The organism is Lentzea sp. NPDC059081, from assembly GCF_042738015.1.
Classification (GTDB): Bacteria; Actinomycetota; Actinomycetes; order Mycobacteriales; family Pseudonocardiaceae; genus Lentzea.
The window spans coordinates 33,027-257,324 of record NZ_JBHYGW010000007.1 but is presented as its reverse complement, the minus strand read 5'-3'; the positions used below and the strand labels follow the sequence as shown (position 1 = coordinate 257,324).

The 224,298-nt window shown below is 71.9% G+C and carries 213 protein-coding genes and 1 pseudogene (1 of these 214 cut by a window edge); 112 read left to right on the top strand and 102 right to left on the bottom strand.

Annotated elements, in window-relative coordinates; translation table 11 throughout:
* Both ACFWV3_RS18845 and ACFWV3_RS18840 read right to left on the bottom strand, forming a co-directional pair.
* Positions 1-658, bottom strand: partial view of a glycosyltransferase family 4 protein gene (locus ACFWV3_RS18845; protein WP_382412642.1) — the 5' portion only. Its footprint begins 422 nt before the window's first position; only the first 658 of its 1,080 coding nucleotides appear in the window; its start codon is at positions 656-658; its stop codon lies beyond the left edge, outside the window.
* Positions 646-2,787 (bottom strand): glycogen debranching N-terminal domain-containing protein, encoded by a 2,142-nt coding sequence (locus tag ACFWV3_RS18840; protein WP_382412641.1) that lies wholly within the window; start codon positions 2,785-2,787, stop codon positions 646-648. Before ACFWV3_RS18840 ends, ACFWV3_RS18845 begins: the two co-directional genes overlap by 13 nt.
* Before the next feature lie 614 nt (positions 2,788-3,401).
* Between ACFWV3_RS18840 and ACFWV3_RS18835 the strand changes: the two genes are divergently transcribed.
* Positions 3,402-4,523 carry a glycosyltransferase gene (locus tag ACFWV3_RS18835; RefSeq protein ID WP_382412837.1) on the top strand — a complete coding sequence of 374 codons (1,122 nt, stop codon included), beginning with the start codon at positions 3,402-3,404 and terminating at the stop codon, positions 4,521-4,523.
* 50 nt (positions 4,524-4,573) lie between these two features.
* On the opposite strand, the gene ACFWV3_RS18830 is transcribed toward ACFWV3_RS18835, so the two are convergent.
* Genes ACFWV3_RS18830 through ACFWV3_RS18785 form a run of 10 tightly spaced genes read right to left on the bottom strand, consistent with a single transcriptional unit; the run spans position 4,574 to position 14,072 of the window.
* Entirely contained in the window at positions 4,574-6,247 is a 1,674-nt protein-coding gene (locus ACFWV3_RS18830) for an FAD-dependent oxidoreductase (protein WP_382412640.1), read from the bottom strand.
* Positions 6,225-6,488 (bottom strand): UBP-type zinc finger domain-containing protein, encoded by a 264-nt coding sequence (locus ACFWV3_RS18825; protein WP_382412639.1) that lies wholly within the window; start codon positions 6,486-6,488, stop codon positions 6,225-6,227. The genes ACFWV3_RS18830 and ACFWV3_RS18825 overlap by 23 nt, the downstream gene beginning before the upstream one ends.
* Positions 6,485-6,910 (bottom strand): hypothetical protein, encoded by a 426-nt coding sequence (locus tag ACFWV3_RS18820; protein WP_382412638.1) that lies wholly within the window; start codon positions 6,908-6,910, stop codon positions 6,485-6,487. The genes ACFWV3_RS18825 and ACFWV3_RS18820 overlap by 4 nt, the downstream gene beginning before the upstream one ends.
* The gene (gene trxA / locus ACFWV3_RS18815; protein ID WP_382412637.1) at positions 6,907-7,347 is read right to left on the bottom strand and encodes a thioredoxin; all 441 of its coding nucleotides are present in this window, start codon (positions 7,345-7,347) and stop codon (positions 6,907-6,909) included. The genes ACFWV3_RS18820 and trxA overlap by 4 nt, the downstream gene beginning before the upstream one ends.
* Positions 7,344-9,971 (bottom strand): ATP-dependent chaperone ClpB, encoded by a 2,628-nt coding sequence (clpB, locus tag ACFWV3_RS18810; protein ID WP_382412636.1) that lies wholly within the window; start codon positions 9,969-9,971, stop codon positions 7,344-7,346. Before clpB ends, trxA begins: the two co-directional genes overlap by 4 nt.
* Before the next feature lie 7 nt (positions 9,972-9,978).
* The gene (locus ACFWV3_RS18805; protein WP_382412635.1) at positions 9,979-10,272 is read right to left on the bottom strand and encodes a chaperone modulator CbpM; all 294 of its coding nucleotides are present in this window, start codon (positions 10,270-10,272) and stop codon (positions 9,979-9,981) included.
* On the bottom strand, positions 10,272-11,162 hold the full coding sequence (locus ACFWV3_RS18800) for a DnaJ C-terminal domain-containing protein (protein ID WP_382412634.1): 891 nt from the start codon (positions 11,160-11,162) through the stop codon (positions 10,272-10,274). The genes ACFWV3_RS18805 and ACFWV3_RS18800 overlap by 1 nt, the downstream gene beginning before the upstream one ends.
* Positions 11,163-11,167: 5 nt before the next feature.
* Positions 11,168-11,659: a nucleotide exchange factor GrpE gene (locus ACFWV3_RS18795; protein WP_382412633.1), complete on the bottom strand. Its 492-nt coding sequence runs from the start codon at positions 11,657-11,659 to the stop codon at positions 11,168-11,170.
* 5 nt (positions 11,660-11,664) lie between these two features.
* On the bottom strand, positions 11,665-13,542 hold the full coding sequence (gene dnaK / locus ACFWV3_RS18790; RefSeq protein ID WP_382412629.1) for a molecular chaperone DnaK: 1,878 nt from the start codon (positions 13,540-13,542) through the stop codon (positions 11,665-11,667).
* Positions 13,542-14,072 (bottom strand): general stress protein, encoded by a 531-nt coding sequence (locus ACFWV3_RS18785; RefSeq protein ID WP_382412628.1) that lies wholly within the window; start codon positions 14,070-14,072, stop codon positions 13,542-13,544. The genes dnaK and ACFWV3_RS18785 overlap by 1 nt, the downstream gene beginning before the upstream one ends.
* A gap of 221 nt (positions 14,073-14,293) precedes the next feature.
* Here ACFWV3_RS18785 and ACFWV3_RS18780 point away from each other — a divergent pair, with 221 nt between their 5' ends.
* The 4 genes from ACFWV3_RS18780 (at position 14,294) to ACFWV3_RS18765 (ending at position 18,033) form a co-directional block, all read left to right on the top strand.
* Positions 14,294-15,994 (top strand): PucR family transcriptional regulator, encoded by a 1,701-nt coding sequence (locus ACFWV3_RS18780; RefSeq protein ID WP_382412626.1) that lies wholly within the window; start codon positions 14,294-14,296, stop codon positions 15,992-15,994.
* Entirely contained in the window at positions 15,991-16,545 is a 555-nt protein-coding gene (locus tag ACFWV3_RS18775) for an MEDS domain-containing protein (RefSeq protein ID WP_382412625.1), read from the top strand. The genes ACFWV3_RS18780 and ACFWV3_RS18775 overlap by 4 nt, the downstream gene beginning before the upstream one ends.
* 54 nt (positions 16,546-16,599) lie before the next feature.
* Positions 16,600-17,640, top strand: coding sequence for a hypothetical protein (locus tag ACFWV3_RS18770; RefSeq protein ID WP_382412624.1), 1,041 nt, complete (start codon positions 16,600-16,602; stop codon positions 17,638-17,640).
* Between the two features lie 132 nt (positions 17,641-17,772).
* On the top strand, positions 17,773-18,033 hold the full coding sequence (locus ACFWV3_RS18765; protein WP_382412622.1) for an STAS domain-containing protein: 261 nt from the start codon (positions 17,773-17,775) through the stop codon (positions 18,031-18,033).
* An 88-nt stretch (positions 18,034-18,121) separates the two neighbouring features.
* Here ACFWV3_RS18765 and ACFWV3_RS18760 read toward each other — a convergent pair whose 3' ends face one another.
* Both ACFWV3_RS18760 and ACFWV3_RS18755 read right to left on the bottom strand, forming a co-directional pair.
* Positions 18,122-19,297, bottom strand: a complete 1,176-nt coding sequence (locus ACFWV3_RS18760; protein ID WP_382412620.1) for a zinc-dependent alcohol dehydrogenase — start codon at positions 19,295-19,297, stop codon at positions 18,122-18,124.
* A complete protein-coding gene (locus tag ACFWV3_RS18755; protein WP_382412618.1) occupies positions 19,294-19,836 on the bottom strand; it encodes an SRPBCC family protein in 543 nt (180 codons plus the stop codon). Before ACFWV3_RS18755 ends, ACFWV3_RS18760 begins: the two co-directional genes overlap by 4 nt.
* A gap of 224 nt (positions 19,837-20,060) precedes the next feature.
* Here ACFWV3_RS18755 and ACFWV3_RS18750 point away from each other — a divergent pair, with 224 nt between their 5' ends.
* Positions 20,061-21,152 carry a Vms1/Ankzf1 family peptidyl-tRNA hydrolase gene (locus tag ACFWV3_RS18750; protein WP_382412616.1) on the top strand — a complete coding sequence of 364 codons (1,092 nt, stop codon included), beginning with the start codon at positions 20,061-20,063 and terminating at the stop codon, positions 21,150-21,152.
* Between the two features lie 31 nt (positions 21,153-21,183).
* On the opposite strand, the gene ACFWV3_RS18745 is transcribed toward ACFWV3_RS18750, so the two are convergent.
* The 3 genes from ACFWV3_RS18745 to ACFWV3_RS18735 are packed head-to-tail and all read right to left on the bottom strand — an operon-like array spanning position 21,184 to position 23,707.
* Positions 21,184-21,603, bottom strand: a complete 420-nt coding sequence (locus ACFWV3_RS18745) for a GNAT family acetyltransferase (RefSeq protein WP_382412614.1) — start codon at positions 21,601-21,603, stop codon at positions 21,184-21,186.
* Between the two features lie 14 nt (positions 21,604-21,617).
* The gene (locus ACFWV3_RS18740; protein WP_382412613.1) at positions 21,618-22,475 is read right to left on the bottom strand and encodes a MurR/RpiR family transcriptional regulator; all 858 of its coding nucleotides are present in this window, start codon (positions 22,473-22,475) and stop codon (positions 21,618-21,620) included.
* A gap of 23 nt (positions 22,476-22,498) precedes the next feature.
* Complete coding sequence (locus ACFWV3_RS18735; protein ID WP_382412612.1) at positions 22,499-23,707, bottom strand: hypothetical protein; 1,209 nt, start codon at positions 23,705-23,707, stop codon at positions 22,499-22,501.
* A 227-nt stretch (positions 23,708-23,934) separates the two neighbouring features.
* On the opposite strand from ACFWV3_RS18735, the gene ACFWV3_RS18730 reads away from it, so the two are divergent.
* Together ACFWV3_RS18730 and ACFWV3_RS18725 are read left to right on the top strand one after the other, a co-directional pair.
* Positions 23,935-25,800: a toll/interleukin-1 receptor domain-containing protein gene (locus ACFWV3_RS18730; protein WP_382412611.1), complete on the top strand. Its 1,866-nt coding sequence runs from the start codon at positions 23,935-23,937 to the stop codon at positions 25,798-25,800.
* Positions 25,800-27,437: a hypothetical protein gene (locus tag ACFWV3_RS18725; RefSeq protein WP_382412609.1), complete on the top strand. Its 1,638-nt coding sequence runs from the start codon at positions 25,800-25,802 to the stop codon at positions 27,435-27,437. Before ACFWV3_RS18730 ends, ACFWV3_RS18725 begins: the two co-directional genes overlap by 1 nt.
* Positions 27,438-27,475: 38 nt before the next feature.
* Here ACFWV3_RS18725 and ACFWV3_RS18720 read toward each other — a convergent pair whose 3' ends face one another.
* Positions 27,476-28,039: a TetR/AcrR family transcriptional regulator C-terminal domain-containing protein gene (locus ACFWV3_RS18720; RefSeq protein WP_382412607.1), complete on the bottom strand. Its 564-nt coding sequence runs from the start codon at positions 28,037-28,039 to the stop codon at positions 27,476-27,478.
* A 51-nt stretch (positions 28,040-28,090) separates the two neighbouring features.
* Here ACFWV3_RS18720 and ACFWV3_RS18715 point away from each other — a divergent pair, with 51 nt between their 5' ends.
* Positions 28,091-29,326, top strand: coding sequence for an FAD-dependent monooxygenase (locus tag ACFWV3_RS18715; RefSeq protein ID WP_382412606.1), 1,236 nt, complete (start codon positions 28,091-28,093; stop codon positions 29,324-29,326).
* On the opposite strand, the gene ACFWV3_RS18710 is transcribed toward ACFWV3_RS18715, so the two are convergent.
* The 3 genes from ACFWV3_RS18710 to ACFWV3_RS18700 all read right to left on the bottom strand — a co-directional run bounded on the left by ACFWV3_RS18710 (position 29,314) and on the right by ACFWV3_RS18700 (position 33,373).
* Complete coding sequence (locus ACFWV3_RS18710) at positions 29,314-30,333, bottom strand: GRAS family protein (protein ID WP_382412605.1); 1,020 nt, start codon at positions 30,331-30,333, stop codon at positions 29,314-29,316. The two genes, ACFWV3_RS18715 and ACFWV3_RS18710, sit on opposite strands and share 13 nt — an antisense overlap.
* A gap of 88 nt (positions 30,334-30,421) precedes the next feature.
* On the bottom strand, positions 30,422-32,431 hold the full coding sequence (locus ACFWV3_RS18705; RefSeq protein ID WP_382412603.1) for a tetratricopeptide repeat protein: 2,010 nt from the start codon (positions 32,429-32,431) through the stop codon (positions 30,422-30,424).
* An 84-nt stretch (positions 32,432-32,515) separates the two neighbouring features.
* Positions 32,516-33,373 carry an alpha/beta hydrolase family protein gene (locus ACFWV3_RS18700; RefSeq protein ID WP_382412602.1) on the bottom strand — a complete coding sequence of 286 codons (858 nt, stop codon included), beginning with the start codon at positions 33,371-33,373 and terminating at the stop codon, positions 32,516-32,518.
* Between the two features lie 184 nt (positions 33,374-33,557).
* Here ACFWV3_RS18700 and ACFWV3_RS18695 point away from each other — a divergent pair, with 184 nt between their 5' ends.
* The 4 genes from ACFWV3_RS18695 to ACFWV3_RS18680 all read left to right on the top strand — a co-directional run bounded on the left by ACFWV3_RS18695 (position 33,558) and on the right by ACFWV3_RS18680 (position 38,825).
* Positions 33,558-35,942 carry a LuxR C-terminal-related transcriptional regulator gene (locus ACFWV3_RS18695; protein ID WP_382412601.1) on the top strand — a complete coding sequence of 795 codons (2,385 nt, stop codon included), beginning with the start codon at positions 33,558-33,560 and terminating at the stop codon, positions 35,940-35,942.
* A 19-nt stretch (positions 35,943-35,961) separates the two neighbouring features.
* A complete protein-coding gene (locus tag ACFWV3_RS18690; RefSeq protein ID WP_382412600.1) occupies positions 35,962-36,375 on the top strand; it encodes an acyl-CoA thioesterase in 414 nt (137 codons plus the stop codon).
* Positions 36,372-37,472 carry a zinc-binding dehydrogenase gene (locus tag ACFWV3_RS18685; protein WP_382412599.1) on the top strand — a complete coding sequence of 367 codons (1,101 nt, stop codon included), beginning with the start codon at positions 36,372-36,374 and terminating at the stop codon, positions 37,470-37,472. Before ACFWV3_RS18690 ends, ACFWV3_RS18685 begins: the two co-directional genes overlap by 4 nt.
* Positions 37,473-37,703: 231 nt before the next feature.
* Positions 37,704-38,825, top strand: coding sequence for a S1 family peptidase (locus ACFWV3_RS18680; protein WP_382412836.1), 1,122 nt, complete (start codon positions 37,704-37,706; stop codon positions 38,823-38,825).
* A gap of 48 nt (positions 38,826-38,873) precedes the next feature.
* Here the strand turns inward: ACFWV3_RS18680 and ACFWV3_RS18675 are convergent.
* The 3 genes and pseudogenes from ACFWV3_RS18675 to ACFWV3_RS18665 all read right to left on the bottom strand — a co-directional run bounded on the left by ACFWV3_RS18675 (position 38,874) and on the right by ACFWV3_RS18665 (position 42,340).
* A pseudogene (locus ACFWV3_RS18675) lies at positions 38,874-40,408 on the bottom strand (long-chain fatty acid--CoA ligase).
* Positions 40,408-41,535, bottom strand: coding sequence for a DUF5938 domain-containing protein (locus ACFWV3_RS18670; protein WP_382412598.1), 1,128 nt, complete (start codon positions 41,533-41,535; stop codon positions 40,408-40,410). The pseudogene ACFWV3_RS18675 and the gene ACFWV3_RS18670 overlap by 1 nt, the downstream one beginning before the upstream one ends.
* A 1-nt stretch (position 41,536) precedes the next feature.
* Positions 41,537-42,340 carry an SDR family NAD(P)-dependent oxidoreductase gene (locus ACFWV3_RS18665; protein ID WP_382412597.1) on the bottom strand — a complete coding sequence of 268 codons (804 nt, stop codon included), beginning with the start codon at positions 42,338-42,340 and terminating at the stop codon, positions 41,537-41,539.
* Between the two features lie 125 nt (positions 42,341-42,465).
* Here ACFWV3_RS18665 and ACFWV3_RS18660 point away from each other — a divergent pair, with 125 nt between their 5' ends.
* Positions 42,466-43,110 (top strand): TetR/AcrR family transcriptional regulator, encoded by a 645-nt coding sequence (locus ACFWV3_RS18660; RefSeq protein WP_382412596.1) that lies wholly within the window; start codon positions 42,466-42,468, stop codon positions 43,108-43,110.
* Complete coding sequence (locus ACFWV3_RS18655; protein ID WP_382412595.1) at positions 43,107-43,436, top strand: EthD domain-containing protein; 330 nt, start codon at positions 43,107-43,109, stop codon at positions 43,434-43,436. Before ACFWV3_RS18660 ends, ACFWV3_RS18655 begins: the two co-directional genes overlap by 4 nt.
* Here the strand turns inward: ACFWV3_RS18655 and ACFWV3_RS18650 are convergent.
* Positions 43,407-44,837, bottom strand: a complete 1,431-nt coding sequence (locus ACFWV3_RS18650; protein WP_382412594.1) for an MFS transporter — start codon at positions 44,835-44,837, stop codon at positions 43,407-43,409. The genes ACFWV3_RS18655 and ACFWV3_RS18650 overlap by 30 nt on opposite strands.
* 52 nt (positions 44,838-44,889) lie before the next feature.
* On the opposite strand from ACFWV3_RS18650, the gene ACFWV3_RS18645 reads away from it, so the two are divergent.
* The 4 genes from ACFWV3_RS18645 (at position 44,890) to ACFWV3_RS18630 (ending at position 49,880) form a co-directional block, all read left to right on the top strand.
* Positions 44,890-45,576 (top strand): TetR/AcrR family transcriptional regulator, encoded by a 687-nt coding sequence (locus ACFWV3_RS18645; RefSeq protein WP_382412592.1) that lies wholly within the window; start codon positions 44,890-44,892, stop codon positions 45,574-45,576.
* A gap of 214 nt (positions 45,577-45,790) precedes the next feature.
* A complete protein-coding gene (locus ACFWV3_RS18640) occupies positions 45,791-46,834 on the top strand; it encodes a glycosyltransferase (protein ID WP_382412590.1) in 1,044 nt (347 codons plus the stop codon).
* Between the two features lie 2 nt (positions 46,835-46,836).
* Complete coding sequence (locus ACFWV3_RS18635) at positions 46,837-48,816, top strand: SpoIIE family protein phosphatase (protein WP_382412589.1); 1,980 nt, start codon at positions 46,837-46,839, stop codon at positions 48,814-48,816.
* Positions 48,807-49,880, top strand: coding sequence for an ANTAR domain-containing protein (locus ACFWV3_RS18630; protein ID WP_382412588.1), 1,074 nt, complete (start codon positions 48,807-48,809; stop codon positions 49,878-49,880). Before ACFWV3_RS18635 ends, ACFWV3_RS18630 begins: the two co-directional genes overlap by 10 nt.
* Here the strand turns inward: ACFWV3_RS18630 and ACFWV3_RS18625 are convergent.
* Genes ACFWV3_RS18625 through ACFWV3_RS18610 form a run of 4 tightly spaced genes read right to left on the bottom strand, consistent with a single transcriptional unit; the run spans position 49,801 to position 53,753 of the window.
* On the bottom strand, positions 49,801-51,315 hold the full coding sequence (locus ACFWV3_RS18625; RefSeq protein ID WP_382412586.1) for a beta-N-acetylhexosaminidase: 1,515 nt from the start codon (positions 51,313-51,315) through the stop codon (positions 49,801-49,803). The genes ACFWV3_RS18630 and ACFWV3_RS18625 overlap by 80 nt on opposite strands.
* Entirely contained in the window at positions 51,312-52,055 is a 744-nt protein-coding gene (locus ACFWV3_RS18620) for a Gfo/Idh/MocA family protein (protein WP_382412584.1), read from the bottom strand. Before ACFWV3_RS18620 ends, ACFWV3_RS18625 begins: the two co-directional genes overlap by 4 nt.
* Positions 52,056-52,808, bottom strand: a complete 753-nt coding sequence (locus ACFWV3_RS18615; RefSeq protein WP_382412583.1) for a Gfo/Idh/MocA family protein — start codon at positions 52,806-52,808, stop codon at positions 52,056-52,058. It lies immediately after the preceding gene.
* Positions 52,809-52,835: 27 nt separating this feature from the next.
* Positions 52,836-53,753: a Gfo/Idh/MocA family protein gene (locus tag ACFWV3_RS18610; protein WP_382412582.1), complete on the bottom strand. Its 918-nt coding sequence runs from the start codon at positions 53,751-53,753 to the stop codon at positions 52,836-52,838.
* A 251-nt stretch (positions 53,754-54,004) separates the two neighbouring features.
* On the opposite strand from ACFWV3_RS18610, the gene ACFWV3_RS18605 reads away from it, so the two are divergent.
* Genes ACFWV3_RS18605 through ACFWV3_RS18590 form a run of 4 tightly spaced genes read left to right on the top strand, consistent with a single transcriptional unit; the run spans position 54,005 to position 58,181 of the window.
* Positions 54,005-54,967: an acyltransferase domain-containing protein gene (locus ACFWV3_RS18605; RefSeq protein ID WP_382412581.1), complete on the top strand. Its 963-nt coding sequence runs from the start codon at positions 54,005-54,007 to the stop codon at positions 54,965-54,967.
* Positions 54,968-54,991: 24 nt separating this feature from the next.
* A complete protein-coding gene (gene ngcE, locus ACFWV3_RS18600) occupies positions 54,992-56,398 on the top strand; it encodes an N-acetylglucosamine/diacetylchitobiose ABC transporter substrate-binding protein (RefSeq protein WP_382412579.1) in 1,407 nt (468 codons plus the stop codon).
* A complete protein-coding gene (locus ACFWV3_RS18595) occupies positions 56,395-57,369 on the top strand; it encodes a carbohydrate ABC transporter permease (RefSeq protein WP_382412577.1) in 975 nt (324 codons plus the stop codon). Before ngcE ends, ACFWV3_RS18595 begins: the two co-directional genes overlap by 4 nt.
* The gene (locus tag ACFWV3_RS18590) at positions 57,366-58,181 is read left to right on the top strand and encodes a carbohydrate ABC transporter permease (RefSeq protein WP_382412576.1); all 816 of its coding nucleotides are present in this window, start codon (positions 57,366-57,368) and stop codon (positions 58,179-58,181) included. The genes ACFWV3_RS18595 and ACFWV3_RS18590 overlap by 4 nt, the downstream gene beginning before the upstream one ends.
* Here ACFWV3_RS18590 and ACFWV3_RS18585 read toward each other — a convergent pair.
* From ACFWV3_RS18585 to ACFWV3_RS18575, 3 genes are read right to left on the bottom strand one after another with little or no spacing between them, the layout of a single operon-like run.
* Entirely contained in the window at positions 58,142-58,528 is a 387-nt protein-coding gene (locus tag ACFWV3_RS18585; RefSeq protein WP_382412575.1) for a glycoside hydrolase family 20 zincin-like fold domain-containing protein, read from the bottom strand. The two genes, ACFWV3_RS18590 and ACFWV3_RS18585, sit on opposite strands and share 40 nt — an antisense overlap.
* Positions 58,529-58,538: 10 nt before the next feature.
* Complete coding sequence (locus tag ACFWV3_RS18580) at positions 58,539-59,525, bottom strand: dihydrodipicolinate synthase family protein (protein ID WP_382412573.1); 987 nt, start codon at positions 59,523-59,525, stop codon at positions 58,539-58,541.
* Positions 59,525-60,535, bottom strand: a complete 1,011-nt coding sequence (locus ACFWV3_RS18575) for an NAD-dependent epimerase/dehydratase family protein (RefSeq protein WP_382412572.1) — start codon at positions 60,533-60,535, stop codon at positions 59,525-59,527. Before ACFWV3_RS18575 ends, ACFWV3_RS18580 begins: the two co-directional genes overlap by 1 nt.
* A 44-nt stretch (positions 60,536-60,579) precedes the next feature.
* Between ACFWV3_RS18575 and ACFWV3_RS18570 the strand changes: the two genes are divergently transcribed.
* Both ACFWV3_RS18570 and ACFWV3_RS18565 read left to right on the top strand, forming a co-directional pair.
* On the top strand, positions 60,580-61,803 hold the full coding sequence (locus ACFWV3_RS18570; protein WP_382412571.1) for a GntR family transcriptional regulator: 1,224 nt from the start codon (positions 60,580-60,582) through the stop codon (positions 61,801-61,803).
* Positions 61,800-62,801 (top strand): Gfo/Idh/MocA family protein, encoded by a 1,002-nt coding sequence (locus ACFWV3_RS18565; protein WP_382412570.1) that lies wholly within the window; start codon positions 61,800-61,802, stop codon positions 62,799-62,801. The genes ACFWV3_RS18570 and ACFWV3_RS18565 overlap by 4 nt, the downstream gene beginning before the upstream one ends.
* Before the next feature lie 53 nt (positions 62,802-62,854).
* Here the strand turns inward: ACFWV3_RS18565 and ACFWV3_RS18560 are convergent, their stop codons facing one another.
* Entirely contained in the window at positions 62,855-63,697 is an 843-nt protein-coding gene (locus tag ACFWV3_RS18560; protein ID WP_382412568.1) for a polysaccharide lyase, read from the bottom strand.
* Between the two features lie 204 nt (positions 63,698-63,901).
* On the opposite strand from ACFWV3_RS18560, the gene ACFWV3_RS18555 reads away from it, so the two are divergent.
* Positions 63,902-68,368: an alginate lyase family protein gene (locus ACFWV3_RS18555; protein WP_382412566.1), complete on the top strand. Its 4,467-nt coding sequence runs from the start codon at positions 63,902-63,904 to the stop codon at positions 68,366-68,368.
* A gap of 56 nt (positions 68,369-68,424) precedes the next feature.
* On the opposite strand, the gene ACFWV3_RS18550 is transcribed toward ACFWV3_RS18555, so the two are convergent.
* On the bottom strand, positions 68,425-69,282 hold the full coding sequence (locus ACFWV3_RS18550; protein ID WP_382412565.1) for an alpha/beta fold hydrolase: 858 nt from the start codon (positions 69,280-69,282) through the stop codon (positions 68,425-68,427).
* 53 nt (positions 69,283-69,335) lie between these two features.
* Here ACFWV3_RS18550 and ACFWV3_RS18545 point away from each other — a divergent pair, with 53 nt between their 5' ends.
* Positions 69,336-72,176, top strand: a complete 2,841-nt coding sequence (locus ACFWV3_RS18545; RefSeq protein WP_382412564.1) for a BTAD domain-containing putative transcriptional regulator — start codon at positions 69,336-69,338, stop codon at positions 72,174-72,176.
* Here the strand turns inward: ACFWV3_RS18545 and ACFWV3_RS18540 are convergent.
* Positions 72,165-72,935: an SDR family NAD(P)-dependent oxidoreductase gene (locus ACFWV3_RS18540; protein ID WP_382412563.1), complete on the bottom strand. Its 771-nt coding sequence runs from the start codon at positions 72,933-72,935 to the stop codon at positions 72,165-72,167. The genes ACFWV3_RS18545 and ACFWV3_RS18540 overlap by 12 nt on opposite strands.
* Positions 72,936-73,032: 97 nt before the next feature.
* Between ACFWV3_RS18540 and ACFWV3_RS18535 the strand changes: the two genes are divergently transcribed.
* Positions 73,033-73,665, top strand: a complete 633-nt coding sequence (locus ACFWV3_RS18535; RefSeq protein ID WP_382412561.1) for a TetR/AcrR family transcriptional regulator — start codon at positions 73,033-73,035, stop codon at positions 73,663-73,665.
* Here the strand turns inward: ACFWV3_RS18535 and ACFWV3_RS18530 are convergent.
* Genes ACFWV3_RS18530 through ACFWV3_RS18510 form a run of 5 tightly spaced genes read right to left on the bottom strand, consistent with a single transcriptional unit; the run spans position 73,634 to position 78,555 of the window.
* Positions 73,634-75,070, bottom strand: coding sequence for a long-chain fatty acid--CoA ligase (locus ACFWV3_RS18530; RefSeq protein WP_382412559.1), 1,437 nt, complete (start codon positions 75,068-75,070; stop codon positions 73,634-73,636). The two genes, ACFWV3_RS18535 and ACFWV3_RS18530, sit on opposite strands and share 32 nt — an antisense overlap.
* The gene (locus tag ACFWV3_RS18525; RefSeq protein WP_382412558.1) at positions 75,009-76,325 is read right to left on the bottom strand and encodes an MFS transporter; all 1,317 of its coding nucleotides are present in this window, start codon (positions 76,323-76,325) and stop codon (positions 75,009-75,011) included. Before ACFWV3_RS18525 ends, ACFWV3_RS18530 begins: the two co-directional genes overlap by 62 nt.
* Positions 76,326-76,334: 9 nt before the next feature.
* Entirely contained in the window at positions 76,335-76,793 is a 459-nt protein-coding gene (locus tag ACFWV3_RS18520) for a MaoC family dehydratase (RefSeq protein ID WP_382412557.1), read from the bottom strand.
* Positions 76,790-77,665, bottom strand: coding sequence for an amidohydrolase family protein (locus tag ACFWV3_RS18515; RefSeq protein WP_382412835.1), 876 nt, complete (start codon positions 77,663-77,665; stop codon positions 76,790-76,792). The genes ACFWV3_RS18520 and ACFWV3_RS18515 overlap by 4 nt, the downstream gene beginning before the upstream one ends.
* 11 nt (positions 77,666-77,676) lie before the next feature.
* Positions 77,677-78,555: an SDR family NAD(P)-dependent oxidoreductase gene (locus ACFWV3_RS18510; protein WP_382412556.1), complete on the bottom strand. Its 879-nt coding sequence runs from the start codon at positions 78,553-78,555 to the stop codon at positions 77,677-77,679.
* A gap of 92 nt (positions 78,556-78,647) precedes the next feature.
* Here ACFWV3_RS18510 and ACFWV3_RS18505 point away from each other — a divergent pair, with 92 nt between their 5' ends.
* Genes ACFWV3_RS18505 through ACFWV3_RS18495 form a run of 3 tightly spaced genes read left to right on the top strand, consistent with a single transcriptional unit; the run spans position 78,648 to position 83,631 of the window.
* Positions 78,648-79,436: a PaaX family transcriptional regulator C-terminal domain-containing protein gene (locus tag ACFWV3_RS18505; protein ID WP_382412555.1), complete on the top strand. Its 789-nt coding sequence runs from the start codon at positions 78,648-78,650 to the stop codon at positions 79,434-79,436.
* A gap of 3 nt (positions 79,437-79,439) precedes the next feature.
* Positions 79,440-80,594 carry a glycosyltransferase gene (locus ACFWV3_RS18500; RefSeq protein ID WP_382412554.1) on the top strand — a complete coding sequence of 385 codons (1,155 nt, stop codon included), beginning with the start codon at positions 79,440-79,442 and terminating at the stop codon, positions 80,592-80,594.
* 25 nt (positions 80,595-80,619) lie between these two features.
* Positions 80,620-83,631 carry a discoidin domain-containing protein gene (locus ACFWV3_RS18495; RefSeq protein ID WP_382412553.1) on the top strand — a complete coding sequence of 1,004 codons (3,012 nt, stop codon included), beginning with the start codon at positions 80,620-80,622 and terminating at the stop codon, positions 83,629-83,631.
* A 46-nt stretch (positions 83,632-83,677) separates the two neighbouring features.
* Here the strand turns inward: ACFWV3_RS18495 and ACFWV3_RS18490 are convergent, their stop codons facing one another.
* On the bottom strand, positions 83,678-84,499 hold the full coding sequence (locus tag ACFWV3_RS18490; protein WP_382412552.1) for an endo alpha-1,4 polygalactosaminidase: 822 nt from the start codon (positions 84,497-84,499) through the stop codon (positions 83,678-83,680).
* A gap of 168 nt (positions 84,500-84,667) precedes the next feature.
* Between ACFWV3_RS18490 and ACFWV3_RS18485 the strand changes: the two genes are divergently transcribed.
* From ACFWV3_RS18485 to ACFWV3_RS18460, 6 genes are all read left to right on the top strand, one after another.
* Positions 84,668-85,930, top strand: coding sequence for an ABC transporter substrate-binding protein (locus tag ACFWV3_RS18485; protein WP_382412551.1), 1,263 nt, complete (start codon positions 84,668-84,670; stop codon positions 85,928-85,930).
* A complete protein-coding gene (locus ACFWV3_RS18480) occupies positions 85,927-86,817 on the top strand; it encodes a carbohydrate ABC transporter permease (RefSeq protein ID WP_382412550.1) in 891 nt (296 codons plus the stop codon). Before ACFWV3_RS18485 ends, ACFWV3_RS18480 begins: the two co-directional genes overlap by 4 nt.
* Positions 86,814-87,620 carry a carbohydrate ABC transporter permease gene (locus tag ACFWV3_RS18475; protein WP_382412549.1) on the top strand — a complete coding sequence of 269 codons (807 nt, stop codon included), beginning with the start codon at positions 86,814-86,816 and terminating at the stop codon, positions 87,618-87,620. The genes ACFWV3_RS18480 and ACFWV3_RS18475 overlap by 4 nt, the downstream gene beginning before the upstream one ends.
* Positions 87,621-87,643: 23 nt before the next feature.
* Positions 87,644-88,555, top strand: a complete 912-nt coding sequence (locus ACFWV3_RS18470) for an SIS domain-containing protein (RefSeq protein ID WP_382412548.1) — start codon at positions 87,644-87,646, stop codon at positions 88,553-88,555.
* A 3-nt stretch (positions 88,556-88,558) separates the two neighbouring features.
* Positions 88,559-89,842, top strand: coding sequence for an alpha-glucosidase/alpha-galactosidase (locus ACFWV3_RS18465; protein WP_382412546.1), 1,284 nt, complete (start codon positions 88,559-88,561; stop codon positions 89,840-89,842).
* 73 nt (positions 89,843-89,915) lie between these two features.
* Entirely contained in the window at positions 89,916-90,674 is a 759-nt protein-coding gene (locus ACFWV3_RS18460; protein ID WP_382412545.1) for a DeoR/GlpR family DNA-binding transcription regulator, read from the top strand.
* Between the two features lie 137 nt (positions 90,675-90,811).
* Here ACFWV3_RS18460 and ACFWV3_RS18455 read toward each other — a convergent pair whose 3' ends face one another.
* The 5 genes from ACFWV3_RS18455 to ACFWV3_RS18435 are packed head-to-tail and all read right to left on the bottom strand — an operon-like array spanning position 90,812 to position 95,040.
* Complete coding sequence (locus ACFWV3_RS18455) at positions 90,812-91,648, bottom strand: PhzF family phenazine biosynthesis protein (protein WP_382412544.1); 837 nt, start codon at positions 91,646-91,648, stop codon at positions 90,812-90,814.
* A gap of 13 nt (positions 91,649-91,661) precedes the next feature.
* The gene (locus ACFWV3_RS18450; RefSeq protein WP_382412543.1) at positions 91,662-92,267 is read right to left on the bottom strand and encodes a DNA-binding response regulator; all 606 of its coding nucleotides are present in this window, start codon (positions 92,265-92,267) and stop codon (positions 91,662-91,664) included.
* A 22-nt stretch (positions 92,268-92,289) separates the two neighbouring features.
* The gene (locus ACFWV3_RS18445; RefSeq protein WP_382412542.1) at positions 92,290-93,366 is read right to left on the bottom strand and encodes a sensor histidine kinase; all 1,077 of its coding nucleotides are present in this window, start codon (positions 93,364-93,366) and stop codon (positions 92,290-92,292) included.
* 10 nt (positions 93,367-93,376) lie between these two features.
* A complete protein-coding gene (locus tag ACFWV3_RS18440) occupies positions 93,377-94,105 on the bottom strand; it encodes an ABC transporter permease (RefSeq protein WP_382412540.1) in 729 nt (242 codons plus the stop codon).
* The gene (locus ACFWV3_RS18435) at positions 94,102-95,040 is read right to left on the bottom strand and encodes an ABC transporter ATP-binding protein (protein ID WP_382412538.1); all 939 of its coding nucleotides are present in this window, start codon (positions 95,038-95,040) and stop codon (positions 94,102-94,104) included. The genes ACFWV3_RS18440 and ACFWV3_RS18435 overlap by 4 nt, the downstream gene beginning before the upstream one ends.
* 142 nt (positions 95,041-95,182) lie before the next feature.
* Here ACFWV3_RS18435 and ACFWV3_RS18430 point away from each other — a divergent pair, with 142 nt between their 5' ends.
* The 4 genes from ACFWV3_RS18430 (at position 95,183) to ACFWV3_RS18415 (ending at position 99,001) form a co-directional block, all read left to right on the top strand.
* Complete coding sequence (locus tag ACFWV3_RS18430; RefSeq protein ID WP_382412536.1) at positions 95,183-95,965, top strand: three-helix bundle dimerization domain-containing protein; 783 nt, start codon at positions 95,183-95,185, stop codon at positions 95,963-95,965.
* 61 nt (positions 95,966-96,026) lie between these two features.
* A complete protein-coding gene (locus ACFWV3_RS18425) occupies positions 96,027-97,307 on the top strand; it encodes a hypothetical protein (protein WP_382412535.1) in 1,281 nt (426 codons plus the stop codon).
* Positions 97,308-97,350: 43 nt separating this feature from the next.
* A complete protein-coding gene (locus tag ACFWV3_RS18420; protein ID WP_382412534.1) occupies positions 97,351-97,764 on the top strand; it encodes a YkvA family protein in 414 nt (137 codons plus the stop codon).
* Positions 97,765-97,906: 142 nt separating this feature from the next.
* Positions 97,907-99,001 (top strand): lysyl oxidase family protein, encoded by a 1,095-nt coding sequence (locus ACFWV3_RS18415; protein WP_382412533.1) that lies wholly within the window; start codon positions 97,907-97,909, stop codon positions 98,999-99,001.
* Here ACFWV3_RS18415 and ACFWV3_RS18410 read toward each other — a convergent pair.
* On the bottom strand, positions 98,898-100,151 hold the full coding sequence (locus ACFWV3_RS18410) for a glycosyltransferase 87 family protein (RefSeq protein ID WP_382412532.1): 1,254 nt from the start codon (positions 100,149-100,151) through the stop codon (positions 98,898-98,900). The two genes, ACFWV3_RS18415 and ACFWV3_RS18410, sit on opposite strands and share 104 nt — an antisense overlap.
* Before the next feature lie 124 nt (positions 100,152-100,275).
* On the opposite strand from ACFWV3_RS18410, the gene ACFWV3_RS18405 reads away from it, so the two are divergent.
* Positions 100,276-100,890: a hypothetical protein gene (locus tag ACFWV3_RS18405; RefSeq protein WP_382412531.1), complete on the top strand. Its 615-nt coding sequence runs from the start codon at positions 100,276-100,278 to the stop codon at positions 100,888-100,890.
* Complete coding sequence (locus tag ACFWV3_RS18400) at positions 100,887-102,041, top strand: PrsW family intramembrane metalloprotease (protein WP_382412530.1); 1,155 nt, start codon at positions 100,887-100,889, stop codon at positions 102,039-102,041. The genes ACFWV3_RS18405 and ACFWV3_RS18400 overlap by 4 nt, the downstream gene beginning before the upstream one ends.
* Positions 102,042-102,131: 90 nt before the next feature.
* On the opposite strand, the gene ACFWV3_RS18395 is transcribed toward ACFWV3_RS18400, so the two are convergent.
* Together ACFWV3_RS18395 and ACFWV3_RS18390 are read right to left on the bottom strand one after the other, a co-directional pair.
* Positions 102,132-103,265 (bottom strand): BMP family protein, encoded by a 1,134-nt coding sequence (locus tag ACFWV3_RS18395; protein WP_382412528.1) that lies wholly within the window; start codon positions 103,263-103,265, stop codon positions 102,132-102,134.
* 98 nt (positions 103,266-103,363) lie between these two features.
* The gene (locus tag ACFWV3_RS18390) at positions 103,364-104,440 is read right to left on the bottom strand and encodes a hypothetical protein (protein WP_382412527.1); all 1,077 of its coding nucleotides are present in this window, start codon (positions 104,438-104,440) and stop codon (positions 103,364-103,366) included.
* 132 nt (positions 104,441-104,572) lie between these two features.
* On the opposite strand from ACFWV3_RS18390, the gene ACFWV3_RS18385 reads away from it, so the two are divergent.
* On the top strand, positions 104,573-105,139 hold the full coding sequence (locus ACFWV3_RS18385; protein WP_382412526.1) for a MerR family transcriptional regulator: 567 nt from the start codon (positions 104,573-104,575) through the stop codon (positions 105,137-105,139).
* Entirely contained in the window at positions 105,136-107,532 is a 2,397-nt protein-coding gene (locus tag ACFWV3_RS18380) for a VIT domain-containing protein (RefSeq protein WP_382412525.1), read from the top strand. The genes ACFWV3_RS18385 and ACFWV3_RS18380 overlap by 4 nt, the downstream gene beginning before the upstream one ends.
* Positions 107,533-107,801: 269 nt before the next feature.
* Here the strand turns inward: ACFWV3_RS18380 and ACFWV3_RS18375 are convergent, their stop codons facing one another.
* Positions 107,802-107,948 carry a hypothetical protein gene (locus ACFWV3_RS18375; RefSeq protein ID WP_382412524.1) on the bottom strand — a complete coding sequence of 49 codons (147 nt, stop codon included), beginning with the start codon at positions 107,946-107,948 and terminating at the stop codon, positions 107,802-107,804.
* A gap of 189 nt (positions 107,949-108,137) precedes the next feature.
* On the opposite strand from ACFWV3_RS18375, the gene ACFWV3_RS18370 reads away from it, so the two are divergent.
* Positions 108,138-108,530 (top strand): STAS domain-containing protein, encoded by a 393-nt coding sequence (locus tag ACFWV3_RS18370; RefSeq protein ID WP_382412523.1) that lies wholly within the window; start codon positions 108,138-108,140, stop codon positions 108,528-108,530.
* A 75-nt stretch (positions 108,531-108,605) separates the two neighbouring features.
* Here ACFWV3_RS18370 and ACFWV3_RS18365 read toward each other — a convergent pair whose 3' ends face one another.
* Positions 108,606-108,974, bottom strand: a complete 369-nt coding sequence (locus ACFWV3_RS18365) for an ATP-binding protein (RefSeq protein WP_382412522.1) — start codon at positions 108,972-108,974, stop codon at positions 108,606-108,608.
* Between the two features lie 175 nt (positions 108,975-109,149).
* On the opposite strand from ACFWV3_RS18365, the gene ACFWV3_RS18360 reads away from it, so the two are divergent.
* From ACFWV3_RS18360 to ACFWV3_RS18330, 7 genes are read left to right on the top strand one after another with little or no spacing between them, the layout of a single operon-like run.
* Positions 109,150-110,001, top strand: a complete 852-nt coding sequence (locus tag ACFWV3_RS18360) for an STAS domain-containing protein (protein WP_382412520.1) — start codon at positions 109,150-109,152, stop codon at positions 109,999-110,001.
* Positions 110,001-110,405, top strand: coding sequence for an STAS domain-containing protein (locus ACFWV3_RS18355; protein ID WP_382412518.1), 405 nt, complete (start codon positions 110,001-110,003; stop codon positions 110,403-110,405). The genes ACFWV3_RS18360 and ACFWV3_RS18355 overlap by 1 nt, the downstream gene beginning before the upstream one ends.
* Positions 110,405-110,818: an ATP-binding protein gene (locus ACFWV3_RS18350; RefSeq protein WP_382412517.1), complete on the top strand. Its 414-nt coding sequence runs from the start codon at positions 110,405-110,407 to the stop codon at positions 110,816-110,818. The genes ACFWV3_RS18355 and ACFWV3_RS18350 overlap by 1 nt, the downstream gene beginning before the upstream one ends.
* A complete protein-coding gene (locus tag ACFWV3_RS18345; protein WP_382412516.1) occupies positions 110,815-111,840 on the top strand; it encodes an ATP-binding protein in 1,026 nt (341 codons plus the stop codon). Before ACFWV3_RS18350 ends, ACFWV3_RS18345 begins: the two co-directional genes overlap by 4 nt.
* Positions 111,837-113,567, top strand: a complete 1,731-nt coding sequence (locus tag ACFWV3_RS18340; RefSeq protein ID WP_382412515.1) for an ATP-binding protein — start codon at positions 111,837-111,839, stop codon at positions 113,565-113,567. Before ACFWV3_RS18345 ends, ACFWV3_RS18340 begins: the two co-directional genes overlap by 4 nt.
* Positions 113,564-115,111 (top strand): SpoIIE family protein phosphatase, encoded by a 1,548-nt coding sequence (locus ACFWV3_RS18335; RefSeq protein ID WP_382412514.1) that lies wholly within the window; start codon positions 113,564-113,566, stop codon positions 115,109-115,111. The genes ACFWV3_RS18340 and ACFWV3_RS18335 overlap by 4 nt, the downstream gene beginning before the upstream one ends.
* The gene (locus tag ACFWV3_RS18330; RefSeq protein ID WP_382412513.1) at positions 115,108-115,491 is read left to right on the top strand and encodes an ATP-binding protein; all 384 of its coding nucleotides are present in this window, start codon (positions 115,108-115,110) and stop codon (positions 115,489-115,491) included. Before ACFWV3_RS18335 ends, ACFWV3_RS18330 begins: the two co-directional genes overlap by 4 nt.
* 69 nt (positions 115,492-115,560) lie before the next feature.
* Here ACFWV3_RS18330 and ACFWV3_RS18325 read toward each other — a convergent pair whose 3' ends face one another.
* Positions 115,561-118,206: a SpoIIE family protein phosphatase gene (locus tag ACFWV3_RS18325; protein WP_382412512.1), complete on the bottom strand. Its 2,646-nt coding sequence runs from the start codon at positions 118,204-118,206 to the stop codon at positions 115,561-115,563.
* A 148-nt stretch (positions 118,207-118,354) separates the two neighbouring features.
* Here ACFWV3_RS18325 and ACFWV3_RS18320 point away from each other — a divergent pair, with 148 nt between their 5' ends.
* The 9 genes from ACFWV3_RS18320 (at position 118,355) to ACFWV3_RS18280 (ending at position 126,605) form a co-directional block, all read left to right on the top strand.
* Complete coding sequence (locus ACFWV3_RS18320; protein ID WP_382412511.1) at positions 118,355-119,566, top strand: NAD(P)/FAD-dependent oxidoreductase; 1,212 nt, start codon at positions 118,355-118,357, stop codon at positions 119,564-119,566.
* Entirely contained in the window at positions 119,563-121,008 is a 1,446-nt protein-coding gene (locus ACFWV3_RS18315) for a cryptochrome/photolyase family protein (protein ID WP_382412510.1), read from the top strand. Before ACFWV3_RS18320 ends, ACFWV3_RS18315 begins: the two co-directional genes overlap by 4 nt.
* A gap of 75 nt (positions 121,009-121,083) precedes the next feature.
* A complete protein-coding gene (locus tag ACFWV3_RS18310; protein ID WP_382412509.1) occupies positions 121,084-121,371 on the top strand; it encodes a hypothetical protein in 288 nt (95 codons plus the stop codon).
* Positions 121,372-121,448: 77 nt separating this feature from the next.
* The gene (locus tag ACFWV3_RS18305) at positions 121,449-122,849 is read left to right on the top strand and encodes a fatty acid desaturase (RefSeq protein WP_382412508.1); all 1,401 of its coding nucleotides are present in this window, start codon (positions 121,449-121,451) and stop codon (positions 122,847-122,849) included.
* A 10-nt stretch (positions 122,850-122,859) separates the two neighbouring features.
* Positions 122,860-123,474 (top strand): TetR family transcriptional regulator, encoded by a 615-nt coding sequence (locus ACFWV3_RS18300; RefSeq protein WP_382412507.1) that lies wholly within the window; start codon positions 122,860-122,862, stop codon positions 123,472-123,474.
* Positions 123,475-123,489: 15 nt separating this feature from the next.
* A complete protein-coding gene (locus ACFWV3_RS18295) occupies positions 123,490-124,437 on the top strand; it encodes an SDR family NAD(P)-dependent oxidoreductase (protein ID WP_382412505.1) in 948 nt (315 codons plus the stop codon).
* 78 nt (positions 124,438-124,515) lie between these two features.
* Positions 124,516-125,025: a hypothetical protein gene (locus ACFWV3_RS18290; protein WP_382412504.1), complete on the top strand. Its 510-nt coding sequence runs from the start codon at positions 124,516-124,518 to the stop codon at positions 125,023-125,025.
* On the top strand, positions 125,015-126,016 hold the full coding sequence (locus tag ACFWV3_RS18285; RefSeq protein ID WP_382412503.1) for a hypothetical protein: 1,002 nt from the start codon (positions 125,015-125,017) through the stop codon (positions 126,014-126,016). Before ACFWV3_RS18290 ends, ACFWV3_RS18285 begins: the two co-directional genes overlap by 11 nt.
* Positions 126,017-126,080: 64 nt before the next feature.
* Entirely contained in the window at positions 126,081-126,605 is a 525-nt protein-coding gene (locus ACFWV3_RS18280) for a hypothetical protein (protein WP_382412501.1), read from the top strand.
* Here the strand turns inward: ACFWV3_RS18280 and ACFWV3_RS18275 are convergent.
* Positions 126,602-127,216 (bottom strand): TetR/AcrR family transcriptional regulator, encoded by a 615-nt coding sequence (locus tag ACFWV3_RS18275; protein ID WP_382412500.1) that lies wholly within the window; start codon positions 127,214-127,216, stop codon positions 126,602-126,604. The two genes, ACFWV3_RS18280 and ACFWV3_RS18275, sit on opposite strands and share 4 nt — an antisense overlap.
* A 66-nt stretch (positions 127,217-127,282) precedes the next feature.
* On the opposite strand from ACFWV3_RS18275, the gene ACFWV3_RS18270 reads away from it, so the two are divergent.
* From ACFWV3_RS18270 to ACFWV3_RS18255, 4 genes are all read left to right on the top strand, one after another.
* On the top strand, positions 127,283-129,274 hold the full coding sequence (locus tag ACFWV3_RS18270) for a 2Fe-2S iron-sulfur cluster-binding protein (RefSeq protein WP_382412499.1): 1,992 nt from the start codon (positions 127,283-127,285) through the stop codon (positions 129,272-129,274).
* 92 nt (positions 129,275-129,366) lie between these two features.
* Entirely contained in the window at positions 129,367-131,766 is a 2,400-nt protein-coding gene (locus tag ACFWV3_RS18265) for a glycoside hydrolase family 32 protein (protein ID WP_382412498.1), read from the top strand.
* A 70-nt stretch (positions 131,767-131,836) separates the two neighbouring features.
* Positions 131,837-133,288: a PP2C family protein-serine/threonine phosphatase gene (locus ACFWV3_RS18260; RefSeq protein WP_382412497.1), complete on the top strand. Its 1,452-nt coding sequence runs from the start codon at positions 131,837-131,839 to the stop codon at positions 133,286-133,288.
* 5 nt (positions 133,289-133,293) lie between these two features.
* Entirely contained in the window at positions 133,294-134,322 is a 1,029-nt protein-coding gene (locus ACFWV3_RS18255) for a B12-binding domain-containing protein (protein WP_382412496.1), read from the top strand.
* Positions 134,323-134,526: 204 nt separating this feature from the next.
* Here the strand turns inward: ACFWV3_RS18255 and ACFWV3_RS18250 are convergent, their stop codons facing one another.
* From ACFWV3_RS18250 to ACFWV3_RS18240, 3 genes are read right to left on the bottom strand one after another with little or no spacing between them, the layout of a single operon-like run.
* Positions 134,527-134,850 (bottom strand): DUF4387 domain-containing protein, encoded by a 324-nt coding sequence (locus tag ACFWV3_RS18250; RefSeq protein ID WP_382412495.1) that lies wholly within the window; start codon positions 134,848-134,850, stop codon positions 134,527-134,529.
* Positions 134,843-136,213 (bottom strand): acyclic terpene utilization AtuA family protein, encoded by a 1,371-nt coding sequence (locus tag ACFWV3_RS18245; RefSeq protein WP_382412493.1) that lies wholly within the window; start codon positions 136,211-136,213, stop codon positions 134,843-134,845. Before ACFWV3_RS18245 ends, ACFWV3_RS18250 begins: the two co-directional genes overlap by 8 nt.
* Before the next feature lie 32 nt (positions 136,214-136,245).
* The gene (locus ACFWV3_RS18240) at positions 136,246-137,505 is read right to left on the bottom strand and encodes an MFS transporter (RefSeq protein WP_382412492.1); all 1,260 of its coding nucleotides are present in this window, start codon (positions 137,503-137,505) and stop codon (positions 136,246-136,248) included.
* A gap of 95 nt (positions 137,506-137,600) precedes the next feature.
* Here ACFWV3_RS18240 and ACFWV3_RS18235 point away from each other — a divergent pair, with 95 nt between their 5' ends.
* Positions 137,601-138,326, top strand: coding sequence for a GntR family transcriptional regulator (locus ACFWV3_RS18235; RefSeq protein ID WP_382412490.1), 726 nt, complete (start codon positions 137,601-137,603; stop codon positions 138,324-138,326).
* Here the strand turns inward: ACFWV3_RS18235 and ACFWV3_RS18230 are convergent, their stop codons facing one another.
* The 5 genes from ACFWV3_RS18230 to ACFWV3_RS18210 all read right to left on the bottom strand — a co-directional run bounded on the left by ACFWV3_RS18230 (position 138,327) and on the right by ACFWV3_RS18210 (position 141,249).
* Positions 138,327-138,932, bottom strand: a complete 606-nt coding sequence (locus tag ACFWV3_RS18230) for a hypothetical protein (protein WP_382412489.1) — start codon at positions 138,930-138,932, stop codon at positions 138,327-138,329. It abuts the gene before it with no gap.
* A gap of 161 nt (positions 138,933-139,093) precedes the next feature.
* On the bottom strand, positions 139,094-139,501 hold the full coding sequence (locus tag ACFWV3_RS18225; RefSeq protein WP_382412488.1) for an SRPBCC family protein: 408 nt from the start codon (positions 139,499-139,501) through the stop codon (positions 139,094-139,096).
* Positions 139,502-139,524: 23 nt separating this feature from the next.
* A complete protein-coding gene (locus ACFWV3_RS18220; RefSeq protein WP_382412487.1) occupies positions 139,525-140,136 on the bottom strand; it encodes a TetR/AcrR family transcriptional regulator in 612 nt (203 codons plus the stop codon).
* 31 nt (positions 140,137-140,167) lie between these two features.
* Positions 140,168-140,746: an NADPH-dependent FMN reductase gene (locus tag ACFWV3_RS18215; protein ID WP_382412486.1), complete on the bottom strand. Its 579-nt coding sequence runs from the start codon at positions 140,744-140,746 to the stop codon at positions 140,168-140,170.
* Between the two features lie 131 nt (positions 140,747-140,877).
* Positions 140,878-141,249 carry a DoxX family protein gene (locus tag ACFWV3_RS18210; protein WP_382412485.1) on the bottom strand — a complete coding sequence of 124 codons (372 nt, stop codon included), beginning with the start codon at positions 141,247-141,249 and terminating at the stop codon, positions 140,878-140,880.
* Positions 141,250-141,357: 108 nt separating this feature from the next.
* On the opposite strand from ACFWV3_RS18210, the gene ACFWV3_RS18205 reads away from it, so the two are divergent.
* The 6 genes from ACFWV3_RS18205 to ACFWV3_RS18180 all read left to right on the top strand — a co-directional run bounded on the left by ACFWV3_RS18205 (position 141,358) and on the right by ACFWV3_RS18180 (position 147,518).
* On the top strand, positions 141,358-141,726 hold the full coding sequence (locus ACFWV3_RS18205) for a winged helix-turn-helix transcriptional regulator (RefSeq protein ID WP_382412483.1): 369 nt from the start codon (positions 141,358-141,360) through the stop codon (positions 141,724-141,726).
* 309 nt (positions 141,727-142,035) lie between these two features.
* On the top strand, positions 142,036-143,175 hold the full coding sequence (locus ACFWV3_RS18200; RefSeq protein ID WP_382412482.1) for a sensor histidine kinase: 1,140 nt from the start codon (positions 142,036-142,038) through the stop codon (positions 143,173-143,175).
* The gene (locus tag ACFWV3_RS18195; protein ID WP_382412481.1) at positions 143,172-143,831 is read left to right on the top strand and encodes a response regulator; all 660 of its coding nucleotides are present in this window, start codon (positions 143,172-143,174) and stop codon (positions 143,829-143,831) included. Before ACFWV3_RS18200 ends, ACFWV3_RS18195 begins: the two co-directional genes overlap by 4 nt.
* 140 nt (positions 143,832-143,971) lie before the next feature.
* Positions 143,972-144,391 (top strand): hypothetical protein, encoded by a 420-nt coding sequence (locus tag ACFWV3_RS18190; RefSeq protein ID WP_382412480.1) that lies wholly within the window; start codon positions 143,972-143,974, stop codon positions 144,389-144,391.
* A complete protein-coding gene (locus ACFWV3_RS18185; RefSeq protein WP_382412479.1) occupies positions 144,391-145,128 on the top strand; it encodes an ABC transporter ATP-binding protein in 738 nt (245 codons plus the stop codon). The genes ACFWV3_RS18190 and ACFWV3_RS18185 overlap by 1 nt, the downstream gene beginning before the upstream one ends.
* A complete protein-coding gene (locus ACFWV3_RS18180) occupies positions 145,125-147,518 on the top strand; it encodes an FtsX-like permease family protein (protein WP_382412478.1) in 2,394 nt (797 codons plus the stop codon). The genes ACFWV3_RS18185 and ACFWV3_RS18180 overlap by 4 nt, the downstream gene beginning before the upstream one ends.
* Positions 147,519-147,524: 6 nt before the next feature.
* Here ACFWV3_RS18180 and ACFWV3_RS18175 read toward each other — a convergent pair whose 3' ends face one another.
* Positions 147,525-148,118 (bottom strand): TetR/AcrR family transcriptional regulator, encoded by a 594-nt coding sequence (locus ACFWV3_RS18175; protein ID WP_382412476.1) that lies wholly within the window; start codon positions 148,116-148,118, stop codon positions 147,525-147,527.
* A gap of 93 nt (positions 148,119-148,211) precedes the next feature.
* On the opposite strand from ACFWV3_RS18175, the gene ACFWV3_RS18170 reads away from it, so the two are divergent.
* Positions 148,212-148,940: an SDR family NAD(P)-dependent oxidoreductase gene (locus ACFWV3_RS18170; protein ID WP_382412475.1), complete on the top strand. Its 729-nt coding sequence runs from the start codon at positions 148,212-148,214 to the stop codon at positions 148,938-148,940.
* On the opposite strand, the gene ACFWV3_RS18165 is transcribed toward ACFWV3_RS18170, so the two are convergent.
* The 4 genes from ACFWV3_RS18165 to ACFWV3_RS18150 all read right to left on the bottom strand — a co-directional run bounded on the left by ACFWV3_RS18165 (position 148,937) and on the right by ACFWV3_RS18150 (position 152,993).
* A complete protein-coding gene (locus ACFWV3_RS18165; RefSeq protein ID WP_382412474.1) occupies positions 148,937-149,992 on the bottom strand; it encodes a threonine aldolase family protein in 1,056 nt (351 codons plus the stop codon). The two genes, ACFWV3_RS18170 and ACFWV3_RS18165, sit on opposite strands and share 4 nt — an antisense overlap.
* 35 nt (positions 149,993-150,027) lie before the next feature.
* Entirely contained in the window at positions 150,028-150,903 is an 876-nt protein-coding gene (locus ACFWV3_RS18160) for an SDR family NAD(P)-dependent oxidoreductase (protein ID WP_382412472.1), read from the bottom strand.
* On the bottom strand, positions 150,888-151,460 hold the full coding sequence (locus tag ACFWV3_RS18155; RefSeq protein WP_382412471.1) for a TetR/AcrR family transcriptional regulator: 573 nt from the start codon (positions 151,458-151,460) through the stop codon (positions 150,888-150,890). Before ACFWV3_RS18155 ends, ACFWV3_RS18160 begins: the two co-directional genes overlap by 16 nt.
* A gap of 345 nt (positions 151,461-151,805) precedes the next feature.
* A complete protein-coding gene (locus tag ACFWV3_RS18150; protein WP_382412470.1) occupies positions 151,806-152,993 on the bottom strand; it encodes a serine/threonine-protein kinase in 1,188 nt (395 codons plus the stop codon).
* 545 nt (positions 152,994-153,538) lie between these two features.
* On the opposite strand from ACFWV3_RS18150, the gene map reads away from it, so the two are divergent.
* Both map and ACFWV3_RS18140 read left to right on the top strand, forming a co-directional pair.
* Complete coding sequence (map, locus tag ACFWV3_RS18145) at positions 153,539-154,318, top strand: type I methionyl aminopeptidase (protein WP_382412469.1); 780 nt, start codon at positions 153,539-153,541, stop codon at positions 154,316-154,318.
* Positions 154,315-154,923, top strand: a complete 609-nt coding sequence (locus tag ACFWV3_RS18140) for a hypothetical protein (protein ID WP_382412468.1) — start codon at positions 154,315-154,317, stop codon at positions 154,921-154,923. The genes map and ACFWV3_RS18140 overlap by 4 nt, the downstream gene beginning before the upstream one ends.
* A 9-nt stretch (positions 154,924-154,932) precedes the next feature.
* Here ACFWV3_RS18140 and ACFWV3_RS18135 read toward each other — a convergent pair whose 3' ends face one another.
* Together ACFWV3_RS18135 and ACFWV3_RS18130 are read right to left on the bottom strand one after the other, a co-directional pair.
* The gene (locus ACFWV3_RS18135) at positions 154,933-155,733 is read right to left on the bottom strand and encodes an ANTAR domain-containing response regulator (protein ID WP_382412466.1); all 801 of its coding nucleotides are present in this window, start codon (positions 155,731-155,733) and stop codon (positions 154,933-154,935) included.
* 249 nt (positions 155,734-155,982) lie between these two features.
* Positions 155,983-156,831, bottom strand: a complete 849-nt coding sequence (locus ACFWV3_RS18130; RefSeq protein ID WP_382412465.1) for a LysR family transcriptional regulator — start codon at positions 156,829-156,831, stop codon at positions 155,983-155,985.
* Positions 156,832-156,901: 70 nt separating this feature from the next.
* Between ACFWV3_RS18130 and ACFWV3_RS18125 the strand changes: the two genes are divergently transcribed.
* On the top strand, positions 156,902-157,675 hold the full coding sequence (locus ACFWV3_RS18125) for an NADPH-dependent F420 reductase (protein ID WP_382412464.1): 774 nt from the start codon (positions 156,902-156,904) through the stop codon (positions 157,673-157,675).
* Positions 157,676-157,824: 149 nt separating this feature from the next.
* Positions 157,825-158,742, top strand: coding sequence for a TauD/TfdA dioxygenase family protein (locus tag ACFWV3_RS18120; protein WP_382412463.1), 918 nt, complete (start codon positions 157,825-157,827; stop codon positions 158,740-158,742).
* A 45-nt stretch (positions 158,743-158,787) separates the two neighbouring features.
* Here the strand turns inward: ACFWV3_RS18120 and ACFWV3_RS18115 are convergent, their stop codons facing one another.
* Genes ACFWV3_RS18115 through ACFWV3_RS18100 form a run of 4 tightly spaced genes read right to left on the bottom strand, consistent with a single transcriptional unit; the run spans position 158,788 to position 161,489 of the window.
* Entirely contained in the window at positions 158,788-159,273 is a 486-nt protein-coding gene (locus tag ACFWV3_RS18115) for a glutathione peroxidase (protein WP_382412834.1), read from the bottom strand.
* Positions 159,274-159,324: 51 nt separating this feature from the next.
* Positions 159,325-160,155, bottom strand: a complete 831-nt coding sequence (locus tag ACFWV3_RS18110) for a PaaX family transcriptional regulator C-terminal domain-containing protein (RefSeq protein ID WP_382412462.1) — start codon at positions 160,153-160,155, stop codon at positions 159,325-159,327.
* 8 nt (positions 160,156-160,163) lie between these two features.
* Positions 160,164-161,033, bottom strand: coding sequence for a fumarylacetoacetate hydrolase family protein (locus ACFWV3_RS18105; RefSeq protein ID WP_382412461.1), 870 nt, complete (start codon positions 161,031-161,033; stop codon positions 160,164-160,166).
* 33 nt (positions 161,034-161,066) lie between these two features.
* Positions 161,067-161,489, bottom strand: coding sequence for a RidA family protein (locus ACFWV3_RS18100; RefSeq protein WP_382412459.1), 423 nt, complete (start codon positions 161,487-161,489; stop codon positions 161,067-161,069).
* 40 nt (positions 161,490-161,529) lie between these two features.
* On the opposite strand from ACFWV3_RS18100, the gene ACFWV3_RS18095 reads away from it, so the two are divergent.
* The 4 genes from ACFWV3_RS18095 to ACFWV3_RS18080 are packed head-to-tail and all read left to right on the top strand — an operon-like array spanning position 161,530 to position 166,874.
* Positions 161,530-162,012 (top strand): cupin domain-containing protein, encoded by a 483-nt coding sequence (locus tag ACFWV3_RS18095; RefSeq protein WP_382412458.1) that lies wholly within the window; start codon positions 161,530-161,532, stop codon positions 162,010-162,012.
* Positions 162,009-162,908: an acyl-CoA thioesterase gene (locus tag ACFWV3_RS18090; protein ID WP_382412456.1), complete on the top strand. Its 900-nt coding sequence runs from the start codon at positions 162,009-162,011 to the stop codon at positions 162,906-162,908. The genes ACFWV3_RS18095 and ACFWV3_RS18090 overlap by 4 nt, the downstream gene beginning before the upstream one ends.
* A gap of 25 nt (positions 162,909-162,933) precedes the next feature.
* Entirely contained in the window at positions 162,934-164,526 is a 1,593-nt protein-coding gene (locus tag ACFWV3_RS18085) for an AMP-binding protein (RefSeq protein WP_382412455.1), read from the top strand.
* Positions 164,523-166,874, top strand: coding sequence for a bifunctional salicylyl-CoA 5-hydroxylase/oxidoreductase (locus tag ACFWV3_RS18080; RefSeq protein ID WP_382412454.1), 2,352 nt, complete (start codon positions 164,523-164,525; stop codon positions 166,872-166,874). Before ACFWV3_RS18085 ends, ACFWV3_RS18080 begins: the two co-directional genes overlap by 4 nt.
* A gap of 15 nt (positions 166,875-166,889) precedes the next feature.
* On the opposite strand, the gene ACFWV3_RS18075 is transcribed toward ACFWV3_RS18080, so the two are convergent.
* Entirely contained in the window at positions 166,890-167,069 is a 180-nt protein-coding gene (locus ACFWV3_RS18075) for a hypothetical protein (RefSeq protein WP_382412453.1), read from the bottom strand.
* A 36-nt stretch (positions 167,070-167,105) separates the two neighbouring features.
* Positions 167,106-168,068, bottom strand: a complete 963-nt coding sequence (gene ppk2 / locus ACFWV3_RS18070; RefSeq protein WP_382412452.1) for a polyphosphate kinase 2 — start codon at positions 168,066-168,068, stop codon at positions 167,106-167,108.
* A 75-nt stretch (positions 168,069-168,143) separates the two neighbouring features.
* Between ppk2 and ACFWV3_RS18065 the strand changes: the two genes are divergently transcribed.
* Positions 168,144-168,404 carry a DUF3253 domain-containing protein gene (locus tag ACFWV3_RS18065; RefSeq protein ID WP_382412451.1) on the top strand — a complete coding sequence of 87 codons (261 nt, stop codon included), beginning with the start codon at positions 168,144-168,146 and terminating at the stop codon, positions 168,402-168,404.
* A 16-nt stretch (positions 168,405-168,420) separates the two neighbouring features.
* On the opposite strand, the gene ACFWV3_RS18060 is transcribed toward ACFWV3_RS18065, so the two are convergent.
* Complete coding sequence (locus ACFWV3_RS18060; RefSeq protein WP_382412450.1) at positions 168,421-169,887, bottom strand: catalase; 1,467 nt, start codon at positions 169,885-169,887, stop codon at positions 168,421-168,423.
* A 17-nt stretch (positions 169,888-169,904) separates the two neighbouring features.
* Positions 169,905-170,321 carry a Fur family transcriptional regulator gene (locus ACFWV3_RS18055; protein ID WP_382412449.1) on the bottom strand — a complete coding sequence of 139 codons (417 nt, stop codon included), beginning with the start codon at positions 170,319-170,321 and terminating at the stop codon, positions 169,905-169,907.
* Positions 170,322-170,437: 116 nt separating this feature from the next.
* Here ACFWV3_RS18055 and ACFWV3_RS18050 point away from each other — a divergent pair, with 116 nt between their 5' ends.
* Positions 170,438-171,112, top strand: a complete 675-nt coding sequence (locus tag ACFWV3_RS18050) for a type 1 glutamine amidotransferase (RefSeq protein WP_382412448.1) — start codon at positions 170,438-170,440, stop codon at positions 171,110-171,112.
* Positions 171,109-171,786, top strand: coding sequence for an MOSC domain-containing protein (locus ACFWV3_RS18045; RefSeq protein ID WP_382412447.1), 678 nt, complete (start codon positions 171,109-171,111; stop codon positions 171,784-171,786). Before ACFWV3_RS18050 ends, ACFWV3_RS18045 begins: the two co-directional genes overlap by 4 nt.
* Positions 171,787-171,792: 6 nt before the next feature.
* On the opposite strand, the gene ACFWV3_RS18040 is transcribed toward ACFWV3_RS18045, so the two are convergent.
* Positions 171,793-172,431 (bottom strand): MarR family winged helix-turn-helix transcriptional regulator, encoded by a 639-nt coding sequence (locus ACFWV3_RS18040; protein WP_382412445.1) that lies wholly within the window; start codon positions 172,429-172,431, stop codon positions 171,793-171,795.
* Between the two features lie 175 nt (positions 172,432-172,606).
* Here ACFWV3_RS18040 and ACFWV3_RS18035 point away from each other — a divergent pair, with 175 nt between their 5' ends.
* The 6 genes from ACFWV3_RS18035 (at position 172,607) to ACFWV3_RS18010 (ending at position 176,732) form a co-directional block, all read left to right on the top strand.
* Positions 172,607-173,203 (top strand): protoglobin domain-containing protein, encoded by a 597-nt coding sequence (locus ACFWV3_RS18035; RefSeq protein ID WP_382412443.1) that lies wholly within the window; start codon positions 172,607-172,609, stop codon positions 173,201-173,203.
* A gap of 4 nt (positions 173,204-173,207) precedes the next feature.
* Complete coding sequence (locus ACFWV3_RS18030) at positions 173,208-173,735, top strand: redoxin domain-containing protein (protein WP_382412442.1); 528 nt, start codon at positions 173,208-173,210, stop codon at positions 173,733-173,735.
* 31 nt (positions 173,736-173,766) lie between these two features.
* The gene (locus ACFWV3_RS18025; RefSeq protein ID WP_382412441.1) at positions 173,767-174,306 is read left to right on the top strand and encodes a carboxymuconolactone decarboxylase family protein; all 540 of its coding nucleotides are present in this window, start codon (positions 173,767-173,769) and stop codon (positions 174,304-174,306) included.
* Positions 174,307-174,448: 142 nt separating this feature from the next.
* Positions 174,449-174,901, top strand: coding sequence for a hypothetical protein (locus ACFWV3_RS18020; protein WP_382412440.1), 453 nt, complete (start codon positions 174,449-174,451; stop codon positions 174,899-174,901).
* A gap of 14 nt (positions 174,902-174,915) precedes the next feature.
* A complete protein-coding gene (locus ACFWV3_RS18015) occupies positions 174,916-176,085 on the top strand; it encodes a sensor histidine kinase (RefSeq protein ID WP_382412439.1) in 1,170 nt (389 codons plus the stop codon).
* A complete protein-coding gene (locus ACFWV3_RS18010; RefSeq protein ID WP_382412437.1) occupies positions 176,085-176,732 on the top strand; it encodes a response regulator in 648 nt (215 codons plus the stop codon). Before ACFWV3_RS18015 ends, ACFWV3_RS18010 begins: the two co-directional genes overlap by 1 nt.
* Here the strand turns inward: ACFWV3_RS18010 and ACFWV3_RS18005 are convergent.
* Positions 176,725-177,183, bottom strand: coding sequence for an RDD family protein (locus tag ACFWV3_RS18005; RefSeq protein WP_382412436.1), 459 nt, complete (start codon positions 177,181-177,183; stop codon positions 176,725-176,727). The two genes, ACFWV3_RS18010 and ACFWV3_RS18005, sit on opposite strands and share 8 nt — an antisense overlap.
* A 238-nt stretch (positions 177,184-177,421) precedes the next feature.
* On the opposite strand from ACFWV3_RS18005, the gene ACFWV3_RS18000 reads away from it, so the two are divergent.
* The 7 genes from ACFWV3_RS18000 (at position 177,422) to ACFWV3_RS17970 (ending at position 185,385) form a co-directional block, all read left to right on the top strand.
* Complete coding sequence (locus ACFWV3_RS18000; protein WP_382412435.1) at positions 177,422-179,743, top strand: hypothetical protein; 2,322 nt, start codon at positions 177,422-177,424, stop codon at positions 179,741-179,743.
* Between the two features lie 139 nt (positions 179,744-179,882).
* Positions 179,883-181,211: an MFS transporter gene (locus tag ACFWV3_RS17995; RefSeq protein WP_382412434.1), complete on the top strand. Its 1,329-nt coding sequence runs from the start codon at positions 179,883-179,885 to the stop codon at positions 181,209-181,211.
* Between the two features lie 36 nt (positions 181,212-181,247).
* Positions 181,248-181,661, top strand: a complete 414-nt coding sequence (locus ACFWV3_RS17990; RefSeq protein ID WP_382412432.1) for a hypothetical protein — start codon at positions 181,248-181,250, stop codon at positions 181,659-181,661.
* A 72-nt stretch (positions 181,662-181,733) separates the two neighbouring features.
* Positions 181,734-182,363 (top strand): DJ-1/PfpI family protein, encoded by a 630-nt coding sequence (locus ACFWV3_RS17985; RefSeq protein WP_382412431.1) that lies wholly within the window; start codon positions 181,734-181,736, stop codon positions 182,361-182,363.
* A 250-nt stretch (positions 182,364-182,613) separates the two neighbouring features.
* On the top strand, positions 182,614-183,066 hold the full coding sequence (locus ACFWV3_RS17980; protein ID WP_382412430.1) for a hypothetical protein: 453 nt from the start codon (positions 182,614-182,616) through the stop codon (positions 183,064-183,066).
* A gap of 85 nt (positions 183,067-183,151) precedes the next feature.
* Entirely contained in the window at positions 183,152-183,865 is a 714-nt protein-coding gene (locus tag ACFWV3_RS17975) for a class I SAM-dependent methyltransferase (RefSeq protein ID WP_382412429.1), read from the top strand.
* A complete protein-coding gene (locus ACFWV3_RS17970) occupies positions 183,862-185,385 on the top strand; it encodes an FAD-dependent oxidoreductase (protein ID WP_382412428.1) in 1,524 nt (507 codons plus the stop codon). Before ACFWV3_RS17975 ends, ACFWV3_RS17970 begins: the two co-directional genes overlap by 4 nt.
* On the opposite strand, the gene ACFWV3_RS17965 is transcribed toward ACFWV3_RS17970, so the two are convergent.
* From ACFWV3_RS17965 to ACFWV3_RS17950, 4 genes are all read right to left on the bottom strand, one after another.
* The gene (locus ACFWV3_RS17965; protein ID WP_382412427.1) at positions 185,382-186,224 is read right to left on the bottom strand and encodes a MerR family transcriptional regulator; all 843 of its coding nucleotides are present in this window, start codon (positions 186,222-186,224) and stop codon (positions 185,382-185,384) included. The two genes, ACFWV3_RS17970 and ACFWV3_RS17965, sit on opposite strands and share 4 nt — an antisense overlap.
* Positions 186,221-186,508, bottom strand: a complete 288-nt coding sequence (locus ACFWV3_RS17960) for a WhiB family transcriptional regulator (RefSeq protein WP_382412426.1) — start codon at positions 186,506-186,508, stop codon at positions 186,221-186,223. Before ACFWV3_RS17960 ends, ACFWV3_RS17965 begins: the two co-directional genes overlap by 4 nt.
* A gap of 182 nt (positions 186,509-186,690) precedes the next feature.
* Positions 186,691-187,677, bottom strand: a complete 987-nt coding sequence (locus ACFWV3_RS17955) for a DUF5914 domain-containing protein (protein WP_382412425.1) — start codon at positions 187,675-187,677, stop codon at positions 186,691-186,693.
* Positions 187,667-188,593 (bottom strand): phytoene/squalene synthase family protein, encoded by a 927-nt coding sequence (locus ACFWV3_RS17950; protein WP_382412424.1) that lies wholly within the window; start codon positions 188,591-188,593, stop codon positions 187,667-187,669. The genes ACFWV3_RS17955 and ACFWV3_RS17950 overlap by 11 nt, the downstream gene beginning before the upstream one ends.
* A 143-nt stretch (positions 188,594-188,736) precedes the next feature.
* Between ACFWV3_RS17950 and ACFWV3_RS17945 the strand changes: the two genes are divergently transcribed.
* Both ACFWV3_RS17945 and crtI read left to right on the top strand, forming a co-directional pair.
* Positions 188,737-189,813: a polyprenyl synthetase family protein gene (locus tag ACFWV3_RS17945; RefSeq protein WP_382412423.1), complete on the top strand. Its 1,077-nt coding sequence runs from the start codon at positions 188,737-188,739 to the stop codon at positions 189,811-189,813.
* Positions 189,814-189,831: 18 nt separating this feature from the next.
* Complete coding sequence (crtI, locus tag ACFWV3_RS17940) at positions 189,832-191,292, top strand: phytoene desaturase family protein (protein ID WP_382412422.1); 1,461 nt, start codon at positions 189,832-189,834, stop codon at positions 191,290-191,292.
* A 180-nt stretch (positions 191,293-191,472) separates the two neighbouring features.
* On the opposite strand, the gene ACFWV3_RS17935 is transcribed toward crtI, so the two are convergent.
* The 3 genes from ACFWV3_RS17935 to ACFWV3_RS17925 are packed head-to-tail and all read right to left on the bottom strand — an operon-like array spanning position 191,473 to position 194,446.
* On the bottom strand, positions 191,473-191,937 hold the full coding sequence (locus ACFWV3_RS17935; protein WP_382412421.1) for a MarR family winged helix-turn-helix transcriptional regulator: 465 nt from the start codon (positions 191,935-191,937) through the stop codon (positions 191,473-191,475).
* 26 nt (positions 191,938-191,963) lie between these two features.
* On the bottom strand, positions 191,964-193,979 hold the full coding sequence (locus ACFWV3_RS17930) for a molybdopterin cofactor-binding domain-containing protein (RefSeq protein ID WP_382412420.1): 2,016 nt from the start codon (positions 193,977-193,979) through the stop codon (positions 191,964-191,966).
* Entirely contained in the window at positions 193,976-194,446 is a 471-nt protein-coding gene (locus tag ACFWV3_RS17925) for a (2Fe-2S)-binding protein (protein WP_382412419.1), read from the bottom strand. The genes ACFWV3_RS17930 and ACFWV3_RS17925 overlap by 4 nt, the downstream gene beginning before the upstream one ends.
* Before the next feature lie 101 nt (positions 194,447-194,547).
* On the opposite strand from ACFWV3_RS17925, the gene ACFWV3_RS17920 reads away from it, so the two are divergent.
* Positions 194,548-195,534 carry a hypothetical protein gene (locus ACFWV3_RS17920; protein WP_382412418.1) on the top strand — a complete coding sequence of 329 codons (987 nt, stop codon included), beginning with the start codon at positions 194,548-194,550 and terminating at the stop codon, positions 195,532-195,534.
* The gene (locus ACFWV3_RS17915; protein WP_382412416.1) at positions 195,531-196,364 is read left to right on the top strand and encodes an alpha/beta hydrolase; all 834 of its coding nucleotides are present in this window, start codon (positions 195,531-195,533) and stop codon (positions 196,362-196,364) included. Before ACFWV3_RS17920 ends, ACFWV3_RS17915 begins: the two co-directional genes overlap by 4 nt.
* On the opposite strand, the gene ACFWV3_RS17910 is transcribed toward ACFWV3_RS17915, so the two are convergent.
* The 6 genes from ACFWV3_RS17910 to ACFWV3_RS17885 form a co-directional block, all read right to left on the bottom strand.
* Positions 196,330-196,620, bottom strand: a complete 291-nt coding sequence (locus ACFWV3_RS17910; RefSeq protein ID WP_382412414.1) for an STAS domain-containing protein — start codon at positions 196,618-196,620, stop codon at positions 196,330-196,332. The two genes, ACFWV3_RS17915 and ACFWV3_RS17910, sit on opposite strands and share 35 nt — an antisense overlap.
* The gene (locus ACFWV3_RS17905) at positions 196,617-200,768 is read right to left on the bottom strand and encodes a SpoIIE family protein phosphatase (protein ID WP_382412413.1); all 4,152 of its coding nucleotides are present in this window, start codon (positions 200,766-200,768) and stop codon (positions 196,617-196,619) included. Before ACFWV3_RS17905 ends, ACFWV3_RS17910 begins: the two co-directional genes overlap by 4 nt.
* A 115-nt stretch (positions 200,769-200,883) precedes the next feature.
* Positions 200,884-201,771, bottom strand: a complete 888-nt coding sequence (locus ACFWV3_RS17900; RefSeq protein WP_382412412.1) for an alpha/beta hydrolase family protein — start codon at positions 201,769-201,771, stop codon at positions 200,884-200,886.
* Positions 201,772-201,811: 40 nt separating this feature from the next.
* Entirely contained in the window at positions 201,812-202,423 is a 612-nt protein-coding gene (locus ACFWV3_RS17895; protein WP_382412410.1) for an acetoacetate decarboxylase family protein, read from the bottom strand.
* Positions 202,413-204,056, bottom strand: a complete 1,644-nt coding sequence (locus ACFWV3_RS17890) for an FAD-dependent oxidoreductase (protein ID WP_382412408.1) — start codon at positions 204,054-204,056, stop codon at positions 202,413-202,415. Before ACFWV3_RS17890 ends, ACFWV3_RS17895 begins: the two co-directional genes overlap by 11 nt.
* Positions 204,057-204,058: 2 nt before the next feature.
* Complete coding sequence (locus tag ACFWV3_RS17885) at positions 204,059-205,462, bottom strand: flavin-containing monooxygenase (RefSeq protein ID WP_382412406.1); 1,404 nt, start codon at positions 205,460-205,462, stop codon at positions 204,059-204,061.
* A gap of 71 nt (positions 205,463-205,533) precedes the next feature.
* Here ACFWV3_RS17885 and ACFWV3_RS17880 point away from each other — a divergent pair, with 71 nt between their 5' ends.
* Positions 205,534-206,568 carry an AraC family transcriptional regulator gene (locus ACFWV3_RS17880; RefSeq protein WP_382412405.1) on the top strand — a complete coding sequence of 345 codons (1,035 nt, stop codon included), beginning with the start codon at positions 205,534-205,536 and terminating at the stop codon, positions 206,566-206,568.
* Here ACFWV3_RS17880 and ACFWV3_RS17875 read toward each other — a convergent pair.
* Positions 206,557-206,970: a DUF3592 domain-containing protein gene (locus tag ACFWV3_RS17875; protein WP_382412833.1), complete on the bottom strand. Its 414-nt coding sequence runs from the start codon at positions 206,968-206,970 to the stop codon at positions 206,557-206,559. The genes ACFWV3_RS17880 and ACFWV3_RS17875 overlap by 12 nt on opposite strands.
* A 184-nt stretch (positions 206,971-207,154) precedes the next feature.
* Between ACFWV3_RS17875 and ACFWV3_RS17870 the strand changes: the two genes are divergently transcribed.
* The 3 genes from ACFWV3_RS17870 to ACFWV3_RS17860 all read left to right on the top strand — a co-directional run bounded on the left by ACFWV3_RS17870 (position 207,155) and on the right by ACFWV3_RS17860 (position 209,620).
* Positions 207,155-207,817 carry a lytic polysaccharide monooxygenase gene (locus tag ACFWV3_RS17870; protein WP_382412404.1) on the top strand — a complete coding sequence of 221 codons (663 nt, stop codon included), beginning with the start codon at positions 207,155-207,157 and terminating at the stop codon, positions 207,815-207,817.
* Between the two features lie 63 nt (positions 207,818-207,880).
* On the top strand, positions 207,881-208,450 hold the full coding sequence (locus tag ACFWV3_RS17865; RefSeq protein WP_382412403.1) for a TetR-like C-terminal domain-containing protein: 570 nt from the start codon (positions 207,881-207,883) through the stop codon (positions 208,448-208,450).
* Positions 208,451-208,462: 12 nt separating this feature from the next.
* Positions 208,463-209,620 (top strand): GDSL-type esterase/lipase family protein, encoded by a 1,158-nt coding sequence (locus ACFWV3_RS17860; protein ID WP_382412402.1) that lies wholly within the window; start codon positions 208,463-208,465, stop codon positions 209,618-209,620.
* Here the strand turns inward: ACFWV3_RS17860 and ACFWV3_RS17855 are convergent.
* On the bottom strand, positions 209,595-210,485 hold the full coding sequence (locus ACFWV3_RS17855) for a LysR family transcriptional regulator (protein WP_382412401.1): 891 nt from the start codon (positions 210,483-210,485) through the stop codon (positions 209,595-209,597). The genes ACFWV3_RS17860 and ACFWV3_RS17855 overlap by 26 nt on opposite strands.
* 17 nt (positions 210,486-210,502) lie before the next feature.
* Positions 210,503-211,324: an SDR family oxidoreductase gene (locus ACFWV3_RS17850; protein ID WP_382412400.1), complete on the bottom strand. Its 822-nt coding sequence runs from the start codon at positions 211,322-211,324 to the stop codon at positions 210,503-210,505.
* Between the two features lie 100 nt (positions 211,325-211,424).
* Between ACFWV3_RS17850 and ACFWV3_RS17845 the strand changes: the two genes are divergently transcribed.
* Positions 211,425-212,447 carry an LLM class flavin-dependent oxidoreductase gene (locus tag ACFWV3_RS17845; protein WP_382412399.1) on the top strand — a complete coding sequence of 341 codons (1,023 nt, stop codon included), beginning with the start codon at positions 211,425-211,427 and terminating at the stop codon, positions 212,445-212,447.
* Positions 212,448-212,482: 35 nt separating this feature from the next.
* On the opposite strand, the gene ACFWV3_RS17840 is transcribed toward ACFWV3_RS17845, so the two are convergent.
* Positions 212,483-212,767 (bottom strand): antibiotic biosynthesis monooxygenase family protein, encoded by a 285-nt coding sequence (locus tag ACFWV3_RS17840; protein WP_382412832.1) that lies wholly within the window; start codon positions 212,765-212,767, stop codon positions 212,483-212,485.
* Positions 212,768-212,801: 34 nt separating this feature from the next.
* On the bottom strand, positions 212,802-213,689 hold the full coding sequence (locus tag ACFWV3_RS17835; protein ID WP_382412398.1) for an NADP-dependent oxidoreductase: 888 nt from the start codon (positions 213,687-213,689) through the stop codon (positions 212,802-212,804).
* A 104-nt stretch (positions 213,690-213,793) separates the two neighbouring features.
* Here ACFWV3_RS17835 and ACFWV3_RS17830 point away from each other — a divergent pair, with 104 nt between their 5' ends.
* Positions 213,794-214,750, top strand: a complete 957-nt coding sequence (locus ACFWV3_RS17830) for an Lrp/AsnC family transcriptional regulator (protein ID WP_382412397.1) — start codon at positions 213,794-213,796, stop codon at positions 214,748-214,750.
* Here ACFWV3_RS17830 and ACFWV3_RS17825 read toward each other — a convergent pair.
* Together ACFWV3_RS17825 and ACFWV3_RS17820 are read right to left on the bottom strand one after the other, a co-directional pair.
* The gene (locus ACFWV3_RS17825) at positions 214,738-215,202 is read right to left on the bottom strand and encodes a hypothetical protein (protein ID WP_382412395.1); all 465 of its coding nucleotides are present in this window, start codon (positions 215,200-215,202) and stop codon (positions 214,738-214,740) included. The two genes, ACFWV3_RS17830 and ACFWV3_RS17825, sit on opposite strands and share 13 nt — an antisense overlap.
* Positions 215,203-215,297: 95 nt before the next feature.
* Positions 215,298-215,777, bottom strand: coding sequence for a winged helix-turn-helix transcriptional regulator (locus ACFWV3_RS17820; protein ID WP_382412394.1), 480 nt, complete (start codon positions 215,775-215,777; stop codon positions 215,298-215,300).
* 74 nt (positions 215,778-215,851) lie between these two features.
* On the opposite strand from ACFWV3_RS17820, the gene ACFWV3_RS17815 reads away from it, so the two are divergent.
* On the top strand, positions 215,852-216,523 hold the full coding sequence (locus ACFWV3_RS17815) for a nitroreductase (RefSeq protein WP_382412393.1): 672 nt from the start codon (positions 215,852-215,854) through the stop codon (positions 216,521-216,523).
* Here the strand turns inward: ACFWV3_RS17815 and ACFWV3_RS17810 are convergent.
* Both ACFWV3_RS17810 and ACFWV3_RS17805 read right to left on the bottom strand, forming a co-directional pair.
* Positions 216,520-217,476, bottom strand: coding sequence for a pyridoxal-phosphate dependent enzyme (locus ACFWV3_RS17810; RefSeq protein WP_382412391.1), 957 nt, complete (start codon positions 217,474-217,476; stop codon positions 216,520-216,522). The genes ACFWV3_RS17815 and ACFWV3_RS17810 overlap by 4 nt on opposite strands.
* A gap of 38 nt (positions 217,477-217,514) precedes the next feature.
* The gene (locus tag ACFWV3_RS17805; protein WP_382412390.1) at positions 217,515-218,240 is read right to left on the bottom strand and encodes an SDR family oxidoreductase; all 726 of its coding nucleotides are present in this window, start codon (positions 218,238-218,240) and stop codon (positions 217,515-217,517) included.
* Positions 218,241-218,316: 76 nt separating this feature from the next.
* Here ACFWV3_RS17805 and ACFWV3_RS17800 point away from each other — a divergent pair, with 76 nt between their 5' ends.
* Positions 218,317-219,165: a LysR family transcriptional regulator gene (locus ACFWV3_RS17800; protein WP_382412389.1), complete on the top strand. Its 849-nt coding sequence runs from the start codon at positions 218,317-218,319 to the stop codon at positions 219,163-219,165.
* A gap of 1 nt (position 219,166) precedes the next feature.
* Positions 219,167-219,958, top strand: a complete 792-nt coding sequence (locus ACFWV3_RS17795) for an MBL fold metallo-hydrolase (protein ID WP_382412388.1) — start codon at positions 219,167-219,169, stop codon at positions 219,956-219,958.
* Between the two features lie 17 nt (positions 219,959-219,975).
* Here ACFWV3_RS17795 and ACFWV3_RS17790 read toward each other — a convergent pair whose 3' ends face one another.
* Positions 219,976-220,533, bottom strand: coding sequence for a TetR/AcrR family transcriptional regulator (locus ACFWV3_RS17790; RefSeq protein ID WP_382412386.1), 558 nt, complete (start codon positions 220,531-220,533; stop codon positions 219,976-219,978).
* A 98-nt stretch (positions 220,534-220,631) separates the two neighbouring features.
* Between ACFWV3_RS17790 and ACFWV3_RS17785 the strand changes: the two genes are divergently transcribed.
* Complete coding sequence (locus tag ACFWV3_RS17785; protein WP_382412385.1) at positions 220,632-221,507, top strand: NmrA/HSCARG family protein; 876 nt, start codon at positions 220,632-220,634, stop codon at positions 221,505-221,507.
* An 18-nt stretch (positions 221,508-221,525) separates the two neighbouring features.
* Here ACFWV3_RS17785 and ACFWV3_RS17780 read toward each other — a convergent pair whose 3' ends face one another.
* The gene (locus ACFWV3_RS17780) at positions 221,526-224,111 is read right to left on the bottom strand and encodes a toll/interleukin-1 receptor domain-containing protein (protein WP_382412384.1); all 2,586 of its coding nucleotides are present in this window, start codon (positions 224,109-224,111) and stop codon (positions 221,526-221,528) included.
* Positions 224,112-224,298: the final 187 nt, after the last annotated feature.

Genomic DNA, 224,298 nt, shown 5'->3' with positions numbered 1-224,298 from the left:
CCACCTCCTCGAAGTAGCGGACCTCGTCCCGCTCACGGCACTTCGCCGCGATCAGCAGGCGGACGCCCGCCGCCCTGGCGGCCTCGACCGCCTCGGGGATGCCCTTCTCCGGGGTGGCTCGGCCGAGGAACAGCGCGAAGTCCTCCTTGTCCCGCCGGAACGGGAACTCCGCCACCCTGACGGCGTTGTGCACGGTCGCCACCCAGTTCAGGTCCGGTGCCCTGGTGCGTTGTGCGTCCGACAGCGCCACGAGGTGCACGCTGTCGCCCAGGTCCCGGTAGTACCGGCCCATCTCGCCGGTCACCGGCCCGTGGGCGGTGACCACGGTGGGCAGCGCCCGTCCGCGGGCCAGCAGCGGTCCGGCCAGCGAGTGGTCGTGGACCAGGTCGACGTCGAGCTGCGCGATCACCTCGGGGAGTGCGGCGGCGTGGTTCACCTCCGGCAGGCTCGTTCCCATGCGCTTTGCCTGTGCCGCCTCCGAAATCGATACGAACTGTGCGCTCGTGCCGTTCTTCCCGACGCCCACGAGTGTCACGTCCACAGCGTGTCTCACCAGCTGTTCGGTGAGGTCCGCACACATCGACTCGATTCCGCCATAGGCCTTCGGTGGGAGCTCGAACCACGGAGGCGCCACCATCGCGACTTTCAGCTCGTCCATTTCGGACGAGTTTCCCGGTAGGGGCGGACGAAACCAGCGGATGTGTCGTCCGAAAGCACGATTTCCTTTGGCAGCCCCGAAACCCGGACCTCCGAGTCGACCTCGACCGTGACCTTCGCGCCGGCCAGCGGCACGTTGTCGAGGGCGATCGGCAGGAACGCGTCCGGCAACGCCGGTGCGAGCCCCACCTTCCCGTCCGGCACGGCGGGTTCCAGGCGCAGCAACACTCTCAGCAGGTGCACGGGCGACGCGGATGCCCACGCCTGGGGCGAGCACGACGTCGGATAGGGCACCGGCTGGGCGTACTCGGAGCGGTCGAACCCGCACAACAGCTCGGGCAGCCTTCCCCCGAACGCCTCCGCCGCGTCGTACAACGCACTCGCGAGTCGCTGGGCCTGCTCGACGAACCCGTACCGCATCAGTCCCGCCGCCACGATGGTCGAGTCGTGCGGCCACACGGATCCGTTGTGGTAGCTCATCGGGTTGTACGCGCCCATGTCGGAGGCGAGGGTGCGCACACCCCAGCCGGTGAACATCTCCCGCGACATCAGCGACTCCGCGACCTGCTCCGCCTTGTCCTCGTCGACGATGCCGGTCCACAGGCAGTGCCCGATGTTGGACGCGACGGAGTCGACGGGGCGCTTGGCGTGGTCCAGGGCGACGGCGAAGCGGCCGAGCCCGGGCAGCCAGAACGCCTCGTTGAACCTCTCCTTGAGCGCCTGCGCCCGGTCTTCCCAGTAGGCGGGATCCTCCCCGGCCGCTCGGGCGAGGCAGGCCCGCGCGCGGAAGGCCGCGTAGACGTAGCCCTGCACCTCGCACAGCGCGATGGGGCTGCGCGCGATGGTGCCGTCGGCGGCGTTGACGCCGTCCCAGGAGTCCTTCCAGCCCTGGTTCACGAGGCCTCGCCCGGTCGCGCGGTGGTACTCGACGAACCCGTCGCCGTCGCGGTCGCCGTAGTGGTCGACCCAGTCGAGTGCGCGGTCGGCGTGCGGCACCAGCGCGCCCATCCGGTCGTCGCCGATGCCCCACCGGCTCAGCTCGCCGAGCAGCACCACGAACAGCGGTGTGGCATCGGCGGTGCCGTAGTAGACGTGGCGTCCGCCCAGCGCGAGGGAGGAGTCCGCGCCGAACCTGATCTCGTGCAGGATCCGGCCGGGTTCCTCCTCGCTGTTCGGCTCCACCGCCACGCCCTGGTGGCGGGCGAGCGTCTGGGCGGTGCCGAGCGCCAGCGTCGGGTCGATCGGCAGTGACATCAGCGACGACAGGATCGAGTCGCGGCCGAACAGGGTCATGAACCACGGCGCTCCGGCCGCGATCACCGTGTCCTGCGGCCGGTCGGGGTCGAAGATGCGCAGCGCGCCGAGGTCTTCCCTGCTCCGCTGCAGCGTGCGCATCAGCGAGGGCGCGCCGAACACCCGCAGCACCGGCCCCGTCTCGTGCCACTGCCGCGCCCGCGTCACCGGCGCGGACTGCTCGACCGGCTCGTCGAGGGGGAACTGCGCGGGCGCCAGCTCGCCGTCCACCACGGGACGGGCGGTGACCCTGGTCGACCACTCACCGCGCGCGGGCACCCGCGCGTGGAAGGTGAGCCGGTCCAGGTCGTACTCGGCGTGGTCGGCGCTCACCCGCACACCCCGGCCGCCGCGGTCGAGGGCGAGGCCGTCCTCGTGCGCCCTGGCGCCGTGCCGGCGGTGGTCGCGGCGCACGCGGTCCTCCTTGACCTCGAACAGGTCGGCGAAGTCGGCCTGCACGTGGACGGTGAGCGTGACGGAGACGTCGCGCGGCCCGTAGTTGCGCAGCACCACGTCCTCGCGCATGCCGGCGCCGATGTACCGGGTGCGTTCGACGAGCAGGGAGCTCTCGCCACGCCGGTCGAGGACCGCGCGCCCGAGGAACGTCGTGCGGAACGGTTCCGCCGGTACCGCGGTGATCGGCTCGGCCGGCGCGTCGTCGATCCGCACCTGCCAGCCGGACACGATCCGCGTGTCCAGGAAGAACGTGCCCTGCGCGCTGTCGGCGTGGATCTCCCCGTCGTGCCCGCACACGCAGAACGACGTGCCGTTGACCAGCGTGACGGTGCCGCCGGAGAGCGCGGCCGGTTGCCCGTCGAAGGCCCAGCCGCCGGTCATGTCGTCCTGGTGTGGCGGGGGAGCGGGCCGGTGGTCGCGACGATCTCGTGCGGGCCTGGACCGGGTCGCGCTGTCCGCCGCGGATCGGGCGCACGTCCGATCGACGTGGTCGTGGACGTCATCGTCCTGCCTCCTCTCGTTGGTGCCACCACTTGCAGGCTGGCAAGGTTCCGGCGGAGCGCGCCTTCGCCTGCGAGGACCAAATTCCCGTCCGCGTTCGTCCTGCGGGGACAGGTGGCCGCACGGTGCCGGCGAACGGGCTGGTGAAACGAGGCCGGAAGTGCCGTGTGAGTCCGGTTCCGGCGGGTAGCCGGGCGGCACGGCGTCATCGACCACCCGTACCTCGGGGCGTCGCCGGGTGACCTGACGCCGGAGATCCGCACCCGGTTCGTGATCTCGCGGAGCGCGGGGCCCCGGTCCTGGAGGCCGAACAGCGAGGGTCCGCGCAGGCCGGCGAACCACCCCCGGTGAAGCGCGACAGCCGGGTCCTGCTGCGCCCGTGACGGGAAACGCGCGCCGAGTTGGTCCTCTTCTGCCGAAGCGCCGCGGTGGCCGGTCCACAGAGGATCGTCTTCTGGCTTCGACGCGAGGAGACGGACGTGGAGAACGACAGGTTGCGGATCGCGATGGTGTCCACCGAGGAGTTCGGCACCGGGCAGCGCGTGCACGTGGCGGGGTTGGCGGCGGCACTGGCCCACCGCGGGCACGCCGTCACGGTGTACACCCGCCGCGAGCGGCCGCATCTGCCCGCGCGCGACCGCACGGACCTCGGCTACGACGTCGTGCGGTTGCCGGCCGGGCCACCGCTGCGGATCGACGAGGACGAGACGGTCCCGCACCTCGGCCGGCTCGCCGAGCTCCTCGGCCGGGAGTGGCGCGACTTCCGGCCGGACGTCGTGCACGCGCACGGGTGGATGTCCGGACTGGCCAGTGTGCTGGCCCGGCACCACGGGACTCCCGTCGTGCAGACCTACCACGGCCTCGGCGGGTCCGTCCGGCGCTCGAAGGGAGAACGGCTCGTCGGCCGCGAGGTCGCCGGGGTCACCGCCATGTCGTCCGGCGAGCTGCCCGCCCTCACCCACGAGGGCATCGACCGGAGCCGGATCTCCGTCGTGCCGACCGGTGTCGACGTGCAGATGTTCACCCCGTGGGGGCGACGGGCACGGCGCGGTGCGCGCCGGCGGGTGGTGGCGGTGCGGACACCGGGGCCGGACAGCGGTCTGGTCGACCTGGTGAGGGTGCTGCCCCACCTGGACGACGTCGAGCTGCTGATCACCGGCGGGCCTCGGAAGCAGCAGAACGCGCGGGACGGCGAACTGCGGCGGTTGCGCGCGCTGGCCGCCCGTGCCGGGGTCGCCGACCGGCTCGTGTTCACCGGAGGCGTCTCCAGGGCGAGGACGATCGCCTTGCTGCGGTCCTCGGACGTGGCCGTGTGCGCGCCGCGGCGTGAACCGGTCGGCCGCTTCTCGCTCGAGGCGATGGCGTGCGGGGTGCCCGTGGTCGCGACGGCGGTGGACGCGCTGGCGGACTCGGTGGTCGACCGGGTGACGGGCCTGCACGTTCCACCCGCGAGGCCGCGTCTGCTCGCGCGGGTGCTGTCCGGGTTGCTCGGCGACGACGTCCTCCGCCAGGAGTTCGGTGTCGCGGGCCGCGACCGGGCGTCCGCGCGGTACTCCTGGGACCGGATCGCGGCCGACATCGTCCGTGCCTACGGACAGGCCGGCGCGCACAGCTGACCCCCGTCTCCGTGAGACCGCGTCGATCCGGGGTCTCACGGAGACGGAGGTCAGCGCCTCGCCCCGAACGAGAGGTGGTCGTGGACGAGCCGCACCACCATCGCGCCCTCGCCGACCGCGGAGCCGACCCGTTTGACCGACCCGCTGCGCACGTCGCCGATCGCGAACACCCCCGGCCTGTTGGTCTCCAGCGGGAACGGCCGCCGACCCTTCTGCCACCAGGTGTCGTCGGTCGCGACGTGCTCGCCGGTCAGGACGAACCCGTCCTCGTCGAGCGTGATCAACGAGGAAAGCCAGGCCGTGCACGGAGTCGCGCCGATGAACACGAACAGGGCCCGCACCGCGAGGGTGCGCCGTTCGTGGTCGCGGTTGTCCTCGACGACGACGCCACCGAGCTTGTCGTCGCCCAGCAGCTCCACGACCTCGTGGCGCAGCAACACCTCGATGCGGGGATGGCTCGTCACGCGGTCGACGAGATAGCGGGACATGTCCTTGTTCAGGTCGTCGCCGCGCACCACCAGGTGGACGGAGGGCACCCGGTCCGCGAGGAACACGGCCGCCTGGCCCGCCGAGTTGCCGCCGCCGACGATCGCGACGGGGTTCGCCTGGCACTCCCGCGCCTCGTGGACCGTGGCGGCGTAGTACACGTCGGTCGACTCGAAGTCGCTGAGCCGCGGCAGGTCGAGCCTGCGGTAGCGGGCGCCGGTCGAGATCACCAGCGTCCGCGTCCTGACCCGGGACGAGTCGTCGAAGCCCACCACGTAGTGGCCGTCGTGCGCTGAGAACGAGACCGCCTCCACCGACACGGTCACCGGCACGCCGAACTTCTCGGCCTGCAGCACCGCGCGTTCGGCGAGCTCCGGACCGGAGATGCCGGCCGGGAAGCCCAGGTAGTTCTCGATCCGCGACGTCGTCCCCGCCTGGCCGCCCGCCGCGACCGAGTCGACGGCCACCACGTCCAGCCCGTCCGCCGCGCCGTAGACGACGGCCGCGAGACCGCCGGGCCCGGCGCCGACCACGAGCAGGTCGGCGAGCTGGTCCGGCGGGGGCGACGCGTGCAGTCCCAGTGCCCTGGCCAGTTTCCGGTTGCTCGGGTTGCGCAGCGTCGTGCCACCGGGCACCAGGACCACCGGGGTCTCGTGGATGGTCACGCCGACCCGGCGCAGCAGCTCCTCGGCGTGGGCGTCCTTGTCGGTGTCGACCAGCCGGTGCGGGATCCGGTTGCGGGCGGCGAACTCCAGCAGCCGCTTGGTGTCGGGGGAGAAGCAGGAGCCGATGATCTGCACCCCACCGCTCCTGCCGATCAGCACGGCCCGGCGCACCAGGTACGCGCGCAGGACCAGGTCCCCGAGCACGGGGTCGCCGCGGACCAGTTCGGTCAGCTGGTCCGCGGTCAGCTGGACGACCTCGCCCGGCTCGGCGACGACGGCGGTCACGAACGACGGCTGCCCTTCGAGCAGACCGAGCTCACCGAGGAACCGGCCGGGGCCGTGCGCCCGCACGACCTCACCCTGCTCCAACACGTGCACGAGACCGCTGACGACCACGAAGAAGTCGTGGCCGCGGTCGCCCTCGGCGTAGAGCACCTCGCCCTCGCGGGCCGGTCGCCGTGTGCCGTGCCGTGCGACCTCGTCGATCTGGTCCTCGTCGAGGCGGGGGAAGGCACCGTCGACGTCCGGCGTCTCCGGGAACACCGGCCGGTCAGACGAAGGCCTGGTGCGCATAGCACCACCGCCAGTTCTCGCCGGGTTCCAGGGAACGGACGATCGGATGCCCGTCGTTGAAGGCGTGCCTGCGCGCGTGCCTCATCGGCGAGGAGTCGCAGCAGCCGACGTGCCCGCAGGTGAGGCACAGGCGCAGGTGCACCCAGGGGGTTCCGGCGAGGAGGCACTCGCGGCAGCCCTGCGGGGTCTGCGGCGCGACGTCGCGCACCAGCGCCAGGTGTTCGTCCACGACCGTGGTCATCGGTCCTCCCGTTTCGCGTCGTCGAGCACGAGCGACAGCCCGATGCCCACCAGCCACACGTCCTTCGCGAGCGAGATGCCCTCCTCGGTCGGTCGCAGGCTGCCCTCGCGCCGCATCCCCGGCGTCCTCAGGTAGAGCCCGAGCAACGCGCCGCCGAACCCGGTGAGCGCGGCACCGGCGACGCGTGCGGGGACCAGCGGCACCAGCAGTGCCAGACCGGTCACGATCTCCCCGGCCGCGAGCAGCGCCGCGAACCGCTGGGGGTCCAGCTTGCCCAGCAGGGGATAGGTGTTCGCAGCCCAGCCGTGCATCGACTCGGCCGCCTGCCGGTCGGCGTGCAGCTTGCCAAGACCTGAGTTGAGCACGTACGCGCCTGTCGTGACGCGCGCCGGCAGTTGGCGCAGCAGAGTTCGGCTGATCATGTCTTCACCTCCGGGACGAGAGCGTGGTCGAGCCAGGCGCGCAGCTGCGGTGCCGGCACCGCACCGGCCTGGCGTGCGATCACCTCGCCGCCGCGCAGGATCATCAGGGTGGGGATGGAGCGCACGTCGAACCGTTGCGAGAGAAGGGGTGCGCGGTCCACGTCCACCCGCACGAGCTTGAGGTCGCCGGCCCGTTCGTGCGCGAGGCCGTCCAGGACCGGGCTGACCATCCGGCACGGTCCGCACCACGTCGCCCACATGTCGACCAGCACGGGAACGTCGGCCTGCTCGGCCGCCTCGCCGAAGTCGTCGTCCAGGGCGTCGACGATCCACGGGAGGGGCCGGCCGCAGTTGCCGCACTTCGGTTTGCCCTGCGCGGCAACAGGTACGCGGTTGGTCTTGCCGCAGTGGGGGCACGCGATGTCCGTCGTCCTCATGCGGCCGCCCTGCTTCCACCGGACGTGACGACGGTCAGCTCGTCGTCCGTCACGTCCACCCGGATGACCGCGTCCTCCGCCACGTCACCCGCTATCAGCGCCCGTGCCACGCGCGTCTCGACCTCGTGCGCGATGTAGCGGCGCAACGGCCGCGCGCCGTAGACGGGGTCGAAACCGCGCCTGGCGATGAACTCGCGGGCGGGGGGAGTGAGCTCGACGTCGATGCGGCGTTCGGCCAGCCGGGAGCGCAGCTCGGCGAACTGCAGGTCCACGATGCGTTCGATCTGCTCGAGCCGCAGCGGCGTGAACAGGACGATGTCGTCGACGCGGTTGAGGAACTCCGGCCGGAAGTGGTCGCGCAGCGACGCCAGCACGGCTCCGCGCGCGTCCGGTTTGATCTCCCCGTCGGGCGTGACGCCGTCCAGCAGGAACTCGGAGCCGATGTTGGACGTCATGATGACCACCGTGTTGCGGAAGTCGACCGTGCGGCCCTGCGAGTCGGTGATCCGGCCGTCGTCGAGCACCTGCAGGAACGTGTTGAACACGTCCGGGTGCGCCTTCTCCATCTCGTCGAGCAGCACGACGGAGTAGGGCTTGCGCCGCACCGCTTCCGTGAGCTGGCCGCCCTCGTCGTAGCCGACGTAGCCGGGCGGCGCGCCGACGAGCCGCGAGACCGTGTGCTTCTCCTGGTACTCGCTCATGTCGAGGCGCACCATGTTGTCCTCGCTGTCGAACAGCGCGGACGCCAGTGCCTTCGCCAGCTCGGTCTTGCCGACCCCGGTGGGGCCCAGGAAGATGAACGACCCGATCGGCTTGCGCGGGTCCTTCACGCCCGCCCGCGCCCGGATGATCGCGTCGGCGACGAGCCGCACCGGCTCGTTCTGCCCGATCACCCGCTCGTGCAGGATCTGGTCCAGCCTCAGCAGCTTCTCGCGTTCGCCCTCCTTGAGCCTCGACACCGGGATGCCGGTCCACGCCGCGACGATCTCGGCGATCTCGTCCTCGGTCACCACCTCCCTGAGCAGCCGGTGCTGACCCTGTTTGCCCGCCAGCCTCTCCTCCTCGGCCGCGAGCCGGCCGCCGAGCTCGGCGAGCGTGCCGTAGCGCAGCTCCGCGGCCCGGTCGAGGTCGTACGAGCGTTCCGCCTCCTCGGCTTCGCGCCGGACGCGTTCCAGCTCGCCGCGCAGGTCCTGCACGCGGCGGATCGCCTGCCGTTCCGCCTCCCACTGCGCGGTCATGGCGTCGAGCTCGGTGCGCAGGTCGGCGAGCTCCTTGCGCAGCGCCTCCAGCCGTTGCCCGCTGGCCTGGTCGGTCTCCTTGGCCAGCGCGGCCTCCTCGATCTCCAGCCTGGTCACCCGCCGCGAGGTCTCGTCCAGTTCCGCGGGCATCGAGTCGATCTCGGTGCGCAGCCGGGCGCACGCCTCGTCCACCAGGTCGATCGCCTTGTCCGGCAGGAATCGCTCGGTGATGTAGCGCTGGGACAGCACCACTGCGGACACCAGCGCGGCGTCCTGGATCTTGACACCGTGGTAGACCTCCAGTCGTTCCCTGAGCCCGCGCAGGATCGAGATCGCGTCCTCCGGTGACGGCTCGGCCACGACCACGGTCTGGAACCGCCGCTCCAGCGCGGCGTCGGACTCGATGTGCTTGCGGTACTCGTCGAGCGTGGTGGCGCCGATCATGTGCAGTTCACCGCGCGCGAGCATGGGTTTGAGCATGTTGCCGGCGTCCATCGATCCCTCGGCGGCGCCCGCGCCGACGACGGTGTGCAGCTCGTCGACGAACAGCAGGATCCGGCCCTCGGCGGACCTCACCTCGGCCAGCACGGCCTTGAGCCGTTCCTCGAACTCGCCGCGGTACTTGGCACCGGCCACCAGAGCGCCCATGTCGAGCGAGAAGACCGTCTTGTCCCGCAAGCCCTCCGGCACGTCGCCGCGCACGATCCGCTGCGCGAGCCCCTCGACGATGGCGGTCTTGCCGACGCCGGGCTCCCCGATCAGCACCGGGTTGTTCTTCGTCTTGCGGGACAGGATCTGGACCACCCGGCGGATCTCGGCGTCCCGGCCGATCACCGGGTCGAGGTCACCGGTCCGCGCGTCCTCCACGAGGTCGCGGCCGTACTTCTCCAGCGCCTCATAGGTCCCCTCCGGCGTGGCGCTGCGCACCCGCTGGTTGCCGCGGATCCTGGTCAGGCCCTCCAGGAACCGGTCGCTCGTGACGCCGTGCCGCGCCAGCAGCTGACCGGCCTTGGTGGCGCCGCCCTCCTCCGCCAGCGCGAGCAGCAGGTGCTCGACGCTGACGTACTCGTCCTTGAGCCGCTTGGCTTCCCGTTCCGCGGCGTCGAGCACTCCGAGCAGCCGGCGGGTCACGGTGATCTGTCCCGGTTGGACACCAGGACCGGTGACCTTGGGGCGGCGGGCCAGTTCGGACCTCACCTCCTCGGTCAGCGCCCGCACGTCCACGTCCGCCCGGGCGAGCAGGCGGGCCACCAGACCGTCGGGCTGCTCGACCAGTGCCAGCAGCAGGTGCTCCCCGTCGGTCTCGGTGTGCCCGAGCCGCCGGGCGGCCTCCTGCGCGGACTGCACCGCCTCCTGGGACTTCTGCGTCAGCCTGTTCACGTCCACAGCCGGCTCACCTCCATGACGGACCACCTCCGTGCACCTGTGCCTCCAGGACCCGGATCCGGTCGAGCAGGTCCAGCACGAGCGCGATCGCGTTGTAGTTGAGCGAGAGCCCGCCGCGCAGCCGCTGGATCCGCGCGATGCGGGCCGCGGTGTCCGGCGGGAACCACAGCCGTCCACCGTCGTCCACCGCGCACTCGACCAGCCCCAGCGCGGCGTACCGGCGCACCAGGTCCGGGTGCAGCCCGGTGTGGACGGACACCCGGTCGACGCTCAGCCGCGCCGGTTTCGTCAGGACGTACATCACGCACCTCTCGGGTCGAAGTCGGAGACCGCGGACAGTTCCTCGAACAGGTCCCGTTCGCGCTTGCCGAGGGACCGGGGCACCACGATCTTCACGACGGCGTAGAGGTCGCCCGGCTTGCCGCGCGGGTTGGGCAGGCCCTCCCCGCGCAGCCGCAGCCGCCGCCCGCTCGACGAGCCCGCGACCACCCGGACCTTCGCCTCGCCGCCCGGCGTCGTGATGGGCACGGTGGCGCCGAGGGCCGCCTCCCACGGCGCCACCGGCAGGTCCATGACGAGGTCGCGGCCGTCCAGGCGGTACCGGGGGTTCGGGGCGATCCTGACCACCAGGAAGAGGTGGCCGGACGCGCCACCGCCGGAGCCCTGCCCGCCCTCGCCGGCCAGCCGGATGCGCTGGCCGTCCACCACGCCGGGCGGGATCGTCACGTCCAGGTCGCGGTCGCCGAGGGTGAGCCTGCGGTGACCGCCCCGGTAGGCCTCCTCGACCGTGAGGGTCAGCTCGGCCTCCTGGTCGGCGCCGGGCACCGGGCCACCGCGTCCGCCGCGGCGGAAGACGCCGCTGAACAGGTCCTCGAAGTCGAAGTCCTCGAACCCGCCGACGCCCGGCCCGCTCGTGTACACCGTGCGTCCTCCCGGACCGCGTCCCGCGCGTTCCTCGTAGTCCTCCGGCACCCGGCGGAAGTCGGCGCCGAACCGGTCGTACCGGCGGCGCTGCTCCGCGTCCGACAGGACCCCGTAGGCCTCGCTGACCTCCTTGAAGCGGTCTTCCGCGGCGGGGTCGCGGTTGACGTCCGGGTGGTACTGCCTGGCGAGCTTGCGGTACGCCCGCTGGATCTCGTCGGCGCTCGCCCCGCGGGGCACGCCGAGCGCCTCGTAGAAGTCCCCGGCCACCCCGCTCACCCCTGTGCGCGTGCCACCGCGACGGCGGCGGGACGCAGGTCGCCGTAGCCGGGCCGCAGCACGCGCACGACCGTGTTCGGCGGCGCGTCCGGGTCGTCGAGCACCATCACGACCTCGTGCACGGCGGGGTCGAACGGCACCCCGGTGGCGTCCTGGCGCGGGTAGCCGAGCCGGGCGAGCACCTCGACGGCCTGGTCGAGGGTCGCCCGCACGCCCTCGGCCACCGCGTCGCCGGACGCGTGCCCGAGCGCGAGCTCCAGGTTGTCGAGCACCGGCAGCCAGGCCGACGCCACCCGCGCGCGTTCCGCGGCGCGCTGCCGTTCCAGCTCGCGGATGTGGCGCTTGCGCGCGTTGTCCAGCTCCGCCTCGGCGCGCAGCCAGCGGTCCTCCAGCTCCGCGACGCCCCGATCCGGGACCGGCGCCGGGGAAGGAGGGGCGCCGGCCCCGGGTTCGGCCGCGGAGCTCGCGGCGTTCTCGTGGGTGGTCACGGTGATCAGACCCGGTCGAAGTCCGCGTCGATGACGTCGTCCTCCGCCGCCCCGGTGGAGCTGCCGGCCGAGGACGGCGGGGGCGTGGACGACCGTGCCGCCACCAGGCCGTTCAGCACCTGGGTCAGCTCGTCGGTCAGCTCCCGCACGCGGTCGGCCGGTGCCTCGTCCCGCAGCGCCTCGCGCGCGTCGGAGACCAGCATCTCGGCGCGCGCCCGCTCGTGCGCGGGCGCGTTCTCGCCCAGGTCGGACAGGGTCTTCTCGACCTGGTAGGCGATCGAGTCGAGGGTGTTGCGGGCGTCCACGGTCTCGCGCAGGCGCTGGTCCTCCGTCCGGTTCGCCTCGGCGTCGGCCACCATCCGCTCGATCTCGGTCGTGTCCAGGTTCGAGCTCTCGCTGATGGTGATGCCCTGCTCCGCGCCGGTGTCCTTGTCCCTGGCGGTCACGTTGAGGATGCCGTTCGCGTCGATGTCGAAGACGACCTCGACCTGCGGTTCGCCGCGGGGCGCCGGCCTGATGCCGCTGAGCTGGAACCGGCCCAGCACCCGGTTGTCGGCCGCGCGCTCGCGCTCGCCCTGCAGCACGACGACGTCCACGGCGGGCTGGTTGTCCTCCGCGGTGGAGAACACCTCGGAGCGGCGGGCCGGGATCGTGGTGTTCCTCTCGATGATCTTCGTCATCACACCGCCGCGGGTCTCCACGCCCAACGACAACGGCGTCACGTCCAGCAGCAGCACGTCCTTGACCTCGCCCTTGAGCACGCCGGCCTGGACGGCGGCGCCGAGCGCCACGACCTCGTCCGGGTTGACGCTCATGTTCGGGTCCTTGCCGCCGGTCAGCCTGCGGACGAGCTTCTGCACCGCGGGGATCCTGGTCGAACCGCCGACGAGGACGACCTCGTCGATGTCGTTCGCGGACACCTTGCCGTCGGCCATGGCCTGCTCGACCGGCCCGAGGCAGCGCTCGACCAGGTCGGCCGTGATCTGCTCGAACGTCGACCGCGTGACGGTCTCGGTCAGGTGCTTCGGGCCGCTCGCGTCCGCCGTGACGAACGGGAGGCTCACCTGGGTCTGCGTGACCGAGCTGAGCTCGACCTTGGCCTTCTCCGCCGCCTCGGACAGCCGTTGCAGCGCCTGGGCGTCCTGGCGCAGGTCGATTCCCGTGTCGTTCTTGAACTTGTCGGCGAGGTGGTCGACGAGCCTGCGGTCGAAGTCGTCGCCGCCGAGGTGGGTGTCGCCCGAGGTGGACCGCACCTCGACCACGCCGTCGCCGACGTCCAGCAGGGACACGTCGAACGTGCCGCCGCCCAGGTCGAACACCAGGACCGTCTCGTGGCCCTTCCTGTCCAGCCCGTAGGCCAGCGCGGCCGCCGTCGGCTCGTTGATGATCCGCAGGACCTCGAGACCCGCGATCCGGCCCGCGTCCTTGGTCGCCTGGCGCTGCGAGTCGTTGAAGTACGCGGGCACGGTGATCACCGCCTCGCGCACCTTCTCACCGAGGTGCTTGCTCGCGTCGTCGACGAGCTTGCGCAGCACCTGGGCGCTGATCTCCTCCGGCGCGTAGAGCTTGTCGCGCACCTTGAAGCGCACCGAGTCGCTCGGTCCGGGGACGACGTCGAACGTCACCGCTCTCGTCTCCTCGGTGACCTCCTCGAACCGGCGGCCGATGAACCGCTTGGCTGAGTAGATCGTGCCGTGCGGGTTCAGCACCGCCTGGCGCTTCGCCAGCTGTCCTACCAGGCGTTCACCGCTCTCGGTGAACGCCACGACGGACGGGGTGGTCCTGGAGCCCTCCGCGTTCGCGATCACGGTGGGCTGGCCGCCCTCGACGACCGCGATCGCGGAGTTCGTCGTGCCGAGGTCGATCCCCACTGCCGCCGCCATCACTCGACCCCCTCTGCCCGGGGCAGGGTGCCGAGGAGGCGCACCGCGTCGTCCGCGAACTCCTCGTCCACGACGAGGTCGTACCGGCTCGGCACCATCATCGTCACGGAGCTGAAGTCGCGCCTGCCGCGGTGCAGCGCGTAGGAGACCGCGCCGATGACGGCACCGACGACGGCGCCGAACACGAGGCCGTAGAGGGCGAGCGTGAACGCGGCGACGAGCGGGTTGATGAGGTCGAAAAGACCGAAGATCCATCCGAAGAACAGTCCGGGGACGGCGCCGGCGGCGGCACCGTTCAGCAACGCCCGGCCCCAGTTCATCCGTCCGACGACCTGCTCCACGACGCGGATGTCGACGCCGACGATCGCGGTGCGGCCGACCGGGAACTTGTTGTCGGACAGGTGGTCGACGGCGCGCTCGGCGTCCTCGTAGTTGTCGAACGAAGCGATTGTGCGTCGTTTTGAAGAACTTTGCGCTGTGTCGTCACCGATGTCGGCGCGTGCGTGCGCACCCGAGTGATGAGTGGTCATGGCTGCTCCCTCAGGCGTTGACCGTTGTCCGCTCATGGGTTCCTTCCCGCGCGGGGTCTGCTGCCGAGCGCGGTTCAGTCGCGTGCATTGGGTCGACCCTGGCGAAGGACACACGTGCGGCGCGTCGTCCTGCGAGGACCAAACCGGTCCTCCGCAATGGACACGACAGCACGACCACGGGGGACTAAGGTGGCTGACGAGCAACGACTCACGGAGGGGGCATGACCGCCGGCGCGACAGGTGCGGACGCTTGGGCACGTGCCCGGCTGTCCAGTCTCTACGGCGTCTTCGTGCTGTCGATGAACATGTTCGGTGGCAAGGATCCCGCGAAGATCCTCGCCCTGGCGGCGGCCGCGGTGCCGTCGCTCGGTCCGTGCACAGTGGCCGCGACCTACCTCGTGGCGGGCGGCGTCCTGGGGCGGCAGCCCACCGGCCACCCGCCCGACGCCGAGCTCGACCGACTTGTGTCCGAAATGGACGGTCACGGTTCCGGCGCGGTGCTGCCGGGCGCCACCTGGCGCTGTGCGTTCCCGTTGAAGGAACAGTCCGCTCTCGCCGGCTGCCTCGTGGTGGCCGCGGAGTCGGAGCCGACGATCGACGACATGTTCTTGTTGAAGGTGCTCTGCCAGCAGACCAGTGCCGCGCTGGCGAACGCGGCCCTGCGCCGCAGAGGTGACGAGTACGTCGACGAGCTGCGCCGGTCCAACGACGAGCGGGCGGAGGTGAACGCCCGGCTGACAGGCACGGTCGACGTGCTCCTCAAACAGCAACGCGTGCACGACGTGCTGACCGGGGTGAGTGCTCGCGGGGACGGCGAGCAGGGGATCGCGCAGGCGCTCCACGAGCTCACCGGGCTGGCCGTGGCCGTGGAGGACAAGTTCGGCAACCTGCGCGCGTGGGCGGGGCCCGGCCGTCCCGACCCGTACCCGAAGCTGCCCGCCCTGCGCCGGGAGGACCTGCTGCGCCGCGCGGCCCGCCGCACCTACCCGCTGCGGGAGAAGAACCGGCTGATGTCGCTGGTCAAGCCGCACCACGAGGTGCTCGGAGTGGTCTCCCTGGTCGGCCCGGCGAAGACCGTGCGGGACCAGGACGTGTTCACGCTGGAGTACGGCACGACCGTGCTCGCGCTGGAGCTCGCGCACCAGCGCAACCTCGCGGAGGTGGAGCTGCGGCTGCACCGGGAGCTCGTCGACGACCTGGTCGCCGGCACGGACAACGACGGCGCCTACGCACGAGCCGCCGCGCTGGGTCACGACCTGCGGGGCTCCCACCACGTACTGGTGGCGCAGTGGAACGGTGCGGAGGCCGACAGCGCGCTGTCGGCGGCGATGTCGCACGCGGTGGTCGAGCTGGGGTGGAAAGCGCTGTGCTCGCGGCGCTCCGGTGTCGTGGTCGTGCTCGTCACCGGTCGTCCGGACGGTGAGGCGCTGTTCCGCTCCGTGGCGAACGAGCTGGGCACCGACGCGGGCGTGATCGCCATCGGCGGCACCTGCGACACACCGGACCGGTTGCCCCGGTCGTTCGACGAGGCGGTGCGCGCGTTGCGCATCCGGCAGGCCTCTGGTGCCCCCCGCGGTGTGGCGTCGTTCGACCAGCTGGGCCTCTACCGGATCCTCGACGCGGGGGAGAGCCGTGCCGAGGTGTCGTCCTTCGTGTGGGAGTGGCTGGGGGATCTGATCGACTACGACGAGACGCGCAACGCGGACATGGTCCGCACGCTCTCCCAGTTCCTGGAGTGCGGGGGCAACTACGACAAGACCGCGACCGCGCTGATGATCCACCGCAGCACGCTGCGGTACCGGCTCGGCAGGATGCGGGAGATCACCGGTTTCGACCTCGGCGACGTGGAAACTCGCTTGAACGTCCACGTCGCGACCCGTGCGTGGCAGGTCTTGCAGGGGCGTCCGTTGGAGGGCCGGTGACGAGTGCCGTGTTCGACGGTGTGCCGCTCGAGGTGCACTCCCACCTGTGCGTGTTCCACCACGGTCCCGCCGAGCGGGACGAGCTGGTGATGCCGTTCCTGTCGGAGGGGCTGCGCGACGGGGAGTCGTGCCAGTACTTCGCCATGGCGGGGGAGAGGGGCCACGCCGAACGGGAGCTGGGAGCGCCGCACCCGCGGCTGCAGGTGAGTGAGGCGGAGAGCCGGTACCGGTGCGAGGACGAGCTGGACAGCGAGGCGTTCATGGCCGAGCTGGACGAGTGGACGCGGCGGCAGGGAACGTCGTGCCGGGTGGCGGGTGACATGCGCTGGGCCGGGAGCTCGCTCAGCCGGCCGGGACGGCTCGACGCGCTCTTCCGGCACGAGATGAACGCGAGCCGGTGGGTGGCCACGCGTCCGGTGTACGCGTTGTGCTTCTACGACCTCGACCTGTTCGACGGTGACGTGATCGTCCCGATGGTCAACGCCCACCCGCAGATCTGGATGACCGGCGTGCTCCTCGACAATCCGTACCACCAGCAACCCGCACCGTGACGGGCTCGCGGAACCCGTTGAGTATCCGGGTTTTCGCGGGGTACTCGACGGCCCATGCAGGAAACCGTTGTCCTCGGTCTGCTCGCCGATCCCGGCCTGGCGACCGACATCGTGGAAGACCTGGCAGAAGATCTCCCGCGGCGGCTGAGCCGTGACGTGGACGGTGACGTCGAGTGGCGGGTCGTGTCCGTCTGCGACCAGTTCGCCGCCGACGAGCATGGGTCCGTGCGGCACGTGGTGGAGGCGGTGCGCGACCAGGCCGTCCAGGAACGGTGCGACCTGTGGGTGTGCCTGACGGACCTGCCGCGCAGAGCGGGCACCGACCCGGTGGTGGCCGATGCCAGCGCCGACGACGGGCTCGCCGTGGCGTCGCTCCCGGCGCTGGGCAGCTGGGGGCTGCGCAGCAAGACCGGTGACGTGGTCAGTGCCGTCGTCGCCGAGCTGCGGGACCGCGAGGTCCCGATGCGGCGGTTGGCGCGCCGGGTCGACTCGCCGACGGACGACATCGGTGTGCGGTTCGTGGCACCCGGTCTGCGCGGCCGGTTGCGGATGTTCGCCGGGATGGTGCGGGCGAACCGGCCGTGGCGGCTCGCGATGGGGTTGTCCAGCGTGCTGGTCGCCGCGTTCGGCACCGGGGCGTACACGTTGATCAGTCCGACCATGTGGATGCTCGGCTCGCAGTCGAGCGTGGTCAGGCTGCTGGCGGCGATGTTGTTGTCGATCGCGGCCATGGTGACGTGGCTGGTCGTCACCCACGAGCTGTGGGAGCGCCCGTCCGACGCGGAGGGGAGGGAACGGGCCCGGTTGTACAACCTCACCACCGTGGTCACGCTCGTGCTGGGGATCTCCACGCTGTACGCGGCCTTGTTCCTGGTGGTGCTGGCGTCCGGGTTGCTGGTGCTCGAACCGTCCGTCCTGGCACAGGAGATCGGCCATCACCCCGGTGCGCGGGACTTCCTGGGGATGGCGTGGCTGGCGGCGTCGGTCGCGACCGTGGCCGGTGCTCTCGGCGCCCGCCTGGAGAGCGACGAGGCGGTGCGCAACGCCGCGTACGGCTACCGCCAGCAGCGGCGCCGCGAGAAGCTCCGGAAGTGACCTCTCAGGACTACAGCTCGACGTGGAATTCCGCCTCGCGGAGCGAAGCGCCGCACACGTGCGGTGCGAGACGGTGCACACCCCGAAGATCTTGTGGAGGTGGGCGTGGTGCTTCCAGCCACCGTCGCGAAGGTGATCAGAGTTCGTGTGAGCGGAGAGATCGACGCGTCCACTGTGGACATGCTCGCCCGCGCGATCGAGCCGCATCTGGACATTTCGAACGCGAGGATCCTGGTGGACATGAGTGAGGTGACGTTCCTGGGGACCGCGGGCCTCCGGGCGCTGGCCCGTGCGGAGCACCATGCGCGCCGGGTCGGGTCGGAACTGCACCTGGTCGGCCCCACCACAGCCGTGCGGAGGTCTCTCGCGTTGCTGGAGATGCTGCGTGCGTGACCCGCCCGAACGGGTCATGCACGCAGCACCTCCACCCGCGCCGGGTCCGGCCACCGCGTTCGCCGCGGCGGCCGGACCCCGGTGCTCGTCAGGGCTTGAGGACGACCTTCTCGCAGTTGTCCTCCTTGTTCTTGAACAGCGCGTAACCGCGTTCCGCCTCGGCCAGCGGAAGGGTGTGGGTGATGATCCTGGTCGGGTCGAGCTCCCCGCGTTCGATGCGCTCCAGCAGCGGCCGCATGTAGCGGTGGACGTGGCACTGCCCGGTGCGCAGGGTCAGCGAGCGGTTCATCCACGCGCCGGCCGGGAACTTGTCGATCAGCCCGCCGTAGACGCCGATCACGGACACGATGCCGCCGCTGCGGCAGGACATGATGGCCTGGCGCAGCACGTGCGGACGGTCGCTCTCGGACCGGACGGCCTGCTTGACGCGGTCGTAGGCGGAGACGTGCGCGCTGCCGTGGGTGGCTTCCAGGCCCACCGCGTCGATGCACTTGTCGGGTCCGCGTCCGCCGGTCAGCTCCAGCAGGCGCGACCGCACGTCCACCTCCTCGAAGTTCACGGGCGTGTGGCCCGCCTCCTCGGCCATCCGCAGCCGGTAGGGCTCCTTGTCGATGGCGATGACCCGCGCGGCGCCGAGGACCCTGGCGCTGTCCATGGCGAACTGGCCGACCGGGCCGGCACCCCAGACCGCCACCACGTCGGTGGGCTGGATGTCGCACATGTCCGCGCCCATGTACCCGGTGGGCAGGATGTCGGAGAGGAACAGCACCTGCTCGTCGGTGAGGTCGGACTCGATCCGCAACGGGCCGACGTCGGCGAACGGCACCCGCGCGTACTGCGCCTGCCCGCCCGCGAACCCACCGGTCAGGTGCGAGTACCCGAAGATCCCCGCGACGGGGTGCCCGAACATCTTCTCCGCGATCCCGGCGTTGGGGTTGGTGTTCTCGCAACACGAGTACAACCCGGCCGCACAGGCGGCACAGGCGCCGCAGGCGATCGGGAACGGCACGACCACCCGGTCCCCGACGCTCAGCCGGTCCGCGGCCACGCCGGAGCCGACCTCGACGACCTCGCCCATGAACTCGTGGCCCAGGACGTCGCCGTCCTGCATGGTCGGCACGTACCCGTCGACCAGGTGCAGGTCGGACCCGCAGATGGCGGTGGAGGTGATCCGCACGATCGCGTCCCGGCTGTTCAGGATCTTGGGGTCGGGCACGTCGCGGACCTCGACCTTGTTGCGGCCGGCCCAGGTGTTCGCCCTCATGCGTCCGGTCCCTTCTCCCACTCGGCGTCCGACAGCGGTTGCGCCGGCCGTTGCGGGAACTCCTTGCGCGCCTGCTTGCCCCACGGGGCGCCGTCGGACCGGACGACCTCGCCGGTCTCCAGCACCTGCTTGAGCCTGCGCAGGTCGTCGTCGAGCTGCTGGTGCGGTTCCTCGCCGAAGTAGCGGGCGACCGCCTTGCCGATCGCGCCGCCGGGGATGTCGTAGACCAGTGCGACGTGGATCTCGGTGCTCTCCCCGTCGGGGGCGGGCACGAACAGGACGGTGCCCGCGTTGGGCACGTCGGCGTCCCCGGTGGAACGCCAGGCGATCCTCGCGTCGACCACCTCTTCGGTGATCTCGGCGTCCCACTCGACGTTCTTGCCGAACGGCGCGTCGGCGACCCAGTGGCTCGTGCGGTCGCCGGTGGTGCGGATCTCCTCCAGATGTCCCATGAACGCCGGGAGGTTCTGCAGGTCGCGCCAGAACGCGAAGACCTCCGGCACGGGTTTGCGCACCGTGGTTGTGGCGGTCAGTTCCATGGATCCTCCTTCGCATGCCCCGCGCCACCGGCACGGAGCCGGTCGCCGCGGCTCGAAGGCCTGTCCGCAGGCCGGGCGCCGCGGTTGCTGCTCGATCCGAACTACCCCTCGCGAGTCCGCCCAACCCCGCCGGCCGGCGGAAAACGCTTTGCGGGCAAAGCGTTTTCGTCGTGTGGACGTGCGGGTGTAGACCTCGGGGCAGCGGGAACACGGCGGACATGGACATGTCGAAGTTGCGGGACGTGGCCACGGGACCGGGTCCGTTCGCGTCGGTCTACCTCGACGCGTCGCACGACACCGAGGACGCGGAGAAGGTCACCGAACTGCGCTGGCGGGGACTGCGCGAGCAGCTCGCCGGCCAGGGCGCGCCGGAGGAGACGCTCGTCGCGCTGGACGAGGCCGTGTCCGAGGCCCGCCCGCCGGCCGGCAAGGCCGGGCGCGTGCTGATCGCCTCGGGCGCGCGGGTGCTGGTGGACCAGACCCTGCCCGTGCCGCCACCCGCCGACGTCACGCGGTTCTCGTCGCTGCCCGACCTGCTGCCGCTGGCCTCCTACCTGCCACAGCCGGTGCCGCACGTCGTCGTGGTCGTCGACTCGGCCGGCGCCGACCTGCACTCGTTCGACGGGCGGGTCGACCTGGTGGAGACCGTGCGCGGCAGGCAACACCCGCTGCACAAGGCCGGCGGCGGGGGATGGGCGCACAAACGCATGCAGCAGCGCGTCGAGGACACCGTCAAGCACAACGTGAAGCAGGTGGCCGAGGAGGTGGAACGGCTCGTGCGGGAGGTGCGCGCCGAGCTGGTGGTGCTCGGCGGCGAGGTGCAGGCGCGCAGTGCGCTGCATCACGAGCTGCACCTCGACGACGGCCTGGTCGTGGAGGTCGAGGGCGCGGGGCTGGCGGCGGGCACCGACGACGAGGAGTTCGACAACGCCGTGCGCGCTCTCGTCGCGCAGCGCCGGCAGCAGCACGACGCGGACGCGGTCGACCGGTTCCGCGCCGAACGAGGCAGGGACGGGCTCGCGGTCGAGGGCCTCGCCGACGTCACGGGCTCGCTGCGACAGGCCAATGTGGACACTCTGGTGGTGGACGTCGACGTCCTGGCGGACGAGCTGGTGTGGACGAGCGACCAGCCCGGCCAGGTCGGTGCCGACGAAGCCGGTGTCCGTCAGGTCGCCGGCGATCCGGCCGCGGTGCGGCGCACCCGCGCGGACGAGGCGTTGGCGCGCGCCGCGGCGGTGACCGGCGCGAACGTGGTCGTCGGCGACGACGTCGAGCTGGTGCAGGGTGTCGGCGCGATCCTGCGCCACCGCCCTTGAACAGCGGGAACGCGACGCCGGTCGGATCGGGTCAGTCGGCCACAAGCCGCTTGCCCAGGTTGATCGCCTCGTACGGCTCGTACCCGAGGCGTTCGTAGAACTCGACCACGTCGGTGTTGTCCGGTCGCACCTGCAGCTGGACCTTCGGGCACCCGAGGGCGCTCAGCGCCGCCTCGGCGTGGCCGACCAGGCGGCGGCCGAGTCCGGTGGAGCGGCGTGCGGTCGCGACCGCGAGGTAGTGGATCCACCCGCGGTGGCCGTCGTAGCCCGCCATCACCACTCCGGCGATCTCGCCGTCGTTGTCGGCGGCCACGAAGAACATCTCCGGCTGGGTGGTCCGCTTGCGCCGGATGTCCGCCAGCGGGTCGTTCCACGGCCTGGTGATGCCGGCCTGCTGCCACAGCCGCACGACCGCGTCGGTGTCCGCGTCCGTGAACGCTCTGATCTGCATGACGTCACCCTTGATCAGAGGATCGACTTGGCGAAGACTTCGGACGAGCGGTCGAGAGCGGCCTGCGCGCGGGGGCCTCTGGCCGTGACAGCGGCGGTCAGCAGGCCGTGTGCGACCACGAGTTGTGCCAGCCGGGAACCGGTGGCGATGCCGAGGACGCCGCCGTTGTCCCCCGCGACGGCGAGCGTCACGGTGGCGATCTCGCTGAGCGCGCTGTTGGCCTGCGAGACGACGGCGACGACGGGAGCGCCGGCCCGGCGCGCCTGTGCCGCGACGTCGAGGGTCACGCGGGTGGCCCCGGTGTGGCTGAAGAGCAGGCAGGCGTCGCCGGCGGTCAGGGTCCGCGCGCAGAGGCCCGCGTTGGTCTCGTCCGGTGGGGCGTCGACGAACCAGCCCGCGGCACGGAACCTGCTGGCCGTGTCGGCCGCAGCCGGACCTGACCACGCGGCACCGAACACCAGCAACCGCTCGGCGTTCGTCACCACGGCCACCACGGTGTCGAACTCCTCCTCCGACACCGTCGCCGAGACCCGTCGCACGGACTCGGCGGCCGCTCGTTCGATCGCCCGCAACGCCCCGTAGCCGGTGACGCCGTCCGTGTCCGGGTGCTCGTTGGTCCTCGGCTCCCGTGCGGCGGCGATCTTCAGCTCGTGGAAACCGTTGTACCCCAGCACCTTGCACGCCCGGACGACCGTCGCGGCACCCGTTCCCGTCGCCCGCTGGACGTCCACGATGCTCGCGTCCGGCACCCGGTCCACGTTGGCGGTCAGCCACTCGACGACCCGGCGCTCACTGGGGCGCAGCGAAGGCCCGACGATCCGCGCGGTGCTCAGCAACGAGGGCTTGGAAGCAGATTCCACGTATCTCGTCATTTTTGGAACTGTACTCCACGGTGCTACTCGGGCGCAGACTCCACCTCGGCGAGGTGACGGAGCATCGCGGCCACGTAGTCCGCGGGCCCCTCGGCATCGCGCTCCAGCACGACACCGCGTCCGTCGTCGTCGAATGTCACGACGGCCCCCGGCCCGGGGTCCTGCCCGAGCCGGTAACCGGGTTCACCGTCCAGCGCCGCCGCGAGGTCGGCCCAGTCCTCGGTGCGGAAGCCCGTGAGCCGGTTGGCCCGCCGGACCTGGCGGGCCTTGCGCGCCGGTGGGGTGAGGACGAACAGCCTGCGGTGCGCCCCCAGCTCCCTGATCACCCGGAACTCGTACCGCAGCTCCGGCCAGTCACCCGGCGCCATGACCACGCAGCGGGCACCGGCGACCAGCTCGGCGAACTGCTCGCGCCACGAGTCGTCGGTGGCGTAGTGGCGGTCGAGCCCGTCGGGCGGGAGGTAGTCGCGCGGGTTGCCCAGGCCGTACCCGCGGCCGAGCCCAGCGGCGATGGCCGGGGCGAAGTAGTCGTCGAACGGCATCGGCCTCGCGCCGCAGCGGAAGACCTCCTTCAGCTCCGGCCGGTCGCGCGTCTCCGCCTCGTCGCGCCGCCGGAAGCCGAACAGGCGGCGTTCGTTGCCGAAACCGCGGATCCACACCACGGCCGGGCGCGGGTCGGCCGGGGGCACGGCGTCGATGCGGTCCGCTCGCCGCGCCGCGGAGTGGCACAGCATCGACAGCATCGCCATCGGCAGCAGCAACTGGATGCCGAGCGTCGCGGGTTTGCCGTTCAGCAGCAGCACCACCATCACCGGCAGGGGTGTCGCCACCGCCACGTTCCCCAGCACCCGGAACGGGGTGCGCGGCCGCCGTCGTCGTCCGGATCGGACGGGCCGGGCGGGCAGCACGCGCACGGCCAGAGCGAGACCTCCCAACGCCGCCACGACACCGAGCACCGTGGACGGACCGGCGACGAGCGCCGCGTCGTCGGGGCCGGCCAGCACCGCGCCGAGGAACGCCCCGCCCACGAGACCGGCGAGGGTGACGATCGAGAGGACCGCGGGCGTGACGGGGCCCGTGTAGCCCTTCGCCTGCGCGCGTCGCCACACCCGCATGAAGGTCGCGATCGCCAGGTAGGACAACGCAGCCGTCGCCGCCACCGCCGCCGCGGCGACGACCAGTGCGAGCACCACCCGCGTTCCGTCTGCGAGACCCTCGGCCTGCCCGCGCACGCGCCCCTCCCCGTGGACGAGTCCTGTTTATGCCCACGGCGCTCGTGCCCGGCACCGCTGAACAGAGGATTCGCACGGTGCCCGGATTCCTTGTCATCTCGGCGAAACACGCCACTGGCCAATTGATGGACAGTTCGTGCCAATGGAGGCGACACGCGGTCCGTTCGCCGTCCGGCTGAGTCATCCTGGCGACCGGAGTGCGGGGACGGAGCAGGACAGGAGTCGCGGTGGGCGGAGTGTTCATCAACTACCGCAGCAACGACAGCCGTGTCATGGGCGAGCTGCTCGACCGGGACCTCACGGCGGAGTTCGGCCGGGAGCAGGTCTTCCTGGACTGCTACTCGATCCCGCTCGGCGCCGCCTGGGACCGGGAGCTGGTGAACCGGGTGCGCGGGTGCCGGGTCCTGCTGGTCGTGATCGACCGCGACTGGCTGACCCTGACCGGCCCGGCGGGGGAGCGGCTGATCGACGATCCCGCCGACTGGATCCACCGCGAGATCGCCGAGGCGTTCGACGCCGGGGTCCGGGTGGTGCCGGTGCTGGTCGACGACACGCCGTTCCCGGCCGAGCACCAGCTGCCCTCCGGCCTGCGCGCACTGGCGGACTGCCAGGGTGTGCAGGTCCGGCGCAGGCACACCAGGTCCGACGTCGCGGCGCTGGTCCAGCGGCTCCGCGAGGTCGAGCCCGGACTGGGCACCAGGCCGGACTCCTCCGGCACCTCGATGGTGTCCCACCGCGGTTCGGGGACGACCATCCAGGCGGGCAGGGACATTCACGACGCGACCGTCATGCACACCGGTCCCGCCCAGACCGATCCCGCCCAGGACGATCCCGCCCAGGACGATCCCGCCCAGACCGATCCTGCGCAGACCGATCCCGCGTCGGTCACGCCCGACGGGCCGGACGTTCCGCCGGGCGCGCGGGGCATGCGTTCGCACACGGGTCACGGCGTGACCATCCAAGCGGCCAGGGACATCAAGAGGGTCAGGCTGGGGACCTTCCTGACGGTCACGATGCCGCGGTCGGTGCGCAACCTGATCATCGGGATCCTGGTGGCTCTGCTGCTGGCCGGCGCGGTCGCCGCCGTGGTGACCTGGGTCCTGCCCGAGCTCGCGCCGACCTACAAGACCGAGTTCCTGCTGGACCTGTCGGCGACCGGAGCCGATGTGTCCGCGGTGGCGGAGAGCCGCGACTCGCTGCGGAAGGCGATCGGGAACACCGGTGACGACGACGCCGTCGCGTTGCGGACCTTCGGCGGCCAGTGCGGGTCCGACGGCAACACGTCCCAGGTGGTCGGGTTCGGAACGGGCCACCGCGACGACATCGGCGGCGCGATCGAGGGTGCTGCGGTCAGCGGGGCGGCGACGCTGGTGCGGGGCCTGATCGGGGCGACCGAGGACTTCAGCGCGCCGTTCTCGCAGAAGGCCAAGCAGGTCAACAGGATCGTGGTCGTGACGCGCAACGGGGTCGACGCGTGCGACGACGACACGGACTTCGTCCAGCGCGAGCTCCGCACCCGGCTGGCCAACGCCGGCCTCGCCATCGAGTTCCGCTTCGTCGGCTATCGCGTCGGTGACGAGGACAAGCCGGTCCTCGACCGGTTGGCGGCCAGTGCTTCCGCGCCACCGCCGGTGCTCGCCCAGGGCGCCGCGGAGCTGCAGGCGGCTCTCGAATGGATCGCCAACGTCGAACCGGTCCTGCGGTCGGCGCGTGACGTCGTCGACACCCTCAACCCGGTCGTGAAGCAGATCGACGAGGCGGCCCAGGCCGTGGTGGACGGCAGGCTGGACGTCGCCGACCGCACGTTGTCCGCCATCAAGCCCGCCACGGCGGACACCGAGTTCGCGAACCTGGAGAGCCGGGCGAAGACGCCGGACGCCGTCGAGGTCTACCAACGGGCGGTCGGGTTGCGGGATCGGCAACGGAAAGCGGTGCCCGCCGTGCAGGCACTGCTCGATCTCGCCAGGGAAGGCAAGCCGTTGGGGGCGGAGCTCACGGCGTTCCGCCACGACGCCGACCTCTACAACAGCGAGGTCGAGACCTTGAACAAGCTCCTGGCCCGGATGCGGGCCAGCGGTCCAGGAGGACGCTGATGAAGCGGCGCGCGGTGCTTATCCCGCTTGCTGTCCTGTTCGTCGTGGTGGCGTGCACAGCGGTGTACTTCGTCCTCTCCGGACCTGCCTACCGGACGGTGGTGCTCGTCGACACCTCCGCGCCCGGCACCGGGCTCGACGGGGTGAAGGACGCCGTGAAGTCGGTCGCGGGCAACAGTGGCGACTCCGACGCGCTGAGCGTGCGCCGCTTCGGTGGCGACTGCGGCAGCCCCGGCGACACCGCGCAGATCGCAGGCAGCCCGGACCAGGTGGACCAGGCCGTGGGAGCGCTGTCCGCCTCCGGCAAGGCCACGATGGTCGACGGCGTCCTGGCGGCCATCGACGACTTCAGCGGCGTGTTCACCCGCCGCGGCAGTGCCCACAACCGGATCGTCGTCATCTCCACGACGGGCGCCGACGCCTGCACGAACGACCTGGCCGGCGCGCGGAAGTCCATCGACGACCGCCTGGCCGAGGCCGGGCTGGACCTGGAGATCAGGGTGGTCGGCTTCCAGGTTCCCCAGGACCGCAAGGAAGCGCTGGCGAAGTTCGCGTCCGAGACCACGTTCGCCGACACCGCCGACGACCTGAAAATCGTCCTCGACCGGCTCGTCGTCCCGGACTCACCCGACGCGGCCGCGCGGAGCGGCATCGTCGACCCGGAGCCGCAACCGAGCTACGCCTTCCTGACCACCAGCCGCCTGGGCGTCGTCCGCGGAACCGAGGTGGTCGCGGAGTCCGCCGTCGACGCGTCGTTCGGCCGCGGTCTCGAGTACACCGCGGACAAGCACTTCGTGTTCGCCGTGACAGCAACGGGTATCGCCACCATCGACGTCCGCTCCAACGCCGTCAGATCGGTGCCGTGCGGCGACTGCCGGGACGCCGTGACCGCGGGCGGCAGCGTGATCAGCTGGCTGGCCGGCAACGTCCTGACCACGCTCGACCTGGCCGACGAGAACGCCCAGCCCGTCGCGCGGGCGACCATCCTGCCCGACCGCAAGGTCGACGAGAGCAGCCTGGTCCTGCCGCTGCGGATCCTGGCGGGCAAGGACGGCACCAGCCTAGTCGCCGCGCCGGACGGCCCGTCCGCCTACGGTGGCCCGGAAAACCTGTACCTCGTCCGGCCGGACGGCCAGGTGGCGCCGCTGGGCCCCACCCAGGGCAACGTCGCCGTCTACGGAGCGGCTTTCTCCCCGGACGGCCGCTCGGTCGCCTACGTCACCGCGGGTCACGCGGGAGCCTGTGAGGAGCGGTCGTCGGTCGTCCTGATCGATCTCGCCTCGGGTGCCCAGAGCGTGACGCCGGTGGCCGGCGGTCAGGGCGACGACGGATCTGTTGTCGCGGCGGTGTGGTACGAGCCGGACGGGACTTTGAGCATGATCTACTCGTCGTGGCTCTGCGCGGCCAGCGGTGGGCCGCAGACTTCGGTGACGGTTCCCGAGAGTCTATGGCAGCTCAGTGGTTCCGGGTGGGCTCGGCGAGGGGATCCCGGGTATGCCCGGCAGGTTTCGCCGGGGTTCCGCGCGGTTCTCGTCCGGTCTGGTCCGACTGATGGTGCTTGGCAGTTGTTCTCCGAGGTCAACGGGACGCGGACGAAGGTATCGGATGGAGTGGTGGCGTTCGCGGTGCCGAGCTGAGGCCCGTGGGTGCCGGCTCGGCGCCATCCGGTGCGGTGTCAGGACAGCAGTTTGGCCACGCCGAACTCGAACCGGCCGTCGAACTCCTCCGTGAGGAACGGCAGAACACGCGCCAGCGAGACCCGCCCACCCACCTCCAGCTCGCGGGCCCCGTCCGGCGACGACTGTTCCTCCTGCGCCAGCCCCAGCACGAAGTAGATCAGGCTCCAGCACGTCCAAGCCGCCTCACGCTCCGGCAGCCCGCCGTCGAGCAGTGCGGAGACGAGTGCCTCGGCAGTGTCCAAAGTGGCCGGTTCGGCGGCGTAGGTGCCCGCCACGACGGCGGCGCCGTCCCGGTGGGCCAGCAGGGCCTGGCGGTAGCGGCGGGTGATCTCGGTGGCCCGCTCGCGCCAGTCCTGCGGCAGGCCTTCCAGCGAGACGCCGGCCACGATCGCGTCGGCCATCAGCTCTTCCAGTCGTGCCTTGGTCTTCACGTGCCACAGCACGGTGTTCATCCGCACGTCGAGCCGTTGGGCGATGGCCCGCATCGACACCGCCTCGGCGCCGCGCTCGTCGAGGATCTCCAGCGCGGTGCGCACCACGTCCGCTTGACTCTTGGTCACTGACCTAGTCTACTCGACCGCGTCAGTGTTGGTCAGTGACCAAGGGAGTGGATGATGGACGTCGTCGTCGTGGGGGCCGGGCCCACCGGTCTGTGGCTGGCGGGGGAGCTGCGGCTGGGCGGGGCCTCCGTCACGGTGCTGGAGGCACGGGAGGAGCGGGACCCGAACTCGAAGGCGCTCACGATCCACCCGCGCACGATCGAGATCTTCGACTGCCGCGGGGTCGTGGAGCCGTTCCTGGCGGAGGGGGTCCGGATTCCCAACGGGCACTTCGGCGGGTTGCCCGATCGCATGGACTTCGCCGCGCTCGACACGCCCTACCCGTTCACGCTCGCGTTGCCGCAAGCGCGCACGGAGGAGCTGCTGGAGGAACGTGCGCGTGCGCTGGGTGCGACCGTGTTGCGGGGGCGTGTGGTCACCGGGCTGGTGAGCGAGGGGGTTTCTCTGTCCGACGGGTCGGTCGTCGCGGCGAAGTACGTTGTCGGCTGCGATGGGACACGGAGCGCCGTGCGCGCGGCGGCGGGTATCGACTTTCCGGGCACTGACGCCACGACGTGGGGCTGGCTCGGGGACGTGGTGCTGGATTCCCCGCCAGAGCGCGGTTTCGCGAGTGTCACGGGTGCGGCCGGCGGGCTGATGGTCGTGCCGCTACCGGGTGGCGTGCACCGCATCGTCGGCGGCGATCCCGGGTCGAACGTCGCGGAGTGGCCCGGCGAGTTGACCCTCGACGAGCTGCGCACGACCGTGAAGGCCATCGCGGGCACCGACTTCGGACTGCACGACCCGCGCTGGCTGTCGCGGTTCGGCAACGCGACGCGTCAGGCCGTCGCCTACCGGTCGGGCAGGGTGTTCCTGGCGGGCGACGCGGCGCACATGCACTTCCCGACCGGGGGCGTGGGCATGAACGTCGGCATCCAGGACGCGCACAACCTCGGCTGGAAGCTCGCCGCCGTGCTCGCCGGGAAGGCGGACGACGCTTTGCTCGACACCTACCACGCCGAACGTCACCCCGTCGGGGCCGATCTGCTGCAGCACACCAGGGCGCAGACCGCGCTGATGACGGCGTACTCGGCGGAGGGCCAGGCGCTGCGCTCGGTGCTGAGCGGGCTGATCGCCACGGCGCCGGACATGTCCCGCCTCCTCGCCGAACGCCTGTCCGGCCTCGACGTGGACTACGGGACGGGCCGGCGGCTGCCCGACCGCGACTCGCTGTTCGCGCGGCTGCGCGCCGGTTCTCCCGTGCCGACGGAGGCGGGCCTGGTGCGGCCCGACGGTCATCTCGCGTGAGACCAGTCGGGGATGCCGACGAGCACGGCGACGAGCGGGGTGTCCTGGAAGGACAGTTCGACGCGGTCGGGCAGGGTCCGCGTGCGGAGAACGCCTGGCGTGGCACCGGCTGTGCGTGACGGCGGGAGCAAGCGGAACCCGGCGGCGGTGAAGCGGTGCGCCCACGCTTCGGCCGGCTCGTGGCGCTCGATGCGGTCTTCGTCGCGCGTTCCGACGACATCCTGGATCTCGCGGCCGAGGAACTGCTTCAGCGCGATCTTCCCGGCCTCGGCAGCCCGCGTGCTGTCGATCGCCGCGAACAGGGCGCCGTAGTAGCGCCAGGCGTGGGCGAACCGCGCCCGCAACGGCACGTGGTGATGGTCGGAATGCGGCTCGCACAGGGCGAACGCGGCCGGTGCGAGGTCGCGCAGCCGGTGGAACAACCCTGACCTCGGGTCGCCCTGCCCGTCGTCCCGCATGCGGTGCAACGCGAACGACGCGGTCACCAGCAGCGGGCGCGGCGCCTGTGCGACGAGGCGCCACACGTCCTCGCCCAGTCGTTCGGGCGCGGAGGGCACGGCGTGGAACACCACCTCGATGCCCATCCGCGCCGCCGTGGCCCTCACCGCTGTCTCGGCCTGCGCGAGGCGGTCGCCGGTGTCCACGCCGACGACCGTGAGCGACCGCAGTTCGGGTGCCCGTTCGAGCAGGTCGCACTCCTGACGCCCCGATCCGATGCCCAGCGCGAGCACGGTGGCCGACTCGCGGCCGTCGAGGAACGGCAGCAGCCGGTCGTTGGCGAGCGTGGTCGCGCAGGCCAGGTCGAACCGCGGCACGTCGGCCGGGCGCGGGTGCTCGCGTGCGGCGGGGTCGAGCCGGGAGGCGAACGCGGCCAGGAAGAAGTCGCGCAGCACCGGGTCGGTCGCCGTCGTCTCGCGGATGCGCCTGAGCAACGCGGTGACGGTCTCGCGGTCGTCGTGGGCGGTGGCTTCGGCGGCCTCGTCGAACAGGCTGAACACAGTGGTCACGTGAGCTGAAGCTAGGACGAGCCCCGTCCGCGCGCAGGCCTCGCGAGGCCGGTTGCGGTCGTTCGGGTGACGACTCCGGGCGTGGAAGTCACCTGATGTCGTGAAGGTCGGCGAGCCGGTCGCGGACGTCCTGGGCTTCCTGTTCGGCGCCGAGGCGTTCGTAGAGGGACAACGCCGCCCGCCAGAACGCCGTGGCCGCCGCCGGCCGGGTGTCCCCGCAGGCGTTGCCGAGCAGGAACAGCGTGCCCGCCTCGCGGAACTGGTGCCCGAGCTCCCGGTACAGCAGCAGCGACTCGCGGTAGTGGCCGAACGCCTCGCGGACCTCGCCGGCGAGGACCTGTGCCGTGCCGAGGTTGTTGAGCACCTGCGCCATGCCGTGGCGGTCGTCGATCTCTTGCCGGACCCTGAGGGAGCGCTGGTAGAACTCGCTCGCCTCGGCGGCGCGTCCCAGGTCCCGCAGTGTGTTGCCGAGGTTGTTCATCGTCTGCGCCGCGCCGTACCGGTCACCGATTTCTTCTCTCGTCGCGAGTGCCTCGGTGTAGGCGTGGTGCGCGTCGTCCAACCGCGACGTCTTGCGGTAGGCGGTGCCGAGGTCGTTCAACGTGGTGGCCGTGGCGAAGGCGTTGCCGAGTGCGCGGTTGAGCTCCAGCGCGGTCTCCAGGTGGACGACGGCCAGGTCGTACTCGCGGGTGCGGGCGTAGGCGTTCCCGAGCTCGGTCAGCACGCTGGCCTCGGTGAGCCGTCTCCCGGAGGCCCTGGCGCCGTCGAGGGCGAGCAGGCACGCGGCGAGCATCTCGTCGGGGTGCCGGTAGGTGTCGAAGTAGGAACACAGGCTCTCGACGATCGGGAACAGGACGTCGTACAACTCGCGCTCGGCGACGAGCCGCGCCGCCGCGGCGAGCACCAGCCAGGTGCGGTCCAGCCACGCCAGCGCGTCCTGGCGGGCCTGGAAGTGCGACGTGACGCCGCGGTGCCGGGGCGAGAGCTGGTGCTTGGCGGCACCGGCCTTGGTCGCGTAGTGCGTGAACATCCTGCTCAGCGCCGGGTCGGTCTCGGGGTCGCCTTCCGCGCACCGGTGCGCGTACAGCCTCACCAGGTCGTGGAACGTGAACCAGTCCGGCGTGGCACCGGGTTCCACGAGGTGCGCGCGAACCAGCTCCCGCAGCAGCGCACGGGTGCGGGTCATCGGCCGGTCGGCGAGCGCCGCCGCGCCCTCCAGCGAGAACTCGTCGGTCGGGTGCAGCGAGAGCAACCGGAACAGCCGGCGCAGGTCGGGGCCGAGCGAGCGGTAGGACAGGTCGAACGCCGCGTGCACCGCCCGGCTGTCGCCGTCGTCGAGCAGTTCGAGCCGGTGGCGTGCGTCGGTCAGCTCGGCCGCCCAGTCCGTGCGCGGGTCGGCGGCGGCCAGGGCGCGCATGATCCGCAGGGCGAGCGGCAGGTGTCCGCACAGCGCGGCCAGGCGGGGATCGCCGACGAGGTCGGTCGCCTCTGCCGGGTCCAGCACGCCCAGGTCGAGGTGCCGGGCCTCGTCGAGGCCGGTCAGCGTGTGCCTGCTGGTGATCACCACCCGGTGCCGCCCGCCGGGGAGCAGGGGCCGCACCTGGGCCGTGGACGACGCGTTGTCGAGCACGATCAGCACGGGTGGCCGGCCGGTCAGCATCGAGCGGAACAGGGTGGCGCGCTGGTCCTCGCCCGGCGGGATGCTCTGGCCGTCGACGCCGAGGGCGCGCAGGAAGCTGTCGAGTGCCTGGGCGGGGGAGACCCTGCGCGTCGCGTCGTAGCCCTGCAGGTCGACGAACAGGGCGCCGCCGGGGAAGTCGCCGTCCGCCAGTGCCTGGTGGGCCGCGCGCAGCACCAGCTCGGTCTTGCCGATGCCCGCGAGCCCGGCGACGGCGCTCGACACCACGGCAGGGCCGTCCGACGACCACGCGGCGCGCAGGGCCGTCATCTCCTCGGCGCGGCCGCAGAAGACGGTGGTGGCGGGAGGCAGGCCGGACAGCGCCGTGAGCGGGGCCGGTGCGGAGTGCAGGTCGATGCGGCCCACGTGACCGGCCTGCACGACCTGGCCGTGGACGTCGCCGCCGACCTCGTTGGGCACAAGGCACGGTAGCCGCGCGGCGCACGGCGCGGCTGTAGGGCAAAAGGGTCGCGGCGCCGGGAAGGCGCCGCGACCCGGCGGGGATCAGGAGTGCGGACAGGTGTCGCGGTACTCCTCGATCAGCGTGCTGCGGCCCGGCGCCGGGCACAGGAACTGCTCGTAGCGGGTGTCGTTGTCGATGAACCGCTTGAGCCAGGAGATGCTGTACTTCGCGATCGTGGTGTTCGGGGAGTTCGGCGCGAAGTGCGTGGCGTTGTTCAGCTCCAGGTACGCCTTGTCCAACGAGGACGGCAGCGAGTTGTAGAACGGCTCCGAGTGCGTCGCGACCGGGGCGATGGAGTCGCTCTCGGCGCCGACCACGAGGGTCGGCACGCGCACCGAGGACCAGTTCTTCGTGGTGTGCCAGCCGGTCAGCGGGATCGCCGCCTGCAGGGACGGGCGCTCGCTGGCCGCCCGCAGGGTTCCGCCGCCGCCCATCGAGTGGCCCATCACGCCCAGCCTGCTCGTGTCGATGCGGGACCGGACGCTGCTGCGCTGCGTCAGGTAGTCGAGCGCGGCGAGCAGCTGGGAGGCACGGCTGTCGGGCTGGTCGTAGATCGTGATGGTGTCGATCGTGAACACGACGAAGCCCTGGGACGCGATGCGCGGGCCCAGCCAGGCGATGCTCGACTGCGTGCCGGTGTAGCCGGGGGAGACGGCCACCGCGCCGAACGTGCCGGAGGCGGTGCTCGTCGGGTAGTAGATCGTGCCGCCGCCGAAGCCGCTGACCAGCGACGACACCGACGTCTCCGACACGGCGAACGGGCCGCGCGCCGCCTCGATGCTCGAGTTGCTGGGTGCGGGGCCGCGTTCGTAGGGGTTGTCCGCGGCCAGGGCGTAGGCGGTGCTGCCGCCTATCAGCGCGAGTGACAGCGCGATCGGGAGGAATGAACGAAGTCGCACGGCTCTGTACACCTCATTCGACAGGGGAAATCGGGACGAACTGACCCTGCGCCCCCGTCTCGGACGTACGCATCGGTACAACCACCGGTTCCGCCCCAGAACATCGAACGGAAAACTAACAGTGGTAGGTGAATTTCGGCCCGACCCCTTCCGCAGGCCGTCCGGGGACGGCGACACTGGCCCGATGCTGCGTGGCCGGGACAGGCAGCGCGTCGCCGTCGACGCGTTCCTCCGGCGTGCGCGCACCGGGCACGGCTCCGCGCTCGTGCTGCGCGGGGAGCCCGGCAGCGGCAAGTCCGCGCTGCTCGACCACGCCCGCCAGACCTGCGATGCGGTCCTGTGCGTCGACGACCTGACCGTCCTCGACGACGACCTCCGGCGGCTCACCGAGGACGTCGCCGGCACCAGGGGCGCGGTCCTGATCGCGTCCGAGACCGAGACCTTCGGGCTGCCGAGCATCGCGCTCGAACCGCTGGACCGCGCGGCCAGCCTGCAGGTGCTCCACGACCTGCTGCCCGGCCTGCCCTCCGTGCTCGCGGTCGACCTCGCCGAGCTGGCCTGCGGCAACCCGCTCGCGCTCGTCGAGCTGGCCGGGTCGCTCACCTCCGGCCAGCTGGGCGGCACGGCTCCGCCGCCGGAGGTGCTGCCGGAGTCGAGCTCGCTGCGCACCCGGCTGCTCGCCCGGTTCGAGGCCCTCTCGCCGCGGGCCCGGCACGTCGTCGCGCTGGCCGCCGTGGACGACGAGCTGACCGCCGAGGTGCTGGCCCGCGTCGACGCGGACGCCGTGACGGAGGCGGGCGCGCTGCTCGACCCGCGCCGGCTCGTCCGCTCGACCCTCCACGACGGACTCCCGGCCGCCCTGCGGCTCCAGGCGCACGCCGAGCTGGCCGGGCTGCTGCCACCGGGACCGCGACGCACCTGGCACGCGGCCATGTCCGGCGGTGACGGCGGCGCGCACGCCGACGCCCTCGCCCTGAGCGCCGAGCACGCCCGCCGGTGCGGCGACTTCGCCACGGCCGCCCGCGACCACGACCGCGCCGCCCGGCTCACGACCGCGCCCGAGGAGAAGGCCCACCGCCTGCTCAAGGCCGCCGCCGACCACTGGGCCCACGGCGCACCGCACCGGTCGCGCGCCGTCCTGCGCACAGCGGTCCGGCTGACCGACACGGTCGAGCTCCGCGCGCTCATGGACCTCGTCGTCGGCGGCATCGACCTGGGCGAGAGCCTCCCGGACGTCGCGGCGGACCGGCTCATCCGCGCCGCGAAGGGGCTCATCGGCACGCAGCGCGGGATGGCGGTGGCGGCACTGGGGTTCGCGGGCGAGGCGGCGAGCATCGCCGGTGACCCGCGCCGGCACACGGCGGTAGCGGACCTCGCCAGGGAGCTCCGCCGCCCCGACGAGCACCCGGTCACCCGGCTCACGCTCGACCACCTGATCGGCATGTCCGCGACGCTCTCCGGGCGGCACGACGAGGCGATGCCGGCGTTGCGCGCGGTCGTCGACCTCGCCGCGCACGTCCCAGGACCGCAGGCCCGCATCTGGGCCAGCCAGGCCGCCTACGTGCTGGGCGACGCCACCCGGTCGTACGAGATGGCGACCAGCGCGGTGACGGCGGCGCGGGAGAGCGGGTACACCGCGCTCGTGCCGTGGGCGCTGGTCTACCGGGCGCTGTCGGCGTTGCTGCTGGACCAGCACACCGCGGCGCTCACGGCGGCGACCGAGGGCGTGCACGCGGCCACGGCGATCGGCCAGCACAACGCCGTCGTCGACCACCTGACGATCCTCGCGCTGCTCGCGGCGTTGCGGGGTGACGCGGAGACGGCGTTGCACCGCATCGAGACCGCCACCGAGCACATCACCGAACGCGGGCTGATCCGGCCCGGCACGTTCGGCGCGTGGGCCTTCGCGTGCGTCGACCTGGCGCGCGACCGCCCCGCCGACGCGCTGGACCGCCTGCGCCTGCACCACGGGCACGCCGGCGTCAAGGTGATGGCCGCGCCGCACCTGGTGGAGGCGGCCGTCGCGTGCGGCAAACCGTCCACGGGGGACAGAGCGCTGCGCCGGTACGAGAAGTGGGCGGACGCCACCGGCAGCGCGGCGCGGATGGCGTTGTCGCACCGCTGCCACGGCCTGCTGGAGGCCGGCACCGCCGACGAGCACTTCGAGGAAGCGATCCGGCTGCACCGCGCGAGCGGCACGTCCCTGGAGCTCGCGAAGACCGAGCTGCTGTACGGGAACCGGTTGCGGCGCGGCCGCAAGCCCAAGGTGGCGCGGGAACACCTGCGCGACGCCGTGCGCATCTTCCAGTCCTACCAGGCGGACCACTGGGTCGACCGGGCCCGCGCCGAGCTGCGCGCGGCCGGCGACCCGACCGGCGAACCGAAGGACCACGGCGACCTGACGCCGCAGCAGGCGCAGATCGCCACGCTGGTCGCCGAGGGCGCCACGAACCGCGAGATCGCCGCGCGGTTGTTCCTGAGCCACCGCACCGTCGAGCACCACCTGCGCAACATCTTCGCGCGGCTCGGCGTGCGGTCGAGGGTCGAGCTGACCAGGAGGCTCGACTGAGCACAGCAGCGGAGGGTGTGTGCGCGACAGCTACCGGCACTGGCAGCGGATTCCGACCCGGTGGGCGGACAACGACGTCTACGGCCACGTGAACAACGTCGTCCACTACGCGTTCATGGACACGGTGATCAACACGTGGCTGATCGCGTCGGGCCTCGACATCCACGAGGGCGCGGAGATCGGCCTGTGCGTGGAGTCCCACTGCAACTACCGGGCCTCGGTCGCGTTCCCGGATGCGCTCGACGCGGGCCTGCGGATCGGGCACCTCGGCCGGTCGAGCGTGCGCTACGAGGTCGGGTTCTTCTTGGAGGACAAGGAAGATGTGGTCGCGGAGGGCCACTTCGTGCACGTGTTCGTCGACCGGACGACCCGCAAGCCGATCGAGATCCCCGCGCACCTGCGCACGCCGATGGAAGGCCTGGTGGTGGCGTGAGGACCCGAGGTGCCGTGCTCACGGCGGTCGGCGGGCCGCTGGAGGTCGTCGACCTGGAGCTGGACCCGCCCGGTCCCGGTGAGCTGCTGGTGCGCGTGCACGCCACCGGCCTGTGCCACTCCGACCTGTCCGTGATCGACGGCTCCCGCGTGCGGCCGTTGCCGATGGTGCTCGGCCACGAGGCGGCGGGCGAGGTCGTGGAGGCGGGCCCGAGCTCGGAGTTCCGCCGGGGCGACCACGTCGTGCTGTCGTTCGTGCCGGCGTGCGGCGCGTGCCGTCCGTGCTCGTCGGGCAGGCAGGCGCTGTGCGAACCGGGTGCCGCCGCGAACCGCGAGGGCACCCTGCTCAGCGGGCAGCGCCGGTGGACGCTCCCGGACGGCACGCGGCCGCACCACCACCTCGGTGTGTCCGGGTTCGCCGAGTACACCGTCGTTTCCGGCCGCTCGGCCACGCTGGTGCCGCCGGACCTGCCACTCGACGTCGCCGCGCTGTTCGGGTGCGCCGTGCTCACGGGTGCGGGCGCCGCGTTCTACAGCGCGCAGGTCGTGCCGGGGGACCGGGTCGCGGTCTTCGGGCTCGGCGGGGTCGGGCTGTCGGCGGTGCTCGCGGCCGGCACCGCGGGCGCGACCCAGGTCGTCGCGGTGGACGTCGTCGAGCACAAGCGGCGGCTCGCCTTGACGCTCGGCGCGACGCACGAGGCGGCGGGCGGACCGGACGTCGTCGCCGCGGTCCGCGAGCTGACCGGCGGTGGCGCGGACAAGGTCATCGACACGACCGGCGTGGCAGCCGTGCTCGAACAGGCCTACGCGGCCACGGCCGTGGGCGGCACGACCGTCACCGTCGGGCTGCCGCACCCCGACCGCACGGTCACACTGCCCGCGTTGAACCTGGTCGCCGAGGAACGCACGCTCAAGGGCAGCTATCTCGGCTCGTGCGTGCCGCGCAGGGACGTGCCGCGGTTCATCGACCTCTACCGCGCCGGGCGGCTGCCGGTCGACGGGCTGCTGTCCGGGAGGCTCGCGCTGGACGACGTCAACGACGGGTTCGCGAAGCTCGCGTCCGGCGAGGCGGTGCGCCAGGTCGTGGTCTTGGCCTGATCGGTACAGCGCTGATCGGGCCTGGCCTGATCGGCGCAGGTGTGGTCGGCACCGGGGGCCATGCCCGGTTCGGCCTGTCCGGGCAGGAACCGGACAGGACAGGTGTTCGGTCGGCTGTTGACGGCGGCTAAAGGTCTGGTCCACTGTGGGAGCGCTCTCATGTTCGCCGCTTCCCGCAACGGGGCGGGAGGCGATCCCTGCACGGACAAGGAGAAGAGCTTGCGCTTCACCATGCCCAGAATCGTGCCCGCGCTGGCGCTCGTGCTGGTCGGGTCCACTTTCACCGCTCCGGCCCAGGCCGCGGCCGAGGAGATGTCTCCCGGCCTGATCACCGCGATGACCTCGGCGTTCGGGCTCACCGAAGCTCAGGCGCGGGTGCGCCTGGCGTCCGAAGAGCGCGCGTCGGTGCTCGCACCGCGCGCGGAGAGCCAGGCCGGCGCCTCGTACGCCGGCAGCTGGTTCGACGAGAAGACGAACAAGCTGGTCGTCGCCGTCACCGACCAGGCGGCCGCCCGCAAGGTCGAGGCGACCGGGGTGGACAGCGTCGTCGTCGGCCGGTCCGCCAACTCGATGAACGCCCACAAGAACCGCCTCGACGCGCTGTCCAAGACCGGCGCGGTGCCGGCGGCGGTCGCGAGCTGGAAGACCGACGCCAGGACCGGCTCGGTCGTGGTGAACGTCGAGCCCGGCAAGCAGACCGCCGAGGTCGCCGCGTTCCTGGACAAGGCGCGCTCGTTCGGTGCCGTCACCGTCAACACCCAGAACGTCCAGCAGCCGCAGACGTTCGCGGCGGGCACCGTCGGCGGCGACCCGTTCTACACCGGCAACGTCCGTTGCTCGATCGGCTTCTCCGTGCAGGGCGGCTACGTCACCGCGGGCCACTGCGGTGGCGGCGGCGCGGCCGTGTACGGCTGGGACCGCTCGTTCCAGGGCAACTTCGCCGGCTCGTCGTTCCCCGGCAACGACTACGCGTGGATCCGCATCGGCGGCGGCTGGTGGACCGTTCCGGTCGTGCTCGGCTGGGGCACCGTCAGCGACGCGCTCGTGCGCGGCTCGTGGGAGGCGCCGGTCGGCACCTCGGTCTGCCGCTCCGGGTCGACCACGCACTGGCACTGCGGTGTGGTCCAGGGCCGCAACGAGACCGTGAACTACCAGCAGGGCGCGGTCTACGAGATGGTCGGCACGAGCGTGTGCGCCGAGGGCGGCGACTCCGGCGGCTCGTTCATCACCGGTGACCAGGCGCAGGGCGTGACGTCCGGCGGCTACGGCAACTGCTCCAGCGGCGGCCGCACCTGGTTCCAGCCGATCAACGAGATCCTGCGCGTCTACGGGCTCACGCTGCACACGGCGTGACCCGGAGGAGGGCCCGGTCCGTCCAGGGAGTCGGACCGGTCCCTCCGCTCAGGGCCGGGAAAGGCGTTGCCGGATCTCGGCTTTGAGCACCTTGCCCACTTTGGACCGGGGCAGGTCGGGCCAGATCTCGACCTGCTTCGGTGCTTTCACGCTGCCGAGCTGGTCCTTCACGAACGCGATCAGCGTGGCCGCGTCGGTGTTCCCGCCGGACCGCAGCTGCGCGACCGCCGTGACCCGCTCGCCCCACTTCTCGTCGGGCAGCCCGACCACCGCGCAGTCCTGCACCGCCGGGTGCGCCTGCAACGCGTGCTCCACCTCGGCCGAGTACACGTTGAACCCGCCCGTGATGATCATGTCCTTCGCGCGGTCGACGATGTAGAGGAAGTTCTCCTCGTCCAGGTACCCGATGTCGCCCGTGTGGTGCCAGCCGTGCGCACTCACTTCGGCTGTGGCATCGGGGTTCTCGTGGTATCCGGCCATCACCAGCGGCCCGCGCACGACGATCTCGCCCCGCTCGCCGGGCGGCAGCAGGGCGCCGTCCGCCGCCATGATCGCGACCTGCGTCAACGGCGAGGGCCTGCCCGCCGAGGACAACCTGGCCGTCGCGACCGACCCGTCGGGCAGGAAGTGGTCGGCGGGGAGAGCGTGGCGATCATGTTCGGCGCCTCGGTCTGCCCGAACAGCTGACCCATCACCGGCCCGATCCGCCGCAGCGCCTCGGTCAGCCGCACCGGCGACATCGGCGCGGCGCCGTACCAGAGGCAGCGCAACGAGGTCAGGTCCGTCGAGTCCAGCGCCGGGTGGTCGAGCAGGCCGTAGATCACGGTCGGCGGCAGGAACGCGTGCGTGATCCGGTGGTGCTCGATCAGCCGGAGGAACTCGCCGAGGTCCGGCGCCGGCATGATCACCGTCTCGCCGCCCAGCGCCAGGATCGGGAACGTCAGCACGCCGGCCGAGTGCGTCAGCGGGGCGAGCGCGAGGTAGCGGGGACGGACGCCGAACGGGTAGCTCATCAGCGTCAGCGCGGTCGCCGTCTCCATGTTGTGCCCGGTCAGCCGCACGCCCTTGGGCCTGCCCGTCGTGCCGCCGGTGCCCGCGAGCATGCAGAGGTCGTCGTCGGGGACGGTCACGGGTTCCGGCTCCCGCGCGTGCCCGGCGAGCCAGTCCGCGAACGTCTCCGCCCACGCCACCTCGCCGTCGAGGCACACCAGCGTGGTCAGCGCCGGCAGGTCGGCGCGGATGCGGTCCACCAGCGGCGCGAACTTCTCCTGGAAGAACAGGCACCGGCAGCCGAACAGGTCGAGCAGCTCCCGGTTCTCCGCCGCCTCGTTGCGGGGGTTGACCGGGCACCACACCGCACCGGCCCGCGAGATGCCGAACACGCACGTGAGCGCCAGGGGGTCGTTGGCGGACAACACCGCGACCCGGTCGCCGACGGCGATCCCGCTGTCCTGCAACGCTCCCGCGATCTCCCGGGAGCGCCGCTGGACCTCGGCGTAGGTATGCGAGACCTCGCCGATCGTGAGGCAGGGCGCGCCGCCCCCGAGCGACGCGCCCTTGTCCAGGTAGTCGGACAGCCTCATCAGCGGTGCACTTCGACGATCGGGTCGAGCACCAGCCCGAACGACCGCAGCGCGCCCAGCAGCTCCCGGTGCCCGAACGCCTGGCAGCCCGACGCGAACCCGGCCCGGCGCGGCGCGTCCTGCAGCAGGTGCACGGCGGCGTGGACGTTCAGCAACGCCGTCTGCTTGTAGTTGCAGTTGCCGTGGATCACGCAGGACGCGCGGCCGAGCGGCCCGGAGGCGTGCACGGAGTCGAGCGAGATGTTGATCCGCGGGTTCTCGCGCGGCGGCATCTCGCTGCGCACCTGGGCCGAGAACGCGTCGACGATCTGGTACTTCTCCTCGTCCGACTTGCCCTCCATCTCCGCCAGCGCCGCCGTGACGATCTGCGGCACCCCGAGCATCAGCGGCCGGTTGAACACGCCGCCGAGCGCCCGCACCGACGCGACCCGCGGGTCCCGCTTGAACCACACCGGGTGCGCCGTGCCGCCCCACGGCAGCGCGAGGCCGAGCTCGTGCTGGCCGGGCACGACCAGCTCGTAGAGGCCCGCGTCCGGCGGCCATTCCACGTACTCGTTCTGCTCCAGGTAGTACGCCTTCGCGAACGCCGCGTTGGTGAGGATCGTGTTCGTGGAAGCGACTGTGGGATAACCCTTCCAGAACACCCCGATGTCCAAGGTGTCCAGACCGGGCTGCTCCAGGCAGATCTGCGCGGCGATCTCACCGACCGTGTACATCTGCGCGATACCGGGCGACAGCAACAGGTTCTGCTTCGCGAAGTCGGCGCCGTACTGCGCGTCGGCGTCGATCATCCAGTCCTGCTCGCCGTTGGTGTCGGTGTAGTGCGCGCCGACGTTGAGGCTCGCTCGCACGGCTTCGTGTCCGTAGCGCGAGAACGGGCCGACGGTGTTCAGCACGACCTTGGTGCCGGTGAACGCCTCCGTCAGCGCGGCCTCGGTGTGCTCGACCTCGGCGATCTCGTGGTCGACGGTGTCGATGCCGGGCACCGCGGCGACGGCTTCCTTGACCCGCCGGCCGTCGCGGCCGGCGGCGAGGAACGGGATGCCGTACTCGCGCAGGTACTCGCAGATCAGCCGGCCGGTGTACCCCGAGGCGCCGTAGACGACGACAGGCTTGTCCGTGGGCATGTCACATCCCCATTCCGCCGTCGACCGGGAGACCTGCCCCGGTGATGAACTTGGACGCGTCGGAGGCGAGGAACACCACGGCGTCGGCCATGTCGTCGACCTGCCCGAGCCGGCCGAGCGGCGTCAGCTCGACGACCGCGCCGACCGCGGCCTCGACGGACGGGAAGAGCCCCAGCTCGGCGCAGTCGACCGCGAGCTGGTTGCCCATCGCGGTCGGGGTGAGGCCGGGGTAGATGCAGTTGACCCGCACGCCGTAGCCGAGCTTGCCGGACTCCGCGGCCGCGACCCTGGTCAGGCGGTCGATGGCGGACTTCGTGGCCGAGTAGACGCTGATGCCGGGGAAGGCGATGGTCGCCGCGACCGAGGCGACGCTGATGATCGAGCCGCCGCCGCCCGCCGCGCCGCCGGGACGCATCGCGCGCAGGCCGTGCTTGAGGCCCAAAGCCGTGCCGAGGACGTTGACGTCGAGCATCTTGCGCACGTCGGCGGGGTCGAGCTCGGTGATCAGGCTGGTGATCTCGATGCCCGCGTTGTTGACGAGGATGTCGAGCCCGCCGATCGCGTCGGCCGCGGTGCTCACCGCCGCGGCCCAGCTCTCGTCGTCGGTGACGTCCAGCGGCACGAACTCGGCCGTCGCGCCGGAGTCGCGCAGAGCCTGGGCGGTCTGCTTGCCTTCCTCCTCCAGGACGTCGCCGATCAGGACTGCCGCGCCGGCCGCGGCCAGAGCCTCGGCCATGCCCGCGCCAAGTCCGCGGGCACCGCCGGTGACCAGCGCTTTCCGTCCGGTCAGCTGATAACTCGTCATTGAGTCGCCTCCTCGGTGAGATGGCTCACACGCTAGCCGAAACTTGACAGTCGTCAAGGAAATCCTTGACGACTGTCCAAGATTTATTGGACGAGTGTTCAAGGTTTGTCTCAGTGGGCGATAGGATGCGTTCCGTGACAGACGTCGCTGAGAGCAAGCAGCACCGGATCGCCCGCCGGCAGGTCGACAAGTTCGACGCCCGGCGCACCGAGCTCGCCGTGGCGACCCTGCACACGCTGGCCGAGCTGGGCTACGCCCGCACGAGCCTGCGGGAGATCGCGCAGAACTCCGAGTTCTCCCACGGGGTCCTGCACTACTACTTCGCCGACAAGCGCGACCTGATCACCGAGGCCGTCCGCCAGTACGAGGTCGTCTGCGTGACGCGGTACGACGAGGTGGTGGCGACGGCGACCTCCGCCGAGCAGCTGCGCGACGAGTTCGTGGCGATGTTCTTCGGCACCCTCGCCCAGGACGCGGCGCTGCACCGCCTCTGGTACGACCTGCGCAACCAGAGCCTGTTCGACGAGTCGTTCCGCGCCGACGTGCTGGAGATCGACAGCCACCGCGAGGACATGGTGTGGCGCGTGGTCACCCGGTACGCGGAACTGCGCGGCGGCACCGTGCTGGCGTCGTCCGGTCTGGTCTACCTGACGCTCGACGGGGTGTTCCAGCGAGCGCTGCTGCACCACCTGGCGGGCGACGAGGACACGGTCGCGGCACTGCGGGCCGAGCTGCCGAAGGTCGTCGAGCTGCTGGTGCGTGCGGCGTGATCACCGTCGTGGTGCTGCTCAAGGCGAAGGAAGGGCTCAGCCGCGAGGAGTTCGTCGACCACTACGAGAACCGGCACGTCCCGCTGGTCCTGCGCGTCGCGCCGATGGTGGCCCACTACGCCCGGCACTACCTGCCAGAGGCCGACATGGCCGGCCACCCGTCGGAGTACGACGCCATGACGGTGCTGAAGTTCGCCGACAAGGCGGCGCGCCGGGCGTGGCTCTCCGCTGTGCTGGCGGAGGGGTCCGGGGTCGCCGAGGACGAGGAGCGGTTCCTCGACCGGTCGCGGACGCGGTCATGGACTGTGGACGAGCACGTCAGCTGACACGCCGCGCACCCGCAGCCAGGCCCACCCGACCAGAGCGGCCGCCATCGCCGTCAGCACCAGGCTGCCGGCCGTCACCGCCTGCTCGAACTGCGCGGCCTGCGCGGCGGTCCAGCCCGGTTGCGCGATCGAGCCGGTGAACAGCCACGCCAGGACGGTGCCGCTGATCGCCACCCCGGCGGCCGAGGTGACCTGGGACGCGGTGTCGACGAGCGCGGCGCCGATCGACGTGCGGTCCTCCGGCAGTCCTTTGAGGACGTTCACGCCCGCGACAGCGCCGACCACGCGGATGCCGATCGCTACCAGCACCAGGGAAAGCGCCACCGGCACGTACCCGGTGCGTCCCAGCACCGCGTAGACGGCGAGGCCGGCCACCACGCCGACCGCGCCCAGCAGCACGGCCCGGTCGAGGCCTGCCGCGCGCACGAACCGGTTGACCACCGGCCCGCTCGCGATCAGCACCACGACCTGCGGCAGCATCCCGGCGGCGGCCAGTGCCGGGGACCACCCCCAGTCGAGCTGCAGCTGCAGCGTCACGAGGTAGGTGAGCCCGGCCGCCGCCAGTCCGGTCGCGGCCTTGTAGGCGAGGCCGCTGGAGACCAGGGGACGAGCGACCAGGGCGAGGTCCAGCAGCGGATGCGCGGTCGTGCGTGCGCGCACGACGTGGAGCACCAGGGCGACGACAGCCGCAACCGTTGTGGCCCAGGGGATCCACGAGCGGAAGCCGTTCTCGACGAAGAACGTGGGCACGAGCAGGGCCAGCACGATCGCGCCCGTGCCGAGCACTCCGCCGAGGAAGTCGGCGGGGGAGCGGTGGAACTCGGTGTCGGGAGCGATGCCGCGCCAGATGCCCAGCAGGGCGAGCACCGAGATCGGCACGTTGACCAGCAGCAGGGCCTGCCACGGTGCGACGGTCAGCGCGAAACCGCCGAGCGGCGGGCCGACGGCGAGACCGACCAGGCCCACGGTGGAGATCAGCGTCATCGCGCGGACGCGCAGGTCGTCGGTGGAGAACAGCCGGAACGCCAGCGCGATCGAGCCCGGCGTGGTCATCGCGGCGGCGACGCCCATCACCGAGCGCACGGCGATGAGCTCGGCCACCGAGGTGACGAACACCGTGGCCAGGGACGCGAGCCCGAGCAGGACCAGGCCGGCGAGCATCACGCGGCGGCGGCCGAAGCGGTCGGCCACGGCGCCGAACACGAGCATCAGGCCGCCGAACACGACGGCGTAGGAGTTCGAGACCCACTGCAGCGCGGTCGTCGACGCGTCGAGGTCGCGGCCGATGGTGGGCAGCGCGACGTTGAGGATCGAGTTGTCGAGCATCTCGAAGAGGAACACGGCGGACAGTCCGGCGAGGGCGATCCACGCCTCCCGCAGCGAACGAGGTGAGGTTGACACGAACACTGTTCTACGCACGAACACTGTTCGTGTCAACTGGTAGGCTGAGGGCATGAGCACCGGGCGCGGAGCGTCGCGCGAGGAGTGGGCGAACCAGGTCGCGGCCCTCGACCAGCACAAACAGGCCCGCAAGGCCCCCATCACGGTCGACCGGATCGTCACGACGGCACTGCGGATGGTGCAGGCGGAGGGGTTCGACGCCCTGACGATGCGCCGGGTCGCCGCCGCTCTCGACACCGGAGCGGCCTCGCTCTACGCCCACGTGCGCAACAAGGCCGAGCTCGACGACCTGCTCATCGGCGCGCTGAGCAGGAACGTCGTGCTGCCCGCCCCCGACGCGGCACGGTGGCGGGAGCAGGTCCTCGACGTCTTCGCGCAGCTGCGCGACCAGTTCCTGCTGTACCCGGGCATCTCGCGCGCGGCGCTGTCCGCGCCGCCGACCAACCTCGACACCCTTCGCCTCACCGAGGGGCTGCTCGCGCTGTTCCTGGCCGGAGGTGTCGCACCGCGGGCGGCGGCGTGGACGATCGACGCCGCGCTCCTGTACGTCAGCGCCTACACGTTCGAGGCCTCGCTGAGGGCCGGCGGGGTCGACCGGGACGAGGTGCTGGCACGACTGCGGATGTTGCCGGTCAGCCGGTTCCCGCACACCGTCGGGCACGCGGAGGAGCTCAACTCGGGCGCGGAGCACGAGCGGTTCGACTTCGCCCTGGGCCTCTTGCTGCGCGGAATCGCCTGATCGGAGTCGCCTGTTCGGCGGACACCGGACAGGTGGGCTACGTTCGGGGGAGTGGGTTCAGCGAGCAGCCCTTCGGCACGAATCGGTCGTGGACGGAGCTGTCGCTGTGCTACCCAATTCCGCATCACCCGTTACCGCGCTTCCCACTACTGCGCTTCCCGGTACTGGACACATCAGTTCCGCGCTACCCCGTTCCGGACAGCTCAAGATCTCCATGGTGTCCGCGAACGACGCACCGGGCTGGCGTGACGCCCAGGTCCGCGACCTGACGGCGGCACTGCGGGCCCGCGGCCACCACGTGACGGTCCACCACCGGCGCCGGGCGGACGACGACGAGCTCTACCTCGGTGACTTCGTCGACGAGCTCCGCAGCGAGTGGGCGGGTGCGCCGCCGGACCTCGTGCACGCGCACTTCTGGCGGTCCGGACTGGCCGCCCTGCTCGCCGCGCAGCCGTTCGGCCTGCCCGTCGTGCAGTCGTTCCACGGCTTCGGGCGGCGTCCCGACGTCGAACGGCTGGTGGGCAAGGAGGCGGCGCTGGTGCTGGCGGGCGGCGAGGACGAGCTCCTCGAGCTGGCCGCCGCGAACGTGCCCCGGTCGAAGATCCAGCTACTGGCGCGCGGCGTCGACACCCGCCACTTCGACCCCCATGGCGAACCGGCGCCCCGCACCCCGGCGCCCCGCGTCGTCACCTTCGCGGATCCGGTGGCGGACAACGGGATCGCCGACCTGGTGGCCGCGCTGCCGCGGCTGCCGGACGTGCGCCTGGTGGTCGCGGGCACCCGCACGGGCGAGGCGGACCGGCTGGGCCGCTGGGCCCGCAAGCTCGGGGTGGAGGACCGCGTCGAACTGTTCGGCCCGGTCGCCCGGGAGGACCTGCCGGCGTTCCTGCGGTCCGCGGACGTCGTGGCGCACGTGCCGTCGCACGCCTCGTGGGACGTGCTTCCCCTGGAAGCCATGGCCTGCGGTGTGCCGGTGCTCGCCACCGCGGTCGGCGGGCTGACCGACGCCGTGATCGACGGCGTCACCGGTGTGCTGGTGCCGCCGCGCGACCTCAAGCAGCTCGTGCGCACACTGCGTCTGCTGCTGCACGACGCTACGCTCAGGACCTCCTTCGGGATCGCGGCCGCGGACCGCGTCCACGCCCGCCACACCTGGCCGGACGTGGCCGAAGCCGCGGAGAGGCACTACCGGCGGTTGCTCGACCCACCCGTGACCCCGCGCCGTCGGTCCGGACGAGCGGAGGCTGGGCGTTTGTGACCGTGAACGGCGCTGACCACGATCTCGAACGGGCCACCGGCACGGCCGGTGTGGTCCGCCGGGTGTTCGACCAGATGCCGTTGATGGTCATGGCGCTGGAGGGCCCGAGACACACGATCACGGCTGTCACGGGTGCGTACCGCGCCTGGACCGGCCTGGCCGAGATGATCGGGACGACCTTGCGGGAGGCGTTCGGCGAGATGGAAGGCCAGGAGGCGATGGACGTCGCCGACCGCGTCTACGAGACCGGCGTGGGGGAGTCGCTGCGCAGCTTCCGCACCCAGTTCGACCGCCCGGACCTCGGCATCCGCGTCGACGCGTACGTGGACGTCAACGTCACCCCGTTCCACGGCCCCGACGGCGTGGTCACCGGCCTGATCATCGACGCGGTCGACGTCACCGCGCAGGTGCGCGAACGAAAGGCCGCGCAGCAACGAGTGGACGACGCGGAACGCCGCTACGCCGAGGCTTTGGACGTGATCGACGCACTCCAGCGGGAGATGTTGCCCGTGGGCGTGCCGTTGCTGCCCAGGGTGCAGGTCGCGGCCAGCTACCTGCTGGCACAGGCGGACACCGCGGCGGGCGGCGACTGGTTCGACGCGATGCCGTTGCCGCACGGGAAGCTCGGTCTGGTGGTGGGGGACGTCGTCGGCCACGGCCTGACGGCGTCGGCGACCATGGGCCAGCTGCGCATCGTCCTGTCCGAACGCCTCACGGCGACCGGGAACGTCACGGCCGCGATCCGGGCTGCCGACGCCGCGGCGCGCCGGATCCCCGGCGCGCGGGCCGCCACGGTGTGCGTCGCCGTCCTCGACCCGGCGACCGGGGTGCTGGAGTACGCGACCGCGGGCCACCCACCCCCGCTGCTCGTCTCCGGCGAGGCCCGCTACCTGGACAGCAGCGGCAGCAGGCCGCTCGCGGTGAACGGCGAGGTGGACCGGATCGTCCGGCAGGTGCGGCTGCGCGAGGGCGATCTCGTGCTGTTCTACACCGACGGCGTCCTCGAACGCCCCGGCCGCACGCTCGCCGAGTGCACGGTCGAGCTGACCGGGGTGGCGGCCGACGTCGCCGCTGACAGGGCGTTCCCCGGCGAGTTCCCGGTGGCGGCCGACCGGCTGTGCACGCAGACCGTCGAGCTGCTCACGCGGGTGACCGGCCACCACGACGACATCACGCTGCTGGCCGTCCAGTTCGTGCCGGCACCTCCCGCCTTCCGCTCGTGCTACCCGGCGTCGGTCGACTCGCTGCCGCGCGTGCGGGCCGACTTCGGCGACTGGCTCGCCGGGCTGCGGGCGGGAGGGCAGGACGCCGACGCGCTCCGGCACGCCGTCGTGGAGCTCGCCACCAACGCCGTCGAGCACGCCTACATCGACTCCGGCGCCGACCACGAGTTCGTCGTCGCGGCCGAGCTCACCGACGCGGGCCAGGTGGAGGTCCGGGTGTCCGACGACGGCCGGTGGCGGGCACCGGCCCCGTCCCCCGACCGCGGGCTGGGCCTGCAGATCACCGCGGACATGGTCGACCACTTCCGGATCGAGCACGACCTGGGCGGCACGACGTCGGTGGTGCGGCACCAGATGAGCAGGCCCGCGCGGTTGCTGACCGCCGACGACCTGACGTCCGGTCCGGCCGTCGTTCCCGCTTCGCGGAACCGGATGATGCTGTTCGAGCCGGAAGCGCCGACATCGCCCCCGTGCATCCGGGTCACCGGCCCGGTGGACGCGCACACGGCGGGCCGGCTCGAGCACGCCATGACCGTCGCGGGGGCCACCGGCACCCGGTCGCTCACCGTCGACCTCGGCGAGGCCACGCACCTGGCCAGCGCCGGGGTGTCCGCCCTGCACCGGCAGATGTCCCGGCACCGCGACAACGGCACCGAGCTGCGCCTGGTCGCGCCCGTCGCCACCCCGGCCGACGTGGTGATGACCCTGGTCGGCCTCGACCACGACACCGGAACGGAGGGGCTTCCCCGATGGACGTGACCGCGGCGGTGACCGAACAGGCGATGGTCCTCGCGGTGCCGCGAGTCGACCCCACCACCCTGCACGCCCTGGCTGACGCGATGGCGCCCGCCCCGCCGCCGGCGCTCGTCGTGCTGGACCTGCGCCGGCTGGCCGATCTGCCCGCCGCCGACGCGCGGTCCCTGCTGGCGGTGGCCTCCGTCCAAGCTCGCCGGGGAGTGCGGTGCGTGGTCCTGGCGGAGCGGCAGGGCGCGGTGAGCCGCGTCCTGGCCACCGCCGACCCTGACGGCGTGCTGTCCAGGTTCGCCGATCTCGAGGAAGCGCTGCTGAAACCCGTCCCGGCCGAGCCGCTCGGCGTCGACGACCTCGTGCCGCAGTTCGAGGTCCTCACCCGGACGCTCCTCACCGCCACGTCGGTCGCCGCGGCCCTGGAGCAGATCTTGCGGGCGTCCCGGCACCTCATCTCCGCCGCGGCGGTGGCGAGCGTGACCCTTCGCACCCCCGACGGCACGTTCACCACTCCGGTGGAGACCGACAGCGTCGCCACCGCGCTGGACCTCGTGCAGTACCGCACGGGCCGCGGCCCGTGCGTGGACGTGGCGGCGGCGGACGGGCCCGGTTATGTGATCAGCAGCGACCTGAGCCGCGACGACCGGTGGCCGGAGTTCGCCGCGGCCGCCACCGAGAACGGGCTGACCGGCGTGCTCGCCACCGAGCTGATGTCGTCCTCGAACAAAGTGGTCACCGGCGCGCTCAACATCTTCACGCGCCACCACGACCGCATCACCGAGACAGATCGGCACACGGCTCTGCTGCTGGCCACGCACGCGTCTCTCGCGCTCGCGCACATGCAGACCACCGAGCTCGCCGAGCTGCACCACACCCAGATGCGCCGCGCGATCGACACCCGCGACATGATCGGGCAGGCCAAGGGCATCCTGATGAACCGCCAGGGCATCACGGCCGAGGAGGCGTTCTCGTTGCTGCGCCGCACCTCGCAGGACCTCAACGTGCGGCTGGTCGAGGTCGCCACGACGCTCGTGACGCGGCGCGGCGAGCTCGACGACCGGCCTCTGCACGACTGACCTGCAGGGGCCGGTGGTGGGGCGCGACCTCCGCCAGCAGCGGCGCCTGGGCCTCCAGCCGGGCGCGGAAGTCGTCCCAGTCCCGGTCGGCCGACCACGCCGACTCGGCCAGCGCGCACAACCGCGGGAACGCCAGGTACTCCGCGTGCTCCGGCGTCCGCACGAACTCCGTCCAGAGCTGGCCCTGCGTGCCGAGCACCCGCGCGGCGCACTCCTCGTCCCACTCGGCCGGCAGCGGGTCGTTGCGGTAGACGTCCTCCAGTGAGACGACGGCGGCGGGCTGGCCGGGCGGCTCGCCTTCCGCGCTCTGCGGGTAGTCGAGGTAGGTGCTGCGGAACGGCGCCATGACGAGGTCGTGCCCGCGCCGCACGGCTTCCAGCCCGTGCCCGGGATCGCGCCAGATCATCACGGCGGCCCGGAGCGGCAGGCCCCGCGGGTTCTCGCCGTCGTCCCAGCAGATCGGGTGCCTGCCCCGCGACACCAGGAACTCGCTGATCCGGCCGAGGAACCAGCCGTGCAGCGCCTCGGGACCGGACAGGCCTTCCTCGGCGATCCGCAGGGCGGCAAGGGGACTGGTCTCCCACTCCACCGCGGGGCACTCGTCGCCGCCGATGTGGACGTACGGGGACGGGAACACCTCCAACACCTCGGTGAGGACGTCCCGCAGGAACTCGAAGGTCTGCTCCTGCACGCCGAACAGCGCCTCGGACACGCCCCAGCCGGTCCACACGGGCAGCGCGCGGTCGGGGAAGTTGCCCAGCTCCGGGTGCGCGGCGAGAGCGGCACGGGCGTGACCCGGCATCTCGATCTCCGGCACGACGGTCACGCCCCTGGCCGCCGCGTGCGCCACGAGCGAGCGCAACTCGTCCTTCGTGTAGGCGCCGCCGTGCGGGATGCCGTCGAAGGTGGTGCCGCCGGCCGGGCCGACCATGCTCTCGGTGCGGTGACCGCCGACCGCGGTCAGGGCGGGGTGGCGGTCGACCGGCATCCGCCAGCCCTGGTCGTCGGTGAGGTGCAGGTGCAGGACGTTGAGCTTGTACAACGCGATCTGGTCGACGAGCGTGCGCAGGTAGGCGACCGGCAGGAAGTGCCGCGCCACGTCGATCATGGCGCCGCGCCAGGCGAACCGGGGTTCGTCGCGCACCTCGACCAGCGGGAGCTCGCCGCCGGACATCAACTGCCGCACCGACTGCACGGCGTGCCGCAGACCGGTGACCGACCCGCGCAACCGCACGCCGTCCGGTGTCACGGACACCGTGTAGGCCTCGCCCTCGCCGTCTGCTTCCAGCACGACGTCGCCGTCCTCGCGCAGTGGCAGGTCCACATAGGACTGGAGAAGCTCGGCGACCGGGAGGGCGTCTCCCGAGGCGGTGATGGCGGACGGGCGGAAGACGCCGGGAGAGCGGACGAGGTGCACCGGTTTGGGGATGATCATGCGATGGCCTTCGCGACGGCGTTGAGCAGGTGGACGGGGCGAAGCAGGTCGTCGTAGCCGACGGGCGGCTTGCCGGTGGCGGTCATCTCCAGGAACTTCTCCAAGCCTGGCACGAAGTAGTGCTCGTCGAGAACGAGTTCCCGTTCCGTGGTACCGGCGGAAGTCGTGACGGAGCCGCGGAACGGCGCCTCGCCGAGCACCAGGTCGATCTCCACCTCCACGCCGCCGACCCGCGCCAGGACGGCGATGCGGTCGTCGTGCGTCGTCACGTCGACCGACTCGATCGGGCCTGGCGCGAGCCGCAAGGCCACGTCGACCGGGTGGATGCCGTAGAAGAAGATCCCGCCGTACGGGCTGGCCGGGTCGACCGGACCGGACGCCGTGACGCGCAGCGGGGTGCCCGCCGCGGCCAGGGCATCGGTGCCGGGGAGCCAGCGCAACGCGGAGAACGAGGTCAGCGGGGCGTGGTGGGCCAGGGCCTCCGCGACGATCGCCTCGGCGTCCTCGTTCGTGACGGCCAGGGGTTTGTCGACGAACACGGGCAGGCCCTCGCGCAGGAACGGGATGGCGTGCGGGCGGTGCAGGTCGCCGTGGCGGTGGGCGACGACCACCGCGTCGACCAGCCCGAAGAGGTCCTCTGGCGCGTCCACGACCGCCACGACCCGGTCCGGGCCGTCCTTCAGGTGTTCGACGATGTGGCCGACGTGGCTGTTCTCGGAGCCGATGATGCCGATGCGCACTTACTGTTCTCCGTTCGGCGCGACGGGTTTCCCGGTGCGGGCGGACTCGTAGACGGCGAGCACGACCGCGAGCGCGCGCCGGGCGTCGGCGGTGCCGACCAGTGGTGGCCGCCGGTCGCGGACGGCGTCGAGGAAGTCGGTGTACTGCGCGAGGTGCGCCTCGTCGAGGTCGGTGCCCTCGCCGATCACGACGCTGCCGCGGTCGCCGTGCACCGCCACCCGCACCGGATGGCCGGGGTTGGCCGCCGTGGTCGCGGTGATCGTGCCCAGCGCGCCGCCCGCGAACGTCACCACGGCGGCGACCGTGTCCTCGACCTCGATCCGGTCGTGGGACAGGCAGGCGGTGCGGGCGAGCACCTCGACGGGGTCGCCCATCAGCCACAGCAACAGGTCGACGGCGTGGATGCCCTGGTTCATCAACGCACCGCCGCCGTCGAGCGCTCGCGTGCCGCGCCACGGTTTCGAGTCGTAGTAGTCCTGGGTGCGCCAGAACGTCGACTCGGCGATGCCGGAGCTGATCCGGCCGAGTCCGGGCAGGGCGCGGTGCGCGGCCGCGGACTCCCGCTGGAAGCGCCGCTGGCTGATCACCGCGACGGTCCGGCCGGACTCGCGTTCGGCGGCGATGATCCGATCCGCGGCGGCGAGCGTGACATCGATCGGCTTCTCGACGACCACGTGCTTTCCAGCCTGCAGGGCGAGAGCGGCGGCGTCCGCGTGCGCGCCGCTGGGCAGGCACACGCTCACCGCGTCCACGTGTTCGAAGGCCCACCAAAGCGAACCTCATGCCGCCCACGGGTGCACCACCCCTGCGTTGTCCGCGCTGTCCTGGGCCAGCAAGGCGATCCTGGTGGCGAGCAGGCTCGCCGCGGTGCCCACGTCGGGCTCCTCGCCGGCGACGAACGCGTCGAGTGCGACGGCCGGACGCCGGCCCTCCGGCAACGGGAGAGACCAGAGAGGGCGTTCGTGCGTCTCGGCGGTGGCCTCCCCGCGTGCCCACAGCAGTTCCGCGGTGCCGTCGCGGCCGGTCAGGCGCATCCGGTAGTCGCCGTGCCACGGCGCCGCCTCCGGGGTCAGCCAGCTGACCTCGATCGTCGCCGCCACGTCGCCCGCGCGCAGCAACACCGCGCCGTGCAACGGTCCGCCGACCGCGCTCACCGTGCCCTCGGTGGCGCCGGAGAACGACAGCACCAGGTCGATGTCGTGCACGGCGAGGTCGCCGATGACCCCGCCGCAGGTCGACCGGTCGAGGAACCACGCGGGCCGGGTCGGCCGCCGGAGCTTGTGCGGTCCGGACGACGCCACCAGTGCCAGCGGTCCGAGCACCCCGGAGTCGAGCAGTTCGCGGGCGGCGAGCGTCTCGGGATAACCGCGTTTCTCCAGCATCAACGAGACCGTGCGCCCGGACTCGCGCGCCGCCGCCTCGATGGCGTCCAATTCGGACAGGCTGGTGCACAACGGTTTGTCGGCGAGAACATGGGCGCCGGCTCGCAGCGCGTCCACCACGACGGCACCGCGTTCCGAGTAGACGCCCGCCACGGCGACGACATCGGGCCGTTGCTCGCGGAACAACGAGACGTGGTCATGATCGGTGACGCCGACCAGTTCGACGTCGGTGCGGAGGGCGAGTTCGTCGAGGACGTAGGAGACGTGCGGATGCGCTGCCCCGGCCACTGCGAGCCGGAGAACGGGATCGGGCATGCATGCCATTCAAAAGCGGTTCCGTTTGCCGAGTCAACGGTATGAATCCGGCCTCGAAGGAATGAATCCTCACTGAGTGCAAGGCTGCTACCTGGGGGAATGAGCGCACCGTAGTCATTCCTCAGCTGTTCGTGTGACCTGCGAAGAATCATTGACGCGCAGGATGTCACACATAATGATGTGCCGAACCGGTGCAAGACACGCCATATTCATTCCCTTTTCGGGGAAGGAATCCGAAAGCAGGTGCCGCCATGAGCGCGACCGACGACTGGCTCGCCGCGTTGCTGAAACAGCCGGAGGCTGACGTAGCGGACCTGGAGCCGGTCACGAGAGCGGAGGCCTCGCACCGACTCGCGCTGCTCGGGGTGCCGGACGCCGACCTCGACGACGTGCTCGCCACACTGCCGGGTCCGGACAGGACTCCCGGGCTGTGGGAGGCGCTGCTGCGCTGCCACCAGGTCCTGTACGCGCGGGAGCCGATCCCGAGCCGCCTGGTCGACTGGCCGAACGCGCCCGCGGAGCTGGGCACGGCCGGCCGCTACTTCTACGTCCACCTCTACCTCCTCGCGCTGCCGACGTTGCTGGCGCTGCACGAGGAACTGCGCATCCCGTTCGACGTCACCGAGGCGACCGTGCGCGACCTCGGCGCGAAGGTCGTCACCTACCGCAAGTACTACGACGTCGGCGGTTTCGACCGGCAGGGCTGGCTGGTGCGGCACTTCCGCGGCACGCTCTTCCGGCTCGGCAAGCTCCAGTTCGACCGCGCCGTGCTCACGGTCGACGAGTACAAGGCCGGGCCGGACACGGGACCGGAGGACGGCACGCCCGTCCTGGAGGTCCACATCCCCGGCGACGGCCCGATGACGCCGCAGGCGTGCGCCGAGTCGTTCCGCCGCGCCCGGCCGTTCTTCCTGGAGCACTTCCCGGAGGAGCACTACGAGTACGGCACCTGCCGGTCGTGGCTGCTGGATCCGCAGCTCGCCGGAGTGCTCCCGGAGAGTTCGAACATCGTGCGCTTCCAGCCGCTCTGGACGTTGTTCGGGCCGATGCCGGACTGCGACAGCGACGTGCTCGAGTTCGTCTTCCACCTCCCGCCCGGCACCGGCGACCTCGCCGCCCTGCCGCAGGACACCACGCTGCAGCGAGTCCTCGTCAGCCACCTGCGCTCCGGCGGCCACTGGCGCCAGGGCTGCGGCTGGCTCGCGCTTCCCTGACCCACCGACCAGAACGGAACCGCCATGTCCTCCCACGAGATCTCGCGGCGCACGATCTTCCGGGCAGCCGCCGTGCTGGGCCTGTCCGCACCCGCTCTGGCGGCGTGCGTCACCGCCGGCGGCGACGGCGCGCAGCAGGCGAGCGCCGGTGACAAGAGCGCCACGAACCCGTTCGGCGTCAAGGCCGACGGCCCGCTGGAGGTCGTCGTCTTCAAGGGCGCCTACGGCGACGACTACGTGCTGGCCGCGGAAGGCGTCTACCAGAAGCAGTTCGGCGGCGCGGTCATCGACCACAAGGGCATCCAGAAGGTCGGTGACACGCTGCGGCCGCGGTTCGTGGCGGGCAGCCCGCCGGACGTCGTCAACAACACCGGCGCGGGCCGCCTCGACTTCAACGCGCTCCGTCAGTCGAACCAGCTGGAGAACCTCGACAAGCTGCTCGACGCGCCGTCGTGGGACGACCCGAACGTCAAGGTGCGCGACACGCTGCTGCCCGGCGTCGTCGAGGACGGCATCTACGACGGGCAGTTCGTGCGGTTCAACTACGCCTACACCGCCTGGGGCCTCTGGTACTCCAAGCCGTTGTTCGAGAAGAACGGCTGGACGTGGCCGCAGACGTGGCCCGAGATGCTGGCGCTCTGCGAGGAGATCAAGAAGACCGGCATCGCGCCCTGGACCCACCAGGGCAAGTTCCCCGAGTACATGACCGACCCGCTGCTGGTGATGGCGGTGCGCGGCGGCGGCATGGACCTGTTGAGGTCGCTCGACAACCTGGAGCCGAACGCGTGGCGGCACGAGTCCGTGAAGGCCGCCGCCGAGGCGATCGCCGAGCTGGCCGGCAAGCGGTACCTCATGCCGGGCTCCGAGGGCCTGTCGCACACCGAGGCGCAGGCCGCGTGGAACCAGGGCAAGGCCGCGATCATCCCGAGCGGGTCGTGGCTGGAGGCCGAGCAGAAGTCCGTCACCCCGGCCGGGTTCGACATGGTCATGGGCGCGGTGCCGTCGCTGTCCTCGACCGGCAAGCTCAAGAACAACGCGATCCACGTCGGCAGCAGCGAGGCCTATCTCGTGCCGAGCCAGGCCAAGAACGTGGCCGGTGGCCTGGAGTTCCTGCGGATGCTGTTCTCCCGCAGCGCCATGAAGGACTTCGCCAAGTCGGTCGGCACCCTGCCGTCGGTCAAGGGCGCCACCGACGGCCTCGCGCTGTCCCCGGCGCTCGCGTCGGTCGCGGAGGCGGTGAAGAACGCCGGTGACGACAGCATCAACTACCGCCACCGCATCTGGTACCCGACGCTGACCAAGGCCGTCGACGACAGCGTCGCCGAGCTCGTGACCCGGCGCATCACCCCGGCGGAGTGGGTCGACCGCGTGCAGAAGGCCGCCGACGACTGCGCGAAGGACACCAGCATCAAGAAGTACGAGCGGAAGTGAGCGTCCTGACCAGGCCGGTGGAGCAGGCTGCGGCGCCTGCTCCCCCCGCGCCGCGCAAGCGCCGCAGGCTCAACCGCGGGTACGGGTTCGTCGTCGGCGCCCTCGCGCCCGCGCTCGTGCTGCACGTGATCTTCATCGTGTCGCCGTACGCCCAGGCGTTCTACCTGTCGCTGACGGACTGGAACGGCGTGGCGGGCAAGGCGAACTTCGTCGGGTTCGACAACTTCGCCCGGCTCGCCGGCGACTCGCTGTTCCTCGACGCGATCGGGAACAACCTGCTGCTGTTGCTGCTCATGCCCGCGGCCACGATCGCCCTGGGCCTGTTCCTCGCGACGATGATCCAGCGCGGCGGCGGTGACGGGCGCAGGGGCGTGCGGGGAGCGCGGTTCTACGAGATCGTGTTCTTCTTCCCGCAGCTGCTGTCGGTGGCGATCGTGGCCGTGCTGTGGGGGTTCGCCTACAACCCGAACAACGGCCTGATCAACGGCGTGCTGCGGGCGATCGGCCTGGACGGGCTCGCGCGCAGCTGGCTCGCCGAACCGTCGCTCGCCCTGTTCGCCGTGATGGCGGTGATGGTCTGGTCGGGCGTCGGCTTCTACATGGTGCTGTTCTCCGCGGCGATCGACGGGATCCCCAAGGAGATCTACGAGGCCGCGCTGATCGACGGCGCGTCGGGCTGGACCACGTTCTGGCGGATCACGTTGCCGTTGCTGCGGGACAACGTCCAGGTGGCGTTCGTGTACCTCGGCATGGTCGCGCTGGACGCGTTCGCGCTGGTCCAGATCATGACCGTCGGGCCGGGCGGACCGGACGGCGCCACCGAGGTGATGGGCCTGTCGCTGTACCGGACGGCGTTCGAGTACGGCAAGTTCGGCTACGCCTCCGCCATGGGCGTCGCGTTGTTCTTCGGCACGCTCGTGTTCGCGCTCGTGGCGTTGCGCGGCAACAAGGACCGGACGGAGCTGGCATGAAACGGTTCCCGCTGCACCTCGCCCTGGGCTTCTGGGCGGTCGTCACGGCGTTCCCGCTGCTGTGGGCGGTGACGAGCTCGGTCAAGTCGGACGCGGAGATCCTCACGAGCCCGTGGACGGTGCCCTCGGAGATCCGCTGGGACAACTTCGGGCGCGCCTGGAACGAGGCGTCGATCGGGCAGTACTTCCTGAACTCGGTGATCGTCGTCGGCGGCGCGTTGTTCCTGACGATGCTCGTCGGCGGCATCGCGGCCTACACGCTGGCGCGCTATCGGTTCCCCGGCAACAGGTTCGTCTACTACCTGTTCGTGACGTCGCAGTTCTTCCCGACGTTCCTGGCGCTCGTGCCGTTGTTCTTCACGGTCGAGCAGATGGGCCTGCTGGGCACGAAGCTCGGGCTGATCCTGGTGTACGCGACGTTCGCGACGCCGTTCACCATCTTCTTCCTGCACGCGTTCTTCCGCACGCTGCCGTCCGCGATCGCCGAGGCGGCGTTCATCGACGGCTGCACGCACTGGGGCGTGTTCTTCCGGGTGATGCTGCCGATGGCGCGGCCGGGCCTGGTGTCGGTCGCGATCTTCAACTTCCTCGGCCTGTGGAACCAGTACCTGCTGCCGCTGGTGCTCAACCCGGACCCGGAGAACTACGTGCTGGCGCAGGGACTCGCGGCGCTGTCGACGTCGCAGGGCTACCAGAGCGACTGGAGCGGGCTGTTCGCCGGGCTCACCATCGCGATGCTGCCGGTGCTGCTCGCGTACGTCTGCTTCCAGCGCTACATCCAGGCCGGCGCGACGGCCGGCGCGGTCAAGTGAGTCAGGTCGGCGGCGGTCACGAACCCGCCGGGTGAGAGCAGCAGCCGGAACTGCGCGACCCCGTGGAGCAGCCCTGCCGGTGCGGCCGCACGCAGCATCACCGCGTGCGGGCTCACCAGCAGGGCGTAGCCGTCTTCGCCGAGGCCGCGCAGCGCCGGTTCGTGCGTCACCATCACGACGCCCTCCGGCGAGTTGCCCAGGACGATGCCGGTGGTCTCGCGGACGTACCGGCGGATCAGCTTCGCCGCCTCGTCCGCGTCGCCGATGACCCGGATGGCCATGTCGGGGTGCACCACGAACCGCCCGGTGCGGCGGCGGGGTTCCCTGTCGTGCCGGCGAATGGCCATCACGCGCTCCCTACTTCAGCCAGTCGTACGTCGTCTGGACGCGGGTCAGCTCCTCGGCCTGGCCGGGGGAGAGGGTCTCGTGCGGGTCGAGGCACCAGATGCCGCGCAGGACTCCCTCGCGCCGCAACACCTCGTGCACCCCGGCGATCACGCCCGCGAACCCGTTGCGCACGTCGAACACGGCCGCGTTGGCGTCCACACACCCGGCCGTTCGTTCCTCGACCCGGTGGCGTGCCTGGACGTCCCCTGCCACGGCGGCGTGGGCGTCCTGGAGGATCTCGACCGCCGACCGCGTCCACACCGCCCAGTGCCCGAGCAGGCCGCCGACGAACCTCCTGACGCCGCCGCGGACGTGGAACGGGGTGAGGAGGTCGCTGACGATGTTGTCGTCGTTGCCGGAGTAGAGCGCCACCTCGGTGCCGCGGCCGGAGTCCGCGACACCCTGCACCAGCTCCAGCGTCCGGTAGCGGTCGAACGGCGCGGCTTTCACGGCCACTGTGGACGGTTGGTCGGCGAGGCGCTGCCAGTAGTCTCGCGGGAGGTACCGGCCGCCGACGGCGTCCTGGAGGTAGAACCCGATCGTCGGCAGGACCTCGCCGATCGCTGCGTTGCGGTCGAGGAGGTCGTCCAGGGAGAGATCGCGTGCGGCACCGCCGGGGGAGACCAGGACGGCGTCGTAGCCGAGCTCACGGGCGACCTCGGCTTCCGCCACGGCCTGCGCGGTCTGCCCGGCCACTCCGGCGACCCGCACGAACGGGGTCCGGTCGCGCATCTCCTCGGCCGCCAGCTCCAGCACCGGCCGGTACAGCCCGTGCTCGCGGATCTCGAACTGCGTGGTGTGCACGCCGACCGCGAGCCCGCCGGCGCCCGCGTCCAGGTAGTACCGGGTGAGGGCCCGCTGCCGTTCCTCGTCCAGCTCCCGCTTCTCGGTCAGCGCCAGGGGATGCGCGGGGATCACGGTGCCGCGGTGCAGCAGCGCGGAGGTCTCGAGGTCCATCAGAACCGGCCGTCCCGTCGTTCGAACTTGGTCGGCTTCCGCCACACCGCACCGCCGCCGAGCAGCCACGCCGCCTGGAGGTCGACCAGCTGGCCGAGCGTGCGGTCGGGGTAGCCGAAGAGCCGGTGGCACGTGGTCGCGTCGCTGAGCAGCGAGGTCTCCGGCAGCGCACCGGTGAACGACGCCTCCACCCCGAGGCGGGCGGCGAGCCGGGTCGCGATCGACCGCACGGACGCGGTCTCCGGGCCGGTCAGGTTGAGCACGAACGGCTCGGCGGAGGTGTGGCCGACGCTGCGCAGCACGACCTCGTTGGCGTAGCGCTGCCACACCACGTTGACGGCGCCGGTGGAGAGGTCGACCGGCTCGGTCGCGAGCAGCGTCCGCGCCAGGTCCGCGAGCACGCCATAGCGGGGCTCGCAGGCGTAGTTCAGCCTGATCAACGCCACGGGCGTGCCCCTCGTGCGCGCGGCGTGGGTGAACACCTGCTCACGGCCGCGGCACGTGATCGCGTAGTCGCCCTCCGGCCGTGGTTCGTCGGTCTCCACGCTGCCCCCGCCGACCGCTGCGGACATGCCGTAGACGTTGCCCGTGGACAGCGCGACGATCCGCGCCCGCGGGTAGCGCTCGGCGACGTACGCGGGCAGCACGGTGTTCGTCATCCACGCCTGCTCGGGCGCGCCGGCGGTGCCGAACTTGGCGCCCACCAGGAAGATCACGGTGTCGGCGTCCGGCAGTGCCGCCACGGCGGAGGGATCGCCCAGGTCCGCCGCCACGACCTCGACGCCCTGGGCCTCGACCCGCGCGCGGCCGTCCTCGTCGGACCACCGCGACACCGCCCGCACGGCGGCCTCGCTGCCCGCCTCGGCGAGGGCGCGCCGGGCCATGCCCGCGATGCCGGAGCCGGTCTTGCCGCCCGCCCCGAGCACGACGACGTCACCCCAGCCCGCGGCCTCCGCGACCAGCGCCGGGGACGGCCTGCTGAGTTCTTCCTCGAGTTCCGCCTCATTCACGAGGGCACACTCCCGGTGTGGAACGAATTCATTCTCTGGAAGGAATGAATTTTCGGCCTGATGTGGTTCGGACACACAAAATCACAGGTCACCTCTTGCGGCAAGAAGCATCATCAGTCATTCTTCCCGACATGACATCAGCTGAATCGGAGGATTCATTCCTTCATTCCTCCGCTCGCCCGAAATGGCAGTGGGCGGCTGACCGTCTGCGGAAGGACATTGCCGACGGGCTGTGGGGGCCCGGCGACCAGCTGCCGGTGGAGCGCGAGCTGGCCACCACGCTGTCGGTCAGCATCAACACGATCCGGCGGGCCGTCGGCCAGCTCGTGCACGAGCAGATCGTGCTCCGCAGGCAGGGCGCGGGCACGTTCGTCCGCTCGGAGAGCGCGCCCATCGCGTCCGGACGGCCGTTGGTCGGCGTGCTCGTGCCGTCGACCACCTACTACTACCCGCGGGTGATAGACGGACTGCAACGCGTGTTGCGCGGCGCGGGCGTCGGTGTCGTGCTCGTCTGCTCGAAGTACGACCTGGACGTCGAACGCGACGAGCTGCGCACGATGCTGGAGACCGGGGTGCAGGGCCTGCTGCTGGTGCCCAGCCTGCACCTGATGGAGGACCCGCAGTCCTACGTGGACGGACTGCGCGACCTGCCGGTGCCGTACGTGCTCGCCGAACGCCGCCCGCCCTCGCCGGAACCGGACGACCCGACGACGTTCGTCGGCACCGACCACGCCGGCGGTGTCTGCAAGGCGGTCCGGCACCTGAAGTCGCTGGGGCACCACCGGATCGGGTTCCTCGGCCGGGTCAGCACCGGCACCTCCGAGCAGGTCGCCGCCGGGTTCGACGAGGCCGTGAAACTGCTCGGCGTGGAAGCCCCCGCGACCGTGTGCCGGTTGCTGTGGCAGTCGCAGGACATCTCCGCGTACGCCCGGCGGTGCGTCGAGTCCGGGGTGACCGCGGTGTTCTGCCACGGCGACCGCGATGCCGCCGCGTTGATCGTCGCCGCCCGCAGGCTCGGCCTGGCGGTGCCGGGCGACCTCGCGGTGGTCGCGTACGACGACGAGGTGGCCGAGGTCGGCGACGTCCCGCTGACCGCCGTCTCGCCGCCCAAGACCGAGGTGGGCGCGCTCGCCGCCCAGTTGTTGCTGCACCGCATGGACGGTGGCCGGAACGTTCCCTCCCAACAGGTGCTGATCCAGCCGCGGCTCGTCGTCAGGGCGTCGTGCGGCTCGGCGGTGCTGAAGCTCCACGAGAAAGCAGGAACATGACTCCATTCCGGATCGGGCTGCTGGGTGCCGGCGCGGTCGGCGCGCACCACGTCCGTGCGGCGGCGGGGGCCGACGGCTACGCGATCGCGGCGATCTGCGACGTCCGGCGCGAGGCGGCCGAGGCGCTCGCGGCACCGGGCGTCGAGGTGTACGACGACCACCGGACGATGATCGCCGAGGGCGGCCTCGACGCGGTCGTCATCACGACGCCGCACGCGTTGCACGCCCAGCAGGTCGTCGAGGCCGCCGAGGCCGGGCTGCACGTCCTCGTGGAGAAGCCGATGGCGACCACCGTCGAGGACTGCACGCGGATGATCGAGGTCTGCCGGGACGCCGGGGTGCTGCTCGCGGTCGCGCACGTCATCCACTTCGACCCGGTCGCACGGGAGGCCCGCGCGCTGATCGCGTCCGGGGAGTTCGGCGACCCGCTGCTGATCGCGCACCGCCGGTCCGCGCACTACGAGCCGGACTCGCGGCCGGCCTGGTTCTTCGACCCGGTGCTCGCCGGGGGCGGCATCGTGCTGAACGTCGGCACGCACGGCCTGGACCGCATCCAGTGGTTCGGCGGCGGCACGGTCCGGCGCGTGAGCAGCGTGGTGCGGGGAAGGGACGGCATCGACGTCGAGACCGACTCGCTCGCGCTGGTGGAACTCGCGAACGGGGTCACCGCCAGCGTCGTGCTGACCAGCCGCGGCACGCCCTACTACGACGAGACCGACGTCGTGATGACCGAGGTGACCCTGCGGGTGTCCGCAGGCGAGGGGCTCCTGCTGCTGCGCGACGGCGCGGTGACGACGCTGGTCGAGGCGAGCCCCGGCCACCTCCGCTCGGCCTTCCGGTCGCAGCTCGACGGGTTCGTCGCCGCTGCCCGGGGCGAGGAGGGCGAGTACATCGACGGTGCCTACGGCAGATCCGTCGTCTCCGCCGCGCTCGCCGTCTACGAGGCCGCGGACCTCGGCAACCCCGTGGACGTCCCACGTCCGGCAGTCCGGCCGTGAACGGGACTCACCGCGGGGGTCGTCGCGCGACGGCCCCCGCGGTGGCCTCCCGGCTAGATCGGGTTCGTGCTGACCCTCAGGTCGTCGTACCAGATGTAGCCGGTCCTGGTCGGCGCGAACGTGGCGTCACCGCCGCCCGCGAACGACGACAGGTACGCGCGGTCGATCAGGTCGCCGTTGCGCACGAACTTGATCCCGGTGATCAGCGCGGCCGAGCGGCCGTTGAACCACACCTGGATCTCGCCGTCCGGGTTGGCGTTGCCGTTGGTCACGGTGTTCACCTTGACCCGCTGCACGATCTCCACCCACTGGCCCGGCGGGTAGTACACCGGGGAGCCGTCGAGCGAGAGGTCGCGGTAGTCGCCGTACTCGCTGGCGTGGTCCATGCTGTAGTAGTAGATCGCGGCCTTGCCGCCGCTGCGCCAGATGAACCGCGACGTGAAGCCGTTGTAGCCGTCGCAGGCCTGGCCTCCGGAGCAGGACGCGCCCGCGCCGATCCCGACGCCGACCTTGCCGGCGAAGTTGGTGTTGCCCCAGCTGAAGTCCGGGCTGAAGCGCACCCACTGCGCCACGTAGTACTGCCGTGCCCGCGAGAGCACGAACGGAGCCTGCGCGCCCGAGGTCTCCGGCCCGTACTGGCCGGCCGGATAGGTGACGCGCAGCGACTTGCCGCCGCTGCGCTTCACGCTGGAGTCGATGTAGGTCCTGGTGTCGAGCCCCTGGTGCCAGGGAGCGCTCCAGCCGTCGGCCGCCCACTTCGCGAGCGTGTACGGGGAACCGGCGGCCGGTGTCTCGAAGTAGTTGTTCAGCTCGGCTGCCATCGCCGTCGGAGCGGTAATGGCCGAGGCGATTATCGCCGCGCAGGTGGAAATCACGAGCAGCGACTTTGTGCGCATGCGGTACCTCCGATTGATCACAGGGTGTGGGCAGTATCACCACGTCCTGCGGGCCTGGTCAACGTTTCGAGAGGTCATTCCAGGAATGATTGACGAGCGGAAAGAAGGGCATTGACGGAAGTTCTGCGATGTCGCAGGATTTCGCCTGGACACAGGGGTCGTGCAATTCCTTCCGCAGTGCGGGAATGAATTCCGGAGGAACCGATGAGAAAACCTGTCGCGGCCTTGCAGGCGTTCGTCGTCGTGGCGGCCATGGCGGTGGCCACGAGCGCGACCGCGCAGGCCGCACCCGGTCCGCCGGCGCCGGACACGCCGGTCGCCCACGAGCTGCTCCGCAACGGCGGGTTCGAGAACGCCACGACGTCCTGGACGCTGTCCGCCGCCGCGAAGCGCGAAGGCGGGCGCACCGGGTCCGGGCTCACCGTCACCTCGGCGACCGGCACGGCGTGGGAGGGCGCCACCTCGGCGTCGTTCGGGATCGACGCGCGCCGGATCAGCTCGGTGAAGGTCAGCGGGTCCGTGCGGCTGGACGGCGTCGTGCAGGGCGCGACCGCCGACAACGCCGCGAAGATCAGCATCGCGTTCGTGGACGCCACCGGCAAGCGCACCTGGAAGGGCGTGAACCTCACCGGCACGCAGGACTGGACCGACCGCGCGGACGTCCACACCGTCCCGGCCGGCACCGTCTCCGCGTTCCTGTCCGTCGCACTGGACCGCGCCAAGGGCACCGTCCGGTTCGACGACCTGAAGGTGCGCGCCGAGTCGTGGGTGAACCTGGTCAACAACCCCGGCTTCGAGCTCACCACACCGTCCACTCAGGAATGTCCAGCACCCGCGTGGTGCACGCCGTACCAGAGCGCCACCTACAAGGTCGACACGAGCACTGCCTTCCAGGGCACCCGGTCGCTGCGGATCGACGCCTCGCCGACGCAGAAGATCGGCGGCTTCGTCACCGTGCCGCTCGACCAGCGGACGTGGCCCGTCGTGCACGTGTCGGCGAAGGTCAAGCTCGACCGCGTCGAGACCGCCGACTACACCGACTTCCCCGGCGGCCTGCGGATCTCCGTCGGGTTCCTCTACACCGACGCGACCGGTGCGAGCGTCTACGCCGCCTCCGGTCTGCTCAACGGCGTGCTCACCGGCTCGCTCGACTGGACCGCGGTCTCCGGCACGTTCCGCGTCCCGCCGCTGATGACGAAGCTGCAGATCATCCCGGCGATCCAGAACGCCACCGGCACCGCGTGGGTCGACGACGTCCGCGTCACGCCCGAGTCGCCGTGGATCGCGCCGGACAGCCAGACCAAGAGCGCCGCCGCCGGGGCCGCCGCGAAGTTCCTGACCACGGTCACCAACCGCCGTGCCACCGCGGACTCGTTCCAGCTCGCCCTCGACGGACCCGGCTCCGTGGCCGCGTCGACGGCCGTCCTGCAGCCGGGGGAGTCCGCGATCGTGCCGGTCTCCGTGCCCGCGGGGTCGTCGGCCGTGCTGACCGCGACGCCGGCCGGTGACGCGACCTTGGTGCAGCAGGCCACCTTCCGCGCCGACCAGGCGACCTCGCCGGGTGGCGCGCCGCGGGTCTACAGCACGCCGGCCCAGCTCGACGCGCTGAAGCAGCGGATCGCCGGGCAGGACTGGGCGCGCAAAGCGTTCGACTCGGTCGTGAGGGCCGAGGCCGACGCGTGGCTCACGAGGCCGCTCGACCAGCCGGTGAACCACGGCGGGTGGAGCGGCAACTTCAAGTGCCCCGGTACCAACACTTCGCTGGAGTTCGACTACGGCTCGCCGAAGCTGCACCGCTGCCCGATCGACGGCAAGACCTACACCGGTGAGCTGCTCGACGCCGCGTGGGTCGAGATCTGGCACAACAACGCGGCCCAGGCGGCGGCCGACCTTGGCCTCGCCTTCCGCGTCACGGGCGACCAGCGCTACGCGGCCAAGGCCAGGGACATCCTGGTCTACTACGCCGAGCGCTTCCTCTCCGTGCCGATGAACCAGCTCTACGGCCGCGTGCACTACCAGTCGCTCGACGAGGCCGTGGCCGCGATCGGCCTGATCGACGGCTACGACCTGATCCGCGAGGGCCTGCCGGAGTCCGACCGCGTCGACATCTCCCTGAACCTGTTGAAGCCGCTGGCGGAACTGGTGCGGGCGTACCCGACGGTGACGTCGAACTTCCAGGCGTGGACGGTCGCGGCCGTGCACGGTGTCGGCTCGGCGATCGGCGACGAGGGTCTGCGGAGGTGGGCGCTCGACGATCCGGAGGAAGGCGCCGAGTTCCTGCTGGACAAAGCCCGCCTGTCCGACGGCTGGTGGTGGGAAGGTGCCGCGAGCTACCACGTGTACGCGTTGCAGGCGTTGACCTCGCTGGCGATCTCCGCCCGCAACCTCGGCGAACGCGACTACCCGACCGACGAACGCTTCCGTTCCATGCACACGGTCCTGCTGCCGTACCTGCACCCCGACCTGACGATCCCGGCGGCCGGCGACGGCGGCACGTGGGGCCGCCGGTTCGGCCCGAGCTTCGCGGCGATGGCCGAGTGGGCGTACGCGGAGTACGGCGCGCGCGACTTCGCGACCGGGCTGAGCTACGCCTACACCAACCTGGGACGGCCGCGGTCGGACCGGTGGGCGCTGCGGTTCGGCGTGGACACGCTGCCGAGCCTGAGCGGGCCCCGTCAGCCCAGCGCCACGTTCGGCGGCCTTGGCGAGACGGTGCTGCGGTCGTCGGACGCGCCGAACCTCGTGCCGAACCCCGGTTTCGAGGACGCGTCGCTCGCCGACGCCGGCCAGCCCGCGTTCTGGCGGCTCGACGGTGGGAAGTGGGCCGACCGCAGGCTGACGGGTGCGGCGTCGCAGACGTTCCCGCTCGACGGCACGCGGCTGGCGCACCTGACGCTGCAGGCGATGGCGAAGGGCAGGGGCAGCGTCGAGGCCGTCTTCCTGAACGACCGCTGGGAGGTCGGCCGGGCGTCGTTGCCGATCGACGGTCCGTCGTGGTCGGCGCGGGAGACGGGCTTCGACGTACCGCCGTTGGCGCGGGCCGTGAAGCTGTCGGTCCGCGGTGACGTGACGGTCGACGACATCGACCTGTTTGCCGACGACCTGCTGGGGTCGGGCGGCTTCGAGGACTCGGCCAGGGGCTGGACCAAGCAGGGCGCGGCGGAACTGTCGCCGGTCGCGTACCGCGGAGCGTCGTCGGCGAAGGTCACCGGTGGCCTGAACCGCAACGCGTGGACCACGGACGTGCCCGTGACCGGGGGGAACGTCTCGTCGGTCAAGCTCGACGCGCGGACGTTCAGCCCGCTGGTCCCGCTGCGCGAGGGCGGTGGCGCGGTGATCGAGCTGTCGTTCGTGACGCCCGCCGGGGTTTCGGCACCGGTGCGCACCCGGTTCCACGACCTGCTCGGCTGGCGTTCGCGGATCGTGAGCGCGGACGTGCCGAAGGACGCCATCGCGGCCAGGATCTCGCTGGTCGTGGAGAACGCGGCGGGCGTCGCGCTGTTCGACGACGTGCGGCTCGGCTTCTCCGGCGCCGTGGATCCGTTCCAGGCCAACGCGCTCCGGCTCGACCACGGCGTCGCGGGCGGCACCCACGGCCACGCCGACAAGCTGCACCTGGACGTCGTCGGCGGAGGCGGCCTCCAGTCGACCGACCTCGGCCAGATCTACGGCGCGGACAACGCCGACCTGACCAACAACTGGTACCGGGAGTCGGTGTCGCACAACACCGTCGTGGTGGACGGCGTCAGCCAGGACCGCACCATCCGCGGCGCGCTCGAGTACTTCGGCACCACGCCGCGGTTCAAGGTGGTCGACGCCAAGGCGGACAAGCCGTACGCGGCGAAGCCGGACGTGTCGCTGCGCCGGGCCGAGCTGATGACCGACGAGTACGCGGTGGACGTCTTCGACGCCCGCGGGTCGTCGGCCCACCGGTTCGACCAGTCGTGGCACGGCGTCGGCGACCTCGCGGTGTCCGGCCCGGCGATGACCCCGCCGAGCTGCGGAACGTGCGTGCTCGACCCGAACGACAAGGACTTCGGCTACGACGAGCTGCGGTCCGTGGCCGAGGGAACCGCGTCCGACGGTGCCTGGCAGGCGGAGTGGAAGACGCCGCAGGCCGTGCTGTCGTTGCGGGCACTCGAACCGGTGTCCACGCAGGTGCTCCGGACGACCGGGCCGGGGCTCGCGACCGACGGCAAGCAGATCCCGTTCGTCCTCGCCCGCCGCGACGGCACCTCGACCCGGTTCACCACGGTGCTGGAGACCAGATCGGCGGCCGCGCCGAGTGCGGTCGTGTCGGCGCAACGCCTGCGGGACGGGCACGTTCGCGTCGTCTTGGCCGGGAACCGACGTGACGACGTGCTCTTCGACGGCGGCTACGCGTTGGTGCGCTGGGCCGGCGAGAAGCCGGTGAGCATCGACCTGCTGAACCGCTCGTCGGTCGAGGTCGACGGACGCACGTGGCTCAGCGCGTCGAGGAAGCTGGAGAACGCCTCCGCGGTGTTCGACGGGAGCACGCTGCGGCTCTCCGCCGGACGCACCGCGGACCGGGGACAGGTGACGATCACCGTGCACGCCCCCGGCATCCGCACCGTCGAGCTGAACAACCAGCCCGTCAGCTCGGTCACCCGGCACGGCGATCTGCTGGAGGTGACGTTCACGGTCGGATGAGCTCGCGCGGCACAGGGCCCGGGGCAGCCTTCCCGGGCCCTGTGCCGTATCGGGGCCTACCGCTTCAGCAGGTCGCGGATCGCCCCGGCGACGACTTCGGGCGCCTCCTCGGCCATGAAGTGTCCACACGAGACGGTGCGGTGGTCGAGATCGGGGGCCCAGCGCCGCCACAGCGCCTCGGCGTCGAACCCGAGCGCCGCGCCCCAGTCCTGTTGCAGCACGGTGACGGGCATCCGGAGCTGGGCCTTCTCGTCCGCGGTGTCGTGCTCGACGTCGATCGTCGCCGACGCCCGGTAGTCCGCGACGATCGACGTGACGGCCTCGCGGCTCGCGCGCAGGTACTCGGCGCGGACGTCCGCGGGGAACGGCTCGGTGCTCCAGATGTCGAGGAAGTGGCCGAAGAACGCGTCGGGCCGGGCGCCGATGAGCTCCTCCGCCAGACCGGGCGGCTGGGCCATCAGGAACAGGTGGAACCCGACGACGGCGGACGTCCCGCGCATCACGTCCCACATGTCGAGGGTCGGCAGCACGTCGAGTGACGCGAGGTGCGTGACGTGGTCCGGGTGGTCGAGGCCGGTGCGGAACGCGACGAGCGCGCCCCGGTCGTGGCCGGCCAGCGCGAACCGGTCGTGCCCGAGCGCTCGGGCCGCGGTGACGACGTCGGCGCCCATCGTGCGCTTCGAGTACGTGGACCCGGTGTCGGCGGGCTTGTCGCTGTCGCCGTAGCCGCGCAGGTCGGGCATGATCACGGTGTGGTCGGCGGCCAGGTCGGCGGCGACGTGCCGCCACATGAGGTGGGTCTGCGGGAAGCCGTGCAGCAGGACGACGGGGCTGCCTGCGCCCGTGGTGGCGACGTTGAGCTCGACGCCGTCCTCGACCTGGACGCGCTGGTAGTCGAATGCGGTGTGGTTCACGACGCGAGCATCTCCCCGCCCGATCAGCAACGGATCAGCGCCGGGGTCAGCGGGTGAGGTTCGGGGTGCTCGGACCGCTGACCGCCGGGTCCGCCCGTCTCGGCGGGCCGAAGCAGCGCGCCGTGCTGGCGCGGCTGCTGGTGGCCCGGCGCCGGGTGGTGCCGGTACGGACGCTGGTCGCCGATCTCTGGGAGGACCCGCCCGACGGCGCGGTGGGCACTGTGCAGACGTTCGTCGGGGCGCTGCGCAAGGCGCTCGAACCCGGCCGTCCACCCCGGACGCCGTCGACCCTGCTGGTCACCGAGGGCGCCGGCTACGCCTTGCTGGCCACCGACGTCGACGCCTGGCGGTTCGAGGAGATGCTGGGCGGCGGCCTGTCCGTTCTGGACGACGCGCTGGCGTTGTGGCGCGGTCCCGCCTACGCGGAGTTCGCCGACGAGCACTGGGCGCGCGCCGAGGTCGACCGGCTGACCGAGCTCCGGCTGGTGGCGGTCGAACGCCGTGCCGAGGCGCTGCTCGGCGTCGGGCGGGCGGCGGAGGTCGTCGCGGACCTGCGGGCGCACGTGGCGGCGCACCCGTGGCGGGAGAAGGCGTGGAGCCTGCTCGCGTTGGCGCTCTACCGCGAGGGACGGCAGGGCGACGCGCTGGAATCCGTGCGCTCGGCTCGTGCCGCGCTGGTCGAGAACCTGGGCGTCGATCCCGGACCGGAGCTCCGCGCGCTGGAGTCGGACATCCTCGCCCAGTCGCCGCGCCTGACGCCGCCGGTTCTCCCGACGCTGGTGGGACGGGCCGCCGAGCTGAGCGCGCTGGCGGACGCCGTCCCCGCCGCCGGGCTCGGGATCGCGCTGGTGAGCGGCGAGGCAGGGGTGGGCAAGACGGCGCTGGCCGAGGAGTTCCTGGCCGTGCTGCGCGGGCAGGGCTGGACCACGGTGTGGGCGCGCTGCCCCGAGGACGCGCCGGTGGCGTGGCCGTGGCAGCAGGTGGTGGAGGCGCTGGGATCGGAGCTGGTCGCGGGCGACCACTTCCACCTGCGGCGCGCTGTGGTGTCCACTGTGGAGTCCGCGGCGCCGGTGCTGGTCGTGCTGGACGACCTGCACCAGGCCGACGACGAGACCTTGGCGGTGCTGGCCGCGTTCACCAAGGCCCGGCTGTCCGGGCGGGTGCTGATCGTCGCGACCACGCGGGTTCCGGTCCCGTCGGAGGCGGTGGCCCGCGCCGAACCGGTCCGCGTCCCCCTCGGCGGGCTGGGGGAGGAGGCGGTCGGGGCGCTGGTGCGGTCCATCTCGGCGGAGGCGGACGTGCGGGCGATCCACGAGCGCAGCGGCGGCAACCCGTTCTACGTCAAGGAGCTCGCCCGGCTGTTCGCCGCCGAGGGCTCGCTCGGCGTCCCCGCGGGGGTGCGGGAGGTCATCCGGCACCGGCTGGCCGCGCTTCCGGCGGACGCCAGGACCGTGCTGCACCAGGCATCGGTGCTGGGCCGGGACGTCGAGGTGGAGGTGCTCGGGCTCGTGGCGGGCGAGGACGTGCTGGACGCGCTGGACCTCGCCGTGGCAGCCGGGTTCCTGGCCGAGGTGGCGCCGGGGCTGGCCCGGTTCACGCACGTGCTGGTGCGCGACACGGTGTACGAGGAGCTGTCGCTGACCCGTCGTGCGCGGTGGCACGCGGCGGTGGCCGCGGTGCTCGAGTCGGTGCGTCCCGCCGACGTCACACTGCTGGCCCACCACCACCTCCTGGCCGGTACGAGAGGCGAGGCGGCGGTGCGCGCGCTCGCGGGTGCGGCGGAGGTGACCCGGTCACCGCGGGAGGCGGCCGGGTTGTGGCGGGCGGCTGTCGCGGCGGCGGGCGGGGTCCGGCCCGGCCTGGTGGCGGGGCTGGTGCGGGCGCTCGCGGTGAGCGGCGATTTGGAGGCGGCGCGGCGGGAGAGGGGGACGGCGTTGCGCGCCACCACCGACCTCCACGCGACGGCCGAGGTCATCGGCTCGTTCGACGTTCCCGGCATCTGGACCACCAACGACGACCCCGCCCACTCCGCCGAGCTGGTCGCCGCCGCCGAACGCGCCCTCCCGGCGTTCCCCGGTCCCACCGCCACCCGAGCCCGCCTGCTCGCCACCATCGCGATGGAGGACCGCGGCAGCGGCACCCGCCTCCCCGAGGCGTGCGAGGCCGAGGCCATCGCCCGCGACCTCGACGACCCGGCCCTGCTCGCGTTCGCCCTCAACGCCCGCTTCATGCACACCTTCCACCGCACGGGCCTCGCGGAGGAACGTGCCGGCATCGGCCGCGAGCTGGTCGCCCTCGCCGCCCGGCACCACCTGGTCACCTACGAGGTGCTGGGCCACCTGGTCCTGGTCCAGGCCGGTGCCGCGCTGAACGACTTCGCCACGGGCGACCTCCACGCGACGGCCGCCGACGCCCTCGCCCGCGAGCACGACCTGCCGCTGGTCAGCGTGTTCACCGACTTCTACGCCGCGCTGAAACTGGCCGCCGCGCACCGGATCCCGGAAGCCGAACGCGCCTACCGGGCCGCGGCCGAGCGCGTCCAGGGCACCGGCATGTGGGGCATGGAACACGGACTGCTGCCGTTGGCGCTGCTCAGCCTGCACGGACAGTCCACAGTGGACCTCGACGACGACTGGGGCCCGTTGCGCGACTGGGTTCTCCCGCTCGCGCTGCCGCTCGACGAAGCCGCGAAGGCCGCGCACGCGGTGCCGGAAGGCCCAGGTGACCTGCTCGCCGAGGTACGTGCCTGCCTGCTGGCGATGGCCGCGGAACGCTTGCAGGACAACGAGCTCCGGGAGCGTGCGCGAACAATCCTGGAACCCGCGCGGCACGAGCTGGCCGCGGGCACGGGCCTGGTCACGTTCGGCCCGGTCGCGGACTTCCTAGGCCGCTAGCGCCGGCCCGAGCAGCAACCCGCCGTCCAGCACAAACTCCGACCCGGTCGCGAACGCGGCCTCGTCGGACGCGAGGTAGAGCACGAGCGCGGTGACCTCCCCGGGCTCGCCCAGGCGCGGCACGGCGTACGGGTCGGGGGAGTAGAAGTCGCCGATCGCGTGCTGACCGCCGTCGGCCGGCGACGTGATCAGCGGTGTCCGCACGACGCCGGGGTGCACCGAGTTCACCCTGATGCGGTCGCGGCCCAGTTCCAGCGCCGCGGCCTTGGTGAGCCCGCGCAACGCCCACTTGCTCGCCGCGTACGGCGCGTAGTAGGGCGACGCGGTGTTGGCCATGGTCGAGGCGATGGTCACGATCGACCCGCCGCCTGCCCGGCGCAGTGACGGCGTGACGTGCTTGATGCCGAGGAACTGGCCGGTCAGGTTCACCGCCAGCGTCCGGTCCCACACCTCGCGCGAGGTGTCCTCGACCAACGCGGGCGCGTGCTGCGCACCGGCGTTGTTGACCAGCACCGACACCGGGCCGAACCGCTCCTCCGCGGCCTGGACCGCCGAGACCCACTCCTGCTCCTCGGTGACGTCGAGCCGCACCGCCACGGCGCGTTCGCCCAGTTCCAGCGCGGTTTTCTCGGCCGCCGCCAGGTCCCGCCCGGCGACCACGACCCGCGCGCCCTCGGCGTGGAAGCCGCGCACGTGGCTCGCGCCCATCCCGCTCGTCGCGCCGGTGACGAACACCGTCCTGCCGTCGAAGCGTCCCATCTCGGTCCTCCAGTGGTGAGTTGAGTGACTCGCCTCGCCACCGTAGGCACGAGCCGGATGGTGAGTCAAGTGACTCACCTCATGGCATACTGGCGGCGTGTCGAGCTACCACGAGCGCGTGGCGGAGGAGAAGCGGGCGGCGATCGTCGAGGCCGCCACCGCGCTGTTCCTGGAGTCCGGGTACGACAAGACCTCGCTGGCGCGCATCGCGGACGCCGCCGGGGTGTCGAAGGCGACGCTGTTCAAGCAGTTCCCGACGAAGGCCGAGCTGTTCGACGCGATCGTGACGGACTACTGGCACGTCCGGGAGGGGGCGTCCGCCCCGGCACCCGGCGACCCCGCGAAGGGCCTGACCTCCCTGGGCAACCGGTACGTGGCGGTGCTGACCCGGCCGGGCATGGCCTCGTTGTTCCGGATCGTCATCGCGGAGGCGCCGCGCTTCCCCGAGCTCGGCAGGACCCAGTTCCGGCTCGGCAAGCTGCCGTTCTTCGAGTCCGTCCGCGACTACCTCGCGCAGGAGCACCGGGGCGGCACGCTCGTCGTCGACGACCCGGTGCTGACGGCGTCGCAGTTCCTCGGCATGATCGCCGACTTCGCGTTCTGGCCGCGGATGCTGCTGGTGGACTGGGCGCCCACCGCGGAGGCCGTGGCGAACGCGGTGGGCGAGGCCGTCGAGACGATCCTCGCCCGCCACGCGGTCACAGCGGCAACCGGCGCAACTCCGGTTTGAGCACCTTCCCGGACCCCGTGCGCGGCAACGACGTCACCACGTCGAAGTGGACCGGGATCTTGTACTTCGCCAAGCGGGGCAACAAGAACTCGCGCAGCCCGGCGGCGTCGGCGGACGCACCGTCGTGGAGTCGCACGAACGCGCGCCCGACCTCGCCCCAGCGCTCGTCCGGCACCCCGACGACGGCCACCTCCGCCACGTCGGGATGGCCGGTGAGCACGTTCTCCACCTCGGCCGGGTAGACGTTCTCGCCGCCCGAGATGAACATGTCCTTCACCCGGTCCAGCACGTACAGGTGGCCGTCGTCGAGCCGCCCGACGTCCCCGGTGCGGAACCAGCCGTCGGACGTGAACGCCGCGGCGGTGCCGTCCGGGTTGTTCCAGTAGCCGGGGGTGACGTTCGGGCCCTGCACCTCGATCTCGCCGGTCTCCGCGAGCCGCAGGTCGCCGAAGAACACCGGGGTGCCGGCCGACCCCGCCCGCGCCACGCTGTCCGCCGCCTCCAGGAACGTGGCACCGGGCGCGGTCTCGGTGAGCCCGTAGCCCTGGCAGAACACCAGGCCCCGGTCCTGGTAGGCGCGGATCAGCGCGTCCGGCACGGGCGCCCCGCCGCACAGCAGCACCCGCAGCGACGACAGGTCGGCGGCCGGCCAGCGCGGTGACGCGACGACGTCGGCGAACATCGTGGAGACGCCGAACATCAGCGTCACCCCGTGCCGCTCCACCAGGTCGAGGCACACGTCCACGTCCCAGCGGGGCGTGATCACGCAGTGCCCGCCCTTGATGAACGTGGGCAGCAGGATCTGCGACAGCGCGGCCACGTGGAAGAGCGGCGCCGCGACCAGCGCCACGTCGTCCACCGCGAGGTCGATGCCGATCATCAGGTTGACCGTGTTCCACAGCAGGTTGGCGTGGGTGAGCACGGCACCCTTGGGCCTGCCGGTGGTGCCGGAGGTGTAGAGGATCAGCGCGGGCGCGGAGATGTCGACGGGGACGTCGATCATCTCCTCGGAACCGCCCGCGAGCCAGTCCTCGTAGGTGTCCAGGGACACCGCCCGCGGGTGGTCCACGACGTGCGAGGTCGCGTGGACCACCACGTGGGCGCCGCTGTCCGCCAGCTGGTAGCCGACCTCCGCCGGGGTGAGCCGGAAGTTCAGCGGGACGAAGATCGCGCCGAGCTGGTGCGCCGCGAACATGGTCTCGGCGAACGACGGGTGGTTGGGGCCGAGGTACGCGACGCGGTCGCCGTCGCGCACCCCGAGCTCCCGCAGCCGCCACGCCAGCCTGGTCGTGCGGACCGCCAGCTCGCCATAGGTCGTGGAGATGCCGTTGTAGGTGAACGCCTCACGCTTCGGCGCCATGCGCGCGCGGCGGTGAGGCCAGCTGCCCAGTCCCGAGTTCCGCATCGCCGTCTCCCGTCAGGCTGGTCCTGCTGGTCTCGTGCAGCACCAGCGTGCACACCACCGTGAGCACGCAGAACGCCGCTAGGATGAACGGGATGGCGCCGGTGCCCGAGCTCTTCTGCACCTGCGCGAACAACAACGGCGCGAGCCCCGCGCCCAGCCCCGCGATCTGGTAGCCGAGCGAGGCACCGGTGTAGCGGCTGCCGGTGCTGAACAGCTCGCTGTAGAGCGCGGCCAGCGGGCCGTACATCATCGGGTGGACCACCGCCTGGCCGATCACCAGGGCGGCCGCCACGTACCCGTTGTCCACCAACGGGAACAGCGCGAACCCGTACGCCGCCATGAGCACGGCTCCCGCGAGGACCACGGGCCTGCGCCCGAACCGGTCCGACGCCGCGGACCAGCCGAGGATGCCGATGATCGCGCAGGCGGACGACAACGTCAGCGCGCTCAGGATCTCCTGTCTCGGGATGCCCTTCTGCACGCCGTACGACAGCACGTACGTCGTGAGCGTCGACTGCGCGACGAACGCGGCGAGTCCGACGCCGATGGCGAGCAGCAACGTGCGCGGGTGGTGGCGCAGGACGTCCACCAGCGGTGCGGAGGAGCGCTTGCGTTCGGCCTGGAACACCGGGGTCTCGTCGACCTTCAGCCGCACGAACAGGCCGATCCCGAGCAGCACGATGCTCAGCAGGAACGGCACGCGCCAGCCCCACTGGATCAACGCGTCGTTGCCCACCACCGCGGTGGTCGCGGTGAGCACGAGGTTCGACAGCACCATGCCGGTCGGCGCGCCGGCGTTCGTGAACCCGGCCCACAGGCCGCGTCGCGAGGTGGCGTGCTCGGCGGACATCAGCACGGCGCCGCCCCACTCGCCGCCGACGGAGATGCCCTGCAGGACCCGCAGCAGGACGAGACCGGCGGGCGCGAGCCAGCCGACCTGGGCGTAGGTGGGCAGCACGCCGATCAGGAAGCTCGCCAGGCCCATCACGCTCATGGAGATGACGAGCATCCTCTTGCGCCCCAGGCGGTCGCCGTAGTGCCCGAAGAGGATTCCGCCGATCGGGCGGGCGAGGTAGCCGGTGGCGAACGTGCCGAAGCTCGCGATCGTGCCCACGAGCGGGTCGAGCGAGGAGAAGAAGACCTTGTTGAACACCAGTGCGGCCGCGGTGCCGTAGAGCAGGAAGTCGTAGTACTCGATCACGCTGCCGAGGTAGCTGGATGCCACGGCACGGCGTAACTGCGATGTTGTCGCCATGACCTCACCTCACGCATAGTGGCGGTATATGCCCCGTGCGACGCACGCGGGCTTGGCGGAGCCCTCGATCTCGACCGTGAAGTCGACGGTGACCTGCACGCCGTCGCCCGCGACCTCGTCCGCGGACACGACCCGGCCCGTCAGCCGGATCTTGGCGCCGACCGGCACGGGCGCGGGGAACCGGACCTTCTCCAGCCCGTAGTTGATGCTCATCCGCACACCGGAGACGTCGAGCAGCTCGGTCATCAGCGGGATGAGCAGCGCCAGCGTGAGGTAGCCGTGCGCGATCGTGCCGCCGAACGGCCCGGCCGCGGCGCGCTCCGGGTCGACGTGGATCCACTGGTGGTCGTCGGTGGCGGTGGCGAACGTGTCGACCCGGTCCTGGTCGATCTGCAGCCAGTCGGTGTGGCCCAGGTCCTTGCCTGTCAACGCCTTGATCTCTTCGAGTCCGTGCACGGATGTGGTCATGCGTCCTCCTTGACGAGTCCGAGCAGACGCGCTGCGTTGAGCTTGAGGATCTTGGGCCGCACCTCGTCCTTGACGTCGATCTTCGCGAAGTCGGCGAGCCAGCGGTCGGGCGTGATGACGGGGTGGTCCGAGCCGAACAGCACCTTGTCCTGCAGCAAAGTGTTGGCGTAGCGGACGAGCTGCGGCGGGAAGTACTTCGGCGACCAGCCCGACAGGTCGATGTACACGAACGGTTTGTGCGTCGCGACGGCCAGTGCCTCGTCCTGCCAGGGGAACGACGGGTGCGCGAGCACGATCCGCAGGTGCGGGAAGTCGACCGCCACGTCGTCGACCAGCATCGGGTTGGAGTGCTTGAGCCGGATGCCCCCGCCGCCGGGCACACCGGCGCCGATCCCGGTCTGTCCACTGTGGAACAACGCGGGGACGCCGAGCTCCTCGATCACCTCGTAGAGCGGGTAGGCCATCCGGTCGTCGGGGGAGAAGTCCTGCAGGCTGGGGTGGAACTTGAACCCGCGCACGCCGTGCTCCTCGACGAGCCTGCGCGCCTCCCGGACGGCGGCGCGGCCCTTCCACGGGTCGACGCTCGCGAACGGGATCAGCACGTCGGCGTGCTCGGCGCAGGACGCGGCCACCTCCTCGTTGGAGATGCGCGGGTGGCCGGTGGCGTGCTCGGCGTCGACCGTGAAGATCACCGCGGCCATCCTGCGCTCGCGGTAGATCTGCGCGGTCTCGGCGATCGTGGGCTGCCGGTGTCCCGCCTTGAAGTACTTGGCGGAGGCCTCCATCAGCGCGGGGCTCAGCGAGCTGTGCCCGTGGGCGGAGACCTCGGCGTGCGTGTGGACGTCGATGGCGACGAGGTCGTCCACGTTCAGCGCGGGGGCGTTCACGGCGCCACCGGGGCCGGGATGCCGTAGGTCTCGGGTTCGAACTCACCCCACCGGTCGGCGATCGCCTCCGCCGTCCAGCCGCCGTCGGCGAACTGCACCTGCTTCTCGGCGGGGTGCGCCCACAGCGCGAGCCGGTCGCCGCCGATGCCGATGGCCTGTCCGGTGATGCCCTTCGCCGCGTCCGACGCCAGGAAGACGATCAGCCCCGCGGCGTCCTCGGCGGTGCCGAGCCCCTCGTCGCGGCGCACCCAGGCGGGCAGCGGCGTGCCGGTCCGTTCGGACTCCTCGATCAGCGGCGCGAACACCGGGATCGTCTTCGTCATCTCGGTGGCCGCGACCGGCACGACGGCGTTGACGGAGATGTTCGACCGGGCGAGCTCCATCGCCCACGTCCGCGCCATGGCGGCGATCCCGGCCTTGGCGGCGGAGTAGTTGGTCTGCCCGAAGTTGCCGCGCTGGCCCGCGGGCGACGAGATCAGCACGAGACTGCCGCCGTCGCCCTGCTCGCGCATCTGCACGGCGGCCGCTCTCGCGCAGGTGAACGTGCCGCGCAGGTGCACGTTGAGCACCGCGTCGAAGTCGTCGTCGCTCATCTTCCACAGCACGCGGTCGCGCAGGATGCCCGCGTTGGTGACCAGCACGTCGAGCCGCCCGAACTCCTCGACGGCCGCGGCGACGAGCCGGTCCGCGGTGGCGGCCGTCCCGACCGGCGCGACCACGGCGGCTCCGCCGATGCTCGCGGCGACCTCCTCGGCGCTCTCGTCCACGTCGTTCACGACGACCTTGGCCCCGTTGCGCGCCAAGGCTTCCGCGTACGCCCGGCCGAGTCCACGGCCGGCGCCGGTGACGATGGCGACCTTCTCCGACAGCTCCATCCGGCGGGTCCTCTCCCCTGTGAGTGGTGGGGAAAGTATGGGCACTTTCGTGACGCTCGTCTAGATGCTGCCCAACATGTATCGTGTGACCCGTGACGCCGCAGTCCCTGATGCTCAACTTCCTCGGCCTGTACGTGCTGGGGCGCGACATCGCGGTCTACTCGGGCAGCCTGATCGACGTGTTCGGACGCGTCGACGTCTCCGAGGAGGCCGTGCGCTCGACGCTGACCAGGATGACCTCGCGCGGGCTGCTCACCAAGCACCGCAACGGCCGCAGGGTCTACTTCGGACTCACGCCGCGGGCGAAGGACGTGCTGGAGGACGGCGGCAGGCGCATCTGGAAGCGCGGCGCCGTGAACAGGGACTGGGACGGCACGTGGACGCTCGTCGGCTTCTCCCTGCCGGAGGGCCGCCGGGGAGAGCGCCACGACCTGCGCTCGCGGCTGCAGTGGGCCGGCTTCGGTCCCGTGCAGAACGGCCTGTGGATCGCGCCGGGCAGCCACGACGTGACGGAGATGGTCGCCGACCTGGGCCTCACCGGCAACGTCACGGTGTTCACCGCCCAGCACGCGAAGCCGACCGAGGCGGCCGACCTGGCTTTCCGCGCGTTCGACATCGAGGCGATCGCCGCCCGCTACCAGGACTTCCTGGCCCGCTGGCGCACCCCGGCCGACACGCTGCCCGACGACCTGGCCCGGCAGCTGCTGCTGCACGCCGACTGGCTCGACCTGGTGCGCCAGGACCCGCACCTGCCGGCCGAGCTGCTGGCCCGCGACTGGCCGGCGATCGAGGCGGAGCAGGTGTTCCAGGCGCTGGCCACGCGGTACGTGGAGACGGCGACGCCGCTGGCGGAGGCGGCGATCGAGTCGGTCGCGGTCTGAGACGTGCGCGTCGCCGTCGTCTCCGGGGGCGATCCGGGGCACGTCGTCCCGGCGATCGCGCTGTGCCTGAGGTTGCTGGCGTCGGGCGAGGAGCCGGTGCTGCTGACCGGCGAACGCTGGGTCGGCGCTGCCCGTGCCGAGGGCATCTCGGCGTCCCGTGTGGACGGTCTCGCGCTCGCGGACCTGAAGGACTGCAAGGACCTCGGCAGTGCCTTGGTCGGCCAGGCCGCGGAACTGGCGTCTGCACTGGTTCCCCAGCTGCGTTCGCTCGCCCCCGACCTGGTGGTGTGCGACGTGCTGGCGCTGGGGGCGAGCATGGCCGCGGAACTGCTTGGCGTGCCGTGGGTTCAGCTCTCACCGCACCCGCTCTACGAACCGTCGCGCCGCCTGCCGCCGATGGGCAGCGGACTCGCACCGGGCGTCGGTGTGCGGGGGAGGACGCGCGACGCGCTGCTGCGAGCGATGACCGCCCGGTCCATCCGGCAGGGCGTGCGGCAGCGAGCCGTTGTGCGGCACCGGATCGGGCTCTCCAGGAGTGAACCGGGGCCCGTGGCACGGCTGATCGCGACGCTGCCGGCGCTGGAGGTGCCACGGCCGGACTGGCCGTCGAACGCGCACGTGGTCGGGCCGCTGCTGTGGGAGGCGAGCCGGGAGACGCTGACGCCGCCGCCGGGGTCCGCGCCGCTGGTGATGATCGCGCCGTCGACCGCCTGGACGGGGTCCGCGGGCATGGCCGAGACGGCGCTGGAAGCGGTGCGGGACCTCGGGGTCAGGGCCGTCGTGTCGACGTTCGCGCCGGTCCCCGGCCTGCCGCCGTGGGCGCGGTCGGGGCCGGGTGCGCAGGACGAGCTGCTGCGCGCGTCGTCGGTGCTGGTCTGCGGCGGCGGCCACGGGATGCTGGTCAAGGCGTTGCGCGTGGCCGTGCCTCTCGTGGTGGTGCCGGGCGGTGGTGACCAGTGGGAGATGGCCAACCGGGTCGCGCGGCAGGGGAGTGGCGTGATCGTGCGGCCGCCGACGGTCGAGGGGCTGCGCGAGGCGGTGGCGCGTGTTCTGGGTGATCACACGTTCGCCGTAGCGGCGGCCGAGGCGGCCGCTTCGGTGAGTGATGTTCGTGATCCTGTGGAAGTATGTCGCACTGCGTTGAGTCTTGCGCGATGAGAGCGCTCTCCCCTTCAATGAACGCATGCGCAGGTCAATGACGATCCTCGTGGTGGCGGCACTGGCGGTCGCGACCGTCTCGCCGGCGGTGGCGCAACGCGCCGCAGCTCCCGACCTCTACCCCGCCGTCGGTGCGGGCACCTCCGTCCTCAACCACGCTGACCTGCTCGGGAACGTTCCGGAGCCGGCCTGGTACGAGGCGAACATCCCGTTCGTCGACGTGCCGGACCGCGAGATCCGGGACACCTACTACTACCGCTGGCGAACCTACAAAGAGGCACTCAAGTACACAGGACCGAAGGACGGCTGGATCGTCTCGGAGTTCCTCGGCCCGGTCGGCTACTCGGCACCGAACGGCGGCATCGTCGCCGCGGCGGGCCACCACGTGTACGAGGGCCGGTGGCTGCGCGACCACCGCTACCTCGACGACTACGTGGACTACTGGCTGCGCGGCGCGGGATCGGGCGCGAAGCCCGCGGTCGACTTCCTGAACAAGAACACCACGGACTGGGCGCACCAGTACTCGTTCTGGGCCGCCGACGCCGTGGCCGCCCGTGCCGCGGTCGACGGCCGGTCGCAGTTCGCCACCGACCGCCTGCCCGAGCTGATCCGGCAGTGGCAGCGCTGGTCGCCGCAGTTCAACTCCGACCTGGGCCTCTACTGGCAGACGCCGGTGTGGGACGCGATGGAGTACACCGCCAGCTCGTACCAGAGCCCCGACCCGTACCACGGCGGTGACGGCTACCGCCCGACGCTGAACGCCTACCAGTACGGCGACGCGCGGGCCATCGCCCAGCTGCTCAAGGCCCGGGGCGACGGGGCCGGCGCCGTGCAGTACGACCAGGCCGCCGACGCCCTGCGGACCGCCCAGGAGCGGTGGCTGTGGGACGCGAACGGCCAGTTCTACAAGCACGTCATGCGCGACAACAACCCGAACCGCACGAAGATCAACGACCGTGAGTCGATCGGCTTCGTGCCGTGGTACTTCCACATGGCGCCCAACGCCAACAGCGCGGCGTGGGCCCAGCTGAAGGACCCGCAGGGCTTCGCCGCCACCTACGGCCCGACGACCGCCGAGCGCCGCAGCCCGTACTTCATGCGCGACGCGCTGAGCGGCTGCTGCCGGTGGAACGGCCCGAGCTGGCCGTACGCCACCAGCCAGACGCTGACGGCACTGGCCAACCTGCTGATCGACTACCCGGCCCAGTCCTACGTCAACAAGACCGACTACCTGTCGGTGCTGCGCGGCTACGCCCTGACCCAGCGCAAGAACGGTCAGCCGTACGTCGCCGAGGCTCACCACCCCGACGAGAACCGCTGGATCTACGACGGCCAGGGCCACAGCGAGGACTACAACCACTCGACGTTCAACGACAACGTCCTCTCCGGCCTGCTGGGCATCCGCCCGCAGCTGGGCAACGAGGTCCAGATCGCGCCGCTGGCACCCGCCACGTGGGACTACTTCGCCGCCGAGAACGTGCCGTACCACGGCCACAACCTCACGGTGCTGTGGGACCGCACCGGCAGCCGCTACGGCAAGGGCGCGGGCCTGCGCGTGTACGTCGACGGCCAGCTGAAGGTCTCCCAGTCCGGGCTGACGTCCGTCCGCCTGTCGGTCCCCGTGCGCGGTTCCGGTGACCTGCCGGAGCTCGTCGACGACTTCGCCAACGTGACGCAGACCGGGTACCCGACGGCCCGCGCCTCGTTCAGCTACAACGTCGACCCGCCCACCAAGGCGATCGACGGCCAGGACTTCCACCTCGACGTGCCCGGCACCCGCTGGACCACGTGGACCAGCCCCAACACCTCGGACTGGCTGGAGGTCGACCTCGGCGCGCCGACCCCGATCTCCGACCTGCGGGTGATGTTCTACGACGACGGGGGAGGCGTCCGCGTGCCGTCCGTCTACGACCTGCAGTACCGCGGCACGGACGGCGTGTGGCGCGACATCCCCGGCCAGCAACGGTCTCCGGCGTCCCCGGTCGCCCGCCAGGTCAACCGCATCCTGGTGACACCCGCGCTCACGACCGACCGCGTGCGCATCCTGCCCCGGCGCTCCGACGGCGGCGCGGTGGGCATCACCGCGTTCTCGTCGGTCCGCGCTCCCGTCCGCGGCCTGACCGCGTCGGTGCCGGAGTCCGTGCCGGTGCGGGCGGGCGCCGCCGTGGAGACGACCACGACCGTGGCGGCAACGCGCTCGCTGGCGGACGTGCGGGCTTCCTTGTCGGTGCCCGCCGGGTGGAGCGCGGTGGCGCTGACCCCGTCCTCGACCTCACGGCTGCTGCCCGGCCAGCCGCTGGTGACGCGCTGGCAGGTCACCGCCCCGGCCGGCCTGAAGCTCGGCGACGCGGTCCCGGTGAGAGTGGTCGCCACGACGTCCGACGACAGTGGCGCGAGCACAGGTCTGGCGTCCGCGCAAAGCGTGTTCGACCCGGCCGACTACCCCGGCGTGGTCTGGGACGACACGTTCGACTCCGACCGCCTCTGGGCGTACCGGGTGGACGGTCCGTTCTGCGAGACCGCGCCCGCCCTGCGCGTGGCCGACGGCGTGCTGACCGCCAGCTCGTCGGGCCGTGCCGGGTCCGTGCTGGCCGCGCCGGTCAACGGCGACTCCCGTGGAACCGCCGTGGTCGTCCAGCCCCGGTCGTTCGCCGGCTCCGCGCCGGAGGACAGCCTCTTCCTCGGCCAGACCGCGGGCAACCGGGACTTCGCGCTGGCGTGGTTCAACAACGCGGGCAAGGCGTCCGGTGTGGACGTGACCGTCGGCGGGACTCGGCGCGGGGACGAGGCGACCGGTGGGTGCTGCGCCACCTTGACCTGGACGGCGGGGGACCGGTTGGCCGTGGTGCTGCGGGACGGGCAGCTGACCAGCTGGATCGAGCACGACCGGCGGTGGAGCTTGCTGCGGGCCGCGCCGGTGGGGGCCGTCGTCGATCCCGCGGTGGTGGCGGGGTGGGCGCCCGGGCTCGGGTTGCGGCTGGACGGCGGGGCCGGGTCGTTGGTGATCGACCGGTTCACCGTGCTGCGCCGCGCCTGAAGACCCGTCCGGGGCTCGCGAGACCCGCGAGCCCCGGACGCCCTTCCTACTTGCAGTAGTCGAAGCGGTAGGCGCCGTTACCCGGCCCGACCAGGTACCGGTCCCGCAACGTCGTGATGTCCGGGGTGTCCGCGTCGTTGCACACGTCCTTGAACGTGCCGCGCAGATCGTCGGTGTACTCGATGTCCATCACGTTCTTGCCGTACACGTCGGAGTACGACGAGCACTCCTCCCAGCGGTGGCACTCCTCCGACACGGCGAAGTCGAAGCCGACCTCGGACTTCGCGCGCGCCGCCTGCTCGGCCGAGTTCTTCTGGCCGATGGCGAGGTTCTTGCTGTGCGCGCGGTCGGCGAGCAGCTTCGCGTAGGCGAGGTTGTTGCTCACGGACAGCTTGTTGCGCGAGCGCGAGTACGAGTCGAGGTTGTCGACCTCCACCGCCTTGAAGCCCTTGGACGCGCACAGGTCGATCGTGCTGCCCATGATGCCCGCGAGCTCGGTGCGCTTGGCGGACGTCGACGTGTCGAGGATGAACTCGTCCGGCCAGTCCGGGTCGATGATCGGGTTGCCGGAGCTGTCCTTCAGGATCAGGTGCTTGCGCTGGTTCAGCCAGACGCTCCTGTCGCCGGGCTGGGTCTGGAAACCGTTGACGTAACAGATGTTGTACAGGCCCGCCGCCGGGGTGGCGGTGCTGTCGCGGGTCACCAGGGTGACGCCGCTGGGCGGGGTGTAGGCGGCGCCCAGCTGGTAGTCGAGCACTCCGCTGGTGGGCGGGAGCTGGACCGCCGCCTGGCTGGTGGTGGCCAGCGGGCCGGCCACGCAGGCCAGGGCCAGCGCGGTTCCGGTCAGGGCGCGGGCAGGGAGGGTCATGTGCGCCGGACTCCTTGATCGCTCAGAAGTGGTGATCGGGTCTGAGCGACCGTACCGTCTCTGATCATGTCGAGACCAGCAACCACTCTCATTCGGTCAGAATGCTTGCTTGTTTGAGCGATTCCGGCTTAGTGTCCCCGACCACACCCACCACCTGAGGGAGTCGAGATGGGCGCAGGGCTGAGTCGCCGCACGGTGCTGACGATGGGCGCCGCGCTCCTGATGACGGCGGCGTGCGGGACGGGCTCGAGCGGCACCGGCAAGATCAAGGTGTGGCACGGCTACACCGACGCCGAGGCCGAGGCGTTCGGGAAGTTCGTGGAGCGGTGGAACAGCGCGCACCCGGAGCAGCAGGTCGAGGCGGTGTTCAACGGTGGCAACGACAACGTGCTGCAGAAGACGCTGGCCTCCTTCGCCTCGGGCAACCCGCCGGAGATCGCCTACGAGTTCGGCTCCTCCCTCACCGGCCTCACGGACCGCCCGCAGACGCAGGACCTGACCGAGCTGGTCAAGGCGGACGCCGACTTCAGGTGGGACGACCTGTTCGCCGCCGGGCGCGAGGCCTCCACGGTGAACGGCAAGATCTACGGCATCCCCGCGCTCGTCGACAACCTCTCCCTGGTCTACAACAAGAAGCTCTTCGACGACGCCGGTCTCGCGCACCCGACCGCCGAGTGGAAGTGGGAGGACTTCCGCGCGGCGGCGCAGAAGCTCACCGGCGACGGCCGCTACGGCTGGGCGTACGTCAACGACGGCACCGAGGACACCGTCTGGCGCTTCCTCGCCCTGCTCTGGCAGGCGGGCGGCGACCTGCTGTCGCAGGACGGCAAGAAGTCCGCTTTCAACTCCGACGCCGGCCGCCAGGCCATGCAGCTGTTGCGGGACATGGCCGTCACCGACAAGTCGGTCTACCTCGACGCGGGCGACCAGCAGTACGTCAACCTCTTCAACTCCGGCCGCGTCGGCATGCTCTGGACCGGCCCGTGGGACCTCAGCACGATCAACGCGGACGTCTCCTACGGCGTCCAGATCCTGCCCGGCAAGGTCACGCACGCGACGATCGCCGGACCGGACACGTTCGTCGTCTTCGGCGACAACGGCCGCAAGAACGCGCTGCCGTTCCTGAAGTGGCTGTCGTCGGCCGAGATCCACCTCGACTTCGCGATGGAGACCGGGCACCTGCCGATCCGGCAGTCCGAGACCGCTTTGCCGAAGTACCAGGAGTACGAGGAGAAGTACCCCGGCGCCAAGGTCTTCGTCGACAACCTCGAGAAGAACGTCACGAAGTCGCGGCCGAACATCCCGCAGTACCCCAAGATCTCGCAGGTGCTCGGTGCCGCCGTGCAGTCCGTGCTGCTCGGCCAGGCCGAACCGCAGGCGGCGCTCACGCAGGCGGCGGGCGAGGTCGACCAGGAGCTGGCGGGTTCATGACGGCCGACCGGCGCAAGCTCGCCGACCACGCCGCCGGGTGGGGGTTCGCGGCGCCCGCGGTGATCCTCATCGGGGTGTTCGGGCTGGTCCCGGTGGTGTGGTCGTTCGTGCTCTCCTTGCAGCACACGGATCTCACGTCGCCGGGGACGTTCGCGGGCGGCGACAACTACGCCAAGCTCGTCGCCGACCCGCTGTTCTGGGACGCCGCCCGCCGCACGCTCGTCTACGTCGTGCTGTTCGTGCCGATCACGCTCGCGCTCGCGCTGCCCATCGCGGTGATGCTCAACCAGAAGATCCGCGGCGTCGTGCTGTACCGGCTCGCCGTGTCGGTGCCGCTGGTCACCTCGACGGTCGCGACCGGCATCATGTTCAGCTGGCTCGCCAACCCGCAGTTCGGGCTGGTCAACGCCGCGCTGGAGACCGTGGGGCTGCCCAGGCAGGGGTTCTTCACCGACCCCGGCCAGGCGCTGTTCTCCGTCGTCGCGATGACGGTGTGGGGCTGGCTCGGGTTCGCGGTCATCATCTACCTCGCCGCGCTGCAGAACGTGCCGAAGGACCTGATCGAGGCGTCGTCCCTGGACGGCTGCGGCCGGGCCGGGTCGTTCTGGCACGTCGAGCTGCCGCTGGTGTCGCCCGCGACCGGGTTCCTGCTGGTGTGGCTCACGATCAACGGCCTGCAGCTCTTCGACGCCGTCTACGTGACGACCAAGGGCGGGCCGCTGCGGGCGACCACCGTGCTCGTCTACCACCTCTACAACGAGGCGTTCGTCAGCTTCGACGGCGGCTACGCGGCGGCGATCGGCTGCGCGGTGTTCGTCGTGATCGGCGCGTTCACGCTCGTCCAGCTGCGGTACAACCGCCGCACGTCCCACTACGAGGCACGATGACCAGGCCCAGCGCGCTGCACCTGATCCTGTTCCCGCTGTCGCTCGTCATGGTGACGCCGCTGGTGTGGATGGTGCTGGTGTCGATCTCCACCCGCGAGGAGTCGCGCCGGTTCCCGCCCGGCCTGCCCGGCGGGATCGAGTGGGAGAACTACGCCGCCGCGCTGAACGACGCGCCACTGGGGTCGTGGCTGGGCAACAGCCTCGTCGTGTCCGTCGTCTGCGTCGCGGGCAACCTGGTGCTCTGCTCGCTCGCCGGCTACGCCTTCGCGCGCATCCGGTTCATCGGCAGCAGAGTCGCGTTCGTGCTGATGCTCGCGACGCTGATGGTGCCGTTCCAGATCGTCATGCTCCCGCTGCTGATCATGATGAGGGAGCTGGGGCTCGTCGACACGCTCGGCGCGCTGATCGCGCCGAACCTCGCGACGGCGTTCGGAGTGTTCCTGATGCGGCAGTTCTTCACGACGCTGCCGCGCGAGCTGGAGGAGGCCGCGCGGATCGACGGCGCGAGCAGGCTGCGCACGTTGTTCCAGGTGCTGCTGCCGTTGATGCGCCCGACCCTCGCGACGCTGGCCGTGCTGACGTTCCTGCAGACCTGGAACGACTTCCTGTGGCCGCTGATCGCCGTGCAGAGCCCCGGCGTGATGACCGTCCAACTCGGACTGCAGAGCTTCCAGGGCGCGCACGGCACCAACTGGCCGAAGCTCATGGCCGGTACCGTGCTGAGCCAGCTGCCCGTTCTGCTCGTCTTCTTCTTCGCCCAACGGTTCTTCGTGCGGTCGGTGGCCGCGGCGGGCATCAAGTGACTGACCAACCGAAGGATTCCGCCATGCACACCAGGTCCGCCGCCGAGCTGCACACCACCGCCGAGATCGTCTCCCAGCCGTCCTGCTGGCGCCGGGCGATCGCCCTGGCCGCCGAACCGGAGGTCACCGCCGCCCTGCCCGCGCGCGGTGAACGCGTCGCGGTGCTCGGCTGCGGCACGTCGTGGTTCATGGCGCAGGCCTACGCCCGGCGGCGGGAGGACGAGGGGGTGGGGGAGACGGACGCGTTCGCGGCGTCGGAGTTCCCGTCCGGCCGCCGGTACGACCGCGTGGTGGCGCTGACCCGGTCCGGCACGACCACCGAGGTGGTCGACGTGCTGCGCCGGCTGCGGTCGCACGTGCCCACCACGGCCGTCGTCGGTGCGCCCGGCACGCCGGTGACCGAGCTGGCCGACCAGGTGGTCGCGCTGCCGTTCGCCGACGAACGCTCGGTCGTGCAGACCCGGTTCGCCACGACCGCGCTCGTGCTGCTGCGCGCCCACCTCGGCGAACGGCTCGACCGCGCGGTCCTCGACGCGGAACAGGCCCTGGCCGAACCGCTGCCCGCCGACCTGGTGGAGCGCACCCAGTTCACGTTCCTCGGCGGGGTGCCCTGGACGACCGGGCTGGCCGCGGAGGCGGCGCTGAAGATGCGCGAGGCGTCGCTGAGCTGGACCGAGTCGTACCCGGCCACCGAGTACCGGCACGGGCCGATCGCGATCACCGACGAGGGCTCGCTGGTCTGGGTGTTCGGTGCCGCGCCGGAGGGCCTGGACGCCGACGTCGCCGCGGCCGGTGGCCGGTGGGTGGCCCGCGACCGCGACCCGCTCGCCGAGCTCGTCGCGGTGCACCGGCTCGCCGTCGAGGTGGCCCTGCTGCGGGGGCTCGACCCGGACACCCCGCGCAACCTGACCCGTTCCGTGATCCTGGAAGGCTGATCGATGTTCACCATCGCGTTCGTGGGCGCGGGTTCCGTCGAGTTCACCCGCCAGCTGCTGCGCGACGTCCTGTCGTTCCCGGAGCTGGCGGACGTCACGATCTCCCTGCACGACATCGATCCCGAACGCCTGGAGGTGGCGGCGGGCCTCGCTCGCCTGACCTCCGCGCAGGTGCGCGTGCGCACGTCGTTGTCGCGGCGGGAGGCGCTGGAGGGCGCGGACGTCGTGGTCAACATGGTCGCGATCGGCGGCCACGCGGCGACGCTGCGGGACTTCGACGTGCCGGAGTCGTTCGGCCTGCGCCAGACCATCGGCGACACGCTCGGCATCGGCGGGATCTTCCGCGGGCTGCGCACGTTCCCGTACCTCGACGGGCTCGCGGCGGACATGCTGGCCGTGTGCCCGGACGCGTGGTTGCTCAACTACACCAACCCGATGGCGATGAACATCCAGTACCTGGCGACCGTCGCGCCGCGGCTGAAGGCGGTCGGCCTGTGCCACTCGGTGCACTGGACGATCCACGACCTGAGCGCGCTCATCGGCGTGCCGCACGAGGAGGTCGACTTCCTCTCCGCCGGGGTGAACCACCAGGCGTGGATCCTGCGGTGGGAGCACGAGGGCCGCGACCTGTACCCGGCGCTGGACGAGGCGATCGCCGCGTCGCCGGGACTGGCGCGGCGGGTGCGCGTCGACATGTACCGCCGGCTCGGCTACTACCCGACGGAGACGAGCGAGCACTCGTCCGAGTACGTGCCGTGGTACCTCGGGCACCAGTCCGAAGTGGACCGGCTGCGCGTCCCGGTCCGCAACTACGCGTCGATCAGCGCTGAGAACCTGGCCACGTACGAGAAGACGCGTGACGCGCTGGCCGCGGGGGAGGCGCCGCCGCCGTTGGCGGACGAGGCCGTGGAGTACGCGCCGCAGGTGATCCACAGCCTGGTGACCGGGCAGCGGCGCACGATCCAGGTGAACGTCGCGAACCACGACCTGATCTCGAACCTGCCCGCCGGTGCCGCCGTCGAGGTGCCGGCGACGCTCGACCGGCTCGGCGTGCACCCGCACCACGTCGGCGCGCTGCCTCGGCAGCTCGCCGCGCTGAACCGGAGCTTCCTGAACGTCGTCGACCTGACCGTGGCCGCGGCCGTCGAGGGCGATCGCGACCACGTCCGGCACGCGGCGCTGTGCGACCCGGCGACCGCCGCCGCGCTGACCGTGGGCGAGATCGACTCGCTGGTGGCCGCGATGACGGCCGCCCACCGCGACCTGCTGCCGGTCGCTCTCCGATAACGCTCAGCCCGTTTGCGTGATTCTCCGGTAAATCGTGCCAAAGCGAGCACCATCGGTGCGTTATAGTGATCGGATGCGTCAAGAGCAGCGACTGGCTGCGATCCTCGGCAAGCTCGCGGACGCGGGCTCGGTGTCCGTGACCGGGCTCGCGGAGGAGCTGGGCACGTCCGTCGCGTCGATCCGGCGCGACCTCCAGTCGCTGGAGGAGCAGAAGCTGCTCAAGCGCACGCACGGCGGCGCGGTGGCCGTGGAGGTCATCTACGAGCTGCCGCTGCGCTACCGCGTCGGCCGCCGCGAGGAGAAGCGCCAGATCGCCGAGGCGGCCGCGCGCCTGGTGACGGAGTCGGTCCACTCGGTGGGCCTCAACGGTGGCACGACCACCACCGAGCTGGCCCGCCTGCTGGCCGTCACCCGGTCGCTCAAGGTCGTGACGAACGCCCTGAACATCGCCTCGGACCTGTGCCCGCGCCCCACGATCGACCTGGTCGTGACCGGCGGCGGCGTGCGCCCGGAGAGCTACGAGCTGGTGGGCCCGATCGCCGACCGCGCGCTCGCCGGCATCAGCCTCGACCTGGTGTTCCTCGGCGTCGACGGCATCGACGCGCGCGGCGGCATCACCACGCACGACGAGGTCGAGGCGCACACAGACCACTGCCTGCTGCGCACGGCGGACCGGGTGGTCGTGCTGGCGGACGGGTCGAAGGTGGGGAAGCGGGCGTTCTCGCGGATCGCGGACATCGGCGCGGTGCACGTGGTGATCACGGACGCGTCGGCGCCGGTGGAGGAGCTGGAGAAGCTGCGCGGGGCGGGCGTGGAGGTCGTGGTCGCGTAGAGCGGCCCAGAGCGGGCTGTCCAGAGCGGGCTGTCCAGAGCGGGCCACGCAGAGCGGGCCACGCAGAGCGGGCCGAGGGCCGGGAGTCCTGGCGGCGCGTCGTGTCCTGGTCCCGGAACCGGCGGCCCGCCGTCCGATCAGAGCGCCAGCTGCCCGGTGATCCCGAGCACCGTGTCCCCGCCGACCCAGATCTCCCCGTCGGCCTGCGACAGGTGCACCCGCCCCCGCCGTCCCAGGACCGTGCCCTGCGCCGCCACGTACGACGGCGCCGCGATGCCCGCCGGGATCAGCCACTGCGCGATGGCGGCGTTCAGGCTGCCCGTCACCGGGTCCTCGTCGAACCTGCTGCCCTCGTCCACGAACGCCCGCACCTCGAACGCCGCGTCGCCGCCGTCGAGGTGCGGTCCCACCACGCCGACGCTCTCGAACGGGCCGAACAGGGAGAAGTCCGGCTCCACGGCGAGCACGGCGGCGGCGGACGGCAGCAGCACCGCGACCCAGCCGGGTCCGTTGTCGGCCCACTGGGCGTCGACGATGTCCTCCGGTCTGACCCGTAAGGCAGCGGCGAGCGCCAGCAGCTCGGACAGCGTCACCGGACCGCTGCGCACCAGCGGCGGCGCGGCGAACGCGAGGCGCGCGCCCTCCGCCCGCACGGTCACGAGCCCGGCGCCGCACTCCTGCACCGGCCGCCAGGGGACGCGGGGCACGCCGCCGCGGGCGAGCCACGCGCGGGCCGAGCCCAGGGTCGGGTGGCCGGCGAACGGCAGCTCGCGGCTGATCGTGAAGATGCGCAACCGGTAGTCGGCGTCCGGGGACTCCGGCGAGAGCAGGAACGTCGTCTCGGCGAGGTTGGTCCATCTGGCGAAGGCGGCCATCTCTTCGGACGAAAGCCCGTCCGCGTCGTGCACCACGGCGACCGGATTGCCGTACAGGAACTCGTCGGTGAACACGTCGACCTGGCTGAATCCTCGCACCGCGCAAGGGTATCTACAGCCAGCCACTGCTTTCGGCCACTTTGACGGCCTCGGCTCGGGTGCGCGCGCCGGTCTTGCCGATCGCGGAGCTGAGGTGGTTGCGCACCGTGCCCTCGGACAGGTGCAGCGCCTTCGCGAGATCGGCCACCGTGCCGCCGTCGCGGGCCACGGCGAGCACGTCGCGTTCGCGGTCGGTCAGCGGGCTCTGGCCGACCGCCAGGGACTCCGCCGCCAGCTGGGGATCCACCACGCGCAGGCCGGCGTGCACCCGCCGGACCGCGTCGACCAGCTGTTCCGGCGACGCGTCCTTCACCACGAACCCCGCCGCGCCCGCCGCCATCGCCCGCGCGAGGTAGCCGGGGCGGCCGAACGTCGTGCAGACGATCACCCGGCACGCCGGCAGCGCCTTGCGGAGGTCCGCGGCGGCGGTGAGCCCGTCCTTGCCCGGCATCTGCACGTCGAGCAGCGCCACGTCCGGCGAGGTGCGCCGGGCCGCCGGTACGACCTCGTCGCCGGCGCTCACGGCGGCCACCACCTCGATGTCGGGCTCCAGGCCCAGCATCGCGGCGAACGCGCCCAGCACCAGCGCCTGGTCGTCCGCCAGCAACACCCTGATCACGTCGCCTCCCGGACCGATCTTGTCACGCCACCTCGGCGCGCAGGCGGTAGCCGCCGCCGTCGAGCGGGCCCGCCAGGACGGTGCCGCCGTGCGGCGCGAGGCGTTCGGTCAGGCCGCGCAGACCCGTTCCCGGCACGCCGACGCCCGCGCCGCGCCCGTCGTCCCGCACCTCCAGCCAGGTGTCGCCCAGCCGCACGGAGCACCGGCTCGCGGCCGCGTGCCGCAGCACGTTGGTGATCGCCTCGCGCAACACGTACCCGAACACCCCCTGGAGCTCGGGTCGCACGTTGTCCACCGCGTGCGGCAGGTCCGCCTCCACCCCGGCGGCACGCAGGGCGGCCCGCGCGCCGACGACCTCCGCCGACAGCGACACCTCCCGGTAGCCGGAGACGGTCGCGCGCACGTCGCTCAGCGCCTGCCGGGTCAGGTGCTCGACCTCGCGGATCTCGTCGAGCGCCCGGTCGGCCGACGCGCTCTCCAGCAACCGCCGCGCCACCCCGGCCTTGAGCGTGATGGTGGTGAGGCTGTGCCCCAGCACGTCGTGCAGGTCGCGGGCCAGCCGGTTGCGCTCCTCGGTCCGCGCCAGCGCCGCGATCTCCTCCTGCGCCAGGGACAGCGCCCGGTTAGCCCGGATCATCCTGCCCATCGCGAGCATGCCCAGCGAGATCGACAGCAGCGTGCCGAGCTGGCCGCCGTCGATCGCGAGGTCCTGCTCCAGGTACATCGTGGTCGCCAGCGCGACGAGCACCGACCCGTTGATCAGGATCGCCCGCCGCGGCGTCAGCACCACCGCGATCGTCGACATGATGTAGACCATCAGCCCCGAGGCCGACATCCCCAGCCAGTACACGATGACCAGACCGAGAACGGTCAAACCCAGGCATATCGCCGTGTTGACGTTCTCGCTGCCGCTCGACCACAGCCACTTCGGCGCCGCGGTCCAGCCCAGCCCGTACGCCACGAGCAGCAGCACCAGCACGACGCGCTCCGGCGAGCTCCGGTCGCTGACGACGACGTCGTAGATCACGGCCGGCACGTAGAGAAGCACGAACACGAGCGCGAACAGGAACCACTTGCTGTTCTCGGGACCGCGGCGCACGACGAGAAACCTAGCTCTGCGCGCGGTAGCGGCGCACGGCGATCAGCGACAGTGCAGCCACCCAGGCGACGATGACCGCCAACGCCGTCTTGACCTCCACCCCGGACACGAACGGCGCCTGCGTCAGCTGCTTCACCCAGTACGTCGGCAGGATCTTCATGACGGTCGCGAGCCACGCCGGCGCCACGTCCGCCGGGATCCAGATCCCGCCCAGCAGACCGAACAGCATCGACGCCAGACCGGTGATCGCCTGCATGCCGTCCGGGCTCGCGATGAGCCCGATCACGATCCCCAGCAGCACGAACGGGATCGCGCCCAGCCACAGCGTCGCCAGCACGCCCGCCCAGTGCAGCGCGTCCATCCGCACGCCCTCGACCGCGCCGATCACGCACACCAGCAGGATGCCCGGCAGCCCCACCAGCATCGCCAGCGCGCCCTTGGTCATCAGGTAGCCCGAGCCGGTCAGCGGAGTCAGCCGCAGCTGCCGCTGCCAGCCCAGGCCGCGTTCCACGGCGATCCGCGCGCCGATCGTCAGCGGACCGGCCATCACGCCGAACAACGCCATGTTCATCATCAACGACGTGGTGACCGGCAGCCCGTTGGGGAACGTGCCCCCGTCGCCGCCGTAGAGGTTGACGAACAGCACGAACATCACCGCCGGCACCACCACGGTGAAGATCAGGTAGCGGCCGTTGCGCACCGCGCGCCGCAGCTCCAGGGTCAGGTACCGGGTGTTCATCGCTCTTCCTCTCCGGTCAGCGCGAGGAACGCGTCCTCCAGGCCGAGCGCGGTGATCTCGATGTCGTGGGCTTGCGGGTACCGCGTGAGCAGCGCACGCACGGCGGCGTCGGAGTCGGTGCAGGTCAACGTGATCTGGTCGCCCCGCCGTTCGGCCGAACGCACTCCGGGCAGGTCGAGGGCAGTGGGCAGGTCGAGGGCGGAGGGCAGGTCGAGGTCGGTCGCACCGGGCACGACCGCGCGCAACGTGCGCCCGGACACCGCGGCGCGCACCTGCGCCACCGACCCGTCGGCCACGATCCGCCCGGCGCGCATGAGCACCACGCGGTCGGCGTACTCCTCGGCCTCCTCGAGGTAGTGCGTCGCGAACAGCACCGTGCGGCCGGTGTCGGTGTAGGCGCGCATCTGCTGCCAGAACGCGCGGCGCGTCTCCACGTCCATCGCGACCGTGGGTTCGTCGAGCACCAGCAGGTCGGGGTCGCACACCAGCGCCAGCGCGAACCGCACCCGTTGCTTCTGGCCACCGGAGAGCTTCGTGCACCTGCGGTCGGCCAGGTCGGCGATCCCGGCCTGCTGCAACGCCTGAGCCACCGGCATGGGTTTGCGGTGCAGCGCCGCGATCAGCCCCACCGCCTCGGCCACGGTCGCGTCCTCCAGCAGCGCGCCGCTCTGCAGCATCGCCGAGATCTGCCCCGCGACGACGGCCTCGCGCGGCGTCCTGCCGAACACGCTGATCTCGCCACCGTCCTGCGTGGACAGCCCGAGCAGCATGTCCACCGTGGTCGACTTGCCGGCGCCGTTCGGGCCGAGCAGCGCGACCACCTCACCCGGGGAGATCACGAGGTCGATCCCGTCGACCGCCCTGACCTCGCCGAACCTCTTCCTCAGGCCGCTCAGCGCCACCGCGGCGCCCGCCCGCACAGCTGTCTGCGTCATGTCCTCAATGCTCGGTGCGGTGGCCCGAGGGTGAGGGGATCGACCGTCACGACGTGGGCATGACAGATGTCATGGGCGCCGGTCGGTGTGATCAGGTCGATCGGCCCTCGGCGATCCGGCGGCCGCGCTTTACCGTGGAGGGGTGACGACCACGACCGAGGCCGTGAGCCAGACCGACGAGCGCATCCGGCGGCTGGAGACCGAGCTGGTCCGCGAGCACGTCGAGGTGCCGCCGAGCCTGGTGCACGAGTGGATCGAACGGGCACGGGCGCGCTTCGGTGGCGCGAGAGTGCAGGACTACGTGCCGTTGCTCGTCGCACGGGCCGTGCGCGCGTCGGCGCGGAAGTTCTCCGACGACGTGCCCGAGATGTCCGGGACGTACCTGACGAGCTGGGCGCGCAACACCGCGCGCCGGCTGCTCGCGGACGAGCTGCCCCGCCGGTGGGCGCACACCGCCGGGGTGGCCCGCCGCGCCGAGCACGTGGCGCGGGTGCTGCCGGTGCACGAACGGGAGCTGCTGGTCGCCGCGGCCTGGTTGCACGACATCGGCTACGCCTCCGAGTTGAAGGACACGGGCCTGCACTCGCTCGACGGGGCGCGCTACCTGCGGCGGGCGGGCGTGTCCGAACGCATCTGCTCCCTCGTGGCGCACCACTCCGGCGCGTCGGCCGTCGCGGAGCTGGTCGGGCTGGCCGGTGAGCTCGCGGAGTTCGCCGACCGCCGGGGCCGGCTGCGGGACGCGCTCTGGTACTCCGACATGTCGACCGGCCCGGACGGCCGGCCGACGACCGTGCAGGACAGGCTGGCCGAGATCCGGCAGCGGCGCGGACCCGAGGACCCGGTCGTGCGGGCGCTGGCGATGAACGGCGACGAGCGGCTGGCGGCGGTCCGGCGGACGCACCGGCTGCTGCGCCGCGCCTCCTGAGCCCCGCGCTGAGTAGTTCTGCGGATGCCGTCCGGGTGGTCAGCGCTGTCAGAGTGACCTGATGGGGGAGACGAAGACCCGGCCGTGGTGGGTGCAGACCGCACTGGCCGGGATCACCGGTGCGGTCATGGTGCCGGTCGGTGTCGGTTCGGTGCTCGTCAGCCTGTTCGGCGGTCTGGCCGCGTCAGTGGCCATGGCGGGTTTCCTGGTGGTGCTGTTCGTCGCGCTGCTGGCCTTCGTGGCCCAGGTGGCGCCGGACGAGTTCCGGCTCGGCGGCAGCGGCGGCGGACGGGTGTGCTGGGCGGTGCTGGTCATGGTCGCGGGCACCGCGCTGTGGCTGTACGGCTGGTCGATCAGCGACGAGGCGGGGCTGGGCCTGAGTGGTTCGGCCGCGGTCTGGGCGCCCCTGACCGCGGTGCTGTTCGCGCTGGTGGCGGGCACGTCGTTGCGGCGGTGGTACCTCGCGCTCTGCTCGGCGGCGGTGCTGGTGTTCGCCGGTCTGGTGCTGCTCAGGTCGCTCGCCGCGACGCTGCCGCCGGAGGGGGAGGACCGGGCGGCGGCGGCCCCGCTCGAGTCCCTGCTGGTGGCTCCCGTGCCCGGCTACGGCGTGATGTCCAGCCAGCGGTCGTGGTTGCTGGTGCCCCTCGACGTGGACCCCACCAGCACGCCGCCGTCGCCGTTCGTGGAGCTCCACGTCCTGGCGGACGCACCGGACTGCGAGCTCGACCCGTACCAGACCAGGTACCCGGCAGGCCCGCCCTGCGAGGTGGAACGGCCCGGCCTGGTCTTCGTGCAGGGGCCGGTCAGCAACGCCTACGTCCACCGGGTCGACGGCCGGCGGCTGGTGCTCGCCGGCCCGAAGTCGTTCGACCGAGCAGCGCTGCGGGACGCGCTGCTCACCGCCCGCCCGGCCGAGCCGGAGGGGTCCTTCACCGCGACCGTGCGCGGGTACACGGCGACGTCCGCCGGGTCCGCCCTCACCGTCTTCTCGCCGGACGACAAGGCGCTGCTGCCGGGTGCGCGGAACATCGAGTTCGCCACCCGCACCTCGTTCGAAGGCGGGTGCACCTACGGCGCGCTGGAGTGCGCGGTGGAGTCGCCCTCGTTGCGCTACGAGCGGTTCGAGGACGCTCACACCGTCGTGCGGGTCGTGGACGGCAAGGAGGTCACCGTCCGGGGAGGGATGGCGGTCGGCCGGGACGTGCTGCGCACCGCCGCGCTCGCCGCGCGGCCGCCGACGCGCGACGAGGTGCGGGCCATGCTGCCGCCACCGCGACCGGCCGGGCCAGACCGTTCCCCGATGGGGGCGGCGCGTGACGCGGCTCGCGTTCTCTTCGGGTGAGAGCAGGGCGGACGTAGCATTCGCCGCTGTCGAGGAGGTGGCGGTGACGGGCTCGTTCTGGTGGGACCTGCTGATCGGGGTGGCGACGGCCCTCGCGCTGACCTGGGTCGTGCTGGTCGTCGCACTGGTCGTGGTCCGGCCGCGCGGCGGGCTGCTGCGCGAGGCGCTGCGGCTGCTGCCCGACGTGCTCCGCCTGGTCCGCCGCCTCGCCGCCGACGGGTCGCTGCCGCGCGGGGTCCGGGTCCGGCTGTGGCTGCTGATGGTCTACCTGGCCGTGCCGATCGACCTGGTCCCGGACTTCATCCCGGTCCTCGGGTACGCCGACGACGCGATCATCGTGACCGCCGTGCTGCGCGGCGTCGTCCGGCGGGCGGGACTGGACGCGGTGCGGGCGCACTGGCCGGGGACGGACGACGGGTTCGAGGCCGTGGTCCGGCTGACCGGGCTGCGCGGCTGACCGGCAGGGCGGGCTTGCCGGGGACCAGCCGCTCCGCCGCCACCTCCGCGTTCAACACATCGCGTCACGGGTTTCACTCGGCCGAGTGCACCTGACGCCGGGACGGGGGATTTCGCCGTGTCGCGCACTAGCGTTGCGCGCCATGGGGTTCGGCAGGGTGCTGGGCGCGGTCGCGTCCGCGTCGGTGGTCATCGCGGCAGTGGTCCCGCCCGCTCAGGCGGTCGCGGAGCAGCCGCTGCTGCCCGACCTGCGGCAGGCACCGGTCGGGTGTCCCGGCGGGTACGGCGGTGATCCCGCGCTGTGCCGCGACTGGGACGTCTGCATGGTCACCGAGCCGAAGGACCCCAGTGGCGCCTGCGTGACGTCCGGTGCGATCAGGGCGGTCCGGCTGCGGTTCACCACCGCCGAGGACAACGTCGGCGCGGGGCCGTTGCTGATGTACGGGCGCCGGTCGCGGCCGGGCGGCGAGATGGAGGTGCGCCAGGGGTTCCAGACCCGCAGGGGCGCCCCGGTGCCCGCGTCGTTCGGCGAGGCGGTGCGCACCACCACGAACTCGATGTACTACGAGCCCGCCAAGGCGCACCGGCACTGGCACCTGATGAACTTCGCGCGGATGCAGCTGCGCACGCCCGGCGGCAAGACCGTGGTGGCCGACCGCAAGAACGGGTTCTGCCTCGGCGACCGGTACCGCACCGCCGACGCCGCCGGGCTGCCCGGCGCACGGCACGATCCCGGTACTCCGGAGGCGCAGCTGGCCGAACGGCTCAAGCAGAACCGGTGTGGCCGCGAGGAACCCGCCGCCACCGAGATGTTCGAGGGCATATCGGTCGGCAGCGGCGACGACTACCGCTACGGGGTCGACTTCCAGTGGCTCGACCTGACCGGCGTCGCCTCCGGCACCTACGACCTCGTCACCACCGTGAACGCCGACCGCACGATCCTGGAGTCGGGCTACGGCAACAACTCCTCGTCGATCTCGATCTCCGTGCAGTGGCCGGGCGGTGCCGCGCGCAGGCCGCCGGTGATCACCGAGGCGCCCGCCGTGACGTTGCTGCGCAGCTGTCCCGGACAGGAGCGCTGCTCGGGACAGCTCACGCCGGGCACGTTCGCCCGGTCGGAGGGGCCGGTCGCCGTCACACCCCGCTGCGGATCGACCGCGCCGGAGGAGAGCTGCTGTTGTTGCTGTGCAGGCGACTTGCCCACAGCGGTCCGAGAAACAGCAGCAACAGTCCGGTAGTCGGCCACAGCGCGGCGGCGATGTGCTGCCACACCGTCAGTTCCGCGAGATCGGCCGGCACTTCGGGAACGCCGAGCAGCGCGAACCACCGCACGGTGAACACCACCGCCAGCACCGTCGTCACCACCGCCAGACCGGCCGACCGGCGTGCGAAGGCCTGGACCGCCAGCCAGACCAGCAACGGGATCACCCACACCCAGTGGTGCTCCCAGCTCACCGGCGACACGAGCAGGCTGGTGACCGCGGCGGCGCAGAACCCCAGGAAGTCCGAGCCGCGCCGGTGGGCGAACCGCGCCACGGCGAGGCCGGCCAGCGCCACGGCCGCCAGCACGACGAGCCACCACCGGTCGAAGCCGACCGTGCCGAGCGCCCTGGCCATCGCCCCGGACAACGACTGGTTCGGCGTCACGAACACGTCCGCCACCCGGGACGACTCCAGCACCAGCCCGCCCCAGTACTCCAGCGAGTCGCCCGGTGCGACGGCGAAACCGGCCACGACCGTGCCGAGGAACGCGAGCGTCGCGGTCCGCGCCGCCACCCATTGCCGCGTCACCAGCAGGTAGGCGATGAAGATCAGCGGCGTCACCTTCAGCCCCGCAGCGATGCCGATGCCCACACCCCGCCAACGGCCGGCACCGGGCCGGAAGTCCAGCAACACCACCAGGAGCAGGAAAGCGTTGATCTGCCCGGCGATGAGCTGCACGCGCACCGGCAGCAGCAACGACACCAGCACCAGCCCGGCGACCGTGAGCGCGCCGCGCAGCCTGCGGTCGTGCACGCCCGCGATCCCGAGCGTCAGCCACACCACACCGCCCAGGGCGACCAGTGACGCGATGTTCCACACCAGACCGGCCGTCCCGATGGGGAGGAACGACAGGGGAGTGAAGATCGCGATCGCGGCGAGCGGCGGGTACGTGTAGGACATCGGGCCGTAGAGCTGTGAGAGGACGGTCAGGTCGTAGAGAGACTGGCCGTCGCGCAGGGCCTGTCCGCTGGCGAGGTAGACGCGCAGGTCGACCGTCCAGCGCAGGACCCAGTACGGGTCGGCGGTGTAGACGGCGTGCGCGACCAGGGCCAGGACCACGGCGGTGAGGAGCACCGCCGCCGTCAGGAGGGTTCGCGTTCGGGCGGCGGCGTGGGGAGCGGCCATCGGGCACCTCTCGTGCGGGAGGGGGCGGAGCGGCGGCGGCTGAAGGGTCTCGGGATCGGCTCGAGCGCGGCTCACGCGGGAAGCTCGACAGGCCGGGAGCCGCCGGGTGTGGTCAGGTGTGAACATGAGCGCACCGCCGGAGTGGATCGCCGTCGAGCACCGGGTCCTCGGGCTCGACCGCCGCACGTTCAGACCGGCGCTGGTCGCTCTGGTCGTCGCTCTGCTCCTGGCCTACGGGTGGCCGGCGCTCGACGCCGCTCTCCCGTGGCACAACGAGACCAAGCCCGGCGACGTGCTGGACCTCGGTGACGGGGCGACGGCGGTCCCGCCGGTCGGGTGGCAGCTGGAGAGCGGCACGCTCGCCGGTGCCGGGTCGGTGTCTCCGACGAGCGTCGACGTGCGCCTGGCCACCGGCGGGGCGACGATCTCCTTGCGTGGCGCCCCGTTCACCGGATCGGCGGACGCCTTCCTCGACCAGGTGCTGCGCTCCGAGGGCGCCCAGGGCGTCGACGGCTCGCGCGGCACCCTGACGACGGCGGCGGGGCTGGTGGGGGTGGTGCAGGGCGCCACGGGACCGAGCGGCGACCAGGTCGTGGCCGCGTTCAAGATGGCTCCGGGCAACGGGGACACGGCGCCCGCGTTGCTGGTGACGGTGCGCACCGCGCCGGGACAGTTCGAGCACTACCAGGACAGCGTGGGCGAGCTCCTGCACGGCATCACGCCGGGAGCGGGCCGATGACGGGACCGACGAGGGCGGCGGAGGCGGCGCGGCTCGACGCGCTCGAGAAGTCCGGGTGGGGCCTGCCGTTCCGCCTGGTGCAGCCGCGCAACCTGGCGTTCTGGGTCTACGCGCTGGGCGTCGGCGGCGGCGCGCTGGCGATGGTGCGCTACTTCGGCCCCGGCGCCCACTTCTACCGCCCCGCGCTGACCGGCGGCGTGGTGCTGTTCGGGCTGTACCTCGTCCCGTGGCTGCTGCTCCTGCGCCACCACAACCGCTACACCGCGCAGCCCGGCTCGCTGCTGGCGGCGGCATTCGCCTGGGGCGGGCTCGCGGCGACGTTCTGGATCGCGCTGCCCGCGAACACCGCGCTGCTGGAGATCTGGGCGAAGGCCGGCGGCACGGAGTTCGCCCAGGACTGGGCCGCCGGGCTGACCGCGCCGATCAACGAGGAGTTCGCCAAGGCCCTGGGGCTCGTGCTGCTGATCGGCCTCGCGCCGCGGCTGGTGCGCAGCGCGTACGACGGGTTCATCATCGGCGCGTTCGTGGGCCTGGGGTTCCAGGTGTTCGAGGACGTGCTCTACGTCTACAACGGCGCCACGCAGACGTTCGGCGTCGGCCAGCTCGGCGCCTCCGTGCAGATCTTCCTGATCCGCGGCGTGAGCGGGATCGTGTCGCACGCGTTGTTCAGCGCGATCTTCTGCGCCGGGCTGATGTGGGTGCTGGGCAGGACGCCGGGGGAGCGCGACGTGCCGCGCGGCGTCCTGACGATGCTGGCCGCGATGGTGTTCCACTTCGCGTGGGACGACATGGGCGGGCTCAGCGGCGGCATCGGCGTGCTGGCGGCGCTGCTGCCGTTCGTGATCGCCGTGGTCGAGCTCGTGGCGTTGTTCTCCGTCCTGCGTCACGCGGCACGGCAGGAGCAGGCGTGGATCCGCGCGGTGCTGGAGCCCGAGGTCGAGCTGGGCGTGCTGGACCGGCCGTTGCTCGACGCGGTCAGCGGGCTGCGGCGCGACCGCCGGAAGTACGGCAAGCAGGTGCACAGCAGGCGAAAGGCGCGGCACCTGCTCGAAGCCGCCGCCGATCTCGCCCGCGAACTGGCTCGCGGACGTGGGCAGGAGACCGGCGGCGTGCTGCACGCGCGGGCGGAGCTGGTCCGCCTGCGCGGCTGAGGTTTGTCCCGGAAGTCCTTCGGGCGGAAGGACTTCCGGGACACGGCTCGCCGGGCGCGGGTCACCCCGCCGGCGTTCCCGGACGTGCCACTAGATCTTGTCGGCGACCTTGATCTTGCCCTCGATGATCTGCGCCTTGTAGCCCTCGAGGATGCCCTGCAGCTTCGCGTCGACCTTGCCGCCGGACGTCGCGTACCCGACGCCGTCGGACTTCAGGTCGAACACCTTCGGCAGCGACGAGAGGTCGTTCTTCGCGGCGGCGCGGAAGAAGTCGAACACCGCGACGTCGACGCGCTTGAGGCTCGACGCGACGATGACGTCCTTGTTGGCCGCGACCGCCGGCTGCAGGTACTGGTCCGCGTCGCAGCCGATCGCCAGCACGCCCGCCTGCTTCACCGCGGCGAACACGCCGAGGCCCGAGGCGCCCGCGGCCGGGTAGACGACGTCGGCGCCCTTGTCGATCAGGCCCTTCGCGGCCTCCTGGCCCTTGGGCGGGTCCTGGAAGCCGGTGAAGTCGCCGGCCGGGGTGATGTACTTCTTGTCGACCTGGACCTTCGGCGCGGCCGTCTTGGCGCCCTGCGCGTAGCCCGCCTCGAACTTCTGGATCAGCGGGATGTCCACGCCGCCGACGAAGCCCACGTGGCACTTCTTGCTCTGGTACGCGGCGACGACGCCCGCGAGGAACGCGCCCTCCTGCTCGGCGAAGACGAGCGGCGTCACGTTGGCGGCGCCCTCCACCGCGGAGTCGACCAGGCCGAACTTGACGTTCGGGAACTCCGGCGCCACGACCTTCAGCGACTCGGTGTAGGCGAAGCCGACGCCGACGATCGGGTTGAAGCCCTCGGACGCGAGCTGGCGCAGGCGGGTCTGCTTCGCGGTCTCGTCCTCGTTGGGGGCGGCGGAGAGCTCGCGGGTGTTCTCCTTCTTGACGCCCATGTCCTTGATCGCCTGGTCGAACCCGGCGGCGGCGAGGTCGTTGAACGACGCGTCGCCCCGGCCGCCGATGTCGTAGGCCAGGCCGATCTTCAGCGCACTGCCGTCGACCTTGTCCCCGGCGGCGGCGCTGGTGCTCGACGTGGCGGGGGCGCTGGGCGGGGCCGAGAACTCGCACCCGGCTCCGGCGGCGTTCGTGGGCGCGGTGCCACCGGAGTCCTTGGCGCAGGCACTCGCCACCAGGGTCAACGCGATCGCGGCAACGGCTGTGCCACGCGTACGACGGCGCACGTCGATCTCCTCTTGCTCGGCTTGAGGAGCGGACGGTACCCCGCGCCGCTCCTCACCCGGTCAAGCGTTCAACTATTGGGATCGACGTCGCACCGCGGTCACCACGGCGCGGGCTGCGTGGTCTGCGCGAGCTTGTCCGCGTGCTGGAGCACGCCGAGCTCGCGCAGCATCCGGTCGCGCTGCGCGGGGTCGTGCGCCACGTGCGAGGCGTGCAGGGCCTTGCGCAGGCGGGCCTTGCGCCACGGCGTCCCGCGGCCGGCGATCGCGAGCTTGGCCGCCCGCAGCGCCGCCCGGTCGCGGGTGCGCGCCAGGGCGTCGCGGTGGTCGTCGCCCAGGCCGAGCAACGACAGCAGGCGTTCGCGCAGCTCCCGGCCCACGCGCGCCCACGTCGTGGTGCGCTGGCGGGCGGCGCGGATCTCGATGCCGAGCGCGAGGTGCAGCATCACCAGGCCGAGCACCGGTCCGAGCAGCACGCGGGCGGTACCCGCGACCGGGCCGGACAGGCTGAGGGCGGCGAACGCGGCGAACGCCGTGAGCGCCCACGCCACGAGCCGGGCGGGGCCGGGGCGGCCGTTCTGGCGCACGCCGCCGCGCATCGCCCAGCCACAGGCGACCAGTGCCGCCTCCATGACGGAGAACAGCGCGACGCGTTCCCAGGTGTCGGTGATGCCGAGACGCTGCTCGAAGAAGCGCCACGAGGTGTCGACGCTGACGCCGATGCTCAGCAGGGCGACGGCGTAGAAGCCGGCCGCGCCGTGGGGCTTGGGCCGCTCGTGGGGCTCGTCGGACTCGGCGTCGGCAGGTGCCGGCGACGGCGACGGCTCGGCGACGGGTTCGGCGACCGGTGCGAAGACCTCGGTCGGTGCGGCGGGCACGGCGTGCGCCGCGACGCCCTTGTCGACCTCGTCCAGCTTCGCCAGCAGCTCCGGCGTCAGCAGGACGTGGCCGGACGTGTCGCTGACGCCGTTGCGGGCGCGCCAGTCGTTCACGATCGGCGCGGCGTGGGACCTGCTGGGAACGACCTGGCCCTGCTTGCTCAGCCACCGGCGCACGTCCTCGACCGTGCAGCCGCGCGGCAGGTGCTCCAGCGCGTACAGGATCCGTTCCTTGTGGGTCTTCAACCTGGTCAAAGCGGCGTCGTGGCCGGTCAGCCGGCCGGCCTCGCTCGTGGTCACTCGTGCTCTCCGTCCTCAGCGTGGATGTACAGGGGGCACGCGGACCCGCGGAACCCTACCGCCGCTACGGGGCGTGAAGGTCATCGGGCGAGAACGTTGACACTGTCACTGTTGCAGTGTCACTATCGGGGGGTGTGGACGCTCGACGAGTTGCTGGACCGCGTCTCCGCCGCGTTGACGGCGGAGTACTCGGGCGCGCCCAACGGGCGGGTCCGGGACGTTCCCGACCGGCGGGCCGTCCGCTGGTACGCCACGACGGGGCTGGTCGACAGACCGTCGGCCATGCGCGGGCGGACCGCGTTGTACGAGAGGCGCCACCTGCTCCAGCTGGTGGCCGTGAAGCGACTGCAGTCGCAGGGGAGGACGCTGGCCGACATCCAGGCCGAGCTCGCGGGCGCCGACGACACGGCGCTCGCCGCCATCGCCCGCGTCCCCGAGGGACTGCTCGAACCCGGTGACGCTCCGTCGCCACAGCCGGTGCGGCCGAAGTTCTGGGCCGAGCCCGTGGCGGCATCGGCGCCCAAGCCCAGGGAACAGGCGGCGGCGCTGCACGGCGTCGCACTCGGCGGGGGGGCCGTCGTGCTGGTGCCGGGCACGCCCACCGCCGCCGACGTCGCGGACATCGCGGCCGCCGCGCAGCCGCTGCTCGACCTGCTCGCCGCCCGTGGTCTGCTCACGAACGAAAGGGAACCGTCATGACCATCTCCGTCGCCCCGATGAAGGCCGCCGAGGGGGACCGCATCGGCTGGACGACCGAGGACGCGGGCATCGGCGCGTTGAAGACCGAACGCGGCAACCTGCCCCTCGAACGCCTGGACGTCCGGGCGACGGTCACCGGGCTCGTCGGCCGCACCGTGCTGACCACGGGGTTCGTGAACACCCACGACACCGCCCTGGAGGCCACCTACGTCTTCCCGCTGCCGGACCGCGCCGCCGTCATCGGCATGAAGATGACCGCCGCCGACCGCACGGTCGAGGCGGAGCTGCAGGAACGCGGCGCCGCCCGGCAGGCCTACGACGACGCGATCGCCGCGGGCAGGAGAGCGTCCATCGTCGAGGAGGAACGGCCCGACGTATTCACCATGCGCGTCGGCAACATCCAGCCGGGCGAACGGGTCTCCGTCGAGCTGAGCCTCGTCGGGCCGCTGGTGTTCGAGGACGGCGCCGCGACGTTCCGGTTCCCGCTGGTCGTGGCGCCGCGCTACATCCCGGGCAAGCCCCTCGAAGGCCCGTCGGTCGGCGACGGGCACGCGAACGACACGGACGCCGTGCCGGACGCCTCCCGCATCACCCCGCCGGTGCTGCTGCCCGGCTTCCCGAACCCGGTCCGCCTCACGATCGGCGTCGAGATCGACCCGGCCGGCCTGGAGCTGGGCGAGGTCCGGTCGAGCCTGCACACCGAGCAGACCGAGGGCACCACGGTCACGGTCGCGCCGGGGGAGCGGGTCGACCGCGACTTCGTGCTGCGCCTCGCCTACGCCGGCACCGGCTCGGCCGCGCTCTGCGTGCCCGACGAGGACGGTGAGGGCGGCACCTACCAGGTCACCGTCCTGCCGCCCGACCTCGACACCCCCGTCCGGCCGCGCGACGTCGTGCTGCTGCTCGACCGCTCCGGCAGCATGTCCGGCTGGAAGATGGTCGCGGCCCGCCGGGCCGCCGCCCGCATCGTCGACACGCTGACCTCGGACGACACGTTCTGCGTGCTCACCTTCGACGACCGGGTCGACCGGCCCGACCTCGGCGAGGGGCTGGTGTCCGGCACCGACCGCCACCGCTTCCGCGCCGTCGAGCACCTGGCGAAGGTCCACGCCCGCGGCGGCACCGAGATGGTCGAGCCGATCCGGGAGGGACTGACCCTGCTCGCGAAGGCGGGCGAGGAACGCGACCCCGTGCTGGTGCTCGTCACGGACGGCCAGGTCGGCAACGAGGACCAGATCCTGCGCGACATCGCGCCGCTGATCAACCGGACGAGGGTGCACGCGGTCGGCATCGACACGGCCGTCAACGCGGGCTTCCTCGGCAGGCTGGCGGCCGCGGGCGCTGGCCGGTGCGAGCTCGTCGAGAGCGAGGACCGGCTGGACGAGGCGATGGCGCACATCCAGCGCCGGATCGGTGCCCCGCTGGTCACCGACGTGGCCGTGGCGCCGGCGTCGGACCTGCCGAAGCAGCCGTCGGCGATCTACCCCGGCGTGCCGCTGGTGGCGTTCGGCCGGTACCGCGGCGCGGTGCCCGGGACCTTCACCGTGCGCGGGCGGGCCAGGGACGGCTCGGAGTGGCAGGAGACCCTGACCGTGCGCGAGCACGCCGAACGGGCCGTGCGCGCGCAGTGGGCGCGTGCCGCGCTGCGCGACCTGGAGGACCGGTACGCCACCGGTGACCGGGCCGTGGAACAGGAGATCGTGCGGATCTCGCTCGACCACGGCGTGCTGTGCCGCTTCACGGCGTTCGTCGCGGTGGACGACCGGGTCGTGTCCGACGGCGAGGTGCACCGGGTGGTGCAGCCGGTCGAACAGCCCTCCGGCTGGGAGTTCGGCACGCCGAAGTTCGCCGCCGCGCCGATGGCCGCCGCGCCCATGCTGGCCGCGCCGGGCGGGTTCGCGCCGGGTGGCGCGGTGTCGAGGGCGCGGTTCGGCGGAGCGACGGACGGGATCGGCGTCCCGCCGCCTTCTCCCATGCCGGTGTCTTCTCCCGTGCCGCCTCCTCCCGCCCCGCAGTCGGCAGGACGGGCCGGCGGTGGCGGTTGGCCGGGACCGACGTGGACGCGCCCCTCGGCGCCCGCTCCGGCCGCGGACGACCTGGCGGAGCTGCGCAAGATCGCCGCGGTCGAGGTGCGGCGCCTGGAGGAGGCCGCGGCCAAGCCGGCCTGGGAACGCCGCGACCTGCTCGCCGACCTGGCCAGCAGGCTCGGCATCCTGGTCGCCGGCCGGCAGGACGAGGCGACGGAACCGGTGCGCCGCCTGGTCGCGGAGCTGACCGCGGACGGCGACGGCGACGCGCTGTGGGCACGGGCCCGGCAGGTGCTGGCGGAGTTCGCGGGAAAGTCCGCCGGGGAGCCCGCCGCGCCGGAGCGCCGCAAGAGGTTCTGGCGCTGACCGGACCTCGTCGGGCTCCGGGACGGAGCGGAACGCTGCTCGCGTGAGCGCGTTCGGGGAGTGGACGACAGCGGAGGGCCTGCCCGCGATCGAGTACCGGGCAGGCCGCGCGCCGTGGGCGTGTGGGATCGACGACACGTGCCGGGCCGGCTCACCGCTGGGCGCCCGCCACCCGCTGGCCAGTTCCACTTGGGGCGCAAGGATAAGTGTGGACCTGCACAGCCGTTCCCGGCAATTGCGCGCTTGTCAGAAGTCGACGGGAGTGGGTCTTAGTCGGGCGGTTCCTGGCCTTCCGGTGCGTCGTCGTTGATGACGTCCTTGGCGGGCGCTTCCTCCGGAACGCGAGGTTCCTCGACGTCGTTCAGGTCCGGCGTGCCGGGCGCGTGCGGGGCCTCCGGATTAACGGGGTCTGTCATGACGTGCGGTTACCCGTGAACGTTCGACGCGAACACGCACCCGCGGTTGTGTCTCACCAGAAAGGGGCATAGCGTGGGCAGGAGTACCTGAACACCGAATCATCCATGTGAGGTCATCTACAGGTTCTCCGGGTTGGGCAGCGGCTGGCGTCGGCGCTTCGCACGGTTTGCCGATGGGAGGGGCGGCCGATGAGCCGGCAGTCCGACGGAGCGGTGGAAGTCCTGACCGCCCACACCACGGAGCACGACGGGATCACCCTCGTGACCGTCGTGGGCGAGATCGACCGGATGAAGCCGGACTCACCACTGCTGCAGGCCGCGGACGCCGTGCGGCGGCGCCCGGCGGGTGTCGTGGTCGACCTCGACGCGGTCACGTTCTTCGGTTCGGCCGGGGTCAACATGCTCGCCGCCGTGTGGCAGGAGTCGGACGCCCAAGCGGTGCCGCTCGCCATCGTCGCGAGCAAGCGCACGGTGCTGATGCCGCTGACGATCTCCGGGGTCGACGCGCTGCTGGCGCTGTACCCGAACCGGTCCGACGCGTTCGCCGCCGTCCGGGCCGTGCCGCCGCCCAGGCGCCGCTGAGCTTCCTCGTCCCCTTGTGCCGGAGCGCGGGTCACCCGCGGACTCCGGCCTTCGTCATGGGCGCTGCGGACCCGGTCACTCGCCGCCGGTGCACGGCACGACCGCCCACACGGCCTTCCCGGTCTCCTGCTCGTCCACGCCCCACTCGCGCGCCAGCTGGTCCACCAGCACGAGGCCGCGGCCCCTGGCGGAGTGCGGCGACGACGGCTTGAGCACGGGCGGGATCGGCGAGGCGTCCTCCACCACGATCCGCACGCCCTCCTCTGGCGGCCGGTGCAGCGTCAGCCGCGCCGGGAACTCGCCGTGGTCGTACACGTTGGACACGAGCTCGGTCACGATCAGCTGAACGTCGAGCAGGTCGTCCTCGTGCAGCTGCGGCAACGCGGCACCGGCCCACCGGCGGACCTCCGCGATGTCGACCACATCGTGGTTCAGCTCCAGCACGAGCGGGGTATCAGGGGGCTCGCCTCCGACGGCCAAGAGGGTGCCTTTCTGTCACTGGTGTGCTGCGTGAACGTACCTCGTCCGGGAACTCGCTAAACGCGGCAACCACCTGTCGGGTCTCGCGGCGGCGCACAGCTACTGTCTGTGGGGTACTGACCGCCTGAGGAGGCTTGAGTTGACTGCAGATGCGGGGCACGCCCGGCGTTTGACCGAGCTGTTGCGGACGAACGCGGAGCCCTTGATCGACAAGTGGGTGGGCGTGGTCGCGGCCCTGCTGCGCGGACGGGCGACGAAGGCGGAGCTGGAGACCGACTTCCGGGAGTTCTTCTCCGCACTGCTGCCGCTCGTCGGCCAGGACGGCAGGGACACCTCCGGAGCGGAGTTCGCCGAGGTCAGATCGTTGCTGGAGGAGTACTCGCGGTCGCGCGTCCGGGCCGGCTTCACGCCGTCGGAGACCGCGTCGAGCGTGTTCTCGCTCAAGCAGCAGGTCTTCGAGCTCAGCGAGAACGAGAACGACCCCGAGCTCTTCCGCGAGGTGCTCGCGTTCTCCCGCCTGCTCGACGCGCTCGGCCTGTTCACGTTCGAGTCGTACTCCCGCGCCCGCGAGGAGATCATCCGCGAGCAGTCCGAGCAGCTGCTCGAGCTGACCACGCCGGTGGTCAAGATCTGGGAGGGCGTGCTGGCGGTGCCGCTGGTGGGCACGCTCGACTCCGCGCGCACCCAGGTCGTCATGGAGAAGCTGCTGGAGACCCTCGTCGAGACGGGCTCCGAGCACGCGATCATCGACATCACCGGTGTCTTCGCCGTCGACACCCAGGTCGCGCAGCACCTGCTCAAGACCGTGGTCGCGGCCAGGCTGATGGGCGCGGAGTGCATCGTGTCCGGCATCCGCCCGCAGATCGCGCAGACGATCGTGGCGCTGGGCATCGAGTTCGGCGACATCGTCACCAAGGCCTCCCTCGCCGACGCGCTGCGGCACGCGCTGCGCCGCGAGGGCGTCGACGTCGTGCGCAACGAGGCCCGCTGATGGAACGCGTCCCGATTCTGAAGATCGGCGGCGTGCTGCTCGTCTCCATCCAGATCGACCTGCAGGACCAGAGCGTTTTGGCGCTGCAGGAGGACCTGGCCGAGAAGATCAGCGCGACCGGCGCCCACGGCGTGGTCATCGACATCTCCGCGGTGGAGATCGTCGACTCGTTCATCGGGCGGATGTTCGCGACGATCGCGTCCATCTCCCGGCTGTTCGACGCCGACACCGTCGTGGTGGGCATGCGGCCGGCGGTGGCGATCACGCTGGTGGAGCTGGGGCTCACCCTCGGCGGCGTGCGCACCGCGCTCGACCTCGAACGCGGGCTCAAGATCCTCGGCCAGCTCGGTCGCGAGCGGCGGGGCGTGCTCGCGCGGTCCGACGCGTTCGAGCAGGACGCCTGATGCCGCCCCGGTCCGAAGGGCCGGAACAGCTGTCGATCACCGGCGACGACGACGTCGTGCGCGTGCGTCAGCTCGTGCGCACCTATGCGCAGCAGACGAAGCTCTCGCTGGTCGACCAGACGAAGCTGGTCACGGCGGCCAGCGAGCTCGCCCGCAACACGCTCATCTACGGCGGCGGGGGCTTCGCCCGCGTCGAGGAGGTCAGCGACGGCCGCCGGGCCGGTGTCCGCGCGTCGTTCCACGACGAGGGGCCGGGCATCCCCGACCTGTCGCTCGCGCTCGCCGACGGCTGGAGCAGCGGCAGCGGGCTCGGCCTCGGGCTGAGCGGGGCCAAGCGCCTGGTGGACCAGTTCGACCTCGACACCGAGGTCGGCCGCGGCACCGTCGTGACGGTGGTCAAGTGGAAGAGATGACGACCGCGACGTGCCTGCCGCTGGTGCGCGACGAGGCCTGGCTGCCCGTCGAGGAGACCGCCCAGGTCGGCAGGATCCGCCGCGCCGCCGCGGCACTGGCCGAACGGCTGGGGTTCGGCGAGACCCGCACGGCGGAGATCGGCCTCGCGGTGACCGAGATCGGCACGAACCTGCACAAGCACGCCCGGCAGGGCGTCGTGGTGCTCCGCTCGGTGCGCGGGGAGCGGGACTCGGCCGTCGAGATCGTGGCGGTGGACCGCGGTCCCGGCATCGGCGACGTCGCGCTGGCTTGGCAGGACGGGCAGTCGACCACCGGCACGCTCGGCGTCGGGCTGGGCGCGGTCGCGCGGCTCGCCACGTCGTGCTCCATGACCTCGCGGCTGGGCTCCGGCACGGCGCTGGTGGCGCGGTTCGCGCCGGTGCTGGACTGGGCACCCGAGTGGGGTGCGGAGAACGCGGCCGGGATCACGCGGCCCATCACCGGCGAGGAGGTGTGCGGCGACGCCTACGCGTTCTGCCGCAGCGCGGACCGGCTGACGTTGATGATGTGCGACGGGTCCGGGCACGGGCCCCTGGCGGCGGCCGCGTCCGACATCGCGGTGCGGACCTTCCGCGACCTCGCCCCGATGCCGCCGGACCAGATCGTCACCCGCCTGCACCAGGCGTTGCGCGGCACCCGCGGTGGTGCGGTGGCGGTCGCCGACATCGACCTCGCCGCCAGGACCGTGCGCTTCTGCGGCCTCGGCAACATCGCTGGTGCCGTCCTCGGCGACCGCAAGCAGGGCATGATCTCGGTGCCCGGCGTGGCGGGACACCAGGCGCGCACGATCAGGACGTTCGACTACGCGCTGCCGGACCGCGCCGCGGTGGTGCTGCACTCCGACGGCCTGACCGAGCGGTGGGGCCTCGACTTCGGCGGCGACCTGGTCCACGACCAGCCGGTCCTGATCGCGACGACGTTGCTGCGGGAAGCGGGAGTGCGCAACGACGACGCGAGCGTCCTGGTGGCCAGACCGGCATGACCACGACCGAGCTGCTGCGCCTGCCGATCGCCGACGAGCGCGACGTGTTCCTGCTCCGCCAGCGCGGGCGGCAGGTCGCGGCGGCGGTCGGCCTGGACGGGCAGAACCAGATCCGGGTGGCGACGGCGCTGAGCGACGTCGGCAGGGAGCTGGTGCGGCAGGACGTGGGCACCACCGCGGTCTTCCGGTTGCGGCGCGACGCCGCACCCGCGCTGCTGGTCGAGCTGACGTGGCAGCCGGCGTCCGTGACCGGCACGGGCCCCGGCTGGGACACCGCCCGCAGGCTGATGGACGAGCTGACCATGACGTCCGCGGGCGTGACACTGGTGAAGCACGTGCACCACGCCGTCCAGGTCGACGAGGGCCTGCTGCTGGAGCTGCGCGACACGGCCGGCGGCAGCGCGCTCGACGAGCTGCGCGCCCAGAACCAGGAGCTCGTGGAGACCCTCGAGAACCTGGAGGCCAAGAGCGCCGAGCTGGAGCGGCTCAACGCCGAGCTGGAGGAGACCAACCGCGGCGTCGTGGCGCTCTACCAGGAGCTGTCCGACGAGCTGGAGCAGACGAACCAGGGCGTGGTCGCCCTCTACGCCGAGCTGGACGCGAAGTCCGCCGAGCTGCGGGAGGCCGCGGCCGCGCGCATCCGGTTCTGGTCCAACATCAGCCACGAGCTGCGTGCGCCGATCAACTCGGTGGTCGGCCTGACGCGCCTGCTCAGCGCTCCCGGCGGCGACCCGATGACCGATGACCAGCGCCACCACGTCGACCTGATCAACGAGTCGGCGGCGACGCTGCTGGCGCTGGTGAACGAGCTGCTCGACACCGCCAAGGCCGAGTCCGGCAGCCTGCGGCCGCGGACGGCGCCGGTCGCGCTCGACTACGTGATCACGCAGCTGCGGTCGTCGGTGCGGCCGTTGCTGCGCTCGGGCGACGTGCGGCTGGTCGTGGAGGCGATCCCCGAGCTGCCGCCGCTCGTGACCGACGAGACGATGCTCGTGCGGATCCTGCGCAACGTGCTGTCGAACGCCGTCAAGTTCACCCGGCACGGCGAGATCCGCTTCACCGCCGCACCGGGACCGGGGACGGACGAGGTCCGGTTCGTCGTCACCGACACGGGCATCGGCATCCCGCCGGACGAGCAGGGCAAGGTCTTCGAGGAGTTCTACCAGGTGCCGAACGCGCTGCAGGTGGGGGCGAGCGGCACCGGTCTGGGCCTGTCCTACGCGCGCAAGCTCGCCGAGATCCTCGGCGGCGCGCTGACGCTGAGCAGCGCCCCCGGCGTCGGCACGGAGGTCGCGCTGACCCTGCCGACGGGCAAGGACGAGTCCGCGCAGCCCGCGCCCGTGGCGTGCGCGCTGATCGCGGACGGCGACGAGAAGCTCCGCGCGCAGCTGCGGGAGGCGTTGACCGGCCTCGCGGACGAGGTCGTCGAAACCGACGACGGCCGCAGCGCGGTGAACCTCGCGAAGGCGCACCGGCCCGACCTCGTGCTGATGGGGGCCAACGCGCCGTTGATGAGCGGGAGCGCGGTGCTGTCGGTGCTGCGCCTGGACGCCGACCTGAAGGCGGTGCCGGTGGTGATCGTGTGCGGCGACGACCCCGGTGGCGTCGCCCGCACCGCGCACGGCCTGGGCGCCGCGATGCTGCACGAGGGCGGGATCGCGCCGGAGACGATGAGCCGCGCGATCAGGGACGCCCAGCTCACCGCCCGCAGAACGGAGGGCCGATGAACCCGACAGCCATGGGAGGCGGACCCGCCAGGGTCCTCGTGGTCGACGACCTGGAGGCCAGCCGCTTCATCGCGTGCAGCTGGCTGCGCCGCAGCGGCCACACGGTCGTCGAGGCGACCACGGCCGCCGAGGCGCTGACCGCGCTGGAGGGCCAGTCGTTCGACCTCGTCCTGCTCGACGTGCACCTGCCGGACATGAGCGGCTACGACGTGACCGAGCGGATCAAGGCCGACCCGCGCACCAGCTCCGTTCCCGTCGTGATGCTGTCGGCGACCTACATCGAGCCCGAGGACAAGGTCACCGGCCTCACCCGCGGCGCCGACGCCTACCTGACCGAACCGGTCGACCCCGGCGAGCTGCTGGCCAACGTCGAGGCGGCGCTGCGCTACCACCGCGCCCGCGCCCTGGCCGAGCACCTGGCCGCGCGCCTCACCCGCCTGACCACCGCCACGTTCGCCATCAACGCCGCCACGACGTTCGAGGCGCTCGTGGAGGCCGCCGCGATCGGCGCGGCCGACATGTTCGACACCCCGGCGACGGCGGTGCTCGGCACGTCGTCCGGCACGATCTGCGTGGCCACGTCCGGCACCTCGTCGGCGCCGGACATCGCGGACGTGGAGCGCTGGATGGCGTCGGTGAAGGCCGGCGTCGGCGTGGCCGTGGTGGAGGGCGGCGCGTGGGACCCGGCGAACCCCGTCGTGGCGGCGCTGGCCCGCACGAAGCTGCGCCGCTCGCCGATCTGCATCGCGGTGGCGCCCGAGTCCGTGGCAGGCGACGAGGACCGCAACCTGCTGTCGCAGCTGGCCCAGGCGACGGCGCTCGCGGCGGAGGGCCTGCACACGTTCGCCGAGGAGCACTCGCTCGCCCTGACGTTGCAGCGCAGCCTCCTGCCCCGCGAGCTGCCGCAGCGCCCCGAGCTGCCGATGACGGCCCGGTACGTGCCCGCGCAGAGCAACGCCGAGATCGGCGGCGACTTCTACGACGTGATCGAGCTCGACGGCCGCGTGCTGATCACCATCGGCGACGTGTGCGGCCACTCGATCGAGGCCGCGACCATCATGGCCGAGGTGCGCCACACGCTGCGCGCCTACGCCGTCGAGGGCCACCGCCCGGCCGAGATCCTGCGCAGGGTCGACGTCCTGCTCCAACGCTTCCACCCGACCGGCGGCCTCACGACCATGTGCCTGCTGCTGGTCGACCTGGAGGCGGGCACGGCCGAGGTCGCGAACGCCGGCCACGTCCCCCCGCTGCTGGTGGACGCCTCCGGCGCCCGCTACGCCCCGATCAAGGGCCCGCTGCTCGGCATCGGCCTGGACCGCCAGGAGGCCACCACCGTGCCGCTGCCGCCCGGCACCACCGTCCTGCTCACCACCGACGGCCTGGTCGAACGTCCCGGCGTCGACCTCGACGTGGGCATGGAGAAGCTGCGCGCCGCCGTGTCGCACAGCGACGACATGGACGAGCTGGCCGACCGCCTGCTGGCCGAGCTGGGCCAGGGCAAGCAGGACGACATCGCCCTGGTCTTGCTGCGGCGGCTCCCGTGACCACTCCCGTCGTGGACGTCCCCGTCGAGCGCGGCATGTCGCTGTCCGGCCTGCGGCGCGCCGTCACCACCGCGCTCGGTTCGCTGGGCGATGACCACCTGTACGACGTGCAGCTCGTGGTGACCGAGCTGGTGTCGAACGTGCTGGACCACACCCCGGGCTCCGGTCACCTGCGCATCCTGCACACGGCGGAGCCCTGCCTGGTCGTGGTCGAGGTGGACGACGCCTCGCCCGTCGCGCCGGTGTACGGGCGGTCGCGGCTGGGGGAGAACCGCGGGCGGGGGATCGTGGTGGTGGACCGGATCTCGCGGGAGTGGGGGAGCCGGGCGCGCGAGGAGGGCGGGAAGACGGTGTTCGCGGTGGTGGACTGCACGGGCTGACCCGGCTTCGTCGGTACGGCGCCGGTCTCACCTTGCCCGGTTCGCGCGCCGCGTCGGCCTTGGCCTGCCTCAGCGCTCCGTCGTGGGGCGTGTCGTGTGCGCCAGGCCCGAGAGGTCCAGGATCCGCGCCGGTGCCGAGCCCTCGGCCGCGACCAGCGACAGCGCCCTCCCGCGTCCCTCCGCGCGCTTCCACGCCTGCAACAGCAGCGCCACCCCCGAGCTGCTGAGGTAGTCGAGTCCGGTCAGGTCCACCTCGACCGGGCGTTCGTCGGCCACGTCGATCCGTCCCAGCAACGCCTCGCGCAGGTCCTCGACGGTCGCGATGTCCAGGTCGCCGGTGAGCAGCACCCGTTGCACGTCGGAGTCGTCGCTGTCGGTCAGACCGGCGGCCGTCTCGTCGGACACGGGCTCGCCGGGCCCGCGCTCGGGCGGCGTCCCCGTCCCCGCCTGCGAGGCGATCGGGACGTGGAAGCGGATGGTGGTGCCGTCGGCGCCCGCGTCCAGGTCGGCCGAGTCGCTCAGGGCGCGGATCATCGTCAGGCCACGGCCGCGGTCGCCCTTGTCGGCGGGGGCCGGGCGCCAGCGGCCGTGGTCGGTGACGGTCACCTGGACGCCGCGGCCCGTCCACTCCAGCGTCGTGTCGAACGTGCCGCCGCCGGACGGGTAGGCGTGGTCCACGACGTTCGCCGCGGCCTCGCCCAGGGCCAGTTCCAGGTCGTACACCGAGTCGTCGGACAGGCCCGCGGCGTCGGCCCAGGCCGTGGCGGCGTGGCGGAGTGCGGAGAGCTCCTGCGCCTCGGCCGGCAGGTGGCGGCGCAGGGGTGCGGGCAGGTGGCGGGCGACGAGCAGGGCCACGTCGTCGGCCCTGCCGTCCGTCAGCACCTGGTCGACGATGCGCTGCACCAGGAACGCGGGCGCCAGCCTCGACGCCGTGCCCACCGCCTCGACCAGCCGGCGCACACCCTCGTCCAGCACCTCGCCGCGGCGTTCCACCAGGCCGTCGGTGTAGAGGACGACGGACGCACCGGGCGGCAGCGGGGTCGCGTGCTGCGGTGGTGACATGGGGCCGGCGGCGCCGAGGACCGGGCCGATCTTCTCGCTGAGCGTGCGCGCCCCGGCCGCGTCGACGACCACCGGTGACGGGTGGCCGGCGGAGGCCCAGCAGAGCTCGCCGATGTCCGGGTCGAACACGATGCACGCGCACGTGCTGCCGACGGCGCCGTTCACGCGCAGCGCGAAGACGTCCAAGCGTCGCAACGACTCCGAGGGGGAGTGGCCGTCGAGCAGGAAGCCGGTCAGCGCGCTGCGCAGCTGGCCCATCACCGCGGCGGCGGCCGGTCCCTTGCCCACGACGTCGCCGACCGTCAGGCCGACGCGGGACTCGCCGAGCAGGACGACCTCGTACCAGTCGCCGCCGATCTGCGAGTACCGCGCGGCGGGCAGGTAGCGCGCGGCGGTCGCCAGGCGGGGCAGCATCGGGAGCTCGCGCGGCAGCAGGCTCTGCTGCAACGCCGCCGCGATCTCGTGCTCGCGTTGCAGCAGCAGCTCGCGCTCGGCTTCGGCCCGTTGCCGCTCGGTCACGTCACGGCCGATCGCCTGCGAGCCGGTCGGCGTGGTCTGGACGCTCAGCTCCAGCGCGACCACCGTGCCGTCCGCGTGCCGCATCGACACGACCTGGGCCGTCGAGAGGTCGTCCGGCAGGCCGTCGACGAGCAGGTCGGCGATCGTGGTGCCGACGAGCTGTTCCGGCCGGTAACCGAGCAGGTGGCCGGTCGCGGGGTTCACCGACACGAACCGCATCTCGTGGTCGAGCATCCAGATCGCGTCGGTCGCGCGTTCCACGAGCTGACGATGCCGCTTCTCGCTGTCACGCAACGCACGGTCCGCATGCGCGCGCTGCAGCGATTCCCAGCAACGGTTCACCGCGACGGACACGAGGTCGACCTCGTCACGGGTCCAGTTCCGCACTGACGCCTGATGAACGGCCATAGCGGCGACGAACCGTCCACCGCGCAACAACGGCAGGCAGATCACGGCACGGATACCGGTCACGTCGTACGCCGCGAGGTCCTCGTCGTCGAGCCGTGGGTCGTTCAAGCAGTCGTCGACCACCCACGGCTTTCCGGCACGCATGGCCGTCAACGCGCCGTTGCCGAACGCTCTCATCGCGAACCGGCCGGGCAGCGGAGGTAATCCCGTGGCGTGGTCACCGCTCATGACGAAGTGGTTCTCGTCAGCCTCCGTGCGCGCGTAGGCGCAGCGGTCGACGCCCATGTGCTCGCCGAGCAGCCGGGTCGTGAGCGCCATCAGCTCCTCGGCGTCGTCCAGCCGTTGCGACTCGCGTTCGAGCAGGTCCAGGAACCGCTGCCGGTCCGCCGCCGCGTGCTGGGCGGTCACGTCGATCAGCACACCGCTGCGCAGGACGCCGTCCACGCGCGTCGTCTCCAGCACCCAGACGAGGTCGCCCGCGGCGGTGTGGACGCGGTACACGGTCTCGTAGTCGTCCGGGCCCCAGCGCAGCCGCTGGCTGTCCTCGCGGTCGTCGGGATGGGTGATCTCGGCCCAGAACCCGGGGTCGTCGAGCCAGCGTCCAGGCGGGTGGCCGAGCAGGCGTTCGACGGCGGCGGAGAAGAACGTGATCGCGCGCCCACGCGATTCGCCCCGCCAGACGACCACGGGCAGGTCGTCCACGAGAGCGGTGATCGCAGGCTGCACCGCGGCGCTCCTTACGTGTGCGAGTGGAGTCCACGGCGCCGTTTTCTCGACGCACGTCCCTGCATCGTACGGCGATCAACCACATGCCTGCCGAATACACCCGTTCGTTCGTTGTGCGAAGGCATCGAACGGCCCATACGGTCGATGGGTGATCGTGGTGGTGGGAGCAGGACTGGCCGGGCTGAGCGCCGCTCTGGAGCTGACCGCGGCCGGCTCGGAGGTCGCCGTGCTGGAGGCGTCCGACGAGGTCGGGGGCCGGGTGCGGACGGACGTCGTCGACGGCGTGCGGTTCGACCGGGGCTTCCAGATCATGCTGCCCGCCTACCCCGAGCTCGAACGGCTGGACCTGGGACCGTTTCCGCTGCGGCACCTGCGGTCCGGCGTGTTCGTCCACGACGACGGCCGCCACGACCTGCTCGCCGACCCGCGCACCGGGCGGTCGGCGTGGGATGGAATGCTGCGCCAGCACGTCCTGGGCGCGCGCGACCTCGCCGCGCTGTCCCGGTTCTCCGCCCGGGACGCGTTCGGTCCCGCCGCACCGCTGCTCACCGCGCCTGACCGCACGACGCGCGACGAGCTGCGCCGGCTCGGCGTCACCGACCGCGCGGTGGAGGCGGTGTTCCGGCCGTTCCTGTCCGGGGTGTTCCTGGAGCGGGAGCTGAGGACGTCGTCACGGTTCTTCCACCTGGTGTGGCGCAGCTTCGCCCGCGGCGGCGCCGCCGTTCCCGCGCTCGGCATGGGCGAGCTGCCGAAGGCGATCGCCGCGAAGCTCCCCGACGGCACCGTCCGGCTGGCGACGGTCGTGCGGGCCGTGCACGACCGCGGTGTGGACCTCGAAGGCGGCGAACGCCTCGACGCGGACGCGGTGGTGGTGGCGACGGACGGCACGACGGCGGCGAAGCTGCTGCCGGGCCTGACCGAGCCGAGCTGGAACAGCGTCACCACCTGGTACTTCCGCCCGCCCCGCTCCCCGCTGCGCGACGGCTGCCTGGTGGTCGACGCCAACGGCGGCCCGGTCGTGAACACGGCCGTCATGTCCGAGGTGTCCCGGCCCTACTCGCCGCACGCCCCGCTGGTGCAGGCGACCGTGCTCGGCGAAGCGTCCGAAGAGGACGTACGAGCCCACCTCAACCGCCTGTACGGCAACGACACCAGCCGCTGGGAGGTGCTCCGCCGATACGAGATCCCGCGGGCGCTGCCCACGATGGCGGCGCCGCGCAGGCTCAAGCAGTCCGTGCGCGCGGGTGCCGGGCGGTACGTGTGCGGCGACCACCGCGACACCAGCTCCATCCAGGGAGCACTCCACTCGGGCCGCCGCGCCGCCCACGCCGTGCTCGCCGACCTGCGCGGTGCCCGGTGACCGCGCTGCTGCTGTTCGGCGACCAGCTCGGACCGCACTTCTACACCGGCCACGACGAGATCCTGCTCGTCGAGTCGGCGGCGGCGTTGCGGCGCAAGCCCTACCACCGCCAGAAGCTGCACCTGGTGCTGTCCGGCATGCGCCACCTGGCGGCCGAGTTCCCGGACCGCGTCACGATCGTGCGCGCGAACACCTACGGCGAGGCGATCCGCGACTTCGGCCGCCCGCTCGTCGCCTACCAGCCGGGTTCCCTGGCCGCGCAACGGATGCTGCGCCGGCTCGGCGTCGAGATGCGCCCGACGCCCGCGTTCGCGTTGTCCCGCGAGGAGTTCACCGCGTGGGCGGGCACCCGCGAGCGGTTCCTGATGGAGGACTTCTACCACTTCCAGCGCACGCGCTTCGACGTGCTGATGGAGGGGGAGAAGCCGGTCGGCGGACGGTGGAACCTCGACGCCGAGAACCGCGAGCCACCGCCGAAGCGCGCGAAGCTCGGTGTGCCGGAACCGTGGTGGCCGAAGGAGGACGAGATCGACGCGCAGGTCCGCAAGGACCTCGACGAGCTGAAGCTGCCGGCGGTCGGCAGGGACGGTACGCGCCGCTTCGCCATCACCCGCACCGAGGCGCTCCAGGCACTGGAGTCGTTTGTGCGCGACCGGCTGCCGCACTTCGGCCCGCACGAGGACGCCGTGCTGACCAAGGACTGGACGATGGCGCACTCGCTGCTGTCGGTCCCGCTCAACCACGGCCTGCTCCACCCGCTGGAGGTCGTCTACGCCGCCGAGGACGCCCACCGCTCCGGCGCCGTGCCGCTGGCGAGCGCGGAGGGGTTCATCCGCCAGGTGCTGGGCTGGCGCGAGTACGTGTGGCACCTGTACTGGCACCTCGGCGGGGAGTATCTGCAGCGCAACGGTTTCCGCGCCACGACGCCCCTGCCGGACTGGTGGGCCCGGCTGCGGCCTGCCATGGTGCGGGCCGCGTGCCTGCGCACGGCGTTGGAGGGGGTGCGCAACCACGGCTGGGTGCACCACATCCAGCGGCTGATGGTGCTGGGAAACCACGCCCTGCAACGGGGTTACGACCCGGCGGCGTTGAACGAGTGGTTCATCACGTCCTTCGTGGACGGTTTCCCGTGGGTGATGCCGGTGAACGTGATCGGCATGAGCCAGCACGCCGACGGCGGGGTGATCGCGACCAAGCCGTACCTCAGCGGCGGCGCCTACCTCAACCGCATGACCGACCACTGCGGCGGCTGCTGGTTCGACCCGCGCAAGCGCACCGGTGAGCGCGCCTGCCCGTTCACCGCCGGGTACTGGGCCTGGATGGACCAGCACGAGCCGGCGGTCCGCGCCAACCACCGGATGGGCCGCGCCGTGCAGAACCTGCGCCGCCTCTCGGACCTCGACGAGGTGCGCGCGCAGGAGCGGCACCGCGAGGTGTTCTGACCTGATCGGGTGAACGTGCGTGACAGGCGGGCTCGTCCGTGCGTCCTGACCTGTGCCCGGCGAGAGGAGTCCCCGTTGTCCAGCAGCAGCCGTCGTGTCGTCCAGTTGCGCAGGCCGTTGTCCGAGGACGAGCGGTTGTCGCTCGTCGAGCAGGCCGTGCTCTGCCACCCGGCCGTGCACAGCATCGAGACCGGGGTCGACGGCGACATCCACGCCGAGGTGGTGCTGTGGCACCGCAGCCCGCGCGAGCAGGTGGTCCGCGACCTGACGGCGGCGCTGGGCGCGGTGGCGGGGCAGGTGCGCGTGACGGTGACGGCGTTCGCCCACCGCAGGCGGGAGCGGGTCCTGCTCTCGCTCGTCTGATTTACAAACTGCGGCGCCTTGTCAAATCAGCTTTACGTCGCCTACCGTTCTGTCAACCTCCCCCGAAGGAGCGTGGCATGAGCGACATGAAGGCAACGGTGCCCGTCGGCTCGACCGAGCAGTGGACGGACGGCAAGCGCTACCTGTGGCTGCTCGGACTGGTCGTCCCGTCTCTGGCGTTCCTGGCGATCGGGCTGCACGCCGCGACGGGCTGGGGCGTGTGGTTCTGGATCGGCCCGGTCGTGGTGCTGGTGATCGTCCCGGCGGTCGACCTCGTGGCGGGGCTGGACCGCTCCAACCCGCCCGACGACGTGATCGAACGGCTGGAGAACGACCGCTACTACCGCTGGATCACCTACCTGTTCCTGCCGATCCAGTACGTCGGCTTCGTGCTGGCGTTCTGGGTGATCGCGCGCGGCGACCTGGCCGTCGTGGACAAGATCGGGCTCGCCGTGTCGATCGGGTGCATCGGCGGCATCGGCATCAACACCGCGCACGAGCTGGGGCACAAGAAGGAGAGCCACGAGCGGTGGCTGTCCAAGATCGCGCTCGCGCAGAGCTTCTACGGCCACTTCTACATCGAGCACAACCGCGGCCACCACGTCCGCGTCGCGACGCCGGAGGACCCGGCGAGCAGCCGGGTGGGGGAGAGCTTCTACCGGTTCTGGCCGCGCACGGTCGCCGGGTCGGTGAAGTCGGCGTGGCGGTTGGAGCGCAAGCGGTACGGCCGGCGCGACCAGCACCCGTACCGGATCGGCAACGACGTGCTCAACGCGTGGCTCATGTCGGCGGCGCTGTGGGCGGCGATGATCGTGTGGCTGGGCGTCGGCATCGTGCCGTACCTGCTCGTCCAGGCCGTGATCGGGTTCTCGCTGCTCGAGGTCGTGAACTACATGGAGCACTACGGGATGCTGCGGCGCATGGTCGGCGCGCCGGGCCGTCGCCGGTACGAGCGGGTCGACCCCAGCCACAGCTGGAACTCCAACAACATCGCCACGAACGTCCTGCTCTACCACCTGCAACGGCACAGCGACCACCACGCCAACCCGACCCGGCGCTACCAGACGCTGCGCGACTTCGCCGAGTCGCCGGTGCTGCCGACCGGGTACGCCGGGATGATCCTGCTGGCACTGGTGCCGCCGTTGTGGCGCCGCGTGATGGACCCGCGGGTGCGCGCCCACTTCGACGGCGACATCGGCCGCGCCAACATCCAGCCGGGCAAGCGGGCGAAGGTGCTGGCCCGCTACGGCGGCACGGACGTGGGCGAGGAGGCCGTCGGCGACACGCGCGGCGACGCGACCGCCGGCGGGATGTGCCCCAGCTGCGGGTACGTCTACGACGAGAAGATCGGCGACCCGCGCGAGGGCTTCCCGGCCGGTACGCCCTGGTCCGCGATCCCGGACTCGTGGTGCTGCCCGGACTGCGGGGTGCGGGAGAAGATCGACTTCGTCGCGCCGGGACGGGTGGCGTCCGCTTAGGATCGAGTGCATGGGCACAGCTGCGACAGCGTCGGCAGGCGGTCAGCGCCGCCTGCCGATCATCGAGGCGGCGATCGAGATGACCGCCCGCACCGGCTGGGCCGCGGTCACCATGGGCCGGCTCGCCGAGCAGGTCGGGGTGAGCCGCCAGACCGTCTACAACGAGGTCGGCTCGAAGGACGCGCTCGCCGACGCCATGCTCGCCCACGAGCTGGGCCGGTTCCTCGCGTCCGTCGGCGACGCGTTCGACCGCCACGCCGACGACCTGGTCGAGGCGATCCACGACGCCGTGCGCAACGTGCTGGACCTGGCCCAGGGCAACCTGCTGGTCCGCGCCATCGCCTCGGCGACGCACGGCGCCGACACCGAGCTGCTGCCGTTGCTCACCACGCAGGCCGAGACGCTGCTGGCCGAGGTCAAGACGATGCTCGCCGCGCGGGTGGCGCGGTACCCGACGGGGCTGGCGGACGAGCAGGTCGAGGTCCTCGTCGACCTGGTCACGCGCGCCGTGCTCAGCCACGTCATCCAGCCGACGGGCACCCCCGCGAGCACCGCCGACGGCCTCGCGTGGCTGGCGTCACGCGTGCTGGAGGCGCCCGCGCGGAAACCCCTCCGCTACGGCTGACAGGAAGGCGTCACCATGCTCGACACCCTCGCGGACCGGCTCGTGGCGCCGGGCTACTCGAAGTGGGGCTATCGGCTCCGCCGCAGGTCTTGGCCCGCCGACGACCCGAAGCCGGGCGCGTTGCGGGCGGGACTGGCCGTCGTGACCGGCGCGGGGACCGGGATCGGCAAGGCGACCGCGCTGGGCCTGGCCCGGCTGGGGTCCGCGGTGGTGCTCGTGGTGCGCGACCAGGCCAAGGGCGCGGCCGCGCGGGACGAGATCGTCGCCGCGGTGCCCGACGCCGTCGTCCAGGTCCGGCTGTGCGACCTGTCGGGCCCGGAGTCCGTGCGGCGCTTCGCCGGTGAGATGGTCGCGGAGTTCGACCGGCTCGACGTGCTGGTGCACAACGCCGGTGTGTTGCCGCAGAAGCGCACGGAGACGCCGGAGGGCCACGAGCTGACGTTGGCTACGCACGTTCTCGGACCGTTGCTGCTCACGGACCTTCTGCGTCCGTTGCTCGCGGCCTCTCCCGACGCGCGCGTTGTGTTCGTGTCGTCCGGTGGCATGTACACGCAACGGCTGCACGCCGACGACCCCGAGTACCGCGAGGGCGAATATCGCGGTGCGACGGCCTACGCGCGTACGAAACGCATGCAGGTCGCGCTCGCGCCGCTGATGGCCGCCCGGTACGCGTCCGACGGAATCGCGGTGCACGCCATGCATCCCGGCTGGGCCGACACCCCGGGCGTCGCCGGGTCGCTGCCGGGTTTCCACCGGCTCACCAAGGCATTCCTGCGCACCTCGGAGGAGGGTGCGGACACGGTCGTGTGGCTGGCCGCCACGAGCCCGGCGCCGCGGTCCGGGCAGTTCTGGCACGATCGACGGGAACGCCCGGCGCACGTCCTGCCGTCCACCCGCGAGAACCCCGGTGACGTCACGAAGTTCTGGACCCGCGCCAAGAGCGCGGCCGGGCTGCCGGACTGATCATGCGTGCCGACGTGGAAATCCCTGTGGTGCAAGGGACTCTGTAACACGCGACCGGGCGGCGTGGATTAACCCGCCATGTCCAACGATTGGGCCCGGGTGACGGGCGATCGGGTGCAGTTCACCGACACGGTCTCCCGGATCACGGAGTCGTTGAAACCGCTGGGCGCCGCGGCGAGGCCCGTCGCCGAGACGTACGCGCTGAACGCGGAGATGCAGACGCTGCACCGCAACCGGACGCGGACGGGCGAGGAGGAGATCCAGCTCAAGCTCCTCGACCAGCGCCGGCGCGAGTCCAGCGCGTCGCTGCGGCAGATGCGCGAGCACCTGGGCCGGGCCGACGCCAGTGCGGGAGCGCTGCGCCAGTGCATGGTCAACATGCAGCGCGCGACGGTCAGACCTGGGATACCGAACGCCGAACGCCGCGCGTACGTCGAGCTGACCCAGCACTTCACCACGGCGCTGGTGCAGCACCACTCCGACCTCACCGGCGGGGTGGCGAAGGTGATCGACAAGGTGCTCAACGGGTCCGGCGCGACGGCGCTCACCACGGCCCGCCCGGGAAAGTCGCGCCGCCGTGGCCGATAACCGCTCCGGCTGCGGCTGCGGGCTCGCCTTCCTCGGCTTGTTCTTCGTCATGCCGCTGACGATGGCGCTGGTGTCCCCGGCCATCGCGGCGCACATCCTCGCGACCGGATCGCCCGAGCAGGCGGTCAACGCGCAGGCGTGGCTGTGGTTCTCGGTCGTCACGCTGCCGCTGGCGGTCCTGCTGGTCAGGACGTCGCTGAGCAAGGAGGGGAGGGTCCGCGGCTGGTCGACGCCCGCCGGCCGGCGCTGGCTGGGTTTCCTGCTGCGCAGCGCGGGTTTCCTCGGCGCGATGAACACCTACGCGTTCCTGAACCTCGAGCCGGGCCCGCACGACCTCAACGGCGGCATCGGCCCGCTGTTCACGTCCGGCCTCATCGGCGTCGGCGTGCTCCTCGCGTTCCGGTGGTGGGACCGCAGACCGCGACGCGTCACCGTCGAGGAGGTCCGCGCCGCGGCAGCGGAAGCCGACCGCGCGCTGAAGCAGGTCCGCGCCGCGAACGACCGCGTGCGACGCCAGGCCGAACAGGTCAGGGCACGCGTGACGAAGCTCCGCGCGCAGGGCCCGCCCGGCCATCCGGGACAACGGCGCGGCTCCGGCCGGTCCGACGTCGAGTTCCACTCCCTGCGCGTCTTCCACCGCGAGTCGTACCAGTGCGCCGACACCGCGCACATGGCCTACCGCTCCGCGCAGACCTCGTTGCACACCATGTCGTACCTCGTGCGCCGGTCCCGCCTGGCCCAGCACCGCGTCGTCCTGCCGAGCCGGGGCGCCCGTCAGGCCCGCGCCGAGATGCAGGCCGTGGCGACGCACCTGGCGCGTTCGCACGGCGAGCTGCGGGTCCAGGTCGACCAGGGGCTGGAGGTCGTGCGCGACCTGAACGCCGACACCTCGGAGCTCAAGCACGAGATCCGCGACAGCTGCGGCGCCCAGGGGCGGCGGTGGTTCGAGGAGCTGGAGGACCGCGTCGAACAGGCCCGCGCGAACCGATGACGTCCTCGCGCCGCCGAAACAACAGTCTGTTCCTTCGATTTTTCCGCGACTAGCTTTCGGCGGCGTGAACGGACAAGTGATCGTCCTGGCAGGCCCGCCCGCGGCGGGCAAGACCGCGGTGGCCGGGCTCCTCGCGACCGACGCCGGCAACCCCGCCGTGCACCTGGTGACCGACCAGTTCTACCGCTCGATCCGCACCGGGTTCGTGCTGCCGTTCCTGCCGGAGGCCGCGCGGCAGAACGAGGTGGTGATCGAGGCGATCGTCGGCACCACCACGACGTTCGCGCGCGGTGGGTACGACGTGGTGGTGGACGGCATCATCGGGCCGTGGTCCCTGGACCCGTTCCGTGCGCTCGACCTCGCCGTGTCGTACGTCGTGCTCCGGCCTGACCTGGAGACGACGCTGGCCCGTGCTCGGGGACGGGTCGGCGAGCTGCAGAACGTCGACGCGATCACCGGGCTGCACGGGGCTTTCTGCCGGCTGGGGGAGCTCGAACGGCACGTGGTCGACAGCGGCGGGCTGGACGTGGGGGAGACGGTGGCCGAGGTGCGGCGGGTGCTGGCGGCCGGCGGGCACCGGCTGCGTTAGCCCCGCAGATACCTCGTCACCATGTCCACGAGCTCGTTCTCCACCGTCTCGATCGCCAGCCCCTGCGGGAACGCCGCCAGCCGGTGCGTGTTCACCTCCACCGTGAACACGATCAGCTCGGCCGCCGCGCTGAGGTCCCGCACGCGCACGTCCGGGTGCCTGCCCAGCAGGTCGCGGACCTCGGCCACGCGCTGCTCGCCGTGCCGGGCGACGGTGGCGCGCAGCTCCTCGGAGAGCTGGCCCTCCTCGATCATGATGCGCAGCAGCCGCGGGTCGTCGCGGTGGTTGTCGACGGCGTCGCGGACGATCACGCGCACCACCGCCTCCAGGGTGCCCGGCGAGACGTCGAGCTCGTCGGCGCGGTGCAGGGCGCCGCGGTCGATGTGGCGGACCATCAGCTCGGCGAGGATCGCGTCCTTGTTCGGGAAGTACTGGTACAGCGAGCCGATCGAGACGCGGGCCTGCTCGGCGATGCGGTTGGTGGTGCCGGCGGCGTAGCCGTGCTCGGTGAAAACGTGAGCAGCCGCGGTCAGGATGCGGTCGCGGGTCAGCTCCGCGCGGATCTGACGGGGCTTGCGACGTGGCTCTACGGGGCGGCCTGCCGACGGCATGGTGTCCTCTTCCCACGAGTCCAAAAGCGAGTACCGGAGAACTGAGCAAAAGCTCATAATAGTGCCATGAGCAGGGAAAACAATCTCAGCACGGCCGGCGAGGTGGAGGACCTCATCGGCCGGCCCGCGTCGATGATCATGCTGAAGCAGATCGGCGCGCTCGACTCCGGGTGCGTGGAGCTGCTGGCGCGCAGCCCCGTCGCGGGCTTCGGCTACCGGGACGCGCGGGGCACCAGCCGGACGACGTTCGTCGGCGGCAGGCCGGGGTTCGCGCGGGTGCACTCGCCGACGCGGATCTCGTTCGAGATGGACGAGACCGCCGACGGGCCGGCGTCGCTGGTGTTCCTCCTGCCGGGCGTCGGGGAGACGTTGCGGGTCAACGGCTCGGTGCGGCGGCGGGCGTTCGAGGTCGAGGAGGTCTACGTCCACTGCGCCCAGGCCGTGCTGCGGTCCGGGTTGTGGCAGCCGCCGGTGCCGCGGCGGCCCGTGCAGGAGGTCGGCGGGGACGGGCCGCTCGCCCGGCCGGGGATCGCGGACTTCCTCGCCACCGCACCGTTCCTCGCACTGTCCACCTGGGACTCCGGCGGCGGCAGCGACACGAGTCCGCGCGGCGACCAGCAGCAGGTCGCGTGGGTGCTGGACGACCGCACGCTCGTGATCCCCGACCGCAAGGGCAACAAGCGCGCCGACTCGCTGCACAACCTCGTGCAGGACGACCGGCTCTCGTTCGCCGCGCTCGTGCCCGGCCGCACCGGCGTCCTGCACGTGCGCGGCCGCGCGAAGATCACCGTGGACCCGGCCGTGCTGGAACCGCTGGCGTTGCGCGGGATCCCGCCGCACGCCGCACTCCTCGTCGACGTCGAGGCGGCGGACCTGACCACCAGCGAGGCGATCACCCGGTCGCGGCTGTGGACCACGGCACCGGCCGAGGTGCCCGACCTGATGGCGATCGCGGGCCGGCACCTGGCGGCGAACAGCGGGAAGCGGTCGGGGCTGCTGCTCAAGATCGCGGACCTGGTCCCGTCCCGGTGGCTGCGCGCGGTGATGAACCTCGCCTACCGCTCCGGCCTGCGCAAGGAGGGCTACGAGCTGCCCACCACCACACCACGCGTCACGCGGGAGGAGCCGCTGCGCGAGGTGCGCGTCGCCGAGGTGCGCCGGGAGACACCGGACGCCGTCACGCTGGTGCTGGAGGACGGCGATCCGTTCGACTTCCGGCCGGGCCAGTTCTTCACGCTGGTGAGCGACGGCCTGCGCCGGCCCTACTCGGCGTCGTCGGCACCGGGCGGGCGGCTGGAGGTCACCGTCAAGCAGGTCGGCCGGTTCTCCGCCCACGTGCACTCGCTCGCGGTGGGCGACCGGGTGTCCGTGCGCGGCCCGTCCGGCGCGTTCCACCTCGAACCCGGCCACCTCGAGCCAGGCTACGACGCGGCGATGGTCGCGGCGGGCAGCGGGATCACGCCGATGATGAGCATGATCCGCGCGGTGCTGGCAAAACCGGCCGGCCGCGTCGCCCTGCTCTACAGCAACCGCACCGTCGAGGACACCATCTTCGAAGCCGAGCTCGGCAGGCTGGAGAAGCTGCACCCCGACCGCCTCTCCGTCACGCACGTCCTCACCTCGCGCGAAGGGCGGCTCGACGCGGACAGGATCCGGCAGTGGGCAGCCGACCTCATCGACGCGCGGTTCTACCTCTGCGGCCCGGAACCGCTCATGGACACCGCACGGCAGGCGATCAAGGCACTCGGCGTCGCACCGGACCGCGTCCACGCCGAGCGCTACACGACGGTGCCGGTCGTGACGGCCTCCACCACCCCGCAACGGCTGCTCGTCGAGAGCGGCGGCGAGCCAGTCGGCACGGCGGTCGTCGAACCGGGCCAGACGCTGCTCGACGCCGGGCTCGCGGCCGGGCTGCCGATGCCGTACTCCTGCACGGTCGGCAGCTGCGGCGACTGCGTCGTGAAGCTCCGCGCGGGCGAGGTCACCCAGGAGGAGCCCGACGGCCGGGTCCGCACCTGCACCAGCGCGCCGCTGACGGACGTCACCCTCGACGTGTGAACGATGGGAACGCTCTCACCCGGAGGGCGGCTACATCTCAACTGGGATCTGCGGAACGGTGACGCTCGACAACGTTGTCGGGGAGGTCTCTCGTGGGACGTCGGGTTCGCGCGGCACTGGCCGTGCTCATCACCGCATCAGCCCTGCTCGTGCCGGGTGGCCCGGCGAGAGCGGGCTCCGTGCCGGACTACCCGGAGTTCCCCTACCCGGCGACGACGTACGCCGAGCCGTTCCGCGGCCAGTTCCACTTCAGCTCGCGGTCGGGGTGGATGAACGACCCCAACGGGCTGGTGTTCGCCAACGGCCTCTACCACTTCTTCTACCAGCACAACCCGCATTCCCTGGAGTGGGACACCATGCACTGGGGCCACGCCACGAGCCCCGACCTGGTGCACTGGACGCAGAAGCCGATCGCGCTCGAACCCGGCGTGCACCCCGGCATCCTGTTCTCCGGTGGCGGCATCGTCGACAGGACGAACGCCTCGGGTCTCAAGACCGGCGCGCTCGACCCGATCGTCGTCTACTCGAACACCGACGGCGTCAGCATCTTCTACAGCAACGACAACGGCCGCACGTTCCAGGCGTACGACCAGGGGCGCAAGCAGATCGAGATCCCGAAGGACAGCCGTGACCCGAACGTCGTCTGGGACGCCGCGCGCCGGCAGTGGGTCATGGTCGTGTGGTCGAACGTCGGCGGCAACGGCGTGGACCTCTACACCTCGCCGAACCTGCTGAAGTGGACGTTCGCCAGCCGCTACCGGGCCGACTGGCTGTTCGAGTGCCCCGACCTGTACGTGCTGCCGCTCAACGGTACCTCGCAGTGGGTGCTCACGTCCGCGACCAGCGAGTACGTCGTCGGCACGTTCGACGGCACGACGTTCCGCACCGATCGGCCGCAGCCGAAGAAGATGAACCTCGGCACGACGTACGCCGGTGGGTCGTTCTACGCCTCCGAGACCTTCGACAACGTGCCGGACGGCCGGGTGGTCCAGATGGCCTGGCAGGGCGGCAACCGCGGCGGCAGCTGGACCGGCAACGCGTCGTTCCCGGTGTCGCTCGGGCTGGTCGACTCGCCGGACGGGCCGAAGGTGACGCGGACCCCGGTGGCCGAGCTCGACTCGCTGCGCGCCGACAGCCGCACGTGGGGCTCGACGACGGTGACCGCCACGAACAACCCGTTCGCCGGGATCCTGGCCGACACCTACGAGATCACCGCGAAGTTCGACCTGCGCGGCGCGACCGCCCAGCAGTTCGGGTTCGCGCTGCACAGCCGCTCCGACGGCACCGCCGACCGCACCGTCGTCTACGACCGGGCGGCGCGGACGTTGTACGGGCAGCCGTTCCAGCCCGCCGGCGACGAGGTCAGCGTGCGGTTGCTGGTCGACCGCGGCCAGCTGGAGATCTTCGGCGGTGACGGCGTGTTCTCGGTGGCGGACAACGTGAACTTCGACTCCGCCGCCGTCAGCCAGGGCATCCGCCTGTTCGCCACGGGCGGCCAGGTGCGGCTGAAGGAAGCCAGGTTCACCCGGCTCAGCACCAGTTGGGGCACCGCCCAGTCCACTTTGGAGAGCAACCTCGCCGGGCCGTGGAGCGCTCCCGCGGGGTCGTGGACCGACGTCGCCGGAGGCAAGCAGGCGCAGTCGGGCGGGGACGCGTTCTACCTCAGCGCGACGACCGGCGGAGACGCCGTCTACCAGGGCGATCTGCGACTCGACACGGCCCAGGCGGCGGGGCTGACGTTCCGCGCGACGCCGGAAGGCGTGGGCTACACGGCGAACATCGACGCGAGCGGGGTCGTGAAGCTGTGGCGGCCCGGCCGCGACATCGCCGCGGTCGCCACGCCGATCGTGAAGGGCCGCACGTACCACCTGAAGGTGCAGACGACCGGGTCCCGCATCCAGGTCTGGCTCAACCACGGCACTTCGCCGGTCATCGACGCCACCGACACCGCGTACACGTCCGGGCGGTTCGGCGCGAACGTCTTCCGCGGCACGGCGACCGTGCAGAACCTGAACACCGGTTCCGGTGGTTTCGACGCGTTCCAGTCAGGACCGTGGACGTCGACCGCCGGGACCTGGACGACGACGCCGGACTCGTTGCGCGCCACCACCTCCGGCGACGCGTTCTACCTCAGCGACCGCACCGGGACCGACTTCGTCTACGAGGGAGACCTCTCGGTCCTGAACGGGGTGGCGGCGGGGCTGACGTTCCGCGCGACGCCGGACGGTGTGGGCTACACGGCGAACATCGACACCGGCGGCGTCGTGAAACTGTGGCGTCCCGGAAGTGACATAGCGACTTATGTCACACCAATCATCCCGGGCAGGACATATCACCTGAAAGTGCGCGCCGCCGGAGCACGAATCCAGATTTGGCTCGATCAGGGCAGCTCACCGGCCATCGACGCGACCGACACGGCCTTCAGCAGCGGAAGGTTCGGCCTGAACGGCTATTCCTCCACCGCTACGGCGCAGCGACTGAGGGTGAGCTGAGACGCGGTACCCGCCGCCACGCCCTCCCAAACATTGTTCTTGATCCAGTGTGGATGGAACAATCATCGGCATGGTCGCAGTGCAGAGCTGGCTGCGTTCGCCGTGCCCGGCCATCGTCGTCGATGCCGCCGGGGTCGTCCACAGCATGAACGACGCGGCGAAGGAGTTGTTGCCGGCAGACGTGGAACCGAGGTGGCAGCACGGGGAGTCCGTGCTCATCTCGGAGCGCAGCTATGCCGCCCACCGGGTGGACCACGCCAGCGGCGAGGTCACGTGGTGGTTGCTCGACGACACCGACCTGAAGCTGCAACAGCACCGCGCGGAGCTGCTGACGCGCATGTCGACCGCGCTCATGACGTCGCTCAACCCCGAGCGGTGCATGAGCGTCGTCGCCGAGCTCGCGTCCACCCACCTCGCCGACGAGGTGGTGGTGATCGCGCCCGGCACCACCGAGGGCCACGCGGTCACCCGCTGCCGGCGCGGTGAGGAGCCGACCCACGAGCTGCTGCGCGTCGACGTCGAGGAGGTCGTGGGCCTCAGCGAGGCGCTCAAGGGCTTCCCGCCGGTGCCGTCGCGCTGGATCGACCCGGCCGCGGCGCCCGAGTGGCTGGCGCACGGCGTCACGTCGATCGTGGTCACGCCGCTGCCCGGGCACGGCGTGCCGGCCGGTGCGTTGATCCTGATGCGCCGCGACCAGCACTTCGCCGAGGACGAGGAGTCGTTCGCGCGGCTGTTCGCCTCCCGCGCCGGTGTCGCGATGTCCGCGGCGTGGCTGTTCACCCAGCAGGCCGCCATCACCGAGCGCCTGACCAGGGACCTCCTGCCGCCGATGCTGCGCCGCTACGACGCCGTCGACCTGGCGGGCCGCTACCGCGCCGCGCAGGACACCGAGCGGGTCGGCGGCGACTTCTACGACGTGCACGAGCGCGAGAACGGCGAGCTGTTCGTCGTGCTCGGCGACGTGTGCGGCAAGGGCCTCGACGCGGCCGTGCAGACCGGTCGCGTCCGCACCACCGTGCACGCCCTGCTGCCCGTGGTGGCCGACCACGACCAGATGCTGCGCTCGCTCAACCAGGCGCTGCTGACCTCGGACCGCACGCGGTTCATCACGGTCGTCGTCGCGTCCGTCACGCCGCGCGACGAGGGCCTGCACGTCCAGCTCACCTCGGGCGGGCACCCGCCGGCGTTGATCGTGCGGGCGGACGGCCGGGTCGAGGCCGCCAAGACGCGCGGCACGCTGGTCGGCATCCTGCCCGAGATCATCACGACGAGCGACGAGGTCGTGCTCGCGCCCGGCGACTCGTGCCTGCTGCACACCGACGGCATCACCGAGGCCGTCGGCGGGCCCCTGGGCGACGAGGAGTTCGGCGAGGAACGGCTGCTGCGCGCGCTCCGGGAGTGCGGCGGCATGCCCGCCGAGGCGCTGGCCGAGCACGTGCACATGCTGGCCTCGCAGTGGATCGGTGACGGCACGCACGACGACATGGCGGTAGTCGCGATCACGGCCCCGCGCCGGAGGTGAGTTGCGTGCCCGAGACGGCCCTGAAGGCTCCCAAGGTGGACGCCGCGGACGACCTGTGGGAAGCGGCGCTCGACGGTGACGAGCGCCGGGCCACCGACGTCGTGCTGAAGGCCGCCGAGGAGGACGGGCACGAGGTCGTGCTGCTCGACGTCATCGGCGCCGTGCAGCGCCGCGTCGGCGCGGAGTGGGCGGCGAACCGGATCAGCGTCGCCCAGGAGCACGCGATCACCGCGATCAACGACCGCGCCGTGTCGGCGTTGTCGATCACCCGCCCGTACGAGGCACCGACCCGCGGCCGCGTCACCGTGGCCTGCGTCGACGGCGAGTGGCACGCCCTGCCGGCCCGCCTGCTGGCCGAGGTGCTGTCGCTGCGCGGCTTCCGCGTCGACTACCTCGGCGCCCAGGTGCCGACCCCGCACCTGATCACCCACCTGCACCGCACGGGCCCGGACGTGGTGGCGCTGTCGAGCTCGATCGCCACCCGCCTGCCGGTCGCGCACGCCACGATGACGGCCTGCCAGGCCGCGGGCGTGCCGGTGATGGTCGGCGGAGCGGCGTTCGGCGAGGGCGGCAAGTACGCGCGCCGCTTCGGCGCCAACGCCTGGGCCGCCGACGCCCGCCAGGCCGCCGACATGCTGGTCGAGTCGAGACTGCCGGTGCCGGGCACGCCGCACCAGCCGATCGACGACCTGCCGCACCTGGTCGACCAGGAGTACACGCTGGTCACCCGCAGCACGCCGACCCTGGTGCGGTCGGTGTACCGGGCGCTGGAGGAGCGCGTGCCGGCGATGAAGGACTACGACGACCAGCAGCGCCAGCACACGGCCGAGGACCTCAAGCACATCGTCGAGTTCCTGGCGACGTCGCTGTACGTGGACGACGACGAGCTGTTCCGGGCGTTCATCGCCTGGACCGGCGACGTGCTGGTGGCGCGCAGCGTGCCCGCGCGGGTGCTGGGGCCGACGCTCGACCTGCTGTCCGCGGAGCTGCGGGACTTCCCGCGGGCGCGTCGGATGATCGAGGCGGCCCGGTAGCGAAGCCGGCGGCGCGACGGGCCGCCCGCTCCCCGGACTCGTCCGCCCGGCCGGGACCGACGGCGCCGGGGGCGCGAGCGGCTCGGCCGAGCCGGCCGTGCACCACATCGCCGGCCCTGCCACCGAACCCGGTGTCGTCGCGAAGCGGGCGGCCCTGCCGCGAAGCCGACGGCGCGGGCGCGCCACCGGCTGTCGGTCCTGCGGTCAGCCCGGCAGCACCGCCGGAAGCGCCGCCAGCGGCACGTGGTGCTGCCCGGCGTGCACGTCCCGGTCCCTCAACCCGGCCTGCGGCACCGGCCGCGGGAACGAGATCTTCACGACGTTGAGCGACGGGATCCGGAAGATCTGCACGTCCTCCGCCCGCACGTCGTAGAGCCGCGCGATGACGGTCTCGTCGATGATCTCGGGCGCGGCGGCCAGCGCGTAGCCGGCCTCGTCGCGCATGAACAGCTCCATCGTCACCCAGAACGGCCCGGCGTTCTTCGACCGGACCTCCAGCGCGAGGTCTGCGAACGTCTGCTCAGCCATGGGTGGGTGCCTTCCGGTGGTCGATGCGGAACATCTCGGTGGGGGACCGGGTGTCGACGACGTGCTGCAGCGCGAACTCGTAGACGGGGCCGCGTTCGGTCTCGGCGGGGGAGGTCGCGAACGCGAGGCTCGGCAGGTAGGCCATGTCCGGCGTCGGCAGGTGCAGCATCAGGGGGTTCGCGACCTTGGCGACGGCGGTCGCGAGCTCCTGGGTCTCGGCGCGCACCAGCAGCATCACGCCGATCTCGCGGGGCGGGCGGGTCGCCGGGTCCAGGTCGCCCAGGATCGCGTCGTAGCCGTAGCGGCGCAGGTCGAAGGAGTACCGGGTGTCGTCGAGACCGAGGGTCTGCGTGACGCGGCTGGTGAAGACCTCGACGAAGAACTTCGTCCAGGCCTCGATGTTCTCGAGGATGTGCTCGTCGCGGATGGCGGTGAACGACATCGTCTCGTAGCCGATGACCCGCGAGCCCTCCAGCTTGACCGTGTGCTGGTCGGCCTGGTGGAACTGCGACCCCTCGACGCGCACGCGCCGGTCGTCGAGCGCGGTGTAGGTGGCGTCGGTGACGTCGAGCTCGCCCGCCGGCTCGCGCATGCGGAACGGGTTCACCGTCTCGTAGAGCATGTGCGCGGCGACGGAGATCGGCGTGCACGCGGCGTCGGGGTCGAGCGGCTCGATGGTGAAGCCGGTCTGGTCGATGGTGGCGAGCACGCCGCCGGTGCGCGGGTTCGTGGTGCACTGCCCGCCGCACTCGACGATCTTCGCCGCGTGCCACGACGGTCCGGCCGGCATGCCGTGCAGCAACGGGAACGCCGCGGCGACCGCGGTGTCCGTCGCGCGGCCCGCGAGCACCACGTCGGCGCCCGCGCGCAGGGCCTCCTCGATCGGCTCGTGGCCCATCATGCCGACGATGTGGGCGCAACTGTCCACAGTGGCCTGGTCGAGCTCACCGGCCGGTGCCAGCGGGTGGACGGCCCCCGCCCGCAGGCGTTCGCCGACGAAGCCGGCGTTCTGCTCGCTGAAGATGGTGGCGACGGCGAGCTCGAGGTCCTCCTCGAGCAGGACCTCGTCGACGATCCCGGCGACCCACTCGACGCCCGAGTCGGTGCCGCTGGTGCCGCACGACCCGACGATCAGCGGGATGCGGGCCTGCGCGGCGGCCTTGAGCAGGATCCGCAGGTCGCGCTTGACGGCCGCGGCGGTCGTCTTGGCCGTGCCCGACCCCAGGTAGTACGGGCCCGAGTCGGTCGAGCCGGCGTCGACGGAGATGACGTCGGCGCCGAGCTCGAGCCCGCGGTCCACCGAGGACTGCGTGAACCCGGCGCCGAGCATGCCCGTGGGCGACAGCACGCGGACGGCTTTCATGGATGGTTTCCCTTCGGTGTTCTGCAAGAGCGTCAGAGGGAGGTGGCGTGCCTGCGGGTCACGACGGCCACCCGCAGCGCCGCGGCGACGGCCAGTGCGCAGAGCAGGGCGATGTCGAGGAGCATGTACCGCCACCCCGTGATGTCGATCATCAGACCGACCAGGCCGGGGCCGATGAACCCGCCGACCGCCCAGCTGACCGTGTAGAGCGTCGTGTAGACGCCGATCACGCGGGACGACGGGGCGAGGTTCCACAGCACCACGGCCGCGTTGATCACGAACCCGGCGGCGCCGACGGCCCCGGCGCAGAACGCGACCACGGTGGCGGTGGGCGACGGCACCAGCGAGCCGAGGGCGAGGGCGGTGCCGAAGAGCGTGATGCCCAGGGTGATCGTGCGGATGCGCCCGATGCGTTCGGCGAGCAGCGCGGCCGGGTAGGCGGCCAGGAGGAACGCGATGCCGCTGGGGAACGTCAGCGAGCCGGCCTCGCCGCGGCTCAGGCCGAGCGTCTCCATGCCGTACGGGGTGAAGAGGGCGCGGGAGGAGAACCACGCGCACCCGAACAGCAGGACCGTGGAGACGACCAGGAGCCGGCTGCGGTCGTGGTCGGTGACGACCTCCTTGAGCACGTCGCGCAGCCGGGTGATCTGCTCCTCGGCGACCTCGTCCTCGGTGAGCGCCGCCTGGTAGCCCCGCGACTCGCTGTCCCGCACGCGGGTCACGAGCACCACCGTGCAGACGACCATCAGCACGGCGGGGACGGTGAACGAGAGCTTCGGGTGGTCGTCCACCAGGAACGCGCTGATCAACGCCGAGACCAGGACCGTGAGCCCGGAGGCGATCTTGACGAACGCGTTCGCCCTGCCCCGCCGCCCCGGCTCGATGAAGTCGGGGAGCAGCGCCTGCGCGATGGGTTTGAACGTGTTGCCGACGAACGCGTAGACGAAGATCACCCCGATCAGCGCCGGCAGCGCGTTCGCGAGCGGGATCAGCGTGAACAGGACCGCCGCGAGCGGCATGCCGACCGCGAGGTAGGGGATCCGGCGTCCCCAGCGGCTGCGCGTGTTGTCGGACCGGTTGGCGATCCAGGGCTGGACGAAGATGCCGAGCAGGTTGTCCATCCCCATGAGCAGACCGACCACCGCGGCGCTGGCGATGTGCTCGCGCAGCAGCGGCGGGACCTGGGCGTCGTAGAAGTCCCAGGTGGCCTCCTGCGCGAAGACGGCGAGCGCGACGTAGAACGTGATGCGCCGGGCGGTGCGCCTATCCGCCGGCGTGGCGAGCGTGGACACATAAGCCTCCGTTGGCTTGTGGGCGCGCTCACGATAAGATGCTATAGCAAAATGGTCAAGCCATAGCTTGATGATCTGACGTAGTATCCAAGACCGTGACGGCCGTCGAAGATCCCCGCGAGACGCTGGCCGACCGTGCGTACCGCTCGGTCAGGGAGGCCATCACCGGCGGGGCGCTCGCCCCCAACGAGAAGATCACCGAACGCGGGCTCGCCGAGCGCCTGTCGATGAGCCCGACCCCGGTCAGGGAGGCCATCCGCCGCCTGGAGCAGGACGGCATGATCAAGCGCACCGGCCCCCGCACGGTCGTGGTCGCCGAGATCGGCACCGCCGCCGTCGAGGACCTGGCCGAGGTGGAGGTGGCGCTGCGCGGCCTGATCGCCCGCTTCGCCGCCAAGCACGCGACCCCGGCGCAGCTCGACCACCTCGACGCGGTCCTGGACGAGGCCGACGACCTGCTGATCGTCATCAAGCAGCGCGACGCCGAGAACCGGCCCATCGAGAAGCACCTGAACGGCCTGCTGGACGTCATGCAGCGCTTCAACGACGCGGTGGCGGCGTGCGCGGGCAACGCCGTCCTGGTCAGGCTGCTCGACCAGACCAGGGTGTTCACCAGGGCGGAGCGCAGGAGCAGGACGCTCGAACGCGTGCTCGCGAACCACCAGCGCAACCTGGAGCGCTACGCCTCCCACCGCGCCCTCGTGCGGGCCCTGCGCGCGGGCGACCCGGTGGCGGCGGAACAGCTCGCGATCGACGACGTGCAGGCGGGGCTCGACGACCTGCGTCGCGAACCCCGCTCCACGCAGCCGGCGGAGCGCTGACTAGAGGCCGAGCTGTCCCACCACGGCGCCGTTCTCGTCCAGCACCCGGATGCTCGGCACGTCCTGCGCGTCCACCGCGAGCACGATCCGCGGCCGGCCCCGCGAGTCGTTGAGCGCCAGCACCGAGCCGTCGGCGGTCGACCACACCAGCTCGACCCTGGTGGGCATCGGCGGCGTCTGCTCCACGGGCAGCGACGGGTCGGGCATCTGCTTGAAGAACAACGCCGTCGCGCCGTGCTGTCCCTGCCACTGCGTGCCGAGCGTGATGGCCTGCGCGTTGACGTAGTCGAGCGAGACGCTGGCCTGCGACGCTCCCGCCACCACACCGCCGCGCTCGTCGCCGTTCTCGTCGTTGAAGATCAGGTAGGTGCCGTTCGCCGGGCCCTGCCGCTGCTCGGCGGGGATCACCCTGCCGCCGATGAGCACCGGCGGGCGCCGGGTGTCGGCGAGGACGCGCTGGCGGCCCCGGTGGTCGCGGACGGTGAAGGCTTCGCGGGCCTCCTCGCCGCGGGGCCCTGCGGTGGCGGGCGGGGTGGCGAGGACAGCGCCGGTGGTGGCTGCGAGGGCGGCGCCGCGGAGTGCGGTGCGCCGGGACAACGTCGACATGCCCGCCAGTCAACCGGCAGGCGGGGAGATGATCACTGGTGCGGGCTGGAGCAGCCGTGGTGGGGCTGACCCCAGCGAGGGCCGGCCTCGCGGCAGGCCTCACCGCGTGCATGGAGCTGACCGCCGCCCGGCGGCCTTGCTCGCCGGCCTGCTCGTCGAGGTCAGTCCGTGGCGCGGTCGTCCGCGGCGGCGGTCTGGGTGAGCACGGCGACGGTCTGTTCGAGGCCGCGCTGCACCTCGTCGCCGGACGCCTCCCGCACGCTGTGCAGGCTCACGGTGATCCGCGACCGTCCTGGCGCGACCTCCTCGACCTGCAGCTCGCCGTGGTAGTCGTCCGGGCCCTCGGCGCCCCACTCGAGCGTCCGCCGCGCCTCGTCCGGCCGCACCCAGGCCTCGCCCTCGACGTGGTGGCCGTGCACCTCCGCCTCGACGTGCACCTGCTCGCCGCCCTCGGGCTCGGCCGCCGTCATCTGCGGGAAGTAGCGGGGCAGGTTCGTCGGGTCGGCCAGGAAGCCGAACAGCGTGTCGGCGGGGATGTCGGCCTCGGCCGTGTGCGTGTAAGTCGCCATGACGGGCGGGGTACCCGGAAACCTCAGGCGCAGACCCGCCCGATCAGGTCTTCCCAGCTCGCGATCAGGTCCTCCACGATCGTGGCCGGATGCGTCCTGCCCTCGTCCTCCGCGGCCCGCAGGTAGAGCAGCACCGGCCCCTCCAGTGCCGCGACCAGCTGCAACGCGAGCGTGCCGCTGGCGGCGGCCTCGGGCACCGCCTCGCCCAGCAGCATCTGCACGTGGAACAGCGACGGGCTGTCCTCGATGGGCGTCGGCCGGCCGGGGTCGAGCGTGGCGCGGGCCAGGACCAGCCGTTCGACCAGGAACTCGAGCCGCGCCCGCCCGAACGCGACGAGCCGCTCGGCCGCCGGCGCGCCGGGACCGAGCGGCGGCGGCCCGCTCATCAGCCGTTGCTGGAACTGCTTCTCCTCCTCGTCGAACAACGCGAAGAAGATGCCCGCCCGTGTGCGGAAGCGGCGGAAGACGGTGCCCTTGCCGAGCCCGGCGCGCTCGGCGAGGCCGTCCATCGTGACCTTGTCGACGCCCAGCTCCTCGACCATCCGCCGGGCCACGTCGAGCAGGTGGGCGCGGTTGCGCGCGGCGTCGGCCCGCTCTTCACGCGGGGGGTGCAGCGGCAACGCGACGGGGTCCACCCGCTGAACGCTACCCGCCGGTCACCGCGGTTCAGGACTGCGACGCGAGCTGCCGTTCCCGCAGCGGCGCGAGCGCGGTGCTCCACGCGACGAGCTCGTCGAACAACGTCGACAGCGTGCTCACCTGGGCGTCCGACGGCTTGAACGCGGTGAAGCCCTCGAAGTCGTGGTGCAGCGACAACGACACGCTGGTGCGCACGTCCGCGAGCTTGAGCTCACCCGCGACCAGCCGCAGGTGCTCGACGGCCCGCGCCCCGCCGACGCCGCCGTAGGACACGAAGCCGACTGCCTTGTTGTTCCACTCGGCGAACAGGTAGTCGATCGCGTTCTTGAGCACGCCGGACGTCGAGTGGTTGTACTCGGGCGTCACCATGACGAACCCGTCGAAGCCCGCGATCTTCGCCGACCACCGCTTCGTGTGGTCGTGCTGGTACTGGCCGGCCATCGGCGGCATCGGCTCGTCGAGGTGGGGCAGCGGGAAGTCCTTCAGGTCCACCAGCTCGAACGTGGCGTCCGAGCGCTGCTCCGCGTGCTGGAGGACCCACCTGGCCACCTGCTCGCCGTTCCGGCCGGGGCGGGTGCTGCCGATGATGATCCCGATGTGCGTCATGTCCCTCAGTCCTCCACCGAGTCCGTCTACTCAAGCGGACCGTACCCCGCTTTCGTAAGCGGACTCTACCCCGCTTGCATGACGGGTGGTGGATGGCCTGGGTCACACGCCCCTGGATCACGCGTTGCGGCTCAGAGGTCGAGGAAGCGCCCCACCGCCACGAAGGCCGCGAGCAGCAGCAGGACCACGTTGACGGGCAACGACTTGGTCTCGCCGTACTTGACGTGCACCCGCGCGGCGAGCACCTGCACGATCACCAGCCCGACCGCGGCGATCGGCGTGAGCACCGGGGCGATGCCGGTCAGCCAGGGCAGGACCAGTCCGAGCGCGCCGAGGACCTCGACGACGCCGATCCCCTTCACACCCGCGTCGGTCATGTCCTTCGCCCACTCGAACCGGCCGGACGCGACCATCTGCTCACGCGGCTGCACGATCTTCATGCCGCCGGCCGCCAGGTAGGCCGCCGCCAGCAGACCCTGGACCACCCACAGTGCGATGTTCACGAACTCTCCAATCCTTACCCTTTGTAAGTAGCCTCATGATGTGTTCGTGGTCGAAGGCGCACAAAAGGCACACGCGTGTATGTGTCCAGGACGGGAGGCATCGCTGTGATGGGGTTCACTCGCGGCCGCCCGTGCCCGCCGCCGATGAACGACGGCGGCGCGGTGCGCGAGGTGCTGGACCGCATCGGCGACAAGTGGAGCCTGCTGGTCGTGGGCGCGCTGCAGGCAGGCCCGCTGCGGTTCGGCGAGCTGGAGAAGCACGTCACCGGCGTCTCGCAGCGCATGCTCACGCTGACGTTGAAGCACCTCGTCGAGGACGGCCTGGTCAGCCGCACCGCCTACGCCGAGGTGCCGCCGCGGGTCGAGTACGCGGTGACCGAGCTCGGCAGGACGCTGGTGCCGCTGGTGATCGCGCTGGCGGAGTGGGCGCTGGAGCACAGCGACGAGATCAACGCGAACCGCTCGGCCCGGACTTAGCGCGCGCCGGCCTTGCCGGGCTGAGGTTGGTCTGCCGGCTCGGTACCAGCGCCGGTGTCCCGCCGTGGTCGCCGCCTCGCGCCGCCTCGCCTCGCGCCGCGCCGCCTCGCGCCGCCTCGCCTCGCCCCGCGCCGCTCCGCGCCCGCTCCGCCCACTTGTAGCGCCCCGCCGCCCCAGCCGGCTTCGCCCGGCACCGCAACGAGGTCCGCCCCGTCCCCCTCGCCGCCCCGTCCGCTCACCGCCGCGGCCCGCCCGGCCCCGGCCGCCTCCACCCCTCCGCCACCCCGGCCCGGTCTAGGGTCGGCGGCCATGGAGGACGGACCGCTCTTCCCCGCCCGCTGGTGGTGGGCGCTGCTCGACCTCGCGATCGCCACGTTCGTCGCGACGCTCGCGTTCCAGCACGTGCCCGTCTCGCTGACGCACACCCTCATCGGCTTCGGCATGGCGCTCTCGCTGCTGCTGCGCCGCCGGGCACCGCTCGTGGCCATGGCCCTGGTGTACGGGCTCGGCCTGCTGCAGCTCACCCTCACCCGCGAGCTCGCGCCGTACGACGTGGCGGTGCTGTTCACGATCGCGGCGGCCGTCACCTACGGGTCGGTCCGGCAGGCGTACGCGGTCGGGGCGGCGGTGGCCGCGGGGCTGGTCTTCACCTGGTTCGTGGACACCAGCACCGGCGACCCGCTCGTCTTCGGGCTCATCGTGGCGCTGGGCGCGGTGGTGTGGTCGGTGAGCCTCGTGCTGCGGCAGCGCAAGGACGCCGCCGAGCTCTACGCGGAGCGGGCGGCCGCCGCCGAGCGGGAGCGCGACCAGCTGGTCAAGCTCGCCGCTGCCGCCGAACGCGCCGCGATCGCCCGTGAGCTGCATGACGTCGTGGCGCACAGTCTTGCGGTGATGATCGTGCAGGCCGACGGCGCGACGTTCGTCGTGGAGAAGGACACCGGTCGTGCGCGCACGGCGTTGCAGACCATCGCCGAGATCGGTCGTGACGCGTTGGGGGACATGCACCGGATCGTCGCCGTGATGCGCGGGGACTCCGAGGAGGACGCATCGCCCACGCGACGCACTGGACTCGACCAGCTCGGCGTGCTGGCGGAGCGCGCGCGTTCGTCCGGTGTGGCGGTGTCGTTGCGCGTGGACGCTGACGGCATCGATGCCGCCGAGGAGCTGACGGTGGTTCGGCTGGTCCAGGAAGGCCTGACCAACGTGCTGCGGCACGCCGGGGCCGGGACCGCCGTCGAGGTCGACGTGCGGGCGCGGGACGATGAGGTCGAGCTGTCGATCACCGACGACGGTGCGGGGACGCCGGGCGGCCGCGAGGTCGGCGGCGGCAACGGGCTGGTCGGGATGCGCGAGCGGGTCCTGCTGCACGGCGGGCGGTTCTCGGCGGGTCCGGTGGGCGGGGGCTGGCGGGTGCACGCGGTGCTGGCGAGGAGGGTGCTGTCACGATGACGATCAGGGTCGTGCTGGTCGACGACCAGGAGCTGGTGCGCGCGGGGTTCGCGATGATGGTCTCGGCCCAGGACGACATGGAGGTCGTCGGCCAGGCGGGCGACGGGCGCCAGGCGCTCGCCCTGCTGGGCGCGGTCGAGGCCGACGTCGTGGTGATGGACCTGCGGATGCCGACGATGGACGGCGTCGAGGCCACGCGGGCGTTGCAGGCGCGGGGCGAGCTGCCGCGGGTCGTCGCGCTGACGACGTTCGACACCGACGAGGACGCGTTCGCCGCGCTGCAGGCGGGCGCCAGCGCGTTCCTGCTGAAGAACTCCCCGCCGGACGAGCTGCTCGGCGCGATCCGCGTCGTGGCGGCCGGCGACTCGGTGGTCGCGCCGCGGGTGACGCGCAAGCTGCTCGACCGGTTCGCGGGCAGGCTCGTGCCGGACCAGCGGCTCCGGGAGCGGTTCGCCGCGCTGACCGACCGCGAGCGCGAGGTGCTCGGCCTGGTCGCGGAAGGACTGTCCAACCAGGAGATCGCCGCCAGGCTGTTCCTCTCCGAGTCGACGGTGAAGAGCCACTTCGGCCGCGTGCTGCTGAAGCTCGACCTGCGCGACCGCGTGCACGCCGTGGTGTTCGCCTACGAGACGGGCCTGGTGCGACCGCCCAGCTGATCGGCCGTCCGGCCGGGCACCCGGTACTCGGGTACTGGTCGAAAGACCAGTGGAACCTCGACCGCGGAGCGATGTGCCGCGACCGGCACCACCGGAATAGTCGTCTCCCAGACAGGACAACACCTTTCTGGAGGATCTCGATGGACACGGGTGCGCGGAACAGGACGCTGCGGCTGGCGGCCTTCGCCCTCGCGGCGGTCGTCGTCGTGGGCGGCGTGGGCTTCGGCGTCAACTACGTCTGGCAGATCTCACGCGGACCCACGCAAGCGTCCGAAGTGGACTGCGATCTCGCGCAGGAGCTGATCGACAGGGCGAACGGGATGCCCTCGGACGCGGCTGCGGCCAAGGCTCTGGAAGCGGACATCCGGCAGGCCCGGTACTCCCGGTTCGAGAACGACGGCATCAGCACCGAGGTCGGCCGGTACGTGACGTGGAAGCTCGTGAAGGCGACCGGCGACGGCACGGTGCCGACGCGCGAGCAGTACGACGAGATGGTCGGCAACGCGCAGGCCCACTGCCGTGGCGAACGCGACCTCGCCCTTCCCGGGTACCTGTTCTGATGGACCACCCGAACTTCGCCGTGGTGGCGGAGGACCTCGTGAAGGTCTACGGCAGGGGCACGTCCGGCGTCCGCGCGCTCGACCACGTCAGCGTCGGCTTCGAGCGCGGCCGGTTCACCGCGATCATGGGCCCGTCCGGGTCGGGGAAGTCGTCGCTGCTGCACTGCCTGGCGGGCCTGGACACCGTCACGTCCGGCCGGGTGCTGGTGGGCGGCACGGACATCACGACGCTGTCCGACCGGGCGCTGACGGCGTTGCGGCGCGACCGGATCGGGTTCGTGTTCCAGTCGTTCAACCTCCTGCCGCAGCTCACGGCCGAGCGCAACATCACGCTGCCGCTCGACCTCGCCGGCAGGAAGGCCGACCGCTTGCGGCTGCAGCTCGTCGTCGACGTGCTGGGGCTCGCCGACCGGCTGGGCCACCGCCCCGCCGAGCTGTCGGGCGGCCAGCAGCAACGGGTGGCGCTCGCCAGGGCGCTGGTCACCAAACCGGACGTCGTGTTCGCCGACGAGCCCACCGGCAACCTCGACTCGCGCTCCGGCGCGGAGGTGCTGAGCCTGCTGCGGGCGTCGGTGAGCGAGTTCGGCCAGACCGTCGTGATGGTGACGCACGACCCCGAGGCCGCCGCGCGGGCGGACCGGGTCGTGCTCGTCGCCGACGGGCGGATCGTCGAGGACCTGCGCAAGCCGTCCGCCGCCGCGCTCCGGTCGTCGAGGCCGTCGGCGGGTGTGCGGTGACCGTGGCCGTGCTGCGCACGCAGCTCAGCGGCATCGCCCGCAGACCCGGCCGGCTGGTCCTGACCGGGTCGTCGGTGCTCGTCGCGTGCTTCCTGGTCTTCGGCGCGGTGCTGGCCCGCGACGTCGCCCTGCGCGCCGTCGCCGACTCCCTCAGCACGACCCCGGCCGCGACCGACGTCGTGGTGACGTCCGGGGGCGCCGACCGGTTCACCGCCGAGCAGCTCGCCCGCGTCCGCGCCACCCCCGGCGTGGCCGAGGCGGTCGGCCGGGTCGAGTCGGCGGTGCGGCTGCGCGGCGTGAACCGCACCTCCCTCACCGTCGTCGCCGATCCCGGGACCGGTCCGCTGTCGCGGGTCCGCCTGGTCGCGGGCACCTACCCGGCCGGTCCGGGTCAGGTCGCCGTGGACGAGCGCACGGCGGGCAGGTTCGCCGTCGGCACCGGGTCGCGCATCGCGCTGACGGACGGCGACCTGCTGGTGACCGGGATCGTCGCCGGGCCGGCCGACCCCGGTGAACGCGCCTACACCGTCGACTCCGCGGCGGCGTCGCTCGGCGGTGATACCGGGTACTCGCGGATCGACGTCCGGGCCGCCGGTGACGCCGCCGCCCTCGCTTCCGGGCTGGGCGAGGTCGTGGACCCCGGCCGGACCACGGCGATGAGCGTGCGGTCCGGTGCCTCCATGCGCGCGGCGGAGGTCAGGGACGCGTCCGGTCAGGTCGACCGGGTCTTCGAGCTGATCGCGATGTTCGTGGCGGTCTCGGTGCTGGCCGCGGCGCTCGTCGCCACCGCGACGTTCCGCATCGTCTTCACCCAGCGCACGCGGCAGCTCGCCTTGTTGCGCACGGTCGGTGCTCAACCGGGCCAGCTCGTGCGCGCGTTGATCGTCGAGGGGGCTGTCGTCGGTCTGGTGGCGGGTGTGGCCGGGGTGGCACTGGCTCAGGTCGCGAGCTATGGCGCGGTGGCGGTCGCACGGTCGTCGGGCGTGGAGATGCGCTGTCCGGACTTCCTGTGGGCGGCCGGGATCGCCGTGGTGGTGGGCTCGGTGCTGCTGACGGTGGGAGCGGTGACGGCTCCCGCCTTCACCGCCTCCCGCGCGGCGCCGTTGCAGGTGTTCCGCACCGCGCAGGCGGGGGAGTGCGGGCTCGGCGCGTACCGGCTGGTCACCGGTCTGGTGCTCGGGGTCGCCGCGGTGGGGCTCGTGTCCGTGCTGCTGACGGCGAGCCCGGCGGGCGAGAGCGAGGACGCGCTGGTCCGGCTGGTGCTCGCGGTGATGGCCACGTTCGGCGCGCTCGTCGCGCTCGGCCCGGCGCTGGTGTGCCCGGTCCTGCGCGTCGTGAGCTGGCCGGTGCGCCGCTTCAGCACGGTCGGGTCGCTGGCGGCGGGCGGGGTCGGCGGCGCACCCCGCCGTGCCGCGGGGGTGTCGGTGGTCGTCGCGCTCGGCGTGGCCCTGATCGTGGCCACGTTCGTCGGGACGAGCGGCATGACGGCCTACCTGGACGACAAGCTCGCCACCCGTGCCCCCGCGGACGTGCTCGTGTCCGCGGAGCCGGGGGTGAGCGCCTCGGCCGTGTCGGTCCTGCGCGCCTCGCCCGCGCTGAGGGACGTGACGACGTTCCGCACCGCCTCCGTGAAGCTCGGCGACCTGGACGCGCTGGCGCTCGACCTGCACGCACCGCCACCGGGGCAGGTGCACCTGGCGAGGTGGGCGGGCTCGTCGGTCGGCGACCGGGTCACGCTGCGCTCGGCGACGGGCGAGGTGACGCTGACGGTGACCGCGGTCCTGCCGAACGACGGACCGTTCTCGAGCGCCGCGCTGCTGGCCCCGGCCGACCTCGACCGCCTGGGCGCGTCCGGCGTCTCGGTGCTGGCCAACGCCGCCACACCGGGCGAACAGGGCCTGATCACCGCCCGCGACGCCGTCCGCGGCCTGGTCGAGGGCGCCGAGATCGGCATGCTGTCGGACCTGCGCGAGCAGGCCCGCGGCCAGGTCGCCGGCCTGCTGGCCGTGGCGCTGGGCCTGCTCGGCCTCACCGTGCTGATCGCGGTGGTCGGCGTCGGCACCACGACCGCCCTGTCGGTGCACGAACGCACCGGCGAGATCGGCCTGCTCCGCGCCCTGGGCCTGGGCAGGGGCGGCGTCCGGACGATGATCGCCACCGAGTCGGGCCTGTACGGCGCGCTCGGTGCGGTGCTGGGTCTGGTGCTGGGCGTGCCGTTCGCGTGGCTGGCGGTGTCGGCGCTGGACATCGGCGTGCCGCTGACGTTGCCGTTGCCGCAGCTGCTGCTGGTCGCCGTCGTGCTGGTGGTGGTCACCGGGCTGGCGGGGTTCCTGCCGGCGCGGAAGGCGGCGCGGGTCAGCCCGGTGGCGGCGCTGGGGACGGCGGACTGAGGGAGCTCAGGGGATCGGCCAGGTGCGCAGCGCCGTGTCGGCGATCCCCTGGAGGTCGGCCCTGCTCACCCCGCTGGACGCCTGGACCGCGATGCCGAACCCGATCGTGATGACGTAGAGGGCGAGCTTGCCGGCGTCGGTCCCGGCCGGCAGGTCGCCCTCCTCGACCGCGCGGCGGAACCGGGTCTCGAGGAGCTTGCGGCCGTTGTTGCGCCACTCGGACAGGATCTCGCGGGCGGGTTCGCCGGACTCGCCCGCCACCAGCGACCCCTGCACGCCCAGGCACCCCGTCGGGCCGCCCGGCTGGGTCGTGGTGCGCACCGCGCCGTCGAGGAACGCCCTGGCCACGTCGAACGCCGTCGGCTGCTCGACGGCGCGAATGCCGTAGGACGCCGGTCCCTCGTCGTAGCGGGCCAGGGCCTTGCGGAAGAGCTCCTCCTTGTTGCCGAACGCCGCGTACATGCTCGTCTTGGTGATGCCCATGGCGCTGGTGAGGTCGGCGAGGCTCGCGCCCTCGTATCCCTGCCGCCAGAACACGAGCATGGCCGCGTGCAACGCCTCGTCCGCGTCGAACCCCCTCGGCCTGCCGATCGCTGTCACGTCTCTCACCCTACCCCTTCGGTACCGATCGGTCCGGAAGTGCTACGGTCGATTTCAGTACCGATCGGTACGGAAGGGTTCTGAGGAGAGACAGTGGCTCAGTTCGAGGGCAAGACGGTGGTCGTGACCGGCGGGAGCAGCGGGATCGGCCTGGCCGCCGCCAGGAAGTTCGCCGGCGAGGGCGCGCACGTGTTCATCACCGGCCGGCGCAAGGCCGAGTTGGACGCGGCGGTGGAGGTCGTCGGCGACGCCACGGCCGTGCAGGGCGACGTCGCCGATCCGGCCGACCTCGACCGGCTCTACGACGCGGTGCGCGCCAGGGGCAGGGGAGTGGACGTGGTGTTCGCGAACGCGGGCATCGGCGGGTTCGCGACGCTGGAGGACACCACCGAGGAGCACTTCGACCAGCTCTTCGGCATCAACGTGCGCGGCACGCTGTTCAGCGTGCAGAAGGCGTTGCCGCTGCTCAACGACGGCGGCGCGGTGGTCGTGAACCTCTCGGTCCGCGGCGACGACGGTGTCGCGGCGTTCGGCACGTACTCGGCGACCAAGGCCGCGTTGCGCTCGTACGTCCGCACGTGGGCCAACGAGCTCAAGGACCGGGGTGTGCGCGTGAACGCGATCTCACCCGGCACGATCAGCACGCCCGCGTTCACCGGGCTGTCCGACGAGGCGCAGGCCGGCTTCGCCGCGAGGGTGCCGATCGGCAGGGTCGGGACGGCGGAGGAGGTCGCGGACGTCGTGGCGTTCCTCGCCTCCGGCCGGAGCAGCTTCGTGCTCGGCGCGAACCTGCACGTGGACGGCGGCGAGAAGCAGTTCTAGGCGCTCTCGAGCTCTTCCCGGATCACCGCGACGAAACCGTCCACGTCGGACTCGGTGGTGTCCCAGCTCGTCATCCACCGCACCTCGCTCGTCGCGATGTTCCAGTCGTGGAAGCGGACCCGCTTGCGGATCCGCTCCACGACGTCCGGCGGCACCGTCGCGAAGACCGCGTTCGCGGCGGTGTCCTGGGTGAAGGCCAGGCCCGGCAACGCTTCCGCCTCCAGTGCGGTGCGCAGGCGGGTGGCCATCGCGTTGGCGTGGGCGGCGGTGCGCACGCCCAGGCCGTCCTCGAACAGGGCGAGCAGTTGCGCCGAGGCGAACCGCATCTTGCTCGCGAGCTGCATGGTGGCCTTGCGCAGGTAGCGCAGCCCGGTGGCGCGGTCGGGGTCGAGCACGACGACGGCCTCCGCGCCCAGCAGCCCGATCTTGGTGCCGCCGAGGCTGAGCACGTCCACGCCCGCGTCGGTGGTGAAGTCGCGGAACGGCACGCCGAGCGCGGCGGCGGCGTTCCACAGCCGGGCGCCGTCGACGTGCAGGGCCATCCCGCGCTCGTGGGCGAACTCGCCGAGCGCGCGGACCTCGTCCGGCGTGTAGAGCGTGCCCATCTCGGTGGTCTGGGAGATCGTGACGGCCAGCGGCTGGGCGCGGTGCTCGTTGCCCCAGCCCCACGCCTCGCGCGCGACCAGGTCCGGGGTCAGCTTGCCGTCCTCGCTGGGCACCGGCAGCAGCTTCAGGCCCGTCATCCGCTCGGGTGCGCCGCCCTCGTCGACGTGCACGTGCGCGGTCGACGCCGCGACGACCGCACCCCAGCGCGGCAGCACGCTGGTCAGCGACAGGACGTTCGCGCCGGTGCCGTTGAAGACGGGGAACACCTCCGCGCGTTCGCCGAAGTGCTCGCGCACGACCTCCTGCAGCCGGGCGGTGTACACGTCGTCGCCGTAGGAGGCCTGGTGGCCCCCGTTCGCGGCGGCGATCGCGGCCATCGCCTCGGGCAGCACGCCCGCGTAGTTGTCGCTCGCGAACGCCCGCCGGCCGGTGTCGTGGATCGTCATGTCGCCAGTATCCGTGCCGCCCGGCATCCGTCCGGTCATGGGAGGACCGGATCCACCCCGGTCAGGTCGCAGCTCGCTGCCCACAGCCGCGCGGCCGTCTCCCGGTCGGTCATGTGCGCGTGCGGCCGTTCGACGTGAGGAGCCCCGCGCAGGCCGAACTGCCTGGGGCCGAGGAGCCGGCCGCCTTCGACGTCCGGATCGAGGACCGCGCGCACCGCGGGTCGTGCTCCGGCGTCCTTGCCGTGCAGCAGCAGGCCCGCGGGGTTGGGCCACCGCGACCCCTGGTGGACGCCAGGACGGGCAGGGGTCAGCGAGTCGAGCGCGCCACCGGGGTGCACGACGATGCTCCGGCAGGTGCTGCCCGCGGCACGCAGGCGGCGGTCCAGCTCGAAGCCGAAGCTCATCTGGGCGAGCTTGGACCGGCCGTAGGTGCGCTTCGGGTCGTAGTCCTTTCTCGACTGCAGATCGTCGAGGTCGAGACGTTCGGACCGCGCGGCGAAGCTGCCCGTGGTGACGATGCGCGCGCTCGTCAGGAGAGGCGTCAACCAGTGCACGAGCGCGAAGTGGCCGAGGTGGTTGGTGGCGAACATCAGCTCGTGGCCGTCGACGCTCTCGCGGCGCGGCGGATGGTCGAGCGCGATGCCGGCGTTGAGCACCACGGCGTCGAGGTGGTCGAGCCCGACGGCGTCCGCCGAGGACTTCAGCGAGTCGAGGTCGGCGAGGTCCAGCGGCATGTGCAGCACGGTCGCGTCCGGGGTGGTGGCGAGGATCGAGGCGCGGGCGGCGGTGGCCTTGGCCGGGTCGCGACTGCCCAGGACGACGGTGGCGCCCGCGGCGGCGAGCTGTTCGGCGACGAAGTAGCCGATCCCGGCGTTCCCGCCGGTCACGAGGACGTTCACAGTCCGGGCCATCCCTTCTTCAGGCGGTCGAACGCCTCCGCCAGCGCCGCCTTGCGGTCGGGCCTCGCCGCGGCGAGGTCCGGCGTCTCCAGGACGTAGCGGGCGAGCACGTGCAGGGAGTCGTCCGGGTCGGCCTGTCCGGCGACCTCGGCGAGCAGGCCCGCCAGGGTGTCGTGGCAGGCGATCCAGACCGTGCGCGCGTAGGCCCAGAGAGCGGGCGTGCCCATGATCAGGTCCATGCGGCGCTGGTACTCGGGCGGGAGGTTCTCGGCGAAGGGGGCGCGTGCGGCGAAAAACGCGTGCAGCGCGTCCAGTGCCGAGACGCCGTCTGCGCGCTCACGGACGGCCGTGGTGAGCGAGGCGGCCCGTTCGGTGCTGTCGTCGAGGACGAGTGCTTCCTTGCCTGCGGGGAAGTGCGCGAACAGCGTCGCCACCGCCGTGTCCGCCGCCTCGGCGATCTCCTTCACCGTCACGTTGTCGTAGCCGCGCGCGAGGAAGAGCTCCCACGCCGCGTCGGCCAGCGCCTGGCGGGTCATCGCCTTCTTGCGCTCGCGTCGTCCGGGTGCCATGACGCCACCATAGTCAGAACCGATCCGAAACTGAAACCGTTCTGGTTTTAAGCGTGAGTAACGATGCGAGCGATCGTCACGATCCGTTGTATATGGGGCGACAGGCAGTACAGGTCGAGTGGGAAGCGCGCGTTCGGGTCCGGTGTCTAGCGGTCCTGTTCCTCACCATCGCGGTCGTGCACGCGGCGCTCGCGGCGCTCGAGCACGTCTCGTGGCCGGTCGCCGTGGCCCTGGCCTGCTTCGTGAGCACGCTGGTGCTGGAAAGGGCGCAGGTCACGTGGGGGCTGCGCGGGCGTGACGCGGCCCGGCGGATCCTGCTGGACGGTCTCGCCGAGCTCCCGTACGTCAGTGGTTGCCCTTGCCAGGGCCCTTGTTCGGTTCCTGCTGCGGGCCGGGTCCCTTCGGCGGCTCGGCCCTGGGCGGTTCGGCCTTCGGCGCCTCGGCCTTCGGCGGCTCGACGGCCTTCCGCGTGACCTCGGCCGTCACCACGACGACCTGGGTCTGGATCTGCGGCTGCTGCTGCAGCATCTGAGGCGTGGGCTCGGCCTGGGTGGTCGGCCGGTCGGCGGCGACCTGCTCGGTGGTCGCCGAGGTGGACGGCGTGGTCGAGGCCGGCGCCGACTCGACGGGAGGCGTGGGCAGCACGACGGCGGCGACGCCCACCGCCGCGAACACGGCGACCGCGATCGGCCCCACGACCGCGGGACGCCGCCGCAGCACCGTCCCGGTCCGCGTGACCGGGTCACTCGGCTCGCGCAACGCCCGCGCGCACTCGGCCGCGGTCGGACGACGCCGCGCCGACAGCGATGTCATGGCCATCAGCAGGCGCCGGAGGTTCGCGGGCAGGTCGTCGGGGATCTCGGGCTGCCGGTGCAGCCGCGCGACCGCCGCCTCGATCTCACTGCCCTGGTACTCGCGCTGCCCGGTGAGGCACTCCAGCAGCACCAGCCCGAGCGCGTAGACGTCGACCGCCCCCGTGAGCTCCTCGCCGCGCACCTGCTCCGGCGAGAGGTAGGCGGCCGTCCCCACGACCTGGTCCGGCCTCGTGAGCCGGGTCGTGTCGATCACCCGCGCCAGTCCGAAGTCGGCGAGGTGCGTGTTGCCCTCCTGGTCCAGCAGCACGTTCGACGGCTTCACGTCCCGGTGCACGACCCCCATCGCGTGCACGTACGCGAGCGCGTCGGCGAGATCCGCCCCGATCCGCTTCACTTCCTCGACGTCCAGCGACCCGTCGCAGATCCGGTGGCGCAGCGTGCACCCGTCCACGAGCTGCAGGACGACGAACGGCGTGCCGTCGCTGGTCCCCGCGTCGTGCACCTGCACCAGCCGCGGGTGGGAGAGCGAGGCGAGCGTCTTGATCTCGTTGTCGAACCGCCGCTCGTGGGAGAGCTCGGTGCCGGCCTGGAACAACTTGACCGCGACGTGCCGGTGCAGCCGGGTGTCCCAGGCGCGCCGGACCTCGGCCATGCCGCCGGTGCCCAGCACGTCGGCGAGCTCGTACCTGTCCGCGAGCACGGGGTGTGGGGCGGGCATGGTGGCCTCTCCGTCGGCTGCCGTTGATCAGTTGTCCTCCGTGTTCCCTGGGACCAAGATCATCAATCTTTTCTTCGTTGGGGTGGTGGGGGTTTTGTGTTGGGGGGCTGTTGGCTGTGCGGGTTCCGGCGTGGTCGCCTATTGCGGTCGGGTTCCTGCTCCAGCGTGGGCGTGCACCTCGGACGAAGCATCGGGGTACATCGCCGCTCCGCGACGATCGCGATTGGGGCTTGACTTCGGGGCCCTTGCGAGGCGCTCTGTCGGCCGGAAAAGGCCGGATGCTTCGCACCCGGCCGATCTCATCAAGGGGTAGCACCTCGCACCCAAAGTCAAGCCCCAATCGCCAAACCACGAGTGGGTTCACCGCTACCCATCGGCGTCAGGTCTGCACGGCTCGCCTTCGGCATCGCGGTTGGAAGTGCGGGGGCGTTTCGGCTCGCTTCGCATCGCCACGAGGGTGCGTGGCTGATTGGTTGGTATTTCTATACCGCTTTGGCTAGGGTGAGCGGTATAAGAATACCGGCTCTAGAGCGTGAGGTAAGCAAGTGATCGAACTGAAGTCGCCCGCCGAGATCGAGCGCATGCACGTCACCGGGCGCTTCGTGGCCGAGGTCCTGACGGAGGTGCGTCGGATCGCCGACGTGGGTGTGAACCTGTTGGAGATCGAGCACCACGTGCGGGGCATGATCAAGGAGCGCGGCGCCGAGTCGTGTTACTGGGACTACGCGCCGTCGTTCGGTGAGGGGCCGTTCCGCAACGTGATCTGTCTGTCGGTGAACGATGCTGTGTTGCACGGGCTGCCGCACGACTACATCCTGCGGGACGGGGACGTGGTGTCGGCCGACTTCGCGGTCATGATCGACGGGTGGGCGGCTGACTCGGCGCGGACGTTCGTCGTCGGGGAGGCGGCTGAGGAGGACCTGCGGCTCATCAGGGCGACCGAGGAGGCGTTGGAGGCGGCGATCGTGGCGGCGGTGCCGGGGAACAAGGTCGGCGACATCTCGGCTGCTATCTGGGGTGTGGCGCAGGAGTACGGGTATCCGGTCAGCACCGAGTTCGGTGGGCACGGCATCGGGCGCACGATGCACGAGGACGTGCACGTGTCCAACAAGGGCAAGGCCGGGCGTGGGCTCACGCTGCGGACTGGGCTGACGCTCGCGCTTGAGCCGTGGTTCTGCCGGACGACCGATCAGATCGTCTACGACGAGGACGGGTGGACGATCCGGTCTGCCGACGGGTCGCGGACTGCTCATTCCGAGCACACGGTGGCCATTACGGACGACGGGCCTGTGGTGCTGACGCGGCGTGCGTCGGAGGTCGGGTGAGCAGTGCCGAGTGGGGCAGCGAGTTGGAGGCTCGGTGGGCGCACGCGTGGCGGCCTGAGGAGGTAGCCGCGCGGCTGGTAGGTGTCGAGGCGCCCTGGTACGTGGCGGCGGGGTGGGCGTTGGAGTTGTTCGTGGGTGAGCCGTGGCGGGCGCACGCGGATCTGGAGATCGGTGTGCCGGCGAACGGGTTCGGCGAGGTTCTCGCGCGGTTTCCCGGGGTTGTGCTCGACGTGCCGGTGGAGGGGCGGGTCTGGTTCGACGTGGCGCCCGAGGTGCTGGCCGTCACGCACCAGACGTGGCTGAGGGACCCGGCGACCGATGGGTACCTGTGCGACGTCTTTCGCGAGCCGAGCGAAGGGGACCTGTGGATCTGCCGGCGGGACGAGGGCATCCGGCTGCCCTACGGCGAGGTCGTCGAGCGCACGGCGGAGGGGGTTCCCTACCTCGCGCCGGAGCTGGTGCTCCTGTTCAAGGCAGGGGAGGTGCGGCCCAAGGACCAGGAGGACTTCGAGCTGGTGCTGCCGTTGCTCGGTTCGCGGCGGCTGAGCAGGCTGCGCGCGTGGCTGCGGCGGGGGCACCACGGGCATCCGTGGCTGGCGGCGTGACGCCGTCGGTCAGGAGCTCTTGACCGACTCGAGCAGTCTCGCCGCCACCTCGCGCAGCTTGGTGTTGGCCCGCTGCGACTGTTCCACCAGCATCTTGAACGCCTCGTCGGCCGTGCAGGCGTGGACGGCCATCAGCACGCCCTTGGCCTGTTCGATGGCGGCGCGCGACTCCAGGGCGCGTTCCAGGTGCTCCACCTTGCCGCGCGAGTGGGCCCAGCGCTGGGCGTTGGTGATCGTCGCGGAGGCGGCCGTGGTGAACAGGCGCATGAGGCCCTCGTCGAAGGGGTCGAAGGCCGCGGCGGTGTAGCTGTAGATGTTGAGCGTGCCCACGTGCTGGGCCTCGGTGCCGTCCGTCGCCGGCAGGATCACCGGTACGGACAGGTAGGCGCGGACGCCGGCGGCCAGGGCGGTCTTCTCGAACTCCGGCCACAGGTTCTGGTGCTCGCCGATCACCGCGCGCACGGGCTTCAGCTCGGTCGCCGACTCCAGGCAGGGGCCGCGGCCGGACTCGTACTGCGCCTCGTCCAGCCGCACGAGGTCCTGGTTGGTCGCCGCGGCGGTGCGGGGGCGTTCGGTCGTCACGACGGACACCGTCACCGCGTCGGCGTCGGGCACGGCCCTGGCCGCCGTCTCCGCGACCCGTTGCAGGGCGTCGTCGAGCGACTCCTCGCCGGTCACCGCGTCGTGCAGGTGGGTGAGCGCCTCGGCGGTCTCGTCGAGGCGCGCCAACGGGTCCGGCCGATCGCCCTCGGGCGACCGAACGGAACCTGCCTGCACGTAGTCCGCCATACCGCGGTGCTCCTCAGTCATCGGTGGAGTCCACGGCGCCGACTTCTTGACGCTCGCACAGCGCATACTAAAGCCACCGGCGGTCCCGAGCCCGGTCCGGGCGGACGCAAACCGGTGTGAAAACCGGCACCGGCGACGGGATGCTGGAGTGTTCAACATCCCGCGCCGGCGACGGCCCGGACCGTCCGAGGACGGTCCTTCCAGTGCGTACACGCGCGCGTGCACGGCGCTCCTTCAATACCCGGACGTCGTCGAGTTCAAGCCAGGAGATCACCAGTCGGCGAACGCGGCCACGTAGGACGCCACGCACGAGGCCGGTGTCGCGAGCGACGTCACGACGTGCCCGTCGATGACCAGGGGCGGGTCGAGCGGCAGCTGCCGCAGCCGGGGCGAGTCGCTGCCCAGCTGCTCCGCCGGGAGCAGCGTCCAGCCGCGCGGGTCGCCACCGACCTCGAACAGGACCGTGAGGAAGTCGCCCGCCGGCGGCCGCACCGGTGCGGCCGGGAGCGCGGCGACGATCGCGTCGAACAGCGGCGGGTCGGTCTCGCGGGCGGGCAGCCGCAGCCCGGCGGGGTCGAGGTCGGCGAGGCCGATCACCTCGTCGCCGGCGGCCGGGTGCTTGCGGGACACCACGACGTGCAGCGGTTCGGACCACGCGTGCGCCGCCGTCACGGTCGTGCTCGCGAAGGCGCCGCGGACGAGTGCCACGTCGAGCTCGCCGTTGCGGACGGCGTCGACGCGGGCGAGCACCGGGAGGTCGACCAGCTCGGGCTCGACGGCGCGCTGGTTCTCGAGCAGCCGGGAGAGGGCGCGGTCGAGGCGCGGCGTGACACAACCGGCCACGCCGATCCGCACGCTCGTGTCCAGCTCGCCGGCGACGAGCCGCACCCTGGCCGCGGCCGACAGCGTGTCCCTGGCCGCCGCGAGCACCCGGACACCGGCCGGGGTCAGCCGCACGGTCCTGGACGTGCGGTCGAGCAGCCGCACGCCCAGCTCGCGCTCGAACCGGGCGATCTGCTGGCTCACCGCCGACTGCACGATCCGCAGCCGCTTCGCCGCGTTGCCGAAGTGCAGCTCCTCGGCCACCGTGACGAAGTACTGCAACGTCCTCAGCTCCACACCCCAGATCTATCACACGACGTGATCGCTGCGTTCTCGTCTTGCTCGTTGTTCGCCCACGTCACCGCCGGTGGGATGGAGGCAGAACACCGAACGGAGAACAGACATGAGCACGTCCACCCTGGGCATCATCGGCACCGGATCCGTCGGGGCCGGGGTCGCCCGGCGCGCCGTCGACGCGGGTCTCCACGTCGTGGTGAGCAACTCGCGCGGCCCGGAGACGCTGACCGAGCTCGTCGCGTCGTTGGGCACCAACGCCCGTGCGGCCACACCGTCCGAAGTGGCACGCACGACCGATGTGATCCTCGCCGCCGTGCCGTTCGCCGCCCACGAGCAGCTCTCCCGCGCCGACCTCGCCGGGAAGATCGTCATCGACCCGATGAACTACGTGGTGACCGACGAGTGGCGCCGGCCGGAGCTGGACCGCGACGAGCTGACCTCCAGCGAGCTGGTGCAACGCCACCTCGCGGACTCGAAGGTCGTGAAGGCGTTCCACTCCATCGGCTCGCCGCAGACCAACCAGCTCTTCCGCGACCGGGGCGCCGCCGACCGCACCGCGCTCCCGCTGCACGGCGACCACCCCGAGGCGAACAAGGAGGTCGCGGCGCTGCTGGACGCCCTCGGGTTCGACGCCGTCGACCTGGGCCCGCTGGCCGGCAGCTGGCGCACCGAACCCGGCACGCCCCTGTACGCATCGGCGTACGTGGGCGAGCCGCCGACGGCCCTCACCCCGGCCGAGTGGGTCGCCTTCGTCCAGGCCGCGCCGGGGGTGCCGCTGTCCGCGGCGAGGCTCGAGGAGCTCGCCGCGGCGACCGAGCGCGGACCCGCGGGCTTCCGGTGGTGAGCACGTAGTCCGATGTGGACGGACCGGGTACCGGACCCGGTCCGTTCCAGCAGCTGGGAAGACCGGATTTCTTCCCGCGCACTGTTGCGGTGCCCGCGCGGACCTCAGCAGGGTGGGGGTGAGGCCCTTCTGCCCAAAGGAGATCCGCGATGACCGCACAGCTCTCGGACACCGTCACCGTGCACAGGCTCGGCGCGGGCATCGGAGCGAGGATCGACGGCGTCCGCTTGGGCGGCGACCTGCCGGCGGACACCGTCGCGGAGGTCAGGGCGGCGTTGCTGGCCAACAAGGTCGTCTTCTTCTCCGGCCAGCACCACCTCGACGACGCGGGCCAGCTCGCGTTCGCCCGGCTCCTCGGCGAGCCGACCCTGGCGCACCCGACCGTGAAGGGCGAGCAGCACGCCAACGTCCTGGCGATCGACTCGCAGCACGGCAAGGCCAACAGCTGGCACACCGACGTCACGTTCGTCGACCGCGTCCCGGCCATCAGCATCCTGCGGGCGGTCGAGCTCCCGCCCTACGGCGGCAACACGGTCTGGGCCAACACGGCCCGCGCCTACGCCGAGCTGCCCGAGGCGCTGAAGGCGCTGGCCGACCGCCTGTGGGCCGTGCACACCAACCTCTACGACTACGCCGCCCAGGTCGACGAGACCCGCGTCGGCGGCATCGACGTGAAGGAGCAGACCTACCGCGACGAGTTCGAGTCGCTGCGCTACGAGACCGAGCACCCGGTCGTGCACGTGCACCCGGAGACCGGCGAACGGGCCCTGCTGCTGGGCCACTTCGTGAAGAGGATCGTCGGCGTCAGCACGGCCGAGTCGCGCGCGATCTTCGACCTGCTGCAGAACCGGATCACCCGGCTGGAGAACACCGCGCGCTGGCAGTGGTCGGACGGCGACGTGGCGATCTGGGACAACCGCGCCACGCAGCACTACGGCGTCGCGGACTACGACGACGTGCGGCGGCGGCTCAACCGGATCACGATCGCGGGCGAGGTGCCGGTGAGCGTCGAGGGCGTGGCGAGCACGACGGTCGTGGGCGACGCGGCGCACTTCTCGGCGCTCTGACAGCGCGACCGGCGCGAGCCGCGTGGCTCGCGCCGGGAGTCCGCACTAGCGGAGCGCGGCCTCGATCGCCTCGACCACCGCGGGGTCCTCGGGCTCGGTCCGCGGCCGGAACCGGGCGAGCACCTCGCCGTCGCGCGACACGAGGAACTTCTCGAAGTTCCACTGCACGTCGCCCGCGGTCCCGTCGGCGTCGGCGTGGCCCACCAGCTCCTGGTAGACGGCGTGCCGGCCGGGTCCGTTGACCTCGATCTTCTCGAACAGCGGGAACGACACCCCGTAGGTGGCCGAGCAGAAGGTCGCGATCTCCTCGGACGTGCCCGGCTCCTGGCCCATGAACTGGTTGCACGGGAAGCCCGCGACGGTGAAGCCCTGGGCGCCGTACTTCTCCTGCAGCCGCTCCAGGCCGGCGTACTGCGGGGTGAGCCCGCAGCGCGAGGCGACGTTGACGACCAGCGCCACCTTGCCGCGCAACGCGCTCAGGTCGCCCTGCTCGCCCGCGAGGGTGCCGACCGGGATGTCGTAGATCTCCATGACGTCAACGTACTTCATCGTCCGCGGTCAGCCCGGCGACCGCGGCGCAGATCACCGCCCGTGGATCACGGCCAGCGCGTGCTCCCGCGCCGGCGCGCTCAGCGTCGTGTTGAGCTCCCCGAACAACGCCTCCGCCGTCACGCCGTTCCACCCCGGCGGCAGCAGCGACAGCGGCAGGCCGGGGTCGCTGTAGGGCAGGCGCCGCCACTGGGTCAGCATCGGCACGTACGTCCGGAACGCCTGCGCCGGGGTCGTCACGTCCTCGAGGACGACGGGCCGGTGGCGGCGCAGGAAGTCCGCGTACAGGTCGGCCAGCTCGTCGAGGTCCCACCACGCGCGCACCTTCGAGCGCAGGTCGCCGAAGCCGAAGTGCTGACCGGTGAACAGGTCGACGTACTCGGCCAGGCCGCGCCGCTCCAGCGTGCGGCGGGTCTCGCCGGCCAGGTTGCCGGGCGCGACCCACACGCCGGGCGCGGTGGTGCCGAAACCCAGCTGGGTGAGGCTGGTGCGCAGCGCGTGCCGCTTGTCGCGTTCGGACTCGGGCACGGAGAACACGACCACGAGCCAGCCGTCCTCGGCGGTGGCGCGGCGGCGTTCGAAGATCCGCGTGTCGCCCTCCGCGAGCAGCTCCAGCGTCTGCTCGGCCAGCGCGTACCCGGCGGCGCCGTCGCGGCGGTCGGCCACGACCACGCCGCGGCGCTTCAGCCGGGAGATCGACGAGCGGACCGCCTGGCCGTCCACGCCGAGCTCCGCCATCAGCTGCACCACCGACGCCACGGACAGCCAGTTGTCCTCGCCCCGCGCGTACAGGCCGAAGAGCGTGATGATGAGCGGGCCGAGCCGGTCGCGTCCCGGCTGGGCGACCTCCGCGTCGGCGTTCACCGCGAGGTTCAGCGCTCTCTCCCTCCCTGACCGAGATCCGTCGAGGTGACAGTGTTGCGCAGCTCGCCGAGGCCGCTGACACGAGTCACCACCACGTCGCCGTCGCGCAGGAAGACCTGCGGCTCGCGGGCGTTCCCGACGCCGCTGGGCGTGCCGGTCAGGATCACGTCTCCTGCGCGCAGGGTCATGCCCCAGCTCAGCTCGGCGATGATCCGGGCGAACGAGAACGCCATCTGCGTGCTGGACGCGTCCTGCATCAGCACACCGTTGACCTCGCACTGCACCCGCAACGCCCCGAGGTCCACCGAGTCGGTGGTCGTGATCCACGGGCCGAGGGGCATGGTCGCGTCGATGCTCTTGCCTTTGAGCCACTGGCCGCCGTGCGCGCGCTGGAGGTCGCGCTGGGAGACGTCGTTGGCGACGAGGAACCCGAACACGTGGTCCAGGGCCTTCTCCTCGGGGATCGACCGGCCGTCACGGCCGATGACCATCGCGATCTCGGCCTCGTAGTCCCACTTCTGCGACAACGCCGCGTCGTACGCGATGTCGTCGAACGGACCGATGACCGTGTCCGGGCCCTTGGTGAAGAACGTCGGGTGCTCCGGCAGCGACTCGGGTTCCTGCCCGCCGCGCTTGCCCTTCAGCTCCTCGAAGTGGTCGAGGTAGTTCCAGCCGGTGCACAGCACGTCGCGGCGGAAGCGGTGCAGCGGCGACTCCAGCCGCACCTCGGACAACGGCAGCACCTCGCCGGGAGTGCCTGTCGCTCCACCTCGCACGATGTCGTCCACGGTCGTGTCCAGCAGCGCGACCGACTGCTCCACGGCGTCCACGACACCGGCCCGGCGGACCCCGTCGACGGTCACGGATGCGAGCTTCATTATCGCGTCCCCATTTCGGTGATCATGAAAACGCTAGGGCTGGACGGGCGTGATCAGCCGGTCGTCCGGGATCACGGCCACGCCGAGGATCTCGATGAGCGCCTCCGGCTGCCACAGCGCGGTGCAGCCGATGCCCGCCATCGCCGGGTAGACCGGTCCGGCGAGCTCGCGCCAGACCTTGCCGATCTCCTTGCCGTGCGCCTGGTAGTCCGGGATGTCGGTGAGGTAGATCGTGATGCTGACCAGGTCCTCCGGTTCACCGCCCGCCGCGCGCAGCGTCGTCAGCACGTTGCCGAACGCCTGGCGGAACTGCTCGACGATGCCGCCGGGGACGATCCTCATGTCCGCGTCCAGGGCGGTCTGGCCGCCCAGGTGCAGGACGTTGCCGGCGAGCGTGCCGTGGGAGTAGCCGCTCGGGGCGGGAAGGCTGGCAGGGTTCACCGCGTGAGGCCTCATGAGTATTGACATTATCTGACGGCGGTGAAGAATGCGATATATGGAGCCTGACCTCAGCAAGTACCGGCTCGAGGGCGACAACTCGGTGTACCGGCTGCCCAGCGGGCTCGTCGCCCCGGTCGTGACGCGCGGCGGTGCCGAGAACCCGGACACCGCGGACTCCGGTGGCGCGGTCCGGATCTCGGGCGTGAGCATCCAGCACACCCCGGCCACGAGGCTGTGGTTCGGCAAGGTCACCAACGAGCCCGGCTACCGGTCGGTGACCCACCACCACGGCGAGGCCGAGACCGGCGGGTACGTGCTGTCCGGCCGGGCGCGGATCTACTTCGGCGAGCGGTTCGAGGACTACGTCGACATGGAGGAGGGCGACTGGGTGTTCGTGCCGCCGTTCATGCCGCACATCGAGTGCAACCTCGACCGGAACCGGCCGCTCACCTGGATGACCACCAGGACGCCGGAGAACATCGTCGTCAACCTCGACGACGTGCCGGACTCCGACCTGCGCGACTGGCTGACCCGATGACCGCCGGGACGGTCACGTCCGAGGTCTTCACGGCGGCCATCACGCTCAAGCCCACCGCGCCGCAGCACTTCAACCTCGCCTTCACCGCCGTCACCCAGCCCTGCCCGTGGCCCAAGGCGTACGGGGGAGACCTCGTCGCCGCCGCGGCCGCCGCGGCCATGCGGTCGGTTACCGACGGCAAGACGCTGCACTCCATGCACAGCTACTTCCTGCGGCCGGCCGACATCGGCGCCGAGGTGCGGTACGAGGTGGAGGTCCTGCGCGACGGCCGCGGCTACAGCACCCGGCAGGTCCGCGGCTACCAGAACGGCAAGCCCCTCTACGCCTGCCTCGCGAACTTCGCCGCCGGTGAGCCGGGCGGCAGCTTCCAGGCGCCGTTCGACGCCGTGGCGGACCCGGAGTCGCTGCCCAGCACGGCCGGCTACCTCGACGGGCGCGACGGCGGCACGATGACCGCGGAGTCGAAGGCCTACTGGGCCGGCGGCCGCAGCTTCGACATGCGGCACGTGCCCGGACCCGTGTACCTGGCGGTCGACGGCGAGAAGGTGCCGCACCAGGCCGTGTGGATCAAGCCGTTCGACCCGCTGCGCCCGGTCGACGGGCTGACGGACGCGCAACGCGACCTGGCCGCGCTCGCCTACGTGTGCGACTACACGATCCTCGAACCCGTGCTGCGCGTGCTCGACCTGCCGTGGGCCCGCCCCGGCCTGGTGACCGCGAGCCTGGACCACGCCATGTGGTTCCACCGCACGGGTCCGGTCGGCGACTGGCTGCTCTACGTGCAGGACGCGGTCGCCGCCGACGCGGGCCGCGGTCTGGGGCACGGTCGCTTCTTCACCCGCGAGGGCGTGCACCTCGCCACCGTTGCCCAGGAGGGCATGATCCGCGCTTCCTGACCCGCCGCCCGCGGAAGGACTCACCATGGACACCTTCGCCCGCGACCACCTCCCGCCCGCCGCGCTGTGGCCGGTGATCGAGTTCACCACGCCCGAGCTCACCTACCCGGACCGCCTCAACGCCGCCACGGAGCTGATCGACGTCCCGGCGGCGCGGTTCGGCGCCGACCGTCCCGCGCTGCGGACCCCGGCGGGGGAGGTGTGGACCTACGGCGAGCTGCTGACCCGGTCCAACCAGGTGGCGCGGGTCCTGGTGGAGGACCTCGGTCTCGTTCCGGGACAACGGGTCCTGCTGCGCTCGCCCAACAACCCGTGGACCGTGGCCGCGTGGCTCGGCGTGCTCAAGGCGGGCGGTGTCGTGGTGACGACGATGGCCGCGCTGCGCACCCGTGAGCTCGCGCCGATCGTGGAACGGACGCGTCCGTCGATCGCGGTGGTGGACGGGCGTTTCGCCGACGACGTCCGGGCCTTCCCCGCTCTGGAGGTCGTGGACCACGACGACCTCGCGGCGTGGGCCGCCGGGAAGCCGGGGGAGTTCACCGCCGTCGACACCGCGGCCGACGACGTGGCGTTGCTGGCGCCCACGTCCGGCAGCACCGGGGCACCGAAGATCACCGCGCACTTCCACCGCGACGTCCTGTCGATCGACAACACCTTCGGCCGGCACGTCCTGCGGCTGGACCAGGACGACCTGGTGGCCTGCACCGCGCCGTTCGCGTTCACGTTCGGCCTGGGCATGCTCGTCGTGTTCCCCTTGAGAGCGGGCGCGTGTGCGTTCCTGACGGAGGCCGCGACGCCGGTGCAGCTCGCGGACCTCGTCGCACAGCACGGAGTCACGGTGCTCGCGACGGCGCCCACCGCGTACAAGGCGATCCTGCGCGACGGAGCCGACGAGAAGCTGAGCGGGCTGCGCACCGCGGTGTCGGCGGGCGAACACATCCCGCGCGAGACCTGGGAACGGCTGCGCGACCGGCTCGGGCTCCGGGTGATCGACGGCATCGGCGCCACGGAGCTGTTGCACATCTTCATCTCCGCCGCGGGCGACGACATCCGTCCCGGCGCCACCGGGAAACCGGTGCCGGGCTACCGCGCCGCGATCCTCGACCCCGACGGCCTGGAGCTGGGACCCGGTGAACCGGGACGGCTCGGCGTGATCGGCCCGGTCGGCTGCCGCTACCTCGACGACGAGCGCCAGAAGGACTACGTGGTGAGCGGCTGGAACGTCACCGGCGACGTCTTCCACCGCGACGAGGACGGCTACTTCCACTACCACGCCCGCAGCGACCACATGATCGTCTCGTCCGGGTACAACATCGGCGGACCGGAGGTCGAGGAGGCTGTCGACACGCACCCCGACGTGCTGGAGTCCGCCGTCGTAGCGAAGCCAGACGACGAACGCGGCTCGGTCGTGTGCGCGTTCGTGGTGCTGCGCGGGGGCGTGGTCGGCGACGCCGCGAAGGCGCGGGAGATCCAGGACCACGTCAAGCGGACCATCGCGCCCTACAAGTACCCGCGCGAGGTCCGGTTCCTGGACGCGTTGCCCCGCAACGCGAGCGGCAAGCTGCAGCGGTTCGCGCTGCGCGAGACCTTCCAGGTCGAGGACGGGGTGACCGCATGAAGATCGCCGTCGTCGGGGGAGGCCCTGGCGGGCTGTACCTCGCCGCGCTGATGAAGCAGCTCGACCCCGCGCACGAGGTCACCGTCTGGGAACGCGAGGCGCCGGACGTCACGTTCGGCTTCGGCGTCGTGTTCTCCGACGAGACGCTCGGCGGCATCGAGAACGCCGACCCGGAGTTCGCCGCCGCGATGTCGCGCCGGTTCGCGCGATGGACGGACATCGACATCCACCACCGCGGCGAGACGCACACCGTGGGCGGGCAGGGCTTCGCCGCGATGAGCCGCAAGGAGCTGCTCCGCCTGCTGCAACAGCGGTGTAGTGACCTCGGCGTGGTGGTGCACTTCTCGACCGCGGCGCCGTCGGTGGACGAGCTGCGGTCGTCACACGACCTGGTGGTCGGCGCGGACGGGGTCAACTCGGTCGTCCGGCAGTCCTTCCCGGAGATCTTCCGGCCCGTGCTCGACCAGCGGCGCAACAAGTACATGTGGCTCGGCACGGACCTGGTGTTCGAGGCGTTCCAGTTCTTCGTCAAGGACACGGAGTGGGGCACCGTGCAGGTGCACGGCTACCCCTACTCCGACACCGGGTCGACGTTCATCGTCGAGATGCACGAGGACGTCTGGCGGCGGGCGGGGTTCGACACCGGCGAGCAGTTCCCGCCCGGCGTCTCCGACGAGCACGCCGTCGCGCGGATCCGTTCGCTGTTCGCGGACGAGCTGGCCGGGCACGAGGTGTTCGCCAACAACTCGAAGTGGCTCAGCTTCACCACCGTGCGCAACAAGCGGTGGCACCACGGCAACCTGGTGCTCGTCGGCGACGCCGCGCACACCGCGCACTTCTCGATCGGCTCCGGCACCAAGCTCGCGATGGAGGACTCGCTCGCGCTCGCCGCGTGCCTGCACGAGCACCGCGACGTCGCGGCCGCTCTCACCGCCTACGAGGCCGAACGCCGTCCCGTCGTCGAGTCCACGCAACGCGCCGCGCAGGCGTCGCTGGAGTGGTTCGAGAACATCGGCATGTACTCGGAGCAGGAGCCGACCCGGTTCTGCTTCAACCTGCTGACCCGGTCGCGCCGGATCACCTACGACAACCTGCGCACCCGCGACGCCGAGTTCGCGGACAGCGTCGACGCCGCTTTCGCTTCCTCGCAAGGGCTTCCGGACGTCGTCCCGGCGATGTTCCAGCCGTTCTCGTTGGGGAGCCTGGAGCTGAAGAACCGGGTGATCGTGTCGCCGATGGACATGTACTCGGCCGTCGACGGCGTGCCGGGCGACTTCCACCTCGTGCACCTGGGCTCCAAGGCGATGGGCGGCGCGGGGCTCGTGATGACCGAGATGGTGTGCGTGTCGCCGGAGGGACGCATCACGCCGGGCTGCACCGGCCTGTGGACCGACGAGCAGCGCGACTCGTGGGAGCGGATCGTGGCGTTCGTGCACGCGCGCAGCACCGCCAGAATCGGCCTGCAGCTGGGACATTCGGGCCGCAAGGGCTCGACGCGGCTGATGTGGGAGGGAATGGACGAGCCGCTGCCCTCCGGCGGCTGGGACGTCGTCGGTCCGTCCGCCCTGCCGTACGGACCGGGGTCGCCGGTGCCGTCCGAGCTCGACCGCGCGGCTTTGGACCGGATCACCGCCGAGTTCGTGGCCGCCGCCCGGCGTGGTGCCTCCGCGGGCTTCGACCTGCTGGAGCTGCACTGCGCGCACGGCTACCTGTTGTCGTCGTTCCTCTCGCCGATCGCGAACCAGCGCGCGGACGACTATGGCGGCTCGGTGGAGAACCGGTTGCGGTTCCCGTTGGAGGTGTTCGACGCCGTTCGTGCTGTGTGGCCTCGCTCGCGGCCGATGATCGTGCGCATCTCCGCCACAGACTGGGTGCCTGACGGCAACACCGAGCATGACGCCGTGGAGATCGCTCGTGCGTTCGTCGCCCATGGTGCGGACGGGATCGACGTTTCTACTGGGCAGGTCACGGCTTCCGAACGGCCGGCGTACGGGCGGTCGTACCAGACGCCGTTCGCTGACCGGATCCGTCACGAGGTTCCTGGTGTCGCTGTCATCGCTGTTGGCGCTATTGCGTCTTATGACGACGTGAACTCGATTCTGTTGGCGGGGCGGGCAGATCTGTGTGCGTTGGGGCGTACGCATCTCTATGACCCGCATTGGACGTTGCACGCTGCGGCTGAGCAGGGCTTTGCCGGTTCTGAGTGGCCGGTTCAGTACCGCGCTGGCAGCCGTCGGCCGCCGTCTGCTCGTACTGACGCCGTGCGGCCGCGGTTGTCGTTGTTGCGGGCGGAGGAGCCGGACCAGGCGGTGCACCTGCGCTGGAAGCCCCGGCTCCACGCCGGGTGAAGTCCTGATCGGGACTCAGTGCGGGCCGGTCGCCGACGAGTTGTCGTAGGTGCCGGGGCCAGAGCGGTAGGGGTAGCGACCTCGCTTCCTGCCGCGCCGGACCCGGCGGCCCAGCAAAGTCCCGACGGTGAGGAGCACCAGGACGGCCAGGAGCAGTCCGCCGCCGAGGAGGAGAAGAACCGTTCCCATCGTCATGAGGCGAGCTTAGAGCGCGGGCGGCGGGAAACCGGGCTAGCCGGGGTGCAGCCCCGGGCCGTGCGGCGCGTGCGGGGCGATGGGGGTGGGGCTCAGCGCCGTCTCGTCCTCGCCCTCCTCCAACAGGGTGGCGGCGGGCCCCACCACCCGGAAGTCCGGGGTGCCGACCACGCCGTGGTCCTTGTCGTCGTACTCGAAGCGGGCCAGCACGCTGCGCATGGCCTCGATGCGGGCCCGCTTCTTGTCGTTGCTCTTCACCACGGTCCAGGGCGCGATCTCGGTGTCGGTCTCGCGCAGCATCGCGACCTTCGCCTCGGTGTAGTCGTCCCAGCGGTCGAGCGACTTGATGTCGTTGGGACTGAGCTTCCACTGCCGCACCGGGTCGATCTGCCGGATGACGAACCGGGTGCGCTGCTCGTTGCGCGACACGGAGAACCAGAGCTTCACGAGCGGCACGCCGTCCTCGACGAGCATCCGCTCGAACACCGGCGCCTGCCGCATGAACAGCTCGTACTCGTCCTGCGTGCAGTAGTCCATGACGTGCTCGACGACGGCCCGGTTGTACCAGGAGCGGTCGAACAGCACGATCTCGCCGGCGGTCGGCAGCTCGCGGACGTAGCGCTGGAAGTACCACTCGCCGCGCTCCCGCTCGTCCGGCTTCTCCAGGGCGACGGTGCGCGCGCCGCGCGGGTCGAGGTTCTCGGTGAACCGCTTGATGGTGCCGCCCTTGCCGGCGGCGTCGCGGCCCTCGAACAGGATGACGAGCCGCTGCCCGGTCTCGCGGACCCAGTGTTGCAGCTTCAGCAGCTCGATCTGCAGCAGGCGCTTGAGCCGGTCGTACTCGGGGCGCGACATCCGTTCGGTGAACGGGTAGTTCTCCTGCCAGGTGGTCACTTCCCGGCCGTCGGCGTCGAGCAGGACGGGCTCGTCGTTGTCGGGGAACTCGGCGGTGTAGCCCTCGACGAGCAGGTCAGGGGAATCGAGAGTCACGTCGGTCACGAAATCGTACATACCCGACGTAATGGCGCGAAAAACCGGGTTCACGGTGGCGCTCCCCGGGGTACGTCCTCACTGATGAGCACGGTGGAAGACCGTTTGGAGCACACGATTCTGGACCTGACCGCGGCGCGCGGCCCGGCCAAGTCGATCTGCCCGTCCGAGGCGGCCCGCGCCGTGGGCGATGACGGGTGGCGCGATCTGATGGAACCGGCCCGCGCCATCGCCCGTGAGTTGGCGAAGCAAGGCCGTGTGGTGGTCACGAGCCGTGGTGAAGTGCTGTCGCCGGACGAGGAATGGCGCGGGCCGATCCGGATCGGTGCGGCGCCCGCGGAGTGAGCGCCGCACCCGGACGTCAGAGCGCGCCGATCGCCTCGCACGCCTTGCGCACGCCCTCGCCGTACGCGGGATCCGCCTGACCGCAGTGGAAGACGTGCTTCTCCACGGTCTCCCTCCGCGCACCCTTGATCGCCCGCGCGGTGTTGTCGAACAGCGCCTGCTGCTGCTCGCCGGTCATGAGTCGGAACAGGTTGCCCGGCTGCTCGAAGTAGTTGTCGTCGTCCTCCCGGAAGTCGAACCGGTCGGCGACCGCGCCGGCGGCCAGTGCCGGCTCGGCGAACGCGGGCTGCTCGGCCCAGCGGCCGAAGTTGTTCGGCTGGATGCCGGGGACCCCGCCCTGGTTGCCGTCGACCCGCATCGCGCCGTCGCGGTGGTAGGAGTTGACCTGCCGCGCGCCGTTCGGGTGGTTGACCGGGATCTGGTGGTGGTTCACGCCGAGGCGGTAGCGGGCGGCGTCGCCGTAGGAGAAGAGCCTGCCCTGCAACATCCTGTCCGGGCTGAGTGAGATGCCGGGCACGACGTTGGCCGGGGTGAACGCCACCTGCTCGACGTCGGCGAAGTAGTTGTCGGGGTTGCGGGTCAGCCGCAGCTCGCCCGCCTCGATCAGCGGGTAGTCCTTCTTGCTCCACACCTTCGTGAGGTCGAACGGGTGGTAGCGGTACCCGGCGGCGTCGGCCTCGGGCATCACCTGGAGGTGCAGCTTCCAGGCCGGGTGCTCGCCGCGCTCGATGGCGTCGTAGAGGTCGCGCTGGTGCGACTCGCGGTCGCGGCCGATGAGCTGACCGGCCTGCTCGTCGGTCAGGTTCTCGATGCCCTGCTCGGTGCGGAAGTGAAACTTGACCCAGTGCCGCACGCCCTCGGCGTTGACCATGCTGTAGGTGTGCGAGCCGAAGCCGTGCATGTGCCGGTACGAGCGCGGGATGCCCCGGTCGCTCATCACGATCGTCACCTGCAGCAACGCCTCGGGCAGGTTCGTCCAGAAACCCCAGTTGTTCTCCGGGTTCCGCAGGTTCGTGCGGGGGTCGCGCTTCACGGCGTGCGCGAGGTCGGGGAACTTCAGCGGGTCCCGGAAGAAGAAGACCGGGGTGTTGTTGCCGACGACGTCCCAGTTGCCCTCGGCGGTGTAGAAGCGGGTCGCGAAGCCGCGGATGTCCCGTTCGGCGTCGGCGGCGCCGCGTTCGCCCGCCACCGTCGAGAAGCGCGTGAACGTCTCGCACTGGTTGCCGATCTCGCTGAACAGCGCGGCGCTCGTGTACGCCGTGAGGTCGCCCGTCACCGTGAAGGTGCCGAACGCGCCCGAGCCCTTGGCGTGCATGCGCCGCTCGGGGATGACCTCGCGGTCGAAGTGGGCGAGCTTCTCCAGCAGCCACAGGTCCTGCAGCAGCACCGGGCCGCGGGTGCCCGCGGTGAGGCTGTCCTGGTTGTCGGCGACCGGGGCTCCGGCGGCCGTGGTCAGCGGTTTCGTGTTCTCTTCGAACGACATCGGGTGAACTTCTCCGTTCAGTGAACGCCGGCCCGGCACCGCGGGCACAGCCCCCAGTGCAGGACCTCGGACTCGTCGACGCGGAAGCCGTGCGTCCGCGTGGATCCCGGGGGTGCGGGGTCGCCTGCCCGCTCGACGTCGGCCACCGCGCCGCAGTCGCGGCACACCACGTGGTCGTGCTCGTGGCGGCGCAGCTCGAAGCGGGCCCGCTGGCCCGTTTCGAGCCTGCGCACCAGCCGCGCCCGTGCCAGTGCCGTCAGCACGTCGTAGAGGGCCTGCGTGGACACGGATCCGAGCTCCTCGCGGACGATCCGGCCCAGCTGGTCGACGTCGGCGTGCGGGTGCTGCTCCAGGGCCGCCAGCACGGCGACCCGCTGCTTGGTGACCCTCAGCGAGGCGCCGCGCAGGGCGGCTACCGCGGTGTCGGCGGGCAAGTGCGCCTCCTCGGACCATCGGCGACAGATAGTTAGGACTCCTAGCTAGACTGTGGCATGCTGGGCGCGTCCGGGGCAAGTAGTCCGGAGCGGGTCAAGAAAGCGAGGGGCCGGCAGTGCGTTCGGTGGTCGTCCAGCACGTTCCGTTCGAAGGGCCGGGGCTCATCACTCCGGCGCTGTTCGCCGTGGGGAGCACGGTGTCCGTCGTCCGCGCCGACCTCGGCGACGAGCTGCCGGCGGCCGCGCAGCTCGACGTGCTCGTCGTGATGGGTGGGCCGATGGGGGCTCTCGACGATCACGAGCATCCCCACCTGGCGGGAACGCGCGAGCTGATCGCGGACTGCGTGCGGCTCGGCAAGCCGGTGCTCGGCGTGTGCCTCGGTGCCCAGCTGCTCGCCGCGGCGCTCGGCGCCTCCGTGCGCCGGGGGCCGGTCGCGGAGATCGGCGCGGGCGAGGTCGAGGTCCTCTCGGCCGACGACCCCGTGCTCGGGCCGTTCGGGCCGCGGGTGCCGGTCGTGCACTGGCACGAGGACACGTTCGACCTTCCCGGGGGAGCGGAACTCCTTGCGCGTTCAGACGTCTGCGCGCACCAGGCGTTCCGGGTGGGAACGGCCTACGGGCTGCAGTTCCACGTCGAGATCGGGTCGCAGGAGCTGTGGGAGATCACGCCCTACCTGCCGGTGGGCACGCGGATCTCGCTCGCCGAGGTGGACGCGGTCGAGACCACGGGCGTGCGGGTGCTCGAACGGTGGGCGGAGTTCGCCGCCGTCGTGGTGAAGGAGTCCCGATGACCCGCGCACGAGTGATCTCCGTGTCCACCGGTGGGATCCGCGGGATCCCGTGGCGCGGCCAGGAGGTCCGCACCGCGATCGCCAAGACGCCCGTGCTGGGACGGGTGAACGTCGGGGTCCTCGGGCTGGACGGGGACGAGCAGGGCGACCGCGTGCACCACGGGGGCCCCGACAAGGCGGTGCTGCTCTACCCGGAAGAGCACTACGCGGACTGGGCGCGGGAGGTCGGCGAGCTCGCCACGCCCGCGTTCGGCGAGAACCTCACCACGTCGGGGCTGCTGGAGAGCGACGCCCTGATCGGTGCCGTCTACGCCGTGGGCACCGTGCTGCTGCAGGTGAGCCAGCCGCGCCGGCCCTGCTACAAGCTCGCCGTCCACCACGACGTCGCGGACATGGCCGTGCGAACCCAGCGGACCGGCCGCACGGGCCTCTACTGCCGGGTGCTGAAGCCGGGCCACGTCGGGGCGGGCGACGCGATCGTCCTCGCGCGCAAGCCCCTGCACGGGATCACCGCCGCCGAGGTGCACCGGGTGGTCAACGTCGACCGCGACGACACCGAGGCCGCGCGGCACCTGTTGCGGCACCAGGACCTGCTGCCGGAGTCGTGGGTGAGAACGTTGCGCCGCCGCGCAGAAGGACACCTCGAGGACCAGGCCGCGCGACTGCACGGCTGAGGTCCGCTACGGGGCGGTGCGCTGCTTCCGCCTGCCCCGCGGCCCGTCCGCCGGTTCGTGTTCCGGGCAGTCCGTCCGCAGCTGCGCCAGCGGCAACGGCGCCTGGAGCAGGTTGCAGTGGTGCGGCACTTCCGGGTCGGGGTAGGCGTCCCGGCCGAAGAACCGGCACGTCGTGCACATGTGGGTCACGCTCACCACACCCGTGCGGTGCAGGTCGGCGATCACCCTCAGCAGGGTGTGCAGCGTGGTCGCGCGGTCCGCCTCGGAGATCCCGGCCAGCGCCGACGTCAGCGGATCGTCCCACGTGGACAGTCCACGTGCGACCTCCGTCCCGGTCTCGGTCAGTGACAACACCCTGCGGCGCCCGTCCGTGCCGGGGGAGCGGGTCACGAGGCCCTTGCGCTCCAACGCCGTCACCGCGTCCGACATCGTCGGCGTCGTCACGTCGAACTCCGCGGCCAGCGCGGCGACCTCGTGGCGCGCCTGCGGGTGCTGGGCGAGCGCCAGCACCGCCTGCTGCTGCAACGGCGACAGCCCGTGCTCCCGCGCCGTGCGCTGCGCCAGCGACCGCATGCCGTGCCCGAGCCGCTCGAGCGCGTCGGCCAGCCGCCGGTCGAGACCGGCCGTGCCGTCGGTGTCAGTCATGCGTTCCGCCTCGCCAGTAAGAACTTCCCCCGGTGATGGTACGTGCTCCCGGCTTGAGACGTGGGTCACCGACGCCAAGAAGTTGGTAGGAGTCCTACCTAGTTTGTGGCAGACTGGCGTTCGCCTCGCGGAGCGGATCCGCGGCTCGACGGTCCACGATCGCGAAGGAAGCGACATGACGTCTCCCGAACACCCACCACCCGCCGGCTACACCCACGACGACCCCGCGCTGGCGCCGTCGCCCGTCACCCGTGCCGACCTGGACGGACTGCTGGCGAGCGTCCTCTTCGGACCGGAGGACCAAGAGGCGCTGCGCACCGCCGGTGAGGTCCTCAGTGGACAGATCGACGCGGTCCTCGACGTCTGGTACGGCTTCGTCGGCTCGCACCCGCACCTGGTGGCGTACTTCTCCACCCCGGACGGCGTGCCGATCACCGACTACCTCGCGCGGGTCCGCGCCCGCTTCGGCCGGTGGATCATGGACACCTGCACGCGCCCGTACGACGAGCGCTGGCTCGCCTACCAGCACGAGATCGCGTTGCGGCACACCGAGCCCAAGAAGAACCAGACCGACCACGCCGACTCGGTGCCGCACATCCCGCTGCGCCACATCATCGCGTTCATCTACCCGATCACCGCGACGATCAGGCCGTTCCTGGCCGCAGGCGGACACGGCGAGGCCGAGGTCGACCGCATGCACCAGGCGTGGTTCAAGGCCGTCACGCTCCAGGTCGCGCTGTGGTCGCAGCCCTACGCCGGGCGGGCGTGGTGACGTCGTGAGCCTGCTCATGTCCCCGTCGAGCGGCCTGCTGTCGCCCGCGATGCCCTGGGAGACAACGGCCTGGTTCAACAGCGACCCGCTGAACCTCGCCCAGCTGCACGGCCGCGTCGTGGTGCTGGAGGCGTTCCAGATGCTCTGCCCCAGCTGCGTGAGCCACGCGCTGCCGCAGGCCGTGCGGCTGTCCCGCACGTTCGGCGACGAGCTCGCCGTCGTCGGCCTGCACACGGTGTTCGAGCACCACAAGGCCATGACCCCGGTGAGCCTCAAGGCGTTCCTGCACGAGTACCGCATCACGTTCCCGGTCGGCGTCGACGCCGTGCGCAGCGCGCACCCGGCGCCGGTCACGTTCAGCCGCTACCGCATGCAGGGCACGCCCACCACGGTCCTCATCGACCGCGACGGCATGCTGCGCGCCCAGAAGCTCGGCCCCGTCGACGACATGACGCTGGCCTCCGCCGTCACGAAGCTGCTCGACGGCGCGGTGCCGCCCGCCGTCTGCGCGATCGACGGCACCTGCACCTGACCCGCACCACCCAGGAAAAGAGAGAACAACCATGTCCCGCATCGACCTCACCAACCCCGACCAGGTCACCGACGAGCGCGCCGAGACCCTCGCCGAGATCAAGGGCGCCTTCGGCCTGGTCCCGAACATGTTCAAGGCCGTCGCCAACTCCCCGGCCGCGCTGCGCAGCATGTGGGCGCAGTTCGGCGCACTGGGCGGCGGCGCGCTCGGCGCCAAGATCGGCGAGCAGATCGCCGTCGCCGTGGCGGACAAGAACCGCTGCGACTACTGCCTGTCCGCGCACACCATGCTCGGCAAGAAGGCCGGTGCCACGGCCGCGGAGATGACCGAGGCGCAGAGCGGCAGGTCCGACGACCCGCGCACCGCCGCGATCCTCACGCTGGCCACCGCCCTGGTCGAGCACCGCGGCCAGATCGGCGACACCGAGATCCAGGCCGCGAAGGACGCGGGCTTGACCCAGGAGGAGATCGTCGAGACGGTGGCACACGTCGCGCTGAACGTGTTCACCAACTACATCAACGTGGCGCTCGACGTTCCCGTCGACTTCACCCGCGTGGCGCTCACCCGCTGAGCCGCCCGGCGGTGGGCACGGCCGGGGGAGCCCGGCATCCTGGCGGTCCCCGGACACCGCCGCAACCGGGCTCCCGGCCGAAAGTACGAGATGGGTGCGCAGTGCTTCGCACCCGCTCTGACCTGGTCCTACCGTCGTGATCATGACTACTGCAACGGGTAGGACCCTGCCGCCGGCCACCGTCAACGCCGCGTTCGCGGGCTTCCTCGTGTCGTGCGTGTTCGCCGTGACGTCCATCGGTGTCCTGGTGGGCACGCGCGACGACCTGGTCGACGCGCTGAGGACGTCGCAGCCGCAGCTGACCGAGGAACAGCTGCAGAGCGCGGCCACCTTCGGCCAGGTCACGTTCGCCGGCATCGCGCTGGTGATTGCGCTGGTGCAGCTGTGGCTCGCGTTCAAGGTCCGGTCGGGCCGGAACTGGGCGAGGATCGTGCTGACCGTGTTCACGGTGTTCCAGGTCGCGAACCTGTTCATCGGCGAGGGGACGGCGACGCTGCCCGCGTACGGCGGTGCCCTGGTGGCCGCGCTGGCGGTGGTGGCGAGCTGGCTGCCGGCGTCCAACGCGTACTTCGCGGCCGTGAAGCAGGCGCGGTAGCGGAGAATGCGCGCATGACCGCAGGGGGAACGACGGCGCGGCGCAGCGTGTTCGTGGCCGAGGTCGCCGTGCTGCTCGTCGCGGTCGTGGTGGACGCGGTGCTGGCCACCGGCGGTGACCGGCCGCGGGGCGTGCTGGGCCCGTTGCTCGCCACGGTCGTCCCGTACTCGGGAGAGGCGACGGCGGTCCTCGCGGTGCTGCGGCGCCGGTTCCCGCGCCGGATCGAGCTGCTCGGCGGCGCGGTCGTGACGCTCTCGCTGCTCGGCACCGCCGCAGCGGCGTTCGTGGACCGCGTGCCCGCGCAGCCGCCGGTGACGGAGGTGCTGGCGGCACTCCTGGTGGCCGCCGCGGGGTGCCGCCGGCTCCCTCCGGTGCGGGCGGCGGTGCTCGCCGTCGCCGCCTGCACCGCCGTCGTGCTCGCGCCGATCGTCCGGTACGGGCTGGACTTCCCGGCCGCGTTGTTCCCCGTCGCCGCCGCGCTGGCGTGGGGTGCGGCGGTCGCGCTGGGCCTGATCCTGCGCGACGCGGACGCACGCCACCGCCGGGAGCTGGACCGGGTCCGCACCGAGGACCGGCTCCAGCTCGCCCGCGACCTGCACGACCTGGTGGCACACCACGTCACCGGCATCGTGGTGCGGACCCGCGCGGCCCAGGCGCTGGCCGGCAACCCGGCGGCACCGCCCCAGGACCCCCTCGACGTCTACGACCAGATCGAACAGGCGGCGGCGGAGGCCCTGACGGCGACGCGCGGGCTCGTCGGCGTGCTGCGCAGCGACGAACCGCTGCCGTCGCCGAGCCTCGTGCTGGGCGACGTGGTGCGCGCGGCCGTGGGGGAGGAGGCGTCGGTGCTGATGGCCGACGACGCCGGCACGCTCACCCTGCCCGCGCAGGTCTCGGTCGCGCTGCACCGGGTTCTGCTGGAGGCGCTGACGAACACCCGGCGGCACGCGCACGCCACCGACGTGCGCGTCACCGCCAGGACCGAGCAGGACGAGCTCGTCCTGGAGATCGACAACGACGGCGTGACCGGTCCGGTGGAGGAGGGCGGCCACGGCGTCCTCGGCATGACCGAGAGGATGGAGGCGCTCGGCGGGGAGCTGACCGCGGGGCCGCACGGGCAGGACGGCTGGCGCGTCACCGCACGGCTGCCGCTGGACTTCGACGCACTGCCGAGGGGCATCTGATGACGATCCGCGTGCTGGTCGCCGACGACCAGACCCTCGTGCGCACCGGGTTCCGGCTGATCCTCGATGCCGAGCCGGGTATCACCGTGATCAGCGAGGCCGCGGACGGTGAGTCGGCGGTGCGGCTGGCGCGGCAGCTGCGGCCCGACGTGACGCTGATGGACATCCGCATGCCCAAGCTCGACGGCCTGCGGGCGACCGAGCTGCTGGCCGGGCCGGGCGTCGAGGACCCGTTGCGGGTGCTCGTCGTGACCACCTACGACGTCGACGAGAACGTCTACACGGCGCTGCTCGCCGGCGCGTGCGGGTTCCTGGTCAAGGACGCCAGGCCGCGGCTGCTCGTGGAGGCTGTGCACGCCGCGGTGCGGGGCGAGTCGCTGGTCTCGCCCGCCGTCATGGTGCGCCTGCTCGCCCACTTCACCCGTGGCGGCACCGGGCGCGAGCAGCGGGAAAGCCCGCTGACCGGGCGCGAGCTGGACGTGGTGCTGGCGGTGGCCCGCGGCTGGACCAACGCCGAGATCGCCGACCGGTTGCGCGTCTCGCTGTCGACGGTGAAGTCGCACCTGGCCCACGCCCAGGAGAAGATCGGCGCGCGCAACCGCACCGAGACCGCGATCTGGGCGTGGCGCACCGGTCTGCTCAGGTGACGCGCCGGACGACCACGGTGCCCGCGACCATGTCCCCGAGCCGCTGGTTGCGCGGCGTCACGGCGATCAGCACGGCACCGACGACGCCCAGGAAAAGCCCGTCCACCGCCATCAGCAGCCACCGCACGAAGTAGTCCCGCAACGATGGCTCTGCGCCGCGCAGCGTCGTGATCCGGATGCCCAGCCACCGCATCGCCGGTGTCGACCCGCCGTGCCGGTACGGGTACCAGATCTCGACCCACACCACCCCGAGCAGCGACACCACCGCGATGGAGCTCACCGCGACGACGGCGAAGTGCTCCGCGGGCATGCCGAGCTTCACGAGCCCCAGCGACAGCAGGAAACCGGGGATCAGGCCGAGCACTCCGGCGACGACGAGCAGGACGAACTCGATGACGTGCTGCGAGTACCGGCGGAGGACGATCGAGCGGGCTTCGGCGTCGAGGGCCACCCGCACATCCTGGTGGTGCGGCCATTCGGTTGTCCAATGGGCATCTCGATGGGCGAACAGGTGAACTTCCATTCGGGTCCGATGTGGAAACCACTTGCCGGATCACCTGTTCCACGGCGGCGCGCTGGTCTGATGGGGCAGACATCGTGTGCACGAGAGTGAGGGGTCCTGTGGACGTCCTCGCAGGTCCTTAGCGTCGGCGCTCTGTTCCGAATCCCATCGCCGAAGGGATCTGCTCGTGCGAAGACGTCTGCCGGCAGTGGCGCTGGCGACCGTGCTCGCGGGCAGCGCACTCACCGCCGCCGCCCCCGTGTCCGCCCAGCCACCCGTCTCCACCCTCACCAAGTCCGTGCAGGGCGTGTCCGACCCCGCCTCCCACGGAGACACGGCCACCTGGGTCGTGTCCTACTCGAGCGGTGCCAACGGCACCGCCACCATCACCGACACGATCGGAGCCGGCCAGTCCCTGGTCCCCGGCTCGCTGCAGGTGCCACCGGGCTGGACCGGCACCGAGGGCCCGACCGTGACCGCCACGAACCCGGACGTGCGCAACAGCGGCACCGCGCGGGTCAACCTGCTCACGCCGCCCGTCCAGCCCAGCGCGAGCTCGACCGGCGGTGACGGCTTCACGCCGATCCTGCACCGCACCGCGGACGGGCGCCTGCAGGCGTGGAACGTCTACCACCACGCGGCCGCCGCGGCGCCGAAGCTGGTGTGCACCGACATCGCCACCAACTCCCCGTGCGCGGGTGGCCCCTGGCCGAAGCCGCTCAACACGACCCCGGGGCCGTTCGGCGCGGGCAACACCGGCGACATCGCGAGCCCGCTCGAACCGCAGTACGTCCGCGACCCGGAGAACCCGGCCCACGTCTACTACTCGGTGAACACCACCACCTCGATCGGCGTCGGCTGCCTCGACCTCGCCGCGCCCGGCAACTGCGGGTACTGGCCGCTGATGAACCGGAGCGCGCAGACGTTCGAGATGGCCGGGCTCGTCCAGATCGGCGGGAACGTCTACGGCGTGGCGACCTCCGGCCACGTGGTGTGCTGGACGATGTCCACGCAGAGCGCGTGCGCGAACCAGCCGTACGCGCCGATCGTGCCGCTCAGCAACAACGGCGGCTACTACCTCGGCGCGCTCACCGTCGTCGCGGGCAAGCTGTTCGCGTCGTCGTCCACGCCCGGCGGCACCGTGCCCACCCTCGGCTGCTTCGACCCGGCCACCGCGGCCGCGTGCTCCGGCTGGGCCGCCGCGAAGCCGGTCGGGCCGTTCGGCAACTACACCTACAACGCCTACACCGCCTACAGCACAACGGGTGCGGAGGCCGGGGTGTGCGTGAGCACGACCGGCGTCAACGTCACCACCTGCTACGCGGTCGACGGGTCGTCGTTGCCCGCGCCCGTCTCCCCGGCCGGGCTGGAGAACGGCGTGCTGGTCTTCAACCCGGAGGTGGTCCGCACCGGGAACCGCGTGCGCAGCTACCTGCCGGTCTGGGGCGGCCCGTACGCGGGCGCGACCGTGTGCCACGACTGGAGCACCGGTGCGTCGTGCGCCGGCGTGCCGTCGCGCATCACGCACCCGACCGCCAACAACGGCGTGACGAGGGACTACGGCTACGCCTACGACCCGCCCACCGGCTGCCTGGTCGGCCTGGGCGACGCGGGCGTGCTGTTCTCGATGGATCCTGACACGGGGGCGTCGCCCTGCGTCCGCAGCGGCGCCTCCGTGTCGCTCACCCCGGCGCAGTTCTACTGCGACGGCAAGCCGCACGCGACCACGTACGGCAAGGCGCGTCTCGTCGGCGTGACCCCGGCGAACGTGAACCTCGGCGCGTCCACCGTCACGGTCGTCGACCAGGGCGGGAACCCCGTCCCCACCACGGGTTTCGCCCCCGACGGCACGGTCGACCTGAGCGGCGCCTCCGCCACCTCGCTGACCGTCACGGCGTCCCTGGTGCTGAACAACACGGCCGACTTCGGCGGCGGCAACCAGCCGTCCCTGGTCGTGGAGTTCACCGGCGACCCGCCGCAGATGTGCTTCCGCACCACGATCTCCGCCGACTGCCCGGTGAGCTCGGTGGCCAACACGGCCGGCGCGACGGACCCGACGGGCACCCTCACGTCGAACACCGTCACCCGCCAGGTCGCCCCCGGCTCGGCCTGCCTGCCGAACGTGGTGGTGAAGAAGGAGATCTGCGGCTCGTACACGCCGTCGAACTGCAAGGCGGGCGGCACCGGACCGTGGGTGAAGGAAGCGCCCGTGGGCGTGCTCGGCGTGCTGTCCGCGACCGCGTACTGGCGTGTCACCGTGACCAACAACGGTCCGATCGCCATCACGGACGCCTCCGTCGTCGACGACGTGGAACCGTCCTGCCAGACCGGGCCGTTCGCGCTGCAGCCCGGTGAGTCGAAGGTGGTGCACTGCTCGACCTACGCACTGCTGTCGCTGTTCCCCTTGGTGAACAAGGCCAAGGCGAAGTACAAGCCGGTCGGTGCCGGCTGGACGTACAGCGACTGGTCGTCCGCGAAGGCCTGTTCGCTGCTCTGCGTGCTGAACTGACCCGACCGGACCTGAACGCGGCTGGGCCCACCCGTCACGGCCCAGCCGCGTTCTTCCCTATAATTTCAGTGTTGACCGAAAGCAACCGTCGCGCGGATTTCGCCGCCCCGCACCGCTGAAAGACACCTACGCTCACGACATGGGGGACACCGATCGTCGCACCGCGCCCGAACGTGACCTCGACGGTGTGGAGGACACCGCGTCCGGCCTGGAAAATCCGCGCGCCACCACTGCCACCCACCTCGGCGGAACGGAGACCGCCGACCGCGACTTCCGCCGCTACCTCAACGCCAGAGTCCTCTCCGTCACCGGCGCCGTCATCTCCGCGGTCGCCCTCCCCGTCCTCGTCTACCGCCTGACCGGCTCCGCGGGCTGGACCTCGGCCGTGACCGCCGCCGAAGCCCTGCCGTACCTGGTCTTCGGCCTCCTCGCGGGCGCGCTGGCGGACCGGCTCGACCGGCGGAAGATGATGGTGGCGCTGGACTTCACCGTCGCCGGCGTGCTGGCGACCGTGCCGCTGGCCTGGCTGGCCGGGGCGTTGACGGCGCCGCACGTGGTGGTCGTGGCGTTCGCGACGCAGACGGCGTTCGTGTTCTTCGACGCAGCCAACTTCGGGGCGTTGCCCGCGCTGGTGGGCAAGGAGCGGCTGACCGTCGCCTACTCGACGCTCTGGGGACGTACGACGGTCGTGGAGCTCGTCGTGCCCGGGGTGACGGGCGTGCTCGTGGCGGTCATCGCGCCGGCGACCCTGTTGGCGGTCAACGCGTTGACCGGGGTCGGGTCGGCGTTGTTGTTGCGCGCCATCACGAGCAGCCTGGCGAACCCGCGGCCGGTGCAAGGGGCCGGGGTGCTGCTGGCGGACGTGCGGGAGGGGTTGCGGTTCCTGTGGGACGAACCGGTCATCCGGACGTTGACGCTCGTCGGGGCGGCCCATTCGGTGTCGAGCGGGGCGTGGGTGGCCGTGCTGGTGCCGTACGCCGACAAGGTGCTGGGGGTGGCGTCGCACGGGGACTTCCGGCTGGCCGTGCTGTTCAGCTGCTGGGGGATCGGCGCGATCGTGGCGGCGCGGGCGCTGCCCCGGCTGACGCGGCGCTGGGGGCACGCGAGGGTGGCGTTGGGGGCGTTGCCGTTGTCGTTGCTCGGCGGGGTGTTGGTGCTGCTGAGCGGGCACTGGCTGGTCGCGGCCGCCGCGTTGGTCTACTGGAGTGCCGCCGGGGCGACGGTGGTCGTCAACGGCATCACCTACCGGCAGCTGGTGTGTCCGGAGGAGTTGCAGTCGCGCGTGAACACGACCGGCAGGATGCTCGCGTGGGGTGCTGGTCAGCCGCTCGGCGCGGTGCTCGCGGGGGCGGTGTCGGTGGCCGCGGGTGATCCGCGGGCGGGGCTGGCGGCCGGTGTCGTGGTGCTGGCGTCCGGGGTGGCGCTGGCGTGGGCGACGCCGATGTTGCGGCGGGCGTCACAGCGGTAGCTGTCACGAACGCGCGCGCGTGCTCGTCCACCGGTTATGAAACTGCTCTTGGACCGGATCAGCCTCGCGGTCATCGGGCTCACGTCGGTGTACGTGGGGATCTTCGCCTACTTCGCCACCGGGTCCTGGTACGCGCACTTCCCGGGGTTCGGGTTGCGGTGGCTGCCGCAGCTCGGTCCCTACAACGAGCACCTGGCGAAGGACGTCGGGGCGGCCTACCTGGCGTTCGCCGTGCTGAGCCTCGCGGCGCTGGCGTACGCGCGCCGGCAGGTCGTGGTGCGGCTGGTGGGTGCGGCGCTGCTGGTGTTCAACGTCCTGCACTTCGTGTACCACCTGACGATGCTGCACATGTACGAGCCGCGTGACCAGGTGCTGAACGTGCTCGCGCTGGGGCTCACCGTCGTGCTGTCCGTCGTCCTGGTGATCCCGTCGCGGCGGACGGCGGACTGAGCGCGGCCCCGAACTCCGGGCGACCTACGCTGACACCCGGCGCAATGCTCGAAGGGACATGGGGAAGTACTGGTGGAACAAGGATTTCTCGCCTCGGCGGAAAGCCCGTTGCGGGTGCAGGTCGTCGTCTTCGACGGGGTCGAGGAGATGGACTTCGTCGCGGCCGTCGAGGTGCTGGGGCAGGCGAGCCGGGCGTCCGGTGGTGCTCTCGAGACGACGCTGGTGACCACCGGCGAGCCGGGCAGGGTCCGGTGCGCGTTCGGCACGGAGATCGACGTGGCGCACGGGTGGTCCGCGCACGCCGCCGACGTCGTCGTGATGCCCGGCGGCGGGTACAACCGCGACGACGGCTCCGGTGTGCGGAAGGTCGTGCAGGACGCGGACTTCCTCGCCAGGCTGGCCGCCGCGGAGGCGCTGCCGGTGGGCATCTGCACCGGCACGATGGTGCTGTCCGCCGCGGGGATCACCAAGGGCCGCAACGCGACCACGCACCACGCCGCGAAGGCCGACCTCGCCGCGCAGGGCGCGACGGTGGTCGACGCGCGCGTGGTCGACGACGGCGACCTGATCACCGGCGGCGGGATCACGTCGGGGCTGGACGTCGCGCTGTGGCTCGTCGAGCGGTTCCTCGGGGCCGGGATCGCCCACCGGGTCGAGGCGCAGATGGAGTACGAGCGGCGCGGCACGGTCTGGCGCCCGTGACGGGCACGTGACACGGGGGCGGTCGTTCACCACGAACGGCCGCCCCTGGCCCGTTCAGGCGAGCGGGCCTGCCCCACCCGGTGGTCGAGATGCCGCCGTCACCCGTGTCCGTTGCTGCGGACGGGTGAACTGCGCTCCGGTCGTCATGCACGGCCACAGGGGTCGTTTGACCATTGACGGTGTTGTGGCGACACAGGTGCGCGGGGGCGCGATCCGGTCGGGGGACGACTGGAGAGGAGACAGGCCGTCGATGGAGCGGCTCGACGACGTGCAGGCCAGGAACCTGACCCTGGCGGCGATAGGGGCGGTGAACCGGCGGGACCACCCGTGGGCCGCCGAGGCGGTGCGGACGCTGGCCCTGGACGACCAGGGGAGGATGGTCGCGGTCGACACGTGCGCGTCGATCCTGCTGCGGGGCGTTCCCTGCGGCGCGCTCGGCGCGTCCGCGCGCATCCCGGTGACCGTCCCGGACACCCCGGCGGACGACCTCGCGGTCGCGGCCGCCTCGGAGCTGCTCAGCGGCCTGGCCTGTGCCGACGACCGGCGGGTCGTGGCCGTGCTGCGGGTGCTGGCGCAGGGGCAGGGGTTCGACGTGCTGCACGTGCTGGTGCGTGCGGCGGCGGCGTGGGTGGACGCGTTCGTGGGCATCGACGGCGACACGGTCGACGCCTACTACGCGGTCTCGAAGGAAGAAGGCGTGTGACGGTCGTGGTGCCGTGCATCGCGACGATCCAGTTCGGACAGCCGCCTGTCGTGCGGAGTCGCCGTGCCGCCCATACGGTCGTCCTGTGAGGTCGGTTGATGCGAACGTGAACAAGCTCGAGGTACCGGGGAAGTTCGACAGGGCCGCTCGCGGCTACGACTTCCTCGTCGGCCTCAACCCGGGCTACCACCAGGCGTTGCGCCGCTCGGCGGGGGCGTTGCGGCTCAAGCCCGGCATGCGGGTGCTCGACCTCGGCTGCGGCACGGGTGCGTCCACGGCGGCGCTGGTCGCGGCCGCGCCGGGGGTGGAGATCGTGGCGGTGGACGCCTCCGAAGGCATGCTGGAGCAGGCGCGGCGCAAGCGCTGGCCCGACTCGGTGAGGTTCGTGCACAGCCGGGCCGAGGACGTGGACGAGGGCCGGTTCGACGCGGTGTTCGCCGCCTACCTGGTGCGCAACCTGCCCGAGCCGGACGCGACCCTGCGCCGCGTGCGGGAGTTCCTCAAGCCCGGCGGGCGGCTGGTGCTGCACGAGTACTCGGTGCGCGACTCGGTCGTCGACACGGCGGTGTGGACGGCGTTGTGCTCGTTCATCGTGCCGGCGGGGTGGCTGGCGACGGGGGACCGGTCGCTCTACACCTACCTGTGGCGCAGCGTGATGGACTTCGACGGCGCCACGGCGTTGCGGGACCGCTTGCGGCGCAACGGTTTCACCGGTGTGCGCAGTGCGCCGGTGCCGGGCCTGCAGCTCGGCGTCGTGCACACGTTCCTCGGGGTGGCACCGGAGCGGGAGCAGCGGTGAGGGATCGCAGGGCGGTGCGGATCCCGGCTCCGGCAGGGAAGGCGCACTTCACCGGGGACGCGCCCGTGGTCGCCGTGGTGGGCGGCGGCATCGCGGGACTCTCCGCGGCGACGTTGCTGGCCGAACGCGGCGCGCGGGTCGTGTTGTGCGAGCGGGAGGACTACCTCGGCGGCCGGGTCGGCGGCTGGAGCACCCGGCTCGCCGACGGCAGCGAGGCCACGATGACGCGCGGCTTCCACGCGTTCTTCCGGCAGTACTACAACCTGAGGGCGTTGCTGAAGCGCGTCGACCCGGCGGGTCGTGCGCTGGTGGGCCTGCCCGACTACCCGTTGCAGCACGCCTCGGGCCACCGGGACAGCTTCGCGGGGCTGCCGACGGCCGTGCCGTGGAACGCGCTGGCGTTCCTGCGCAGCAGCCCGACGTTCCGCTGGAGCGACCTGCCGCAGGTCAACGCGCGCGCCGCGTTGTCGTTGCTCGACGTGTCGGTGCCGAGGATCTACGAGGAGCTCGACGGCATCGACGCGGCGACCTACCTGGAGCGGATCCGCTTCCCGGAGGCCGCGCACGCGCTGGCGTTCGAGGTGTTCTCCCGGAGCTTCTTCGCGCACCCGACGCGGATGTCGGCGGCCGAGCTCGCGGTGATGTTCCACATCTACTTCCTCGGCTCCGACGAGGGCCTGCTCTTCGACGTGGCCGCCGACCCGTTCCCGCACGGCCTGTGGGAGCCGCTGGGCCGCCACCTCGCCTCGCTCGGGGCGACGGTGTGCACCGGTGTGGAGGTCAAGTCCGTGCTGCCGGGGGAGGAGAAGCGGTTCTCCGTCACCATCGGCGACGGCGCGATCGAGGCCGACGCCGTGGTGCTCGCCGCGGACGTCCCCGGCCTGCGGTCGCTGGTCGGGGCCTCGCCGTCGCTCGCGGACGCCGCGTGGCGCCGACAGGTCGGTGAGCTGGAGACGGCGCCGCGGTTCCTGGTGTCGCGGTACTGGCTGGACACGCCGGTCGACCCGGACCGGCCCGGATTCCTCGGCACGGGCGGGCACGACCTGCTCGACAACATCAGCGTGCTCGACCACTACGAGCACGAGGCACGGGCGTGGGCGGCGCGCACCGGCGGTTCCGTCGTCGAGCTGCACGGCTACGCGCTGCCGTCCGATGTGGACGAGCAGTCGGCGCGTGAACGGTTGTGGCACCAGCTCACCGAGGTCTTCCCGGAGACCAAACGCGCCGGGGTGGTGGACGAACGGCACGAGCTGCGCGAGGACTGCCCGCTGTTCCCGGCGGGCGGCTACGCGGGCAGGCCGGGGGTGACCACGCCCGACGAGTTCGTGGTGGTGGCGGGCGACCTCGTGCGCATCGACCTGCCGGTGGCGCTCATGGAACGCGCGGCGACCACGGGGTTCGCGGCGGCCAACCACCTGCTGGGCCGGTGGGGGGTCGCGGGGACCGAGCTGTGGAGCGTGCCGACGGAAGGCCGTGTGCCGTTGCTGCGTTCCGCCGCACGCCGGTGGAGGACTGTCTAGACGTGGTCGAGGACCAGCCTGACCGCGTCGGTCAGGCTGGCGGGCCGGTGCACGAACGGCGGTAGCGGCAGACCCTCCCAGCCGGGTCCGGCCACGGCGATCGACAGGGTGCCGAGCTCGGTGAGCGGCACCTGTTCGGCGAGGTCGGGCCGGTGCGCCCAGATCAGCACGACGGCGGGGCGCAGCCGGGTCACCGCGTCGCGCAGCGCGTCGGCCGGCACCCGTGCCCCGAGGCCGCGCCACTGGCAGTCCACCTCGGACAGCGCCGCCCCGAGCGCCTCCAGTGCGAGCACGTGCTGCTCGTCCGGCGCGCACGACAGCAGTGCGGCGAGCGGGCCGGGACCGTTCGCCCGAGGCACGTCGCGCAACGTCTGGACGACGCTGCCGCTCGCCATGTGCTCGACCTCCACGCCCTGCCCGGTAGCGGCGACCTGCTCGCCGAGGCGCACGAGGCACGGCACGAACACAGAGTCCCACGCGGACACCACACCGTGGTCGGCGATGAGCTTCGCGGCGAGGTCGAGCATCACGGGTTCGTCGAGTCGTTCCGCCGCGGCGAGGAAGGTCCGCTGCGCGCGCCGGGATCCGTCGTCACCGATCGGGGTGCTCGCTCGCGGCGCGGGTTCCTGGCGCGCCAGCACGGCGGCGGCCGCGGCGGCCACCCCCTGGCCGGTCAGCACGACCATGCGGCGCAGCACCTGGACGTCCGCCTGCTCGTAGCGCCGGTGACCGCCCTCGGTGCGGCCGGAGGGGCCCAGTCCGTAGCGGTGGTCCCACGTCCTCAGCGTCGTGGGGGAGATCCCGAGCATGCCCGCGACGGCGCGCGGCGTGTAGGTCACGACCGGCGGGCTCGCTTCGCGAGGATGGCCCGCAGCTCGCTCTCACCGAGCCCTCCCCAGATGCCGAAGGTCTCGTGGACCTCCAGTGCGTGCGAGCGGCACCTCTCCATGACCGGGCAGCGCTGGCAGATGGCCTTCGCCGCGGCTTCGCGCTGGTCACGGGCGGATCCGCGTTCGTTGGGCGTGTGGAAGAAGTAGGCGCTGTCCATACCGCGGCAGAGGCCGCGCAGCTGCCAGTCCCACTCTTCCGCGACCGGTTGGGGCAGGCGGGACAACTCGGGCATGACGCACGTCCTCTGCTGAGACGACCACGGTGGGAGACCCATCGTAAAATCGACTCAGAATCGACGCAAGTCGACGCACGGGCACGTGGAATAGGCCTGAGCTGGGTGTTTGCATCGGGGCCGAAACGAAACGCGCCGCAGCTCACAGCGGAGCCGCGGCGCGTCAGCCGGTCGGTGGACCCTCAGTCGGGGAACCGCCCGGTCCGCCGCAGCGCGTACCGGCGCTCGGCGTAGGCCAGGTCGTCGCGCCACAGCCGCGCCGCCGCCCACTTCATCACCGGCCGCAGCGCTCCCGCCGCGGGCCTGGCCAGCGCGAACCCGCGCCGGTCCGAGTGCGCGATGGTGGCCTCGACGACGGCCGTCCTGCCGTCGCTGATCGGGGTCGCGTGCGTCTCGACGACGCTGCCCTCGCCCTCGCCCTCGACGATGTGCATCACGACCGTGCGCGGCTCGGGGCAGCTGAACGCGGCGAGCACCGGCACCCCGACCTTCCCGGCCAGCCGGAACGTCACCTCGACCAGGAAGCGGTCCTCGGTCTCGGTCGGCGTCTCCAGGACGTGCAGGTTGGCGAACGAGTACGGGTGGAACCACGCGCCGTGCCACGGGTCGAGCCGGTTCGCGACCACGTCCTCCGGGTCGCAGCGGCCGATCAGTGTCGCCACGGCGTCGATCGAGCCCGCCGGGGGCCGTTCGGGCAGCACCGGGGCGTCCAGCGGCTCCTCGCCGCCCACCTGGTCGAGACGCACCCACACGAGCACGCCGTCGTCGTGCGCGGGGTAGGGCGTCCACGCGCCGAACCGCTTGCCCTCCAGGGCGAGCCCGTGCCAGCGGCAGATCAGCTTGCCCTCGGCCACGGCCCCGTCGCACAGCGGCGCACCCAGGTGCGGGCACGAGCCGGAGCCCGCCATCAGCACGCCGTGCGGGCCGCGCCACAGCACGACCTCCTGGCCGGCGATGGTCCGTCCGCACGGCTTGCCCTTGACGACGTCCCTGCTGGCACCCGCGACGAACCAGTTCCCGGACGGGCGCGCGGTGGCCCGCTTCAGGGCCGCCTCGATCAGCGCGGGTTTCGCGTCCTGCCACGTCGGCCGCTGGTCGCGCCACGGCGGGCTCGAGTAGATCCGCAGCGGAATCCGGTCACGCAGGGAAGTCTTCTTCTCAGGCGGCACGGGCGAACACCGCCCTCGCCAGCGCCGGCAGCGCGACCGCGAGCCGCCTGCCGTTCGACACGACGACCCGGCGTGACAGCACGTCGCAGTCCGCGCTCTCCACCAGGTCGAGAATGCGGCCGTAGAGCCGGTAGGCGGTGAGCACGCACGGACGTGACCGGGGCGCGAGCATCTCGATGCCCGGCCATGCCCGCGTGTACACGTCACGCGCGCGCCGGACCTGGTCGCGCAAGGCCGCACGGACCTGCGGGTCGGCGTGTCCCTGCGCCCGCGCGTGCATCAGGCGTTCGCGGTCGACGCCGTGCTCCGCCAGCTCGTCGGCGGGCAGGTAGACCCGGCCGCGGTCGAGGTCCTCGCCGACGTCGCGGATGAAATTGGTGAGCTGGAAGGCGACGCCGAGCGCCGCGGCGGCGGGTTCGGCCTCCTGCCTGGGCACGCTGGTGCCGAGCACCGGCAGGACCTGCAGGCCGATCACCGCCGCGGACCCGTGGACGTACTTCCCGAGGTCCTCGTACGTGGCGTAGTCGGTGACCGTGAGGTCCATCCGCATCGACGCCATGAAGTCCTGGAAGTGCTGCAACGGGATGTCGTAGCGGTGAACGGTGTCGATCAACGCCGCCAGCACCGGGTCGTCCGTCGCACCGGCCGCCAGCGCGGCCTGCAGCCGGGCGTCGATCGCCCCGAGCGCGGCGGCCTTGTCGTCGAGTCCACTGTGGACGTCGTCCACCACGTCGTCGACCCACCGGGCGAACCCGTACAACGCGTGGACGGCGGGTCGTTGCTCCGCGCTGAGCAACCTCGTTGCCAGGTAATAGGTACGGCCGTGCAGGGCGTTGAGCTCACGGCAGCGCCGGTACGCGTCGCGCAACGCCGGGGCGGTGATACCCGCGGCGTCCAGTTCGCGCTCAGCCGACATCAGCGGTCCTTTCGCGGAGATGGTCCCTCCACGCTAAGACCGCGCGTTTAACTCCGCACAACGGCGGCATTCATCATGCAGACCTCCCGAGCCGCTGTTTAGCTCGACCCATCGAACTCCCGCCAACTCCCGAGGGAACGCCGATGTCGCTGCTGACCAGCGTGGACGCTCGCCCGTCGCACGTGGACGACTTCCGGGTCCTCCTCGACGACGCCCTGCACGACTTCCTGAGCGCGAGGCAGGACCTCGCGCCCGAGCTGGCCGCCGAGCTGCGCGGGCTGATCCTGGCCGGTGGCAAGAGGATCAGGCCCACGTTCGCGTGGTGGGGCTGGCGCGCGGCCGGGGGATCGGCCGGCGTCGACGCCATCGTGCGGGCCATGGTCGCGCTGGAGCTGCTGCAGTGCTGCGCGCTCGTGCACGACGACGTGATGGACCGCTCGGCGACCCGGCGCGGCAAGCCCTCGGTGCACGAGTCGTTCGCGGCCCGGCACCGGCACCGGCGGTGGGCCGGCAGCGCGCGCCAGTACGGCGACTCGGCGGCCGTCCTGGTCGGCGACCTCGCCCTGGCGTGGGCCGACGACGCGCTCGTGACGGCCGGCCTGCCCGCCGACGCGCTGACCCGCGCCTGGGGGCCGTGGCAGGCGATGCGCACCGAGATGATCATGGGCCAGCACCTCGACCTGCTGGCCGTGGCCCGCCGCGAGGAGTCGCTGGAGCACGCCGTGCGGGTGGCGGCGCTCAAGACCGCCGCCTACACCGTCGAACGGCCGCTGCACCTCGGCGCGGCGCTCGCGGGCGCGACCGACGACGTCGTGGACAGCCTGCGGGCGTACGGGCACGACATCGGCGTGGCGTTCCAGCTGCGCGACGACCTCATGGGCGTCTTCGGCGACTCGTCGCTCACCGGCAAGCCCGTGGGGGAGGACCTGCGGGAGGGCAAGCGGACGCCGTTGATGTCGATCGCCCTGTCCCGCGCGCAGGACCGGCCCGCTGCCCAGCGGCTGCTGCGGCGGTGCCTGGAGACCGGGGCCGTCAGCGACCGCACGGTGGACGAGGTGCGATCGTTGCTGGTGGAGCTCGGCGCCGTCGCCGCCGTCGAGGAGCACATCGACGGCCTGGCGGCCTCCGGGCTGGCGGCGCTGGACCGAGCCGTGATCGACGACGAGGCGCGCGCCGCGCTGACGAGCCTCGCCAACCGCGCCGTGGCGCGCACGACCTGACCGGGAGACCTTGCAGTGGTGCACGTGGTGAAGGGCCGCACGGACCGTGTGGTCGTGGTGGGAGCGGGGCTCTCGGGGTTGTCGGCGGCGCTGCACCTGCGCGGCGCAGGCCACGAGGTGACCGTCCTCGAACGACACCCGCATCCCGGCGGGCTCGCCGGCCGTCTCGACATCGACGGCCACCGCATCGACACGGGCCCGACCGTCCTGACGATGCCCGAACTGCTCGACGACGCCTTCGCCGCCGTCGGCGCGCGGCGGTCGGACTTCCTGGAGTTGCTCCCGTTGCACCCCGCCTACCGCGCGTCGTTCGCCGACGGCAGCGCGTTGGACGTGCACACGGACGCGGACCGCATGGAACAGGCCGTGTACGACTTCGCGGGCGGTCGTGAGGCGCAGGGCTACCGCGACCTCCGCGCGTGGCTCACCTCGCTCTACGAGGTCGAGCGCGACAAGTTCATCGGCGCGAGCTTCGACTCGCCGTTCGACCTCGTCGGTCCTGACCTGCTCCGGCTCACCCGGCTGGGCGGGTTCGGCTCGCTCGGCCGGGCCGTCGGCAAGTTCCTGCACGACGACCGGCTGCGGCGCGTCTTCACCTTCCAGGCCTTGTACGCCGGTGTCGCCCCACGCGACGCCCTCGCCGCGTACGCCGTCATCTCCTACATGGACACCATCGCGGGCGTGTGGTTCCCACGCGGTGGCATGCGCGCCGTGCCGCAGTCGCTGGCCGACGCCGCCGCTGCCGCCGGTGTGGAGTTCGTGTACGGGACCGAGGTCTCCTCGCTCGAACGGGTCGGCAACCGGGTCAACGCCGTGGTGAGCTCGGTGGGCCGGTTCCCCTGCGACGCCGTCGTCCTGGCCACCGGCCCCGCCCAGAGCACCCGGCTGCTGCACGGCCGCCCACGCCGTGCCGTGCCACTGCGCTGGTCGCCGTCCGCGGTCGTCGTGCACCTCAGCTCGAAGCACGTCGCGGACGACCTGGCGCACCACACGATCTCGTTCGGCGAGAAGTGGGACGGCACGTTCGACGAGATCATCCGCCAGGGCACGCTGATGAGCGACCCGTCGCTGCTGCTCACCACTCCGTCGCTGACCGACCCCGCGCTCGCGCCGGAGGGCAGGCACCTGCAGTACCTGCTGGCACCGTGCCCGAACCTCGACACCGCACCGCTGCGCTGGGACACGTTCGCCGCGCGCTACGCCGCGGAGCTGGTCGAGGAGATGAACGCCCGCAAGCTGCTCGTGGACGCCGAACCGCTCGCGGTGGTGACGCCGGACGACTGGGCGCGCGACGGCCAGGCGGCGGGCACACCGTTCTCGGCTGCGCACACCTTCGCGCAGACCGGTCCGTTCCGGCCGGGGAACCTGCCGTTCCGCGACGGGAACGTGGTGCTGGCGGGCAGCGGGACGACGCCGGGGGTGGGGATCCCGCCGGTGCTGATCTCGGGGAGGCTGGCGGCGGAACGGCTGCGGGGCTGACGCGGCGGCGTGGCGCGGCTCCGACACGTGGCTGCCGGGGTGGCGTGACTGGTGGGGTGACATGGCTGCCGGACACGTCGCTGTCGTCCGGTGTTCCTGTCCGGTGGCGTGGCGGCGACCGGACGAGCGGCGCGTCCCGACCTCCGCCGCCTCACGGCCGCGGCGTCTGCGCCCGGTTCGTCAGCCGCCGGCCGCCGCGATCAGCGCGATCAGCTGCTGCCGGAAGTGCTCGTAGTCGTCCACCGCGCCCAGCAGCGTGTCCGACTCGCGTTCCTCCCGGCGCGCGGCGGCCAGGGCGCGGCGGCCGGGCGGGGTGAGCTTCACCGAGATTCGCCTGCGGTCCTTCGGGTCCTGGCTGCGCACCACGTGGCCGCCGCGCTCCAGGTGCTCGATGGTGCGGCTCATGGTCTGGTCGGTCACGCGGCACAGCACCGCCAGCTCCCGCTGCGAGCGGGGGCCGTCGGCGAGGTGGTGCAGCGTGATCATGCCCGCGTGGGTGAGGCCGCGGCCCGCCAGGAAGTCCTCGAAGCGCTTCTCCACGACGCGGGCCGCGACCGACAGGAGCCTGCCGGTCGGCCAGGAGGCCACGTCGGCGCCCACCTGGTCGGGGCGGTGCACCACCGCCAGCTCGTCTCCCTCGGCCACGGCCCCATCATCCCAGACCTCCGCGCTCACCCCACGTCGGTCCCGAACGGCATGCCGGTGACCGGGCCGCCGTTCGCCAGTGCGGACGCGATGGCCGCGGCGGCCGGGGGATAGGCGAGCTCGCCGAGGCCGCCGAGCGGTGCGTCGGACTGCACGATCGTGACGTCGACGTCCGGGACCTGGCCGTTGCGGGCCCACCTGTAATCGCCGAACGACGACTCCGCGACCCGGCCCTCCCGGACGGTGATCTGCGCACCGAGCACAGTGGACACCGCGTCGGATACGCAACCCTCGACCTGCGCGCGCACGCCCGAGGGGTGCAGTGCCACACCGACGTCCACGGCCGTGTGCACGCGCAGCACTCGGCGGGTGGCCACGTCCACCGCAACCACCACAGCGATAGCCGAGCCGTAGTCCTCGTGGCATGCCACACCTCGTGCGGCGCCGCGCATCGAGTTCCACGGTCCGGTGACGGTGTCGAGCAAGCGGTGCAGGCGTGAGCCGGCGGGCAGCAGCGACTTGCGCAGCGCGATCTGGTCGAGTCCGGCCCGTGCTCCGATCTCGCTGAGGAAGCACTCCTCGGCGTAGAGGAACTGGCCGGCGTAGACGGACCGCCAGAACCCCGTCCGCAACGGCGCCGGCCGCACGGCGACCGTGACGTCGCCCGGTACGGTGTAGGGGAAGTGGTCGCCGCTGGCCTTGATCAGCGCCGGGTTGTTGAAGAACGGCAGCACGGTCAGCGGCCACGTCACGACCTCGTGCGCACGCCGCACAGGCCTGCCGTCCGGGCCGATCTCCGCACTCATCCGATGCACGGACATAGGCCGGTAGGAGTCGTTGCGCGTGTCGTCCGCCCGTGTCCACAACACCTGCACGGGCGCGCCCACCTTCCGTGAGCACGCCACGGCCTCAAGCACCGGGTCGGGCTCGATACGGCGTCCGAACGCACCGCCCGATGCCGCAGTCTCGACGCGTACGGCCGTGGCGGGCACACCGAGCTGACGGGCCAACTGCGTGCGCAACCCACCGGGATCCTGCGTCGGCGCCCACACCGTCACGCCGTCCGGACGCACGTGCGCCGTGGCGTTCATCGGTTCCATCGGGGCGTGCGCGAGCAACGGCATCTGGAACACCCGCTGGAACCCTTCGATCGGTGCCTGCGCGGGCAGCGCGGCGACCAGGTCGGCGAGCCACGTGCGGCTATCGGCCGTGGGAGTGCCACCGCTCCACGTGACGCGCAAGGCGTCACGGCCCTTCATCGCCTGGTGCGTCGACCGCGCGACGACGGCCACACCGCCCTGACCGTCGGCGGGCGCGGTCAACGTCACCACGTCGACGACTCCGGGCAGAGCGCGCGCTGCCGTGTCGTCGATGGTCGAGGGAACCGCACCGAGCCACGGCGGCCGTGCCACCACCGCGACGAATCCACCCGGCGGTCGCGAGTCGATGCCGTAGCGCGTGCGTCCGGTGACGATGTCACGCGCGTCGACCCGGCCGCTCCGGGTCTTGCCCAGCAGCCGCCACTTCTCCGGCGGAGTGAGCGCGACGGGCACGGTCGCGGGGTCCAAAGCTGCGGCACCGCGCACGAGCGCCCGGTACGGCAGCCTGCCGCGGCGCGGGTGGCAGACGGCGCCGTCCCGCGCGGAGCACTCGGCGACCGGCACGCCCCAGCGTTGCGCGGCAGCGGCGACGAGCAGGCAGCGCGCGGTCGCGGCGGCCGTGCGGATCGGGGTGGCCAGCTGCCGGACGGACGACGAGTTGGCCACCGACTGCGACCCGAACCGCTCGGTGTCGCCGTGCGCCTGTTCCACAGCCACGTCACCGACCCCGACCGCCAGCTCCTCGGCGACCATCAGCGCCACCACCGTGCGCACGCCCTGACCGGTGTCGGGCCGGGGCGCGGTCGCCGTGACGCGGCCCTGGTCGTCCAGCCGCACGAAGACGTTGGGGGTGAAGCCCTCGGCGGCGAGGGCGGGCACCGGGATCGCCACGACCAGCGCGCCGGCTCCCGCCCCGCGCAACAACGTCCGCCGGCTGATCACCGCTCCTCCCGGATGATCCGGCTGGCCCTGCGCACCGCCGCGCGGATGCGCGGGTACGACCCGCACCGGCACACGTTGTCCCGCAACGCTTCCTCGATCGCCGCGTCGTCCGGGTCCGGGTCGCGGGCCAGCAACGCGGCCGCCGCCATCACCTGCCCCGGCTGGCAGTACCCGCACTGCGCCACGTCGAGCTCCCGCCACGCGCGCTGCACCGGGTGGTTCCCGTCCCGGGACAGGCCCTCGACCGTCGTGATCCGGGTGCGGACGCTGTCCGCCGTCGTGCGCACGCAGGGCCGCGCGGCCGCACCGTCCACATGGGACGTGCAGGCGCCGCAGACACCGACTCCGCACCCGTACTTGACGCCTGTCAGACCGAGCTCGTCGCGCAACACCCACAGCAGGGGAGTGTCGCCGTCGACGTCCACCTCGTATCGTTCACCGTTGACGCGCAACAGATATCGGGCCACCGCGGGGTCCTCCTGAAATTGTTCAGTCGACTGAACGTAGCGGGGTGCGCGACGGCGGGCAAGGTTTGTTCAGCGAGCTGAACATCTGCATAATGCTCAGCGTGCTGAACGATGTGCGGCGGTCGAAGAACGCGGTCCTGGGCTGGGGAGTGGTGGCGAGCGCGCTGCTCACCGGCCTGGTGTGGCTGCTCGGGCAACGGCTCGACGTCACTCTGCTGCCCGACCAGGGGGCGTCCTGGTACTACTGGAAGCTCCCGGACCCCACCTTCTGGACCAGGGCGTCCGCCTGGGTGGGCTACGCCGCGCACCAGCTCGTGTCGTGGGGCCTCATCTACTACGCCCAGCGGCACGTCCGCCGCTACACCACCGGCCTGCATCGGCTCAACGTCGTGGCGCTCGCCGCGAACGCCGCCTTCATCGGGCTGCACGCGCTGCAGACGCAGGTGTTCTACGACGGTCTGGCCCAGGACGTCTCCATCTTCAGCTCGCAGGGTTCGGTCGTCCTGCTGCTCGTGGTGGTCCTGCTGATGGAGAACCGCCGCCGCGGCCTGGTCCTCACCTGGTCCGCGCCGATCTCCGCCCAGGTCGTCGCCTTCGCCCGCCGGTACCACGGCTACCTGTTCAGCTGGGCCGCGATCTACACCTTCTGGTACCACCCGATGGAGTCCACGAGCGGGCACCTGATCGGGTTCTTCTACATGTTCCTGCTGCTGGTGCAGAGCAGTCTGATGTTCACCACCGCACACACGAACCGCTGGTGGACGCTGACCCTCGAACTGCTCGTCGCCGTGCACGGAACGCTGGTCGCGGTGATGAACTCCGGTCCGGGCGGTGCGTGGCCGATGTTCTTCTTCGGCTTCGTGGCGATCTTCGTGCTCACCCAGATGCACGGCGTCGGGCTGAGCACGGCGGCACGGTGGTGGATCGGCGGCGCGTTCGTGGTCGCGGCGCTCGGCGTGTACTCCTGGCGCGGGTTCGGCAGGATCGACGAGGTGGTCCGCATCCCGTTGATCGAGTACCTGCTGGTGGCGGTGCTCGCCCTGCTCGTCTGGGCCGGTGTCAGGATCACGAACGCGGTCCGCTCGTGAGGCGGGTCCCGGCGGCGCTGTGCGTGCTGGCGCCGGTCGTCCTGCTGGTCCTGGGCTGGGGGCCGCTGGTCCACGGCCACCCCGCCCACCTCGTGCTGCTCGGCGTGGTCGTGCTCGTCGGCATCGCCGCTTTCCGCGCGCCCACGTGGCTCGCGGTGGTGCTCGCCGTCGTCCTCATCGCGCCGCTGGTGTACCTGCAGCCGTTCGGGGCCACGGACCCGCCGGGCGACGAGACCGTGCTCCGGCCACCGGGGGAGCCGAAAGCCGGCCTGGTGTTCCACCCCGGCGCTCGCGTGGACTACCGCGCCTACCTGAAACTGCTCGACCGGGTCGCCCAGCAGGGGTTCCTCGTCGTGGTGGTCAAGGAACCGCTCGACATCGCGCTCCTCGGCTCGGACACGGCCGATCTACGCGCCGAACATCCCGACGTGCCGGTGTGGGCGGTCGGCGGCCACTCGCTGGGCGGTGTCGCCGCCGCGCAGGAAGCCTTGTCCGACAACGGGATCCGCGGTCTCGTGCTGTGGGCGTCGTACCCGGTCGACGACCTGTCCGGCCGCCGGGACCTCACCGCGTGGTCGATCCACGGCGAGAAGGACGGCTTCACCACGCCGCAGGACGTCGCGGACTCGAAGAAGCTCCTGCCGGCGGACACCCGGTTCGAGCAGGTCCCCGGTGCGGTGCACGCGTTCTTCGGCGACTACGGCGACCAACCGGGCGACGGCGAGCCGACGGTCTCCAGGGCCGAGGCGCAGGAGAGGATCGTCGCGCTCACCGCCGAGGCGCTGACCGCGGTCGCTACTCCATCCCGCGGACCGTCGCCATCGAGGTGAGGCCCGACACCTCGATGATCGGCGCGAGCAGCGGCGTGACGACGAGCTCCGCGCGTTCGGAGTGGATGAACAGCACGCTCATCCCGGCGCTGTCGACGTAGGTCACCTCGGTGAGGTCGACGACCAGCGGGCCGGTGGTGTCCTCGAGGGCGGCCGCGAACGCGTCGCTGTTGCTGAGGTCGATCTCGCCCACGGCGGTGACGACGGACCTGCCCTGCTCGTCCGTGGTCTTGGTCAAGGTCAGCGGAGTCGTCATCGGGAAATGATCACCTGCATCGTCACGGTCGTACCGGTGGGGTCGGGGATGATGGCGACGTCGTCCATCATCGTCTGCATGATCTTCGTACCCCGGCCGCGCCGGGCGGTGGGGTCGACGACCGGAGTCTTCCACGTGCCGGTGTCGGCGACGGTCGCGAGCAGCCCCGCTACGCCCGACGTCTCCAGCCGGATGCGCACGTTCTGGCGCCTGGTGTCGTCGTAGGCGTGCTCGATGGCGTTCGCGCACGCCTCGCCGACCGCGAGCAGGACGCTCTGGGCGCGCCCCGTCGAGAACCCGCACTGCCGCAGCCAGCCGCGCAGCGTGCGGCGGGCGCTGTGCAGCTGGCCGGGCTCCGCGGGGAACGTCATGTCCAGCGGCGCCGGGTGCCGGTACATCAGCAGGGCGACGTCGTCGTCGTAGCCGCCGGCGGGGGAGAGCGCGGTCATGATCTGCCCGGCGAGGTCCTCCAGCCCGTCGGCCCGTCCCTCCTGGACGGCGCGCGCGGCCTTCTCGATGCCCTCGGTCAACGAGCTGCGGCGCCGTTCGACGAGGCCGTCGGTGTAGGTGAGCAGCGTGGACCGCGGCGGCAGCGTGCACTCCGCCTCCGTGCGCAGCACGCCCAGCTTGACCGCGAGCGGGATCGACCGGCCACCTTCGAGCAGCTGGGTGGTGCCGTCGGCCAGCGCCAGGATCGCGGGCGGGTGCCCGGCGCTCGAGTAGGTCAGGTGCCCGGTGTCGGGGTCGAGGACACCGCAGAACACCGTGGTGCACAGGGCACCGGGCACTCCGGCGGCGAACTGGTCGAGCGTCATGAGAGCGCGTGCGGGCCCGATCTCCTGCAGCAGCAACGCGCGGCACGCACTGCGCAGCTGACCCATCACGGCGGCGGCGGTGAGCCCGCGGCCCACGCAGTCGCCGACGACGATGCCGATCCGCCCGTCCGGCAACGGGAACGTGTCGTACCAGTCGCCGCCGACCTCCAACGGCCGCGCCGCCGGTTCGTAGCGCACCGCGAAGCCGCCCGGCAGGTGCGACGGGCCGAGGATGGCGCGTTGCAACGCCAGCGCCGTCTCGCGCTGCTGGTCGATCTGCCGTGCGCGGGACAGGCCCTGGGCGAGGTGACCGGCCAGCAACGACAGCAGCAGCTCGTCCTGCTCGGTGAACTGGTGGCCCTCGCCGAGACGCAGCCACAGCACCATCGGCCCGTCCGGGTGCTCGACGGTGACCGCCGTGCTGCCGTCGCCCACGAAGACCGGGATGAGCGCGGGGTGGTCCGTCAGCGCGGTGAGCGTCGCGCGCTGGCCCTCCGGCAGGGCGTCCCACGAGAGGTCACCGGCGGCGCTGGTGACCCGCGGCGACTCGTGCAGGCCGAAGACCACGGCCACGACCTCGGTGCGCCACAGGGCCCGCAGCTGGTCGAGCGCGCCGGCCAGCGACTCCGACGTGCTCGTCGCGCGGGACAGCCGCACGCTCATCTCCGCGAGCGCCGTCTCCCGCCTGCGGGCGTGGTGCTCGGCCGTGACGTCGCGGAACGTGCCCACCGTCATCGTGCGGCCGCTGTCCGGGTCGCGCGCGGGGTTCATCAGCGCGCTGATCCACAGCCGCCGGCCGTCGCGGTGCGTGACCTGGAGGGTCTGGGCGAGCTGGTCGCGTCCCGACCGCGCCTGGAACGCGTCCGCGAACTGCTTGCGCGCCTCGGGATCGGTCTGCTCGTCGGGCCACCACGGGTGCGGCGCGGGCAGGGGCAGGTCCTCCGGCCCGTAGCCGAGGATGTCCGTGAACGCGGCGTTGACCTCGACGACCGCGCCGTCGTCGTCGCAGACGAAGAACGCCTCCTGCAACGACTCGATCAGCGCGTCCCGCCAGCGGGCGTGCTGGCCGCGCAACCGGAAGAGGTCCACGTTGGCCCGCACCCGCGCCAGCAGGTCGGCGGCCGCGAACGGCTTGACCAGGTAGTCGTCGGCGCCGGCTCGCAGGCCCTCGCCGGACGCCTCCTGCCCGGCGCGCGCGGACAACAGCAGCACCGGCACCGACATCGTGCGCGGATCGGCGCGCAATGCCGTGACCAGCGACAACCCGTCCATGCGCGGCATCATCACGTCGCTCACGACCAGGTCGGGCGGGTCCGTGCGGGCCGTCTCCAGCGCCGCGATGCCGTCGGTGACCGTGCGGACCTCGTACCCGGCCCTGACCAGCAGCCGGGTGAGGTACTCGCGCATGTCGGCGTTGTCGTCGGCGACCAGCACGGTGGCCGGCACCTCGGGCGCGGCACCGGCGGTCGAGCTGAGCAGCAGGTCGTCGACGGTGAGGCCGGGGTCCGGCAGCCACCGCAGCGCCTCCTGCACGTAGGGGACGGCGATCTCCGACGGCGCGGGGAGCACGGGCGCCTGCGACAGCGCGTCCGCGGGCAGGTGCGCGGTGCCGAACGGCAGCTCGATGACGAAGCTCGTGCCCTCGCCCTCGGTGCTGCGGACGTGGACGACGCCGCCGTGCAGGCCCACCAGCTCCTGCACGAGCGCGAGCCCGATGCCGCTGCCCTCCTTCGACCGCGACCAGGTGTGCTCGATGCGGTGGAAGCGCTCGAACAGCCGGGGGATCTCGTGTTCCGGCACGCCGACCCCGGTGTCGGCCACCGTCACGACCGCTCGGCCGGCACCGGCCCGCACGGTCACGCCGACCGACCCCTCGACGGTGAACTTGAGCGCGTTGCTCAGCAGGTTGAGGACGACCTTCTCCCACAGCCCGGGATCGACGTAGACCGGTTCGGGCAGCGGCGGGCAGTCGATGTCGAAGCGCAGCCCTGCCTTCTCGACCGCGGACCGGAAGACGCTCGCGAGCTCGGCGGTGACCGTCGCCAGCTCGACCGGCTGGTAGTTCGCCTGCATGCGGCCGGCTTCGAGCCGGGAGAAGTCGAGCAGCGTGTTCACCAGCTTGCCGAGCCGCTGGCCGTTGCGGTGGATGACCTCCAGCTCCTGCGCCGCCTGCGGGTCGTCCTGGGCGAGCCGGTCCCGCAGGTCGCCGACGGGACCCATGATCAGCGTGAGCGGGGTGCGGAACTCGTGGCTGATGTTGGAGAAGAACGCGGTCTTGGCGCGGTCGAGCTCGGCGAGCTCCTCGGCCCGCCGCCGCTGGGCCCGGAAGTCGCGGGCGCCCGCGATGCCCGAGGCCATCGTCCCCGCCACGAGCTCGACGAACCCGCGGTAGCCGTCGTCGAACTCGCGGTGCCGGTTGAGACCCGCGACCAGGAACCCGTAGGGCGAGCCGCCGGGGCGTTGCAGCGGGACCACCAGAGCCTGCACGGGAGGCTTCTCCCAGGCGCCCGTGGGCAGCCCGGTGCGGCCGTCGAGGTCGACCAGGACGGTCTCGCCCCGCTTCGCCGCCGCCACCGGCCACACCGAGTCCTCGTCCTCCGGCCACACGCTCGGCGGCGCCGCCTCGTGACCGGGCACGATGCCGGTGGCGCCGGCCAGCCGGGCGTGACCGTCCGCGAAGACGTAGGTGATGGTGAACGGCAGGTCCCGCTGGTTGCGATCGAGCTGCGCGCAGGCGAACGCCAGCACGTCCTGCTCGTCGCGCGCCAGGCTCGGGTCCGAGCCGAGGTCGCGCAGGGTGGCCATGCGCCGCTCACCGATAACCCGGTCGGTCTCCTCGCTGACCACGCACAGCATCCCCGCCACGGCGCCGCTCTCGTCGCGCAACGGGCTGTAGGAGAAGGTGTGGTAGCTCTCCTCCGAGTACCCGGACCGCTCCACGAACAGCCGCAGCGCCTCGTCCCAGGTCGCCTGCCCGGTCGCGAGCACGCTGTCGACCCTGGGACCGATGTCCTCCCAGATCTCCTCCCACACCTCGTGCGCCGGACGACCCAGCGCCCACGGGTACTTGCGGGCCAGCGTGTTGAGCCGATAGGCGTTGTTGCAGAAGAACGTCAGCTCCGGCCCCCACGCGAGCCACATGGAGAACCGGGACGACAGCAGGATGCTGACGGCCGTGTGCAGGCTCTGCGGCCACCCCTCCGGCGGACCGAGCGGCGTCGCGGCCCAGTCGACGGCGGCTAGGTCCCGCCCGACCAGCTGGTCCTCGGAGAACACGTCGCCGATCGAGGGCGTGCCGGGTCTGGGCCCGCTGCTGTCCTCAGAGCGCGTCACCGACCGATCCTCCACATCTGGACGAAAGTTGACCAGTCCAGGGTGCCCAATTTCGGAGGCGGTCGCACAACCAGTGGCGAGCGGCGTGGTGTGACGCCGCTCGCGCACCTGGTGGTTACTCGGTGCCCTCGAACGCGACGGCGGGATCGGTGCGGGCCGGCTGCCCCCACACGAGGTCGCGCGCCGCGGTGTCACCGGCGAGATAGTGGCGCAGCCACGAGGTCATGACCCGCTTCGCCGCGGTGAGCTGGGCGGCGCGGGTGATGGACCCGTTGTCGCAGAACAGGCCGGACGAGTCCATGAAGCCGCAGTGCGAGCCACCGGTGATCGTCCGCAGCTGCCGGGACGGGGGCTTGGCCGCGAAGATCGGCCGCTGGTGCTCGGCGACCGGGGCGATGGTGTCCTGCGACCCGGCGAGGAACTGCGCGGGACTCGCGAGCGTCGCCGCGGCGGCCTTGGCCGACGGGGTCGTCTCGGCGGCCGCGTAGGTGGAGATCGCCGTGATCCGCGGGTTGCGCGCGGCCGCGAGCACCGCCGCGCCGCCACCCATGGAGTGCCCGGCCGCGCCGAGCCTGGCCGTGTCGACGTGGTCGCGGAACCGGCCGCTGTCCTGGCCGGTGAGCCAGGTGAGCGAGGCGTTGAGGTCGTCGGCGAACGCGCTGTGGCTGGGGCTGAGACCGCCCTGCGTGGTCGGCACGATGACCACGAACCCCCACGACGCGAGGTGGGTGTTGGTGCTCGTGTACTGGGAGGTGGCCTGGAAGAAGCCGTGGCCGAACGCGACCGCGGGGAACCTCCCGTTCGCGACCGGCTGGTTCGCGCCGGCGGCGGTGGCGGGGTAGTGGACGCGGGCGGGCACGGACCGGCCGTCCGCCACGGCCGTGACGTCGCTGTACGCCACCGGGTACGAGCCGGGCAGCCCGTAGTCCGGTGGCGCGGCTAACGCGGTGGGGGCGGCCACGGTGGTGGCCAGCAGGGCAAGGGTCATGGCGAGAGCTCGCATGAACCGCTCCTCGTGAGATGGGTGGGACTCGCAGGGGTCATCACTCGCCGAACCGCATGCGCAGGGCGGTGACGGCGAGGTGCAGGAGGGGGCGGGTGGTGAGGCGGGCCAGGGGGCTGGAGGGCGGGGTCCGCCAGCGCAGGCGGGTCAGGCGGACGCGAGCCGCGGTGTGCAGGGCGGTGCGGACCGCGGTGCCGTTGAGGGACTGCCAGACCGACGTCGTGAGCCGGACCGGCAGGGACGGCGAGCGGCGGGGGAGCTCCTCGGCGGTGGCAAGGGTGACGTCGCCGGCCGCCGCGGCCGCTGTCAGTCGCGGCTCGGCTTCCAGCGTGAACTCCGCCATCTCCTTCGGGATGCCCCACATCGCCCGCGCCCCACGCCGCGAGGTCTCGTCGTCCACCCAGATGTCGGTGATCGACAGGCCGACCCGGAACCCCTTGCGCACCACCACGGCCACCATCAGCTCGCGGTAGGCGAGCAGGCCTGAGGCGTCGTAGTCCACGAACGCCGACACCACCAGGGCGCGGCCGAACAGGGACAGCGGCACCACGCCCGGCACGAACGGGGAGATCGCCGGGCGTGGTGCCGTGGACACCGTGAGCCAGCCTCTGCCGCAGAGGCGCCACGGTGCCGGAGGGTGGTCAGTGGACATCGGTCGCCTCCGGGCGCAGGGCTGCCGGGGCGTGGGCCGGGACGGCGGGCCGCTGGGGGTGCACGGGACGCAGGCGGGCGTACGCGGTGCCGAGCGGTGGGCGTGGGTCCGGGTCGTTCTTGTTGGGCCACAACGACATCGCGCGTTCGGCGAGTGCGGTGATGGTGAGGGCGGGGTTGACGCCGAGGTTGGCGGGGATCGTGGAGCCGTCCACGACGTGCAGGCCGGGGTGGCCGTGGACGCGGTGGTACGGGTCGATCACGCCGGTGTCCGGGGAGTCGCCGATCACGCAGCCGCCGATCAGGTGACCGGTCAGCGGGACGTCGGCCAGGTCGTTCCACGCGCCCCTGGCCACGCCGCCGGCCCGGCGCGCGAGGGCCCTGGCCACGGTGTGGCCCGCCGGGATCCACGACGGGTTCGGCGCGCCCTCGCCCTGGCGCGTGGTCAGGCGGCCGTGGCGCAGGGACGTGGTGAGCGAGTTGTCGAGGCTCTGCATCACCAGCAGCGCGATCGTCTCCTCCGACCACCGCCGCGGGGTGTGCAGGCGCAACGCCGTGCGGTACTCGGCGCGCAGCTGCGCCAGGCCGCGGCGCAACCGGTGCGGGCCGCCGTCGACGAGGGTGGTCATGAGCAGGCCCAGCAGGTTGCTGCCGCGCCCGTACCGGACGACCTCCACGTGCGTGTCGGCGTCCGGGTGGATCGACGACGTGATCGCGAGGCCGCGGGTGTTGTCGATCTGCCCGCCCGGTACCCGCACCGCCACCACGGCCTCGGAGTTGGTGCGGCACAACGTCCCGAGCTTCGGGGACAGGCCGCGCAGGCTGCCCTGGGAGCGGAGGCGGTGCAGCAGTCGCTGCGTGCCGAGCGACGCCGCCGCGAAGACCACCTGTTCGCTGGTGAAGACGCGTTCCGCACTGCCGCCGGTGCGCTTGGTCCGCACCGCGTAGCCGTCGGCGACGCGGCGCACGTCGGTCACCGTGGTCAACGGCCACACCTCGGCACCGGCGCGTTCGGCGAGGTGCAGGTAGTTCTTCGGCAACGTGTTCTTCGCGTTGTGCCGGCAGCCGGTCATGCACGCGCCGCAGGCGATGCAACCGTTGCGGCGCGGCCCCGCACCGCCGAAGAACGGGTCCTCGCCGTCCGGTCCGAAGTGGACGCCCACGTGCGCCGGGCGGAACGTCGGCTCCACCCCGAGGTCGACGGCGACCTCGCGCAGCAACCGGTCGGCGTCGGTGCGGCACGGGTTCTCGACGACGCCGAGCATCCGGCTCGCCTGGTCGTAGTGCGGCGCCAGCTCGGCCCGCCAGTCCGTGATGTGCGCCCAGCGCGGGTCGCGGAAGAACGACTCCGGCGGCTCGTACAGGGTGTTCGCGTACACCAGCGACCCGCCGCCGACGCCGGCACCGCTGAGCACCAGCACGTCGCGCAGCGGGGTGATCCGCTGGATGCCGGTGCAGCCGATCCCCGGCGCGAACAGGTAGTCGCGCAGCTGCCACGACGTGCGCGGGAACTCGTCGTCGGCGAACCGGCGTCCCGCCTCCAGCACGCCCACCCGGTAGCCCTTCTCGCTCAGCCGCAGGGCGGTCACCGCCCCGCCGAACCCCGAGCCGACCACCAGCACGTCGTAGTCCACGGTCACACCCCTTCCAGCTGTGCGGTGCGGCGCAGGTACTCCCTGGTGTTCCCCGGCCAGTTCGTGGTGACGGAGCCGTCGTCCGAGCGGTACCAGGACGAGCACCCGCTCCACACGCCGTTCGCGAGCCGGGCGCGCATCTCCTCGTCGAACGCCTCGGCGACCTCGGGCGCCACCTCCACCGGCACGCCGGTCTCGGCGAACCGGCGCACGGCGGCGACGACGTAGCGGCACTGCGCCTCGATCATCGTGACGATCGAGCTGCCGCCCAGGTTCGTGTTCGGGCCGTAGACCAGGAAGAAGCCGGGAAAACCCGGCACGGTGAGGCCGAGGTGCGCCCGCGGCCGCCCGCCCCACACGTCGGCCAGGTCGCGGCCGTACCGGCCGATGACGCGCATCGGCAGCCGGAAGTCGGCCACCTCGAACCCGGTGCCCCAGATCAGCACGTCCGCGGCGTGCTCACGGCCGTCGGCGGTGCGCACGCCCCGCGCGGTGACCTCGGTGATCCAGTCGGTCACCACGGCGGCGTTCGGCGCGGCGAGCGCCGGGTACCAGTCGTTGCTGAACAGCACCCGCTTGCAGCCCACCTCGGTCCGCGGCCGCACGAGTGCGCGGAGCTTCCGGTCACGCACCCTGACCACCCGATGCGCCGCGGCGAGACCGGCGACCACCCCGCGGGAGAACCGTCCCGACGTGAGCAGCCACGTGAACGCCTCGCAGGCGAGCCACACCCCGCGCCGCGCGATCTTCGAGGTCGACGGGCGAGCCGGGCGACGCCGCCCGGCGTCGGGCTTCGGCAGGACGTGCGGCGCCGACCGCTGGAACACGGTGAGGTGCCCGGCCACCGGCTGGATCTTCGGCACGAACTGCGCCGCGCTCGCCCCGGTGCCCACGACCGCGACCCGCTTGCCGCGCAGGTCGACGTCGTGGCGCCACCGTGCACTGTGGAACACGGGCCCGGCGAAGTCCGCGAGCCCTGGCAGGTCCGGTGTCGACGGCCGGTTCAGCTGGCCCACCGCCGACACCAGCACGTCCGCCTCGACGACCTCGCCGCCGGCCAGCTCCACCCGCCACCGCCCGTCGTCGAACGTCGCCGCCACGACCTCGGCGCCGAACCTGATCCGGTCGCGCACGACCTCGGCGGTGCGCCGCAGGTAGGCGAGGATGTCGGGCTGGGCCGCGTACCGGCGCGGCCAGGACAGGTTGGGGAAGAAGGAGTACGAGTAGAGCGACGACGGCACGTCGCACGCCGCACCCGGATAGGTGTTGTCCCGCCACACGCCGCCGACGTCGTCCGCGCGCTCCAGCACGGTGAACCGCTCGAAACCGGCCCTGCGCAACGACAACGCGACACCCAGGCCGCCGAAACCGGCGCCGATCACCACGACTTCGGGGTTTGCTCGCACCTCACCGACGCTAGGAACCGCCACCCGATCGCACCAGGACAACAGCGGCCGCGTGGTTGACAATCGCGGCCATGAGGACGTTGCCCGAACCCGTCGTGCGGCACTGGGACTTCCCGCGCGGCATCGCGAGCGTCGCGTTGCTGCTGCGCTTCGGCGCCCAGCACGGCCTGTCCCGCGACGTGCTGCTCGACGGCAGCGACCTGACGGCGGACCAGCTCGCCGATCCCGCGGCGGAGATCAACGCCCACCAGGAGCTGGCGGTCGTGCGCAACCTGGCCGCGCACCGGCCGCTCGCCGGCGTCGCCGCGGGCAGGAACTACCACGCCACCACGTTCGGCGTCCTCGGGCACGCGTTCCTCAGCGCCGCCACCGTGCAGGACGCGGTCGACGTGGCACTGCGCTACCTCGACCTCAGCTTCACCTTCACCGCCCCCACCGCCGTGCTGGACGGCGACCGGCTCGTCCTCGCGCTGAACCCCGGCGCGCTGCCAGAGGACGTGCGGCCGTTCCTGGTCGAGCGCGACCTCGCCGCCATCCACACGGTGATCGGCGAGCTGGTGACGGGCGAGGTGCCGGTGCTGTCCGTCGACCTCGCCCACCCCGAGCCGCCGGACACCCGCGACCACGAAGCGGTCTTCGGCCTACGCCCGCGGTTCGCGACCGGCCGCGACCGCTCCGTCGTGGACGCGTCGCTGCTCCTGCGCGCCCTGCCGCTGGCCAGTCCCGAGGCCACCGCGTTGAGCGAGCGGCAGTGCGAGGACCTCGCGACCCGCCGGCGCCGCAGGCCCGGCGTCGCGGGGGAGGTCCGCCGCGTGCTGGAGCTGTCGGAGCGGTTCGAGGAGACGATGCCGGTGGTGGCCCGCGCGCTCGGCATCAGTCCGCGCACGCTGCGCCGCCGCCTGACCGAGGCCGGCACCAGCTACCAGGCGCTGCTCGACGAGGTCCGCGCCGAGCGCGCGACCGTGCTGCTGCCCGGCGCGTCGGTCGAGCAGGTGGCCGCCCAGCTCGGGTTCGCCGAGGCCGCGAGCTTCATCCACGCGTTCCGGCGCTGGTACGGCACGACGCCGGCCCACTACGTCCGGTCGCGCGGCACGTCAGGCGTCTGACCTGCGCCGGGGTGCCCACGCGATAAGGTTGACGGAGATCCCGCCGAGGACCAGGAAGCCGAGGATGCCGCCCGTCACCCAGAAGGCCTGGTCGTTGTCGGCCAGCGCGGCGTCGACGACCTGCCCGTCCGCCAGGTCGTAGCGGACCGTCACCCGCTCGCCGGGCTCGCGCTTCGGGCCGTTCTCCGACAGCACCCGCACCTGCCTCGAACCGTCCGGCAACGAGAACTCGACCCTCACCGAGGCGCTCTTGCCCGACTTCAGCCGCTCCTGGACGGTCCCGTCCGCGCCGGCCCACGACCTCTGCTCGGCCGACGCCCTGATCACGAACACCAGTCCCACGAGGGCGGCCGCCAGCGCGACCCCGGCCACGAACCGGCCCCTGCCCGACCTCAACGACATCGCCACGACGTCCTCCTCGCGGAAGACATCGTCGTCTCGCCCACCGATGTGACGGCGGACGGGGAATCGCGATGATCACCGACGGTGTCCTTGTGGTTTCGCAGTGTTACCGCTAGGCTAAATTTTCTGGGAGCGCTCCCATTCCGCCGCTGCTGCTCGTTCAACGGAGAATGGAGGCAGATTCATGCGCATGCGCAGCACCTTCGGGTCCCGCACCAGACGGCGTGGGGTGATCGCGGCGATCATCACCGTGCTGGCCTGCACGTTCCTGTGGGTCCCGACGGCCTCGGCGCACGGCACGATCGTCGGCCCGGCCACCCGCGCCTACCAGTGCTGGCAGGACTGGGGGAGCCAGCACACGAACCCGGCCATGCAGCAGCAGGACCCCATGTGCTGGCAGGCCTTCCAGGCCAACGCCGACACCATGTGGAACTGGATGAGCGCGCTGCGGGACGGGCTCGGCAGCAACTGGCAGGGCGCCACCCCGGACGGGCAGCTGTGCAGCAACGCCCTGTCGCGCAACAACTCGCTGAACACGCCCGGCCAGTGGAAGAAGACGAACCTGGGCGCGAACTTCTCGATGCACCTGTACGACCAGGCGAGCCACGGCGCGGACTACCTCCGGGTGTACGTCAGCAAGAACGGGTTCGACCCCACCACGCAGAGGCTGGGCTGGGGCAACCTCGACTTCATCACCCAGACCGGCAGGTACGCCCCGGCGAAGGACATCACGTTCAACGTCTCGACGAATGGGTCCTACCGCGGCCACCACGTCGTGTTCACCATGTGGAAGGCCTCGCACGCCGACCAGATCTACATGTGGTGCAGTGACGTGAACTTCGGCTGACCGACGGGTCTCCGTGAGCCTACACCTGATAGGCGTATGCCTAGAGGGTGTAGGCTCACGGGCATGCGCTCCTCCCTCACCGCGGCCACCGTGGTCGCCGACGCCGCCGCCCTCGCGGACGAGGCGGGGTTCGAGGCGGTCAGCCTGTCCGCGGTCGCGCGGCGGCTCGAGGTGCAGGCGCCCAGCCTGTACTCGCACGTCCGAGACCTGGAGGCGGTGCGGGACGGGGTCACGGCGCTCGCGCTCGGCGAGCTGGCGGACCTCATCGCCACCGCCATCGCCGGGCGGTCGGGGCTCGACGCGCTCCGGGCCTACGCCGCCGTCTACCGCGAGTACGCGGTGGCGAAGCCGGGGCGCTGGCAGTCGCTGCAGCGCCGTGCCGGTGAGGACGTCGTGCGGTCCGAGGCCGCGCGGAACATGTCCACGCAGGCCGGTGCGGTGTTGAGGGGCTACCCGGTGCCGGCAGGGGAACACGTGCATGCCGTCCGGTTGCTCGGCAGCACCATCAACGGGTTCCTCGCCCTCGAACGCAGCGGCAACTTCGACCACAGCGCGCCCGCGCCCGCCGAGTCCTGGGACAGGACCGTCGTGGCGCTCGACGCACTCCTGCGGGCCTGGCCCGTGCACGACTGACCGGGAAGAACCATGATCACCACACCACTGACCGACGCGCTCGTGCGCGGTGCCGCCGAGCTGGAGCAGACCGCCCGCGGCGTGCTGCCGCACCGCCTGCCCGCCTGGGTGCGCACGCGGTTCCCCGACCCGCAGCTGATGGGCGCCGAGAGCAGGCCCTCCGGCGTGCGGATCGCGCTGGCCACCACGGCGAGCACGGTCGAGCTGGTCCTCCACACCACGTACGCGTCCTACCGCGGCACCACCCGCCCACGTGGCTGTGTGGACCTGGTCGTCGACGGCGTGGACGTCGCCAGCCGGCAGCTCGACGGTGGGGACCACGTGGAGACCGACCTGGCGACCGGCACGACGGCGGTGCACGAGGGCGACGCGTGCACGGTCCGGTTCACCGGATTGTCCACCGAGGACAAGACCGTCGAGATCTGGTTGCCCCACAACGAGACGGTGCACCTGGTCGAGTTGCGGACGGACGCGCCGGTGCGGCCCGTCGAGTCCGGCAGGCGGATCTGGCTGCACCACGGCAGCTCGATCAGCCACGGCTCGAACGCCACCAGGCCGACCGGCATCTGGCCCGCGGTGGCCGCCCGCCGGGGCGACGTCGAGCTGCACAGCCTCGGGTTCGGCGGCAGCGCGATGGTCGACCCGTTCACGGCGCGTGTCATGCGCGACCGGCCCGCCGACCTGATCAGCGTGAAGCTCGGCATCAACGTCGCGAACTTCGACCTGATGCGGCTGCGGGCGTTCGTGCCGGCGGTGCACGGGTTCCTCGACACGATCCGCGACGGGCACCCCGACACGCCGCTCGTGCTGATGTCGCCGATCTTCTGCGGTATCTACGAGGACACGCCGGGACCGGGCGGGATGGACCTGGACGCGCTGGCCGAGGGCCGGGTCGTGTTCACCGCGACCGGCCCGCACGGACCGCTGCCGCAGCTGACCCTGAAGATCATCCGCGACGCCCTGGCGTCGGTGGTGGACAACCGGGACGACGACCCGAACCTGCACTACCTGGACGGGACGACGCTCTACGGCGAGCAGGACGCGGTCGCGCACCCGTTGCCCGACGCACTGCATCCGGACGCCGAGACGCACGAGCTGATGGGCCGGCGCTTCGCCGAGCACGCGTTCGCTCCCGGCGGCCCGTTCAGCCTTCGCGCAACGCCTGCGTGAACGCGTCGGCGGCGGGGGAGCGGTCCTCGTCGGTGACCACGACGGTCCGGCGGCGTTCGAGCAGGCCGGGGTCGCGCACCGGGACCCACGTGACGCCGCGCGGCACGATGTCGGCGGCGAGCCCCGGCAGGACGGACACCCCGAGCCCGGCCGCGACCAGGCCGAGCCGGGTCTGCCAGGTCCGGGCCTCGTAGCCGATCGTGGGCTCGGTCAGCGTCGGCCACGCGCCGAACTGCGGGTCGCCCTCCCCGCCCGCGCCCGCGATCCACACCTGGCCGGCGAGGTCGCGCACGTCGACGAACTCCTGACCGGCGAACGGGTGCGCGTTCGCGACGGCCACGCCGGGCCCGCGCCCGACCGGCACCGGCTCGACGCGCAGTCCCGTCAGGTCGTAGTCCGGCAGGCCGTCGCCGACCGCGACCACCGCGGCCTCGATCCGCCCCGCCCGCAGCCGGCGCAGCAGCACCGGGCTGCCCGCCTCGCCGAGCCGGACGGTGAGCGCGGGGTGGGCGGTCCTCAGCCGGGCGATCACCCGCGGCACGAAGCTCGCCGCCGCCGTCGGGTAGGCGCCCACGGCCAGCCGGCCCGCGATCTTGTCGCGCAGCCCGGCGATCTTCAGCTCCGCCGCCTCCAGGTGCGCGACGACCTGCCGTGCGTGCTCCAGCAGCGCCTCGCACGCGGAGGTCGGGCGGACGCCGCGGGCCCACCGCTCGAACAGCGGGCTGCCCACGGCGGTCTCCATCGCGTTGACCTGCCGGGACACCGCCGACTGCGTGTAGCCGAGGGCGTCGGCCGCGGCGGTGAACGAGCCGCGTCGCGCGACCTCCACGACGACGCGCAGCCCGGTCAAGGTCATCTCCGGCATGCGGGCCAGTATCCCGCTCAGGTCACGTGCTCCGCGTCCGCGGCACGCGCCGAGTCCTCCTGGCCCTCGAACGCCTTGAGGCGGTCGCGGACCGCGGTCGTGACCAGCTCGTACGCGTCGGAGTTGAGCAGCAGCCGCAACGGCGGCGTGTCGGACAGCGCCGCCTCGACGACCGCGTGCGCCACGCCCGACTGGCTGCCCGGCATGTCCTCGACGGGCATCGGCGTCGTGTCGGCGGGGCCGCCGCGGTAGGGCTCGCTGACCGGGACGCGCTGCGCCGCGTCGTAGAAGCTCGTGCGGACCATGCCCGGCTCGACCAGCATCGTGGCGATGCCGAACGGCGCGACCTCGGCGGCCATCGTCTCGAAGTAGCCCTCCACGCCCCACTTGGTGGCGTGGTAGATGGCGAAACCGGGGAACGTGACGTGCCCGCCCATGCTGGACAGCTGCACGAACACCCCGCCGCCCTGGGCTCGCAGCAGCGGCACGGCCCTGCGCGCGACCTGGATGGACGCGGTCAGGTTCGTCGCGATGGACTCCTCGACCTGCTGGTCGGTGAGGTCCTCCGCGGCGCCGAACACGCCGCTGCCCGCGTTGGAGACCACGACGTCGATCCGGTCGTGCTCGGCGAACGCCTCCCCGAGCACCTTCCCGACCTGCGCGGTGTCGGTCACGTCGAGCGCGCGGCGCCACAGCCGGTCGCCGTTCCGCTCGGCCAGGTCGTCCAGCCTGCTCGGGTCGCGCAACGTCGCCGCCACGCGGTCTCCGCGCGCGAGGACCTGCTCGACGAGCTCACGTCCGATTCCCCTCGATGCTCCTGTGATGAACCACGTTGACATGAAAACGACGCTAGGCGGTTCATGGCATGCGCACCAGCGATGGTTTCTCAGCTGAGCCATGCGTAAAACGCATACGTCGGGTTCGACGTATAGTTGAAAAGTGAAGAAGATTGGCTTCCTGTCGTTCGGGCACTGGTCGGACAGCCCGCACTCGCAGACGAGGTCGGCCGCGGACACGCTGCTGCAGTCGATCGACCTGGCCGTGGCCGCGGAGGAGCTGGGCGCCGACGGCGCGTACTTCCGCGTGCACCACTTCGCCAGGCAGCTCGCGTCGCCGTTCCCGCTGCTCGCCGCGATCGGCGCCAAGACCGAGCGCATCGAGATCGGCACCGGTGTCATCGACATGCGCTACGAGAACCCCATGTACATGGTCGAGGACGCCTCCGCCGCCGACCTGATCGCCGGCGGCAGGCTGCAGCTCGGCATCTCCAGGGGATCGCCCGAGCAGGTCGTCGACGGGTGGCGCCACTTCGGCTACCAGCCCGCCGAGGGGCAGACCGAGGCCGACATGGCGCGGATGCACACCGAGCTGTTCCTGAAGGTGCTGGAGGGCGGCGGGTTCGCCCAGCCGAACCCGCGCCCGATGTTCCCCAACCCGCCGGGCCTGCTGCGCGTCGAGCCGCACGCGCCCGGCCTGCGGAACCGGATCTGGTGGGGCGCCGCGTCCAACGCCACCGCGGTGTGGGCGGCGCAGCAGGGCATGAACCTGATGAGCTCCACCCTCAAGTACGACGAGGGCGGCGCGCCGTTCCACGTCCAGCAGGCCGAGCAGATCCGCGAGTTCCGCAAGGCGTGGACCGAGGCCGGCTGGGAGCACGAGCCGCGCACGTCGGTGTCGCGCAGCATCTTCGCGATCACCACGGACCTCGACGACATGTACTTCGGTGGTGACGGCGAGAGCCGCGACCACGTCGGGTTCATCGACGGCCCGAACCAGGCGATCTTCGGCCGCTCCTACGCCGCCGAGCCCGACGTGCTGGTCAAGCAGCTCGCCGAGGACGAGGCGATCGCGGAGGCCGACACCCTGCTGCTGACGGTGCCCAACCAGCTCGGCGTCGAGTACAACGCGCACGTCCTGGAGAACATCCTCGTGCACGTGGCGCCCGCGCTCGGCTGGCGCTGACTCACAGCCGGCGCTGACTCACGGCCGGCGCCGGCTCACCTCGGGTCGACCTCGACGAGGACGTCGAAGAGCCCGGGGTGCGCCGTCACCCCGGGGATGCGCTGACCGGCCGGGACGAAGTCGCGGAAGACGGCCCGGTACGACTCGGCGTCCTCCCAGAGGGCGATGTTGACGTACTGGAAGGTGGTGTCGTTCAGGCCCGTGTTGCGGTGCAGCCGGGCCTGGACGAACCCCGGCGCGCTGGCGAAGTGGTCGATCGTGCCGCGCCAGGCGGCGAGGAAGTCGTCGTCGACCTCCGGCGGCACGGTGAAGCCGTTGATCAGCGTGATAATTCTCGTGTCCTTTCCGGACGGTTCAGATCTCGAGGACGATGCGGCCGCGGACGTGGCCGGTGGCGCTGGCGACGTGCGCGGCTCCGGCCCGGTCGAGGGGGAAGGTCCTGGTGACGGGCAGGGTCAGCTTCCGTTCCGCCACCAGGCGTGCCCCTTCGCGCAGGGCGTGGGTCTTGTCGAGGCCGAAACCGGTCGACACGCGGGCTCCGTGGGCGCTGAAGTCGGCGATGGAGACGACGCGCTTCGGGTCTCCGGTCATCGCGACCAGTTCGGCGACGACGCCGGAGCCCGCGATGTCGAGTGCGGCGTCGACGGCCGGGGCGAGCGCGCGGATGCGGTCCGCGAGGCCGTCGCCGTAGGTGGTGGGGGTGGCGCCGAGTGACGTCAGGTAGTCCTGGTTGGACGGTCCGGCGACGCCGATGACGGTGGCACCGCGGGCAATGGCGAACTGGACGGCGGCCGAGCCGACCCCGCCGCTCGCTCCGTTGACCACGATCGTCTGTCCGCTGTGGACGGCCAGCTCGTCGAGGACGCGCAGGGCCGTCTCGAACGGGGTGGCGAACCCGGCTGCTTCCGTGAAGGTCGCGTTGGGCGGCTTCTTCGCCCACGACGTGAGCACGGCGTGTTCGGCGTAGGTCTCGTGGCCGGAACCGAAGACGGCGTCGCCGATCTCCACGTCCGCGACGCCCTCGCCGATCTCCTCGACGACCCCCGCCGCGTCACCGCCGATCCCGGCCGGCAGCGTCCGCGCGTCGCCCAGCAGGCCCTGGCGGATCTTCCACTCCAGGGCGTTCACCCCGGCGGCGCGGACGGCGACGCGGATCTGGCCCGGTCCTGGTCGTGGCACGGGAACCTCGGCCAGTTCCAGGACCTCCGGTCCGCCGTAGCGGGCAAAGCGCACTGCCTTCAACTCGACTCCTCGACGTTCTGGTGACGACGTCGAGGATCAGGCGATCGCGGGTGGAAGGCGAAGTGTTCTGGCCGGATGTGACGGAATCCGACACGATATCCGTCGTGGAGAAGGATCTGGACACGCTCGACCGGCAGCTGCTGCAGGCGCTGCACCTCGACCCGCGGGCGTCGTTCGCGCGGATCGGGGAGGTGCTGGGCGTGTCCGACCGGACCGTCGCCCGCCGCTACGCCCGGCTGCGCGACGAGCGGGTGATCCACCTCGTCGGGATGGCCGACCCCGGCCACCTCGGCGGCGCCGAACAGGTGCTGCGCCTGCGCTGCAAGCCAGGACCGGCCGGGCAGGTCGCCGAGGCGCTCGCCCGCCGCGACGACACGCGGTGGGTCGCCCTGCTCTCCGGCGGCACCGAGATCTGCGCGAGCCTGCGGTCGTGGTCGGCGCGGGAACGGGACGAGCTGGTCCTGGAACGCCTGCCCCGCACCACGGCGATCGTCTCGGCGAGCGCGCACAGCGTCCTGAACGTCTTCACCACCAGCCGGCACGGCTTCGAGGGACCGGACCCGCTCACCGCCGAGCAGGTCGCCGCGCTCGACCCGCACCTCGACCCCGTCGAGGCCGGCCTGACCGACGCCGACCGCCCGCTGCTGGACGTGCTGGCCGCGAACGGCCGGGCACCCCATCCCGCGCTCGCCGCCGCGACCGGCTGGTCGGAGTCGACCGCGGCCCGCCGGCTGGCCGTCCTGCGCGCGGCCGGCCTGGTGCGGTTCGACCTCGACGTGAACGCCGCGGCGCTCGGCCACCCGACCGAGGCACGCCTGTGGGCGACGGTGCCGCCCGCCCATCTCGCGCAGGCCGGCGCCACCGTCGCCGCTCATCCCCAGGTCACCTTCTGCGCCGCCACGACCGGCCCGGCGAACCTGCTGATCTCCGTGGCCTGCCGCGACGACCGCGACCTCTACCGCTACCTGACCGGCCGGCTGGGGACGGTGCCCGGCGTCGGCGAGGTCGTCACGACGCCCGTGGTGCGCGTCCTCAAACGCGCCGGGCGCTACCTGCGGTAGCAGATCCCGGTGTGGGAGCCGCCGTTGTTGTGGTCGTAGGCCTGGAACCAGAACCAGTAGCTGGTCTGGGGCCCGAACCGCCCGTCCACGCTGACCACGTTGCCGTAGTACTGGTTGATGGTGGTCTGGGCGTTCCTGACGCCGCGCTCGGTGTTGCCGCCGAAGTCCTTGTCAGCCGCCAGCCCCTGGCCGTAGCAGGCGTTGAGGCTCTCCTGCAGGACCAGCACGGGGAAGCCGTAGTGCCCCCGCACGACGACGCAGTTGTAGTTCCCCGAGTTGTTGGTCACCGAAGGCACGTGGAGGTACCACCCGCTGCCCACGCTGACGTTGGTGTAGCCGCCGCACGCCGTCTCGGCGGCGGCCGAGATCGGTGCCGACTCGGCCCGCAACGGCTTCGCCTCGGCGCTCGCGGTGATCGCGAGCACTGCCGTGGCGGTCAACACCACCGCCAAGCCGACTCTCTTGAGACCTTCGAACATGTGGTTCGCCCCCTGTTCCGTGATATCCCCTGACGAGGACCACAGTGGGCGCGGGTCTCCCGGAAATCTCAGTGCGTCTCAACAATCCGCTGGTCAGCGTGCACGAGCAGGCCGGGCCCCGCCTCGGGCGTGACGTCGTGCGCCGACAGCCGGGTCCCGCACGAGTCGCACTCCAGCGACGTGTGCGCCTCGCCTTCGCAGCCGGTGTGCCGGTAGTGGACGGGCGGGCCGTCCGGAGCCATGTGGGTATCGCCCCAGTCCCTGATCGCCATCAGGATCGGGTAGAGGTCGTGCCCCTTGCGGGTCAGGCGGTACTCCGGGTGCTCGCCGTCGTCGGCCTGCTGCCGCGCCAGGACGCCGTGCTCGACCAGCCTGGTCAGGCGGTCCTGCAGGCGGCTGCGCGGGATGCCGAGGTGGGCGCGGAACATGTTGAACCTCCGCACGCCCGCGAAGGACTCCTTGAGGATCAGCAACGTCCAGCGGTCGCCGAGCAGCACGAGCGGCCGGGTGATCGAGCACGGGATGTCGGCGAGCTGTTCGTACCGCATGGGTGTCAGCTTAGTGGTCTCTTTTCGGGACCGCACCTGCTAGCGTCTGGTCTTGAAAAGAGACCGGAGGTCCCGTGAGCGACGCTTTCGACGCACTGAGCACCTTGCTGGCCGACCGCTGGACGTGCCGCCAGTTCCTGCCCGACCAGGTCCCGAGGGCCACGTTGGAGCAGCTGCTGACCGTCGCGCAGCGCACGCCGTCCTGGTGCAACACCCAGCCGTGGCAGGTGGAGCTGACCGAGGGCGCGGCCACGGACCGGCTGCGGTCACGGCTGCTGGCGCACGTCCGTGAGAACGCCGGCACGCCCGACTTCGCGTTCCCCGCGCAGTACACGGGCGTCTACCGGGACCGGCGGCGCGAGTGCGGCGTGCAGCTGTACCAGAGCGTCGGCATCGTGAAGGGCGACCACGAGGGCACGATGCGGCAGGCCGTGCGCAACTTCGAGCTGTTCGACGCGCCGCACGTCGCGATCATCACCACCGAGGCCGACCTGGGCGTCTACGGCGCGATCGACTGCGGCCTCTACCTGAACAGCTTCCTGCTCGCCGCCCAGGCGCTGGGGCTCGGCGCCGCACCGCAGGCGGCGCTCGCGACGTACCCGGACTTCTTCCGCGAGCACTTCAGCCTGCCGGAGAACCGCCTGGTCGTCGCGGGGGTGTCGCTCGGCTACCCGGACGTCGCGCACCCGGTGAACTCGTTCCGCACGAGCCGTGGTGACGCCGCCGTCACGTGGCACACGGATTAGGCGCTCGCCCAGCGGATGACGTCGGCGACGGCCGCGTTGCCCCCGCACAGCACCAGACCGAGCCGCACGCCAGGCCCGACGCGGTCGAGCACCGTGCGCGCCGCCGGCACCAGGCAGCCGGCGGCCGGTTCGGCCCACACCTTCTGCGACTCGGCCAGCGTGAGCGAGCCCCGTGCGGCCTCTGCGTCGGTCACCAGCAGGACGTCCTCCAGCAACGCTACTGCGTGGTCGTAGGTCAGCTGGGAGACATGGGGTGCAGCGAGAGTGGAGACGACCGACGTCGGCTTGAAGTCCACGGGTTCTCCTGCGGCCAACGCCCGACGCATCGCGTCCGCGCCCTCGACCTCGACGCCCCACACGCGGACGCCGGGCACGAGCGCGTGGAACGCCGTCGCCACGCCCGCGGCGAACCCTCCGCCGCCGATGCTCACCAGCACGTCGGTCAGGTCCGGCGCCGCCTCGGCGAACTCCAGGCCCACGGTGCCCTGCCCGGCGACCACGATCGGGTCGTCGTAGGGGTGCACGAGTGTCGCGCCCGCCTCGACGAGGTCGTTCATCAGCGCGAACGCCGCCGCGAGGCCGTCGGTGAGCCGCACGTCCGCACCGGCCGCGCGGGCGAGCTCGACCGAACGGACCGGCGCGGTGTCCGGCATGACGACCGTGGCGGCGACCCCGAGCTCGTGGGCGGCATCGGCCAGTGCGATGCCGTGGTTGCCGCCGCTGACGCCGACCACGCCGGCCGCCCGTGCCTCGTCGGACAGCGAGAGGATCTTCGCGAACGCGCCGCGCGTCTTGAAGGACCCGCTGCGCTGCAGGAGTTCCAGCTTCACCGTCGTCGGCACGCCCAGCAGCGCGGACAGGCCGGGGGAGGGCAGGGTGGGCGTGCGCAGGACCCACCTGTCGATCAACCCGGCCGCGGCCCGCACGTCGCTGATGGTCAAGAGCTCCGCCATGCCGACACCCTATGGGTCAGCGGGAAACCACGCCGTCGTCACCAGGGGACGACGCCCTCGTCGTCGAAGAAGCCGCCGCGCGGTCCGTCGTCCGGCAGGGTGGCGAGCTCGATCGCGATCGCGGCACCCTGCTCCGCCGTGCGCGGCGCGGCGAACCCGGTGAAGTCGGTGGCGACGTAACCGGGGCAGGCGGCGTTGACGAGGACGTTCGTGTCGGCCAGCTCGCGGGCGTACTGGGCGGTGAGGCTGTTGAGCAGCGTCTTCGACGGCGCGTACGCGGCCATCTGCGGACCGGTCTGCAACGCCAGCGAGCCCATGTTGCTCGACATGTTCACGATGCGCGCCGACTCGGCGCGACGCAGCAACGGGAGCATCGCGTTCGTCACGCGGACGACGCCGAACACGTTGGTGTCCAGCACGGTCCGCACGACGTCGAGGTCCAATGTGGACGGGTTCTGCACGCCGTCCGCCATCGGGCCGGAGATGCCCGCGTTGTTCACGAGCACGTCGAGCCGTCCGGTGGTCTGCTCGACGGTCTTCGCGGCGGCGGTGGCGCTGTCGTCGGAGGTGACGTCGAGGGCGACCCCGAACGCGTCGATCCCCTCGGCGCGCAGGCGTGCCACGGCCTCGTCGCGCCGGGCGGTGTCGCGGGCGCCCACGGCCACCGTGAAGCCGATCTTCCCGAGGCCCTGGGCGATGGCGAAACCGATTCCCTTGTTCGCGCCCGTCACGAGCGCGGTCTTCTTGTCGTTCACGTAGTCCATGCTCAGCCTGGGTGCGGGCGCCCGTCCAAGATCGATCGGGTGGGCTGTGATACCCCTCGGGTATTAGGCTGGCGTGGTGGCCGACCTGGAAACGCGCGAGCTCCGGTACTTCGTCGCCGTCGCGGAGGAGCTCCACTTCGGCCGGGCCGCCGACCGGCTCGGCATCGCGCAGCCGCCGCTGTCCCGCGCCATCCGGCAGCTGGAGCACCGGCTGGGCGTGCGGCTCCTCGACCGCGACCGGCGGGGCGTGGCGCTCACCGGGGCGGGCCAGGTGCTCCTGCGGGAGGCGAAGACGGCGCTCGACGCGGTCACGGCGGCCGCGCGGCGGACGCGGCGAGCGGGGGACAGCCGGCGTCCGCTGGTGCTCGTGACGAAGGCCGGGGCGTCGCACGAGTTGTTGCGGAGGCTGCTCGACGCCGCGGAGGGCGTGGTGCCGGTCGAGGTCCTGCTGTGCGAGGTCGGCGAGCAGGCGGGGCTGGTGCGCGACGGCAGCGCGGACGTGGCGATCATGCACCGCCCGTACGACGACCTCGACGGGTTCGACACCGAGGACCTGTTCGTCGAGGGGCAGGTCGCGATCCTGCCGCGCACGCACCCGCTGGCCTCGCGCGAGAAGCTCGTGCTCGCCGACGTCCAGGACGTGCCGGACCTGCCGATCGCGCGGTGGCCCCGGCTCGACGGGTCCTATCCGGACGGTCCCGGTCCCGAGGTGCGCACGCAGTCGAAGCTCGCCCAGCTCGTGGCGCTCGGCAAGACGCTGCTCGTCATCCCGGCCTCCAGCCGCGCCTGGCAGTGGCCGGAGCACGTGGCGGTGCCGGTGGTCGACGCCCCGGACGTCACGACGGTGCTCGCGTGGCAGCCGGCCGACCAGTCCCTCGCGGTCGCTTCGCTCGTGCGCACCGCGGCCGCCCTGCGGGAGTCCTGAGATGCGCCAGATCGCCGAAAGCCCGCTCCACGTGTCGTTCGAGCTCCGTGGCCTGACGGTAGTGGCGCTCCTGGACGGCTACCTCGACCTGCCGCCGTCGCGGCTGCTCGTTCCGGACGGTCTCGCGGTCGAGCCGCCGCTCGTCGACGGTCTGCTCCGCTTGTCCGTCAACGCCTTCCTCGTCGACGACGGCGTCCGGCGGGTGCTGGTGGACACCGGCGCGTCGACCAGCTGGGAGCCCACGATGGGCCTGCTGCTGGAGAGCTTGGCCGCCGCCGGCGTCGACCGCGGGGCCATCACGGACGTCGCCATCACGCACGCGCACTGGGACCACCTGAACGGGCTCGTCGCACCGGACGGTGCAGACTCTTTTCCAGCGCTGGAAAGGGTTTTCATCGGGTCGGGCGACGAGGGGCGGCTTTCGGAACACCTCGCACGGTTCCGCGACCGCGCGGTCATCGTCTCCGAACCACTGCCCGTGACGCCGTGGATGACCGCGTTGCCCGCGAAGGGACACACGCCCGGACACACCGTCTACGAAGCACGTTCGGACGCGGGCACGTTGCTGATCTGGGGCGACACGATCCACGTGCCGTCGGTGCAGTTCGCGCATCCCGAGGTGGCGTGGGAGCTGGACCACGACCAGGACCTCGCCCGCGCCGCACGGCTCGCGCTGCTCGACCGGCTGGCCACGCCGGGGCACTTCGTCGCCGGCGCGCACCTGGACTGGCCCGGCATCGGCAGGGTCGTCCCGGACGGCACGGGCTACGCCCTGGTCACCGGCGAGAACTGATCACCGGCTGGGTCTGATCACCGGATGGGGCTGATCCCCGCTACCGCCACCGCGAGCAGCCGCTCGGCCGCGGCCGCCGGGTCGCGGTGCTGTTCGGTGGCCATCGCGATGCCGACGACCAGCGTTACCAGCTCGACGCTCGTGACGTCCGCCGGCACCGCGCCGTCGCCGATCGCCCTGCGCAGCAACGGTTCCACCGCCTCGCCGACGATCGTCGCGCACGAGTTGCCCTGCACCGGGTCGGCCTCGTAGGACAACGCCGTCGCGAGCCCCCGCGCCGTCACGCAGTACGCCGTCAGGTCGGCCAGCCACGTGAGCAGCACGTCCCTGCTGTCGCCGGACCCGGTCAGCTCGTGCGCCCGCTCGCGCAACGCCTCGACCCGCTGGTGCGACACGGCTTCCAGCAACGCCTGGCGGGTGGGGAAGTGGCGGCGCACGGTCGCCGACCCGACCCCGGCGACGCGGGCGATCTGCTCGAGCGACGCCCCGGCGCCGTGCTCGGCGACCTCCCGCTCGGCCACGGCGAGGATCCGCCCGTGGTTGCGGCGGGCGTCGGCACGCTGGCTCTCGGTCATCGCACCCTCGTGGTTGATAAACGGCGGGGTCCGCCATATCGTAGCGGACACGAAAACGGCGGACCCCGCCGTTTTGTTGACCGAAGTGAGGGAAAGCCATGTCCGTGCTCGTCACAGGAGCCACCGGCAAGCAGGGCGGCGCCACCGTCCGCGCTCTGGCCGAGGCAGGCGTGCCGGTGCGCGCGCTGGTCCGCGACCCGGAGTCCGACCGCGCGAAGGCACTGGACGTCGAGCTCGTCACCGGTGACCTGAACGACCGCGAGTCGCTGGTCCGCGCGACCAAGGGCGTCGAGACGGTGTACTCGGTGCAGATGCCGCCGTTCACCGGGGACGGGTTCGACTTCGTGGCCGAGCAGGCGCAGGCGGGCAACCTGGTCGACGCCGCGCGGGAGTCGGGCGTGCGGCAGTTCATCCAGACCACCGTCGACGGCGCGAACGGGCGCATCCGCGACGAGCGCTTCCCGATCAGGGAGGCCTCGCACAACAGCAAGGCCGCGATCCAGGAACGGGTCCGCGAGGCCGGGTTCGAGCGGTGGACGCTGCTCAAGCCGGGCTTCTTCATGGAGAACCTGCTGCCCTCGTCGGCCTACCTGTTCCCGCGCGGCGTGGAGGGCGGCATCGTGAGCATGCTCAAGCCCACGACGGAGCTGTCCCTGTTCGCCGTGCGGGACATGGGGCCCGCGGTCGTCGCCGCCGTGGCCGACCCCGAGCGGTTCGACCGGGTGGAGCTGGAGTTCGCGAGCGACCGGCTGTCGATGGCGGAGATCGCCGAGGTGCTCTCCGAGGTGCTGGGCACGGAGCTGACCGCGCCGGACATGACGCTGGAGCAGGCCCGCGCCGCCGGGATGCCGGAGATGGGCGCGGGCCACGACAGGCTGAACGAGACCGGCATGGCGGGCCGTCCGCAGTACGCGAGGGACCTCGGCCTGCCGTTGACGAGCTTCGCGGACTGGGCCCGGCAGCACCTGGGCTGACAGCTCAGGTGCCGACGGTCAGGGGCAGGGCCACGCCACGTCGATGTCACCGACGTAGCGCTGCCGCTCCTGCTCCGACAGCCCACCGGTGACGACCAGGCACAGCGTGCGCACCCACGCCGCCGGATCGGCCTCCCAGACCGCGAGCGTGCCGTCCTCCCGCGCGCTCAGCAGCCCGCCGTCGCCGGTCGCGGCGAGCCCGGCGACGGGTCCGGCGACGGCGGGCTGCCACCGGCCCACCTGGCTGCCGTCGCCGGTGCTCCAGAACACCAGCTCACCGGTGCCGGGGTCGAGCTGGACGACCTGACCGGCCGCGAACGCCACCTCCGTCGAGGGCTTGGCCGGACCCAGCCCGAACACCGTCGACCGCCGCCCGTCGTCGAAGAGCACCCGGCCGTCGACGTCCGCCGCGGCCACCTGCTCGCCGTCGTCGCTCACGGCGAAGCTCCGGACGTCGGCGGCGAAGTTCATCCGGCGGACCTCGGTGAGCTCGCCGTCCTTCCAGTGCCACAACGCGATGTCGGTGCCTCCAGCCGCGGCAGTACGAGACCTGACGACGGTCGCGACGGCGTCACCACGGACGTTGGCCGCGATCTCCTGCTGGTTCACGACCGAGTCCACGAGCCGGGACTCGTCCTCCTCGACCACGGGCACTCCGCCGGCACCGGCAACGGCCAGATGACGACTGTCGCCGAGGAACACCCCCTTGCCCGATACCCGCTGCCCGTCAGGACTGATGTGCACGGCACCACGCACCGCCGGCTGCACGGACTTCTCGGCCAACGTCCGCACATCGCGCACAACGACACCGCCAGGCCCCGCGACCGCAGCAGTCCCACTCGCACCAACGGCCACAGAGCCGACCCCGGCCGGCCCACGACCCTGGACGCGCACCCGGTTGTCCTGGTCCGGCGAGGACACCACGACGGTCCCGTTCTCCGACACGGAGACCACGGACCGCCCGTCCTCGCTCATCCGCACGTCACGAACCAGCGTGGGATGGGCGAAAAGTCGCGCGGTCTGCACGAGGTTCTCGTCGAACAGCGCCACGACCCCCTGCCCGGTCCCGACCACGATCCGCTCGCCGTCCCCGGACATGCTGACGCAGCAGGCATCCGAGCCCACCTCGACCGCGCGAGTCCTGGTCCGCGTGCCCACGTCCCACAACTCGAGCGCGGACCCGTTGAGCAACGCCAGCGACGACCCTCCGGCCGCCATCCCCCGAGCCCACACCCTCGCGGCACCGAACGTGGTCCAGCTCCCGCTTGCCGGCTCGAACACGGTCACCTTCGCCGCAGCCGACCGCCCGTCGAAGGTGAACAGCCGATCCCCGCGGAACTCCACCGGCCCACCAGGCACGTCAGGCCCCTCGACGCTGACCACCGCCCGCCCGCCGGCCACCTCCCACACCCCGAACCGGGGCGTCGACCCGCCACCCTTGCTGGAGGACGCGGCCACCCACCTCCCGTCAGCGGACAACGCCACCCGCTCCGGCGCCCCGGTGAACGGAACCTCGCGCACCAACGACCCGTCGCCGACGTTCCACACCTTCACCGTCAGCCCGTCGGCGTTGGCGAGCACCCGCCCATCACCACTGACCGCCAGCGCCGACGAGGCGTCCGGCAGCACAACACCGCTGTCCCGCCGAGACTTCCCGTCCCACACCGACACCGTCCCGTCCCCGAACGCATGCGCCACCACACCCCCATCAGCACTGACGGCGACATTCGCCCGAGTCCCCATGTCCGCGGGCCGAGTACGACTGCTCGCGTCAGACCCGGCAGCCACCACCGACACCACGTACCGAGCCCGATCCACCACACTCATCAACGCACCCCGCGCCTGCACCGACGGACTGGCACTCCACGAGGTCAACGCCAGCCGGAACGCCAGCTGCGGATCAACCCCCACCAACCGCTGTGCCTCCACCGCCAACGCACGCGACAGGGCGATCCGAGCCTGCTCAGCAGCCCGATCCCGTTGCGCCACAGCAACCCTCTGCTGCCACACCGCAACCCCGCCGGCTACCAACGCCAACGACAACAACCCGGCCAACACCGAAACCAGCTGCCGCTGCTGCCGGGAGTCCTCACTGATCAGCTCGTCCTTGGCAACCCCGTGCACAGCAGCCGCGAGCGTCGCCGCACCAGCCCGGAACTCGGCACCGCTCAACCGCTCCGGCGACCGCAGATCAACCCACAACGGCTCCCCGGCAAACCACCCGGCCACCGACCGAGGCAGCGCGGTCGTCCGCTCCCAGTCGAAGTCACCGGCAGCGTCGTCCCACACCAGCTCACCCCCGGTGAGCACGATGAAGAACGTCTCCCGAGACTTCCTCTCCCGCCACAACGCCACCTCCCGCCCCACCCAAGGCGACGCGGCGGACGCCGGACACGCCAGGAGCGTGAAGGTCCGGGAGGCCAGCAACGCCTCTTGGATCGACGACCACAGATCAGGACTGGCAGCAAGACTCACGTCGTCCCGAAAGACCCGCAACGCGCGGGCCCGGTACCACCGCCGCCCGATCCGGTGCAGGCTGCGTTGCAGCTTCTTGGCCAACGGCCGATCAGCCGCATGGCTGTAGGAGACGAACCCGTCGTACACCAGTGACCCCCTTTAACGGCAGGGAATGCTACGGACGACAAGCACACCCGTCAGGCAAACGCGAAGCCAAGGCGAGCACGAAGGCGACGGCGAAGCCGAGCTGCCTCAGCTTGAAACGGAGGTTCCGGTGGGCCCCCGTCACGAGTCGTGCCACAGCACTCGCTGCGACAACGGAGGGGTGTCAAGT

What these genes read in the sequence shown, in the direction of transcription:
- ACFWV3_RS18475 (WP_382412549.1), top strand. Translation starts at nt 86,814, where the DNA reads ATGACCAGGCCCAGCGCGCTGCACCTGATCCTGTTCCCGCTGTCGCTC.
- ACFWV3_RS18425 (WP_382412535.1), top strand. Translation starts at nt 96,027, where the DNA reads ATGGGGGAGACGAAGACCCGGCCGTGGTGGGTGCAGACCGCACTGGCC.
- ACFWV3_RS18605 (WP_382412581.1), top strand. Translation starts at nt 54,005, where the DNA reads ATGAGCGCGACCGACGACTGGCTCGCCGCGTTGCTGAAACAGCCGGAG.
- ACFWV3_RS18715 (WP_382412606.1), top strand. Translation starts at nt 28,091, where the DNA reads ATGATGGACGTCGTCGTCGTGGGGGCCGGGCCCACCGGTCTGTGGCTG.
- ACFWV3_RS18120 (WP_382412463.1), top strand. Translation starts at nt 157,825, where the DNA reads ATGACCGCACAGCTCTCGGACACCGTCACCGTGCACAGGCTCGGCGCG.
- ACFWV3_RS18570 (WP_382412571.1), top strand. Translation starts at nt 60,580, where the DNA reads ATGAATTTTCGGCCTGATGTGGTTCGGACACACAAAATCACAGGTCAC.
- ACFWV3_RS18740 (WP_382412613.1), bottom strand. Translation starts at nt 22,475, where the DNA reads ATGACGAGATACGTGGAATCTGCTTCCAAGCCCTCGTTGCTGAGCACC.
- ACFWV3_RS18135 (WP_382412466.1), bottom strand. Translation starts at nt 155,733, where the DNA reads ATGACTGAGGAGCACCGCGGTATGGCGGACTACGTGCAGGCAGGTTCC.
- ACFWV3_RS17875 (WP_382412833.1), bottom strand. Translation starts at nt 206,970, where the DNA reads ATGTCGTTGAGGTCGGGCAGGGGCCGGTTCGTGGCCGGGGTCGCGCTG.
- ACFWV3_RS18470 (WP_382412548.1), top strand. Translation starts at nt 87,644, where the DNA reads ATGCACACCAGGTCCGCCGCCGAGCTGCACACCACCGCCGAGATCGTC.
- ACFWV3_RS18100 (WP_382412459.1), bottom strand. Translation starts at nt 161,489, where the DNA reads ATGAGGCCTCACGCGGTGAACCCTGCCAGCCTTCCCGCCCCGAGCGGC.
- ACFWV3_RS17850 (WP_382412400.1), bottom strand. Translation starts at nt 211,324, where the DNA reads ATGTCAACGTGGTTCATCACAGGAGCATCGAGGGGAATCGGACGTGAG.
- ACFWV3_RS18370 (WP_382412523.1), top strand. Translation starts at nt 108,138, where the DNA reads ATGAGCCGGCAGTCCGACGGAGCGGTGGAAGTCCTGACCGCCCACACC.
- ACFWV3_RS18150 (WP_382412470.1), bottom strand. Translation starts at nt 152,993, where the DNA reads ATGCCCGCCCCACACCCCGTGCTCGCGGACAGGTACGAGCTCGCCGAC.
- ACFWV3_RS17820 (WP_382412394.1), bottom strand. Translation starts at nt 215,777, where the DNA reads ATGCGGTACGAACAGCTCGCCGACATCCCGTGCTCGATCACCCGGCCG.
- ACFWV3_RS17895 (WP_382412410.1), bottom strand. Translation starts at nt 202,423, where the DNA reads ATGTCCACTGACCACCCTCCGGCACCGTGGCGCCTCTGCGGCAGAGGC.
- ACFWV3_RS18830 (WP_382412640.1), bottom strand. Translation starts at nt 6,247, where the DNA reads ATGCGCACCAGGCCTTCGTCTGACCGGCCGGTGTTCCCGGAGACGCCG.
- ACFWV3_RS18155 (WP_382412471.1), bottom strand. Translation starts at nt 151,460, where the DNA reads ATGGCACCCGGACGACGCGAGCGCAAGAAGGCGATGACCCGCCAGGCG.
- ACFWV3_RS18230 (WP_382412489.1), bottom strand. Translation starts at nt 138,932, where the DNA reads ATGTCGACGTTGTCCCGGCGCACCGCACTCCGCGGCGCCGCCCTCGCA.
- ACFWV3_RS18540 (WP_382412563.1), bottom strand. Translation starts at nt 72,935, where the DNA reads ATGGGACGCTTCGACGGCAGGACGGTGTTCGTCACCGGCGCGACGAGC.
- ACFWV3_RS18465 (WP_382412546.1), top strand. Translation starts at nt 88,559, where the DNA reads ATGTTCACCATCGCGTTCGTGGGCGCGGGTTCCGTCGAGTTCACCCGC.
- ACFWV3_RS17910 (WP_382412414.1), bottom strand. Translation starts at nt 196,620, where the DNA reads ATGACGACTCCGCTGACCTTGACCAAGACCACGGACGAGCAGGGCAGG.
- ACFWV3_RS17860 (WP_382412402.1), top strand. Translation starts at nt 208,463, where the DNA reads ATGATCACCACACCACTGACCGACGCGCTCGTGCGCGGTGCCGCCGAG.
- ACFWV3_RS17960 (WP_382412426.1), bottom strand. Translation starts at nt 186,508, where the DNA reads ATGCCCGAGTTGTCCCGCCTGCCCCAACCGGTCGCGGAAGAGTGGGAC.
- ACFWV3_RS18745 (WP_382412614.1), bottom strand. Translation starts at nt 21,603, where the DNA reads ATGCAGATCAGAGCGTTCACGGACGCGGACACCGACGCGGTCGTGCGG.
- ACFWV3_RS18355 (WP_382412518.1), top strand. Translation starts at nt 110,001, where the DNA reads ATGGAACGCGTCCCGATTCTGAAGATCGGCGGCGTGCTGCTCGTCTCC.
- ACFWV3_RS18760 (WP_382412620.1), bottom strand. Translation starts at nt 19,297, where the DNA reads ATGAGGGCGAACACCTGGGCCGGCCGCAACAAGGTCGAGGTCCGCGAC.
- ACFWV3_RS18300 (WP_382412507.1), top strand. Translation starts at nt 122,860, where the DNA reads ATGGGCACAGCTGCGACAGCGTCGGCAGGCGGTCAGCGCCGCCTGCCG.
- ACFWV3_RS18415 (WP_382412533.1), top strand. Translation starts at nt 97,907, where the DNA reads ATGGGGTTCGGCAGGGTGCTGGGCGCGGTCGCGTCCGCGTCGGTGGTC.
- ACFWV3_RS18825 (WP_382412639.1), bottom strand. Translation starts at nt 6,488, where the DNA reads ATGACCACGGTCGTGGACGAACACCTGGCGCTGGTGCGCGACGTCGCG.
- ACFWV3_RS18480 (WP_382412550.1), top strand. Translation starts at nt 85,927, where the DNA reads ATGACGGCCGACCGGCGCAAGCTCGCCGACCACGCCGCCGGGTGGGGG.
- ACFWV3_RS18260 (WP_382412497.1), top strand. Translation starts at nt 131,837, where the DNA reads ATGGTCGCAGTGCAGAGCTGGCTGCGTTCGCCGTGCCCGGCCATCGTC.
- ACFWV3_RS18085 (WP_382412455.1), top strand. Translation starts at nt 162,934, where the DNA reads ATGGACACCTTCGCCCGCGACCACCTCCCGCCCGCCGCGCTGTGGCCG.
- trxA (WP_382412637.1), bottom strand. Translation starts at nt 7,347, where the DNA reads ATGAGGACGACGGACATCGCGTGCCCCCACTGCGGCAAGACCAACCGC.
- ACFWV3_RS18805 (WP_382412635.1), bottom strand. Translation starts at nt 10,272, where the DNA reads ATGTACGTCCTGACGAAACCGGCGCGGCTGAGCGTCGACCGGGTGTCC.
- ACFWV3_RS18785 (WP_382412628.1), bottom strand. Translation starts at nt 14,072, where the DNA reads ATGACCACTCATCACTCGGGTGCGCACGCACGCGCCGACATCGGTGAC.
- ACFWV3_RS18410 (WP_382412532.1), bottom strand. Translation starts at nt 100,151, where the DNA reads ATGGCCGCTCCCCACGCCGCCGCCCGAACGCGAACCCTCCTGACGGCG.
- ACFWV3_RS17785 (WP_382412385.1), top strand. Translation starts at nt 220,632, where the DNA reads ATGTCCGTGCTCGTCACAGGAGCCACCGGCAAGCAGGGCGGCGCCACC.
- ACFWV3_RS18305 (WP_382412508.1), top strand. Translation starts at nt 121,449, where the DNA reads ATGAGCGACATGAAGGCAACGGTGCCCGTCGGCTCGACCGAGCAGTGG.
- ACFWV3_RS18040 (WP_382412445.1), bottom strand. Translation starts at nt 172,431, where the DNA reads ATGACTGACACCGACGGCACGGCCGGTCTCGACCGGCGGCTGGCCGAC.
- ACFWV3_RS18625 (WP_382412586.1), bottom strand. Translation starts at nt 51,315, where the DNA reads ATGATCATCCCCAAACCGGTGCACCTCGTCCGCTCTCCCGGCGTCTTC.
- ACFWV3_RS18840 (WP_382412641.1), bottom strand. Translation starts at nt 2,787, where the DNA reads ATGACCGGCGGCTGGGCCTTCGACGGGCAACCGGCCGCGCTCTCCGGC.
- ACFWV3_RS18165 (WP_382412474.1), bottom strand. Translation starts at nt 149,992, where the DNA reads ATGACGATCCACGACACCGGCCGGCGGGCGTTCGCGAGCGACAACTAC.
- ngcE (WP_382412579.1), top strand. Translation starts at nt 54,992, where the DNA reads ATGTCCTCCCACGAGATCTCGCGGCGCACGATCTTCCGGGCAGCCGCC.
- ACFWV3_RS18750 (WP_382412616.1), top strand. Translation starts at nt 20,061, where the DNA reads ATGTCGAAGTTGCGGGACGTGGCCACGGGACCGGGTCCGTTCGCGTCG.
- ACFWV3_RS17810 (WP_382412391.1), bottom strand. Translation starts at nt 217,476, where the DNA reads ATGGCGGAGCTCTTGACCATCAGCGACGTGCGGGCCGCGGCCGGGTTG.
- ACFWV3_RS18520 (WP_382412557.1), bottom strand. Translation starts at nt 76,793, where the DNA reads ATGACCACATCCGTGCACGGACTCGAAGAGATCAAGGCGTTGACAGGC.
- ACFWV3_RS18485 (WP_382412551.1), top strand. Translation starts at nt 84,668, where the DNA reads ATGGGCGCAGGGCTGAGTCGCCGCACGGTGCTGACGATGGGCGCCGCG.
- ACFWV3_RS18565 (WP_382412570.1), top strand. Translation starts at nt 61,800, where the DNA reads ATGACTCCATTCCGGATCGGGCTGCTGGGTGCCGGCGCGGTCGGCGCG.
- ACFWV3_RS17995 (WP_382412434.1), top strand. Translation starts at nt 179,883, where the DNA reads ATGGGGGACACCGATCGTCGCACCGCGCCCGAACGTGACCTCGACGGT.
- ACFWV3_RS18215 (WP_382412486.1), bottom strand. Translation starts at nt 140,746, where the DNA reads ATGACGCACATCGGGATCATCATCGGCAGCACCCGCCCCGGCCGGAAC.
- ACFWV3_RS18290 (WP_382412504.1), top strand. Translation starts at nt 124,516, where the DNA reads ATGTCCAACGATTGGGCCCGGGTGACGGGCGATCGGGTGCAGTTCACC.
- ACFWV3_RS17900 (WP_382412412.1), bottom strand. Translation starts at nt 201,771, where the DNA reads ATGCGAGCTCTCGCCATGACCCTTGCCCTGCTGGCCACCACCGTGGCC.
- ACFWV3_RS18080 (WP_382412454.1), top strand. Translation starts at nt 164,523, where the DNA reads ATGAAGATCGCCGTCGTCGGGGGAGGCCCTGGCGGGCTGTACCTCGCC.
- ACFWV3_RS17950 (WP_382412424.1), bottom strand. Translation starts at nt 188,593, where the DNA reads ATGTCGGCTGAGCGCGAACTGGACGCCGCGGGTATCACCGCCCCGGCG.
- ACFWV3_RS18010 (WP_382412437.1), top strand. Translation starts at nt 176,085, where the DNA reads ATGACGATCCGCGTGCTGGTCGCCGACGACCAGACCCTCGTGCGCACC.
- ACFWV3_RS18065 (WP_382412451.1), top strand. Translation starts at nt 168,144, where the DNA reads ATGAGCACGGTGGAAGACCGTTTGGAGCACACGATTCTGGACCTGACC.
- ACFWV3_RS18495 (WP_382412553.1), top strand. Translation starts at nt 80,620, where the DNA reads ATGCGCAGGTCAATGACGATCCTCGTGGTGGCGGCACTGGCGGTCGCG.
- ACFWV3_RS18270 (WP_382412499.1), top strand. Translation starts at nt 127,283, where the DNA reads ATGAGCAGGGAAAACAATCTCAGCACGGCCGGCGAGGTGGAGGACCTC.
- ACFWV3_RS18380 (WP_382412525.1), top strand. Translation starts at nt 105,136, where the DNA reads ATGACCATCTCCGTCGCCCCGATGAAGGCCGCCGAGGGGGACCGCATC.
- ACFWV3_RS18090 (WP_382412456.1), top strand. Translation starts at nt 162,009, where the DNA reads ATGACCGCCGGGACGGTCACGTCCGAGGTCTTCACGGCGGCCATCACG.
- ACFWV3_RS18350 (WP_382412517.1), top strand. Translation starts at nt 110,405, where the DNA reads ATGCCGCCCCGGTCCGAAGGGCCGGAACAGCTGTCGATCACCGGCGAC.
- ACFWV3_RS17990 (WP_382412432.1), top strand. Translation starts at nt 181,248, where the DNA reads ATGAAACTGCTCTTGGACCGGATCAGCCTCGCGGTCATCGGGCTCACG.
- ACFWV3_RS18780 (WP_382412626.1), top strand. Translation starts at nt 14,294, where the DNA reads ATGACCGCCGGCGCGACAGGTGCGGACGCTTGGGCACGTGCCCGGCTG.
- ACFWV3_RS18660 (WP_382412596.1), top strand. Translation starts at nt 42,466, where the DNA reads ATGCGTTCCGTGACAGACGTCGCTGAGAGCAAGCAGCACCGGATCGCC.
- ACFWV3_RS18695 (WP_382412601.1), top strand. Translation starts at nt 33,558, where the DNA reads ATGCTGCGTGGCCGGGACAGGCAGCGCGTCGCCGTCGACGCGTTCCTC.
- ACFWV3_RS18275 (WP_382412500.1), bottom strand. Translation starts at nt 127,216, where the DNA reads ATGCCGTCGGCAGGCCGCCCCGTAGAGCCACGTCGCAAGCCCCGTCAG.
- ACFWV3_RS18250 (WP_382412495.1), bottom strand. Translation starts at nt 134,850, where the DNA reads ATGGCTGAGCAGACGTTCGCAGACCTCGCGCTGGAGGTCCGGTCGAAG.
- ACFWV3_RS18035 (WP_382412443.1), top strand. Translation starts at nt 172,607, where the DNA reads ATGACGTCTCCCGAACACCCACCACCCGCCGGCTACACCCACGACGAC.
- ACFWV3_RS17945 (WP_382412423.1), top strand. Translation starts at nt 188,737, where the DNA reads ATGTCGCTGCTGACCAGCGTGGACGCTCGCCCGTCGCACGTGGACGAC.
- ACFWV3_RS18525 (WP_382412558.1), bottom strand. Translation starts at nt 76,325, where the DNA reads ATGGCGACAACATCGCAGTTACGCCGTGCCGTGGCATCCAGCTACCTC.
- ACFWV3_RS18345 (WP_382412516.1), top strand. Translation starts at nt 110,815, where the DNA reads ATGACGACCGCGACGTGCCTGCCGCTGGTGCGCGACGAGGCCTGGCTG.
- ACFWV3_RS18160 (WP_382412472.1), bottom strand. Translation starts at nt 150,903, where the DNA reads ATGGCCCGGACTGTGAACGTCCTCGTGACCGGCGGGAACGCCGGGATC.
- ACFWV3_RS18530 (WP_382412559.1), bottom strand. Translation starts at nt 75,070, where the DNA reads ATGCGGAACTCGGGACTGGGCAGCTGGCCTCACCGCCGCGCGCGCATG.
- ACFWV3_RS17980 (WP_382412430.1), top strand. Translation starts at nt 182,614, where the DNA reads ATGGAGCGGCTCGACGACGTGCAGGCCAGGAACCTGACCCTGGCGGCG.
- ACFWV3_RS18200 (WP_382412482.1), top strand. Translation starts at nt 142,036, where the DNA reads ATGGAGGACGGACCGCTCTTCCCCGCCCGCTGGTGGTGGGCGCTGCTC.
- ACFWV3_RS18225 (WP_382412488.1), bottom strand. Translation starts at nt 139,501, where the DNA reads ATGGCGACTTACACGCACACGGCCGAGGCCGACATCCCCGCCGACACG.
- ACFWV3_RS18585 (WP_382412575.1), bottom strand. Translation starts at nt 58,528, where the DNA reads ATGGCCATTCGCCGGCACGACAGGGAACCCCGCCGCCGCACCGGGCGG.
- ACFWV3_RS18190 (WP_382412480.1), top strand. Translation starts at nt 143,972, where the DNA reads ATGGACACGGGTGCGCGGAACAGGACGCTGCGGCTGGCGGCCTTCGCC.
- ACFWV3_RS18060 (WP_382412450.1), bottom strand. Translation starts at nt 169,887, where the DNA reads ATGTCGTTCGAAGAGAACACGAAACCGCTGACCACGGCCGCCGGAGCC.
- ACFWV3_RS17865 (WP_382412403.1), top strand. Translation starts at nt 207,881, where the DNA reads ATGCGCTCCTCCCTCACCGCGGCCACCGTGGTCGCCGACGCCGCCGCC.
- ACFWV3_RS18335 (WP_382412514.1), top strand. Translation starts at nt 113,564, where the DNA reads ATGAACCCGACAGCCATGGGAGGCGGACCCGCCAGGGTCCTCGTGGTC.
- ACFWV3_RS17880 (WP_382412405.1), top strand. Translation starts at nt 205,534, where the DNA reads ATGAGGACGTTGCCCGAACCCGTCGTGCGGCACTGGGACTTCCCGCGC.
- ACFWV3_RS18580 (WP_382412573.1), bottom strand. Translation starts at nt 59,525, where the DNA reads ATGGACCTCGAGACCTCCGCGCTGCTGCACCGCGGCACCGTGATCCCC.
- ACFWV3_RS18610 (WP_382412582.1), bottom strand. Translation starts at nt 53,753, where the DNA reads ATGCCCGATCCCGTTCTCCGGCTCGCAGTGGCCGGGGCAGCGCATCCG.
- ACFWV3_RS18755 (WP_382412618.1), bottom strand. Translation starts at nt 19,836, where the DNA reads ATGGAACTGACCGCCACAACCACGGTGCGCAAACCCGTGCCGGAGGTC.
- ACFWV3_RS18770 (WP_382412624.1), top strand. Translation starts at nt 16,600, where the DNA reads ATGCAGGAAACCGTTGTCCTCGGTCTGCTCGCCGATCCCGGCCTGGCG.
- ACFWV3_RS18645 (WP_382412592.1), top strand. Translation starts at nt 44,890, where the DNA reads ATGAGCACCGGGCGCGGAGCGTCGCGCGAGGAGTGGGCGAACCAGGTC.
- ACFWV3_RS18680 (WP_382412836.1), top strand. Translation starts at nt 37,704, where the DNA reads ATGCCCAGAATCGTGCCCGCGCTGGCGCTCGTGCTGGTCGGGTCCACT.
- ACFWV3_RS17870 (WP_382412404.1), top strand. Translation starts at nt 207,155, where the DNA reads ATGCGCATGCGCAGCACCTTCGGGTCCCGCACCAGACGGCGTGGGGTG.
- ACFWV3_RS17795 (WP_382412388.1), top strand. Translation starts at nt 219,167, where the DNA reads ATGCGCCAGATCGCCGAAAGCCCGCTCCACGTGTCGTTCGAGCTCCGT.
- ACFWV3_RS18405 (WP_382412531.1), top strand. Translation starts at nt 100,276, where the DNA reads ATGAGCGCACCGCCGGAGTGGATCGCCGTCGAGCACCGGGTCCTCGGG.
- ACFWV3_RS18665 (WP_382412597.1), bottom strand. Translation starts at nt 42,340, where the DNA reads ATGACGAGTTATCAGCTGACCGGACGGAAAGCGCTGGTCACCGGCGGT.
- ACFWV3_RS18045 (WP_382412447.1), top strand. Translation starts at nt 171,109, where the DNA reads ATGACCCGCGCACGAGTGATCTCCGTGTCCACCGGTGGGATCCGCGGG.
- ACFWV3_RS17855 (WP_382412401.1), bottom strand. Translation starts at nt 210,485, where the DNA reads ATGCCGGAGATGACCTTGACCGGGCTGCGCGTCGTCGTGGAGGTCGCG.
- ACFWV3_RS18025 (WP_382412441.1), top strand. Translation starts at nt 173,767, where the DNA reads ATGTCCCGCATCGACCTCACCAACCCCGACCAGGTCACCGACGAGCGC.
- ACFWV3_RS18490 (WP_382412552.1), bottom strand. Translation starts at nt 84,499, where the DNA reads ATGACCCTCCCTGCCCGCGCCCTGACCGGAACCGCGCTGGCCCTGGCC.
- ACFWV3_RS18460 (WP_382412545.1), top strand. Translation starts at nt 89,916, where the DNA reads ATGCGTCAAGAGCAGCGACTGGCTGCGATCCTCGGCAAGCTCGCGGAC.
- ACFWV3_RS18630 (WP_382412588.1), top strand. Translation starts at nt 48,807, where the DNA reads ATGGACGTGACCGCGGCGGTGACCGAACAGGCGATGGTCCTCGCGGTG.
- ACFWV3_RS18555 (WP_382412566.1), top strand. Translation starts at nt 63,902, where the DNA reads ATGAGAAAACCTGTCGCGGCCTTGCAGGCGTTCGTCGTCGTGGCGGCC.
- ACFWV3_RS18435 (WP_382412538.1), bottom strand. Translation starts at nt 95,040, where the DNA reads ATGACGCAGACAGCTGTGCGGGCGGGCGCCGCGGTGGCGCTGAGCGGC.
- ACFWV3_RS18195 (WP_382412481.1), top strand. Translation starts at nt 143,172, where the DNA reads ATGACGATCAGGGTCGTGCTGGTCGACGACCAGGAGCTGGTGCGCGCG.
- ACFWV3_RS18185 (WP_382412479.1), top strand. Translation starts at nt 144,391, where the DNA reads ATGGACCACCCGAACTTCGCCGTGGTGGCGGAGGACCTCGTGAAGGTC.
- ACFWV3_RS18640 (WP_382412590.1), top strand. Translation starts at nt 45,791, where the DNA reads ATGGTGTCCGCGAACGACGCACCGGGCTGGCGTGACGCCCAGGTCCGC.
- ACFWV3_RS18015 (WP_382412439.1), top strand. Translation starts at nt 174,916, where the DNA reads ATGACCGCAGGGGGAACGACGGCGCGGCGCAGCGTGTTCGTGGCCGAG.
- ACFWV3_RS18105 (WP_382412461.1), bottom strand. Translation starts at nt 161,033, where the DNA reads ATGAAGCTCGCATCCGTGACCGTCGACGGGGTCCGCCGGGCCGGTGTC.
- ACFWV3_RS18205 (WP_382412483.1), top strand. Translation starts at nt 141,358, where the DNA reads ATGGGGTTCACTCGCGGCCGCCCGTGCCCGCCGCCGATGAACGACGGC.
- ACFWV3_RS17805 (WP_382412390.1), bottom strand. Translation starts at nt 218,240, where the DNA reads ATGGACTACGTGAACGACAAGAAGACCGCGCTCGTGACGGGCGCGAAC.
- dnaK (WP_382412629.1), bottom strand. Translation starts at nt 13,542, where the DNA reads ATGGCGGCGGCAGTGGGGATCGACCTCGGCACGACGAACTCCGCGATC.
- ACFWV3_RS18295 (WP_382412505.1), top strand. Translation starts at nt 123,490, where the DNA reads ATGCTCGACACCCTCGCGGACCGGCTCGTGGCGCCGGGCTACTCGAAG.
- ACFWV3_RS18340 (WP_382412515.1), top strand. Translation starts at nt 111,837, where the DNA reads ATGACCACGACCGAGCTGCTGCGCCTGCCGATCGCCGACGAGCGCGAC.
- ACFWV3_RS18440 (WP_382412540.1), bottom strand. Translation starts at nt 94,105, where the DNA reads ATGAACACCCGGTACCTGACCCTGGAGCTGCGGCGCGCGGTGCGCAAC.
- ACFWV3_RS18245 (WP_382412493.1), bottom strand. Translation starts at nt 136,213, where the DNA reads ATGAAAGCCGTCCGCGTGCTGTCGCCCACGGGCATGCTCGGCGCCGGG.
- ACFWV3_RS18590 (WP_382412576.1), top strand. Translation starts at nt 57,366, where the DNA reads ATGAAACGGTTCCCGCTGCACCTCGCCCTGGGCTTCTGGGCGGTCGTC.
- ACFWV3_RS18075 (WP_382412453.1), bottom strand. Translation starts at nt 167,069, where the DNA reads ATGACGATGGGAACGGTTCTTCTCCTCCTCGGCGGCGGACTGCTCCTG.
- ACFWV3_RS18725 (WP_382412609.1), top strand. Translation starts at nt 25,800, where the DNA reads ATGAAGCGGCGCGCGGTGCTTATCCCGCTTGCTGTCCTGTTCGTCGTG.
- ACFWV3_RS18375 (WP_382412524.1), bottom strand. Translation starts at nt 107,948, where the DNA reads ATGACAGACCCCGTTAATCCGGAGGCCCCGCACGCGCCCGGCACGCCG.
- ACFWV3_RS18820 (WP_382412638.1), bottom strand. Translation starts at nt 6,910, where the DNA reads ATGATCAGCCGAACTCTGCTGCGCCAACTGCCGGCGCGCGTCACGACA.
- ACFWV3_RS18510 (WP_382412556.1), bottom strand. Translation starts at nt 78,555, where the DNA reads ATGGAGCTGTCGGAGAAGGTCGCCATCGTCACCGGCGCCGGCCGTGGA.
- ACFWV3_RS18095 (WP_382412458.1), top strand. Translation starts at nt 161,530, where the DNA reads ATGGAGCCTGACCTCAGCAAGTACCGGCTCGAGGGCGACAACTCGGTG.
- ACFWV3_RS18400 (WP_382412530.1), top strand. Translation starts at nt 100,887, where the DNA reads ATGACGGGACCGACGAGGGCGGCGGAGGCGGCGCGGCTCGACGCGCTC.
- ACFWV3_RS17790 (WP_382412386.1), bottom strand. Translation starts at nt 220,533, where the DNA reads ATGACCGAGAGCCAGCGTGCCGACGCCCGCCGCAACCACGGGCGGATC.
- ACFWV3_RS18670 (WP_382412598.1), bottom strand. Translation starts at nt 41,535, where the DNA reads ATGCCCACGGACAAGCCTGTCGTCGTCTACGGCGCCTCGGGGTACACC.
- ACFWV3_RS18560 (WP_382412568.1), bottom strand. Translation starts at nt 63,697, where the DNA reads ATGCGCACAAAGTCGCTGCTCGTGATTTCCACCTGCGCGGCGATAATC.
- ACFWV3_RS18020 (WP_382412440.1), top strand. Translation starts at nt 174,449, where the DNA reads ATGACTACTGCAACGGGTAGGACCCTGCCGCCGGCCACCGTCAACGCC.
- ACFWV3_RS18115 (WP_382412834.1), bottom strand. Translation starts at nt 159,273, where the DNA reads ATGGAGATCTACGACATCCCGGTCGGCACCCTCGCGGGCGAGCAGGGC.